General features: G+C 40.8%; 227 protein-coding genes and 1 pseudogene (1 of these 228 only partly in view). 112 read left to right on the forward strand and 116 right to left on the reverse strand.

Features of this window, described 5'->3' with window-relative positions:
- Positions 1-312 precede the first annotated feature (312 nt).
- Positions 313-849: a biofilm surface layer hydrophobin BslA gene (gene bslA / locus ABG082_RS08475; RefSeq protein ID WP_017359045.1), complete on the reverse strand. Its 537-nt coding sequence runs from the start codon at positions 847-849 to the stop codon at positions 313-315.
- 125 nt (positions 850-974) lie between these two features.
- Positions 975-1376 carry a hypothetical protein gene (locus ABG082_RS08480; RefSeq protein WP_035701075.1) on the reverse strand — a complete coding sequence of 134 codons (402 nt, stop codon included), beginning with the start codon at positions 1374-1376 and terminating at the stop codon, positions 975-977.
- Between the two features lie 589 nt (positions 1377-1965).
- On the opposite strand from ABG082_RS08480, the gene ABG082_RS08485 reads away from it, so the two are divergent.
- From ABG082_RS08485 to ABG082_RS08495, 3 genes are all read left to right on the forward strand, one after another.
- Positions 1966-2439: a CarD family transcriptional regulator gene (locus ABG082_RS08485; protein ID WP_007499456.1), complete on the forward strand. Its 474-nt coding sequence runs from the start codon at positions 1966-1968 to the stop codon at positions 2437-2439.
- 314 nt (positions 2440-2753) lie between these two features.
- The gene (locus ABG082_RS08490) at positions 2754-3503 is read left to right on the forward strand and encodes a poly-gamma-glutamate hydrolase family protein (protein WP_008344021.1); all 750 of its coding nucleotides are present in this window, start codon (positions 2754-2756) and stop codon (positions 3501-3503) included.
- A 165-nt stretch (positions 3504-3668) separates the two neighbouring features.
- The gene (locus ABG082_RS08495; protein WP_058213763.1) at positions 3669-4817 is read left to right on the forward strand and encodes a Rap family tetratricopeptide repeat protein; all 1149 of its coding nucleotides are present in this window, start codon (positions 3669-3671) and stop codon (positions 4815-4817) included.
- Between the two features lie 89 nt (positions 4818-4906).
- On the opposite strand, the gene ABG082_RS08500 is transcribed toward ABG082_RS08495, so the two are convergent.
- Positions 4907-6232: a S8 family peptidase gene (locus ABG082_RS08500; protein ID WP_057079515.1), complete on the reverse strand. Its 1326-nt coding sequence runs from the start codon at positions 6230-6232 to the stop codon at positions 4907-4909.
- A 584-nt stretch (positions 6233-6816) separates the two neighbouring features.
- Here ABG082_RS08500 and ABG082_RS08505 point away from each other — a divergent pair.
- Positions 6817-7551 (forward strand): poly-gamma-glutamate hydrolase family protein, encoded by a 735-nt coding sequence (locus ABG082_RS08505; RefSeq protein ID WP_008344018.1) that lies wholly within the window; start codon positions 6817-6819, stop codon positions 7549-7551.
- Positions 7552-7627: 76 nt separating this feature from the next.
- Positions 7628-8077, forward strand: coding sequence for an OsmC family protein (locus ABG082_RS08510; RefSeq protein ID WP_035700836.1), 450 nt, complete (start codon positions 7628-7630; stop codon positions 8075-8077).
- Between the two features lie 46 nt (positions 8078-8123).
- On the opposite strand, the gene ABG082_RS08515 is transcribed toward ABG082_RS08510, so the two are convergent.
- The 4 genes from ABG082_RS08515 to ABG082_RS08530 form a co-directional block, all read right to left on the reverse strand.
- Positions 8124-8492 carry a multidrug efflux SMR transporter gene (locus tag ABG082_RS08515; protein WP_007499443.1) on the reverse strand — a complete coding sequence of 123 codons (369 nt, stop codon included), beginning with the start codon at positions 8490-8492 and terminating at the stop codon, positions 8124-8126.
- A 15-nt stretch (positions 8493-8507) separates the two neighbouring features.
- A complete protein-coding gene (locus ABG082_RS08520; protein WP_017367286.1) occupies positions 8508-8825 on the reverse strand; it encodes a multidrug efflux SMR transporter in 318 nt (105 codons plus the stop codon).
- 2 nt (positions 8826-8827) lie between these two features.
- A complete protein-coding gene (locus tag ABG082_RS08525) occupies positions 8828-9370 on the reverse strand; it encodes a TetR/AcrR family transcriptional regulator (RefSeq protein WP_008344015.1) in 543 nt (180 codons plus the stop codon).
- 112 nt (positions 9371-9482) lie between these two features.
- A complete protein-coding gene (locus ABG082_RS08530; protein ID WP_017359036.1) occupies positions 9483-9746 on the reverse strand; it encodes a hypothetical protein in 264 nt (87 codons plus the stop codon).
- 104 nt (positions 9747-9850) lie between these two features.
- On the opposite strand from ABG082_RS08530, the gene ABG082_RS08535 reads away from it, so the two are divergent.
- From ABG082_RS08535 to ABG082_RS08575, 9 genes are all read left to right on the forward strand, one after another.
- The gene (locus tag ABG082_RS08535) at positions 9851-10252 is read left to right on the forward strand and encodes a YmaF family protein (protein ID WP_007499437.1); all 402 of its coding nucleotides are present in this window, start codon (positions 9851-9853) and stop codon (positions 10250-10252) included.
- Positions 10253-10321: 69 nt separating this feature from the next.
- A complete protein-coding gene (gene miaA / locus ABG082_RS08540) occupies positions 10322-11272 on the forward strand; it encodes a tRNA (adenosine(37)-N6)-dimethylallyltransferase MiaA (protein ID WP_272511536.1) in 951 nt (316 codons plus the stop codon).
- A 25-nt stretch (positions 11273-11297) separates the two neighbouring features.
- Entirely contained in the window at positions 11298-11519 is a 222-nt protein-coding gene (gene hfq / locus ABG082_RS08545; RefSeq protein WP_003211269.1) for an RNA chaperone Hfq, read from the forward strand.
- A 162-nt stretch (positions 11520-11681) separates the two neighbouring features.
- Complete coding sequence (locus tag ABG082_RS08550; RefSeq protein WP_046343575.1) at positions 11682-12014, forward strand: YmzC family protein; 333 nt, start codon at positions 11682-11684, stop codon at positions 12012-12014.
- A gap of 79 nt (positions 12015-12093) precedes the next feature.
- Positions 12094-12306, forward strand: a complete 213-nt coding sequence (locus tag ABG082_RS08555) for a hypothetical protein (RefSeq protein ID WP_003212415.1) — start codon at positions 12094-12096, stop codon at positions 12304-12306.
- Between the two features lie 265 nt (positions 12307-12571).
- Positions 12572-12964, forward strand: a complete 393-nt coding sequence (gene nrdI, locus ABG082_RS08560) for a class Ib ribonucleoside-diphosphate reductase assembly flavoprotein NrdI (protein WP_017359034.1) — start codon at positions 12572-12574, stop codon at positions 12962-12964.
- A complete protein-coding gene (gene nrdE / locus ABG082_RS08565; RefSeq protein ID WP_017359033.1) occupies positions 12924-15026 on the forward strand; it encodes a class 1b ribonucleoside-diphosphate reductase subunit alpha in 2103 nt (700 codons plus the stop codon). Before nrdI ends, nrdE begins: the two co-directional genes overlap by 41 nt.
- A 17-nt stretch (positions 15027-15043) precedes the next feature.
- Complete coding sequence (nrdF, locus tag ABG082_RS08570) at positions 15044-16024, forward strand: class 1b ribonucleoside-diphosphate reductase subunit beta (protein WP_008344010.1); 981 nt, start codon at positions 15044-15046, stop codon at positions 16022-16024.
- Between the two features lie 84 nt (positions 16025-16108).
- Complete coding sequence (locus ABG082_RS08575) at positions 16109-16726, forward strand: hypothetical protein (protein ID WP_348936764.1); 618 nt, start codon at positions 16109-16111, stop codon at positions 16724-16726.
- 55 nt (positions 16727-16781) lie between these two features.
- Here the strand turns inward: ABG082_RS08575 and ABG082_RS08580 are convergent, their stop codons facing one another.
- Positions 16782-17540 (reverse strand): N-acetylmuramoyl-L-alanine amidase, encoded by a 759-nt coding sequence (locus ABG082_RS08580; RefSeq protein WP_348936765.1) that lies wholly within the window; start codon positions 17538-17540, stop codon positions 16782-16784.
- A 319-nt stretch (positions 17541-17859) separates the two neighbouring features.
- Here ABG082_RS08580 and spoVK point away from each other — a divergent pair, with 319 nt between their 5' ends.
- The 9 genes from spoVK (at position 17860) to ABG082_RS08625 (ending at position 25778) form a co-directional block, all read left to right on the forward strand.
- Positions 17860-18819, forward strand: a complete 960-nt coding sequence (gene spoVK / locus ABG082_RS08585) for a stage V sporulation protein K (protein ID WP_008344008.1) — start codon at positions 17860-17862, stop codon at positions 18817-18819.
- Between the two features lie 120 nt (positions 18820-18939).
- Positions 18940-20202: a GTPase HflX gene (hflX, locus tag ABG082_RS08590; protein WP_017367291.1), complete on the forward strand. Its 1263-nt coding sequence runs from the start codon at positions 18940-18942 to the stop codon at positions 20200-20202.
- A gap of 18 nt (positions 20203-20220) precedes the next feature.
- The gene (locus ABG082_RS08595; RefSeq protein ID WP_348936766.1) at positions 20221-21501 is read left to right on the forward strand and encodes an aminotransferase class I/II-fold pyridoxal phosphate-dependent enzyme; all 1281 of its coding nucleotides are present in this window, start codon (positions 20221-20223) and stop codon (positions 21499-21501) included.
- Between the two features lie 91 nt (positions 21502-21592).
- Positions 21593-22003 (forward strand): MerR family transcriptional regulator, encoded by a 411-nt coding sequence (locus tag ABG082_RS08600; protein WP_007499423.1) that lies wholly within the window; start codon positions 21593-21595, stop codon positions 22001-22003.
- 60 nt (positions 22004-22063) lie between these two features.
- On the forward strand, positions 22064-23398 hold the full coding sequence (gene glnA / locus ABG082_RS08605; protein WP_007499421.1) for a type I glutamate--ammonia ligase: 1335 nt from the start codon (positions 22064-22066) through the stop codon (positions 23396-23398).
- 435 nt (positions 23399-23833) lie between these two features.
- Complete coding sequence (locus ABG082_RS08610; RefSeq protein WP_035700856.1) at positions 23834-24223, forward strand: S8 family serine peptidase; 390 nt, start codon at positions 23834-23836, stop codon at positions 24221-24223.
- A 13-nt stretch (positions 24224-24236) separates the two neighbouring features.
- Positions 24237-24392 carry a hypothetical protein gene (locus tag ABG082_RS08615; RefSeq protein ID WP_263490855.1) on the forward strand — a complete coding sequence of 52 codons (156 nt, stop codon included), beginning with the start codon at positions 24237-24239 and terminating at the stop codon, positions 24390-24392.
- A 199-nt stretch (positions 24393-24591) separates the two neighbouring features.
- Positions 24592-25254: a DUF3986 family protein gene (locus ABG082_RS08620; RefSeq protein ID WP_235672446.1), complete on the forward strand. Its 663-nt coding sequence runs from the start codon at positions 24592-24594 to the stop codon at positions 25252-25254.
- Between the two features lie 347 nt (positions 25255-25601).
- Complete coding sequence (locus ABG082_RS08625) at positions 25602-25778, forward strand: T7SS effector LXG polymorphic toxin (protein WP_348936820.1); 177 nt, start codon at positions 25602-25604, stop codon at positions 25776-25778.
- Positions 25779-25818: 40 nt separating this feature from the next.
- Here the strand turns inward: ABG082_RS08625 and ABG082_RS08630 are convergent, their stop codons facing one another.
- Positions 25819-26238 carry a hypothetical protein gene (locus ABG082_RS08630; protein WP_017367294.1) on the reverse strand — a complete coding sequence of 140 codons (420 nt, stop codon included), beginning with the start codon at positions 26236-26238 and terminating at the stop codon, positions 25819-25821.
- Positions 26239-26428: 190 nt separating this feature from the next.
- Here ABG082_RS08630 and ABG082_RS08635 point away from each other — a divergent pair, with 190 nt between their 5' ends.
- From ABG082_RS08635 to ABG082_RS08645, 3 genes are all read left to right on the forward strand, one after another.
- Positions 26429-27274, forward strand: coding sequence for an SMI1/KNR4 family protein (locus tag ABG082_RS08635; protein ID WP_048002225.1), 846 nt, complete (start codon positions 26429-26431; stop codon positions 27272-27274).
- 401 nt (positions 27275-27675) lie between these two features.
- Entirely contained in the window at positions 27676-28785 is a 1110-nt protein-coding gene (locus tag ABG082_RS08640; RefSeq protein ID WP_254505700.1) for a hypothetical protein, read from the forward strand.
- A gap of 943 nt (positions 28786-29728) precedes the next feature.
- The gene (locus tag ABG082_RS08645; protein WP_348936767.1) at positions 29729-30064 is read left to right on the forward strand and encodes a hypothetical protein; all 336 of its coding nucleotides are present in this window, start codon (positions 29729-29731) and stop codon (positions 30062-30064) included.
- Positions 30065-30420: 356 nt separating this feature from the next.
- On the opposite strand, the gene ABG082_RS08650 is transcribed toward ABG082_RS08645, so the two are convergent.
- Positions 30421-31407 carry a YhdH/YhfP family quinone oxidoreductase gene (locus ABG082_RS08650; RefSeq protein ID WP_050827288.1) on the reverse strand — a complete coding sequence of 329 codons (987 nt, stop codon included), beginning with the start codon at positions 31405-31407 and terminating at the stop codon, positions 30421-30423.
- 112 nt (positions 31408-31519) lie between these two features.
- Here ABG082_RS08650 and ABG082_RS08655 point away from each other — a divergent pair, with 112 nt between their 5' ends.
- The 3 genes from ABG082_RS08655 (at position 31520) to ABG082_RS08665 (ending at position 34478) form a co-directional block, all read left to right on the forward strand.
- Positions 31520-31939, forward strand: a complete 420-nt coding sequence (locus tag ABG082_RS08655) for a MarR family transcriptional regulator (protein WP_348936768.1) — start codon at positions 31520-31522, stop codon at positions 31937-31939.
- Between the two features lie 143 nt (positions 31940-32082).
- Positions 32083-34005: a T7SS effector LXG polymorphic toxin gene (locus tag ABG082_RS08660; RefSeq protein WP_348936769.1), complete on the forward strand. Its 1923-nt coding sequence runs from the start codon at positions 32083-32085 to the stop codon at positions 34003-34005.
- Entirely contained in the window at positions 34005-34478 is a 474-nt protein-coding gene (locus ABG082_RS08665; RefSeq protein WP_041092234.1) for an antitoxin YezG family protein, read from the forward strand. Before ABG082_RS08660 ends, ABG082_RS08665 begins: the two co-directional genes overlap by 1 nt.
- A gap of 106 nt (positions 34479-34584) precedes the next feature.
- Here the strand turns inward: ABG082_RS08665 and ABG082_RS08670 are convergent, their stop codons facing one another.
- The gene (locus ABG082_RS08670) at positions 34585-35046 is read right to left on the reverse strand and encodes a macro domain-containing protein (RefSeq protein WP_348936770.1); all 462 of its coding nucleotides are present in this window, start codon (positions 35044-35046) and stop codon (positions 34585-34587) included.
- 186 nt (positions 35047-35232) lie between these two features.
- On the opposite strand from ABG082_RS08670, the gene ABG082_RS08675 reads away from it, so the two are divergent.
- Complete coding sequence (locus tag ABG082_RS08675; protein WP_348936771.1) at positions 35233-35775, forward strand: GNAT family N-acetyltransferase; 543 nt, start codon at positions 35233-35235, stop codon at positions 35773-35775.
- Between the two features lie 33 nt (positions 35776-35808).
- Positions 35809-36072: a hypothetical protein gene (locus tag ABG082_RS08680; protein WP_240692305.1), complete on the forward strand. Its 264-nt coding sequence runs from the start codon at positions 35809-35811 to the stop codon at positions 36070-36072.
- 119 nt (positions 36073-36191) lie between these two features.
- Here the strand turns inward: ABG082_RS08680 and ABG082_RS08685 are convergent, their stop codons facing one another.
- On the reverse strand, positions 36192-36563 hold the full coding sequence (locus tag ABG082_RS08685) for an iron chaperone (protein ID WP_272511548.1): 372 nt from the start codon (positions 36561-36563) through the stop codon (positions 36192-36194).
- A gap of 384 nt (positions 36564-36947) precedes the next feature.
- On the opposite strand from ABG082_RS08685, the gene ABG082_RS08690 reads away from it, so the two are divergent.
- Both ABG082_RS08690 and ABG082_RS08695 read left to right on the forward strand, forming a co-directional pair.
- Positions 36948-37601 (forward strand): CotZ-related putative spore coat protein, encoded by a 654-nt coding sequence (locus ABG082_RS08690; protein WP_348936772.1) that lies wholly within the window; start codon positions 36948-36950, stop codon positions 37599-37601.
- 74 nt (positions 37602-37675) lie between these two features.
- A complete protein-coding gene (locus ABG082_RS08695; protein ID WP_008343952.1) occupies positions 37676-38020 on the forward strand; it encodes an S-Ena type endospore appendage in 345 nt (114 codons plus the stop codon).
- Here the strand turns inward: ABG082_RS08695 and ABG082_RS08700 are convergent.
- On the reverse strand, positions 38004-38954 hold the full coding sequence (locus tag ABG082_RS08700; RefSeq protein WP_348936821.1) for a DUF4573 domain-containing protein: 951 nt from the start codon (positions 38952-38954) through the stop codon (positions 38004-38006). The genes ABG082_RS08695 and ABG082_RS08700 overlap by 17 nt on opposite strands.
- A 34-nt stretch (positions 38955-38988) precedes the next feature.
- Between ABG082_RS08700 and ABG082_RS08705 the strand changes: the two genes are divergently transcribed.
- The 3 genes from ABG082_RS08705 (at position 38989) to ABG082_RS08715 (ending at position 41423) form a co-directional block, all read left to right on the forward strand.
- Positions 38989-39381, forward strand: a complete 393-nt coding sequence (locus ABG082_RS08705) for a hypothetical protein (RefSeq protein ID WP_046343605.1) — start codon at positions 38989-38991, stop codon at positions 39379-39381.
- 245 nt (positions 39382-39626) lie between these two features.
- Positions 39627-40739, forward strand: a complete 1113-nt coding sequence (locus ABG082_RS08710) for a tetratricopeptide repeat protein (RefSeq protein ID WP_272511550.1) — start codon at positions 39627-39629, stop codon at positions 40737-40739.
- Between the two features lie 462 nt (positions 40740-41201).
- Complete coding sequence (locus ABG082_RS08715; protein ID WP_008343948.1) at positions 41202-41423, forward strand: hypothetical protein; 222 nt, start codon at positions 41202-41204, stop codon at positions 41421-41423.
- A gap of 39 nt (positions 41424-41462) precedes the next feature.
- Here the strand turns inward: ABG082_RS08715 and ABG082_RS08720 are convergent, their stop codons facing one another.
- Together ABG082_RS08720 and ABG082_RS08725 are read right to left on the reverse strand one after the other, a co-directional pair.
- Positions 41463-42158: a YoaK family protein gene (locus tag ABG082_RS08720; RefSeq protein WP_035700895.1), complete on the reverse strand. Its 696-nt coding sequence runs from the start codon at positions 42156-42158 to the stop codon at positions 41463-41465.
- Between the two features lie 34 nt (positions 42159-42192).
- Positions 42193-44058, reverse strand: a complete 1866-nt coding sequence (locus tag ABG082_RS08725) for a DNA ligase D (RefSeq protein ID WP_348936773.1) — start codon at positions 44056-44058, stop codon at positions 42193-42195.
- Between the two features lie 115 nt (positions 44059-44173).
- On the opposite strand from ABG082_RS08725, the gene ABG082_RS08730 reads away from it, so the two are divergent.
- Positions 44174-45022: a Ku protein gene (locus ABG082_RS08730; RefSeq protein ID WP_008343945.1), complete on the forward strand. Its 849-nt coding sequence runs from the start codon at positions 44174-44176 to the stop codon at positions 45020-45022.
- 28 nt (positions 45023-45050) lie between these two features.
- Here the strand turns inward: ABG082_RS08730 and ABG082_RS08735 are convergent, their stop codons facing one another.
- Positions 45051-45494, reverse strand: a complete 444-nt coding sequence (locus ABG082_RS08735; RefSeq protein WP_007499382.1) for a DUF2188 domain-containing protein — start codon at positions 45492-45494, stop codon at positions 45051-45053.
- A gap of 159 nt (positions 45495-45653) precedes the next feature.
- Between ABG082_RS08735 and ABG082_RS08740 the strand changes: the two genes are divergently transcribed.
- From ABG082_RS08740 to ABG082_RS08775, 8 genes are all read left to right on the forward strand, one after another.
- On the forward strand, positions 45654-46127 hold the full coding sequence (locus ABG082_RS08740; protein WP_146270312.1) for a VOC family protein: 474 nt from the start codon (positions 45654-45656) through the stop codon (positions 46125-46127).
- Between the two features lie 48 nt (positions 46128-46175).
- Positions 46176-46589, forward strand: a complete 414-nt coding sequence (locus ABG082_RS08745) for an Rrf2 family transcriptional regulator (RefSeq protein WP_017367312.1) — start codon at positions 46176-46178, stop codon at positions 46587-46589.
- 135 nt (positions 46590-46724) lie between these two features.
- Positions 46725-47576 carry an SDR family oxidoreductase gene (locus ABG082_RS08750; protein WP_008343941.1) on the forward strand — a complete coding sequence of 284 codons (852 nt, stop codon included), beginning with the start codon at positions 46725-46727 and terminating at the stop codon, positions 47574-47576.
- 282 nt (positions 47577-47858) lie between these two features.
- Entirely contained in the window at positions 47859-49397 is a 1539-nt protein-coding gene (locus tag ABG082_RS08755) for a M48 family metalloprotease (protein WP_348936774.1), read from the forward strand.
- 244 nt (positions 49398-49641) lie between these two features.
- Complete coding sequence (locus ABG082_RS08760; protein ID WP_272511553.1) at positions 49642-50358, forward strand: (Fe-S)-binding protein; 717 nt, start codon at positions 49642-49644, stop codon at positions 50356-50358.
- 21 nt (positions 50359-50379) lie between these two features.
- Positions 50380-51804 carry a LutB/LldF family L-lactate oxidation iron-sulfur protein gene (locus ABG082_RS08765; RefSeq protein WP_348936775.1) on the forward strand — a complete coding sequence of 475 codons (1425 nt, stop codon included), beginning with the start codon at positions 50380-50382 and terminating at the stop codon, positions 51802-51804.
- Positions 51801-52523, forward strand: coding sequence for a lactate utilization protein C (locus tag ABG082_RS08770; RefSeq protein WP_348936776.1), 723 nt, complete (start codon positions 51801-51803; stop codon positions 52521-52523). Before ABG082_RS08765 ends, ABG082_RS08770 begins: the two co-directional genes overlap by 4 nt.
- A 330-nt stretch (positions 52524-52853) precedes the next feature.
- Entirely contained in the window at positions 52854-53762 is a 909-nt protein-coding gene (locus tag ABG082_RS08775) for a DMT family transporter (protein WP_041092699.1), read from the forward strand.
- A gap of 51 nt (positions 53763-53813) precedes the next feature.
- Here the strand turns inward: ABG082_RS08775 and ABG082_RS08780 are convergent, their stop codons facing one another.
- Positions 53814-53954, reverse strand: coding sequence for a hypothetical protein (locus ABG082_RS08780; protein ID WP_017367318.1), 141 nt, complete (start codon positions 53952-53954; stop codon positions 53814-53816).
- A 111-nt stretch (positions 53955-54065) separates the two neighbouring features.
- On the opposite strand from ABG082_RS08780, the gene ABG082_RS08785 reads away from it, so the two are divergent.
- The 8 genes from ABG082_RS08785 to ABG082_RS08820 all read left to right on the forward strand — a co-directional run bounded on the left by ABG082_RS08785 (position 54066) and on the right by ABG082_RS08820 (position 66069).
- Positions 54066-56282: an RNA ligase gene (locus ABG082_RS08785; RefSeq protein ID WP_348936777.1), complete on the forward strand. Its 2217-nt coding sequence runs from the start codon at positions 54066-54068 to the stop codon at positions 56280-56282.
- A gap of 64 nt (positions 56283-56346) precedes the next feature.
- Positions 56347-57057 (forward strand): DUF421 domain-containing protein, encoded by a 711-nt coding sequence (locus ABG082_RS08790; RefSeq protein WP_342494723.1) that lies wholly within the window; start codon positions 56347-56349, stop codon positions 57055-57057.
- A gap of 228 nt (positions 57058-57285) precedes the next feature.
- Positions 57286-57867 carry a TetR/AcrR family transcriptional regulator gene (locus ABG082_RS08795; protein ID WP_007499369.1) on the forward strand — a complete coding sequence of 194 codons (582 nt, stop codon included), beginning with the start codon at positions 57286-57288 and terminating at the stop codon, positions 57865-57867.
- 21 nt (positions 57868-57888) lie between these two features.
- Positions 57889-61032, forward strand: a complete 3144-nt coding sequence (locus tag ABG082_RS08800) for a bifunctional cytochrome P450/NADPH--P450 reductase (RefSeq protein ID WP_348936778.1) — start codon at positions 57889-57891, stop codon at positions 61030-61032.
- A 387-nt stretch (positions 61033-61419) separates the two neighbouring features.
- Positions 61420-62328: a trypsin-like serine protease gene (locus ABG082_RS08805; RefSeq protein ID WP_008343827.1), complete on the forward strand. Its 909-nt coding sequence runs from the start codon at positions 61420-61422 to the stop codon at positions 62326-62328.
- 146 nt (positions 62329-62474) lie between these two features.
- Entirely contained in the window at positions 62475-64469 is a 1995-nt protein-coding gene (locus tag ABG082_RS08810; protein WP_348936779.1) for a glycosyltransferase family 39 protein, read from the forward strand.
- A 227-nt stretch (positions 64470-64696) separates the two neighbouring features.
- The gene (locus ABG082_RS08815) at positions 64697-65077 is read left to right on the forward strand and encodes a NucA/NucB deoxyribonuclease domain-containing protein (protein ID WP_224559893.1); all 381 of its coding nucleotides are present in this window, start codon (positions 64697-64699) and stop codon (positions 65075-65077) included.
- Between the two features lie 143 nt (positions 65078-65220).
- Positions 65221-66069: an STAS domain-containing protein gene (locus ABG082_RS08820; protein WP_348936780.1), complete on the forward strand. Its 849-nt coding sequence runs from the start codon at positions 65221-65223 to the stop codon at positions 66067-66069.
- A gap of 34 nt (positions 66070-66103) precedes the next feature.
- On the opposite strand, the gene ABG082_RS08825 is transcribed toward ABG082_RS08820, so the two are convergent.
- Positions 66104-66646, reverse strand: coding sequence for an IseA DL-endopeptidase inhibitor family protein (locus ABG082_RS08825; protein ID WP_008343822.1), 543 nt, complete (start codon positions 66644-66646; stop codon positions 66104-66106).
- Between the two features lie 296 nt (positions 66647-66942).
- Here ABG082_RS08825 and ABG082_RS08830 point away from each other — a divergent pair, with 296 nt between their 5' ends.
- Complete coding sequence (locus ABG082_RS08830; protein WP_008343821.1) at positions 66943-67386, forward strand: hypothetical protein; 444 nt, start codon at positions 66943-66945, stop codon at positions 67384-67386.
- Between the two features lie 47 nt (positions 67387-67433).
- Here ABG082_RS08830 and lexA read toward each other — a convergent pair whose 3' ends face one another.
- Positions 67434-68054: a transcriptional repressor LexA gene (gene lexA, locus ABG082_RS08835; RefSeq protein ID WP_035700932.1), complete on the reverse strand. Its 621-nt coding sequence runs from the start codon at positions 68052-68054 to the stop codon at positions 67434-67436.
- Between the two features lie 159 nt (positions 68055-68213).
- On the opposite strand from lexA, the gene yneA reads away from it, so the two are divergent.
- From yneA to ABG082_RS08865, 6 genes are all read left to right on the forward strand, one after another.
- Complete coding sequence (yneA, locus tag ABG082_RS08840) at positions 68214-68525, forward strand: cell division suppressor protein YneA (RefSeq protein ID WP_007499348.1); 312 nt, start codon at positions 68214-68216, stop codon at positions 68523-68525.
- A 17-nt stretch (positions 68526-68542) separates the two neighbouring features.
- Entirely contained in the window at positions 68543-69190 is a 648-nt protein-coding gene (locus ABG082_RS08845; RefSeq protein WP_019744126.1) for a recombinase family protein, read from the forward strand.
- 69 nt (positions 69191-69259) lie between these two features.
- Positions 69260-69490, forward strand: coding sequence for a DUF896 domain-containing protein (locus tag ABG082_RS08850; protein WP_008343816.1), 231 nt, complete (start codon positions 69260-69262; stop codon positions 69488-69490).
- 188 nt (positions 69491-69678) lie between these two features.
- Positions 69679-71682, forward strand: coding sequence for a transketolase (gene tkt / locus ABG082_RS08855; protein ID WP_019744127.1), 2004 nt, complete (start codon positions 69679-69681; stop codon positions 71680-71682).
- Positions 71683-71880: 198 nt separating this feature from the next.
- Positions 71881-72327: a sporulation inhibitor of replication protein SirA gene (sirA, locus tag ABG082_RS08860; protein WP_007499339.1), complete on the forward strand. Its 447-nt coding sequence runs from the start codon at positions 71881-71883 to the stop codon at positions 72325-72327.
- Between the two features lie 84 nt (positions 72328-72411).
- Positions 72412-72630, forward strand: coding sequence for a YneF family protein (locus ABG082_RS08865; protein WP_003212379.1), 219 nt, complete (start codon positions 72412-72414; stop codon positions 72628-72630).
- Positions 72631-72898: 268 nt separating this feature from the next.
- On the opposite strand, the gene ABG082_RS08870 is transcribed toward ABG082_RS08865, so the two are convergent.
- A complete protein-coding gene (locus ABG082_RS08870; protein WP_008343814.1) occupies positions 72899-73066 on the reverse strand; it encodes an aspartyl-phosphate phosphatase Spo0E family protein in 168 nt (55 codons plus the stop codon).
- A gap of 214 nt (positions 73067-73280) precedes the next feature.
- Here ABG082_RS08870 and ABG082_RS08875 point away from each other — a divergent pair, with 214 nt between their 5' ends.
- Positions 73281-73988 carry a cytochrome c biogenesis protein CcdA gene (locus ABG082_RS08875; RefSeq protein ID WP_008343813.1) on the forward strand — a complete coding sequence of 236 codons (708 nt, stop codon included), beginning with the start codon at positions 73281-73283 and terminating at the stop codon, positions 73986-73988.
- Between the two features lie 94 nt (positions 73989-74082).
- Positions 74083-74565, forward strand: a complete 483-nt coding sequence (locus ABG082_RS08880) for a cytochrome c biogenesis protein CcdC (protein ID WP_281215188.1) — start codon at positions 74083-74085, stop codon at positions 74563-74565.
- A 21-nt stretch (positions 74566-74586) separates the two neighbouring features.
- Here ABG082_RS08880 and ABG082_RS08885 read toward each other — a convergent pair whose 3' ends face one another.
- The 4 genes from ABG082_RS08885 to sspO all read right to left on the reverse strand — a co-directional run bounded on the left by ABG082_RS08885 (position 74587) and on the right by sspO (position 76079).
- Entirely contained in the window at positions 74587-75015 is a 429-nt protein-coding gene (locus ABG082_RS08885) for a DUF2621 domain-containing protein (protein ID WP_007499335.1), read from the reverse strand.
- Positions 75016-75274: 259 nt separating this feature from the next.
- Positions 75275-75664 (reverse strand): Hsp20/alpha crystallin family protein, encoded by a 390-nt coding sequence (locus ABG082_RS08890; protein WP_024719083.1) that lies wholly within the window; start codon positions 75662-75664, stop codon positions 75275-75277.
- A gap of 104 nt (positions 75665-75768) precedes the next feature.
- Entirely contained in the window at positions 75769-75915 is a 147-nt protein-coding gene (locus ABG082_RS08895; RefSeq protein WP_348936781.1) for a small acid-soluble spore protein P, read from the reverse strand.
- 17 nt (positions 75916-75932) lie between these two features.
- Positions 75933-76079, reverse strand: coding sequence for a small acid-soluble spore protein O (gene sspO / locus ABG082_RS08900; protein ID WP_008343809.1), 147 nt, complete (start codon positions 76077-76079; stop codon positions 75933-75935).
- 220 nt (positions 76080-76299) lie between these two features.
- On the opposite strand from sspO, the gene acnA reads away from it, so the two are divergent.
- The 7 genes from acnA (at position 76300) to ABG082_RS08935 (ending at position 81092) form a co-directional block, all read left to right on the forward strand.
- Positions 76300-79029, forward strand: a complete 2730-nt coding sequence (gene acnA, locus ABG082_RS08905; RefSeq protein WP_142155180.1) for an aconitate hydratase AcnA — start codon at positions 76300-76302, stop codon at positions 79027-79029.
- 66 nt (positions 79030-79095) lie between these two features.
- A complete protein-coding gene (locus tag ABG082_RS08910) occupies positions 79096-79599 on the forward strand; it encodes a TlpA disulfide reductase family protein (protein ID WP_008343807.1) in 504 nt (167 codons plus the stop codon).
- A 76-nt stretch (positions 79600-79675) separates the two neighbouring features.
- Positions 79676-79801: an FbpB family small basic protein gene (locus ABG082_RS08915; protein ID WP_003211002.1), complete on the forward strand. Its 126-nt coding sequence runs from the start codon at positions 79676-79678 to the stop codon at positions 79799-79801.
- Positions 79802-79852: 51 nt separating this feature from the next.
- Positions 79853-79996 (forward strand): acid-soluble spore protein N, encoded by a 144-nt coding sequence (locus ABG082_RS08920; protein WP_008357830.1) that lies wholly within the window; start codon positions 79853-79855, stop codon positions 79994-79996.
- A 15-nt stretch (positions 79997-80011) separates the two neighbouring features.
- Complete coding sequence (gene tlp, locus ABG082_RS08925; protein WP_017359579.1) at positions 80012-80254, forward strand: small acid-soluble spore protein Tlp; 243 nt, start codon at positions 80012-80014, stop codon at positions 80252-80254.
- Positions 80255-80357: 103 nt separating this feature from the next.
- Positions 80358-80780 (forward strand): thioesterase family protein, encoded by a 423-nt coding sequence (locus tag ABG082_RS08930; protein WP_058213732.1) that lies wholly within the window; start codon positions 80358-80360, stop codon positions 80778-80780.
- A 3-nt stretch (positions 80781-80783) separates the two neighbouring features.
- Positions 80784-81092 carry a hypothetical protein gene (locus ABG082_RS08935; RefSeq protein WP_008343798.1) on the forward strand — a complete coding sequence of 103 codons (309 nt, stop codon included), beginning with the start codon at positions 80784-80786 and terminating at the stop codon, positions 81090-81092.
- A gap of 41 nt (positions 81093-81133) precedes the next feature.
- Here ABG082_RS08935 and ABG082_RS08940 read toward each other — a convergent pair whose 3' ends face one another.
- A complete protein-coding gene (locus ABG082_RS08940) occupies positions 81134-81421 on the reverse strand; it encodes a HesB/YadR/YfhF family protein (protein WP_008343795.1) in 288 nt (95 codons plus the stop codon).
- A gap of 96 nt (positions 81422-81517) precedes the next feature.
- On the reverse strand, positions 81518-82099 hold the full coding sequence (gene plsY / locus ABG082_RS08945; RefSeq protein WP_008343794.1) for a glycerol-3-phosphate 1-O-acyltransferase PlsY: 582 nt from the start codon (positions 82097-82099) through the stop codon (positions 81518-81520).
- A gap of 154 nt (positions 82100-82253) precedes the next feature.
- Here plsY and ABG082_RS08950 point away from each other — a divergent pair, with 154 nt between their 5' ends.
- The 3 genes from ABG082_RS08950 to parC all read left to right on the forward strand — a co-directional run bounded on the left by ABG082_RS08950 (position 82254) and on the right by parC (position 87494).
- A complete protein-coding gene (locus ABG082_RS08950; RefSeq protein ID WP_348936782.1) occupies positions 82254-82667 on the forward strand; it encodes a CoA-binding protein in 414 nt (137 codons plus the stop codon).
- A 415-nt stretch (positions 82668-83082) separates the two neighbouring features.
- Positions 83083-85050, forward strand: coding sequence for a DNA topoisomerase IV subunit B (parE, locus tag ABG082_RS08955; protein WP_007499323.1), 1968 nt, complete (start codon positions 83083-83085; stop codon positions 85048-85050).
- Positions 85051-85052: 2 nt separating this feature from the next.
- Complete coding sequence (gene parC / locus ABG082_RS08960) at positions 85053-87494, forward strand: DNA topoisomerase IV subunit A (protein ID WP_058213730.1); 2442 nt, start codon at positions 85053-85055, stop codon at positions 87492-87494.
- Between the two features lie 53 nt (positions 87495-87547).
- Here the strand turns inward: parC and ABG082_RS08965 are convergent, their stop codons facing one another.
- The 3 genes from ABG082_RS08965 to ABG082_RS08975 form a co-directional block, all read right to left on the reverse strand.
- Positions 87548-87673 carry a hypothetical protein gene (locus ABG082_RS08965; protein WP_008343787.1) on the reverse strand — a complete coding sequence of 42 codons (126 nt, stop codon included), beginning with the start codon at positions 87671-87673 and terminating at the stop codon, positions 87548-87550.
- A gap of 29 nt (positions 87674-87702) precedes the next feature.
- Positions 87703-88050: a hypothetical protein gene (locus ABG082_RS08970; RefSeq protein WP_116306915.1), complete on the reverse strand. Its 348-nt coding sequence runs from the start codon at positions 88048-88050 to the stop codon at positions 87703-87705.
- 195 nt (positions 88051-88245) lie between these two features.
- Positions 88246-89418 carry an MFS transporter gene (locus ABG082_RS08975; RefSeq protein WP_216895944.1) on the reverse strand — a complete coding sequence of 391 codons (1173 nt, stop codon included), beginning with the start codon at positions 89416-89418 and terminating at the stop codon, positions 88246-88248.
- 77 nt (positions 89419-89495) lie between these two features.
- Here ABG082_RS08975 and ABG082_RS08980 point away from each other — a divergent pair, with 77 nt between their 5' ends.
- Positions 89496-90659: an isocitrate/isopropylmalate dehydrogenase family protein gene (locus ABG082_RS08980; protein ID WP_348936783.1), complete on the forward strand. Its 1164-nt coding sequence runs from the start codon at positions 89496-89498 to the stop codon at positions 90657-90659.
- Positions 90660-91080: 421 nt separating this feature from the next.
- Here ABG082_RS08980 and arsC read toward each other — a convergent pair whose 3' ends face one another.
- The 3 genes from arsC to ABG082_RS08995 are packed head-to-tail and all read right to left on the reverse strand — an operon-like array spanning position 91081 to position 93140.
- Positions 91081-91500 (reverse strand): arsenate reductase (thioredoxin), encoded by a 420-nt coding sequence (arsC, locus tag ABG082_RS08985; RefSeq protein ID WP_008343782.1) that lies wholly within the window; start codon positions 91498-91500, stop codon positions 91081-91083.
- A gap of 14 nt (positions 91501-91514) precedes the next feature.
- Positions 91515-92813 carry an arsenical efflux pump membrane protein ArsB gene (locus ABG082_RS08990; RefSeq protein ID WP_019744138.1) on the reverse strand — a complete coding sequence of 433 codons (1299 nt, stop codon included), beginning with the start codon at positions 92811-92813 and terminating at the stop codon, positions 91515-91517.
- A gap of 12 nt (positions 92814-92825) precedes the next feature.
- Positions 92826-93140: a metalloregulator ArsR/SmtB family transcription factor gene (locus ABG082_RS08995; RefSeq protein ID WP_060781636.1), complete on the reverse strand. Its 315-nt coding sequence runs from the start codon at positions 93138-93140 to the stop codon at positions 92826-92828.
- A gap of 234 nt (positions 93141-93374) precedes the next feature.
- Between ABG082_RS08995 and ABG082_RS09000 the strand changes: the two genes are divergently transcribed.
- Positions 93375-93698 (forward strand): metalloregulator ArsR/SmtB family transcription factor, encoded by a 324-nt coding sequence (locus ABG082_RS09000; protein ID WP_024719074.1) that lies wholly within the window; start codon positions 93375-93377, stop codon positions 93696-93698.
- A 59-nt stretch (positions 93699-93757) separates the two neighbouring features.
- A complete protein-coding gene (locus ABG082_RS09005; RefSeq protein ID WP_348936784.1) occupies positions 93758-95056 on the forward strand; it encodes an NAD(P)-binding domain-containing protein in 1299 nt (432 codons plus the stop codon).
- Positions 95057-95085: 29 nt separating this feature from the next.
- Here ABG082_RS09005 and ABG082_RS09010 read toward each other — a convergent pair whose 3' ends face one another.
- The 7 genes from ABG082_RS09010 to ABG082_RS09040 form a co-directional block, all read right to left on the reverse strand.
- Positions 95086-95589 (reverse strand): arsinothricin resistance N-acetyltransferase ArsN1 family A, encoded by a 504-nt coding sequence (locus ABG082_RS09010; protein WP_192895859.1) that lies wholly within the window; start codon positions 95587-95589, stop codon positions 95086-95088.
- An 846-nt stretch (positions 95590-96435) separates the two neighbouring features.
- Positions 96436-96702, reverse strand: coding sequence for a hypothetical protein (locus ABG082_RS09015; protein WP_348936785.1), 267 nt, complete (start codon positions 96700-96702; stop codon positions 96436-96438).
- Positions 96703-96829: 127 nt separating this feature from the next.
- Entirely contained in the window at positions 96830-97933 is a 1104-nt protein-coding gene (locus ABG082_RS09020; protein WP_348936786.1) for a threonine synthase, read from the reverse strand.
- Positions 97934-98005: 72 nt separating this feature from the next.
- Positions 98006-98380: a RidA family protein gene (locus ABG082_RS09025; protein WP_019744141.1), complete on the reverse strand. Its 375-nt coding sequence runs from the start codon at positions 98378-98380 to the stop codon at positions 98006-98008.
- Between the two features lie 11 nt (positions 98381-98391).
- Positions 98392-99042: a PAS domain-containing protein gene (locus tag ABG082_RS09030; RefSeq protein ID WP_017359563.1), complete on the reverse strand. Its 651-nt coding sequence runs from the start codon at positions 99040-99042 to the stop codon at positions 98392-98394.
- Positions 99043-99204: 162 nt separating this feature from the next.
- Positions 99205-99885: a TetR/AcrR family transcriptional regulator gene (locus ABG082_RS09035; RefSeq protein WP_348936787.1), complete on the reverse strand. Its 681-nt coding sequence runs from the start codon at positions 99883-99885 to the stop codon at positions 99205-99207.
- A 42-nt stretch (positions 99886-99927) separates the two neighbouring features.
- The gene (locus ABG082_RS09040) at positions 99928-101097 is read right to left on the reverse strand and encodes an NAD(P)/FAD-dependent oxidoreductase (RefSeq protein ID WP_342494733.1); all 1170 of its coding nucleotides are present in this window, start codon (positions 101095-101097) and stop codon (positions 99928-99930) included.
- Positions 101098-101355: 258 nt separating this feature from the next.
- On the opposite strand from ABG082_RS09040, the gene ABG082_RS09045 reads away from it, so the two are divergent.
- Entirely contained in the window at positions 101356-101544 is a 189-nt protein-coding gene (locus ABG082_RS09045; protein WP_057079479.1) for a hypothetical protein, read from the forward strand.
- 72 nt (positions 101545-101616) lie between these two features.
- Here the strand turns inward: ABG082_RS09045 and ABG082_RS09050 are convergent, their stop codons facing one another.
- The 3 genes from ABG082_RS09050 to ABG082_RS09060 all read right to left on the reverse strand — a co-directional run bounded on the left by ABG082_RS09050 (position 101617) and on the right by ABG082_RS09060 (position 103188).
- Positions 101617-101964 (reverse strand): DoxX family protein, encoded by a 348-nt coding sequence (locus ABG082_RS09050; protein ID WP_076821624.1) that lies wholly within the window; start codon positions 101962-101964, stop codon positions 101617-101619.
- A 156-nt stretch (positions 101965-102120) separates the two neighbouring features.
- Entirely contained in the window at positions 102121-102546 is a 426-nt protein-coding gene (locus ABG082_RS09055) for a MarR family winged helix-turn-helix transcriptional regulator (RefSeq protein ID WP_058337221.1), read from the reverse strand.
- A 72-nt stretch (positions 102547-102618) separates the two neighbouring features.
- Positions 102619-103188, reverse strand: a complete 570-nt coding sequence (locus ABG082_RS09060; RefSeq protein WP_348936788.1) for a TetR/AcrR family transcriptional regulator — start codon at positions 103186-103188, stop codon at positions 102619-102621.
- A 181-nt stretch (positions 103189-103369) separates the two neighbouring features.
- Between ABG082_RS09060 and ABG082_RS09065 the strand changes: the two genes are divergently transcribed.
- Complete coding sequence (locus ABG082_RS09065; protein ID WP_348936789.1) at positions 103370-104293, forward strand: DsbA family protein; 924 nt, start codon at positions 103370-103372, stop codon at positions 104291-104293.
- Positions 104294-104304: 11 nt separating this feature from the next.
- A complete protein-coding gene (locus tag ABG082_RS09070; RefSeq protein WP_348936790.1) occupies positions 104305-104616 on the forward strand; it encodes a monooxygenase in 312 nt (103 codons plus the stop codon).
- Positions 104617-104731: 115 nt separating this feature from the next.
- Here the strand turns inward: ABG082_RS09070 and ABG082_RS09075 are convergent, their stop codons facing one another.
- Complete coding sequence (locus tag ABG082_RS09075; protein WP_272511567.1) at positions 104732-105877, reverse strand: choline esterase; 1146 nt, start codon at positions 105875-105877, stop codon at positions 104732-104734.
- 164 nt (positions 105878-106041) lie between these two features.
- Here ABG082_RS09075 and ABG082_RS09080 point away from each other — a divergent pair, with 164 nt between their 5' ends.
- Positions 106042-106209 (forward strand): hypothetical protein, encoded by a 168-nt coding sequence (locus tag ABG082_RS09080; RefSeq protein WP_281215200.1) that lies wholly within the window; start codon positions 106042-106044, stop codon positions 106207-106209.
- The gene (locus ABG082_RS09085) at positions 106176-106808 is read left to right on the forward strand and encodes a pentapeptide repeat-containing protein (protein WP_348936791.1); all 633 of its coding nucleotides are present in this window, start codon (positions 106176-106178) and stop codon (positions 106806-106808) included. The genes ABG082_RS09080 and ABG082_RS09085 overlap by 34 nt, the downstream gene beginning before the upstream one ends.
- 344 nt (positions 106809-107152) lie before the next feature.
- Here the strand turns inward: ABG082_RS09085 and ABG082_RS09090 are convergent, their stop codons facing one another.
- The 5 genes from ABG082_RS09090 to ABG082_RS09110 all read right to left on the reverse strand — a co-directional run bounded on the left by ABG082_RS09090 (position 107153) and on the right by ABG082_RS09110 (position 113087).
- Positions 107153-108079, reverse strand: coding sequence for an alpha/beta hydrolase (locus ABG082_RS09090; RefSeq protein ID WP_272511569.1), 927 nt, complete (start codon positions 108077-108079; stop codon positions 107153-107155).
- Between the two features lie 26 nt (positions 108080-108105).
- Positions 108106-108507, reverse strand: a complete 402-nt coding sequence (locus tag ABG082_RS09095; protein WP_057079476.1) for a MerR family transcriptional regulator — start codon at positions 108505-108507, stop codon at positions 108106-108108.
- A 236-nt stretch (positions 108508-108743) separates the two neighbouring features.
- The gene (locus ABG082_RS09100; RefSeq protein WP_164072383.1) at positions 108744-110210 is read right to left on the reverse strand and encodes a glycoside hydrolase family 1 protein; all 1467 of its coding nucleotides are present in this window, start codon (positions 110208-110210) and stop codon (positions 108744-108746) included.
- Positions 110211-110233: 23 nt separating this feature from the next.
- Positions 110234-112126, reverse strand: coding sequence for a beta-glucoside-specific PTS transporter subunit IIABC (locus ABG082_RS09105; RefSeq protein ID WP_348936792.1), 1893 nt, complete (start codon positions 112124-112126; stop codon positions 110234-110236).
- A gap of 118 nt (positions 112127-112244) precedes the next feature.
- The gene (locus tag ABG082_RS09110) at positions 112245-113087 is read right to left on the reverse strand and encodes a PRD domain-containing protein (RefSeq protein ID WP_144680422.1); all 843 of its coding nucleotides are present in this window, start codon (positions 113085-113087) and stop codon (positions 112245-112247) included.
- A gap of 374 nt (positions 113088-113461) precedes the next feature.
- Between ABG082_RS09110 and ABG082_RS09115 the strand changes: the two genes are divergently transcribed.
- Entirely contained in the window at positions 113462-113770 is a 309-nt protein-coding gene (locus ABG082_RS09115; RefSeq protein ID WP_007499277.1) for a DUF4870 domain-containing protein, read from the forward strand.
- 54 nt (positions 113771-113824) lie between these two features.
- Here the strand turns inward: ABG082_RS09115 and ABG082_RS09120 are convergent, their stop codons facing one another.
- From ABG082_RS09120 to ABG082_RS09195, 16 genes are all read right to left on the reverse strand, one after another.
- Positions 113825-115228, reverse strand: coding sequence for a HAMP domain-containing sensor histidine kinase (locus ABG082_RS09120; protein WP_348936793.1), 1404 nt, complete (start codon positions 115226-115228; stop codon positions 113825-113827).
- 2 nt (positions 115229-115230) lie between these two features.
- Positions 115231-115938 (reverse strand): response regulator transcription factor, encoded by a 708-nt coding sequence (locus ABG082_RS09125; RefSeq protein WP_048002663.1) that lies wholly within the window; start codon positions 115936-115938, stop codon positions 115231-115233.
- A 131-nt stretch (positions 115939-116069) separates the two neighbouring features.
- Complete coding sequence (locus ABG082_RS09130) at positions 116070-117335, reverse strand: glycoside hydrolase family 30 beta sandwich domain-containing protein (RefSeq protein ID WP_272511572.1); 1266 nt, start codon at positions 117333-117335, stop codon at positions 116070-116072.
- A gap of 41 nt (positions 117336-117376) precedes the next feature.
- A complete protein-coding gene (locus tag ABG082_RS09135) occupies positions 117377-118921 on the reverse strand; it encodes a glycoside hydrolase family 43 protein (RefSeq protein ID WP_019744146.1) in 1545 nt (514 codons plus the stop codon).
- Positions 118922-119144: 223 nt separating this feature from the next.
- Positions 119145-120605, reverse strand: a complete 1461-nt coding sequence (locus tag ABG082_RS09140; RefSeq protein ID WP_165378884.1) for a CoA-acylating methylmalonate-semialdehyde dehydrogenase — start codon at positions 120603-120605, stop codon at positions 119145-119147.
- 376 nt (positions 120606-120981) lie between these two features.
- Positions 120982-122313 carry an alpha-glucosidase/alpha-galactosidase gene (locus tag ABG082_RS09145; protein WP_348936794.1) on the reverse strand — a complete coding sequence of 444 codons (1332 nt, stop codon included), beginning with the start codon at positions 122311-122313 and terminating at the stop codon, positions 120982-120984.
- 31 nt (positions 122314-122344) lie between these two features.
- Positions 122345-123175: a carbohydrate ABC transporter permease gene (locus ABG082_RS09150; RefSeq protein ID WP_216895934.1), complete on the reverse strand. Its 831-nt coding sequence runs from the start codon at positions 123173-123175 to the stop codon at positions 122345-122347.
- Positions 123175-124107, reverse strand: coding sequence for a sugar ABC transporter permease (locus ABG082_RS09155; RefSeq protein ID WP_191219243.1), 933 nt, complete (start codon positions 124105-124107; stop codon positions 123175-123177). Before ABG082_RS09155 ends, ABG082_RS09150 begins: the two co-directional genes overlap by 1 nt.
- A gap of 30 nt (positions 124108-124137) precedes the next feature.
- Positions 124138-125394 carry an ABC transporter substrate-binding protein gene (locus ABG082_RS09160; protein ID WP_125588760.1) on the reverse strand — a complete coding sequence of 419 codons (1257 nt, stop codon included), beginning with the start codon at positions 125392-125394 and terminating at the stop codon, positions 124138-124140.
- 217 nt (positions 125395-125611) lie between these two features.
- On the reverse strand, positions 125612-126652 hold the full coding sequence (locus ABG082_RS09165; protein ID WP_348936795.1) for a LacI family DNA-binding transcriptional regulator: 1041 nt from the start codon (positions 126650-126652) through the stop codon (positions 125612-125614).
- Between the two features lie 183 nt (positions 126653-126835).
- The gene (gene alsE, locus ABG082_RS09170) at positions 126836-127528 is read right to left on the reverse strand and encodes a D-allulose 6-phosphate 3-epimerase (RefSeq protein ID WP_250026454.1); all 693 of its coding nucleotides are present in this window, start codon (positions 127526-127528) and stop codon (positions 126836-126838) included.
- Positions 127529-127545: 17 nt separating this feature from the next.
- The gene (locus ABG082_RS09175; protein ID WP_135227035.1) at positions 127546-128808 is read right to left on the reverse strand and encodes a PTS ascorbate transporter subunit IIC; all 1263 of its coding nucleotides are present in this window, start codon (positions 128806-128808) and stop codon (positions 127546-127548) included.
- A 26-nt stretch (positions 128809-128834) separates the two neighbouring features.
- Entirely contained in the window at positions 128835-129101 is a 267-nt protein-coding gene (locus ABG082_RS09180; protein WP_348936796.1) for a PTS sugar transporter subunit IIB, read from the reverse strand.
- 15 nt (positions 129102-129116) lie between these two features.
- Complete coding sequence (locus tag ABG082_RS09185; protein WP_348936822.1) at positions 129117-131189, reverse strand: BglG family transcription antiterminator; 2073 nt, start codon at positions 131187-131189, stop codon at positions 129117-129119.
- 284 nt (positions 131190-131473) lie between these two features.
- Positions 131474-131914 (reverse strand): rhs-associated protein, encoded by a 441-nt coding sequence (locus ABG082_RS09190; RefSeq protein ID WP_072367183.1) that lies wholly within the window; start codon positions 131912-131914, stop codon positions 131474-131476.
- A gap of 195 nt (positions 131915-132109) precedes the next feature.
- Positions 132110-132553, reverse strand: a complete 444-nt coding sequence (locus ABG082_RS09195) for a GNAT family N-acetyltransferase (protein ID WP_048001463.1) — start codon at positions 132551-132553, stop codon at positions 132110-132112.
- Positions 132554-132661: 108 nt separating this feature from the next.
- Here ABG082_RS09195 and ABG082_RS09200 point away from each other — a divergent pair, with 108 nt between their 5' ends.
- Positions 132662-134038 carry a PLP-dependent aminotransferase family protein gene (locus tag ABG082_RS09200; RefSeq protein ID WP_348936797.1) on the forward strand — a complete coding sequence of 459 codons (1377 nt, stop codon included), beginning with the start codon at positions 132662-132664 and terminating at the stop codon, positions 134036-134038.
- A 284-nt stretch (positions 134039-134322) separates the two neighbouring features.
- Here the strand turns inward: ABG082_RS09200 and ABG082_RS09205 are convergent, their stop codons facing one another.
- Entirely contained in the window at positions 134323-134796 is a 474-nt protein-coding gene (locus ABG082_RS09205) for a GNAT family N-acetyltransferase (protein ID WP_272511576.1), read from the reverse strand.
- Positions 134797-134929: 133 nt separating this feature from the next.
- Positions 134930-135349: a MarR family transcriptional regulator gene (locus ABG082_RS09210; RefSeq protein ID WP_046344981.1), complete on the reverse strand. Its 420-nt coding sequence runs from the start codon at positions 135347-135349 to the stop codon at positions 134930-134932.
- A gap of 169 nt (positions 135350-135518) precedes the next feature.
- On the opposite strand from ABG082_RS09210, the gene ABG082_RS09215 reads away from it, so the two are divergent.
- Positions 135519-137042, forward strand: coding sequence for an MDR family MFS transporter (locus ABG082_RS09215; RefSeq protein WP_017359534.1), 1524 nt, complete (start codon positions 135519-135521; stop codon positions 137040-137042).
- Between the two features lie 41 nt (positions 137043-137083).
- Here ABG082_RS09215 and ABG082_RS09220 read toward each other — a convergent pair whose 3' ends face one another.
- From ABG082_RS09220 to ABG082_RS09240, 5 genes are all read right to left on the reverse strand, one after another.
- On the reverse strand, positions 137084-137953 hold the full coding sequence (locus ABG082_RS09220) for a class II fructose-bisphosphate aldolase (protein WP_035391866.1): 870 nt from the start codon (positions 137951-137953) through the stop codon (positions 137084-137086).
- 2 nt (positions 137954-137955) lie between these two features.
- A complete protein-coding gene (locus ABG082_RS09225; RefSeq protein ID WP_217967095.1) occupies positions 137956-138414 on the reverse strand; it encodes a fructose PTS transporter subunit IIA in 459 nt (152 codons plus the stop codon).
- A gap of 15 nt (positions 138415-138429) precedes the next feature.
- Positions 138430-139845, reverse strand: coding sequence for a PTS fructose transporter subunit IIBC (locus ABG082_RS09230; RefSeq protein WP_284725318.1), 1416 nt, complete (start codon positions 139843-139845; stop codon positions 138430-138432).
- A 12-nt stretch (positions 139846-139857) separates the two neighbouring features.
- Positions 139858-140772 carry a 1-phosphofructokinase gene (gene pfkB, locus ABG082_RS09235; protein WP_136944317.1) on the reverse strand — a complete coding sequence of 305 codons (915 nt, stop codon included), beginning with the start codon at positions 140770-140772 and terminating at the stop codon, positions 139858-139860.
- Positions 140773-140902: 130 nt separating this feature from the next.
- Positions 140903-141679 carry a MurR/RpiR family transcriptional regulator gene (locus ABG082_RS09240; RefSeq protein ID WP_007499235.1) on the reverse strand — a complete coding sequence of 259 codons (777 nt, stop codon included), beginning with the start codon at positions 141677-141679 and terminating at the stop codon, positions 140903-140905.
- A 160-nt stretch (positions 141680-141839) separates the two neighbouring features.
- On the opposite strand from ABG082_RS09240, the gene ABG082_RS09245 reads away from it, so the two are divergent.
- Entirely contained in the window at positions 141840-143246 is a 1407-nt protein-coding gene (locus tag ABG082_RS09245) for a phospholipase D family protein (protein WP_272511578.1), read from the forward strand.
- Positions 143247-143258: 12 nt separating this feature from the next.
- On the opposite strand, the gene ABG082_RS09250 is transcribed toward ABG082_RS09245, so the two are convergent.
- The 3 genes from ABG082_RS09250 to ABG082_RS09260 are packed head-to-tail and all read right to left on the reverse strand — an operon-like array spanning position 143259 to position 144891.
- Complete coding sequence (locus ABG082_RS09250) at positions 143259-143744, reverse strand: DMT family transporter (RefSeq protein WP_348936798.1); 486 nt, start codon at positions 143742-143744, stop codon at positions 143259-143261.
- A 21-nt stretch (positions 143745-143765) separates the two neighbouring features.
- The gene (locus tag ABG082_RS09255; protein ID WP_019744155.1) at positions 143766-144452 is read right to left on the reverse strand and encodes a Crp/Fnr family transcriptional regulator; all 687 of its coding nucleotides are present in this window, start codon (positions 144450-144452) and stop codon (positions 143766-143768) included.
- A 13-nt stretch (positions 144453-144465) separates the two neighbouring features.
- Positions 144466-144891, reverse strand: coding sequence for a DMT family transporter (locus tag ABG082_RS09260; protein ID WP_019744156.1), 426 nt, complete (start codon positions 144889-144891; stop codon positions 144466-144468).
- 212 nt (positions 144892-145103) lie between these two features.
- Between ABG082_RS09260 and ABG082_RS09265 the strand changes: the two genes are divergently transcribed.
- The 3 genes from ABG082_RS09265 (at position 145104) to cysI (ending at position 150307) form a co-directional block, all read left to right on the forward strand.
- The gene (locus tag ABG082_RS09265; protein ID WP_272511579.1) at positions 145104-146531 is read left to right on the forward strand and encodes an aldehyde dehydrogenase family protein; all 1428 of its coding nucleotides are present in this window, start codon (positions 145104-145106) and stop codon (positions 146529-146531) included.
- Positions 146532-146743: 212 nt separating this feature from the next.
- Positions 146744-148555: an assimilatory sulfite reductase (NADPH) flavoprotein subunit gene (locus ABG082_RS09270; RefSeq protein ID WP_272511580.1), complete on the forward strand. Its 1812-nt coding sequence runs from the start codon at positions 146744-146746 to the stop codon at positions 148553-148555.
- A 33-nt stretch (positions 148556-148588) separates the two neighbouring features.
- Complete coding sequence (gene cysI / locus ABG082_RS09275) at positions 148589-150307, forward strand: assimilatory sulfite reductase (NADPH) hemoprotein subunit (RefSeq protein WP_282833692.1); 1719 nt, start codon at positions 148589-148591, stop codon at positions 150305-150307.
- Between the two features lie 27 nt (positions 150308-150334).
- On the opposite strand, the gene ABG082_RS09280 is transcribed toward cysI, so the two are convergent.
- From ABG082_RS09280 to ABG082_RS09325, 10 genes are all read right to left on the reverse strand, one after another.
- Positions 150335-152269: an AMP-binding protein gene (locus ABG082_RS09280; RefSeq protein WP_282833693.1), complete on the reverse strand. Its 1935-nt coding sequence runs from the start codon at positions 152267-152269 to the stop codon at positions 150335-150337.
- Between the two features lie 14 nt (positions 152270-152283).
- Positions 152284-153807 (reverse strand): acyl-CoA carboxylase subunit beta, encoded by a 1524-nt coding sequence (locus ABG082_RS09285; protein WP_282833694.1) that lies wholly within the window; start codon positions 153805-153807, stop codon positions 152284-152286.
- 18 nt (positions 153808-153825) lie between these two features.
- Positions 153826-154608 (reverse strand): enoyl-CoA hydratase, encoded by a 783-nt coding sequence (locus tag ABG082_RS09290; protein ID WP_348936799.1) that lies wholly within the window; start codon positions 154606-154608, stop codon positions 153826-153828.
- A 15-nt stretch (positions 154609-154623) separates the two neighbouring features.
- Positions 154624-155529: a hydroxymethylglutaryl-CoA lyase gene (locus ABG082_RS09295; protein WP_348936800.1), complete on the reverse strand. Its 906-nt coding sequence runs from the start codon at positions 155527-155529 to the stop codon at positions 154624-154626.
- A 12-nt stretch (positions 155530-155541) separates the two neighbouring features.
- Positions 155542-155757 carry an acetyl-CoA carboxylase biotin carboxyl carrier protein subunit gene (locus ABG082_RS09300; RefSeq protein WP_008346646.1) on the reverse strand — a complete coding sequence of 72 codons (216 nt, stop codon included), beginning with the start codon at positions 155755-155757 and terminating at the stop codon, positions 155542-155544.
- The gene (locus ABG082_RS09305) at positions 155754-157103 is read right to left on the reverse strand and encodes an acetyl-CoA carboxylase biotin carboxylase subunit (protein ID WP_348936801.1); all 1350 of its coding nucleotides are present in this window, start codon (positions 157101-157103) and stop codon (positions 155754-155756) included. The genes ABG082_RS09300 and ABG082_RS09305 overlap by 4 nt, the downstream gene beginning before the upstream one ends.
- Positions 157104-157111: 8 nt before the next feature.
- Positions 157112-158749 carry an AMP-binding protein gene (locus tag ABG082_RS09310; protein ID WP_348936802.1) on the reverse strand — a complete coding sequence of 546 codons (1638 nt, stop codon included), beginning with the start codon at positions 158747-158749 and terminating at the stop codon, positions 157112-157114.
- Positions 158750-158791: 42 nt separating this feature from the next.
- Positions 158792-159934: an acyl-CoA dehydrogenase family protein gene (locus ABG082_RS09315; protein WP_046527659.1), complete on the reverse strand. Its 1143-nt coding sequence runs from the start codon at positions 159932-159934 to the stop codon at positions 158792-158794.
- Positions 159935-160093: 159 nt separating this feature from the next.
- Positions 160094-161629, reverse strand: coding sequence for a family 10 glycosylhydrolase (locus ABG082_RS09320; protein WP_348936803.1), 1536 nt, complete (start codon positions 161627-161629; stop codon positions 160094-160096).
- A 24-nt stretch (positions 161630-161653) separates the two neighbouring features.
- Positions 161654-162541 (reverse strand): tyrosine-protein phosphatase, encoded by an 888-nt coding sequence (locus tag ABG082_RS09325; RefSeq protein WP_348936804.1) that lies wholly within the window; start codon positions 162539-162541, stop codon positions 161654-161656.
- A 90-nt stretch (positions 162542-162631) separates the two neighbouring features.
- On the opposite strand from ABG082_RS09325, the gene ABG082_RS09330 reads away from it, so the two are divergent.
- Positions 162632-163384 (forward strand): DeoR/GlpR family DNA-binding transcription regulator, encoded by a 753-nt coding sequence (locus ABG082_RS09330; RefSeq protein WP_138825880.1) that lies wholly within the window; start codon positions 162632-162634, stop codon positions 163382-163384.
- A gap of 121 nt (positions 163385-163505) precedes the next feature.
- The gene (locus ABG082_RS09335) at positions 163506-163895 is read left to right on the forward strand and encodes a tautomerase family protein (protein ID WP_076821573.1); all 390 of its coding nucleotides are present in this window, start codon (positions 163506-163508) and stop codon (positions 163893-163895) included.
- Between the two features lie 33 nt (positions 163896-163928).
- Here ABG082_RS09335 and ABG082_RS09340 read toward each other — a convergent pair whose 3' ends face one another.
- Positions 163929-164483 (reverse strand): branched-chain amino acid aminotransferase, encoded by a 555-nt coding sequence (locus ABG082_RS09340; RefSeq protein ID WP_348936805.1) that lies wholly within the window; start codon positions 164481-164483, stop codon positions 163929-163931.
- 124 nt (positions 164484-164607) lie between these two features.
- Between ABG082_RS09340 and ABG082_RS09345 the strand changes: the two genes are divergently transcribed.
- The 6 genes from ABG082_RS09345 (at position 164608) to ABG082_RS09370 (ending at position 172341) form a co-directional block, all read left to right on the forward strand.
- Entirely contained in the window at positions 164608-165741 is a 1134-nt protein-coding gene (locus tag ABG082_RS09345) for a sugar diacid recognition domain-containing protein (RefSeq protein WP_348936806.1), read from the forward strand.
- 77 nt (positions 165742-165818) lie between these two features.
- Entirely contained in the window at positions 165819-167225 is a 1407-nt protein-coding gene (gene glcD, locus ABG082_RS09350) for a glycolate oxidase subunit GlcD (RefSeq protein WP_348936807.1), read from the forward strand.
- Positions 167225-168565 (forward strand): (Fe-S)-binding protein, encoded by a 1341-nt coding sequence (locus ABG082_RS09355; RefSeq protein ID WP_348936808.1) that lies wholly within the window; start codon positions 167225-167227, stop codon positions 168563-168565. Before glcD ends, ABG082_RS09355 begins: the two co-directional genes overlap by 1 nt.
- 69 nt (positions 168566-168634) lie before the next feature.
- Entirely contained in the window at positions 168635-170131 is a 1497-nt protein-coding gene (locus tag ABG082_RS09360) for a spore germination protein (protein ID WP_342494752.1), read from the forward strand.
- A gap of 12 nt (positions 170132-170143) precedes the next feature.
- The gene (locus ABG082_RS09365; protein WP_007499199.1) at positions 170144-171244 is read left to right on the forward strand and encodes a GerAB/ArcD/ProY family transporter; all 1101 of its coding nucleotides are present in this window, start codon (positions 170144-170146) and stop codon (positions 171242-171244) included.
- The gene (locus ABG082_RS09370; RefSeq protein ID WP_230677016.1) at positions 171241-172341 is read left to right on the forward strand and encodes a Ger(x)C family spore germination protein; all 1101 of its coding nucleotides are present in this window, start codon (positions 171241-171243) and stop codon (positions 172339-172341) included. Before ABG082_RS09365 ends, ABG082_RS09370 begins: the two co-directional genes overlap by 4 nt.
- A gap of 43 nt (positions 172342-172384) precedes the next feature.
- Here ABG082_RS09370 and ABG082_RS09375 read toward each other — a convergent pair whose 3' ends face one another.
- Positions 172385-172615, reverse strand: a complete 231-nt coding sequence (locus ABG082_RS09375; protein WP_008346618.1) for an excisionase family DNA-binding protein — start codon at positions 172613-172615, stop codon at positions 172385-172387.
- 155 nt (positions 172616-172770) lie between these two features.
- Between ABG082_RS09375 and ABG082_RS09380 the strand changes: the two genes are divergently transcribed.
- From ABG082_RS09380 to ABG082_RS09390, 3 genes are read left to right on the forward strand one after another with little or no spacing between them, the layout of a single operon-like run.
- Positions 172771-173190 carry a GtrA family protein gene (locus ABG082_RS09380; RefSeq protein WP_342494753.1) on the forward strand — a complete coding sequence of 140 codons (420 nt, stop codon included), beginning with the start codon at positions 172771-172773 and terminating at the stop codon, positions 173188-173190.
- Between the two features lie 4 nt (positions 173191-173194).
- Positions 173195-174076 (forward strand): UTP--glucose-1-phosphate uridylyltransferase GalU, encoded by an 882-nt coding sequence (gene galU, locus ABG082_RS09385; RefSeq protein ID WP_017359504.1) that lies wholly within the window; start codon positions 173195-173197, stop codon positions 174074-174076.
- A gap of 53 nt (positions 174077-174129) precedes the next feature.
- The gene (locus tag ABG082_RS09390; RefSeq protein ID WP_007499192.1) at positions 174130-174732 is read left to right on the forward strand and encodes a DedA family protein; all 603 of its coding nucleotides are present in this window, start codon (positions 174130-174132) and stop codon (positions 174730-174732) included.
- Positions 174733-174771: 39 nt separating this feature from the next.
- Here the strand turns inward: ABG082_RS09390 and ABG082_RS09395 are convergent, their stop codons facing one another.
- Positions 174772-175593, reverse strand: coding sequence for a uroporphyrinogen-III synthase (locus ABG082_RS09395; protein WP_024719426.1), 822 nt, complete (start codon positions 175591-175593; stop codon positions 174772-174774).
- A 148-nt stretch (positions 175594-175741) separates the two neighbouring features.
- Here ABG082_RS09395 and ABG082_RS09400 point away from each other — a divergent pair, with 148 nt between their 5' ends.
- Positions 175742-176362, forward strand: a complete 621-nt coding sequence (locus ABG082_RS09400) for a GPR1/FUN34/YaaH family transporter (protein WP_142155245.1) — start codon at positions 175742-175744, stop codon at positions 176360-176362.
- Between the two features lie 606 nt (positions 176363-176968).
- Positions 176969-178054 (forward strand): glycoside hydrolase family 26 protein, encoded by a 1086-nt coding sequence (locus tag ABG082_RS09405; RefSeq protein WP_142155246.1) that lies wholly within the window; start codon positions 176969-176971, stop codon positions 178052-178054.
- A 105-nt stretch (positions 178055-178159) separates the two neighbouring features.
- On the opposite strand, the pseudogene ABG082_RS09410 reads toward ABG082_RS09405, so the two are convergent.
- Positions 178160-178240: pseudogene (locus ABG082_RS09410) on the reverse strand (transposase); the annotation flags it as partial.
- A gap of 6 nt (positions 178241-178246) precedes the next feature.
- The gene (locus ABG082_RS09415) at positions 178247-179266 is read right to left on the reverse strand and encodes an LLM class flavin-dependent oxidoreductase (protein ID WP_348936809.1); all 1020 of its coding nucleotides are present in this window, start codon (positions 179264-179266) and stop codon (positions 178247-178249) included.
- 175 nt (positions 179267-179441) lie between these two features.
- On the opposite strand from ABG082_RS09415, the gene ABG082_RS09420 reads away from it, so the two are divergent.
- Positions 179442-184988 (forward strand): hypothetical protein, encoded by a 5547-nt coding sequence (locus ABG082_RS09420; RefSeq protein WP_348936810.1) that lies wholly within the window; start codon positions 179442-179444, stop codon positions 184986-184988.
- A 31-nt stretch (positions 184989-185019) separates the two neighbouring features.
- Here ABG082_RS09420 and ABG082_RS09425 read toward each other — a convergent pair whose 3' ends face one another.
- From ABG082_RS09425 to gltB, 7 genes are all read right to left on the reverse strand, one after another.
- Positions 185020-185580 carry a CatB-related O-acetyltransferase gene (locus tag ABG082_RS09425; protein ID WP_193803646.1) on the reverse strand — a complete coding sequence of 187 codons (561 nt, stop codon included), beginning with the start codon at positions 185578-185580 and terminating at the stop codon, positions 185020-185022.
- A 64-nt stretch (positions 185581-185644) separates the two neighbouring features.
- On the reverse strand, positions 185645-187012 hold the full coding sequence (locus ABG082_RS09430) for an MATE family efflux transporter (protein WP_342494756.1): 1368 nt from the start codon (positions 187010-187012) through the stop codon (positions 185645-185647).
- Between the two features lie 19 nt (positions 187013-187031).
- Complete coding sequence (gene dacB / locus ABG082_RS09435) at positions 187032-188516, reverse strand: D-alanyl-D-alanine carboxypeptidase/D-alanyl-D-alanine-endopeptidase (RefSeq protein WP_348936811.1); 1485 nt, start codon at positions 188514-188516, stop codon at positions 187032-187034.
- 131 nt (positions 188517-188647) lie between these two features.
- The gene (locus ABG082_RS09440; RefSeq protein ID WP_348936812.1) at positions 188648-189628 is read right to left on the reverse strand and encodes a pectinesterase family protein; all 981 of its coding nucleotides are present in this window, start codon (positions 189626-189628) and stop codon (positions 188648-188650) included.
- Positions 189629-189727: 99 nt separating this feature from the next.
- Positions 189728-190420: a DUF421 domain-containing protein gene (locus tag ABG082_RS09445; RefSeq protein WP_272511609.1), complete on the reverse strand. Its 693-nt coding sequence runs from the start codon at positions 190418-190420 to the stop codon at positions 189728-189730.
- Between the two features lie 223 nt (positions 190421-190643).
- The gene (gltD, locus tag ABG082_RS09450; protein ID WP_348936813.1) at positions 190644-192128 is read right to left on the reverse strand and encodes a glutamate synthase small subunit; all 1485 of its coding nucleotides are present in this window, start codon (positions 192126-192128) and stop codon (positions 190644-190646) included.
- Positions 192129-192144: 16 nt separating this feature from the next.
- Positions 192145-196716: a glutamate synthase large subunit gene (gene gltB / locus ABG082_RS09455; protein ID WP_272511610.1), complete on the reverse strand. Its 4572-nt coding sequence runs from the start codon at positions 196714-196716 to the stop codon at positions 192145-192147.
- A gap of 153 nt (positions 196717-196869) precedes the next feature.
- On the opposite strand from gltB, the gene ABG082_RS09460 reads away from it, so the two are divergent.
- The 3 genes from ABG082_RS09460 (at position 196870) to ABG082_RS09470 (ending at position 201426) form a co-directional block, all read left to right on the forward strand.
- Positions 196870-197772, forward strand: coding sequence for a LysR family transcriptional regulator (locus tag ABG082_RS09460; RefSeq protein WP_024718330.1), 903 nt, complete (start codon positions 196870-196872; stop codon positions 197770-197772).
- A gap of 94 nt (positions 197773-197866) precedes the next feature.
- Positions 197867-199600: an ABC transporter ATP-binding protein gene (locus ABG082_RS09465; RefSeq protein WP_348936034.1), complete on the forward strand. Its 1734-nt coding sequence runs from the start codon at positions 197867-197869 to the stop codon at positions 199598-199600.
- Positions 199597-201426, forward strand: a complete 1830-nt coding sequence (locus tag ABG082_RS09470; protein WP_125590408.1) for an ABC transporter ATP-binding protein — start codon at positions 199597-199599, stop codon at positions 201424-201426. Before ABG082_RS09465 ends, ABG082_RS09470 begins: the two co-directional genes overlap by 4 nt.
- A gap of 59 nt (positions 201427-201485) precedes the next feature.
- Here ABG082_RS09470 and ABG082_RS09475 read toward each other — a convergent pair whose 3' ends face one another.
- Entirely contained in the window at positions 201486-202307 is an 822-nt protein-coding gene (locus tag ABG082_RS09475; protein ID WP_224558374.1) for a MerR family transcriptional regulator, read from the reverse strand.
- Between the two features lie 88 nt (positions 202308-202395).
- Here ABG082_RS09475 and ABG082_RS09480 point away from each other — a divergent pair, with 88 nt between their 5' ends.
- On the forward strand, positions 202396-202965 hold the full coding sequence (locus tag ABG082_RS09480; RefSeq protein ID WP_224558375.1) for a GNAT family N-acetyltransferase: 570 nt from the start codon (positions 202396-202398) through the stop codon (positions 202963-202965).
- A gap of 197 nt (positions 202966-203162) precedes the next feature.
- On the opposite strand, the gene ABG082_RS09485 is transcribed toward ABG082_RS09480, so the two are convergent.
- Genes ABG082_RS09485 through proC form a run of 3 tightly spaced genes read right to left on the reverse strand, consistent with a single transcriptional unit; the run spans position 203163 to position 206441 of the window.
- A complete protein-coding gene (locus ABG082_RS09485) occupies positions 203163-204431 on the reverse strand; it encodes a glutamate-5-semialdehyde dehydrogenase (RefSeq protein WP_019743321.1) in 1269 nt (422 codons plus the stop codon).
- Positions 204432-204449: 18 nt separating this feature from the next.
- The gene (gene proB, locus ABG082_RS09490) at positions 204450-205568 is read right to left on the reverse strand and encodes a glutamate 5-kinase (protein ID WP_019743320.1); all 1119 of its coding nucleotides are present in this window, start codon (positions 205566-205568) and stop codon (positions 204450-204452) included.
- 27 nt (positions 205569-205595) lie between these two features.
- The gene (proC, locus tag ABG082_RS09495; RefSeq protein ID WP_135227083.1) at positions 205596-206441 is read right to left on the reverse strand and encodes a pyrroline-5-carboxylate reductase; all 846 of its coding nucleotides are present in this window, start codon (positions 206439-206441) and stop codon (positions 205596-205598) included.
- Between the two features lie 423 nt (positions 206442-206864).
- Between proC and ABG082_RS09500 the strand changes: the two genes are divergently transcribed.
- Both ABG082_RS09500 and ABG082_RS09505 read left to right on the forward strand, forming a co-directional pair.
- Entirely contained in the window at positions 206865-208061 is a 1197-nt protein-coding gene (locus ABG082_RS09500) for a cytochrome P450 (RefSeq protein ID WP_317327483.1), read from the forward strand.
- Positions 208062-208179: 118 nt separating this feature from the next.
- Positions 208180-210219 (forward strand): molybdopterin oxidoreductase family protein, encoded by a 2040-nt coding sequence (locus ABG082_RS09505; RefSeq protein WP_348936035.1) that lies wholly within the window; start codon positions 208180-208182, stop codon positions 210217-210219.
- Between the two features lie 46 nt (positions 210220-210265).
- Here ABG082_RS09505 and ABG082_RS09510 read toward each other — a convergent pair whose 3' ends face one another.
- The 3 genes from ABG082_RS09510 to xylA form a co-directional block, all read right to left on the reverse strand.
- On the reverse strand, positions 210266-210952 hold the full coding sequence (locus ABG082_RS09510; RefSeq protein WP_046526855.1) for a glycoside hydrolase family 11 protein: 687 nt from the start codon (positions 210950-210952) through the stop codon (positions 210266-210268).
- Positions 210953-211046: 94 nt separating this feature from the next.
- Entirely contained in the window at positions 211047-212540 is a 1494-nt protein-coding gene (gene xylB, locus ABG082_RS09515; RefSeq protein WP_348936036.1) for a xylulokinase, read from the reverse strand.
- Between the two features lie 33 nt (positions 212541-212573).
- The gene (xylA, locus tag ABG082_RS09520; protein ID WP_348936037.1) at positions 212574-213911 is read right to left on the reverse strand and encodes a xylose isomerase; all 1338 of its coding nucleotides are present in this window, start codon (positions 213909-213911) and stop codon (positions 212574-212576) included.
- A 213-nt stretch (positions 213912-214124) separates the two neighbouring features.
- On the opposite strand from xylA, the gene ABG082_RS09525 reads away from it, so the two are divergent.
- Positions 214125-215285: an ROK family transcriptional regulator gene (locus ABG082_RS09525; protein WP_348936038.1), complete on the forward strand. Its 1161-nt coding sequence runs from the start codon at positions 214125-214127 to the stop codon at positions 215283-215285.
- 46 nt (positions 215286-215331) lie between these two features.
- On the opposite strand, the gene ABG082_RS09530 is transcribed toward ABG082_RS09525, so the two are convergent.
- From ABG082_RS09530 to csaA, 3 genes are all read right to left on the reverse strand, one after another.
- The gene (locus ABG082_RS09530; RefSeq protein WP_348936039.1) at positions 215332-216939 is read right to left on the reverse strand and encodes a glycoside hydrolase family 43 protein; all 1608 of its coding nucleotides are present in this window, start codon (positions 216937-216939) and stop codon (positions 215332-215334) included.
- 25 nt (positions 216940-216964) lie between these two features.
- Positions 216965-218356, reverse strand: a complete 1392-nt coding sequence (locus tag ABG082_RS09535) for an MFS transporter (protein ID WP_144626224.1) — start codon at positions 218354-218356, stop codon at positions 216965-216967.
- A 518-nt stretch (positions 218357-218874) separates the two neighbouring features.
- Positions 218875-219207, reverse strand: coding sequence for a chaperone CsaA (gene csaA / locus ABG082_RS09540; protein ID WP_008346544.1), 333 nt, complete (start codon positions 219205-219207; stop codon positions 218875-218877).
- Positions 219208-219474: 267 nt separating this feature from the next.
- Between csaA and ABG082_RS09545 the strand changes: the two genes are divergently transcribed.
- On the forward strand, positions 219475-219954 hold the full coding sequence (locus ABG082_RS09545; RefSeq protein WP_007500681.1) for a hypothetical protein: 480 nt from the start codon (positions 219475-219477) through the stop codon (positions 219952-219954).
- Here the strand turns inward: ABG082_RS09545 and ABG082_RS09550 are convergent.
- The 7 genes from ABG082_RS09550 to ABG082_RS09580 form a co-directional block, all read right to left on the reverse strand.
- Positions 219951-221576 (reverse strand): YndJ family protein, encoded by a 1626-nt coding sequence (locus ABG082_RS09550; protein WP_348936040.1) that lies wholly within the window; start codon positions 221574-221576, stop codon positions 219951-219953. The two genes, ABG082_RS09545 and ABG082_RS09550, sit on opposite strands and share 4 nt — an antisense overlap.
- Positions 221569-222174 carry a DUF4166 domain-containing protein gene (locus ABG082_RS09555; RefSeq protein WP_348936041.1) on the reverse strand — a complete coding sequence of 202 codons (606 nt, stop codon included), beginning with the start codon at positions 222172-222174 and terminating at the stop codon, positions 221569-221571. The genes ABG082_RS09550 and ABG082_RS09555 overlap by 8 nt, the downstream gene beginning before the upstream one ends.
- A complete protein-coding gene (locus ABG082_RS09560) occupies positions 222137-223018 on the reverse strand; it encodes a hypothetical protein (RefSeq protein ID WP_348936042.1) in 882 nt (293 codons plus the stop codon). Before ABG082_RS09560 ends, ABG082_RS09555 begins: the two co-directional genes overlap by 38 nt.
- 151 nt (positions 223019-223169) lie before the next feature.
- Positions 223170-223742: a TetR/AcrR family transcriptional regulator gene (locus ABG082_RS09565; RefSeq protein WP_008346533.1), complete on the reverse strand. Its 573-nt coding sequence runs from the start codon at positions 223740-223742 to the stop codon at positions 223170-223172.
- Between the two features lie 3 nt (positions 223743-223745).
- Positions 223746-224465, reverse strand: a complete 720-nt coding sequence (locus ABG082_RS09570; protein WP_113747265.1) for an MBL fold metallo-hydrolase — start codon at positions 224463-224465, stop codon at positions 223746-223748.
- 38 nt (positions 224466-224503) lie between these two features.
- Positions 224504-224980, reverse strand: a complete 477-nt coding sequence (locus ABG082_RS09575) for a GyrI-like domain-containing protein (protein WP_348936043.1) — start codon at positions 224978-224980, stop codon at positions 224504-224506.
- 53 nt (positions 224981-225033) lie between these two features.
- Positions 225034-225957: a YafY family protein gene (locus ABG082_RS09580; RefSeq protein ID WP_019743307.1), complete on the reverse strand. Its 924-nt coding sequence runs from the start codon at positions 225955-225957 to the stop codon at positions 225034-225036.
- A 118-nt stretch (positions 225958-226075) separates the two neighbouring features.
- Here ABG082_RS09580 and ABG082_RS09585 point away from each other — a divergent pair, with 118 nt between their 5' ends.
- The gene (locus ABG082_RS09585) at positions 226076-226600 is read left to right on the forward strand and encodes a mother cell-specific membrane sporulation protein (protein WP_160757591.1); all 525 of its coding nucleotides are present in this window, start codon (positions 226076-226078) and stop codon (positions 226598-226600) included.
- Between the two features lie 35 nt (positions 226601-226635).
- Here ABG082_RS09585 and czrA read toward each other — a convergent pair whose 3' ends face one another.
- Positions 226636-226965 (reverse strand): Zn(II)-responsive metalloregulatory transcriptional repressor CzrA, encoded by a 330-nt coding sequence (czrA, locus tag ABG082_RS09590; RefSeq protein ID WP_007500691.1) that lies wholly within the window; start codon positions 226963-226965, stop codon positions 226636-226638.
- Positions 226966-227152: 187 nt separating this feature from the next.
- On the opposite strand from czrA, the gene ABG082_RS09595 reads away from it, so the two are divergent.
- Positions 227153-228478 (forward strand): APC family permease, encoded by a 1326-nt coding sequence (locus ABG082_RS09595; RefSeq protein WP_348936044.1) that lies wholly within the window; start codon positions 227153-227155, stop codon positions 228476-228478.
- Between the two features lie 97 nt (positions 228479-228575).
- Positions 228576-229238 carry a lysozyme family protein gene (locus ABG082_RS09600; protein ID WP_008346523.1) on the forward strand — a complete coding sequence of 221 codons (663 nt, stop codon included), beginning with the start codon at positions 228576-228578 and terminating at the stop codon, positions 229236-229238.
- Between the two features lie 34 nt (positions 229239-229272).
- Here the strand turns inward: ABG082_RS09600 and prpB are convergent, their stop codons facing one another.
- Positions 229273-230190: a methylisocitrate lyase gene (gene prpB, locus ABG082_RS09605; protein ID WP_317327494.1), complete on the reverse strand. Its 918-nt coding sequence runs from the start codon at positions 230188-230190 to the stop codon at positions 229273-229275.
- A 12-nt stretch (positions 230191-230202) separates the two neighbouring features.
- Positions 230203-230686, reverse strand: partial view of a bifunctional 2-methylcitrate dehydratase/aconitate hydratase gene (locus ABG082_RS09610; protein ID WP_348936045.1) — the end only. Its footprint extends 953 nt past the window's final position; the window shows 484 of its 1437 coding nt (coding positions 954-1437); its start codon lies beyond the right edge, outside the window; it ends in the stop codon at positions 230203-230205.

The raw sequence follows: 230686 nt of genomic DNA on the forward strand, positions 1-230686 counted from the left end.
TTGTTTTGCTTTTATCTTTTTTTGTCGTATATTTTTTGCTTCCAGTCGACCAACTATTTACCGCAATGATGATTCTAACCTTACTATTTGGCGTATATCAATTTGTGATTTTTAAAAAACTAAAAGAGCAAAAACAACAATAAAAAACACCATTTGACTGAGGTTTTTTTAACGATAGATTTTATGTGGGTTTGCCAACTAAATGATGACAGACCATAATGAGATATGGTGTAACAATTATATAAAATGCAGTAAGCACAGTGGCAAGGGATGTGATGAATGAGAAAAAGCGCTCTAAGAGCGCTTTTTTGTTTAGCATCCGCAAGGATTTGGCGGTGTGACGACAACTGGCCGTTTATTAATATCAATCGTATCCTCTGCATAAAATGTGGAACCAATGCTGATCGCACGATTTTCTGCGCGGAACGTATATGTACCTGCAGCAGGAAGTACTTTATGAGAAAGTTGTAATGTATATTGGGAACTTCCGAATAAATCGAAACGAGCTGGAATGCGGACAGTTTTTCCGTTGTTCAAAATGTAACTGTCTTTTAATGCTTTTCCGTTGATAATATCCTTTGTTGTGGCTTGAAAACCTGCTGGTAAAGTAAATTCAACTGCACCAATACTAAGAACAGAATTTGGACGGTAAGTCAGGTCAATGTCAGAAAAAGACCATTCCTGTTTACTTGCTCCTGTGATTTTTGCATAAAGTGCAGCTGGTCGTGCATTTGTTGAAGCTTTGCCTTCCTCTGTTTTAGCCCCTTCAGCTGATGCGGCTAGCGGTACTGAGAGTGCCATGACCAATGTAAGCATCCCCATCATAATGATTGTCCATGTTTTCTTCATTTCTTCCTTCCCCCTTGGTTGATTATAGGTAAATAATAGATGATTAAATCCATTATTTACCTATAAGATTACCATATTCATATATGTCATTAAATGGTATTTTATACCCTTATTTTGCTTGTTTTTTAGTAATAACGGGGTAGGAATGCATTTGGTTGGTTCATTCCGTAAGCATTTCCTGTCATATGATGATTTGCCGGCATCATCATCTGCATATCATGATAGCCATATGGCTGGTAGGGAGCCATACCATAATTGCCGTAGTGACCGAAGTGATGGTGATCGTTCATCTGTACATTTGAATAGGGTTCATACTGCTTCATAAAAGGGGAATAGGCTGAATGATGATGCGGATGGTGTCCGCTATAAGCATCTTTTTTACCGGTATGATAATGATTTGGCATATTCATAGCGTCATGCATGTTTGGTGCGATCATATGCTCATGATTGGCTGTATACACATTTTCAAACGTGTGATAGGGATTTCCTTGATGGTAATGGTTGGTTTGGTTATTCATATTGTTCATTTTGTATCTCATCCTTTTTTTCAGGTTGCCATATCTTATGAACTGCACCTGTTTCATGAGCCTATCCATATGAAAGAAAAGAACAACATGCAACAAAAAAACCGGCTTTTCAGCCGGGAAAACAAAAGCAGGTGAAGCGTCAAGCACTAAAATGAGAAGCTATGTCTTTTTCTGCGACGCTTCTTACATCTGCTACAGACACTTTTAGGAAAATAATGGGGATCGTAGCTTCTTGACGTATCCCAAAAATCGCTCTCAAACCAATCATCTTTTTTATGATAAGACTTCTTTTTTTCACACGGCTCAATATGGTGATGATCGTCATGCTTTTTATAGCATTTTGAGTGGGAATGTTTGCTCTTGCATTTGCACATTGTCATCCCTCCTAAATGTGACTCAATGCTAGTATATGCAAGAAAGGTGTACGAGGACTGGATGGTGGCGCTCCTTTTGTAAAAAAAGGCTAATTCTTTAAAAACTCAAATAAAAAGAATTGACTAGTGCTAAATTAACATGATAAAATATAAATTTTTATCCTCTGCTGAAATGTGTTATAATGATATTGTGAATACTTTCGGAGGTGGCGGATTTGTTTCAAATAGGTGATAAAATTGTTTATCCAATGCATGGAGCCGGTGTGATTGAAGGAATGGAAGAAAAAGAGATTTTAGGTAAGACGCAGGAATATTTTCTGATTCAAATGCCGAATATGCAGATGATGGTCCCAAAAGGCAGAATCAATCAACTAGGTATACGTCCGGTAGCTGATCAAGCTACGCTGAAAGTTGTGATGAACAATTTTGCAGAAGAAACAAACGACGACACGCTTACTTGGAAGCAAAGATATGATGAAAATCTGAAAAAGCTAAAAACAGGTTCGATTGAAGATGGCGCAGACGTTGTCAAAGATCTGATGAGACGTAATCAGAAAAAAGCCTTAAATTCTAGTGAAAAGAAGATGCTTGAAGATGCACGGGGCATGTTAGTGAGCGAAATTTCACTTGCACAAGGCATGTCGCAAGATGAAGTGCTGACAGCATTAGAGAATGAATTAAGAGTTTAATGCTGGATATACAGAGACTGGCTGTAAACAGAAGGAGATATTCCTTTTGTTTACAGCTTTTTTATTTGAAAAAAGATGAAAATTCCCAATTTTGTAGGTGTTTTTGACTAAAACTAAAATGAGGTCATAGGATTTAGTTTTTACTTACACATGAACCGTTTTAAAGAAGCCGAAAATACCTAGGGCAACATAAAAAAACAGGTAACTTCTCCTGATTCATGAAAAGGAGCCGGACATTCTTTGAATTCTTTTAGCGATTGATAGTAAAATAATGCGATAAGATAACATCGAAGAGAATGAAAAGGAGCGGTGAAATGAAAAGACTACTCATAAGTGGATTCATCTTTCTCATCCTGTGTGCTCTTTTAATGGTGAAATGCAGCCATTCTATCCAAGAAAATAAAGAGCAAAAACAACATCATGAAGAAGTAGAAAAGTATAAGAAAGAGCGAAAAAAAGGGGATCAATATGAAAGTTTTAAACAGCTTATACGGCATGAAAGAGACGGCTATGAGATAGAGTTTCATGAAAAAGGGGGAAGTGACTTACTTGTCTTTTCTCCTCACGGCGGCGAAATTGAACCAGGAACAAGTGAAATTGTAGAAGCATTTGAAAAGAAGTACTCTACGTATTTATTTGAAGGGACAAAACAAGATAACAATCGTGACTTGCATATCACTAGTACAAAATTCGATGAACCGATTTTGGTTCAAATGATTAAAACATATCCCTTTTCTATATCAATCCACGGCTATAAAAGTGATAGAAGACATACACTTGTGGGCGGGACAAACGAAAAAATGCAAGAAGCGGTTGTGCGAGAACTAAAAGACCGGGGCTTCTCCGCAGAGCTCGTGCAAAAAGGCGAGCGCCTCTCTGGAACGGATCCAAACAACATTAATAATCAAAATGCCAGTGGCGAAAGTGTCCAGTTAGAAATTAGTACGGCGCAGAGAAAAGCCTTTTTTGACAACTTTGATACGAGAAAAGGAAAGAAAAAAGCATTTAGTCGCTATGTCAGTGGTTTAAAAGAAGTGCTTAGAGAATTCGACCCTTCTTCGTAGAAAAAAGGTTTTGATGGGCAAAAGTACTCTCTTTAAACTTGGTAAAAAAGATAGAAATGTGCAAAATCAACATAAAATATGAAATAAATGACAATTTGCCTTAAAATCATAAATTATGTAAAATAATAGTTATCAGTTTGATATGATAGAATGGGGCTGAAGTGGATGGCACACAAAATACCATCTTCCGAAGTAGGTGTAAAAATCAATCAATGGTACACACATATTTGCAAATTTGAAGTCGATCAGGCAAACGATATGAAGCGCCTTGTTGAAGAAGACATTCATGAGATGGAAGAAGATCAAGATTTATTACTCTATTATTCTCTCATGGATTTTCGCCATCAAATGATGCTTCAGCACTTAACGCCAGTCCATGCAGGGAATGAATCGCTTCAAGCGGTTTCTTTTCCAAAAGAAATTGAAGAGGCAGAAGATGAGATGACGGGTTTATTGGGTTATTACTTTCATTTTTTTCATGGAATGTATGCATTTACCCAGCACCGGTATATCGAAGCCATTTCCTATTATAAGCATGCGGAACATCAGCTGATCTTAGTGACAGATGAGATCGAAAAAGCGGAATTTTATTATAAAATTGCTGAAGTATACTATCATATGAAACAAACCTATTTTTCTATGCATTATGCGAAAAAAGCGAGAGACATCTATAAGAAACATCAGCTTTATGGAAAAAGAAGCATTCAATGCGATTTTGTGATGGCAGGTAATTGGATTGATGTAAGTCAGCATCAAAAAGCGCTCCCTTATTTAGAAAAAGCTTTAAAAGTGTGTGAAGCAATGGAAAGAAAAGAATGCACATCTTATTTTAAGGCGATGGCCCTCAATAACTTAGGAACTTGTCATTATAGTATGGGAACCTACCATACAGCGACTGTCTTCTTTGAACAAGCCATTTCACTTTATCAAAAAGATCAAGCTGCAATGATGATCAAATCATTGTTTTCACTGGCTCTTACTTGTTTTAAACTCGAAGATATGGAGCGAGCGAGTGAGGCTATAAAGGAAGGCATGAATCAGGCCTCTATATTGGGAGATGAAATTTATCAATTGAAATTCCAATTTTTACAGGCACTCTATATAGAAACAGACAGCTGGGAACAATTGAGGTCAGCCCTTTTGGGACTACGAAACAAAAAAATGTTTGCTGATTTAGAGGAATTGGCACTTGATGCGGCTAATTATTATAAGGAACGCGACATGTACAAGGAATCTTCCACTTTTTTTGAAATTGTGATCGAAGCGCGTACGCACATTCAAAAAGGAGATGAGATGTATGAGAACGAAGCATAACATGTCAGCTGCTCAAGTAGAAGAAAGACTTCACACATAAAAACAGATAAAACAACACCCTTTACGAAAAACGTAAAGGGCTTTTTTATTTATTCTTGGATTGCTTTTTCTGCGTCGATGGCACCTGCTCCGTAAATCATTGGATCCTCTCCAGACCACTTGCTTGTATTTTCTTTTAATAAAGTTTTGACTTCATCAGGAGTTAAATCTGATGAATGCTCTAATAATAGTGCGCAGATACCGGCACAAATGGGTGTCGCCATCGAAGTGCCAGATAATGTCGTATAAACATCATCGACTCTGCTTGATTTATCTAGTTTATCTAGGAATGATCTTGGTGATCTAAGAGAGACGATATTGACTCCTGGTGCGAGGAGGTCGGGCTTTGTTTCACCATAGACCGTTGGACCTCTGCTCGAAAATGGTGCCACGACATCGTCACTTGATTCGGGCGTATTTCGATCATCATAGGCTCCGACTGTAATGACTTTTTGACTCACGGCAGGGCTGGCGATCGTTTGACTGTTAGGGCCGGAGTTCCCAGCAGCAACGCATACGACAATCCCTTGATCCCAAGCCGCATTGACAGCGCGCACCATCGGATCGTCTTGTTCGTCATCATAACGCTGCGCATCGCCGCCAAGTGACATACTGATAATGTGAATTGGGTCGTCAGGATGGTCTTCGTTGAACTGTATGCACCATTCAACACCTTCTATAATAGTAGAAAGTGATCCAGCTCCTTGTTTATTTAACACTTTCACCCCAATGATATTGGCTTTTGGAGCAGGACCTTTGTATAAGCCACCTGAAGCAGCTCCGTCTCCAGCCACATCCCCAGCGCAATGCGTTCCATGACCGTTATCATCATAAGGTTTCGTTTTTTGTTTGACTAAATCTACAAAGTCGCGAATTCTTCCTTCTAAGTCCTGATGTGGGTATACGCCCGTGTCAACGACCGCAACCGTAATGCCTTCGCCAGTTAAGGTCGTGCCATTTCGAACGACTTCATCCGCATGACTTGATTGTGTCGCCACATCCAGCAGTGCATGTACCTGTCTGTCTAAATATATTTTGCGAATATGCTCCCCATTCGCTAAGAGTTCCTCTAAAGCAGCAGGGGTAAGATCAGCTGCGCAGCAGTCAATGTGTGAAAAATGTTTTTTGATGTTTGTTTTTCTGCTTTTTTTCAATAGCTGCTTTGTGCTTTGAATACCTGCTTCGACTGCATCTTCTTTAAATTCAATGATGACCCGAAGCTTCTTGCTCTTCTTTAACCTACCTTCAAAAAAACGATGAAGAAAACAAGGTGTCCACTTAAAAGGCTTATAGAGGTGAAGGACGGTCTCTCTTAAAGGTTGATCCAATTTACTAGCATGTGTTCTGACCATTTGTACCATGGAAAATCCAAACATGTGATGCCCTCCATTCTAGCTATCAATTCTCGTACACTCTTACGTTATGAACATGACAGCATCTTCGTTCGGATTCTTGTCCCTTCTTTTGTTCATATTGGCGTCTGACTCATTTCATCCAAAAAGAAAAAGCGTTTACATTTTGTAAAATAATAGAAAAAGGTGGAAATCATATCAAAACTGCCGATGATAGGTGGGAGAGTTCTTCTTAGAGAACCAGTAAAACAGAGGATTCTGCAGAAAAAAGGGGGTTCTAGACAGGGTCAATGCTCATACAAATGTGATTCATTCCAGATGAAAAAAACCAAATCCGCATAAAAAAAAGACGAATTAAAGAAAACAGACTGGGTAGGACTAGGTCATTTTAAACATAACTTCATTTGTTTGTCATACTATTCTAACTCTGTTTTCAATCAGGAGAGGCGTTTCTGTGTATATAAATGCAATTATCTTATTTTTGAGGAATCTCATGATCTAGAGTGTTATGATCAAATTTGAAGAGAAAATGTGGAAAAAATGAAAAGAAATGATGATTCAATATTAATCATAGAAACGGCTTAGAAATCTGTTAAAGGAGAACGGGAATGAAGAAGTTTTTTGCTTTGCTTCTCCTGCTTGCACTCGGATGGGGCGTCTATTATACCATGCAAGCACAGGAACATGATGAGCCAGTGTCATCAGGTGGAGAAGACGAAAGCGGTTCAAATGATATGTATCGAAATTTTAAAGAACTGGAAGAGAATGAATCAACAGATCATTATCAAATCACATCCAATCCAGTGCCCGGCAGCCGTCTTCTAGTGATGTCGCCTCATGGCGGGAGAATCGAAGGCGGCGTTAGTGAGATTGTCCATTTTTTTGATAACGATTTTTCTACGTACTTATTTGAAGGTTTTAGAGAAAATGCATCAGAACTTCATATTACAAGTACAAACTTCGATGAACCAATCGGAGTCGCACAGGCAAAAGCACATGATTATGTATTAGCTGTTCATGGATATAAAGGGGAGCCGGGAATTGACCACACCCTTGTTGGCGGAACAGACTATGACCGTGCTGAAAAAATTGTGAACTCATTAGAGCGCAACGGTTTTTCTGCTGAACTTGCAGTTGCACACGCAACCCTAAGCGGAACGAGCAATCATAATATTAATAATCTTACAAAAACAGGGCAAAGTGTACAGCTTGAGATTAGTAGAAGTCAACGGGAAGCGTTATTTGACAGTTTCGATTTTCGGCAGCGATCGAGTACAAAAAACGAGACGTTCTACCGGTATGTCAGGGCGATTCGAACGGTGCTGGATGAAGAATATACGTAAGGATGGTGCACATCTTAAGACAGCAAGGTGAATTCTTGTTACACTATAAAAAGTGATAACAAAAGGAGAGACAGATATGGCGCGTCATCATTTTCATCTTCAGGCAAGCTGGCCTGGTCTGCGTAACGATGTGGGGACAATCGAATGTGCACAGTTAAAGACGGAGATTTCCATTCCAAAAGAAATGGATGGACCGGGTATTGGAACAAATCCAGATGAGATGCTCCTAGGTGCAGCGGCCACATGTTATATCATTACACTTGCAGCCATGATGGAGCGGAGTCAATTAGAGAAAGAGGATCTATCGATGAGCTCTGAGGCAGTTGTCGATGTGACAAACGGTGTGTTTACATATGAGAAAATCATTCACCGTCCTGTCATCATTCTCAAAGAGTCTGCTACTGCACAGGACATAGAACGAGCTCGTAAGCTTGCACATAAAGCTGAAAGCTCATGTATGATCTCTAGAGCTGTGCAAGGGAATGTCCATATTTCTTTAGAAGAAACCATCAAAGCGGGTCATTAAGACAAAAAAGTCATTTTCTCTTGATTAATGGAGAAAATGACTTTTTTTATGACGTCCATTCGGTTTGATCGAATGGTTCTTTCTTTTCTTCCTTTTGTTTTTTGGATTGATTTAAGACAATGACGCCGCATATGACAAGTGCAAGACCAATGAATCCTTTCATATGAATGGTTTCGTTAAATAGTACGAGGCCCACAAGAGCAGTAAGTGCTGTACCGACCCCAGACCAAGTGGCATATGCAGATGACAGCTCAATTGTTTTGAGTGCCAAACTGAGAAAGGTAAAGGCGCACCCAAATCCGATCAGGACCCCCATACTCGGCAGCACCTGTGTAAAACCTTGCGAAAGCTTCAGCATCGTACTGCCAAAAACCTCTGTCAAAATGGCTCCTGTTAAATAAAGCATTCCTTTCATATCACTTCACATCCTTTAAGACATATTTAATAGTACGACCCCTGAAACAAGCATTGCCATTCCAATAAGTGCTTGACGGTTCAAGGTTTCTTTGAAAAAGAGCACGCCAAAAAAAGCCGTGAGGACGGTACCTACCCCAGACCATGTGGCGTAAGACATGCTAAGTGGAATGATATTAAGGGTCAATGACAGCATGTAAAAAGCAAGTGTATAGCCAGCGACAACGACAGCGCTAGGTTTAAAGCGTGTGAAACCATTTGATAGTTTCAGCATCGCTGCCCCAATCGCTTCTGAAAAAATGGCGATAGCCAAAAAAAGATATCCGAGGATCATCATCATCCCTCCTCTAAAATGTGTAAAATCCGATGAAGTAAAAGGGTTTTTTCCTCTCGATTCAATGGTTCAAGCTGAAACATTTCTGAAAACCATATGCCATCACAGGCAAGACGGATCAATTGGCTAAGTGCAGGGTCATTGATTTCCTCGGCTGCTTTTTCTTTAAATTCCGCATAAAAATGACGCCAAGGATTTAATAACGCTTCATCAAATGACATGGTTGCCAGCATACTTGTACATAGCTGTGTGGTGTTTTGCCTATCAAGATCATTTAATGTGGCCAATATATAGGCACGTACATAAGGCGCCTTTTCGTTTTTGTATGTTTCCTGATACGTGTCAAGCTGCTGACGAAAAGAGGCAACCGCATGCTCATTCATTTGCTGGATCAGGTCTTCCTTGCTCGAAAAATGATACAGTAGCCCGGCTTTGGTCATATTTGCATGTTCTGCCACCTGCTGAAGGGTGAGCTGACTCAATCCTTCTTTTAGAATGGTGTGAGCTGCTGCCTCAAAAATTTGTTCTTTTTTCGTTTTAGACATAAAAAAAACACCTACTTTACTGAACGGTCGGTAAAGTAAATGTTAACCTATGAAAAACAAATGTGTCAATCGATTCATTTTATAAGAGGATGTTTTCACTAAATCGTCATAATTAATAATAAGGGTATGGTCCATATGGCGGGTATGGCGGTGGATAAGGATAACCATAGCCATATCCTGGAGCAAGAAGCGACCCAGCTAGAAGCCCTCCAGCAAAACCACCTAAAAATGGCGGTCCAAAAAATCCAGGTCTCCCATAGCCAAAACCAGGGCGCCCAAAACCAAACCCAGGTCTTCCAAAACCAAATCCAGGGCGTCCAAATCCAAAAGGTCTTCTCATCTCATCTTGAACAAACGGTGCGTCAAAATAATTCATAAAAAAAGACTCCTTTCACATAAAATCACTGTAACTGACATCAGTGTATTCGAGTGGCCCACTTGTGTTTGGGTGAATGCCTAAAATAAGGAGGAATGTAAAAAATGGGCCTGTATCCGTCTGATTGGGCTAAATGTCCACCTCATGCTCATGCTTATAAAGCGCGAACGGATGTAACAGAAGAACATTATCATTTAATAGAAGGTATTTCTCAGCCTGTGAATGGAAGCAGTACCGACAGACATACTCATTATTACCGGGGGATCACGTCATTTGAAAGAGGGCATTTTCATAGATATTATGGCGTCACTGGACCTGCTATCCCAAGAGTGGACGGGACGCACTATCATGAAATTGAGGAAGTCACGTTTTCTGCCTATACCGATTCTGTCCCGATTCCATACGGGGGAGTCGTTTACAGTCCAGATGAAGAAAGGCCAACGCATAAGCACCGTTTAAAAGGAAAGACATATGAAGTGGTCGGGAATGAACCACTTGGCTGGTGACGAGGAGTATATAGGAGAGAAAGAGAAGTTATGCTATACTGTAGGCAGTTTGTAAAAGAGAGTGATGTTATGAAAAAACAACCAGTGATTGTATTAGTAGGTCCGACGGCTGTCGGAAAAACAAAGCTGAGCATTGATATAGCGAAAGCATTTAATGGAGAAATTATCAGCGGGGATTCCATGCAGATCTATAAAGGGATGGATATTGGCACAGCGAAAATCACCCCTGAAGAAATGAATGGCGTTCCGCACCATTTAATCGATATTAAACAACCGGATGAATCGTTTTCTACAGCTGAATTTCAGCAGCTTGTCCGCTTAAAAATCAAAGAGATTGCTGCGAGAGGAAAAACGCCCATGATTGTTGGTGGAACTGGGCTATATATTCAGTCTGTTTTATATGATTACACGTTTACTGATGAGAAAAGTGATCCTGCTTTTAGAGAAGAGATGACGCTGTTTGAACAGCAGCATGGACCGATCAAGCTGTATGAAAAGCTAAAAGAAGCCGATCCTGAGGCTGCAAAAGCGATTCATCCGAATAACGTCCGCCGCGTGATCAGGGCGCTTGAAATCATCCATACAACAGGTCAGAAAATGTCTGATATGCAAAACGGGCATCAAGAAATTCCTCTGTATGACACTGCCTTCATTGGGCTGAAAATGGACCGAGAGCTTTTGTACGAGCGCATTCATCAAAGAATTGATATGATGTTAGATGAAGGCTTAATTGAAGAAGTGAGCGCACTTTATCAATCTGGTTTGAAAGATTGTCAGTCTGTTCAAGCGATTGGTTATAAAGAGTTGTATGCCTATTTTCAAGGCAACTGCTCACTTGATGAAGCCATCCAGCAATTAAAACAAAATTCCCGAAGATATGCGAAGCGTCAGTTTACGTGGTTCCGTAATAAAATGGATGTCACCTGGTTTGATATGACACCACCTTGCCACTTTTCGGACAAAAAAGAGGAAATTTTCGCATATATAGCAGGAAAGCTTGGACTTAAAGCGAAACTGTAGTTATCAGAATCAAGGAGGACGAAACATGAAACCGATTAATATTCAGGACCAATTTTTGAATCAGATCCGCAAAGACAATACATTTGTCACAGTATTTTTACTGAATGGCTTTCAGCTTCGCGGTCAAGTAAAGGGATTTGACAATTTCACGGTGCTGCTTGAGACAGAAGGGAAGCAGCAGCTTATTTATAAACATGCGATTTCAACATTTGCACCTCAAAAAAATGTAAATCTTGAATTAGAATAAACACCCGTTTTCACCAATAGCCCCATGCAGCTGCGAATAAACCGGCCGAAACCCGCTACGTTTTTTGTCAGTGCAGAGGGGCTATTTTGCATGCCATGAAACTTTTCTGTCCAAGTTGCGTATAAATCCTTATTGGACATTTAAAAGGGTGAGGGGATTTATATGGAAAATGCAGAGCTTGAATTAAGAAGGATTAGAGTGATCCTTCTTTTGATTGGAATCGTTGTCTTATTTGGATCATGCGCCATCTCGAACATCGAAACGAGACAAGAAAGTTGGCATAACCATTCTTGTGAGCATGATGGGAGCCGTGTTGATGGTCTTTTGCCATCATCTGTTGCGCTAAAAAATAATCACATTGCTGTTGTGAAAGATGATGAAGTACATGTATACCGGTTTGATGAAAAAGAAGGAGAGCTGACGCTCATTACGACAAAGTACATAGATGAATGGGATGAAGATGATGGTGATAGTGAAGACTTTGATGAAGAGTAAGCACGTAAATTTACAAATGAATGTGAAGTCGCTACACTATAAACATGCATCAGACATCTAGACAGAAAAGGATGAGTTCATGACACACAAAATTAAAATTAATCATTGGGAACAAACTTGTGAAGATGACTCCTGTTTCGAATATGGAACAAGCGTTTCTGTAAACGGGAAAGAGTTAGTAAGAGAAGCCTCGATCGTCTCTGCGCTTGAAGCGGTGCTGAAAGAATTAGGTGTTGAAGTGGAAATAACAGAAGTGTCAGAAGATTTACAGTGCGATGCCTACAAAAAATAAAACAAAAAGTCTAGTCTACTAAGCGATTTTTTTTCGTGTTATGATAGATTTCGGTTTCAGTTGAATAGGGAGTAGGGCAGTCTATTTTTAGAACCTGCTCTGCTCTATTTATTTGAACGTACGAGTTCGGCTATGAATGTTCGGCCGGGTTGGTTGATTTTTTTCGTTTCGAGCATCTATATATTGTGTTTTGAAAAAACATAGTATACTATATATAGTGAATAACGAAATGATCAACAATACTAAAAACTAGGTCGTGATGGAATTGATTCAAATCGTATTTGATTCAAAAACAGGAAATGTTCAACGCTTTTTGGACAAGACCCCTTTTACAGACAAACGAAAATTGACTGGAGAAGAGTTTTTGGATACGCCGTTTATTCTCGTCACCTTTACGACAGGATTTGGACAAGTCCCTGGTACCACTCAGTCATTTTTAGAGAAAAATGCGCACCTTCTACTAGGTGTAGCGGTGAGTGGGAACAAAGTGTGGGGAGATAACTTTGCCAAAAGCGCCGATACGATTTCTAAACAATATCAAGTTCCTATTTTGCACACCTTTGAACTAAGCGGAACAAAAAGGGATGTTGAATTGTTTACACAGGAGGTAGAAAGAATTGTCACAAAATCAGGTTCCAAAGTGGATACAATTAAATAACGAGATTATGATTCAAAAAGAAGGAAAGTTTCAGTTCGACAAGGACAAAGAAGCTGTACATAGTTATTTCGTAGATTATATTAATCAAAACACGGTCTTCTTTCATAATCTAGAAGAGAAGATTGATTACTTAATAGAAAACGACTACTATGAGGAAGAATTTTTAAGACAATACAGCATGTCAGATATTAAAGAAGTATTTGAAGCTGCATATGCCAAGAAATTTAGATTCCCATCATTTATGAGTGCGTTTAAGTTTTACAATGACTATGCACTGAAAACAAATGACAAAAAGAAAATCCTTGAACGCTATGAAGACCGCATTTCAGTTGTGGCTCTTTTCTTTGCGGGTGGAGACAAAAAGAAAGCACTTGAGTTTGTGGAACTGATGATCAACCAAGAGTATCAGCCAAGTACACCAACATTCTTAAACGCAGGCCGTAAAAGACGTGGTGAGCTGGTGAGCTGCTTCTTGCTTGAAGTGAATGACTCATTAAACGATATTTCAAGAGCCATTGATATTTCCATGCAGCTGTCTAAATTAGGCGGCGGCGTCAGCTTGAACCTTTCAAAGCTTCGTGCGAAAGGTGAAGCGATCAAAGATGTAGAAAATGCGACCAAAGGTGTCGTAGGCGTCATGAAACTTCTTGATAATGCATTCCGATATGCAGATCAAATGGGACAAAGACAAGGTTCAGGCAGTGCGTACTTGAATATTTTCCACAGAGATATTAATGATTTCTTAGATACGAAAAAAATCTCTGCGGATGAAGATGTTCGTGTGAAAACACTATCGATCGGTGTCGTCATCCCAGATAAATTTATCGAGCTTGCTAGAGAAGATAAAACAGCTTACACATTCTATCCTCATACAGTTTATAAAGCTTATGGACAGCATCTTGATGAGATGGATATGGAAGAAATGTATGACGAGCTTGTAGAAAACCCGAAAGTCAAAAAAGAAAAAGTCAATCCGAGAAAACTTCTTGAAAAATTAGCTGTTCTGCGCTCAGAATCAGGCTATCCATATATCATGTTCCAAGATAATGTGAATAGAGAGCACGCACTGAACCATATTTCACGTGTGAAATTCTCAAACCTTTGTTCAGAAGTACTTCAAGCTTCAGAAGTCTCTTCTTACACGGACTATGATCAAGATGATGAGATCGGACTTGATATTTCTTGTAACCTTGGTTCTTTAAATATCATGAACGTGATGAAAAACAAATCCATTGAAAAAACAGTCAAGCTTGCAACGGACTCACTCACACTTGTGTCTGAAACAACAGATATCCGCAATGCACCAGCTGTTAGAAAAGCGAACAAAGCGATGAAGTCAATTGGACTTGGTGCGATGAACCTTCATGGGTATTTAGCTCAAAACCAAATCGCTTATGAAAGTGAAGAAGCAAGAGATTTTGCTAATACGTTCTTTATGATGGTGAACTATTACTCCATTAAGCGTTCAAGTGAGCTTGCAAAAGAAAAAGGGGAAACATTCCACCGTTATGAGGGCTCTGGTTATGCAACAGGTGAGTACTTCAATAAATACGTAGAAAATGATTTCACTCCAAAAACAGAAAAAGCAGCTGCGCTATTTGAAGGCATGCACATTCCAACAAAAGAAGATTGGGCAGCACTTAAAGATTTTGTAGCGGAAAATGGCATGTATCATAGCTATCGATTATGTATTGCGCCTACAGGTTCTATTTCGTATGTTCAATCGGCAACAGCGTCTGTGATGCCAATTATGGAACGTATCGAAGAAAGAACATACGGAAACAGCAAAACGTATTATCCAATGCCAGGACTTTCAGCACAAAACTGGTTCTTCTATAAAGAAGCATACGATATGGACATGTTTAAAGTGGTCGATATGATCGCAACCATTCAGCAGCACGTCGATCAAGGAATCAGCTTTACATTATTCCTAAAAGATACGATGACAACGCGTGACTTAAACCGCATCGATCTTTATGCACACCATAAAGGCATTAAGACACTTTATTATGCAAGAACGAAGGATACAGGGCAGGAAGGTTGTCTTTCTTGTGTTGTTTGATTAAAGGAGAGTTTAACGTGACAAAAATTTATGATGCAGCCAACTGGTCAAAACACGAAGACGATTTTACACAAATGTTTTACAACCAAAACGTCAAGCAATTCTGGCTTCCAGAAGAGATTTCCTTAAACGGGGATCTCTTAACATGGAAATATTTAGGTGAAGAAGAGCGAGATACGTACATGAAGGTACTGGCTGGACTGACGTTGCTTGATACAGAACAAGGAAATACAGGAATGCCGATAGTGGCTGAACATGTGGACGGTCATCAACGTAAAGCCGTGTTAAACTTTATGGCCATGATGGAAAATGCCGTGCATGCAAAATCATACTCAAATATCTTCATGACGCTTGCACCGACTGAAACGATTAGTGAAGTATTTGAATGGGTCAAGAAAAATAAATTCTTGCAAAAGAAAGCAGATATGATTGTAGGTCTGTACCGTTCCATTCAAAAGGATGACCCGATTTCCTTATTTAAAGCAATGGTTGCTTCAGTGTATTTAGAAAGCTTCCTATTCTATAGCGGCTTTTACTACCCGCTATATTTCTACGGTCAAGGAAAACTCATGCAAAGTGGTGAAATCATTAACTTGATTTTGCGCGATGAAGCGATTCACGGTGTGTATGTTGGATTGTTAGCACAAGAAATTTACAACAAACAAACACCTGACGTGCAAAAAGAGCTTTATGATTTCTCTATCGATCTGCTTAATGAGCTTTATGAAAATGAACTTCATTACACTGAGGATATTTATGACCAAGTCAATTTATCGCATGATGTGAAAAAGTTCATTCGTTACAATGCCAATAAAGCGTTAATGAACCTTGGATTTGCCCCTTACTTTGAAGAAGAAGAGATCAACCCAATTGTATTGAACGGACTCAATACAAAAACAAAGTCACATGACTTCTTCTCAATGAAAGGGAACGGCTACAAAAAGGCAACAGTTGAGCCGTTAAAAGATGACGATTTCTTCTTTGGAGATGAATCATAAGGAAAGCGTAAAAGTCAAAACGCATCACTCGTTTTGGCTTTTTGCCATTTCTAACAATGTGTTACATACTGGAGGTTACCGAACATGGGAAAAATGGACGAAATTATTTTAGTTGCACCGCGCGCACGCGTGTTCCAAAACGAAACACTTGCGTTTAATGGTGTGAATAGTGAAGAGAAAACAATCAGCACCATTATGAAAGAAATCGAAGAGCACTTCGAGCAAATGCGAAGAGGCGATGCAGAAGAAAATCCTGACTTTAAGCAGCCGATTCCATATGTTGTCATTAAGCGTGAGGGCGAAGTGTATGTATATGAAAGACTTCAAGGTGGGGGAGAGACTCGCTTACATCATAAGTTATCTCTTGGCTTTGGGGGTCATATGAATTTCATTGAAGGAAAAAAATTTGCTGATATTCTAAAAGAAAATACCGATCGTGAACTGGACGAGGAACTTTCGATTCAAGAAGAAGACAAACTTGAGATGAAAACCCTTGGACTCATTAATGATGATGACAATAGTGTCGGCCGTGTGCACATCGGACTGTTATCAGCCCTTGAATTATCGCCGGGTGCTCATGTAGAAGTAAAAGAAACAGATCAAATCTCAGGCAAATGGATGAAAGTAACAGATTTGAAAAAGCCTGAGTACTTCGATCGTCTTGAAACATGGTCTCAATTTGTCGTGAACATTTTAGCATAATTGGATAGACAACAAACCGGCTCTAAAGATGACTTGAGCCGGTTTGTTTTTTAGATTATTGAAAAACGAATGCGTCGTGACCGGCCTGCTTTAATCGAGCGACGAGGTCATCTGCATTTTGCTTTGAACGGAAAGCGCCAGCTTGGACTCGGTACATGCCGCTATCTAGTACAACCAGCGCTTCAAATCCTTTGGATCTGAGAGTAGCTGCTAGTTCATCCGCATTGTTTTTAACCTTGAAAGCCCCGGCCTGTACTTTATATAGATTACTTGCTTTTTTTTTCAATTGAAGGGCTTTTTCTAATCCAGTGGCATGAGCACGAGCGATCCCTTGAAGGAAAGTAGCGTTACGGAGCTTATTTGCATCAGCTATCGTATCGATGAAACCGTTTTCAGTTAAAATGGCAGACATAGAAGTTTCCCGAAGAACGTGGAAGTTCGCTGTTTTCTTGCCACGGTCGGCAAAATCAACGGAGCGGACAATCTCATCATGAAGAGCATTGCGATACGTGGTGGTTGGTGCTGAAACGCCAGGATACACATAACTTTCAAAACCTGTGCCTCCGCCAGCATTAATATGAATAGACACGAAATAGTCAGCTCCCCAACTATTTGCCGCATTCGTACGCTGGGATAACGTGACGGATTGGTCAATTGAACGACTTAAGCGGACGGAAACCCCATCATATTCACTAATCAACATATCTCTCAGAAAAAGCGCAATTTGCAGTGTGATATTTTTCTCCAAAAGTCCATTAGCAGCAGCTCCAGAATCTGTTCCTCCGTGGCCAGGATCAATAAAAATTTTCACCATCTATTCATCACCTCATCTTTATTTTATGAGGAAATAGAAAAATTGCCTGTACAAAATGCGGAAATCATTGAGACTCTTTTCTGCACAATTTGGGATGAAAAGGCGCCATTTTTCTAAGAAAAAACAAATTGTTGGTTTGTCCGCCCGAAATGGATGAATACAATGGAAATAGCACATCATTTCCTGGGAAACCGCACAATCCCCTACAATAACCGGTATCTCGGGTCATTTTGACAGTAAACCGATCTAATGCGGGCGATTGTCACGATTACAGCTCCACCCGAATAGAGTAAAGAGAGAAGAGCGAGAGGTGAATACGTTGGAGCGAGCTGTCACATATAAAAATAACGGCCAAATCAACATTATACTTAATGGACAGAAGCAAGTATTGGTTGATGCAGATTCAGAGGCAGAATACTTAGAGGCCTTGCAAAAAAATGAGGCCAAACACAGCATCTTACGAGAAATAGAACGAGAAATGAACAGCCTTGTCGGGATGGATGAAATGAAACGAAACATAAAAGAAATTTATGCTTGGATTTTTGTCAATCAAAAAAGACAAGAACAAGGATTAAAGGTAGGAAAACAAGCGCTTCATATGATGTTTAAAGGAAATCCTGGCACAGGGAAAACAACGGTTGCACGGCTTGTCGGGAAGCTTTTCTTTGAAATGAATGTTCTTTCAAAGGGGCACTTAATTGAAGCAGAACGAGGAGATCTTGTTGGAGAGTACATTGGACATACAGCTCAAAAAACCAGAGATTTGATTAAAAAATCACTAGGCGGCATTTTGTTCATCGATGAAGCCTATTCTCTTGCCCGTGGAGGAGAGAAGGATTTCGGGAAAGAAGCAATTGATACCCTTGTAAAACATATGGAGGATAAGCAGCATGAATTCATCCTCATCTTAGCTGGATACTCCAAGGAAATGGATCATTTTCTTTCTCTAAATCCTGGTCTGCAATCGAGATTTCCAATCAATATCAACTTCCCAGATTATACGGTCGATCAGCTGATGGATATTGCAAAACGAATGATGGCCGATCGGGAATATGTCTTTACCCAAGAGGCAGAATGGAAACTGCGAGACTATTTAATGCACATCAAGAGCACAACGAGTCCTGCCAAATTCAGCAACGGCCGTTTTGTGCGAAACACCATTGAAAAAGCGATCCGAACTCAGGCGATGAGGCTGCTTCTTGTGGATCATTATGATAAAAAAGATTTACTTACGATTAAAAGCCATGATCTGCAAATGAAAGAGGATACGCCTTCTTGAAATGGCGTATCCTTTTTGTAAAGAGACAAGAAATTAAACCTTCCGAATGGTGGTATACGTGTGATGTGTTTGGTATGATGGTACTACTGAAACTTAAGTACAGAAAGGAAACAACTGACGTTGAATGAACATGAAATGATCGAAAAAGCGATCCTTGTCGGCTGTCAACTGCCGCATATAACGGATGAACGCTTTCAATATTCTATGGAAGAATTAGCTTCCTTAACCAAAACAGCTGGCGGTGAAGCTGTCAGCATCATGACGCAAAAAAGAAATAGACAAGACAGCGCGACTTACATCGGGAAAGGGAAAGTGGAAGAGCTTGAAGTGCTTTGCGAGGAGTTAGACTGTGACGTTATTATTTTTAACGACGAGCTTTCGCCTAGCCAGTTAAAAGCTTTGGCGACTGCCTTAGATGTGAAAATCATTGACCGTACGCAATTGATTCTAGACATCTTTGCCAAAAGAGCCCGTACAAGAGAGGGGAAGCTGCAAATAGAGCTTGCCCAGCTTCAGTATGCCTTGCCGAGACTGAGTGGACAAGGGATCAGCCTTTCAAGACAAGGCGGCGGAATTGGCGCAAGAGGTCCAGGTGAAACAAAACTTGAAACAGACAGACGTCATATTCGAAACCGCATACACGAAATTCACGGACAACTGTCTGCAGTCAAAGAACACCGCACGAGATACCGGGAACGACGGAAGAAAAATGGCGTATTCCAAATCGCTATTGTCGGGTACACAAATGCCGGGAAATCTACATTGTTTAACCAGTTAACAGAAGCGGATAGCCATGAAGAAGATTTGCTTTTTGCTACACTTGACCCAATGACTCGTAAAATGACACTTGAATCTGGCTACAGTGTACTGATTTCCGATACAGTTGGTTTTATTCAAGACCTTCCAACCACACTGATTGCAGCATTTCGTTCCACTCTTGAAGAAGTAAAAGAAGCAGACTATTTGCTTCATGTGATTGATTCTTCGAATGAGGATTATGAAGGGCACGAACGAACGGTTCATAAGCTTTTAGAAGAATTAGAAGCTGACCGTATTCCGATGCTGACTGTCTATAACAAAAAAGACCAAATCCGGCCGGATTTTATCCCTTCCTCAAAGCAGCGCCACATTTTAATCAGTGCTAGGCGCGAGGAAGATGTGAAGCGGTTAAAAGCGGATATCATGGCTGAACTGAAAAAAGATTTTTTAAAGCCATATCATGTAAGGATTCCGGCATATGAAGGGAAACTCATATCTGCCTTAAAGTCAGAAACCTTGGTGGAATCACTCGAATTCCAAAAGGAAGCAGAGCTTTATGACATCACTGGATTTAGTGGTGAGGAGCAAACCATATTAGGACAAATCAAGAAGTATATGTTGTAGGAAAGGAATTAAATCACGATGTTTCACACTTTAAAACATGGCACCATTTTAGAAAAAATAGCAGCAGAAGCAGAACACGACATTTCACAAATACATCAGCAAATTGATCGAAAGAGCGAACAAAATGAGTGGCGGGTTCTTGAAAGCTACCGGAAACATAAAGTCAGTGACTCTCATTTTAACCCGACAACTGGTTATGGCTACGATGATATGGGAAGAGACACGTTAGAAAAGATCTATGCGGATGTATTTGGAGGGGAAAGCGGTCTTGTACGCCCGCAGATCATTTCTGGAACACATGCCATTTCCATCGCCTTATTCGGTGTGCTAAGACCTGGTGATGAATTGATCTACATGACGGGGAAACCTTACGATACCCTAGAAGAGATTGTCGGGATTCGCGGCAAAGAAGGGACAGGCTCATTAAAAGATTTTCAGATCGATTACAAAGCCATTGATTTGCGTCAAGATGGATCTGTCGATTTCCACAAAGTCAAAGAATCTATTTCCCAAAAAACAAAAGTCATCGGGATTCAGCGTTCTAAAGGCTATGCGTCAAGACCATCCTTTACAATAGAAGAAATTGAACAAATGATTTCATTTGTGAAAGACATCAATGAGGACATCATTGTGTTTGTTGACAACTGTTATGGTGAATTTACTGAGTTGCAAGAGCCGTGTCATGTGGGCGCAGACCTTATGGCAGGTTCTCTCATTAAAAACCCAGGTGGCGGCCTTGCCAAAACGGGCGGCTACATCGTCGGAAAAGAAAAATGGGTAGAAGCTTGCTCTTATCGAATGACATCTCCAGGCATCGGCAGTGAAGCGGGTGCATCGCTGTATGCGCTCCAGGAAATGTATCAAGGATTTTTCTTAGCACCGCATGTTGTTGCACAAAGTTTAAAAGGCGCCGTGTTTACAGCGCGTTTTCTTGAAAAACTCGGGTTCCAAACAAACCCATCGTGGAATGCGAAAAGAACCGACTTGATTCAATCTGTAGAATTTGGAGACCCTAAAAAAATGATTGCATTTTGTCAGGCCATTCAATATGCATCACCGATTAACAGTCATGTCACACCGCATGCGAGCTATATGCCGGGTTACGAGGACGATGTTATTATGGCAGCGGGCACATTTGTCCAAGGAGCCAGCATTGAATTATCAGCCGATGGTCCGATCAGACCGCCGTACACAGCCTATGTTCAGGGCGGTCTCACGTATGCCCATGTGAAAAATGCCATTTGCAGTGCTGTAGATGCCTTATTAGAGCGAGGTTTTATTGAAGTGCCTGCTCGATAAAAAAATCCATGTTAATATTCCTAACATTTAGTTGACACATAATATAACATGACATATAATAAATTTAAGCAAAGAGGAGGAGACAGTTGAGATGAGTGATAACATTCGCCGCTCAATGCCTTTATTCCCAATTGGGATTGTCATGCAGCTAACAGAATTATCTGCAAGACAAATTCGCTATTATGAGGAAAATGGTTTAGTATTTCCAGCTAGAAGTGATGGGAATCGCCGATTATTTTCTTTCCATGATGTTGATAAATTACTAGAAATCAAAAACCTCATCGAACAAGGTGTAAACATGGCAGGAATCAAAAAACTTTTTGCCAAAGCTGAGGCAGAAAATCCATCGTCTGAAACAAAGACAGAGGAGAAAACCACAGCGAAGCACAACTTGACAGATGATGAACTCAGGAAGCTACTGAAGAAGGAACTCATTCAGGCTGGACGTTTCCAACAAGGAACGACCTTTAGGCAGGGGGATATGTCAAGGTTCTTCCGTTAACCAATTAGCAAAAGCATTGCTATACACATTTTACCTTTTGTAGGGGAGGAGTTTTACGAAATGGCAAAGTACACAAGAGAAGATATCGTAAAATTAGTAAATGAGGAAAACGTAAAGTACATCCGTCTGCAATTTACAGACATTCTCGGAACAATTAAAAATGTTGAGATTCCTGTGAGCCAGTTAGAAAAAGCTCTCGATAACAAATGTATGTTTGATGGTTCATCTATTGAAGGGTTTGTACGTATCGAAGAATCAGATATGTACCTATATCCAGATCTAAACACGTTTGTTATTTTCCCTTGGACAGCAGAAAAAGGTAAAGTTGCACGCTTTATTTGTGACATTTATAAGCCAGACGGAACACCATTTGATGGAGACCCTCGTAACAACTTAAAGCGTATCTTAAAGGAAATGGAAGAACTAGGATTTAGTGATTTCAACCTTGGACCTGAGCCAGAATTCTTCTTATTTAAATTAGACGAAAAAGGCGAGCCAACGCTCGAACTAAACGATAAAGGTGGATACTTTGACCTTGCACCAACAGATCTAGGCGAAAACTGCCGCCGTGATATCGTGCTTGAGCTTGAAGAAATGGGCTTTGAAATTGAAGCGTCTCACCACGAAGTAGCACCTGGACAGCATGAAATTGACTTCAAATATGCAGGCGCTATCCGCTCTTGTGATGACATTCAAACGTTCAAACTCGTTGTTAAAACAATTGCGAGAAAGCACGGTCTTCATGCGACATTCATGCCAAAACCATTGTTCGGTGTAAACGGGTCTGGTATGCACTGTAACCTATCATTATTCAAAAATGGCAAAAACGCATTCTTTGATGAAAAAGCAGATTTACAATTAAGCGAGACAGCTAGACACTTTATCGCAGGTATCGTTAAGCACGCAACAAGCTTCACAGCGGTCACAAACCCGACGGTGAACTCTTACAAACGTCTTGTTCCTGGCTATGAAGCACCTTGCTACGTAGCATGGAGTGCACAAAATCGCAGCCCATTGATCCGTATCCCAGCATCACGCGGCATCAGCACACGTGTAGAAGTGCGTAGCGTAGACCCATCTGCAAACCCATACCTTGCACTAAGCGTATTACTTGCAGCAGGTCTTGACGGCATCAAAAACAAACTAGACGCACCAGCGCCAATCGACAGAAACATCTATGTCATGGACAAAGAAGAGCGCCTTGAAAATGGCATCGCTGACCTGCCTGCAACACTTGCAGAAGCACTTGAGCTGCTCAAGTCAAACGAAGTCATGATCAACGCACTAGGCGATCACTTATTCGAGCACTTCATCGAATCAAAAGAAATCGAATGGGATATGTTCCGCACCCAAGTTCACCCATGGGAACGCGATCAGTATATGTCTCAATATTAATAAAGAAAACCCCTTGGAGCCATTGGCTGCAGGGGTTTTTTTGTTTTTGTGGGTGTTTCTTATATTTTAAAATGAAGCAGGCACCACCCACCATTCACCCACAAAAAAGTGATAAAAAACCACTCCATTATCTTGGAGATATACTCTTCATAATTATTCATTGAATCTGTGTCTATTTTTTCTAGTATGAGGTCCAAGCCAACGAAGCTGTACCTATGCAGAAAGATGAGAAGCAGCTACTAATGATTAGATTGCCCTCAAAGTGTGCAAGACGATTCTGACGAGAATGATTAAAAAGAAGAGGAAGACGGGGCTGCCTAAGATGGCACGCAAACGATCAAAACGGTGGTTCCTACTTTATCGCTTAGAGGATGGACATCGTGTTCATCTCTATGAACTGCTTAGTCGGATCAGGAAAAGGTGGAGGATTATCAGATGAAAAACAAATTCTTAGAAGGAGACTGGATTAAAGCATCTAAGAAAGGAAAAAGAGAACAACTTAATAAAGCAGGTTATGTACTTAAAGTAGCCGAGGATGATATTTTAGTAAGGTTCCTTAGTGGTAATACTTTGGTTGTTCCAAAGTCTTGGGCTGAAAATTTGGATGAGGCACTTATTGTTGTAATATCATCGGTTGGGAATTATGGGTTACAAGAAAAGAGTGATATACTCTACCCTGCTAAATTTGAAGGTGTTATCGCTGTAGGAGCATTAAATATGAACGGTGATATATGGAAAGGGACAACTGTAGGTAATGGCCTTAAATGTGTTACTTCCGGGGCATTATATAAAAAGTTATTCAAAAGATGGTTCTTTTTTATATAGTAGTGGTACTTCAATGGCGGCTGCCTACATGGCAGGTCTTGCTGCTCTCTTTTTTGAAGAATATTCTTCTTATAATAAATCCACAATCTCTAAAAAATCATGGGAAAAAATCAAAAATTCAGATAAAATAAATGGGTATTCAGTTATGGATACAGTTAAATTTTTTTGAGAAACTAGGGTTTATATGAAGAATAAGCTTATTTTAGTAGTACTGTCTTTTATTCTATGTTTTCCGCGGTGACTCCAGCATATTCTTAGAGCGTAACTTCACTGAATAGTGAACTTGTGGTTAGTGATCAATTGATTGAACAAGATACGAGGATACCAGTATAGATGTTTCAAACTTTAATAAAGAATTTGACTTTCTTTTGAATGATCCAGTATTTATTGAAATAGAAGAAACTTTAGCGTTACAGAGTCAGAATGCTGAATTGAAAGAAGACAGTGTAACTGGTCAGTGGATACCGGTGGTGGCTGCTGCTTTAAAATTATTAATTTCTCAAGTTGGAAAAAAGGGAATGCAAAAAGGATGGAAAGTAGCTAGACCATATGTGCAGAAAGCATTAAAGGCGCCTCAAAATCGTATTATTGATGGCCCTGGATCGGGAGGGCGCATTATACAGGTACGTAGCAAAAAAACCACTATTCAGACTAGATTATGCACCTATAAAACATGGAAGACCTGCTGTTCTGCATTATCATGTTCCACCAAATCTAAAAGATCATCATGTTATTTTCTAAAGGGGAGATCAACGTTGCTTAACTTAGACGATACAATGCATTTGCATGTAGGCTATTATGAAAATGATTTAGATTATGAAGGAGTGTTTTTAAAAAGTTTAGATTCAGGGAAATGGTTATTGTTTTTTTATCAAGAAAGCTATGGTATAAAACTTGAACAAAAATATGAAAAATATGATGATTTTGTTTTGTTGGTTGGAGAGTATAATATTGATGATGAAGATATTGAGGATAAAGGTGATGCATTGTTCGAACAATTTCTAAAAGAAAATGGTTTAATAAAAGCATAGCGTTTTTGTGTGATACGTTACAATAAATAAAATGATATAAAAGAAGATATCTTTATCTGTTTAAAGACTGTTATGTAGATTTTAAAACTTTTCTAGAAGTATATTGATTCTGAAGGCGATGCGTTTTTGGAATAATAGAACCAAAGTGTCCATGTTTATGGGCACTTTTTTTATTTGCATTGCCGAGAAAAAGCGAACATGAATATTTTGTCCAGAAAGAAGAACCTGTGGACGCTGATCATTGGGCGCTTTAAGTGCCACAATGGGTGTCTGCTTTTATGTTGTGTTTTTTGTATCTTTATTCCTATTTAATGACAAGTTTTGTGTTAGTAAAATTGACCTTGTCAATGAATAGGAGGGAGGGACTTCTTCTGGGGAAGATACTTGATGCAAAAGCGCTAACAAGTGCCATGGATACAAGGGCGAAATCCTATCAGGAACTCCGTGAACAAATGGTTGATTTAAAAAAGGCACTACAAGGCGTAGCAAATCTCGGTGACGATTTCACTGTGAAGCCAAAATGATGACATTTATTGACCTTCCTTCTTTTGAAAATATATGAAATTATTTTATTTCCTCATCCATTACTTTCTTATACTTTTCAAATTCAGAATCTTTCATTTCACCGTTCATTTGTAATAAAAAGTTTCCTTTTGAATAGGTGTGAGAGAAGAACATAGATCCAGCATTGCCTAACTCATCATAATAGGATTTCGCCTGCTGTAAATCAGTTTCATTTCCAAATTTAAAAATCCTTCCACCAGCATTTTCACCTAAGGAAGGAACGAGAATCCTTTTTCCTTCTTCTCTTATATTTCCAAACTCTTTTTGTTTAAGATCAGATGGTTTTTCTGCTTCAAGCCCAGCACTTTTAAAAGCTTCAATAATATTGGCTGTCGTGAGCTGTTTTTCATTTGATGCTGCGCTACTGCAAGCTGTTAGCATCATTAAACAAATAAAAATGAATATAGATAATTTCTTCATATTGGATCCTCCTGATTTTTAGGTGCAAAGGAAATTTTACATGAAGTACCTTCTTTTTACTATCGTTTCGACAAAAATAGACAGCGTGAATGACTAAGTAACAAATATTCTTCTTTTATTTTGACTAAATTGTCAAATATACTCAGCAAGATGGTATACTTATGTGCATATTTTACTAGGAGGCATCACCTTGAAATCATTTTGGGAAATAGACGAGAAAGGTTACTATACGTTAAAAAAGATCAACGCAGAAGAAATAGCTAAGGCTGAAAAGAAACTTGGTATCACTTTGCCAGATACATATAAAAAGCTCATATTAGAACAGAATGGTGGTTATACCATTCATAATGCTTTTCCAACCACTCACTCTAATTCATGGGCCGAGGATCATATTCAATTTAATCATCTTTTGGGAATTGCTGAAGATGAAGGAATTATGGATAGTGCCTATTTGATAAAAGAGTGGGAGCTGCCAGAAGGGCTTGTCTTAATTAACGGGGATGGTCACACTTGGGTAACGATGGATTATCGAAAAACGAAAGAGAATCCTGCAATTCATTATTTTGATGTTGAGATGGAAGAAGACTTTAAGTTAGCAGATTCCTTTGATGAATTCATTGAGGGGCTTTATACAGTTGAGTACAGTGTTGACGAGGAAGTAGCAGAGGGTGAATACGAAGAAGAAGAAGAGGAATATATAACTAAAGCAGAACTTGAAGCGATCTTAGAGAAAGAAGCACCTGATCCAGCCGATATTCATCAAATTACTAAATATCCGTTACAAGATTTAGAAGAAGTAGAGTGGTTCTTTAAAAGAATAAAAAGCTATATTGAATCTGTTAAAGATGAAGACGTTCTTTATGAAGTAGCTGCAAGCATTGACACAATCCTTATATTAAGAGTAGATACAATGCCAAGTAACGATATTATAAAAAAGACATTATTTGAAATTGTAGACATTTTTGAAAAAACTGAAATTCCTCAGATAACTGTAACAGCTGGAAATTTCGCTGTTAATATTGATTTTTTAGATTAAGGCAAAATTAGAGCATGTAGAGTGTACTGTATAGGGTGAATTTTCAAAGAGTGAATGAGAACGGATGTTTAATTATCTGTTTTGAATTCATTATAATATAATTTAGATTGACCCCTTCGTGAACCTGGCTGAAACTCAGTCAGGTCTTTTTTATATCAATTTCAAAACAATATTTTGTGAATTTCTTTCTAAAAAATGAAGGTGTTCAATCTAAAAGAAATAAGTATCAAGTCCTTTCTGGCTACTCTCTCTTTTAACCAACTCTTATAATTGCATACCATTCAATTATTATCATATTTGCGGGATACCGAAAATTTCTATTATGAGCAGATTCACTTTACATATGTTGTAAAATGCGTGTTAGAATTATACTAGGGATTTGTTTAGAAGGGGGTAAAGGAATGTCAGGATTAATTGCCTCTCAGGAGGTAGGAAACATGTTAAACACTTGGAATCTTTCGATACAAAAAGGGGATTTATCGGCAGCTATAGAAATGCAAGATGACATAGACAGGGCAATTGATTTAATGGAAGAAAATCAAGATATTCTTTTGTACTATCAACTGTTGAGCTTTAGACTTAAGCTGAAACTTCAGAATATTAGCAGAAATTTAGATAAGCCATTCTTTCAGCGGAATGCTCCAGACGAAAAAGAAGAAAAAACAAATAAACTCATGTCATATTACTTCTACTTTTATAATGGGATCTATCATGACTACTTACAAGATTATGATAAGGCATTAAGTTACTTCAGAATAGCTGAAAAAAAGTTGGCTTATGTTGATGATGAAATAGAAAAAGCTGAATTTCATTATAAAATCGCAGTTCTATTTTATGATTTGAAAATGACCTTTTTATCAAAATATCATGCACAAATTGCGTGTGATACATTTAATGCGCATGAAACATATATCAAAAGACAGATTAACTGTAGGATGCTACATGCGTTAAACTTAATTGATCAATTTGAATATGATAAAGCAAGAGCTCTTTTTAGTGAAGCTGAGAATATGATCGAAAGTATTAATGACAATCATTTAATCATTCATCTATATTACAATATGGGTTTTCTAGAAAGCAAAAAAGAAAACTTAGAAGAAGCATCAGCACTATTTAGGCGCACGTTGAGTTATAAAGAGATCGAAAATCAAGATTTATTGAAGATGAGATGTTTATATGAACTTTCTAGAATAGAAATCTCCAGTAAAAGTAATGACGCGATTGAATGGATAGATCTAGGCATTTCTTTATCAGAACAAGTCAACCATAACGTTTTTCAAATAAAATTTAAATTGTTAAAAGAACTATTGTATGAAAAAAATCACTCTCAATTGAACAATATAAACAATCTGTGTTTAGAGCTTGAAGAGAAAAGAGTATGGGTTGATTTAGAGGAAATTCTGGTTGATGTGGCGAAATATTTAGAGGGGAGAGGCTTGCTGAAACAATCATTAAATTACTATAAAAGAGCCTTACTCGCAAGCCAGTATGTAGGAAAAGGAGTGAATTAATTGAAGAAGTCGGTTTTTATTACATTTTCACTAGTTGTGGTAGCTCTAGGTACACTTTTCTTTACAAACGGTTTGACTCAACCTCTACATGAAGATGTCCAAACAGTTGCATCAAGAGGTAGCTCTGGAGGTTAATTGGTTAAAAAACGATAAAGTGGATTAAAGCGTCAGACTTCTTATGGTATTCTGGTAAAAGAATATGCCATAAAGGAGTCTTTTTTATATTAATTGCTCCATTTGCTTTGATGGCAGCGTATAGAGATACTAAAAAACAAATGAATTAATTAAGCTTTTTGAAGGAGACTTTCAGTGTCTGTTGGAGGGACTCCGGGTATTACCCAATTTCACTGTATATATTTATGCGAGAGCTGTATAAAGCATGGGATTCTGAAAAACCGAAAAAAATTTATGAAGAATTTCAGGATGTTTTTATGAAGAAAGAGAAGAAAACAATTTGAGGTAAAAACAAATATAGTACATACTTTCAATTTTGTTACTTAAATCCTAAATATGGAACTGACTGTAGAATGTTAAGACTGATTGTTTTATAATTTCACGGTAACATAACTTTCTCTGGATTGTAATTAAAAGTATAAAACGTAAGTGAAAGTATATCGGGGGATTTGGATGATAAAAAAAGAAGTTTTTCAAATAGTTTTGTTTACAGTCCTTTTGGCTATTTTTTTTATCAAGGTGTACAAAGAGATTTTCCTTTTGAATATCTGATTACATTAGTTACGTGCTATGTTGCTGTAATAGTTTATAGAATTATAAAAGTAATGAAATATAAAAAGGAGCAAAGTACAGTTAAGTAGTTTGAGCTATTTTTGGTTGCGGTGTCCACAATCACTTTTGGGATCAGACGTTTGAGGTCATGGCTCTTTGGCATGTTGACATTAAGAATTATATAATGAACTAAATTTAATTTCGGAGGTGCTTTTATGTGTCTATTCAAGTAGATGATGATGGTGTTTTAGAGATGTGTAATATATATGCCCAAGAAACTCATCACAGAGAAGCATTGATTTTAGGAAACAGGAAGGGTCTATTGGAATTAAAAAATGCGATAGATCAGGCTTTAAAAACCGGTAGTGCTGTTGCAAATTTATACCCATCTGATTTTGAAGGGTATGAAACTTGTATTGCTCTAGTGGATGATGAAAAGCAGTTTAAGAAATTAATTACTCCTTATGTAGAGGAATATACACAAGATGATGATGCGATTGATCCAATTGATATTATTAAAGAGTACGATTTCAAAAAAGAAAAACCTTTATAATAGGGTTTTTCTTTTTTTAGTGGAGTATAGTTTCACCTTTTTTAGCTTTGTGTTTACTTGGTACTGATGCTCTATGAGCATGGTGTATATGGATTTTTGGAGCTGCATGAAAATGCCAGTACCAGTTTGACGATCCTGGTTTTAGTGGTATGACTCCGTTATCAACTGCAAATACTCGTGTTTTCTTTTTCCCTTTTTTATGAAACTCTTTTACAAGACACTCAACTTTTCATTTTCTATTTTTTACATACCAATCGATATGATAGTTCTTCCCGCGGTCATTGCGATTGGTACGAAGAATATTGGTAGTTCAATTTTATCTTGTGTAATAAAGTTCAAATAGAGTTTGTGTTATTTTAATATTTAATAATTGTTCTTCCTAAATGTTGGCCATTTTTAATGGCTTCAATTGTTTCAGGTAACGTATCGAGAGTAATCTCATTGACTAGAGTCGTTTGGGCGATATTCCATTCGTTTGCTATCTCGTTCCAAATGACTTTGCGTTTATTGATTGGTACATTTACAGAATCGATCCCTAGAAGGTTGATCCCTCTTAAAATAAAAGGTAACACAGTTGTTGTTAATTTAATTCCACCTGCATTCCCGCACATGCTCATGCTTCCACCATAAGAAATTTGAGGTATTATGACAGAAGCCACATCTCCTCCTACGGTATCTAAGACGAAGTCATATTTTTGCTTATTTAATGGTTTTTTTAGCTCTCCTAACTCGTTTGCAAAAATGACATCAGTTGCTCCTAAAGATTTTGCAATGTCAACTTGATGATCTTTACGCACTAAAGCATGAATATTTTTGTACCCAATTTTAGATAATAATTGTATCGCGATGCTACCAACTCCACCAGTTGAACCTGTAACGAGTATATGAGGTTGATTTTTTGTATTCATCCCATTTTCCTGTAAAGCCATGATCGAAAGAGCGGCTGTAAAGCCTGCTGTTCCAAAAATCATTGCTTCTTTTAAAGTCAAGTTATTTGGCAAAGGAACAATCCAATCCGCAGGTACTCTAGCATATTCTGAAAAACCTCCAGTGTGGCTCATACCCATAGCGAAACCTGTGACAATCACTTGTTGACCTTCTACGAAACGATGATCTGTTGTATGAACGATCGTTCCACTTAAATCAATCCCAGGAATCATTGGATAGTTACGAATAACACCTCCATTTTTTTGAACAGCCAGCATATCTTTATAATTGATTGAAGAATATGCTACTTTAATTAATACTTCTCCTTCAGATAGATCATTCACACTTACATTTTGAAGATCATAACTCACTTGATCATTTTGTTCTGTCACTAGTATCGCTTTAAATGAATCCATTATTTATCTTCCTTTCTAAAAATATATTATCGCAAAACATTTCTGGTGCAAAAGTATTTCAATTAAAAAACTACCATGATATTATAGGTAAAGTCAATGTGGGGGAGATAAAATGGAATTATCAGAGTGCATAAATTTTTTACTAAGTGTTAGTCAAAATAAAGTGTTTAAGTACTTTAGTAAGCTTTTAGAGGAATGTGATTTGACACCCGCTCAATATGGTGTGTTGAACTGTTTGTGGAGAGAGGGCCAGCTATCTCCTAAACAAATTGGAGAACTTGTGTATTTAGAAGCCTCAACAGTTTCTGGAATTTTAGATAAAATGCAAAAAGCTGACTTAATTGAACGCACAATAGATCCAAAAAATCGAAGAAATATTTTAGTAGAGGCGACTCAAAAATCTTTAGACATTAGAGAAAAAGTTGAAGCAGCAACAATTGAGCTGAACAATACAGCGCTCCAAAACTTGTCAAATGATGATAAGGTTGTGCTAAAGAAAGCATTGTATACAATTATCAATAACTTTCAATGATGGATTTTTTTAAAACAAGTTACTTATGTATCAAGAGGTAGCTTTGATAGATAATTGGTTAAAAAACGATAAAGTGGATTAAAGTGTCAAGCTCCTTATGGTATTCTAGTAAAAGAATATGCCATAAAAGGAGTCTTTTTTATATGAAAATATTAGATGCTCCATCTCTACTATCAGCTGTAGAACAGAGGTCGAAAGCCTATCATGAGCTTCAAGAAGAAATGAAACTTGTGAAAAAAGCATTAAAAAGTGTGTCGGGCTTAGGTGATGAATTTACTGGAAAAGGTGCAGACAATATCAAATCTTTTTATGAGGATCTTGCGCTGTACACAGACACATATCTTGATTTTATCGATATGCAGAAAGCTTTTTTAGATGGGGTGAAAGGAAAGCTTGATGATGAATCATTAGGCGGGAGTACTTTTATTGATGAGCACTTTTTAGACACTCAATTGAAACAAGGGATTCAGAACAATAAAGATATGGTCAAAGAACAAAAAGAGGCACTTTCCACTATTTTTGACGATATTAGTGATTTAATTGAATTACATACTTTTTCAAGTAAAGAGGTCAATGAACATTTAGACGATGCGAACAAAAAAAGAAAAGAGACCATTGAAGTTTTACATCAAATAGACAATGATTTGAAAACGGAATACGCAAAGTCAGAAGCGGTTGAGAATCACCTCAACACTTTTTATGCAAAGATGATGGCTGCTACTGGAAAAGGAAAGAATGCGCAGCCAATGTATTATGATGCAAAAGCATTTCATGAGACAGATGTGTACAAGAACCATGATCAAATTGATGCTCAAGTAAAAGCCTATTTAAAGGTGAAAAAAGAAGAAAAAGAAAAAAGAAGAATCAAAGAACTGAAAGAAAAGCTCAATGATCCTTCGTGTCTATCAGAAGCGAAATACTTTGAGATTGTAGATGAGATCGGTTATGAGAATCTCACATATGATCAAAAAATGTATTACAGCCAGCTTCTCCAAATCAAAGCACAGGAAGAAGCATCGGAGGTATTCGTTGATAGTGTAAAAGGTGCTGCAGTGGGTCTATATGATGTGGCAAAAGATACGGTAGTTGGCATCTACGATCTTGTAACAGACCCTGGGGGTGCCATAGAATCAGTCGTAACGGCTGTTTCACATCCAATTGAAACATCGAAAGCGATTGGAAAATCGATTTCAGACTCATTCCAAAAAGAAGTCTTAAATGGTGACGCGTATTCTCGGTCACACTGGTTCGCCTATGCGACTGGTTCTCTTGCAGAAATTGTCTTTGGTTCTAAAGGGGCAGGAGCCATCACAAAAACAGGGACAACAGCGGCCAAAACAACAATGAAGAAAGGCCTTGAACAAGGAGCAAAATCATTAGATAGAGTCTCTATTCCGAATCTATTGCCATACTCACCAAAGTTTCAAATGGCTGGTGGACCGAAGCTCCCGTACAATGTATTTGACGGAGAAAATCTCAAAAATAAACTTCTCTCCATGGCAAAGCGTCTAGACAACAACTCAGGATACGGTATCTCTCAGACAGGCAGAAGATTACCAGCACCTAAATCACCACCGACCGTTGTCAGTTACGGAGAGCACTATGTGCGATGGAAACGCAAAAAGTTATTAAAACCGAATGTCGTTTATTCAACAAAGCAAGGTTACACCTACACAACAGATCACTACGGACGCATTGTCAAAGTCGAAGCAAGTGATTTAAAATATGGAGAGGTCAAAAGAAATAAATATGCTCAATCCAATTCAGGTAAGCCGGACAGATTACCGGATGATGATGGTGGACATTTAATTGCGTCAATTTTCAAAGGGTCAGGCGATATTGATAATCTTGTTCCAATGAATGGAAATTTAAACAAAGGTGAATGGAAAAAACTTGAGAACACTTGGGCTGATGCTCTTCAAAATGGTGATGAAGTTAAAGTGAAAATAACTCCTAACTATAAGGCTGATTCTCTACGTCCTGAAACTTTTGATATTAAGTATAAAATCGGTGATGATGAATGGGAAATCAGACGATTTGATAATGTGTATGGAGGTAAAAAGTAATGAAAGAAGAAGAACTAGAATATGTATATAAGCTGATAGTTGATGTTGTAGTGGAAACCATACCGGTCAAGTGGAAAAAGGTCTATTTATATGGTGAGGTAGTTGAAGGTTCACAGACTGCTTACTTTTATTTTTTACCTGAAGAAAATGATAGTAAGCCGGTATATAGTCATGAGATAACTGAATTGTTTGAAGTGAGTGAACATGAATACAAAGAAAGGTGGCATCAATTAGTCGACTACATCCAAGAACTTGGGAGAGTGTTTGAACAAAGTGGTCAAGCACCTTGGACAAATTTTACAATGATAATTGATGAAACAGGATATTTAAATATAGAGTTTAATTATGATGACCTTTCGAATACAAACCCTCATGAAAGAAAAACTATTTGGAAATATAATCATCTAGGCATTATACCTAAAAGCAATTCGGGTAAAAAACATTTAGAAAAGTACCTTTCTACTTTGGAGTAAAAATCGTTTTGAGAATATTAAAGAAATACAGACTAGAGAACATAATAAGAGCACTCATTCCAAGCAGAAAGGGTGCTCTTATTCACTCTAGAATTTCTCATTTTACTTATTTAAACCGATAAACCGTCACTTCACAATCGCCAAGGATCTCTTCCATCATCTCTCGAACAATCGTCCAATCGCCGCCTGCCAAGCCGCAGCCGATCCCATAAGGAATGGCGATAGAATGAAGGGGGTTCTTTTCATTTGGATTTGTCACTGTCTGTTTTAGATGTTCAAAGCAGCTGCGTAACGCGTCGTCATCCGTTTGTTTTGTTTTTCTTCCGTATCCAACTTGGGCGAATAAGTTGGCAATGGTTTTTCCGTCGCTCGTTGTGATGAGCTGAACGGAGCTTAATAAATCATCTCCTTGTTCTGCACATAACCGTTTATAGTCTTTATACACATTTGGATATTTGCTTTTGATCTGCTTTGCTAACCCTGCTCCCATGACACCCTTACAGTTCACCTGATGACAGATGATGTCTTCTTTTGCCTCTAAGATATTGCCTTCTACCGTTTTGATCATTTCAAGTCATCCCTTTTCAATAAAATGCAAACTTATGTTCGATTATAGCAGTTTTGATGACATTATTTCATTACAAAATGCGCTTGGAGTTTAAAAAATGGATACGTCCATGCGATCAGAGTGTCAAAAACAGTGGATGTCATCTAAAATAGTGAAAGATAAAGAAGAAACAGTAAGGAGACCCTTATGGATAAAATAGAAACAAATCGGTTAATTATTAGACCATTTCGTGATGAAGATGCACCTGGAATGTTTGCATACTTGTCTCAACCAAGAGTGAATTGTTTTCTGGATGATCAAATCTCTACATTAGAAGAAGCGGTCGCTAAGGTGCAAAAAAGAAAAGCAGATCACTCTTATATGGCGGTTTGTTTAAAAGAAAGTCAGTTGATTATCGGTGAATTGTTTCATTTAAAAGATGAACCGGACACGTATTCGATTGGCTGGAATTTTCATGCGTCATATGAAGGGAAGGGATATGCCCGTGAAAGTGCAGAAGCTCTCTTGTCGTATCTATTTGTCAATCAAGGAGCAAGACGCTTATATGCATATGTAGAGGATGACAATGATCGATCTCAAACATTATGTGAGCGTTTAGGCATGAGGAAGGAAGGCCTCTTTCTTGAGTTTGTTTCATTTACTACAAATGAAGATGGCACACCTAAATATGAAAATACCTATCAATATGCTTTGCTGAAAAAAGAATGGGAGCAGTTTCATTCTAAATAGTGCTTTGTTTCTTGGTATCCGGATGACAATGAAGTGACAAAATGTGAAATGATCTCATTGTTTTTTTCGCTCGTTACCGGAGCAGAAGAATGGATGATGATATCTGCTGGGTTGACTTTTATTTTGGCAAAGGTGCTAGGGAAAGTAGCTGGGATCTTTTATTCCAATCAGCAGCCCTTTGCAGAATTGAATCAAGTTAATCTTTTAATCGAAAAGAACGACTGTTTTCCTAGAGATCACGCACCTTTTTTATTTTTTCTATTTGTATGGTCTTTTGGCTTTCCGCAAGGGCGTTAATGTACTTCTGTCGTGCTATGAATGGATGGAGCAGAAATGGGCAGGAGAGAGAACCAAATAAAATGTAAGTCTCACGAAAAAACACCCCAATCTGTTATGAAATCAGATCGGGGTGTTTATTATTTTCGCCAAAATGTGGAACAATCTGCTTTGTCTTCAATGTTAAATTCGATGATTTTTTTTAACAGAGGATAGTCAATCGGTAAGCTTTCCTTCATCCGAAACATCTTTTTTCCATGGTCATAACCAGCTTGTACAATATCTGGTGAAAAGTGTTCAATTCCTTTACCTTCTGGTGCGACAGAAATATGATGTTTTGCGACGCTAAATCCGATAATAAATGTGCCATGATCTGTGAACATGGGCTGATTCCAAGCAATTCTTGGCTCTAATTGAGGGAATGTGTCTGAAATCCATTGTAAGATGTCTTGCGTGCGCTGTTTCAGCTCTGGATTACCGATATTGCTTACATATTCTTCAAAAACCTGCATTGTTTTCATCCTCCATATTCATCAAGCCTCAGACGGGATTCGAACCCGCACTCCTTTCGTAAGCATAGGCTAGGGGGCAACACGCTTCCCTACGGAATTTCACCGACAGGAGTTTCACCTGTCTCAGCTCATTTGCTTTTCGGTGCTTCTGAAACCCTTGCCTTGCGACCCGCTAGCTACAATTGTTTTACGGCGCTCTTCCCTTCTAGAGCTACTGAGGCACGGAAGTTCTTGTTCATATTATATAGAGAAACTTGAAAAATGAAAAGCTATGCTCATCATCTAATCCAATCGCACAAAATAGTCAAAGGCACATATGATAAAAGACCATATAGTTATGTATACAGCATGGAATTGGGCTGATTGAAAGTGACAAACCTGTTGATGAGTAAACTAAAAGAGATAAACAATCAAACAAAATTAGAAGGCTTTACTCACAAACGTTCGATGAGTTCTCCCTTTTTGCTCACCATGGAAGATGGGGAACCTTTTTACTCATGGGTGTTTTTTGAAAGAAGTGTGTTTAAGACTTGCTATTTTTCTTTGAGCTCTATCAATGAAAAGCAGAATTGTGTGCTGTTGGAACTTCTTGTACCGTGCTGCAATAGATCAACATGCTGTCAAAAAGTTTTGTATCGATCCAGTTCGAAAATTCTTGTAGATCTTTCTTTTTTATGTGGAATGATTGAAGTAGAGCTTCCTGTATATGATACGCTTATTTTAAAAAACATAGAATCTCACCACATCTTTCTTTGTTTTTCCACAACGCCCAGTTCGGTGGAAGTATGGCGGAATGGAACAAAATTTCTCAATACGGCAACTGTTGTGTTGCATCATCAAGATCATCAGGATGTACCAGTCGCAATTAGAATTCAAACTGGTACATTTTGTTATGATCTTCTTGTCCAAAAAGGAGAAAGTCGTGCGATTACTGTGAAAGATGTGAAATTTATCTTGAAATCTCCGTCAACTGAAAGTGTGCAAGCACGATTAGACATGCAAATCAACATGATACAAAGAAGAAAAATAAAGCTTTGAAGCTGTGATAATCGCACAATCTTCAAAGGTCAATGGATCATAGTCTATCAAGACTAGGTTGAAGGAGGGTTAAAATGGCTATTTTAGGCGGATGTAGTAATGAACAAGCGGGCTTTGTAAATGATGCAGTATGCTTCACACTTGATTTAGCAGCAGCAGCTGATGCAGTTGTCGTCTGGACAGATGGAACACCTTATGTCATAAACGGAACCATCATGGTGGAAAACAATGGGATTGTGGCTGTAGCACCTACCGTGGCTTTAGAGGTAAACGGTACTGCTGTTCCTGATTTCACGGTACCGCCAGGAGAGAGTCGATCCATTACGCTCAGTGATCTGAACTCGATTGGGATTTTAGCTACTGGTGGAACCTCGACTGGAAGTATTGTCGTTTCGTTTTCTCTCAATTATCAGTATTAGTGTGTATGTCTTGAAGATTCCACAGTTTGAAAGTAGTGTGAGACATGTGCGCCCAACTTAATATGTGTGGAGGAATAACTGGTCCAACGGGAGTAACTGGCCCAACCGGATCCACGGGTTCAACGGGAGTAACCGGCTCAACGGGAGTAACCGGTCCAACTGGAGCCACGGGTCTAACAGGAGTAACCGGCTCAACGGGAGTAACCGGCTCAACGGGAGTAACCGGTCCAACGGGAGTAACCGGCCCAACCGGATCCACGGGTTCAACGGGAGTAACTGGCCCAACCGGATCCACGGGTTCAACGGGAGTAACCGGCTCAACGGGATCCACGGGTCTAACAGGAGTAACCGGCGCAACCGGGGCAACTGGGGCAACGGGTCCAACGGGAGTAACCGGCCCAACCGGATCCACGGGTTCAACGGGAGTAACCGGCTCAACGGGATCCACGGGTCTAACAGGAGTAACCGGCGCAACCGGGGCAACTGGGGCAACGGGTCCAACGGGAGTAACCGGCCCAACTGGAGCCACAGGTCCAACGGGAGTAACCGGCTCAACGGGATCCACGGGTTCAACGGGAGTAACCGGTCCAACCGGCTCAACGGGATCCACGGGTCCAACGGGAGTAACCGGCGCAACCGGATCCACGGGTTCAACGGGAGTAACCGGTCCAACCGGCTCAACGGGATCCACGGGTCCAACGGGAGTAACCGGCGCAACCGGATCCACGGGTTCAACGGGAGTAACTGGCCCAACCGGGGCAACTGGGGCAACGGGTCCAACGGGAGTAACCGGCCCAACTGGAGCCACAGGTCCAACGGGAGTAACCGGCTCAACGGGAGCCACGGGTTCAACAGGAGTAACTGGTCCAACGGGAGCCACGGGTTCAACGGGAGTAACTGGCCCAACCGGATCGACGGGTCCAACGGGAGCCACAGGTCCAACCGGTACTAGTTTTACAACTAACTCGATGTACGCATCCAATACGTCGGGAAGTACGGTGCTGGTTGTTTTAGGCGGAACGGCAGTGACGCTGCCTAATAACCAAAGTTTAGATGGATTTACCGTAAGTGGTGGTAATACGGTGTTTACTGTACCTGTTTCAGGGAGATATTTTATCACGTATCAAGTAAATACAAGCGCTGCACTTCTGGCAGGAACAAGGGTGATTAACAACGGAACACCCATAGCAGGGTCTATTTTAACACCTGCTTTATCTACATCTACCTACAATGTATCTCTCATTACAACACTTGCAGCAGGGAATCAAATTTCTCTTCAAATATTCGGTTTAGTCGCAACCGTAGTATTACTTGGCGGGGGATCTGTTGGAGCGGCATTAACCATTATCAGATTGGAATAAATCCAAAAAGCCCAATAAGGGCTTTTTTTTCAATTCAACCGTGTCCTTTAATAGAAAAAAGACGGAATTTTTAGTGTATGCATCATTGACTAGGAGAAAGAAACGCAATAACGAAGGAATCGGTTATTGAAGATTCAAGTGATTCATATTAAAATGATGTCAAATGGACTAATTAGCAATTGCTAATAGAAGTTCCATATTTAGTGAAATCATGTGGTGTAGCTGAAGGTGATTGGGGGTGTAGAATGAGCAAAGTTCCTGTGGCGGAATTGGCATCACTATTAAATGACTGGAACATGGAAATCAAAAAAGATCATGCAGATGAGGCAGAACGGCTATTTGCTAAAGCGAAACAAGCAGTAGAGGAAATTGATGATGCTGACATCCTCATGTATTATTCTCTTCTAGAGAAAAGGCATCATATTCTGATGTACAATTTAAGAGGGCAAAAAGGCAATGTTTCAACGAAAAGTATAGAAGGCCATTATGGGAATAAAGATGATGATTTGTCTAATCGCCTTGCTTACTATTTTGATTTTTATGAGGGTGTGTATGAACAGCATCAGGGGAATTATGAGGTTGCATTACAGATGTATCAAAGTGCGGAAAAGCTCTTAGATAAAATTCCAAGTGAAATTGAACGCGCTGATTTCGATTTTAAGGTCGCGTGGCTTTACTATCGCCTGAGTCATATCATGCTTTCATTAAGTTATATTCGCAGGGCTCTACACGTCTATAAACGTCACAAGCAATATGAAAGAAGAACTGCACTTTCATATTCTCTTATTGCAGCCAACCTTACAGAGATTGGCAGGTACGAAGAAGCGCTTGAGAATTATCGTTTGGCGGAAGAGGTGTTGACAAGCGAACAGGATGACTTTATGCTGGCTCAGCATCACCATAATGTGGCCATTTTATATTCATTTTGGAATAAACCGAAAGAATCCATACGACATCTTGAAAAAGCATTGTCTCATCAAGAGTATTATGATTCTGATTTCTTTTTCCATTCTACGTATCTGATCAGCCGGGAACTCTGTGTGATTGGTGAAAAGCAGCGCGCAAGCCAGTATATAGAGGCTGCATATGCACGAATAAAAGATGCTTCTCATGAAGTGTTTCAGCTCAAAATAGGCATCGTACATGATCTTTACTTAACGAATGTGCCACAAAGATTTCAGCAAATTAATGAGAAATTAAGAAAGTTAGAAGAAAAGAATGAATATCATGAAGTGAAAGAGCTTTCTCACTTTGCTGCAAAGTATTGTGAAAAGCAAGCACTTTATGAGCAGTCTGTTTTTTACTTGAATAAAAGTTTAGAAGCGGATTTACATATGAAAAGAATGGGGTTGATATAAGATGAAAACAGGATTAAAAGTATTATTCGTTGTGGGTTTAGCGGTCGCTGCGGCTGTTTTAACTGAAAATGTAGCGGGTTCTTTCGAAGTAGCAGAAAAAATCATTGGTGGTTAATCACACAATCATATCTCGCCCTTGTTGATGATCATCAGCAAGGGTTTTTTATATGGGTGAAAATAGGCTCTTCTTATTAAACGCTGCAAGAACGTTTAATAAGAAGAATTCGCAACAAAGGGGGTGTGCAAATTTGTTACCTGCTCCATTATTCTAAAGAAACATGGAGCAGAGCAACAAGTTAAAAAGGTCACCTTTCTTTGCTTAATTTAATTTTTTGCAGGACTTTTCATTCAAATTTTATGAAATTGGTCTATTGTACATAGAAATTGTTACAAAAGAGGGAACACCGCTCCATTTGTCACGCATATGATGAGATGAAGTGTAAGTTGAAGGCAGGTGATTGTATGGATCCACGGGTGTATGGAGGCTTTCATGGCGGCGGTTTTAGCGGCGGAGCAGTGGGACCTCATATTGGCTTTGGCGGGTATTATGTGAGCCCTGGCGTGTTCTCGGGCTTAGGAGGTTACCCTGGATATGGAGGGTTCGGGACGTTTTCTGGATATTCTCCATATGGCTCCACATTCATTATGGGGCGTCCTCCTGGTTTTTATGTAAGAAGTTATTAATGTTTCATCACAGTGGTTGAAATAGCCATCTAAGATTGGCTATTTCAATTGGTGAAAGTGCTTAAATGTAGCTGTGATTACAATAACCCCTAGGATGCAAATAGGCAGCCAAATGATGATAAACGGATCGTACGCATCTGTGTATGCTGCTAAAGCAGCACCTAGGCAGTAAAAGACAATAGATCCAATTCGCAGAAAGCTCACATGCTGAATAGGGGCTTTTCTTTTTTCCCGATTTGATAAGCGCTGCGCCAAATCTTCAAATAAGTTAGCAAGTGTACTCGTTAAAACTGTTGTAGAAATGCCAGCGACATTTAATTTGCGTGCGGCCGCCGTTTGCATGCCCATCGCCATACTTAAAAGGATAATCAGCATAAAATAAGCACCTTGCGTATAAGGGAAAATGGTCATAAGAGCAAATAGAAGCAAGATGATGACTTCTATGATAAAGATGCGTGTAACGGCTTTTGGCCAAAATGTTTTTTCTTGTTTTCCACCTATGACAACAGCTAGTAAAACACCTAGAACAAATCCGCTAAGTGCCGTGATGGAATGAAGAGCGGTTAACTGCAATGAACTGCCTGCTGCAATGCCAAGCAGTACAATATTTCCCGTCATATTTGCTGTAAACACATGCCCCAGGCTTAAATAGCCGATAACATCCACTATTCCTGCGGTAAGACATAAGAACATCAGGGCAATGTTTCGTATTGAGTGTGCGGTCAAAATGGTCATCCCTTTCTTCCTCTCTAATGAATAAGTGTAACGCTTAATGACCGCGTGTGTCCATTTTATGAGCTGGTAATATGTCCTGCAGCTGATATAAAACTTGTCGAAAAGAATCATCATTCACATGGTGCCTCATTTGACGGAATGGATCGCCTTTTTCCTTTAGACGTTTCATAACAGCCGGCATCGTATATAAAGAAGGATGACATTCTTCGCTATTTAATTCTTCCCATTCAATCGGTGTTGCAACAAGTCCAAGCTCGTTTCCTCTCGGGGAATACGGGGCGATGATTGTTTTTCCAGCATCATGTTGAAGGTAGTCTAAATATAAACGGTTGCCACGGTTTTTCTTTAGACGCTCTAGCGTAAACAGCTCGGGTGCTTGTTCGCATAAAAATTGGCAGATGAACGCAGTGAATTGTCTAGTTTGTTCGTATGTGAAGGCATTTTTCTTCAATGGGATATAAACTTGTAGCCCTTTCCCACCACTTGTTTTAATAAATGCGGTGAGAAAGAGTCCATCTAAAATGACCTTGATTCGTTTGGCTGCTTCTATTGCTAGGTGAAACTCTTTAACAGAAGGCGGATCTAAATCAAATACAATTTCTACAGGCCGATCTGTATCTCTCGTTTCAAAAGGAATATGAAATTCCATCGCCAGCTGGTTACCAAGCCAAAGCAACGTGTTAGGATCATTACAGATTGTGTAAGAAATATCGTGCGCTTGATCTGTCTCAACAAAATCAGGCGCATAATCGGGCGTTGCCTTTTGATAAAAAGATTCTCCACCAGTGCCATGAGGAAAGCGTATTAACGTAAGACGTCTTTCACGTAAAAAGGGTAATAAATAGGGAGCGGCTTGCCTCAAATAAAGTAAGTAATCTGCTTTTGTGATATGAAGGGCAGGTACAACCGGTTTCTCTGGGTGGGTGACGTCAATCATAGCTGGGAGCGGATAAAGCTGTTTGAGCATGTGTTGAAAGGTACACGTTGCTGGATCTGCATCGAATAAAAACGAAAAGAACCGGGGCTCACGTAAGGCTGATCCATCAAAAGAAATACAGGCGATCTTTGCGACAATGGATGGTGGGATTTCATAATGTGATGCTTCAGTCATTTGACCTTTGGTTAGAAATAAGGTACGCAGGGTTTGTTCTTCTTCTTTAGAAAAACCATGCTTAAATTGGACAACCTCTATGAGATTCGTTTCTTGATAAAGACATCCTTGAAAATAGCCATTGTCTTTATCAAAACGAGTCACGATGACAGATACAAACCGCCAATTTTTGATTTTGAGCCATTCTTTCGAGCGGGTATGCTCCTGCCATTTACTCATCTTCTTTTTAGCAACTAATCCTTCCGCTAAATAGGTCAGCATGATTTTTTTCATGTCATCAGGGCTGCTATCGGTTTGGATGATTTGAAGAAGAGAGGGGTGATTCAGCTGAACGGAGGGAGGAAGATTTGCTGCTTGGAACACCTCATGCAGCTCAGCTTTTCTTTCAATCAACGGTAAATCAACGAGGGATTTCCCTTTGCATCTCAATAGATCAAATGCAATCAAATGACATGGAAACCGCTTAGCCTGGCGTTGAATGGTTTCTGTGTTTTTCCGTCTGCCTCTTTGCTGAACCTTTGTAAAGTCGCTTTCTTGTTCACTTAGTAAAAAGACCAATTCTCCATCTAGGGTCAGCGGTAAAAAAGGTGCAAGCTGCTTTGTTAGTTGCTGGCACTGATCAATGACTTCAGGAAATTGTTTGTTTAATCGTTTTCCCGCTCTGCTCTCTAAATGGATGGCGTCTTTTTCCCATATAAGAATGGCCCTAAAGCCGTCATATTTTAATTCATACAGCCAGTCTGCTCCAGCAGGAATATCATGTGCAGACGTTAAACGCATCGGTTTCATTGTGTTTTTCACTTCCTTACATCATGTGTTCTTATGGTGGGATGAAATTTTCATAAACATACATAACTCTGATGAAAACATTACATAGTAAGGAGAAAAGAACGGAGGCGTTACGATGCATACAGTATGGAAGGGCGGCATTAGCTTCGGACTGGTGAATATTCCAGTCAAGCTGTTTACCGCTACAGAAAACAAAGATATTAAATTAAGACAGCTTCATAAAGAATGCCATACGCCGATTAACTACAAAAAGGTTTGTGCTAACTGCGGCGAGGAGGTAGCGCCAGAGCAAATTGTAAAAGCGTACGAGTATGCCAAAAATAAATTCATTGAATTGGATGAGGAAGAACTCGAAAGGCTGAGAAAAGAAAATGAAGAAAAAGCCGTCGAAATCATTGATTTTGTGAAGATAGAAGAAATCGACCCCATCTATTATGAAAGAAGTTATTTCCTATCTCCAGATACCGGCGGAGCAAAGGCTTATTCATTATTAAGAAAAGCGTTGCAAGAATCAGGGAAAATCGGTGTAGCCAAGATCATGATTCGCTCAAAGGAGCAATTAGCGATTGTTAGGTGCTACGAACATATTTTATTAATGGAAACCATTCATTTTCCTGACGAAATTAGGCAAGTATCAGACGTCCCGAATATCCCGCAAGAGGAAAACATCGTGAAGAAAGAGTTAGACACAGCGCTCCTTTTAATTGAGCAGCTGACCACCACATTCGATCCAGCCGCATATCGGGATGAATACAGAGAGCAGCTGATGAATGTAATTGGAGACAAAATCTCTGGAGAACATACCGTTCAGCCAGAAACGACAGGTAAAAAAGAGGCTTCATCCAATGTCACCGATTTAATGGCCGCTTTGCAGGCTTCTATCGATCGATCAAAACCGGCAAAAACGAAAAAAGCAGCACCTAAGAAAAGAAAAGCACCCGCTAAAAAAGAAAAGAATGCATAAAGAAAAGACCGCTCGCCAAAGGGCGGTCTTATTTTGGCTTCACTACATCCTGAATCGTCCCGTCTGTTCGGTGGATGACAACTGCTGTTCCTTTTTTAGATGAAATCTCTTTCGCGCGGTCGATGGCTTCCTGTTTCGTTTCTTTTACCTCACTTGCACGCTTCGCTTTTTCAGTTTGAACCGCCCAGCCTTCATCATGTTTCACGACATGCTGCGCATGATCCATGAGCTCAGGTCGTGCAGAGCTGCTTTTCTTAGAAGGAGTCACAGAACCATGAGAGTGAAAGTCCTCCATTTCTTTTTCCGTCGCATTCTTTTTCCACTCTTTCGCTTGATTGATCGCAATTGGAATCGCTCTACCTTCTTCATAGCCTTCCTGCACCATTTTGTTGGCAATCTCAAGTGCTTTTTTTCGAATGACTTTGTCTAGTGATTGGAATGAAGCTGGATAATCTTCCATTGTCCAAGGCATATTGAACGCTCCTTTCTTTTATTTGAACACCTTCCCCCATATGCAATGGATCAAACATTTAACCATCTCAATCCAATGGCTTGGTTGAAATACATCGTTTTGCTGAGGAAGAATGTTTTCAATTCCTGCACAATAGAAGATAGTAAAGGAGTGATTGAAATGATGATGAAAGGCTTGTATGAAGCACATTTACCTGTGAGTGATTTGAAGGCATCCATTTCTTTTTTTGAAAAATTGGAATTAACACTTGCTCATGAAAATGAACGAGTGGCCTTTTTATGGATTGAGAAAGGAAAGAGCTGGCTTGGCCTTTGGAAGGTTGATATATCCACTATTCCATATCATCCAGCGACGCGACATGTCGCCTTCCAAATAGAAACATCCAGCATTGAGCAGATCAAAGAATGGCTGATAGAAAAAGGGATCAGCATTCATCCGATGTTTGGTTTTTCGGAAGAGCAGCAGCCTTTAGTTCTTGATAATCCGCCACAATTTCATGCCGCGATTTACTTTCTTGACCCAGATGGCAATTTGCTTGAATGCATAGCACCGCTTGAAATTGATGCAGGAGAACATCATGAGATGATGACATTTGAAGATTGGGAAAGAAAGAAACATCCGTTTATTGATTGACAAAACCGCTCATTGTAACTATATTGATTACAACGGTGGTGAAGGAATGTGAAACAAATTAGCAGCAGGTATACCATTGCTGTTCATATCTTGTCATTTATTGCGGGTGTTTCAAAAGAGTGCACAGGGGATTTTATTGCAGAAAGTGTCAATTCAAATCCAGTCATTATCAGAAAAATGATGGCTATGCTCAAAAAGGCGGATCTCATTGAGATTCGCCGAGGAGTTGGCGGTGCTTCCTTAAAAAGGCCGGCAGAGGACATCACTCTACTAGATGTGTACCGGGCTGTGGATGTAAGCGCAGATGAAGAGTTATTTAGCTTTCATCAACCAGTCATTGCATGTCCAATTGGTCAAGCCATGGATACGAGACTGCGGCAAGAACTTAAAGAAGCACAGTCCGCACTTGAACATCATCTTAAACAAGTGACAATTAAGCAATTATTAATCGAGGCGGAGTAGAAAAAGCTCATACATAGAGCTTTTTTTACCCCTTTGTTGTAACCATTTTGATTATAACGAATGATCTGATGCAAGAAACCAGCTGCTTCATACATGAAACATCACCGTTGAACGAAAAATGAGGAGGTCAAATTAATGACATTATTAGTGACAGGTGCAACCGGACAACTTGGATCGCTCGTCGTCAAACATTTGCTCGCAAAAGTACCAGCTGAACAATTGGCGGTCAGTGTTCGAGATCCGCAAAAAGCAGTCCATCTAAAGGAAGCTGGGGTGGATGTGCGCAAGGGAGACTTCACACAGCCGGATACACTTCAATCAGCGTTTCAAGGGATTGATCGCCTTTTGATCATTTCGTCTGGGGATGGAGACCGCGTGAAGCAGCATATCAATGCCATCCAAGCAGCGAAAGCAGCGAATGTGTCATTTATTGCTTATACAAGTGTTGTCAATGCAAGAGAAAGTCAGCTTAACCTAGCACATGACCATGCAAAAACAGAAGAAGCAATTTTGGCCTCTGGCATACCTCATGTTTTTCTAAGAAACAATTGGTATGTGGAAAATGAAAAAGATACGATTCTGGCATCAGTGAACGGAGCGCCGTTTATCAGCCCAATTGGTGAAGGTAAAGTCGGCTGGGCAACAAGAAATGACTATGCAGAAGCAGCAGCAAATGCGTTAACACTGCCGGCACATGATCAAGAAATCTATGAATTGTCAGGACCGCTTCGCACACACACTGAACTTGCACAAATGGTCAGCAAAGTGAGCGGGAAAGAAATCAAAGTAGAGCACATGGATGTAGATACATTTGGAGAATTTTTAGCGTCAAATGGTGTACCGAAAGAAGCTGTTCCATTTGTCAAAGCGATGCAAAGCGGAATTCGCGATGGGGCATTAGCAGTCGAAAGCCATGATTTCGAAAAACTATTAGGCCGCTCTTTAACACCTATTGAAGATAGAATACGAGAAATGATGTCAAACTAAACATGTAAAAACGCCCTGTAAAAGGGCGTTTTTTCTATCCTCATTGAGCCATTCTTTTGAAAATATAGATGTAATGGCCATTTTGTCGTACATATTCTGTATGTAGATGTTAGAATTTTATGAGATGATTCCAGCAAATGAATGACGCTTACTTTATTATGAAATACATTATTCAAGATATTCATTTTGTTTTAATCCAATTAAACAGCAGGATGTGATGACATGTTACGCAAAGCCTTCCTCTCTTATCTCACTGCCAGTATAATCACAATCATCGTCATTATGATTGAACTCGGTTTTCGTTCAGCCGTTGTTTCACCATTTGTTTTACTTGATTCGAACAAAGAAAGCAATCCAAAAGTATTCGTCGCTCATTCGCTATATCAGGGTGACGTTTTATTAACCTATCAAGACGGTTCTTTCAATGGCTCTTCAGAAGCATCCTTTCAATTAAGTGGAAAGTACATAAATCTCACACAGATCCCATCTGCGAATGGAATCAGTAAGATTGAAACAGACAAAATAATGAATGATAAGGCATTGGTTTTTCTAAGAAAAGGCTTTGTACCTATCCATGATGATACGATCATGATGGAACAGGTAACGCAAAATCCCTTCTTTTCTACATACAATCTAACGAATCTAACAGAAACAACTAAGATCAACACAAACTTTAAGTATAGCACCACATTTGTTACATTCATGACTTTAATGGGAATTCTTTTGCCCGCTTTGTTATTTTTCCTTTTTAACCTTCATGAATCGATGAAAAACCTATTCACATTATTCATTCCCTTTGTTCTAGCCATTTTTCTTCCCTTGGGATTAAATTATTATTTCTTAATGGGATACGTGCTATCAGTTACAGGATCTTATGTGTTGAGTATGATTCTCTCTATACTATTGCCTAGTTTCCTGTCAGTCTTATTGACAGCTTATTCATTTGAGTATGTGACAAAAGATTCTTCTGATGTATTAGGAGAAAATGAAGACACTTTAGGAAATTCATTCTTCCTGAACGTTAGGGAGCAAGCCGTTTTATTTGGTGCTATCACATTATCCTTGATATATTTCGGCTCTTATTTAGTCATGCCTTTGGCGTTTCAAGCGAAGGTTATGGATCACCTTTTTCTATTTTGTGCTTGGTATTTCGCCCTAGTCATCTTATTTATTATGGGTTACTCATTCATTCAAAAAATGATAAATAAGTATGAAGTCTTACGGACGGACGAATTCATAAATATTTGTAAAGATATTGAGCATAAAACGAACCAAAAGGTAAATATATGGGTAAAAAAAGACTCACAACATGATGTGAATGCCTGGATATATTCATTTCAACTTCCATTTAGAAGAAAAGTCAATCTATATGTGACGGAAGGGTTAATAGATAAGTTTGATACAGAGGAAATTCGTGCGATCTTATTCCATGAAATGGGACATGTAAAATTAAAACATGCGCATTTCACCATTTATCTCACTGTGATTGTCACCTTACTTATGGGAATCAGTATGTATTATGCCAGACAGGTGATGCTTGCCAATGGTTGGTGGCAATATATTCTGTTGTTCCCAGCAGGGATATTGATCATGATATTTATGACGGAGTGGCTGCCAAAGAAAATGAGTCGGTTATTTGAGATTCAGGCGGATCACTTTGCTGTTCGCCACCTTGAGAATCAAACTCTATACCTCAATACTTTGATAAAATTAAGTCATTTGATTGAAGAAGATGGAGAGGACGGAAGAAAATCTGAATGGCGTGAAAGTCATCCTTCTTTTGGAAAACGAATTCATCACATAAAGAAAATCATGAAGTGAAGGCGGTTTGTGTGAACGACATTTCCCTCGGTAGTATGAAGAAATAGAAACATGAATGTTCTCAAACGCCCTGTAAAAAGGGCGTTTTTTTCATGTACCTTCCCAAGCATGATGTCCAAATTTTAGACAAATCCGTTCGTTGAAATTTCAGAAATTTGGGATTAAAATGAAATGAAGGTCCATTATTCAGTCATCAGATGACCGGACATAAATCAAGGTGCAGCAAAAGAAAGGAAGTTCGCCGATGAGAGTCAGTTTATTTGTCACCTGTTTAATTGACACGATGCAGCCACATGTAGGAAAGGCGACTGTTGAGGTGTTAGAGCGGCTTGGTGTTGAAGTGGAATTCCCTGAAGCACAAGTGTGCTGCGGGCAGCCCGCCTTTAACAGCGGCTATACAAAAGAAACAATCAAAGCGGCCAAAAATATGATCAAAGCCTTTGAATCAGCTGAATATGTCGTCACACCATCAGGTTCTTGTAAGGCCATGTTTTTAGAATATCCGCACCTTTTTAAAGAAGACCGAGCGTGGTTCGCCCGTGCTCAGGCACTTGCTGCGAAAACATATGAATTAACGGAATTTATTGTTGATATATTACATGTAACAGATGTAGGTGCGAGTTTGAAAGGAAAAGCCACCTATCATACCTCCTGCCATATGACGAGACTGCTTAGAATTAAGGAAGCGCCTTTCACACTGTTGTCAAATGTCAAAGATTTGGTGATGGAACCATTGCCTCGCGCTGAAAATTGCTGCGGATTTGGAGGAACTTTTTCAATCAAAATGACACCCATTTCTGAGCAGATGGTCGATGAAAAAGTACAAAACATAGAGGAGACAGGCGCTGAATATATCATTGGTGCTGACTGTGGATGTCTGCTGAATATCGGAGGAAGACTGAATCGTCTTCATAAGCCAGTCAAAGTGATGCATATCGCAGAAGTGTTGAATAGCCGCTGAAGCTAAGAGGGGGAACGGCACATGAGTATGAAAATTGGAGAGAAGGCTTTTAAAGAGCGGATCGGCGAAGGATTAGAAGACGCTGTGATGAGAGGAGCTGTTTCTTCGGCACAGGAGCGTCTGTATAAAAGGCGGATGACTGCAAGTGAAGAGCTTGGAAACTGGGAAAAGTGGCGTGAACTTGGAGAGGACATCAGGCAGCATACACTGGCCCATCTTGATGACTATTTATATCAATTAAGTGAGAGCGTGAGTAGACGTGGAGGTCATGTGTTTTTTGCAAAAACAAAGGAAGAGGCATCGGCGTACATTCAAGATGTAGCACAAAAAAAAGCAGCAAAAAAGATCGTGAAATCAAAATCAATGGTCACAGAAGAAATTGAAATGAATCAAGCGCTAGAAGAGATTGGCTGCGAGGTAGTTGAAAGCGATCTTGGAGAATATATTCTTCAAGTTGATGACCATGAACCACCTTCACATATCGTGGCACCAGCCCTTCATATGACGAAAGAACAAATACGGGAAGTTTTTCACGAAAAGCTTGGATATGATATGTCAGAGACTCCTGAAGAAATGACCAAATTTGTAAGAGCTTTGTTACGAGAAAAATTTCTTGAAGCAGATATTGGTGTGACGGGCTGTAACTTTGCTGTGGCTGACACAGGATCGATTTGTCTTGTGACGAATGAAGGGAATGCGGATCTTGTCACGTCTATTCCAAAGACACATATCGCAGTCATGGGGATGGAGCGGCTTGTACCAACGATGGAGGAGCTCGATGTCCTTGTCGGTCTATTGTGCAGAAGCGCAGTAGGTCAAAAGTTAACAAGCTATATCTCTGTCGTGGGGCCAAAAGGAGAAGAAGAAGTTGATGGGCCAGAAGAGTTCCATTTGGTCATTGTGGATAACGGACGGTCAAACATATTAGGTACGGAATTTCAGCCAGTTTTGCAATGTATTCGGTGCGCAGCCTGTATCAATGTGTGCCCCGTTTATCGGCATGTTGGCGGTCATTCGTACGGATCAATTTACCCGGGTCCGATTGGTGCTGTTCTTTCGCCGCTACTTGGAGGATATGACGACTACCAAGAGCTTCCTTTCGCCTCAAGTTTGTGCGCAGCCTGTACAGATGCTTGTCCAGTGAAAATTCCACTTCACGAATTATTAATCAAACATCGACAAGTCATCGTTGAAAAAGAGGGGAGAGCGCCTAAAGCGGAAATGATGGCAATGAAAATGTTCGGAATGGGCGCATCCACTCCTAGAATGTATCGATTTGGAACAAAAGCAGCCCCTGTGCTCTTGAAACGTATGGCTTCAAACGGACAGATTTCAAAAGGTGCGAGTCCTTTAAAGAATTGGACAGAAATTCGTGACCTCCCAGCGCCAAGCAAAGAAAGGTTTCGGGATTGGTTTAAAAAGAAACAAAAGGAGGAGCGGCAATGAAAGGAACCATTTCTCATCGAGATCCATTTTTAGCACATATCCAGCAACAATTAGGCAAAAGCTCCTCCAAGCCTGCATCTATTCGGCGTCCGGTTTGGAAGCATCGAGCCAATTGGGAAACAAATGAAGGTCTGTCGAAAGAAGAATTGGTAGAGCAATTGAAGGTGCAATGTCAGCAAATTCATACGAGAGTGGTAGAAACAACGCCAAAAGAAGCACCCTCAACGTTACGACTATTGATGAAAGAGTATGGAGAAGGTCCTGTGATGACTTCGAGCGATAGACGTTTTGCACAATATGAATGTCATCCTATGTTTCAAGCCTTGCGGAAAGAAGGAATCTCAGTCACTAGCTGGAATGCAGGTACATCAAGAGAAGAAAATATAAGGCAGGCAGAACAAGCGAAATATGCAGTGGTATTCAGTGATTACACACTTGCAGAATCCGGAACGGTTGTTCTTTCCTCCCATCAAGGTCAAGGGAGAGCACTTCATTTTTTACCGATGATGTATATCGTATGTATTGAAAAAAGCACAATTGTCCCGCGGATGATTCATGCTGTTTCAGCTCTTCATCGCCTAGTAGAAGAAGGAGAGCAGACGAAAGGCGCCATTCATTTTATATCAGGTCCAAGTAATTCTGCCGATATTGAAATGAATTTAGTCGTTGGTGTTCATGGCCCGGTGCGGGCTGTGTATGTATTAATAGATGATGAATAAGGGCTTTCGTGAAGAAAGCTTCAGCGTGTAGACAAACCCTCGCATTCGGTGTCAGTCCTGCGCTTCGGTGCTCACGAATGTTAAATTCGCTCCGCGCCGATGCTCGTCCTTCCTAGACTGCAAAGGTTTTCTATCACGCTGAAAAGAAGACAAAGGGCTAAAATAAAGTTCATTTTAGCCCTTTGTCAACAATCTGGGGCTTTCGTGAAGAAAGCTTTTTTTATGTAAACATTCTAAAAATTCATCTTGCCTCTAGGCGAATAGTCATAGTAAGATGACGTCATACAAGATGAGAAACTCATCTACTGCTGATTGTAAAGGAAGCTGCTGATGGAAATGAAGACAAATGCTCCAAAGAAGTCAATTGCGGTGCCGCTTGTTATTTCAATCATTGCTATTTCGTTTTCGGCCATTATTGTAAAATGGTCAAGTGCGCCTGCTGCTATTCTAAGTATGTATCGAATGATATTTGCGGCGGTTTTGATGCTTCCGTTTATTCTGCCACGTCAAAAAGAGTTTGTCTCGTTAAAGTGTAGAGACTGGTTTTTCTTATGTATGTCAGGTTTCTTTTTAGGGCTCCATTTTGTTTTGTGGTTCGGCTCATTGAAGCTCACCACAGTAGCGAGCTCTACAATCATCATTGCACTTCAGCCGATGGTGTCATTATTAGGCGGATTTCTCATTTTTCGTGAACGAACAACGAAGTCAGCCATTTTCACAATGTGTGCGGCGATTGTTGGTGCGCTCATGATTGGATGGGGGGATATTGGACATAGCCAAGACGCCATTATAGGAGACATTTTATCCTTTTTCAGTGTAATCGCTGTTGTTTGTTATTTATTAATCGGTCAACAAGCTGTGAGAAAGATATCTCATTGGATTTATAGTTTTTGTGTATTTGGTTTTGCCGGCCTTTTTTTAATTTTATTTAACCTTATACAGCAAACGCCTTTTATAGGCTATTCGGGTAAAGAATGGGGGATTTTCTTACTGCTAGCCATTATTCCTACCATGTCCCATGTGATTAATAACTGGCTGTTAACCTATGTGAATGCGACAACTATTTCAATGAGTATTCTAGGCGAACCTGTTGGGGCAACGATACTCGCTGTTTTACTGCTTGGAGAGAAAGTCACGCTGCTACAAATGTTCGGTGGTCTTCTTGTTCTTTTAGGTGTCTTTTTCTTTTTGATGCAGCAGCGACATGGGATCGTAATGAAAACACAAAAATCCGGCTAACTCCCGGATTTTTACTCTTTTAAATGATTTTTTTCAATCACTTTGTTTCATCTAGCCTCTACTTTCTTTAATTCCACTTGTTTTCTTCTTATCATTCGAATGGCAATCACAATGATGGTCACGATCAATGCGATGAATAGAAGAGAATACGATATCCCCAATATTGAATGCAGCACTCTCTTCATTAGACATATGTAACCCCTCCTTTTGATATCTATATATTTCCATATTCAATAAAAGATTGAGATTTATCCATAATTTATCTATAATAGGTAAAATATCACTCATTAAAGGAGAACCATTATGAGAACTTTAGTCCTTTTACGAGGTCTCCCAGGTGCAGGTAAATCAACTTGGATCAAAGAACAAGGCTTAGAACCATATACATTATCAGCGGATCAGATCCGTCTGTTAACCCAGCCTCCGCAGTTATCAGTCAATGGGAAACCGGAAATTTCAAGCAAACATGATCATAAAGTCTGGTCTTTATTATTTGAACTCCTCACAGCCCGAATGGAACGAGGAGACTTTACTGTCATTGATGCAACACATGTCACAAGTAAGTCCATTTCGCAGTATAAGTCATTAGCTACTTCATATCGCTACAGAGTGTATGTCGTCGATTTTACGCAAGTGCCTCTTGAAACAGCCCTGCTGCATAATCGCAGTCGAGAGTCGCACAAAGTAGTGAAGGAATCTGTGTTATATCAAATGAATGAACGGTTAAAGACAGAGAAGGTGCCTTCATGGGTAACCGTTTTGACGCCTGAGGAATATCCAGCCATTATGACGTATCAGCCCAGGTCTTTTGATCAGTATGAGGCCATTCACGTCTTCGGTGATATTCACGGCTGTTACACAGCTCTAAATAATTATTTGCAAGGAGACTTGAAGGAAAACGAGCTTTATATCTTTGCAGGTGATTTGCTTGATAGAGGAATAGAAAACAAGGAAGTTTTAGAATGGATGCTGGCACATAGAGAATGCCGTAATGTGATCGTCATTGAAGGAAATCATGATCAGCATCTTTACAAATATGCACATGAAGATAAAGTGAGAAATAATATGTTTAACCGTCATACTGCGCCTGAAATTGCGGAAGCAGGTTTTGACCTAAAAGAATTAAGGAAGTTTGTCAGAACATTTCATCAGCTCACCTATTTTACGTATCATGGTCAGACATTTCTTGTCACTCATGGTGGGCTTGCCCATTTGCCAGAAGAGCTTCTGCATGTCTCAGCGCAGCAGCTTATTCATGGAGTAGGTGAATATTCAGATGACATTGACCACTTATTTGTGCAAAATACTTCTGGATTAGATATCATTCAAATTCACGGTCATCGCAATTTATATAGACTGCCTATCCAAGCGGCGGAAAGATCTTATAATCTCGAAGGTCAGGTTGAATTTGGCGGACAGCTGCGTGTGTTAAAAATCACAACAGGCGGGATTGAGACACATGAAATTGACAATCCTGTCTACAGAGCTTCTGAAAACAAGCAACCGGTCTTTGTTCAGCCCAATTTGACGCTGGATGATTTTTTAGCCCATTTAGATCAGCATGAATATGTACAGGAATTAAAGCTGCCACACGATATTTCATCTTTTAATTTCACCAAAAAAGCATTTAGTGAAAGACAATGGGATGAAATAAATGTCAAAGCAAGAGGGTTGTTTATCAATATGACTTCAAAGCAGATTGTGTCTAGAAGTTATAATAAGTTCTTTAATATTGATGAACGTCCTGAAACAAGAATGCACCATTTAGTGAATCATCTTCAATTTCCTGTGACGGTCTATGATAAAGCAAATGGATACTTAGGCACGGTTGGGTTTAACGACATAAAAGATGAACTGGTGTTTACGTCCAAATCGTATACGTCACATGTGAAGCAAAATCAGCATGCTGCTTGGGTCGAAGAGCTATTTTATGCGACCTTTGACGATGTGCAGGTCGATTACATCAAATCATACGTACGCGACAACCAGGTATCCCTTGTATTTGAAGTCATTTTGCCAGAGAAAGACCCGCATATTATCACATATGATCATGATCAACTCATTTTACTTGATATCGTGAAACGTCAGCTGAGCTATGAAAAAGAACCATTTGCTGAAGTGAAAAGGCTCAGTGAACAGCTTGGCATGCGGTGCAAACAGCAAGTGGCAGTGTTTCATGATTGGACCTCTTTCTATAAATGGTATCAATCTGTATCACATGATGACACAATCAAAGAAGAAGGTTATGTCATTGAGGATAACAGCGGCTTTATGACCAAGTTAAAGCTTCCTTATTATCAATTTTGGAAGCAAATGCGATCCATTAAACAGCGTGTTGCAGATAAGCGCTCCACCCAAAAATATATGCAGGCTTTGCAAACAGCAGAGCAAGCAAGATTTTATACATGGCTGCTCGAGCAAGATCCAGTAAACGTGAGAAACTGCTCAATCATTGAGCTGCGTTCACAATTTGAGCAAACGGAAGCGGGCCATTTGAATAATGACGGAATAAATGCATAGTCTAACAAAGAGTCTTTTCTAAAGAAAAGGCTTTTTTTCATGAAATCGAAAGGTGGAAGCTGAAATGCCAGATCACATTGAAGTCATTCTTCGAACCATATTTGCTTTTGCTATTTTATTCGGCGGTGCTCGTCTTCTTGGAAAGCAAACCATTGCGCAAATGAATATTTTTGATTTCATTGCAGCGATCAGTCTAGGTTCAATTGCAGCGAACCTGGCGTTTAATACTACGCTTCCGCTTCATCACACAACCATTTCTTTTGTGACTCTTGTGATCATTATTTTTGTCATTTCTTTGCTTGCTTTAAGAAGCCGGAAGATGAGAGGATTTATGGCCGGTAAACCAACGCTTGTCATTCAAAATGGCAAAATCCTTGAAGAGAATATGAAAGGAATGAGGTATACACTTGATTATTTAAATCAACAGCTCAGAGAAAAGAATGTGTTTGACATTAGTGAAGTTGAATTTGCAATGATTGAAACAGATGGGCATATGTCGGTGAAAAAATACCCTTCATTTGATTATGTCACGCGAAAAGATCTTAACCTGTGGATGCAGGCAGAGCGTTACATGCCCATTGAAGTCATTATGGACGGAAAGCTCATTTTGAAAAACCTTCATGAAAACCAATTAACGGAGCAGTGGATCTATGAAGAACTTCAAAAAAGGCAACTGTCTTTAAAAGACATTGTCTATGCGGTTCGTTCAAGTAATGGCAGTTTATATATTGATACATATGACGATCACATCGATTCTCCAATTGACCAAGAATGAACATATAGTACAGACGACACCCGCGCGTCACAAAAATGCCAATGTTTATAAGTCGTTTGGATGTCATCTATCTAGGTATCATTTCTCAATTATTATTATTTTCAGAAAATGTGATGACGGATAAAAATAAGTATGTTTAAGTATAAATAGAAGAATTTAAAATATTAATATAATATACATCAAGCGGAATGAACATTCATTCCTAATGAAACGAAAGGAGAGGATGAAATGCCCGCAGCAACTACTGATAAACAGGAGCAGATTATGAAGGCTTCTCTGGACTTATTTATTGAACGGGGCTTTGACGGTACAACGATGCCGATGATTTCGAAAAGAGCCAACGTTGGAGCAGGAACTATTTATCGTTATTTTGATAGTAAAGAAGCTCTTGTGAACATTTTATACCAGCGAAGCCTGACTGCATTTATCGACAAGGTGAATACAAACAGTCCAGACCCTAAAGCAAGCATCAGGGCTTATTTCAAACATGTCTTTTATTGCTTAGTGCTCTTTACAAAAGAGAATCCAAGTGGTTTGTACTTCTTAGAAATTGACAAACGCTCACACTATTTAGATGAGACAAGTAAAGAGAAGATGCAGCAGCTATTAAATGAGCTATTTCATATTTTTGAAGAAGGCAAAAAGGATGGAATTCATCCAAATCTTTCAGGGAGAACAATTTTATCCATTGTATTTGGAGCGTTCGTTCAGCTTCATAAACAGATTCTAGCAGAGGAAATTGAGCCAACGATTGAATTTTTAGAAGATATTGAGCAATGCTTATGGCGTGCCATTAGCGTTGCATCATAAAGAAATAAAGGGAGTGGGCACATGCAACAAACATCAATCATTCCAAAACCGAAAACATATGGACCTTTTAAAAATATCCCTCATATCAAAAAGGGAGAGCTTTCTCAAAGCTTTTGGCGGCTGGCAGATGAATTGGGGCCGATCTTTCAGTTTGAATTTTCAAAAGCAACAAGTATTTTTGTTTCCAGCCATGAACTTGCCAAAGAAGTATTTGATGAGAGGCGTTTTGATAAATTCATTGGAAGCAGTCTCAATAAAGTGAGAACTTTTTCAGGGGATGGGTTATTCACAAGTTGGACAGAAGAGCCGAACTGGAGAAAGGCTCATCACATCTTGATGCCGGCGTTTAGCCAGCAGGCCATGAAGGGGTATCATGAGATGATGCTCGATATTGCCACACAGCTTGTACAAAAATGGCAAAGAACGGGCCGTGATGAAGAAATTGAAGTAGCAGAGGATATGACAAAGCTCACTTTAGATACGATCGGGCTATGTGGTTTTGATTTTCGATTTAACAGCTTTTATAAAGAAAATCAGCATCCATTTATTGAAAGCATGCTGAATGGTTTAAATGAAGCGATGGATCAAGCAAGCAGATTGTCGGTCGCAGATAAATTAATGATCAAAAGAAGAAAAGAATTTGAACAAGATGTTGATTTTATGAAGCAATTAGTAGATGACATCATTCAAGAACGGAAAAAACAAGATAAAACGGGCAATGATTTACTGTCTCTCATGCTACATGCAAAGGATCCTGAAACAGGTGAACGCCTGTCAGATGAAAATATTCGTTATCAAATCATTACCTTCTTAATAGCGGGTCATGAAACAACAAGCGGATTGTTGTCATTTGCGATTTATTTTTTACTAAAAAATCCAGACAAATTAAAAAAAGCCGTACAAGAAGCAGACGACGTGCTACAAGGCGGCCTGCCGACATTTAAGCAGGTTCAAAAACTAAGTTATACGCGTATGGTCTTAAATGAAGCACTTCGCCTCTGGCCGACGGCGCCTACGTTCTCTCTTTATGCGAAAGAGGATACAGTCATTGGAGGAAAATATCCGATCAAAAAAAATCAAAGTGTCAATGTGCTGCTTCCTAAATTACATCGGGATCAAGCGGTTTGGGGGGAGGATGCAGAAGAATTCAAGCCTGAACGTTTTATGCATCCTGAAAAGATTCCACAGCATGCCTATAAACCGTTCGGAAATGGCCAGCGTGCATGTATTGGGATGCAATTTGCCCTTCATGAAGCCACGATGGTTCTGGCGATGGTTCTGCACAACCTTGAATTGATTGACCATACGTCGTATGAACTGGATTTAAAAGAATCCCTGACAATTAAACCGAACGATTTTAAAATCAAAGTACGGCCAAGAAAGCAGCAATTCTTTATGGCGCCTCCGAAAGAAGAACCAAAAAAAAGCACGGCATCTGCTGAAGCAAAAATAGCGAGTCATGGAACACCGCTATTGGTCTTGTACGGATCAAATCTGGGCACAGCAAAGCAGATGGCAAACGAATTTGCTGAAGACGGGAAAGCAAAAGGGTTTGACGTGACAACGGCACCGCTTGATGATTATACTCGAAAGTTACCAGAGTCAGGCGCAGTTTTAATTGTAACGGCTTCATACAATGGTCATCCGCCTGACCATGCGAAACAGTTTGTGGATTGGGTGACGCAGGATGAGGAGCAGGATCTATCAAACGTGACATTTGCAGTCTTTGGGTGCGGGGATCGAAATTGGGCGAGCACGTATCAGCGTATTCCTCGTCTGATTGATGAAGCACTTGAAAGAAAAGGGGCAAAGCGTGTAACGGATATTGGTGAAGGCGATGCGGGCGGTGATATGGATGAAGATAAAGAAACATTCCAGAAAACAGTCTTCGATGAGCTTGCAAAAGAATTCAATTTAACCTTGCAGGAGAAACGCCAAGAAAAGCCAAACCTATCCATTGCATATACGAATGAGCTAGTGGAACGTCCTGTAGCTAAAACATACGGTGCCTTTTCAGCTGTTGTATTGAAAAATCAAGAATTACAATCTGAAAAAAGTACCCGCCAAACAAGGCATATCGAACTTCAATTACCCGAAGGCAAGCATTATAAAGAAGGAGATCATATCGGAATCGTGCCAAAAAATAGTGCAACACTCGTTCAGCGAGTGACCGATCGTTTTAAGCTGGATCCAGAGCAGCACATGATACTCTCTTCGGAAAAAGAATCAAGTCATTTACCATTAAATCAGCCAATTCAAGTCGAAGAATTGCTGGCGTCACATGTAGAGCTGCAAGAGCCTGTGACACGTACTCAGCTAAGAGATCTTGCAAAATATACGGTATGCCCACCTCATCGTATTGAACTTGAACAAATGGCGGGAGAAACTTATCAAGAAGCTGTATTAAAGAAGCGTGTGACCATGCTGGATTTACTAGAGCAATACGAAGCGTGTGAACTGCCATTTGATCATTTCTTAGCCCTTTTACCAGGATTGAAGCCTCGTTATTACTCGATCTCCAGTTCGCCAAAGGTAGATGAAAAGAGGCTTAGTATCACAGTAGCTGTTGTGAAAGGAAAATCATGGAGCGGACGCGGTGAATACGCAGGCGTCGCATCAAACTATTTATGCGGACTGCAAGAAGGAGATGAAGTGGCCTGCTTCCTTCATGAAGCTCAAGCAGGATTCGAATTGCCGCCTTCTCCTGAAATACCAATGATCATGATTGGACCAGGAACAGGTATCGCCCCGTTTAGAGGGTTCATTCAGGCAAGGGAAGCATGGCAAAATGAAGCGAAGCCGTTAGGTGAAGCCCATCTTTATTTTGGCTGCCGCCACCCGCATGAAGATGATCTGTATTATGACGAAATGCAGCTTGCAGAACAAAAAGGAGTCGTCACCATCCACCGTGCTTACTCTCGCTACGAGGAGCAAAAAGTGTATGTCCAGCACTTCATTAAAAATGATGGAGCCAAGCTCATTGAATTGCTCGACAAAGGCGCCTACCTTTATATTTGCGGGGATGGAAAGGTCATGGCACCAGATGTCGAGGCAACACTTATTGAACTGTATCAGACTGAGAAACAGTGTGCGAAAGAAACAGCTGAACAATGGTTGACATCTCTAGCCAATGACAACAGATATGTAAAAGATGTATGGAGCTGATCATGTTGCAACCGCCACTTTGGCGGTTTTCAGCATGTAGACAAACCCTCGCATTCTTTGTCAGTCCTGCGTGCTGGTGCTCACGAATGTGAAATTCGCTCCGCTCCAGTACTCGTCCTTCCTAGGGCTGCAAAGGTTTTCTATCACACTGAAAAGAAGACAAAGGGCTAAAATAAATCACATTTTAGCCCTTTGTCAACAATCTTGAAACCGCAAATTGGCGGTTTTTTCTGTTTTCAAAGAGAGATCGCTAGAATAAATATTTGGAAGATACAAAACACCCAATTCACAAATGAAATATTTTGTAAAAAATAAGAATATTCTCTCATTTACTCCAATATGAAACAATCGTATCATTTTTGATATAGGACATAAAGGAGGAATATGATGAAAAAGGTGAAAAAATTAATCCCTTCTCTACTCGTTTTTGGTGCTTTAAGTGTGCCTAGTTTTGCCCATGCAGCATCTGATTCAGTACTTACGTCTGACTATGACATGGTGACTTCTGACGGAAAGGTGATTTCTTCAGCTGACTTCCACAACGATATGAAAACCCCCTCATCCTTTGACAAAGTGGATGATCTCTCTTCTACTATTGGCGAAAAAGTAAAACCACTCACAAAATATTTAAAAGACTTTCAAACAAAAGTAGTCATTGGAGACGATGGTAGAACAAAAGTGACGAATACAAGAGTAGCCCCCTATAATTCTATTGCTTATATTACATTTGGCGGATCTAGCTGCACCGGAACACTCATTGCTCCAAACAAAATATTGACAAACGGACACTGCGTCTACAATACAGCCACAAGAAGCTATAGTGCAAAAGGGTCTGTCTACCCAGGCATGAATGACAGCACGGCCGTGAACGGCTCAGCAAACATGACCGAATTCTATGTACCAAGCGGATATATCAACACGGGGGCGAGTCAATATGATTTTGCCGTCATTAAAACAGATACGAACATTGGAAATACGGTCGGCTACCGCTCTATTCGTCAAGTGACAAATCTAACAGGTACAACGATTAAAATTTCTGGATATCCAGGTGATAAAATGAGATCGACTGGCAAAGTGTCACAATGGGAAATGTCAGGTCCAGTCACGAGAGAAGATACGAATCTCGCATACTATACGATCGATACATTTAGCGGAAACTCTGGCTCTGCGATGCTAGATCAGAACCAACAAATCGTCGGGGTCCATAATGCGGGTTATTCAAACGGAACGATCAACGGTGGACCAAAAGCGACTGCTGCTTTTGTTGAATTTATCAACTATGCGAAGGCGCAATAAAAAATAGGGCATTCAGCTTGTTTCCTTTACAGGGGACAGGCTTTTTTTATCGTCAAATGCAGAAAAGTTTCTTTTTTTGTTCATCACTATTTCATATTTAAAAGCTATGCTGAATGAAATAAATGAAAAAGAAAGAAGAGATATGAGTGAAAAATAAAAAAATAGATATGATATTGTTGTTGATTTTACTGATCGCAGCTTTTCTCTACACCTATCAAATTTGGCAGAATGACAGTGCCAATCAATATTATTTAGCTGCAGTCAAAAGTATGTCCAAAAGCTTCCATCACTTTTTTTATGCCTCGTTTGATGCAACTGGATTCGTATCAATTGATAAACCACCCGTCGTTTTATGGATTCAAACCATCAGTGCACTTATTTTTGGCTTTCATACATGGAGTGTGATATTGCCGCAGGCACTTGCTGGAGTGGGGTCTGTTCTTCTTCTTTATCTCATGATAAAACCGGCTTTCGGTCAAGGTGCTGCAAGGGTGTCAGCGGCCGTTATGGCTCTCACACCAATTGCCGCAGCTGTGAGCAGAACGAACAATATCGACAGTATGCTCGTCTTCACATTACTTGCGGGTACGTATTTCTTGATGCGTGCTGTAAAAAGAGGGAAGTTGCGCTGGCTTCTTATTGCATTCGCTTTGGTAGCGGTAGGATTTAATATGAAGATGCTGCAAGCGTTTATGGTCGTTCCAGCATTTATTTTCTACTATTTCATTGCTGCTCGCGTACCGTTAAAAAAGAAAATTTTCTCTCTCTTATGCTCGATCGTCGTATTAGTCTGCTTATCTCTATCGTGGGCAGTTGCTGTAGATATGACAGCTGAAAGTGAGCGCCCTTATGTGGGAAGCAGCCAAACAAATTCAGTGTTAGAACTTGCCTTTGGTTATAACGGCACGGAACGGCTGCTTGGTCAGACGACAGGGAAATCCTTTGGAGACATGAACCAGCAAGCAGGTATGGTGATGCCAGACAATTCTGGATTAGGGAATTCGTCAGAGAATCAGTCAAACAGAAATCAGCCGCCTCCATCCCAAAATCAAATGATGCCACCTCAACATGGTCCAGGTGGTGGTTCACCGCCTGGAAGTGCTGTAGGTCAACAAAGTATGAATATGTATGGCACGGGGAATCCCGGTATATTTCGTTTATTTCAATCTGCATTGTCAGGTCAAATCAGCTGGATGCTGCCGTTTGCTTTGTTTGGGCTTTTAGGGATGATCATCAGTTGGTGGAAGGAGAGAAAAGCTCAATTAAATGAATGGAAACAAACGATGTTTTGGACAGCATGGCTGATTCCTGCTGCCGGATTCTTTAGTATTGCGGGTTTCTTTCACCATTACTATCTCATTATGCTTGCCCCGCCTATTGCAGCACTATGCGGCATAGGAGCTAAGAAGATGGGAGAGTTATTTAAGGCAAACAAAGGAGTATCTGCGTATTTGCTTCCAGCAGCAATCGCTGTTACAGCCATCTTCCAAGGGTATATTTTGAGTAACTATACGACTCAAATCAGTAGTATTTGGATGTATGCCATTGCGATTGCGGGAACAAGTATCGCTATCCTATTGCTGATGTACAGAGAAAAACAATTGATCATGAAACGACTGCTCATCACTGCTTTGACAACGCTGTTACTGTTTCCGGGTTTTTGGTCCGCCACCCCAATCATATATGGTGGAAATGCTGTTCTTCCAGAAGCAGGTGTACAGCTGGCTAGTTCACGAGGAGGGAACATGTTTACATCTAGTGTCGATCAAGGCTTACTCACTTATTTAAAGGCTCATCAAACAGGTGAAACGTATTTATTTGCAACGCTTACGACTGTTACCGCAGCGCCATATATCATTGATGAAGATGAGAATGTCATGGCTTTAGGCGGTTTTAATGGGACAGATCCTATTTTGACTGTCAACAAATTAAAAGCACTTATTCAACAAGGAAAGGTGAAATACTTTTTATTACCAGACAATCAGTCATCAGCTAACAGCAAATTGGTTAGCTGGATTAAATCACATGGTACAGTCATCTCATCTGAAGAATATAAACGATCCTCATCAGCTGAAGAGGGGATGCCGTCCGAGATGTCTTCACAAAACGAAACATTATATAGAGTAGATGAAATATCTTAAGTAGAACAAGGCGAATGATGAAGAGATCATTCGTTTTTTCTTATGGATCAGTATCTAGGGAGATTCAGCTCATGTTTTTCACATGTCATCACGCAGCCACTCATACATTAAAAATGACTCATTCCCTTCAAGTCAACATCATTTCATCAAAAGTATGAGGAGGTCACGAGCTTTTGAAGATGAGAAAGGGCTGGATCGCTGCTGTCGTTCTTTGTTTTGTCATTTGGATGGGTGCGTTATTAGGTGGTTTTGGAGAGGATCGTTCCGCAAAAGGGGCAGATCGTTATGATCATGTGATTCAATTTCCTAAGGAACGGTATCCTGAAACAGGCAGTCATATTCAAGAAGCTATTCGAAAAGGGCACTCAGACGTGTGTACCATTGACCGAAATGGGGCAGATGCCCGCAGGCAAGAATCATTAAAAGGAATTCCCACAAAACCTGGTTTTGACCGGGATGAATGGCCGATGGCGGTGTGTCTTGAAGGAGGAAAGGGGGCGAGCGTTCAATATGTCAGTCCATCAGATAATAGAGGCGCTGGTTCATGGGTCGGGCATCAAATCAGTGGGTATCCTGACGGGAAACGAATTTTATTTATTGTCAAATAAACATAGACAAGAGGCTCCTTGAGAGGGGCTCTTTTTGTTCAACAGGAGCGTATTCGAGCTAGCAGGTACAAAAGATTCAGTGGTACAATCAATCCATCAGGTACAAAGACTGACAAGTAGAAAATGTGAAGGGACATATGCTTATGGAAAAGAACCGTGCATTATACGATTTTTTCATGCAACATGCAGAGAAACTGACTGAAACATGGTATGAATCAATTGAGGATGATGATCCAGAATCCATTTATCGTTCAACAGATTCCAGCATCATAGCAGAGCTAAAACGGCAAAATCAAGATTATTATCAGCATTTTATACGCGCACTTATTGAAGACAAGACGTATTTACATACGAAATTTAAAAAATGGTCTGAAGACTTAGCAAGTGATCCGAAGCACTTAAACACGCCATTAGATTACGTCGTGAGAGAATATATGTCCAATCAAAGAGTAGTTCTTCATTACTTAAAAGAGTTTATAAAACAGCATCAAGGTGATATTGACATTGACCGAATATTTTATTGGTATGATTTGATATCTGAGGCATTTAACATTTCAATTCATGTCTTTATTCAGCAATATGTGAAAAATACCACCAAAAAACTCGTTGCACAAAGAGACATGATTTATGAGTTGAGTTCCCCAGTCATTGTGTTAAAAAGTCATGTTGCCTTATTGCCTTTAGTTGGAGATATTGACACTGCGCGAGCAAAGATTATCTTAGAAAATACATTAAAACAGTGTTCGCAAAAAAGTGTTCAACATTTATGTATTGATTTATCGGGTGTCGTCATCATTGATACGATGGTAGCACATCAAATCTTTGATCTTGTCACGTCACTTCGGTTAATCGGGGTTGATACGACCATTTCAGGTATTAGACCAGAAATTGCTCAAACGGCTGTACAGCTTGGACTTCCTTTTAATGAATTTCAAACGGCTTCATCACTTGCTCACGCTTTAGATCGTATGACTGAATTTTCACCAATATAAAAAACCAGGCCTAGTAAACGGCCTGGTTTTTTATTTAGATCACAGCGTCAATTTTTGTTACTTTCCAATCCTTTTGTACTTTCTCGAAAGTGACAGTACGTTTTACCTTGCGTCCATCAAGTGTTGGGACTGTGAATTCGTATGTGCGGATTGTATTTTTCTTAGAGACGAGTTTAGGTGTTGCCTTATCCCAATTAAGCATATTGTCTCCGTCACCAACTGGCACAGCCATTTTTCCTTTATGAACGATGAACTGATAGTCTTTTAAACCGTGAGTAATGGCATCTTTTGTGAACACTTGAGATAGATAGCTGTTTAGTTTTTTCTTTGTATCAAATGTGTTAGACAGGTAGTTGTAAGTCATGTCTTTATAAGTAAATGATTTTAATTTGTAATCTGAATGCTCTTTAATGTTGTAGCCTGACATAGCACTCCAAAAGTGTTCTCTTGCATCAAGGGCAATATGTAACGCTTCTTTATTTGTCAAAGCGGCTGATTTTTTGGAAGCGGCCAGTGTTGTTGTTTGTAATGAGATCATAAGCATAATAGCGGTTAATAAAACAAATAATTTTTTCAAGGCGATTGCCTCCTTTTCTCAATGAAAACTTCTTATGTTACAAATGTTACAATAGTTACAGAGATATTACAAGTGTTAAATCTAAATGTTTTTTATTTCTTTTCTTTCTATCTATATAACGTTTGAGGGAGACAAAAAGTTTTCATTTTTTTATTTTTTTCTTCCTCATTAGTATTTAACCGTTCTAAAGAAGAATAAAACGTCTTTTGGAAAGATTTCTATTTGTCTCCTCAACACTCTTTTTTTATGTATGACATATACTGTCGTGATGAATGTCTAAGAAAGTGGTGTTTAGTATGTATAATCCATATGAAGGTACGTGGAATGGGTACTTGTACGATCGGCAGGTACAAAGCATGCCGGCGTTTCCTATTTCTCAAGTTGGAGGATTTCCCGGCTTGCCATTCGGAGGGACTGGGCAAGGGCAAGGTGCAGGAGGACAATCGGTCCCGCCAGCCCCGCCGCAGCATATCATCTCGCAATATCAACAAGCAGTCTCTCAGCCTCAAAGCATGCAGCCGCTCATTGCAGGGCAGAGTGTAGGCGGAAGCCAGCAAACGGTTCAATTTGCAGCTGGATGTAATAGAAGGTGGACCATTGTGTTCCTTAGAAACGGTCAAGTATTTCTCATGTATGTTCTTTCGTCGCAGCCTTTTGGCCGTACAACAGGTTTCATATGGCCGAACTTTACATTCGGCTCGTTCCCAAGCTCCAGTATTCTTGCATATTCTTGTTCATAAAAGAAAAAGCCGGCTCTCATCAGCAGTTGATGAAATACCGGCTTTTTTTAATGAATATTTCTAAATACGCCAATCACTTTACCTAGTATACTCACATTCTGTAAAATAATCGGTTCCATTGATGGATTCTCGGGCTGTAATCTAAAGTGTGTATCTTCCTTATAAAAACGTTTCACTGTTGCTTCATCTTCTTCTGTCATAGCCACCACGATATCTCCATTGTTGGCAGTGCTTTGCTGACGCACAATAACGTAGTCTTTGTCCAAAATACCTGCATCGATCATACTTTCTCCCATAATTTCAAGCATAAATACTTGTTCATCTGGCGCTGCAAAAGTTTCTGGAAGTGGGAAATATTCTTCTACATTCTCAACAGCCGTGATAGGCAAGCCTGCTGTGACTTTTCCGATGACTGGAACATTCATTACAGTGCTCTTTGGAATATTCATTTCCTCTTCATCTAGTACTTCGATCGCTCTAGGTTTTGTTGGGTCTCTTCTAATTAAACCTTTCGTTTCTAGTCTAGCTAAATGTCCATGGACAGTTGAACTTGATGCTAGACCGACAGCTTCGCCAATTTCACGAACGGATGGGGGATAACCCTTGCTTTTTACTTCTTCTTTTATGAATTTCAGGATATCGAGTTGTCTTTTTGATAGCTTCGTCATCTTTTGCACCTCAAAACGTCAATTTTAAAGAAATTATAGCATGTTTTTCCTAACAGTACAAACATAGGTTCGAAAAAAACGTTTGACAGAAACGTTTGTTCGTATTTATAATGGGTGACAGAAAGAACGAACACACATTCTATTAGGAGAGATGACATTATGAGGTTAAAGGAATCTATTATTTTTATTGGGCTATTCTCATTCATCGTTGGCATATTTCTCTCACTTATTGCAGTCACTAGCCATAATGATCCAAATCAATATGTTAAAATAGAGGTTCAATCAGGTGATACTCTTTGGGGATTAGCTGACCAAGTAAACGACAGTAAATCAATCGATAAAAATGCTTTTATTGACTGGGTAACTGAACACAATGATCTCGCTTCAACTGACATTCAGCCTGGAGATATCCTTGTCATTCCAGTTAAAAAAGAGCATCCAGTCGTATATCAACTTGCAACAGTACAGTAGAAAGGTCGATTGAAGACATGAATGCAATCATTTATGCGAGAGTAAGTACTGCCAAAGAAGAGCAAGAAACCTCGCTTACAAGACAAGAAGAAGAACTGCTTGCTTTAGCCGCAGCGCACAAGATGAATGTAGTCAAAGTGATTAAAGAAAAAGCGAGTGGATACGATCTTGATCGTGACGGTGTTTTTGACATGCTGGCTGCGCTGAAAGAGGAAGAAATCGATGCTGTTCTCATTCAAGATGAGACACGCCTTGGAAGAGGGCAGGCGAAAATCGCTCTTCTTCATTGTCTGTTTAAAGAAAAAGTCAAGGTGTACAGCGTATTTCATAGAGGAGAGCTTGAGCTTTCAGAAGCAGACGAGATGGTCATTGAAATTGTAGGCGTTGTAGAAGAGTATCAGCGGAAAATTCATAATTTGAAAATTAAGCGTGGGATGAAAAAAGCTGTTGAGCGAGGGTATCAACCCGAACTGAATTTAAAACACCAAGAACAGGCGCCTGGCCGCGAACGTATTGAAGTACCGATTTCTGAAATTGTTCGATTAAGAAAAAACAACATGACATTCGCTGAAATTGCGGTGACATTGCAGGCACTTGGTTTTGATATTTCAAAAGCAACCGTCCATAGAAGGTACCAAGAATATGAAAAAGGGCTTGCGACTTAAAGCGTGATTTGTTGTAAAAATGACTGATATTTAGTAGTATGTAGAGAAAATGTTTTAAAGGAGTTTGTCATGATTTCTAAAGAACAGCTTGCAAGAATCAATGAGCTTTCAAAAAAGTCGAAAGAGGCCGGTTTGTCGGACGCTGAGAAAACAGAACAGAAGCAATTAAGAGAGGAATATTTAAAGGCTTTTCGTTCTTCTATGAAAAATACACTCAAAACCGTGAAAATCGTCGATCCAGAAGGAAACGATGTCACACCAGAAAAATTAAAAAGAGAAAGAGACCAGAATCTTCATTAAAGGTCGTCATTTCTTTATTTTTGAAAAGATGGGAGGAATATTCTCATCTTTTTTCATATTTGCATAAGTTTTTAGGTGATCGATAAACTAAATGTGACAAAATCCTTCTTTTTCGGCGTGAAATAGTTGTGAAAAAAGGACAGTAGATTTATGATAATGGTGTACACAAGATACGGAAGGGGATTTATATGGAAACGATTGAATTGAAATCTATTGCAACAATACGTACTCTCTCCATAGACGCAATTGAAAAAGCGAATTCCGGTCACCCTGGAATGCCGATGGGCGCTGCACCAATGGCATACGCTTTATGGACGAATCACTTAAACGTAAGTCCGCAAAATCCAAATTGGTTTAACAGAGACCGTTTTGTGTTATCTGCGGGACATGGCTCTATGCTTTTATATAGCATGCTTCATTTAAGCGGATACAATCTGAGCATCGAAGATTTAAAACAATTCCGCCAATGGGGAAGCAAAACACCTGGACATCCTGAGTTTGGACATACAGAGGGCGTAGATGCGACAACAGGTCCTTTAGGACAAGGGATTGCGATGGCTGTTGGAATGGCACTTGCAGAAAGACATCTTGCAGAAACGTATAACAAAGACAATTTTAATGTTGTGGATCACTATACATACAGCATTTGCGGAGATGGAGACTTAATGGAGGGCATTTCCTCTGAAGCTGCTTCACTTGCTGGTCATTTAGGCTTAGGCCGTTTAATTGTTCTTTATGATTCAAACGACATTTCTTTAGATGGCGACCTTGATCGTTCTTTCTCTGAAAATGTGAAGAATCGTTTTGAAGCGATGAATTGGGAAGTTCTTTATGTAAAAGACGGCAATAACATTGAAGAAGTGACGGCTGCCATTGAAAAAGCCAAACAAAGTACAGACAAACCTACACTTATTGAAGTGAAGACGACAATCGGTTTCGGTTCTCCAAACCGTGCGGGAACGTCTGGGGTGCACGGTGCACCGCTTGGCAGTGAGGAAGCGAAGCTAACGAAGGAAGCTTATTCTTGGACGTTTGAAGAAGATTTCCATGTACCTTCTGAAGTGTACGATCATTTCAAAACAGCTGTTAAAGACGCTGGACAGAAAAAAGAATCAGCGTGGAATGAACTGTTTGAGCAATATGAAAAAGAATATCCAGAACTGGCAGCTCAGCTGAAGCTTGCGATTGAAGGAAAACTTCCTGAGAATTGGGATCAAGAAGTTCCTGTTTATGAAGCAGGTTCAAGCCTTGCCTCTCGTGCTTCTTCTGGAGAAGTATTAAATGGCATTGCAAAGCAAGTACCATTCTTTATTGGTGGGTCTGCTGACCTTGCTGGATCAAATAAAACAACAATCAAAGATACAAGTGACTTTGGTAGAGAGAATTATGCTGGCAGAAACATTTGGTTTGGTGTGAGAGAATTCGCAATGGGTGCAGCATTAAACGGTATGGCACTTCACGGCGGACTTCGTGTATTCGGCGGAACATTCTTTGTTTTCTCAGACTACTTAAGACCTGCCATTCGTCTTGCTGCATTAATGGGACTTCCTGTCACTTATGTATTTACGCATGACAGCATTGCGGTTGGGGAAGATGGACCAACGCATGAGCCAGTTGAACAGCTCGCTTCATTACGTGCGATGCCTAACCTTTCTGTTATTCGTCCAGCTGATGGAAACGAAACAGCTGCAGCATGGAAAATTGCTGTATCTTCAACGAATAAACCGACAGCGCTTGTTCTTACTCGTCAAAACCTTCCAACGATTGATCAATCACCAGAGAAGGCGTATGAAGGCGTAGAAAAAGGTGGATATGTCGTCGTTGAAGCAGCTGATGCACAGCCAGAAGCTCTTCTACTTGCTTCAGGATCTGAAGTAGGTTTAGCCATTGAAGCGCAAAAAGCACTTGAAAAAGAAGGCATTCGCGTTTCTGTCGTGAGCTTACCTGCATGGGATCGCTTTGATGAGCAGTCAGACGAATACAAAGAGTCCGTTCTTCCTAAAGCAGTGAGAGCACGTGTTGCAATCGAAATGGGTGCTTCACTTGGCTGGGAACGATACACTGGCCTTGATGGCGATGTGATTGCGATTGATAAATTTGGCGCTTCTGCACCAGGCGAAACCATTATTGAAAAATACGGTTTCACTGTCAGCAACGTGGTGAGCCGCGTAAAAGCAAAGCTGAATAAATAATCAGTCTCCAAGCATCATGCTTTTTTGCAGTCGGTTTGCAGAGCTTTTCACTATGCTCTGCAAACTTTTTTCTTTTTTCTTGTTTTTTTGACAAAACTAGTTTCTTCTTGCTTCATATATAGACAATTCTTTCTTTCACATTTTTGTATAATACAAGCAATAAGCGAGATTGACGAAATGTGAAAGGAAGGGATAGACATGGAACGCCATTATTATATTTATTGGATTGAGGATGAGTTTGCTCATCATTATTTTGGTAGAGAATCTATTTTGTTTCATTTGTTTGAATCGTTACACTGGACGAACCGCAGTGATGACGAATTAGTCATGCTTGTTAAGCAAGTGGATTATGTAACGAAACGAATCCCTGCTTTTCATATGCACCAGCGTTTAATGAACAATTTAACCAACATTCACTATACACAAATAGGCTCAATATACAGTGCATCGCTGCCAGATGGAAAAGGCACAGCCGCATTCATTATAAAAGACCGTTACATTCAAATGTCTGCCACAGGCAGTTATGAGGCAGAAGCGGTGTTTTTTGAAGTACTAAGAAAAATTAGTCCTTGTTTCCTGGCTATGGACTTTGGATCAAAGAAGCACGGGTGGCTCAATCCGGTAAAAGTGAGGAATTTTGTTTAAAAAAATAAAATTGAACGTGAAATGTTGTATAATAGCCTTTTGTTTAGTACACTTTATACGAGACAACATGAAGGAGGAAGAATTATGGATTTATGGGTTGTCATCCTTGTAGGCGTTGTTGCATTGCTTGCAGGAGTTGCACTCGGATTCTTTATTGCTCGTAAGTATATGATGAGCTACTTGAAAAAGAATCCACCAATTAATGAACAAATGCTTCGAATGATGATGATGCAAATGGGCATGAAACCGTCCCAAAAGAAAATCAATCAAATGATGAAAGCCATGAACAACCAAGCGAAATAATACGTACGTTATTATGATCATAGATGGAACATGGTCCCTAAAGATTGGACAAGCGATGTCCTTTCTTTATTGAAGTCACCTTCATCAGACGCATAAAACCACTGTACTTGCATGAATAAAGCAGGGAAAGTGGTTTTTATTTTGCCGTGAACCGTCCGTTAAAGACAAAACAAAAAACCCCTGTGAGCAGAGGTTTTCGTTTCTTTTATTGTCACACATATCAACTTTTCTAAAATCGTGCGGCATTTGTTTCTATCTTGAGATATCATTAGTTGGCTGAGTTTGAGTGTAAGTGTCGTTGATATTGTAAGAGGAGATGATCTAGCTGCTGGCTATGTTCGATGGTCACTGTTGATGTCATCCCATTATGCAAGACAACTTTCATCAGCTCTTCTCTTTTTTCTTCAATTTGAGTTAATAATGATGTTTTTACCAAAGTCATGTTCCTTTCATGCAAATCTTGATAAAAAGAATCGATTCTATTATATCCATTTTAAGGTTTATTTTCAAATTTAAAGGGTTTGGTATCTTGATGTCAAATTAAATTATATAAGGTTTTAAGAGATTAGACCATCTTTATTGAGGCGATGTAAAAAAAATGAAATGAATTTGTCATCTCTTATTGTATATTGTAAGAAGGGGGTGTTCTTTTGTCAGATTTGAATTACTTTTTAGCGTTTGGAGCAGGGTTTCTATCTTTTATCTCACCGTGCTGTCTGCCACTTTATCCAGCCTTTTTATCCTATATTACGGGCGTTAGTATAGATGAAGTGAAATCTGAGAAGGTGATGCTGAGAAGAAGAAGTCTTCTTCATACATTATTCTTTTTAATTGGGTTCTCTCTCATTTTTATTGCCATTGGATTTGGGACATCGTTTGTTGGGAAGTTTTTCATTGAATATCAAGATGCGATTCGTCAAATTGGTGCCATTCTCATTATTTTCTTTGGCTTTATGATTCTTGGTGTATTTCAGCCTTCTTTTTTAATGGGAGAAAAGAGGTTGCAGTTTAAAAATCGTCCAGCCGGTTTTTTTGGATCGATTCTCATCGGAATGGGTTTTGCTGCTGGTTGGACACCATGTACCGGCCCGATTTTATCAGCTGTCATCACACTTGCCAGCAACAAGCCAGAGTCCGCTGTGACCTACATGATTGCGTATGTATTAGGTTTTGCTATCCCATTTTTTGTTCTTTCCTTTTTCATCACAAAAATGGCTTGGATCAGAAAGCGTCAGCAGCTCATCATGAAAACTGGCGGGATTATTATGATCGTAGTAGGGATCTTGCTGTTCTTTGATCTTCTGACATGGATCATTATTATGTTCTCATCATTATTTGGAGGATTTACGGGTTTTTGAAATCGTTTTCTACAGTCGCGGCGAATGGTTTTTTTTCGTCAATTGGAGTATATTATACATAGACTGACCTTAAAGAATAAAGGAATGATTTGATATGATGATCATAATTTCTTCTATAGTGGCGGTATGTATGGCGGTAGCCGTCATGTTTATTCGCATTAAATCATCAGCAAAACCTGCAACCGCGAAAAAAATTATATTACCTCCTATCTTTATGAGCACTGGTGCACTGATGTTTTTTGTGCCAATGTTTCAAGTAACTGGAGCTGAATTTTTAGAGGCGATTACTGTAGGGATGTTTTTCTCTATCTTTTTAATTAAAACATCGAAATTTGAAATTAGAGGCAATGAAATCTATTTGAAACGTTCAAAAGCATTTGTGTTTATTCTCATTGGACTTCTTGTCCTTCGTATCGGAATGAAGACGGTTTTAAGCTCTTCCATTGATTATGGTGCGCTCAGCGGGATGTTTTGGATTCTAGCCTTTGGCATGATTGTCCCTTGGCGGGTTGCGATGTATTTGTCGTTTAGAAAGATGTCTAAACAATTAGATCTGCAGCAGGCCCAAATAAATTAAACCTCCTTTTTAAAAAGGAGGTTATTTTAATAAAGATTCATATGGTGAATGGTCGATCTTTTTTTCTTGAAGGCGCTTTAGTAGAAATTTATGATCCCGCTTCGGTGTAGCGATAATATAGCCGCGAATGATTAAGTCTAAATTAATGCTGGCCGCTTGTTCTTTTAATGCCAGTTCGCCAATTTTACCGGCGATTTTTTCTTTGGCGACATCTCTAAACAGCTCTGGAACCGGTAATACTAGCTCATTTAATAGCTGTTTGTCTTCATCGCGCCATAGGTGCAGGCTCTTTTGAATATATTCATCCTGCCAATCAAGCTCTGATTTCCCGTCTTCTTTCGGCAATCGTTTTAAAAACTTGCGAAACATAAAAAAGCCACCGATTGCTAGTAATCCAATCATCACTGTACCCCAAAATAAAATGAACCACAAAAACCAGCCGCTTAACATGTTCTCACTCCCTATATCCCTTCTCTCTATTCTATTTTACATGAAGAGAAGGTAGAAGAAAATAACAAAAATGTATGTGTTTTTTCTCTATTAATGCCTTTTTTGATAAAGAGACGCCCATTTACTAGAATGACCCAAACCATTTAGTAGAAAAGGAATACATTATTGTATAGCGACTCTACTATTTGGCCATGGTGGTTCGCACAAGGTATTGACTTGAAACGAACGGAAGAGAGCCCACCTGTATACAGGTGGGCTCTTAATGTTTGAAGTGCGGCATTTGAAAGGAAAATGCTCCGTCTTGACGATGAGCATCTTTTTTGATTTTTATTGATATGATTCTGTTTTCGTAATCTGTATCAATGTCTTTGTCATTCAAATAAAAAGGGAGCATGACACTTTTTTCAATCGGCTGTTCTCTTTCATCAATCAAATAAGCGAGGATGAGCTCACATCCGGAAAAGGTCAGTTTTAAATCAGTGATCGATAGGGTGGAGAGGTCGATCTCAATAATATAATCACGGCTCGTTTCGTAAAGATCTATTGGGAGTTGTTCGTCATACCATGCAAAAGGATCGTCCATTAATACACTCAGCCAATCATCTATTTCAAGAAAATCAGAGGAATTCACTTGCTTTTCATTCTCCATAAACACTCCTCCATCACATCTCATAATAAATCATATGATGAAAGTTGTGAAATGTGTGAAAGACCTAAAACATCCCGTTTGGTCACGGGCTTAAGAGAAAATGTTTACATATCATGATGTGAATTGTGCTTTTGTCTTGTATGGTTGCGGTTTTTCACTTTTTTACTGCCTGATAGTGGCTCAGGCTGCCCGCCTTGATGCTCTTTAGGAGAGTTTTGACGTATGTCTTTCCCGGTGTTGTTGTTCGTCATCATTACTCACTCCTTTCTTATTGGTTTTTTTTACGCTTTTTATTGTTTTGCTTTTGTTCTTCTGTTAAAACGAGCTGATCATTTTCTATATAGCCTGCACCATTTCCTTGGCTTTTGGCTGCGTTCATGCCTTCAATGACATGATTTGCTTTTCTTTTTGTCATGTTCTATCACCTCAGCATTAGTATGAACCCGTGCTGCTCAGTTTATGAAGAGTAATCATTTCCTCATGATAAGCTAAACTTATTGAATTTAATAAAAGCATTGTTATTTACTTATGTATGAATTTGTTTTAAGATGAAATTGTGAGAAAATTGTGGTGAAATACGACGATTTTTCTGAGAATTGAAATTGATCTTGATCATCAAAAGGGGGATTTTGGACATGTCGAAACAGCAGCAAGTCGCTAAACAAGACGCTTTTCAATCTAGAAAAACGTTTTCGACAAATGGGAAAACGTATCACTATTATTCGTTAGAAGCACTCGAGAAACAAGGAATCGGAAATGTTTCTAAATTGCCTTATTCCATTAAGGTACTGTTAGAATCAGTGCTTCGCCAAGTAGACGGTAGAGTGATCAAAAAGGAACACGTTGAGAACTTGGCAAAATGGGGAACTGCCGAGGTAAAAGAAATTGATGTTCCATTTAAACCTTCTCGTGTTATTTTACAAGACTTCACGGGTGTGCCAGCTGTCGTTGACCTTGCTTCTTTAAGAAAAGCAATGGCAGATGTGGGCGGAGACCCAGATAAAATCAACCCTGAAATTCCAGTTGACCTGGTCATTGACCACTCTGTACAAGTCGATAAAGCTGGAACTGAAGATGCATTAAACATTAACATGGATTTAGAATTCGAACGTAACGCAGAGCGTTATAACTTCCTTAGCTGGGCAAAGAAAGCGTTTAACAATTATCAAGCTGTTCCGCCTGCAACAGGGATCGTTCACCAAGTGAACCTAGAGTATCTTGCAAGTGTTGTTCATGCAATTGAAGAAGATGGCGAGATCATCACTTACCCAGATACATTAGTTGGTACTGACTCACATACAACAATGATTAACGGTATCGGTGTACTTGGATGGGGCGTTGGCGGTATCGAAGCAGAAGCTGGTATGCTTGGTCAGCCTTCTTACTTCCCAGTGCCAGAAGTCATTGGAGCTAAATTAGTAGGAGAGCTTCCAAACGGAACGACTGCAACTGACCTTGCCTTAAAAGTGACACAAGTACTTCGTGAAAAAGGCGTTGTTAACAAATTCGTTGAGTTCTTCGGACCAGGAGTTGCACAGCTGCCATTAGCTGATCGTGCAACGATTGCGAACATGGCGCCTGAATACGGTGCTACTTGCGGATTCTTCCCAGTAGATGCGGAAGCTCTTGCATATCTTCGCCTAACTGGCCGTGACGAAGAGCAAATCAACATCGTTGAAGAATATTCTCGTGCAAATGGTTTATTCTATACACCTGATGCTGAGGAACCAATTTTTACAGATGTTGTGGAAATTGATCTTTCTAAAATTGAATCAAACTTATCTGGTCCGAAACGTCCACAAGATTTGATTCCGCTTTCTGAAATGAAAGAAACATTCCATAAACATATTGAAAGTCCAGCTGGAAACCAAGGATTTGGTTTAGAAAAATCAGAGCTAGACAAACAAATCGAATTTGATCTTGAAAACGGTGAAAAAGCTGTTATGAAGACAGGTGCGATTGCGATTGCAGCAATTACGAGCTGTACGAATACATCTAACCCATACGTTTTAATTGGGGCAGGTCTTGTCGCGAAGAAAGCAAGTGAGCTTGGTATGAAGGTGCCAAACTACGTGAAAACGTCACTAGCACCAGGATCTAAAGTAGTAACTGGATACCTTGTGAACTCAGGACTTCTTCCATACTTAAGAGACCTTGGATTTAACATCGTTGGGTATGGCTGTACAACATGTATCGGAAACTCAGGACCGCTCGCGAAAGAAATCGAGGAAGCTGTCTCTGAAAATGATCTTCTGATCACTTCTGTTTTATCAGGTAACCGTAACTTTGAAGGGCGTATCCACCCGCTTGTAAAAGGAAACTACCTTGCATCTCCACCATTAGTAGTGGCCTATGCACTTGCTGGTACGGTGAATATTGATTTAACAAAAGATCCGATTGGTGTCGATAAAAATGGCGAGAACGTTTATTTCAATGACATTTGGCCATCAATGGATGAAATCAACAGCGTCGTCAAAAGCACGGTCACACCTGAGCTATTCCGTTCAGAGTATGAAACTGTTTTTGACAACAATGACCGCTGGAATGAAATTAAAACAACGGATGATGCATTGTATAAATGGGATGAAAATTCCACATACATTGATAACCCGCCATTTTTTGAAAACTTATCAGTTGAACCTGGTAAAGTTGAACCACTTAAAGGATTGCGCGTAGTGGCGAAGTTCGGTGATTCTGTCACAACAGACCATATTTCTCCTGCTGGAGCAATTGGTAAAGACACGCCTGCAGGTAAATACTTGCAAGAAAGAGGCGTTTCGCCAAGAGACTTTAACTCATATGGATCACGTCGTGGTAACCACCATGTAATGATGAGAGGTACTTTTGCAAACATCCGCATTAAGAACCAAATCGCACCAGGAACAGAAGGCGGGTATACAACGTACTGGCCAACTGGTGAAGTGACATCCATTTATGATGCATGCATGCGTTATAAAGAAGATGGAACTGGTCTTGCGATCTTAGCAGGCAAAGACTACGGAATGGGTTCTTCACGTGACTGGGCTGCAAAAGGAACAAATCTTCTTGGAATTAAATTCGTTCTTGCGGAAAGCTTTGAGCGTATCCACAGAAGTAACCTTGTCTTCATGGGCGTACTTCCTTTACAGTTTAAAGACGGTGAAAGTGCAGAAACTTATGGACTAACAGGAACAGAAACATTCGAAGTAGATGTTGATGAAACAGTTCGTCCGCGTGATCTTGTCACTGTAAAAGCAATTGATACAGATGGCAACGAGAAAACATTTGAAGTAATTGTTCGCTTTGACAGTGAAGTCGAAATTGACTACTACCGTCATGGTGGTATCCTTCAAATGGTACTGCGTGAGAAATTGGCAAGCAACTAATAAAGCAAAGAAGAGAAGGCGATTAGACAGCTTTCTCTTCTTTTTTAACATAGTGGAGGATCAATCATGTGGAAAAAAGGAATGGCAAGCGCTGTTTTACTTGTGTTGATTGGTTTACTTGCATGGAATGTATTCGGACCAAAAGAACCCGCCATCGGTCTTGAAACAGGGGACAAAGCCCCTGATTTTGAGCTCAAAACCCTTGATGGCAAAACAGCATCGTTATCTGATTATCGAGGGAAAAAAGTACTCCTCAATTTTTGGGCGACATGGTGTAAGCCTTGCCGAACAGAAATGCCAGATCTAGACGCAATTAGAAGTGAAAATGACCAAGTTGAGGTACTAGCGGTGAATTTGACGAACACTGAAAAGAGTGTGGATCACGTCGCCTCATTTATTGATGAACTTAAGGTCAGTTTTCCTGTTTTATTAGATCAAAAAGGTATTCAAGCGAGATATCAGGTACTTTCCTATCCGACGACATACATACTAGATGAAAAAGGGCGTATCCTGTCTGTAAAGCATCAAATGCTCACAAAAAAAGAAATTGAAAAAGAGCTGGATCTATAATGATTCAGCTCTTTTTTGCTTATTTTCTAAATGTTTTGGCGAAAATGGTATGAACAGAGTGGAGGTGGTGATAGACATGAGAAGAAGAAAGCGCCGTACATTTGAAGAACTTGTGCTTGAAAATAAAAAAGAATTATTAAGCAATGAGGAATTTTTAAACCAGCTTGAAGAAAAGTTGGAAGAGCGATTTAGACAGAAATAAGTTATGATTTGACCTTTTTCGTTCATCCTAAAGAAGAGGGAGGGATGAATGATGGGTAGAGAGCATGATAAACAAGCGCAGTTTACACCAGACCATTTAGGGACAAAACCTGTAGCATACAAACGAAATAAAGGCAAAAAGATGCATAATAAATCGAATGAACAGCCTGATGTGATACAGACGAAGGGCGAATAATAGGAGGGAAGCATGATGAATGACAAGTCATATCAATCCAATCCAGATGATCGTTCTGATAATGTTGAGAAGCTGCAGGATATGATCGAAAACACACTTGAAAATATTGATGAATCTGAAGCAGCAATGGGTCTTTCAACAGAGGAAGAAAAGCAGATGATCAAGCAAAAAAATGAAAACCGTAGAACAAGTATTGACGCAATGCGTTCTGAAATAAAGGACGAGGAAGCAGCAAGAAAGAGCGGTTACACTGAATAAACCAGGGATTCCTGGTTTATTTTATTGCCTCTTTTTAGAAGAACCATTTGGAATGTGGTAAAATGTCAGAGACGTTAGGTTTTGATAGGAGAGCGATGAAAACGTGTATGTATCTAAAAAAGAAATAGAAGTCCGTTATGCAGAAACAGATCAAATGGGTATTGTGTATCATGCCAACTATTTAATCTGGATGGAAGTCGGCAGAACAGCTTTAATTAAAGAATTAGGCTTTTCCTATGCCCAGTTAGAGGCAGACGGTGTCCTTGCACCTGTTGTCGATCTTCAGGTTCAATATAAGAAACCACTACTGTACGGTGAAACGGCTACAGTTCACACATGGATTGAAGAATATAACGGCGTGAAAACAGTGTATGGCTATGAAATACAAAAACCTGATGGACAAACGGCTATTACAGGGATCACCTCACATATTTGTGTGGACAAAGAAACCTTTAGACCGATTCAATTTAGAAAAGCTTTCCCTGCATGGCACAGCGTATACGAACAGTCCAAGAAGCAGGTTTGATTCATGGCATTTGGAATTAAAAGAAAGGATCTACATGCTTGGAAATCAGCTGTTCGGCAAGGGAATGTGGCCTTTTTGACACACTATTGGCTTGATGACCGTTTTCCGCATGCGAATACTGTCACAAAGGCAGCCTGTCAGGATATGGAGCAATTAATCGCTTGGGGACAAAAGCATGGATTAAAGAAAGAATGGATTCATGTTCGCGAAGGTTTTCCTCATTTTGATCTCATCGGTGATTCGCAAAAACGGATTTTACAAAAAGAGCGGTCGTTAGGAAACATTCAGGAGTATGGACTTTATATTGAGTGATAAACAAAAAAGATACCCGAGGGATGAGGTATCTTTTTTGTTTATTCATAATGAAATTCTGGTTCTTTCACGGACTCGTTATAATCAATATGCAGATCATGGTTGTCAAAATACCAAATATCACTTTCTTCCACGAAGAAAGTAATGCCTTCTACTTCAGCGGTTGCGCCGGCATTTTGAGGTTCATCTTTTGCGACGCCGAGAGAAAAGCCTTTTTGTACATTACTGCACCCGCCATATCTGACAAAAAAGCGAACATGATCACCTTTTTCTAAATCCAGTTCATTCTTGTACCAATTGAGTGCATCATCTTTTATCGTTAATTTCAATGTGATCGCCCCTTTTTGAAGTCATGCTGTTTTTAAATGCAGGATGCAAAAACAGCTTTTCTTTACTTTTACCACATATTTAAATTGATGAAACGGCTAAAGCCATTTGATTTTCGGTTCAGTTTTGTTGAGAATTCGTTTGAGGTTGGCGATGTGTCTGAAGATCACAAAGCCAGCAAGAACGGCAACAACAATAATTAAAAATAGATCTTGGGTGAATATGCTGTAAATGAATGTGTAGATCCCAGTCAGCATAGATGATAATGAAACATATTTACTAATGTATAAAAATAAGAAAAAAGCAGCGATCATCGTGATAAATAAGAACGGGGCATAAAATAACAGCACGCCGCCTGATGTAGCGACCGCTTTTCCCCCTTTAAATTTTGCAAAGACAGGAAAGCTGTGACCGATAACAGCAGCCACTCCTGCTAATAAGGGATGAATGTCCAGTTGCATGAAAAACGGTAAAGCCGAAGCAAGAGTCCCCTTTAAAATATCAGCAGTGATAACGATGGACCCTGCTTTAACACCTAGTGTACGGAATGCATTCGTCGCACCTAGGTTCCCGCTGCCATGTTCACGGATATCGATTCCCTTTGCAGCTTTCCCGACAATGAGACCTGATGGAATACTGCCGAGAAGATAAGCCAAAATAAACATCAAAGCAATTAACATCTGCATAACTCCTTTATATTCTCCCTCTTGTCTTACATTTTAACATGATCTTATGAAAAACATGGCGATCTTTTTTTGAAAAAAACGATGGCCGATGAATTGAGCTTTGTTTTTAACAAGAAATTCGCTAAAATAGAAGAAAAGGAGTGTCTGGATGAATCATCCTTCAAAACAAGAAATTGGTCGTATATTAAAAAGCAGTAAGCGAATTGCGGTTGTTGGTTTGTCAGATCAGCCGCACCGAACGTCTTATATGGTTTCAAAAGCCATGCAGGATGCCGGTTATGACATCATTCCTGTCAATCCAACGATTGATGAAGCACTTGGGGTAAAAGCGGTCGACTCTTTAAAAGACATAGAAGGGCCTGTTGATATCGTCAATGTCTTTAGACGTTCCGAGTTTTTGCCTGAGGTGGCGAAAGAATTTCTTGAAATAAATGCACCTGTTTTTTGGGCACAGCAAGGCGTATATCATGAAGAGGCGAAAAGGCTGATTGAGGAAAATGGCAAGGTCGCCATCATGGATTTATGTATCAAAGTGGCTCATGCGATGACAAAAACTCATTAAATCGTCAAAAATCCTTGAAAAACCAAGGATTTTTGCTTTTTTGTTGCAGAAATATATTTGCGATTCTAGAAGAAAGCGATAAAATAAGGCGACAGGGACATATCGGTGACCTTGCATATCGAGAAAAAGAGCGATAAGATAAATATAGAACATTTGTTCTGTTTTGCTAAAACCATCATATGATTGCATTTGGCTTATGAAACAGTCTTGTTTATAATGGACTTCTAGTTCTGATTGCAGAATGTAGAACATTCTCATAACCGTGCAAAAGAGCATGTATCGCTGAATCACACATGCATGGTGATGATGCAGCTTATTAAAGTGGACAGTAATGAGCAGCATGATCATCATTAAAATCTAGAGAGATCATTGATGATTAGCCGGTTATGTTTGTTAGTGAAAGGGGATTAAGCATTTGGTTAAAAAGCAGCAAGTAGATTATAACGATGATTCTATTCAGGTGCTAGAGGGGCTTGAAGCGGTCCGTAAACGTCCAGGGATGTATATTGGATCGACGGATTCACGCGGTCTTCATCACCTTGTCTATGAGATTGTAGACAACTCTGTCGATGAAGTGCTCGCTGGCCATGGAGATCATATCATTGTCAAAATACATAAAGATAACAGCATTTCCGTCCAAGATAAAGGGCGCGGAATGCCTACTGGTATGCATAAGCTTGGAAAACCGACACCAGAGATCATTTTAACGGTCCTGCACGCAGGCGGAAAATTTGGTCAAGGCGGTTATAAAACAAGTGGTGGACTTCACGGGGTTGGGGCGTCCGTTGTGAACGCACTTTCAGAGTGGCTCACCGTGACGATAGAACGCGATGGATTTATTTATCACCAGCGCTTTGAACATGGCGGAAAGCCAGTCACATCACTTGAAAAAATCGGGAAAACGAAAAAGACCGGTACACTGATTCATTTTAAGCCAGATCCAACGATGTTCAGTGTCACCACCTATAATTTTGATACATTATCAGAGCGTCTAAGAGAATCAGCCTTTTTATTAAAAGGGCTAAAAATAGAGCTGATTGATGAGCGCCATGATGTGCAGGAAACCTTTTATTATGAGACAGGTATTGAAGCGTTCGTTGCTTATTTAAACGAGGAAAAGGATGTACTTAGTGAAGTCGTTTCGTTTGAAGGGGAACATCAGTCCATTGAAGTCGATTTTGCCTTTCAATTTAACGACGGCTATTCAGAAAATATTCTGTCGTTCGTCAATAACGTAAGAACCAAAGATGGCGGTACGCATGAGTCTGGTGCAAAAACGGCCATGACGAGAGCCTTTAATGAATATGCACGCAAAGTGACCCTTTTAAAAGAAAAAGATAAAAATTTAGAAGGTACGGATATTCGTGAAGGCCTGTCAGCTGTTATTTCTGTCAGAATTCCTGAAGAACTTCTTCAATTTGAAGGACAAACAAAAGGAAAGCTTGGAACGAGTGAGGCAAGGTCAGCTGTTGATGCCGTAATTTCTGAAAAATTGGCTTATTTCCTTGAAGAAAACCGCGAAACGGCAACACTGCTTGTGAAAAAAGCGATTAAAGCGCAGCAGGCAAGAGAAGCGGCTAGAAAAGCAAGAGAAGAAGCAAGGAGCGGCAAGAAACGGAAAAAATCTGAAGCGACACTAAGCGGAAAATTAACACCTGCTCAATCTAGAAACCCGGCAAGAAATGAACTGTATCTAGTAGAGGGCGACTCAGCGGGTGGATCAGCCAAGCAAGGACGTGATCGAAAATTCCAAGCGGTGCTGCCGCTTCGAGGGAAGGTCATTAATACAGAGAAAGCAAAGCTTGCGGATATTTTCAAAAACGAAGAAATCAATACCATTATCCATGCCATTGGCGGCGGGGTTGGTGTCGATTTTAATGTAGAAGACATCAATTATGACAAAATTGTCATCATGACAGATGCTGATACAGATGGGGCGCATATTCAGGTTCTATTGCTTACATTCTTCTACCGCTATATGAAGCCGCTGATTGAGCATGGCAAAGTATTCATTGCCCTTCCGCCTTTATATAAAGTCAGCAAAGGCTCAGGGAAGAAAGAAGTCATTGAATATGCTTGGTCTGATGAAGAAATGGATGACGTACTAAAGAAAGTTGGAAAAGGATATACGATTCAGCGCTATAAAGGTTTAGGTGAAATGAATGCCGACCAGCTATGGGAAACGACAATGAATCCAGAGTCGAGAACGCTTGTCAGGGTGAAGATCGATGATGCTGCACGGGTGGAACGCCGCGTCACGACACTGATGGGTGACAAAGTAGAACCACGCCGTAAATGGATTGAAAAAAATGTCGCCTTTGGACTTGATGAGGAAAGCAACATTCTTGAAAATGAAAACTTGTCGCTAGCTGAGGAGGTTTAAACATGGCACAACAAGAACGATTTCATGATTTACCGTTAGAAGAAGTGATTGGGGACCGTTTTGGTCGCTATAGTAAATATATTATCCAAGATCGTGCACTTCCAGATGCACGTGATGGATTAAAGCCTGTACAACGAAGAATTTTATATGCGATGTATGCAGAAGGAAATACACAAGATAAAAACTTCCGTAAAGCTGCCAAAACAGTCGGTAACGTCATTGGTAACTATCATCCTCATGGTGATTCTTCTGTTTATGAAGCAATGGTGAGAATGAGCCAGGAATGGAAAGTGCGAAATGTGCTGATTGAGATGCATGGAAATAACGGGAGTATCGACGGAGATCCTCCTGCTGCCATGCGTTATACGGAAGCAAGGCTTTCTGCAATTGCTTCAGAGCTTTTAAAGGACCTCGACAAGGAGACAGTCGAATTTGTCGCGAACTTTGATGATACAAGCAAAGAGCCTGTTGTCTTACCAGCGATGTTTCCAAATCTTCTTGTGAACGGGTCAACAGGGATTTCAGCCGGTTATGCGACTGATATTCCGCCGCACCACCTAGGAGAAGTGATTGATGGCGTGATTAAGCGAATTGAACAGCCGCATTGTACGGTTGAAGATTTAATGACAGTCATCAAAGGGCCAGATTTCCCAACAGGCGGGATCATTCAAGGTGTGGATGGTATTAAGAAGGCATATGAAACAGGAAAAGGAAAGATTATGATTCGCGGAAAAGCGGAGATTGAAACCATCCGTGGTGGACGCCAGCAAATCGTGATCACAGAAATTCCTTATGAAGTGAATAAGGCCAATCTTGTCAAAAAGATGGACGAGTTCCGCATTGAAAGAAAAGTAGAAGGAATTTCTGAAGTTCGGGATGAGACGGATCGTACCGGCCTTCGGATTGTTGTAGAGCTGAAAAAAGAAGCGGATGCGAATGGTGTCTTGAATTTCTTATATAAAAATTCTGATCTGCAAATCCCATATAACTTTAATATGGTCGCGATACATAACAGAAGACCGACTTTAATGACGCTTACAACTGTACTAGACGCTTACATTACTCATCAAAAAGAAGTGGTGACGAACCGCTCAGCATACGAGCTTCGAAAAGCAAAAGAACGTCATCATATTGTAGATGGGTTAATTAAAGCTCTTTCCATTTTAGATGAAGTCATTGCGACGATCCGTTCGTCTAATGATAAGCGTGATGCGAAAAACAATTTGATGGAGAAATATGATTTTACAGAAGCACAATCAGAAGCGATTGTTTCTCTCCAGTTATATCGTTTAACAAATACAGATATCACTCAACTAAGAGACGAAGCAAGAGAGCTTGACGTGCGAATTGCAGAACTTGAAGACATTTTAGCGAATGAGAAAAAGCTGTTTAAAGTCATTACGAACAACTTGAAGAAGTTGAAAAAGACGTATGCTGATGAAAGACGATCTGTCATTGAGGAAAAAATTGAAGAAATTAAGATTAACCTTGAAGTGATGATCGCATCAGAGGACGTGTACGTCACAGTCACAAAAGATGGATACATCAAACGGACAAGCCAGCGTTCCTATGCTGCATCAAACGGTAAGGACTTCGGTATGAAGGATACAGACCGACTGATTCACCAGTTTGAAATGAATACAACAGATGTTCTTCTGCTCTTTACGAATAAAGGGAGCTATATTTACTGTCCAGTTCATCAGCTGCCAGATATACGCTGGAAAGACATGGGGCAGCATATTACGAATATTATTTCGATTGATCGCGATGAATCCATTCAAAAAGCGATCCCAATTAAAGAATTCGATGAATCATCGTATCTCCTGTTCTTCACAAAAGGCGGTATGGTGAAGAAAACAGAGCTTCTCCAATATAAAGCGCAGCGTTATTCAAAACCGCTTGTCGCCTTGAATTTAAAAGGTGATGATGAACTTGTAGATGTTCATGTCACAACAGGTCAGCAAGAATTGTTTATTGCAACGAAAAATGGCTATGGATTATGGTTTGATGAAGAAGAAGTGAGTGTGGTCGGTCCGAGAGCGGCTGGTGTGAAAGGCATCAATTTGAAGGACGGAGACGAGGTGGTCTCTGGACAAATGATTGATCCGAAGAACAATGTGCTTGTTCTCACGACACAAAGAGGTGCTGTGAAGCGGATGAACCTCTCTGAATTTGATAAGACATCAAGAGCAAAACGTGGAGTGATCATGCTAAGAGAATTAAAGAAAAACCCTCACAGAATTGTTGCTGTGATTGCTGCTTCACTGCACGATACACTTGAGATTGATACGGAAAAGGGTGCCACGATCCCGCTCGATATTTCCACACTAAGAGCAAATGATCGTTATAGCAATGGATCGTTTATTTTAGATGAGGAAGAGCAGGGAGAAGTAACTCAAGTTCTTTTATCACCTGCTGCATCTGACCAAGATGACAATAAATAAGCAAAATGAAAACCCCCTGCGTAAGGCAGGGGGTTTTTTATGATGAGGTCAATTTAACTCTCGTGATTGCCAAACATGCTTGTGATGGCATGCACTACTTCAATTCCTTGGTAAACGAAAAGAGAAAGTGAAGTGACAGAGAACAGACCTAGAATGAATACTCTTAAGAAAAATAACATCGTGTAAAACCTCCCAATTTTTGTTTGATTTAAATGGTTGGGTTAACACGATCTACTCGGAAATTCGAAGACTGGTAGAACACTGCAAGTAAATGCTTCTTTTTCCGGTCAAATCGATCAGTATAAGTGATGCGTGCAAATCCAGCTGCCATACTGCCAATGACTAGCAGTGCTGTAAATGCCGCAAATACTGCGTTCACATGTTTTTGTTTCTTTTCATCGCCTGCTGTCTGAACGATTTTCATTTCATGTGATTCTTGATCAGCAACCACCTTTGCATGATGGTATACCTGAACGGAATGAGGCATTGAGAACAAATGAAAACTTGCAAGTGCTATGAATAAGACTGCTAATTTTAACAGCATATTTTTTTTCATTTTTCTCACCCCTTCCTGTTTATTTTCATGATCTTACCACGTTTTCAGTTATTTGAAAAGTCTTATTTTTTTACTTTCCCTCTTTAAAAAAGCGCTAAACATCAAGACATCTATAGGACTGTTTCACTTCATGAAAGGTTTCAATTTTATTTATTAAATTAAAAAAAAGTACCGAGATCAAAGATCTGGCACTTTTCAAAAAGAATGTATTGATGTCGGTTTTGCAACAGCTTTTGTGAAGATTCCCGCAATACAAATGGCAAACAGAACAAAAATAAACGCATGAAGCAGTCCGACTTGATTGGCGAGCAGTCCTAAAACAGGGGGCCCTGATAGAGAGGCTGTATACCCAGATAAAGTGACGATACTGACACGTTTGACAGCATAGCGGCTATCATCACCAGCTGCTGAAATGGTCAGCGGGAAGCCTAAGGACGCGCCAAGTCCCCATAAAAAGATAGATATCATACACACGACGAGTGAAATCTTTAAAATCACCAAGAATAGTCCGGCGGCAGCAGATAAGATCGCGATTCTTAGCAATAGCACCCTACCAAAGCGATCAATGAAACGTCCGCTTACCAGTCTGCCACTAATCATCCCGCACAAAAATAATGCATAGATGACCGTACTCATTGAATGAGAAACCTGATAGCCATCAACCATTGCTAGTGGAATCCAATCATTTGCAGAACCTTCTACAAATGCGAGACATAAGGCAATCATCGCTAATGAGATCGTTCGTTTGTTCAGCCATGATGTTTGAGAAGCCTCAATTGATTCTGTCTGCGTCTCATCCTGATCTTTTCCTGTCCCGTGCGGAATAAACCGTGTACAAATCAGGATACTGAGAAAGAAAAGGAGTGCAATGGTGAGAAGGTGAATGAGGACAGACACACCTAAATAAATAAAGAGAATTCCGGCACCTGCACCAATTAACGTTCCAATACTGAAAGAAGCATGCAAAATCGGCAGGATCGTTCTCTTGATCTGATACTCAATCTCCGTTCCTTCTAAGTTCATGGCTACATTGCACATGCCTGAGCCTGAACCAAAAAGAAAAAGACCAGCAGTGACAATCAGCGTAGAAGAGAGGGCGGCGCCGATTGCAAGGGTTGAGAATCCAATAAACATCAAAAAAGCGCTGACCACAATCGCCACTCGGCCGCCTTTTTTGCGAACGAATACATTGGACAGAATCAGCCCGACAATGGAACCTACAGATAGGCCGAGTAAAATGAGTCCCATTGTGCCTGTATCTGCTTGCAACAAATCTCTCACTTCTGGTGTTCTTGAAAACCAAGTGGAGATGGAGATCCCAGACATCGTAAAAATAACAATGATCGCTTTATACCACTTTAATTTCATCTAATCCCTCATATCTATGTAGTCTTACAGAACAAATCTACTCGATTATAAAGGAGACTTCTTGATTCGTAAATAACATGAGGGAGGATCATCATGAAGAAAATATTCCAACTTCATCATTCTTTGATAGAATAAAGACAAAAGGGGCGATACATATGTCATATCGAATAGGTGTTTTAAAGGGAGACGGGATTGGACCGGAAATTGTTAATTCTAGTATGCGTATTTTAAAGATAGCGCTGTCACAGTTCAATGAACCATTTGTGGAATTTGTAGAGTGTCCTATCGGTGCTGAAGCCATTCATTCTCATCAAGATCCAGTGCCAGCTTCTACAATAGCCGCCTTGAAAAAATGCCATGGCTGGATATTAGGACCTCATGATTCAGCATCATATCCTGATCAATTGAAAGAAAGAAGAAATCCAAGTGGAGAACTGCGTCATACATTTGATTTATTTGCAAATATTCGTCCATCGCAATCGCTGCCAGGTGTGAAAAGCGTTGCCAGTGGCGTCGACCTGGTCATTTTTCGAGAAAATACAGAAGGCTTTTATCCAGACCGGAATATGTATCAGGGGACAGGAGAGTGGATGATTACACCAGATGTCGCCATATCTACAGGTGTGTTTACAAAAAAAGCAATTACCCGTATTGCCCACGCGGCCTTTCAACGTGCAGTGGAGAGGAGGGGGAAAGTCACCATTGTTCATAAAGCGAACGTGATCAAATTAGGATCTGGCTTGTTTTTACGAACATGTCAAGAGGTAGCGAAAGCATATCCGCAAGTGGAGGTTGAGGATATTCATATTGATGCGATGGCTGCCCATTTAGTGAGACGTGCAGGTGATTTTGATGTGATTGTGACAGAAAATATGTTTGGCGATATTTTATCTGATCTTGCAGGGGAACTAGTCGGCAGTTTAGGAATGGCACCCTCATTAAATTGCAACGAAAATCAAGCGATGGCACAGGCGGCACATGGTTCAGCACCTGATATAGCTGGTCAAAATATCGCCAATCCAATGGGCATGATTCTTTCTACAGTGATGCTTTGTAACTGGCTACATGTGAAATATCAAGATGAAAGATTAAAACAGACAGCCAGTCTGATCGAACATACTCTTTATGAGACCTTAAAAAAGAACTTGAAAACGAAGGATTTAGGAGGAAATGAGACGACGACACAATTCACCGAGGCATTCATTCAAACGATGAATGAAGTTTCAATAAAAGGGAGATGAACATGAAAACAGAAAACATTTAGAGGAATGAAAATCTAACAAATCAACCGGTGGATTTTCATTTTTCGTTTTATCTCAATAAGATAAGTATACTTAATAATGAGACAAGAGAATTTTAATTGTTCTTTAACTTCCTAGAATATATATTATGTAAACTAAATGAGTTCAATTTTAAGTTTTGATATTATATTATAAATACCACCTCTCTTCCAACTCGTGTTTAGTAGCTCTTCTCCAAGTCGGCACAAAGAGAACGTTCTTTGTAATGATTCGATTCGGCATTACAGAGAACGTTTTCTAAGCACTAGCATAAATCTTATGAATGGTTATGTCTTATCTATTAATTAATGCAAAAAAAGAGAACCTTTGACTTGATCCTCTTTATTATTAGATTTTTTATTCAATCGACTCAAACGCAGCACTATTTTCCAGTCTCAGCAAACTGTTTCAATCGATCTCCAATTTCATCTCTTACCCTTTGGAAAAATGACCACTTCTCTTCTTCTGTTCCTTCTGCTTTTGCTGGATCATCAAAGCCCCAATGGACACGTTCGACATGAGGAGGAGTCATCGGGCATTTATCAGCTGCGTCACCGCATAATGTTACGACTAAGTCAGCGTGATGTAATATCTTCTGATCAATCAGGTCAGACGTTTGATGAGAAATATCAATCCCTATTTCTTTCATTGCTTTTACAGCATTCGGATTTAATCCATGAGCTTCAATACCAGCGCTATAAACCTTCCACTCATCTCCAAGATGCTTTTTAGCCCAACCTTCAGCCATTTGACTGCGGCAAGAATTACCGGTACATAAAAAGTAAATTGTTTTCTTTGACATGTTGATCGTCTCCTTTAATGTATAATCAATAGCCAGAAATACAAAGCTAAAAGTGTAATGAATAGTGTTGGTACAGTTAAAATGACCCCTATTTTGAAATATGTCCCCCAGGAAATCTTCACACCTTTTTGAGAAAGGACATGAAGCCATAGAAGTGTTGCTAAGGAGCCAATGGGCGTAATTTTTGGTCCTAAATCAGAACCAATGACATTTGCGTATATTAACGCTTCTCTCATCATTCCTTGTGTATCGGTGCCGGATATGGCTAATGCATCGATCATGACCGTCGGCATATTATTCATGACAGATGAAAGAATCGCTGCGATAAATCCCATACCAAGAGTCCCTGCCAATAAACCTTGATCTGCTACAGCTTGAATTACGCTTGAAAGAGCATCAGTAAGTCCTGCATTTCGCATGCCATAGACAACAACGTACATACCTATGGAAAAGAAAACGATCGCCCAGGGAGCTTCTTTTAGAACGCTTTTTGTTTGAACAGAAGGGCTTTTTTGTGCAATGACCAAGAATAAAATGGCAATCACACCAGCTATGACCGATACAGGTATAGATAAAAATTCGCTTGCAAAATAACCAATCAATAAAAAAGCTAATATATACCAAGATAATCTAAACATCTTTGGATCTTTTATTGCTTCACTTGGGTGTTTTAACTCATTCATATCATAGCGTTTAGGTATACTCTTTCTAAAGAAAAGGTACAGTACAGTGATACTCGCAAGCAACGAAAAAAGGTTTGGAACCACCATTCTGGATGCATATTCAATAAACGTAATGTTAAAATAGTCGGCTGTTACAATGTTCACCAAATTACTTACGACAAGAGGGAGCGACGTTGTATCTGCAATAAACCCACTCGCGATAATAAAAGGGAATACAATTTTTTCATTGAAGTGTAATGCTCTGACCATGGCTAAAACAATGGGTGTCAAAATAAGTGCTGCACCGTCGTTTGCAAATAAAGCAGCGACGATTGCACCAAGGATGGTCACATACACAAACATACGCAACCCACTGCCTTTTGCAGCTTTTGCCATATGCAATGCTGCCCATTCAAAAAAGCCGATTCGATCAAGGATGAGTGAAATGACGATAATGGCGACAAAAGCTAAAGTCGCATTCCAAACGATGCCTGTCACGGTGATCACATCGTCAACATTCACAACACCTACGATTAATGCTAAAATGGCCCCTCCACATGCGGACCACCCTATGGATAGATTTCTTGGCTGCCAAATAACCAATACCAAAGTGAACAAAAATATGAGTAATGATAAAACGGCAAAACTCAAACCCATCCCTCCTTACGAACAAGAAATGTTTGTTGCTTTATGTTGTATACTTTTTAAAAGGTCATCTTCTTTATCAATTTGATTTAAGATGGTACGAATCGTCTCAAATTCTGGAGACAGTTTATTGATTGAATAATAACGCCACTGCCCTTTTCTGTTCTCATGAACAAATCCAGCTTTTTTTAATTTTCGTAAATGCTGACTAATAGCTGGTTGACTCATTTCGAACATATCTACCAGTTCACACACACAATATTCTTTCTCCAAAAACAATTTCATCATGATCAGTCTTGTTTGATCACTGAGTGTTTTTAAACAATTCGACATATGTGTCACACCAATTGAAACATCTGCAGTCACAATGATTCCCCCTCTTTTCAAAAGTGACGGTCCTTGTTTTCAACTCCTTCAACATTATATAACCGAAAACTTATATAATCAATTGATTATATGAATTTAAACAAAAATTTATTCTCGTAAAAGTTATCGATTGATTTTCTTTTTAATTTATTTTATGATTTATTCATCAAAAAAAATTGATTAATGAAAAAGGAGAATTCTATGTCCCTTTCCTTTCCCTTAGAAAATAAACAGCTAGTGGATACATTTGAGCATTACGAACTGAAGTTCAAAGCATTATCTGATAAAAAAAGGCTACATGTATTAAACGTTCTTTGCGAAAACGGCCCTACTTGTGTTTGTGATCTAATTGAGCAATTTCAGATGACACAATCTAAATTGTCATATCATTTAAAAATCTTATTAGATGCAGATTTAATCACAAAAGAAACAAGAGGTACATGGAGCTATTATTCCTTAAATGAAAAAGAAGTGAATCATTTACTTTCACCAGAGCTATGTTGCTTATTTCGCCCTTCTTGCTAGGAAGGGATTATTTTTAACTAATTAATCAAAAAAAATTGATTTATAAGGAGTTACATAAAATGAAAAAAAACTTACCAGTAGTTATTATTGGCGGCGGCCCAGTTGGTATTGCCGCAGCTTCACATCTTATTAAAAGAAATAAATCATTCCTCTTATTTGAATCAGGCAAACAAATTGGGAATCATTTTTTAGATTATGGACATGTACGCCTGTTTTCACCATGGGAGTTTAATATTGATCAAGCTGCAAGGGAATTGCTAGAAAAACACCAGATCCCCCTTCCTTGTAAAGATGAACTCCCATTAGGAAAAGAAATTGTTACCCAATATCTAAAACCATTAACTGAACTACCAGAAATGAAACCACATATTTATTTAAATAGCCCAGTTCTCCATATTGGCAAAAAAGGTGTTGATAAAGTCAAAACAAAAGATAGAGATCTAGTACCTTTTATCATTCGAGTGAAATTAAATAATCAAGAAGAAAAAACTTACGAGGCAAAGGCGGTTATTGATGCCACTGGTACGTGGCAAAACCCTAATCCAATAAATGCTGAAGGGATTATGACTGAAAATGAAAAAAGAGTTGCTGATCGGATTTATTATGGCATTCCTGATGTTTTAAATCGTGATCTGATTCGGTATCAGAATAAAACAGTTGCAGTGGTTGGTAGTGGTCATTCTGCTGTAAACACTTTGCTTGAGCTGGCAGAGCTAAAAATGACATCAAAAAACACAGAAATTATATGGATTTTAAGAAAGCATGATATTAGTGAGGTATTCGGAGGAGAAAGCAATGATCAATTGCCTGCAAGAGGTCAATTAGGCATTAGATTGAGACAAATTTTAGATAAAGGGTTAGTAAGAGTCTTCCCTTCAATGTTGATTCAAAATATTGAACAAACTTTTAATAGCAAGTTAAAAATCATTGGCCTCCAGAAAAAAGAAGAAATAACAATTGATAATATAGACGAAGTGATTGCGAATACTGGGGCAAGACCTGACTTTAAGTTCCTAAGAGAAATTCGCCATACATTTGATTCAGCATTAGAGTGCGTGCCGGATCTAGCTGACCTTATTGATCCTAACATACACAGTTGTGGCACTGTACGACCACATGGTGAAAAAGAACTGAGACAACCAGAAACAAACTTTTATATCATTGGTTCCAAAAGTTATGGAAGAGCACCTACTTTTTTATTAGCCACCGGTTATGAGCAGGCTCGATCTGTTGTTGCTTATATGACTGGTGATAAAGAGTCTGCTGAACGTATAGAACTTAAGTTACCTGAAACGGGAGTTTGTAAAGTTGCTTTAAAACCTAAAGTTGAGAAAACGTCTTGTTGTATTGATGAATAAATAAAAAGCAGGCCTCTTTTGGGGTCTGCTTAATTAGTTAGTATTTTTTCCATAGCCATTACATCAACATAATCATTATCGATTTTCCCGTGTTCTTTGAATATGCCTACTTCCCTATACCCCATTGATTTATATAAACCTTGTCCTAATTCATTAAAAGGGAAGGTGAATAAGACAATTTTATGTATTTGAGATTTAACTGCTTCTTTTTCTATATTAGATAAGAGTGCTTTACCAATACCTTTCCCTCTTTGATTACGACGGATATATATAGATAAATCAGCAACACCTTGATAAGCACGTCGATGAGAGTATGGGTTAAGTGCCACCCACCCTACTACCTGTGAATTTAATTCAGCAACAAGAATTTTATATTTTTCAGATCGATCAGTGAACCATTTTGTCATGTAAATGATATCTTTTTTTTCAACTTCTAAAGTGGCTATTTTATCAATAATCCCTTGGTTATAAATATCTAATATTTCAATCAGATCTGAATCGTTGGCTGCTCTAATTTTAAGCATACTTCCCATCTCCATCTTTGTAGTGTGAATTTAAAAATCTCGTATTCTTTTAATGATTGAAGTCTCAATAATAAATAAAGTAACCAACTAAATAGATTAAAGTCAATTTATTTTTACAAAGCTTTACTTAGAATGTATGAAAAAGACCAAAAGAGTTTAATCTTTTGGTCTTTTTCAACGCGTCTCCCAACAAAAGCGAGAATTGCAGTTATAACAGCGAATCCTGAGCCGATAGGAGATACAATGGATAAAGTCCCCTTTTCAAAGGCTCGATATAATACCTATAAAATTGATGACACTTATACCTGCTATTCCAAACCATGCCATAATGGAGCTATTATCAATGTGTGGTGATTGTGTAAGTATAAATATTTCTAGCAAAAGTGAGGCAATAAACGGAATCCCTAACAAAGCAGGAATTCTGGCACGAAACAGTCGAGATATCATGACTGCTAGTTATGCTCCCCTTTCATTTCACCTTAAGGAAATTCTATTTTTGGATCATAATTGCTATCATTTTTGTGCCAGCATGCTGTTGGATTTATGTTATCATGAGTCATAAGGGGGGTTTTAATTACCAGTACCAACATTTTTTTGCAAACCAATTTTCTGCTTATGCTTTGGTTATTGTGTAATGTCGAGCTGTTTTAATATGTTATAATATCGCTTTCGTACTTTATTGCAAGCAAAAAACCATGTCAATTAAGACATGGTTTTACGAACTTTATCCTTGACCTCTATTTTATTGAGGGAAAGAATCAATTGATCCGTAAAAATTCCCTTTAAATTATATAAATACTAATGGCTCATTTTGTTGATGTGCCAGTTCCATTCCCTCTGCCAGATGGAGAGCGTTCATTTATCCATATCATCATCTGGCCAATTGCGGATCAATTGACGCAATCTTACTGCAACGGTCTGACAAACCTCTGGCATTAAGTAACTGTCAGAATCTGGTTGTTCTAACAACGGGATGATGTCATCTGAATAATCTTCAAATGGTATGTCTCCGCCAAATCCTTGCATATTATCTAAATTCATCCCAATACACGCTGCTAACCTGCATCTAAAATCATGGAAGTCGGTGTAAGACCAATGTGCTTCGCAATGAGTAAAATCCATTCCCGCGAATCATTCCTCCGTTTTCAAATTGTAATGGTCGTTTCAACACTCGCTAATATCACTCCTGATTGATCATATAATAGGTCAACGAGCACGCAACTCTCTATTCTACCTGGGTTTCTAAGGTTTATGTTGATTTAATCCCTGCACCACAAAGAGGAATGATGATGGTTTCTGCTGATTCCTTTTGATATTTCATGTAGCCAGCAAAATTGATGGCAGATGTCACCTCTACATAAAATCCTTTCTCACTTAGTTTAGAGCGTGCATGGAGAATTTCTTCTTCTTCAATATCAATAAACGTACCATTCGTCTTGTATACAGCTTCTAAAATTTGTTTAGAACGCGCCGGGGCAGCAATAGCTATTCCTTCTGCTACAGTCCCTTTATTTGTCATAGGCGTTGCTGATTCCTCCGCATGTTGAAAAGCTTTCACAAGTGGTGCGCAGTTCTTTGCTTGTACGGCAATAATTTTCGGTATTTTATGAATGAGACCATTTTCGAATAACTCTTTAAAGCCATAATACGCACCGAGCAGCAGAGTGCCGTTTCCAACCGGAATGATTAAAGCATCCGGTGCTCCTTTTAGTTGCTCATAGATTTCATAGGCGTATGTTTTTGTACCTTCGAAAAAATAAGGGTTATAGACATGGCTTGCATAAAAAACGTTTTCCTCGTCTACTGCCTTTTGGGCCGCAGCTGCAATGTCTTCTCGTGTACCATGAATTTCTTTAATCGTTGCTCCGTGGGCTTTTATTTGAGCGACTTTTTTAGGTGATGTTTGATCACTTAGATAGATGTCACAGGCAATACCACAACGCGCAGCATACGCAGCAATTGCCGTTCCTGCATTCCCGCTGCTATCAGCAATGACTTTTGTTACCCCTAATTCCTTAGCTTTTGTCATTAACACAGCTGCTCCACGGTCTTTAAATGATAGTGTAGGCATCATATAATCAACTTTTACATAAGTGTTTGGCTCATTAGGATCTAGAACGATTAAAGGAGATTGGCCCTCGCCCATTGTCACAGTTTCCCACGTCTTAGAACCTTTTGGAAATGGCATGGTTTCAACATAACGCCATAATGAACTTGGATAGTGATCCCAAGCTGTGACGTCTATTTTCGGGGTATCTTTCACTAGATTGAATACTCCACCACAATCACATTTCCATAGAGTTGGTGTCATCTCATATTTTTCCCCGCAATGGTTACAAATTAATTGATTCATTCTTCATCTGCCCCTTTGAATATTTTTTTATACAAAATATATTTTTTTATATAGGGTGGTCAAAAAAATATTCTAAATATATGCAATGGCATCCATTTCAATTTTGAATCCAAAATGTAATGCATTCGTTGGCACAACCGTACGAGCTGGTTTATGTTCACCGAAAAATTCGGTATAAACCGTATCTACTTTGTCCCATAATTCAATATCTGAAATGTATAATGTCATGCGCAAAATCTTTTCTTTTTTACTTCCTGCAGCTTCTACAATCATCTCCACATTCTTAAGCGCTTGTAATGTTTCTTCTTCAATGGGGCCGAACTCTTTTTCTGTCGTTTCGGGATTGATAGCAAATTGTCCCGAAACATAGACCGTGTTTTGATGAATGGTTGCGAATGCATAGTGTCCGTTTGATTTTAGATTTCCTACCTCGAGTACGCTTTCCATTTTGACACTCCTTACCTCGATTTATTTTTGATTTCATCCAAATAGCTATAGACGGTTACTTTGGAAATGCCTAACATAGATGCGACCTTCTCAACAGATCCTTTCATTAAAAAAATGCCCTTTTCATCCATGAATTTGATTAGTTCAATTTTTTCATGACGTTTCATGACTGGATGAACACTGTTTTGAATGATTTGTTGAATCAATTGATCGACGATTTCTTCCACATTTTCAAGATCATCATTTGATGTTGTTTCTTTTTCTTGAGCTTCCACTTGTGTAGAAAGAAATGTGTCCATAAATTGCTGCATTTGATTTAGTGCTTCAACATCAAAATTGATACAAAAAGCTCCGATCACTTTTTGCTTTGAATCACGTATTAATGAAGTCGAAGAACGAATCGTACGCTTATCTTCTGTTACAAATGTATAACCAGCCAGATAATCTTCTTTAAAATCTTCTGATTGTAATACAGTCTTTACTAGATGATCAAATGATTGGCCGATTTCTCTTCCTGTCACATGGTTATTTACTGTAAACATGACAGATGCTTGAGGGTTCGTTAAATCATGAATCACCACTTCACAATTTGGTCCAAACATTTTTGCAGTAGATTTTGCTAAAGGAATATAACTCTCTAATAACTTTTTAATATGTTCCATGCCTAAGCACCTCATTTTTTTATTCCACTAGATTATATAATTTTTTATATATAAAAACAATATATAGATTTATTTATATGTTGTAATGCTCACAAGATCACAAATATGAAAATCACCACAAGCAAAAAGCAGCCATTGACTGCTTTTTGCTTGTGCTCCTTTCTAATTGTCTTCCTGCTGGATTCCATACAAAATGACGTCAATTCCCCATCGGAACCGTTCCATTGATACGGTATCACCTGCAAACATTTCTTCTTTTACACGATGAATGAAAGGAAACTGCGTTTTGTCTGCTTGAAGAAATGCTTTTTTTGTGTCTGAAATCTGTGAAGAGCCTTGTTTCTTCCAAGAGACCTTTTCGTAAGCTACGGAAGATACGTATAACAGCAATAGGTCTACTCCCCATGCTGCGGATGTAGATTTGATCCCGCCTTCATGCAATGCAGCGAGAAGATGTTCGGTCAAGTGAAGAAAGTTCGTTCCTTGTGGAATGGTGGAAAGAGAAATTTCAGCGAGACCAGGTTTTTCGAACAGCAGGAGGAAATAAGTATGCAATATGTCGAATAACTGTTCTTTCCATGTGCTATCCTTTGAATCTGGATAAACCATTTGTCCGAGACCATAATCCAATACGTAAGCACTGAGTTCTTGAACATTGTTCACGTAGACATACAAGGATGCAGGTCCCGTATCCAATGCTTTAGCCACCTTACGCATACTCATGCCCTCTATTCCTTGCTCCTTAAGAAGCTCATAGGCCGTTTTCACAATAAGCTCACGGCTTAAGGGTTCTTTAGCCGGCCGAGACCGGCGACTTATAATACGACGATTTGAATTGTTCATACTCTCTTTATAACATGTCAAAGTAAAATAGTAAATTGAGCATCAATCATCATCCTTTTGAAAAGAATTCATCATATCTGCAAGCTTGACCGCAGCGTCTTTTGAAAAACACAGTTTTAAACTATTCTCCGATTCATGAGCTTTTTCCGATGAATATTCGTACATCATGTCTTCGTATTCTTCAATCGCCTTTTCAATATGATGAGGATGTCGGACAATAGCAAGTGCTAGCTCCCTTGCATCAAACATCGCCATGTTCACACCCTCGCCTGCGAATGGCGACATGACGTGAGCTGCATCACCGATAAGCGTAACTCCTTTATGACGATTCCATTTAAAACCGACAGGAAGCGTATAAATCCGTCTTGGAATGATGGCATCTTCTGCATAACGAATATAGTTTTTCAGCTGATCATCCCAATCACTAAATAACGCTAATAATTGTTCTTTTGCTTCTTTCGCTTGATGAAACGGTATACCACAAGTCTCGATCCAGTTGCGTTCTACCATAAGGCTTGCATACACTTTGATTCGGCCATCTCCGTTTAACTGCCCAATCAGTCCTTTATGGTCTTCTAAAGCAAACATCTTACCACGTTTATTAAATTCAGCTAAATCAGGGTGGTTCACCTCTACGCTGAGGACATTTAATTCCAGCATCGTAAGCCCAGAATATTCAATCTCAATATCTGTTAACAGAGGACGCACACGAGAAAAAGCACCATCAGCCCCAATCAAAAGGTCAACTGTTTCGACAATTCCATTTTCAAAATGAAGCTCTGTCATACCTCTTTCTAATGAAACGCATCTTTCTAGTTTATACCCATATTTGATGGTTTCAGCATCAATTTGTTCTAACAGTAGTTCACATAACACACCACGATCAATTTCCGGGCGAGTACCTTTTTGATCTGATTCCGTTTCTTCATCTAAATAAATTCTTCCTGATTTATCAAGTAATCGGAAATCTTCCCCTTCATAGCGGGCCTTCTTTTGAAATTTCTCATAAACTCCTGCTTCTTTTAAAGCTTTTTGACCTGTTTCTTCGTGAATATCCAGTGAGCCGCCTCGTTCAAGGCTCTTGTCATGCATCTCTCGTTCATAAATGGTTGTTTGTATACCGTAATTTTGCAAAATTAAGGCAAGTGTTAGTCCCCCAGGTCCTCCTCCAATGATAGCGATTTGCTTTTGATCCTTAGATAATGATGTCATCTTCTGCATCTCCTCATCCCTTTGTGGAAATCGTTTTAAATTACATCTCATTTATATCATAACGAACATCGTTCGTAAAGAACGATGTTCGTTTAAAAATCGTTTGTTTTACGATTGTGTTTTCATGAAAAGAAACCCATCGCCCACCATCATAGGATACACTCCATTTAGGACGGTTAAAGGTTGTCGAATCATAACAACGATACTTAGGATCAGTAGATCTCCATTGTTCTCATTCTAAGTGTAAGAGGTGTTCTTATGAATAAATTATTGGCCATGTTGATATTAGGATTGAGCTTTAGTGGTGCCGCGCTCATTCTTTCAGTCCCTTTGTTATTCAAACCGAAAACAGAACAATTTGAGCTGGTGTTTGCTGCTGGATCATTGGGCGCTTTCGCAGTATTTGCTGTCTCATGCCTAGTGCTTCGAAAGCAATTCAATCGCTAAAAAACCTAAACAAAATCCACCGTCATGAACAGTGGAGATTTGTTTAGGTTTTTGTGATTTTTTAATATGAATTTAAAGAATGTGGTATAAGCTGACACCGATACTGAGAGCGAATAAAACAAGTGCAGGGATTGCTTTTTTAAAGGGATCTTTGGCCAATACGATCAGAGTAAATGCAGCTGCCAGCATCGTACCTCCTAACAATAAGCCTGATAATAATGCTAATGTTGGGATCCATATGCCGGCTAGCATTCCAGCAGCGCCTATTAACTCAAGAGCCCCCGTTAAAATATTGAAAAATGCGGGTAAACCAAATCGTTTAAACTCTTCTGCCATTTTTCCTGATATGATTTTCGTTCCTGTGAGGAAAAAGAAAACGGCTAATACAATTTGTAGAATAAGAATGAAAATAGTGATCACATCTTTCTAAGTTATTTGACCAGAAAGGGTCGCTTAATGGACACCGGTTTCTGGGGCCATCTTAATAAAATCTCACTTCCACATTGAATGGATGAAATTTATATGTCATAGCATATATCGTGCAAAAATAGAGGTTGTTTCTACCTTACAGATTTATCAAGATGGATAGTCTGAATAGAATAATTTGTTTAAAAGTAATTTTAATTGTTCAATCTCTTCATCGCTTAATTGATTTGTCACAGTTCGATGTGCATCCATGACGACAGGAAGAATCGCCTTTTTGATCTCGTCCCCTTTTTCTGTTAAAAACAGGTGATGCGAGCGCCGGTCTTGTTCATTATAGATTTTTTTGACAAGCCCTTTTCGTTCCATTGACTGGATCATTCTTACGACAGTGGTTTGATTTTTATCAATGCCTTCTGCCAATTCTTTTTGAGTCGAGCCTTTTTCACGGCTAAGAATACTAATAATACTCCACTGCTCTGGTGTAACACCGTATGGCTTTAACCTATTCGTAAAATAATTCGTCATTTTCACATCAGTGCGATGAACGAGATAACCTATTAAATCATGTAACTTCATGTAAACACCCTCTAATCATTTTATATGCTATAGCATTTATATTAGTGGAGTGGTTAAACGTTGTCAAATTGTCTACATGTTATGCTTAAAATCAATTCCTGACATGATATATGGCAATGCTGATTTGATAAATTCTTCTGAAGATATGTGCGAACTATTTTTTCTCCACTCAACAGAAGCTCCGTGAATTCCCCAGCTTAAAAAAACAGCCGTGACCTTCAAGACTTGCTTTTCGACATCTGTATATTGATTCACTAACAACTGATAAAAAATAATTTCAAGCTGTTCTCGAACAATTGGAGCAAGTTCAGTTTCATATTCTACTTGGCAGCGGTTATGAAGAGATTGTTGGAAACTGGCTAGCGCTTTAAAAATATTCATCATTGTATCTTCATCTAGTTTACTATTGTTAAAATTGATACTTTCTAAATTAATCGACAATATTTCTGAGAGTGTTTTATCTAATAAATCGTATTTATCCTCAAAATGATAATAAAACGTGGCTCGGTTAATCATGGCTTCTGCTGTCACATCTTTCACCGTAATATCCTTAAATTCCTTTTTCGATGAAAGCTTCATGAAAGACTCCATGATTAATTTGCGCGTTCTTAATACACGCGGATCTGTCTTTGGCTGGGTCATCTTCTTCCCCCTTTCTTTTTAAACACTTGCTTGAATCTGTCGGATATACAACAAATTGAAGAAATTATTGGTGTTGATCTCACTCATTCTGTCTTAAGATTCAATTGTAAAGCAAATGATGACTTGATTCAAACAACTGATCAGGACACATTTTTTCCTGAAAAATTGAGGAGGAAATAACTTGAAAAATAATGACATGTTTTGTGATTTAGAAACTGGTGTATGCGGTGTAGGTGAAGAAGATATCCAGGTCATTGACTTTCACCAACCTAAAAAAAACATTACGCTCTACTATGTAACAGATCCAATTTGTTCTCATTGCTGGGCAATTGAACCTGTCCTGCGCCGATTTAAAGAGCAATACGGACATTATTTTCATTTCCAGACTGTGTTAGGTGGACTGCTAGAGAAATGGCATGACGGTCCAATTGATCCTGCGAACGGAATTTATAAGCCTGCTGATGTTGCGGGTCACTGGAGAGAAGTCGGAGAACATTCTCGCATGCCAATTGATGGGTCCTTAATGATTGACAATCCTGTTCAATCCTCCTACCCGTCCTCTCGTGTGTTCAAAGTGATTCAAAAACATCACGGTGATGAACAAGCTTATACGTTTTTACGCCGTGCAAGAGAAGCACTATTTGCATTCAATCAAAATATATCTGATATTACGGTTTTAATTGATATCGTCAACAACCTTGGACTGAACGGAGATGTTATTTTACATGAAGCGGAACTCCCTAGCGGACAAGACTTATTAAATCAAGATTTTGCTCTTGTTCGAGACCTCGGTGCAAGAGGTTTTCCGACCATCATCTTCGTCAATGAAGAAAATAAAGGAGTTAAAATCACGGGTGGTCGACCATTAGACGTCTATGTGGATGGATTAAAGCAAGCTTTAAACACAGAAGAGCTTCAACCGAAAAAGCTACCAGCGGTTTCTGCCTTACTCGAAAAAGAAAAATGTCTATTCTCTAAAGAGATTGAAGTGATGTACGATATTGATCAATCGGGTGTGCAGACTTTTATGGAGAAAGAACTTTCACAAGTACCGTTTCATATGAAAGAAGCTCTAGGAGAACAGTATTTCACAACTTCAACATAAGGAGAATGGCGATGGCTTACGTATTACAAGTGGATTTTAAGATGAATGGCCCTTTCGGAGATGAATTGGCAAAAGAGTTTTCTGATTTAGCGAGAAGTATTAATGAAGAGGATGGGTTCATATGGAAGATATGGACGGAGAATCCTGAAAAAAATGAGGCTGGCGGAATTTATTTATTTGAAACAAAAGAAGAAGCTCAAACATATCTCGATATGCATGCTAAAAGAATCACTAGCTTTGGCATAACAGACATCAATGCGAAAATCTTTGACATATATTCTGAGCTGACTCATATCACAAAAGGTCCATTAAAAACGCATTAAGATTAACACACGAAAAAAGAGCGGTTGTTGACTGCTCTTTTTTCTTATGAATGAAGTAAGATATTCAACTTTAAACCGATTCATTAAAAGGTTATGATCAGCAGTTTCCCCTAGCTCACTTGTTGCTTGTTTTTTTTATTAAGTCTACACCATCATATGATAGGGTTTCTACATGTGTAGCCTTTTGCAGGATGTAATGATCAAAAAACGTCTTCGTATAGTCCGTCACAAGATGATGCATCTCTAATGCATCTCTTGTGCCTCTAAGTTCCTCATCTACACCGGTAAACACGATGTCACAGTAATCTAAATGTGCAGCACCATCAACAGTGAAATAATAGGTTTCCATGCTATTGTTGTCACCAATGATCGCATTCATATTATAATTCGGTTCAGAAAACAGGAGCAAAAAGGGTTTATTGAGGTCGCTGTCGAGAAGGCCAAATGCACCACTATCTAAGCCAGCCCCGCAGACAAACCGGTCGTCATCCCGGCAAACCATAACCGCTGTAGGTCCGCCATAAGAATGTCCAGAGATACCCATGCCAGTGTCGAGTAGCAGTCTGTCATGAAAAATGGACTTCCATTCTCCAGAGTTTAGTTTGTGAAGATGATCGGCTACGTACCTTACATCTTCTGCCTGTCGTTCACTATATCTTGTTAACTCGTTAATGATTGGCAAGGAAAGGATGTTACGGCAGATCTCAATAGCCGTTTCATCGTCAGGGCGCATATTCATCTTACCTGCCAGTGTTATCATCTCCGGATCTTCAGAAAACGCCTTAATGACTTCCGAAAAACCCTTTGATACATTCAACAGCTTCCCATCTTTCCGTTTGTACATGGTGCTATCCTGATGGCCGATACTGACGACAACATACCCTTGGCTTGCCATATCTGTACAGATGGCTGTCCCCCATTCAGGTGAACCACCCCCGCCGCAAACATAGAATACCACTGGATAGCGCTCTTCCTTCCGAGAAAGAGCCAGATCGTCATAACAATGCGTTTTGATATCGATAGAGAAGAACTTTATTTCCTTCAAATACTCAGTGACAAGCGGCTGGTCATGAAGCATTTCGTAGACTTCAGGAAACATGTATGTGGATGGAGTCTTTCCTTCACTGCTATCAGATGGATAGTACATAAATGCGGTCAGTTCTCTTTTGGATTGATCTGATGCCGTATACTCAAAATCCATCTGGATTCGGCCGACTATGTAGCTACCGATTGGTTCTGGAAATGTGTCATACCTTTTCATTCTTTTATGCCCCTTTCATCATGAAAATGAATATCGGTTCTTTGCTGGCTGAGTATCGTATTGTGATATAATCTTGAGTCAAAGACAAGCGCTAAGAGAAAATGAACTTGCTGAATGGACATCATGATGGTGAAAAATTCTGAAGAAATGATAGGGTGATAGCGATGAGAAGACTTGAGTCTGGTATATCAGTAGACAACGAAACATTTTCTGATGTTGCCAGGTATGAAAACGAAACAATTAGCAGAACGACAATCATCAACTCAAATATTCGTTCTCCTATTTTTGGAGCTGTCACTTGGATCATCTTGTATTTGATACGTGTGATCTGACGAATGCGAGATTTTTTGCCGGTAGTACGATTGATCATTGTACTTTTAGTCATTCAGACTTGCGCTCTGTGGGCATTGGCAAAAACGAAGCTGTCTTCACCAATTGCGAATTTTCTTCCTGCGATATGAGGGGAATGACATTGGAGAATGCTACGTTTATCGATTGTACTTTCTCTAATTGTAGATTCAATGACCGTGTTTTACAGGCAGCGATCATCGTCAATTGTACCTTTGCTGGTAAGCTAATAGATATAACGTTTGAGGGAAATGGCAAACAAAAGCTGATCGCCAATTTTGAAAACTGCACCCTTGATGGTGTTCGTTTTATAGGCTGTGACCTAGCGGCATGTATTCCGCCAGCATCCAAAAACCATTTATATGTTGAACATGTATCTGCACGAGTGAAAAAGGCCTTAGAGAAGATAGATGATGATCCTACTCTGTCTGACCATGATCGGAAAATAATAGTGCGGAGTCTGCGGAAGCTTGAACAAATGGAACAGTGTATTTTTAACACGAAATATATGGAGAAAATACATGGGGCCGCTTTTGTTGAACGCTTTTTCAGTCATCTTGGATGTAGCAAGGATCACATGTAGCGTTTGCTACATCTCTTTTCCTATTAATTCGATATCTTCTTGTGATAGATCAAACGTTTTCATTTCGTTCCCCTTTCACCTCACTGCTCGTATGTATTATACCAAACATAAGATGATGAACTAAATGGGGAAAAAACAGCCTATGATTATACATATCATCATCTTCTTATCCTTTTTTATAGCTTCACTCTCCTTTACTAACCAGCCAAAAGACCGTTTAATCTGTAGTGAATTGCCATTCAGAACGTATTTCATATTCAATTGAAAAAGGCTGCTTTCAAGTAAGCAGCCTTTTCGCCTATTTACATCAGAACATGTACCCTTTCTAGGTGTGAACTAAATCCCTAACGATTGATCACTTGAATGATTTTCTTCAGAGCATCTGCCGCTTCTGGAATTGGCATGACAACAAACACATGCAGCATTTCAGGATAAACAAAGGTTTTGATGTCCATTCCTTGTTCTGATAGTTTTTCATCGAGCTTTATGGCATCTGGATATAACATATCATGTGTTCCGATAAAATGAGTGATCTTCCCGAGCCCTTTAAAGTCACCGTAAATCGGACTAATCAATGGGTCTGTGAGACTTTGATCAGCTGCCCACATTTTTGTGATGACTTCCATTCCTTCATGACCTAGAATCGGGTCCTTTTTTGCATATTCAAAAATGAGAGGGTTGCTCATACTCATATCAACACACGCAGATAGTAACACGATATCCTTTGGCTGCGGCAGATCTTCCTTCTTTAAAAGGTGCGCAAGACCAAGTGAGATGTTTCCGCCAGCTGAATCTCCCATGATCGTCAATTGATTGGCGCTTTCAGCAGTTTTCAGAAGGTCTTTATATAGGTTAAGAATTTTCGGATACGTATCCTGGTTGCTATAATGAGGCACTTTTGGGTAAATAGGGGCGACTACTTTCGCACCTAGTGATTGCGCCATTTTATCCATGAACCACCAATGGACATTCAAAGGCTGATTTGTCCACGCACCACCATGTAGATAGAGAATGACTTTTTGATTTTGTGATGCTTGTTCATTCAATGTGAAAACTTGCATGCCTTCGAATGTCTGCTCTTGTACCTCACTGATTAACTTCACATCCTCTCCAATGGCATAAGGCTGCGTATTTTCAATTCCTTTTTGCTCAAGAAATTTTTTTGTCTGTTCGATACTAGAAAAACTCTCTTTATTACTTTGCGAAGCGAATAATGTTTCAAATTGAATACTTTCTTTAGAACGTTCACCATGATACAATTCTACGCTCATTTTTTTCTCTCCTTCACTCAATAGGTTTATTGATCATCCTGCTTTGGAACACGAAATGATTCCAGGTAGACTTGTACTTTTTTTTCAGGGGTTTTTAATAAGTTAGATAGAAGGTCTTGAATGAGACGAAGGCTTTTAATTTTCTTTTCAATTTCTTCATGTTTAAGATGGACAATTTGTCTTAGGGTATCAAGGTCTATGTCTTGACTTAGCATGTGCATAATTTCAGCTATTTCTTTTAATGAATAACCGAGCGTTTTCGCATCTTTGATCAATTGAATTTTCACAACATAGTCGTCTGTATAGAATCTGTAACCGTTTGAACGTCGTCTTGGAGCAGGTAATATGTTGTGCTCTTCATAGTAACGAATTGCGGCAGGACTTACTCCTGTTTTTTTGGCAAGTTCTCCTCTAGTCATCAACTCCATCGTTACTCCTTTTTTATTATTTTGTTTTACTATATGTACATTATAAAGGTTGAACTATACTTCAAGGTCAAGGTGAAACATTTTTCGGCCAACTTTTGTTATCAAATGATTGTAGCAAAGAGATCTCTAGTGCTTGCTATGACATAATTGAGGTTACTTTTTGGGTAAACAAAAAAACACCATCGCACCCGGCCAAATAAGGCGGATGCAATGGTGTCATCATCATTCCATCTGGATTATGATAAATCTTCCCCATTTGTTTCAATCACTTTTTTGTACCAGTAGAAGGAATCTTTTTTGTAACGATTTAATGTCCCATTCCCTCTGTCGTCTTGATCTACATAGATCAAACCATAGCGTTTACTCATTTGAGATGTTCCGCAGCTAATTAAGTCAATACAACCCCATGGTGTATACCCCATTAAGTCGACACCTTCTTTGACTGCTTCTTTCATCTGTTCAATATGTTGTTTTAAATAATCAATTCGATAATCGTCGTGAATTTCTCTGTCTGGTGTCAATGTATCTCTTGCGCCAAGTCCGTTTTCACAAACAAATAAAGGTTTTTGGTATCTGTCATACAGTTTAATTAATGAAATGCGCAGCCCCATTGGATCAATTGGCCAATCCCATTGTGATAACTCCAAATGCTCATTTTTAATTGGACTATCAAATGTACCCGCTAGCTCTGCTGCATCTTCTCGCGCTTCTGCTACGTGGGACATATAGTAGCTGATCGCCACAAAATCAACGATGCCCTCTTTCAAAATTTGCTCATCCTGCTCTTCGATATCAAGTTTGATGTCGTTGTCAGCAAAATATTTCACCATGTATGTTGGATATTCACCTCTAGCTTGAACATCCGGATAGAACATATTCAATTGGTTTGATTTTACCGCTTGCAGCTGGTCCTCTGGTTTCGTTGTTTTTGCATAGGCTTCAATTTGGTTAATCATACAGCCAATTTGTGCATGTGGAATGATTTCTTTTGCAGCCTTCACTGTGAGAGCGCTGGCGATAAATTGGTGATGTGATGCTTGATACGCAGCCTGTAATTTATGGTCTACTAGGTCCTCTAAAATTCCAGCACCGGTGTAAAGGCTATTGAGGTTCATATTCATTTCATTGAATGTAATCCAATACTTCACTTTATTTTTATATCTTTCTAAAATGGCGCGGGCATATTTTTCAAACAACGGGACAAGCTCTCTACTCATCCAGCCATTATATTTCTCTGTTAAAGTAATCGGCATTTCATAGTGAGACATCGTGACTAGCGGTTCAATTCCATATTTCGCACACTCATCAAATACGTTATCGTAAAAAGCCAATCCTTCTTCGTTCGGCTTGTCTTCTAAACCAGTTGGAAAGATTCTTGCCCATGAAATAGACAAGCGAAACACTTTAAAGCCCATCTCTGCAAATAGTGCAATATCCTCTTCATATCGATGGTAAAAATCGATTCCGCGTCTTTTCGGGAAATCAAATTCATCGGGTTGTTCCTTGTATCTTGTTAATTCAGCTGAACTCACATCGAAAGTAAAGTTGTTCACTTTTCCTTTTTCATAAGGATCTTTATATGCAGCAAAGTCTGACGTCGACAGGCCCTTGCCACCTTCTAAGTATGCGCCTTCTATTTGATTGGCAGCAGTTGCGCCACCCCATAAAAAATCATCTGAAAATCCTTTTTTTACATTCTTCATTTCAATCATCCCTTCTCTTTATATTAGTGAATAAGCATTAAGAGCTTATTTTGACCTGCGGTGACATGAGCGTCACCTGTATGAATCACATCAAGGTATTGCGTTGAATTTGTGACGATAATAGGTGTCACTACATCTAAATGGTTTGATTGAATTCCTTCTATATCAAACGATAATAAATGATCCCCCGTCTTCATCTCATCGCCCTCTTTTACCAGTACATCAAAGAATTGGCCATTTAGGCTGACGGTATCAATCCCCACGTGGATCAATAATTCAATCCCATCATCTGAAACGAGTCCGATGGCATGTTTAGTAGGTGTAACAGTCACTACTTTTCCTGAGAACGGTGCTTGTACCACCCCCTTATCAGGCAAAATTGCGACTCCCTTCCCCATCATTTCACTTGAGAACACGGAATCATTCACTTCAGATAAAGGAATGACCTTTCCACTCATAGGTGCTTGAACTTCATAAGGGTTTGTTTGCTTAGACATTTGTTGATTCTCTGTACTCTCAGTGTGATTTGGCTTTTCTGCTGCTTGCTCGTTAGCGGCCGTGACAGACTCCTGAAATCCAAGGAGAATGGTGATGAGAAGTGACACGATGAAGCTAAGGGCGATACCAATCAGAGCCAGCTGAAAATTATTTGTCCCTTTCATAATGTAAGTTGGCAGTGAAGTAATGCCTGGGATCGAAAAGGCTGTCGTTTTAACTGAAAATAAACCGTAAAAACATCCACCGACTGCGCCGCCAATTAATGAAGCATAAAAAGGTTTTTTTAGTCTAAGTGTGACTCCATAAATGGCTGGTTCTGTGATCCCGAAGAAACTAGGAAGCAATGTTGAAAGCGCCAAAGACCTTGTTTCTACCCGCTTGGTGCGGATGATGACACCTAACACAGCGCCTGCTTGTGCCATATTCGCAATGAAATTCATTGGAAGCAGCATGATATCGTAACCCACTTTTTCAAAGCTGGCTAACGTGCTTGGGAAGAATGCGTAATGCATTCCAGTTAACACAATGAGTGGCATAAGGCCTCCCATTAATAAACCGGCAATCGGACCAGCGAAATTGAACAAAGAAGTGAAAAAGATTTCTAAATATTGCCCAGAAACGTTCCCAATAGGAGCGATAAAAGCCAGTGTAAGAGGAGCCGTGATCATCAGGCTCAGTACCGGTGTAAATACGATACTTAAGGATTTTGGGATCGCTTTTGTTATCCACTTATCGACAAAACTTAGTAATAGCACACCTAAAATAATTGGTAATACAGAAGATGTGTAATTATTTAGTGGAATACTTAACCCTAAAAAACTTAACGGGTCTGCTCCTTTTGCTGCACCTTCGATCATCGTTGGATATAGTAAAATCCCTGCTAATGCGAGCGCAAGAGATTCTCGCGTTTTAAATTTCTTCGCTGCCGAATAAGCAATGAGGAAAGGTAAAAAGTAAAAGACAGCATTTGAAAAAATTTGAAGTACTTGATAGGTAGAGCTTGTCTCCGTCAGCCAGCCTAAGCTAACGAACAGTGCCATGATCCCTTTGATCAATCCACTACCAACAATCGCTGGCAAAATAGGTGTGAAAATCCCGCTGATCACATCGAATACGACTTCAATTGGGTTCATCTTTGACGTGTTTTTAACAGGAGCAGAATTATTGCTACTATGACCGGCTAGATGATCGATTTCCTCATAAACCTCTGCTACCTTTGCTCCAATAATGACTTGGAACTGTCCACTTTGGAATTGAGCACCTAAAACACCATCTAATGTTTTCAGCTCATCTACTTTTACCTGACTTTCATCGTTGAGATTAAATCTTAGCCGTGTGATACAATGCCAACTTTGAGATATATTTTCGGTTCCACCAATTAATTTCACAATTTTTCCAGCCAATTCTTTGTTTTCCATGCTTTCACCCCTTCATTTTCACAAAAAAAACCTAAACAAAATCCACCATAGAAAAGATCATTCTTTCTCATGGAGATTTGTTTAGGTTAATGCTTTTTCATAACACGCCTAAAAGAAATCATTTATTTTTTTGGTGTTCCTTTGTGATTCTCTCAATATGGATGACTAAAAAAACAAGTTCGTCTTCTGTCACATTCCAATTGAATTCTCGTTTTAACATTTCTTTGATGATCAATCCGCAGGCATAACTCTTCATATAACGATCCTGTATTAATTCTTTTAACGAGTCATCCATCTGCTGCGGTGGTTGATTGGTTTCCTGCCTGACAATAAAATATCTCAAGTGGGTAATAAACCTCGAATAATTAATGGATGATTTATCCAATATCATCTCGAAAATATTTTGAATGATTTTGACGATTTCTTTCGTGAGGTGAGTCATCTTAATGGTGTCTCCCATAGACTGACCATCTATTTGAGCGTTTACAAAATGCAGGGCAATGAGTGAAGCTTCAGTATCTTCAAAAGAAATGCCCATCATCTTTTGAATAATTGTCAGTGCTTTTTTCCCGACTTGATATTCTTGAAAATAGAGATGTGGAATTTCCCACACAATGGGGTTTTCATACGCCATTTTTTCTTCGTGCCTTTGAATAGCGAAGGTGAGATGATCGGATAGCGAAAAGAGCACGCTGGAACCTAACTTCTTATTCAACATCTCTTCGCCTACGCGAATGATTTTTTCAGTTAATAAAAGGATATCAGTTGGGATAGCGGCAAGTTGAGATTCTAATGGAGACGTCTGATCAGAATAAAATGTCTTACTGACAGCGCTCTCATCAAGTGTATCACCTTTCTTCTTTTTAAAACCTATTCCTGTTCCAAACACAACGACTTCATTTTGAGCCTCTGTTAGAGCTAATACGATATTATTATTTAAAACTTTAACGACGGTGAACATCCTCATCCCACCTTACCTAAAATGCTAAAAAAAGCATAAAAAAACACCAAAATCTCAGCAAACAACGTACAAATGTACAATCTGTTTACCTGACTTGGTGGTGCCTGATCATATCAGTAACACTCCTGCATCGGTTACGACTTTATTTTAAATAGAGGAATGACCAAAGTCAACTATTTTTTTCTGAAAAAATAGATTGAAATACCCAGAATCATTTTATCTTTCCTTGTCTTTTTACAGTTTAACATATTTAAGGTTGCTGTAAGGTTCGGATTAATACGAGTTAAGGTTGAGGTTGTACAATGGGTTTGTAAGGAATTGAGGGATGAGTCAAATGGTCCCCTCTTCTAAATCAATCATAGAGGTGAAAAGCTTTGAGAGAAAATAAAATTTTGTCTTCATTATGTTACTTCAGTATCTTTTTTGCACCGTTTCTATTTCCGATTATCGTTTATTTCTTAGGAAAAGACGAAGTGAAATACCATGCGAAAAAATCACTATGGACACATATTATTCCTTATTTGATTTTCGGTCTTGGTATTGCCGGTTCAGGTTTACTTGGCATGAACGATATCAGTCATGCTGGTCCGTTCTTAATTGCAACATATGCTGTGACATTCCTTGTGGCGATCTACTTCTTCATTTGGAACATTGTGAAAGGCATAAAAGTGTTTTCAGAATAAGAGTTAGAAAAAACGGTTCTGTGATTGAGCAGAACCGTTTTTTTGTATGTCCGTTTAAGCGGGTAATTGGATATCAATCGTTGTTCCTTCTCCTATCATACTTTGTATTGTAATATCTCCCCCATGTTTTTGGATGATATCTTTTGCAATCGCCATTCCAAGGCCTGAGCCTGCATGTGTCCCTCCAGTATTCGTCCCTCTATAGTAGCGATCAAACACTTTTTCTAGCTCTGCCTCTTCAATTCCTTTGCCGTTGTCTTGAATGGTGATGTGGGTATGTTCTTTTTGTTCAAGCTGTACAATGATTTTCACATCAGCATCATTGTGAACAAGGGCATTTAAAATGAGATTGGTGACCGCTCTTCGTATGAGGATCGTATCAATATTCAGCATGAGCTTGTCTACATTCGTTTGTAGCTCAATGGTCTGATCTGCATATCTCGAATCGTTGAGGATATCAATTAACGTTTCACGCAGCAATGGCACAATGTTCACAAGCTCTTTATGCAACATCACGTCGTTATTTTTCAGCCTTGTTGTTAAATTGAGATCCTCCATCACATCTTTGATGTACAATGATTTATTCTCAATGATGTCAGCGTAATGTCTGATATCTTGTTCTGAAAGAGGATAATTTGGATCTTTCATGATTTCTGCATAGCCTTGAATAGAGGATAATGGTGTTTTAATATCATGAGAAATATGACTGATCCACTCTTCTCGCATTTGCTCTAATTTGTCTTTTTCTTTTTGGCTTGAAGCGAGCTGTTCTGATAAGTGATTGACATTATAGAACACATCTTTATATATCCCCTTCGTTGGCAGCTTCGTCGTATAATCTCCGTTTGCGAGCCTCTGGATGCCATAAATGGCACGGCCGAGCGGTTTGATGAGTTGCCGGCTGAATAAGTATCCAATGAATAAGGCAATGATGGCATCAATCGATAATAAAATCATCGTCCCGATATTGAATTGCGATATTAATTCTTTCGTATCAAAAGAAAATAAATATTTTCCGATGGAAGGGTCCTTAAATCCGATGAAATAGCTGTATTCCTTACCCTCTCCATTTTTTCCTCCAGCATAGATCGTCGACATCAATTGCTTATCTTTATATTTATGTAAGTTAACGACTTCTATAGGTGTGTATTTGCTCTTTAAGCCTTTAGGTGCTAGTGCATGATAGACGTCTTGTCCATTTTCGTCTAATATTTGAATCCACGCATTTTGTTGTTTTAAGGCTTGCTGTCCTTCTTTACTCACAGTGATATTTTGATTAGACAAGGTGATGTATTGTTCAAATGTTCTTGTGAAGGTTTCCGGCGTATTTTCTTCGTTTTGCTGACTGCTTGCTTGTAGTACAAGCCATATCATGAATCCAAATAAGTTAATAAAGACCGTGATAATGGTCACGATAATGACAGAGACCATGTATCTGCCTGTTAATCGCCATTTCATCTTTATGCATCCTTTACAACAAATTTATAGCCAAGCCCTTTGACCGTCACGAGAAATTCTGGTGTAGATGGGGAATGTTCTATTTTTTCCCGAAGTCTTCGTATATGAACCATTACCGTATTATCAGAACCGAAGAAATCCTCTCCCCAAACCGTTTGATAAAGCGTTTCTTTACTGATCACGCGATTCGGATGCTGCAAGAAATAAGTCATTAACATAAGTTCTTTCGGAGTGAGCTCAATCGCCGCCCCGTTTTTCGTCAGTTCGGCTTGCTGCTCGTTTAACTCAAATGGGCCTTTTTTGATCACGGGCTCCGCTTGAGAAGGCTGTACATATGATGACCGTCTTAGCTGGGCTTTTACCCGGTAGGCGACTTCTTTTGGACTGAACGGTTTTGTAATGTAATCATCGCCGCCAATGGCAAGTCCTACAATTTTGTCTGATTCCTCTCCCTTTGCTGATAAAAAGATAATCGGAACATGCGAGACATCTCTGATTTGTTTGCAAATATCGTAGCCTTCTCCGTCTGGCAGCATAATATCCAGTATGACGAGATCTGGTTGTTCTTGATGAAATTGCGTGAGCCCATCACGGGCAGTTGAAGCTGTTAACACCTGGTCAATGCCTTCTCTTGTTAATACGGTATGGATTAATTCTAAAATTTCTTTTTCGTCATCTATAATCAATACTTTGCTTTGAACCTTTGGCATGTTGATCACTCTCCTGAAGTCATTGTTATTATTATACCCAAAGTGTTGACGTCGTGAAAAATCAACTTTCTATTTACACAGAAAAAAGCCAATTTTCTTTTTTGATGAGAAAATTGGCTTTTTGTGTTTCTCTAGCGTTTGACCACAAATGTTGTCACACTTTGAGCCGGAAGATGAGCCCAAAATTGATTGCCCGAAATCGTGATATCTGTACCAGGCTGAAGGTTGCTGCTGCCGCTCGTCACCCATCTAGACGCCTGAGAAACAGAGCCATTTTGCACGACGAAGTGTTGATTGACCCCTGCATTGTTTTTATTAATCGCCACAATGACGACCTGATTGTTTCCTTTATAGGCTGAGACGAAAACATTCGATTCAGGGCTTTTCGTTGCATCAATTCTGACGTACCCTGGACGCACAAATTTGGAGAAATGCGCCATGTTGTATCCACGTTTGCTAATCATTCCATCTTCCTTCATAGGACCGTATGATCTCCTAATGTACCACCACACATACGCCTGAAAGTCCCCTTCCACCATTGAATGGTGAATATGCTCTGATACCCCTAATGCCTCAGGCCAGCGGTCCGCTGAATTGTTATCACTATTCGGGTAGTAGACCTCTGTCATCCATAGCTCTTTTCCCCCTCCTTTTTGTTTGAAAAGAGGATACGGAAGCTGACTGATTTGGGTCCCGTATAGATGAGCGCCGAGAATGTCCATATTTCCAAGCGCCTGAGGATCGTTTAAGATAGGATCTGAGATATTCTTAAGGTATTGAAAGGATTCTGGTGCAATCACACGTGCATTAATGGAGCCGGCATTTTCTCTCATGAAACGCAGGATTTCCTGAGGCGTCCACCATGTCCATTCGTGTGCATAATCGGGCTCGTTTTGAACAGAAATCGCATAAAGATTGACTCCGTTGTTCTTCATGTAAGTGACAAAATCATTCAGATGCTGAGCATATGCTGCGTATTGATTGTATTTAAGCCGCTTGGCAGGTGATCCATTCCGGTTAAATGTTTCAACCATACTGCTTGGAGGATTCCAAGGGGAAGCAATGACTAAAGCACCATGCTCGATCGCTCGTTTGGCCGTCGCGACTTCTCTGCTCCAATTGTTTCTGTTTTCGTCTACATATATTCTAAGAATGGAAAACCCTAACTGATTTTGTCCATTGCCAAAGGCGGTTTCCCTTTGTGGCGCTGTCAAGTCACCAATCCAAGCTGGGTGGTTCATTCCGCCAAAACCACGAATCACTTGTCTTTCTGCGTTGAGGTTAATGTTTGCGTCAGCTGCTGATACTTCAGCTACTCCGGGGCCTATGAACATGACAGATAGCATGGTGAAACACACCAATAAAGCAAGCATTGGTTTTTTTATACATGACATCAAATTTCCCACTCCTCTATCAAACATTTAAGCACCTTTATTCGCTACCTTTGAGTAAACTGCCAAGAATCAAATTGGAATAGATTTCCCCCGCCTGTTCCGGTAAAGACAAAAAATACGTTGTGCACTCCGGATGCGCCGTTAATCGATGTTTCTATTTCCCGCCAGTTTTGTGTTCCACCGGTGGAAGGAACATCAAGTGTACCGACCAGTCTGCCGTTTGCGCTGCCAAGGCGTACTTCTATTTTCCCGCCTACTGTCGATGCGACATTGGCTTTAAATGTTCTAGCGCCATTTGAACCAAAGTCTACATTCCCTAAAGCCACCCAATCGCCGTTTTGAATGTTGGTGACATGCTGGTTATTCACTGGTCCTCCTGGTGCTGACGAGGCTTCGGTCAAAATGCGTCCATTCCAAGCGAATGTTTCAGCTTCAACACGTTGATATGGATTCAGATTAGATAGCTGTTTCACTCCTTCATAATTGGCTGCTACTTCTCGAAGAGAGCCATCTGCATTATGCACAAGCTTATTAATATGTGGAGAGCGGTAACCCTTGCCGGCCCCGTATAAAGCAGAGCTAACGGTTTGCGTATGATACACCACATACCACTCATTTTTAAAATTGAACACCGCATGATGGTTGTTACCGCCGCCACCAAAAAAAGCACCCGGATTTTTTAGAAAGTGTCCTTTATATGTGAAGGGTCCCATCGGACTTGAGCTCGTCATATAGCCGATTTCACCAGGTGGTTTATCAGCAGGATGAGAGCCGCCAAAATTGATGCAATAGGAATAGTAATAGGTTCCGTTATACTTATGCATCCCCGAATCTTCAAACATAAAAGGAGCATCAATGGTGGATGCGCTACTGGCCACACTTGTCATATCAGCACCTAGCTTGAGAACTCTTGCTGTTTTAGGATTTGCCCATTGTCCCTGCGTTGGATTGGAACCGCCTGGAACGCCTCCGCCGGCATATAGATAGCCAGTACCGTCATCATCTACAAATACGGCCGGATCAAAAAGCCATACAACTCCGGACATGCCAGGTGTACTTGGCGTAACGAGCGCTTTTCCAATTGGATCAGTCCATGGGCCAATCGGGCTGTCTGCTGTAAGGACACCTATCCCTCCGCCGCTGTTAGCGAAATAAAGGAAAAATTTATCCTTTCCATTGATCTTCTTTACAGCAGCGGCTGGAGCCCAAGAAGCGCCTGCCCATTTGGCAATGCCTCTGCCGCCATTTGCCCCATTTGCCCCTGCTACTGGAATCGCTCCGTGATCGGTCCAGTTGACCATATCCGCCGAAGAGATGACGAAAACTCTATTCAGATTCGCAAATGAATTGTCCTTAATCGTTCCGTTGCTTTGATATTCATAGTCATCACTCGACATATAAAGGTACACTCTTCCGTTATAGGTAAGCGCAAACGGGTCTGCTCCTAAGTGATGGTCAATGAGCGGGTTTGCATTTCCTACTTGCTTGGCAATAGGAGTGCTTGCCGCATTCGCTTCATATACCGGCAAACAACTCAGTACCAAAGTGAAAATCAATAAACAAACGCTGCACTTCATCCTCGTCCTCATCGTGTCATTTCCTCCTGTTTTCATCTTCCTGATATTGGGGTTTAGGCCCAATTTCAAATTATGTTGATGTTTCGTGATGAAGAATGAATACAAAGAATGATTTCTCCCTGTGAATCCCTGTAAAGAGTGCGATGAAAACCCTTACTTTTTAACTAGAAGACAACAAAAAAATGCAGTCTCCATGACGGAGCTGCATTCTTCCTCAATGTTCAATAAATGTAGGCTACATATAACGAGCGGTCACCATTTTCTTTCTCGTGTAAAACTCTACTCCATCTGTCCCATTGGCGTGCAAGTCTCCGTAGAAGGAGTCTTTCCAGCCGGAAAATGGGAAGAAAGCCATTGGAGCAGGGACACCAATGTTAATGCCTAACATGCCGGCTTCGATGTTTTCACGAAATTCTCTTATGCTTGAAGCGCTGTCTGTGTATAGGCAGGCACCGTTTGCGAATTTTGATTGATTGGACAGGTCGATTGCTTCTGCGAGTGATGAGACACGGACAATGGATAAGACTGGGGCAAAAATCTCGTCCTGCCAAATTTTCATTTGATTTGTGACATGATCAAAGATCGTTGGTCCGACAAAATACCCTTCTCCATTTGTTTCGTTATCTTGTCTGCCATCACGAATCAGGCTTGCGCCTTCTTCAATTCCTGATTGGATATATTGAAGAGTTCGTTCTTTATGCTCCTTCCGAATGACTGGTCCGAGAAAGACATCTTTATTTATTCCGTTTCCTATGACAAGCTGGTTGGATTCATCGACCAATTGTTGAATCAAGTCGTCCGCCACGTCTTCTTCCACTGCGACAACGGCTGCTGCCATGCAGCGTTCACCTGCTGATCCAAAAGCAGCGCCAATGATTTGTTTTGTGGCCGATTCTAAATCAGCATCTTTCAAGACGATGGAATGATTTTTTGCACCGGCAAGTGCTTGTACACGTTTACCATGTGCTGTCCCTTTTTTATAGACGTATTCTGCGACTGGCTGAGAGCCGACAAACGAAATGGCTTTTACCTTTTCATGTTCAAGCAGACCGTTTACTACATCGTGAGCGCCATTGACAATGTTGAGCACACCTTTTGGAAGTCCCGCTTCTTCAAATAGTTCTGCTAACCGTGCAGCAAGGATTGGCGTCCGTTCTGAAGGTTTTAAAACAAATGTATTTCCACAAGCGATGGCAAGCGGGAACATCCAGCATGGGACCATCATCGGAAAGTTAAAAGGGGTAATGCCGCCGATGACGCCAATTGGGTAGCGGTACATGCCAGACTCTAGACCAGTCGCAATATCAGGCAGTTGTTTCCCCATCATTAAGGTTGGTGCACCAGCGGCAAATTCCACACATTCAATTCCTCGCTGCACCTCTCCTTTTGCTTCTGTTACACTTTTTCCGTTTTCCAGCGTGACGAGTTCAGCTAACTCATCCCATTTCTCAACGAGTAACTGTTGGTATTTAAATAATATACGTGCGCGCCGGGGAACAGCTGTTTTAGACCAAGTGGTGAACGCTTCTTGTGCTGCTTGGACTGCATGTTCTACATCCGTTTTTGTAGAAAGCGGTACTTCTGCGATGACTTCGCCAGTAGCTGGATTATAAACAGCTTCCGTTTGGTTCGTTTCGGCGTCCACCCATTGTCCATCAATATAATTTTTCAACGTTTGTACATCTGTTTTGGTCATGTTCCCTCTCTCCTCTTTGTTTGGATTGTGATGCAATCGTGTGTTGATTTATCGTCATTGTCTCATCTAAGGGGTCTTCATCTGTATACACTCTTTGTCAAATGAAACCACAGTTTTGCTTTACGTTCTGATAAAACATGTGAAGTCTATACCTTTCAGCTTTTTTGGTTCCGCAGATCTGTCCCCCCTTTTAGGTCGTTTTGTCTGTGTGTGTCATGTGGCATGATCATGTTAATTAATTGATGATATGTTTTTGGTTAACTGTTGGTTAACTTTAGAAAAATCATAATATTAAAAACGCTTTCAGTCAATGATCAGTTTGTTGATCTAAAAAAACCTGATGCCAGGTGCATCAGGCTAAGACCGTTTATTTTAGTTATTTAGAAGAAATTGCGTATTGACTCGGCTCTGTATAAGCCGGGAGCATCTCCCCGTGTGCTTCGATTAATTCATTACATAGTTTGATGGTGTCATCAATTGATAATTCAGCACTTGTATGCGGGTCTAATAATGCCGCTTGGTAAATGTGTTCTTTTTTGCCGCTGATTGCAGCTTCAATCGTCATGAGCTGTGAGCTGATATTGGTCCGGTTGAGTCCTGCCAATTGTTCAGGTATCTCTCCGATATAACATGGCATGATACCGCTCCGATCGGCGACACATGGTACTTCTACACAGGCTTTTTCAGGAAGATTGTGAATGAGTCCACCTGTGTTCAGTACATTTCCACCAAATTTAAAGGGAACGTTCGTTTCAATCGCTTCAATGATACGTGAACCATATTCTTTAGAGCGCGTATGCGTGATCTGTGTGTTTCCCACAAGGTCATGTTTCATCGTATTCCAATTGTTGATTTGTTCCTCGCAGCGTCTTGGATATTCATCGAGCGGAATGTTAAACTGTCCAATCAGTTCTGGATAACGAGATTTGATAAAATACGGATGATATTCTGCATTGTGCTCTGAGGATTCGGTGACATAGTAACCGAATTTATCCATTAGTTCAAAACGAACCATATCTGGATGCCGCGTTTTTTGTTTTTCTTTTGCTCTTACTTTGATTTCTGGATACAAGTCTTGACCGTCCCGTTTCACTTCTAATAACCATGCCATGTGGTTAATGCCGGCAATTTTTTCTTCGATGCCTTCATGGTCCATTTCAAGTGATTGAAATAAATCTTTCGTACACACCTGTACGCTATGGCAAAGACCAACCGTTTGAACCCGAGTATAACGCAGCATAGCGCCAGTCAGTGTGGCCATTGGATTCGTGTAATTTAATAATAAGGCGTGTGGACATACCTCTTCCATATCCTTTGCGAAGTCCAGCATCACGGGAATGGTTCGAAGTGAACGGAAAATGCCGCCGATGCCAACCGTATCCGCAATCGTTTGTCTTAATCCATATTTTTTTGGAATCTCAAAATCAATGACAGTGCTTGGCTGATAGCCTCCCACCTGGATGGCATTGATGACATATTTCGCATTCTTTAAGGCTTCTTTCCGGTTGTGATAGGACTGAATGGTCACATGTGCACCGTAGTTCTCTTTTAAGTGACGCAGCATTGTTTCTGATTCTTTCAGCCGGTTATGGTCGATATCATATAACGCAAATTCAAAGCCGGCAAGTGCGGGAACGAACAGACAATCTCCTAATATATTTTTAGCAAACACGGTACTTCCTGCACCGATAAATGTAATTTTAGACATAGACGACACTCCTTTTTACATCAAGGTTGGATTACCCTTTAACAGAGCCTTGAGACAGCCCTGCGATAAAGTATTTTTGCAAAAGTAAAAACATCGTGACCATTGGCAGCATCGCAATGAGAGCAGCGGCGCCAACGAGCTGGAGCTGGTGTTGATTTTGACCAAAGAAATTGGATAAGGCGACTGTAAGTGTATGCATCTCTTTATCTTGCAAGAAGAAGATGGCAAATTGATAGTCGTTCCAAATATACACACAGGCAATGATTAAAACAGAAGCGGTAATCGGCTTCAGCAACGGAAAAACGACGGTGAAAAAGACTCTGAGTGTTCCCGCGCCATCAATACGAGCGGCTTCTTCAAGCTCCTTTGGAATCGTCGACCGGATAAAACCGGCATATAGAAAAATCGTCAGTGGCAAAAAAGCAGCGACATTGTTTAAAATAGCGATTTGATAAGTATTCATCATGCCAATTTGTACAACCATTTTGTATAGCGGGACAAGGGCGGTGAGCGGCGGTATCACCATAATGGCAATGAATAAGAGATACACCGCTTGATTCAGTTTTGTTCCTCTTCTTGCGAGCGGATAGGCGGCAAGTGATCCAAAGATGATGAGTAGGGCAGCGGAGCTGAACGTAATGATCACTGTATTCAAAAAGGACTGGCCAAGCTGAGCATCTGTCCATGCCATCCGAAAGTTTTCAAAATGGAGCGTTGATGGGAACAGCCATTTTGAGCTGAAATCTCCTATCCCCTTTAGAGATGTCGTGACTAAAATATAAAATGGAATCAGGTGAAGCAATGTAATCGAAAGGGCGAGTATGGAGTACCATCTTTTCTTTCGTTTATAGGCGTTATCCATCACACCTCGGTCTCCTTTCGTTTGAAATAAATGAGCGCTGCGACACTAACGACAAGGATGATGACAGCCATGAAGACACCTTGCGTCGCTGCATAGCCTGCATCCTGCCGTTTGAAATACAGATCGTACATAAAAGTCGACATCGATTGCGAGGAATCTCCGGGTCCTCCGCCAGTGAGCGCGACAATGACATCAAATAATTTAAGTCCACCGATCACATTGAGCACAACATTGATGGTGATAGATGGCATTAAAAGCGGTAATGTGATGCGCCAAAATTGCTGAAGACCTGAAGCGCCATCGAGTTGTGCTGCTTCATAATAATCTTTAGGAATGCTTTGGAGTCCTGCTAAATAAATGATCATGGCAATCCCGACAAATTGATACGTATTCACAAACACGATGATCCAAGTGTTTAGCTGCGGATTACCAAGTGCGTTCATTGGATCAAATCCAAAAAGGGTGACAACGTCGTTTAATGCGCCGCCTTGGTACGCAAAGACAAAATACCAGATATAGCCCATAGCAATCGGGCTGATCATGACGGGTAAATAGATCACCGTTCTTGTGATGGCTCTCATCTTTAAACTTTGATTTAATAAGAGTGCATATCCAAGTCCAATCATATTTTGTAAGATGGTGCTCCCGATGCCGTAAAGAAGGGTATTTTTCACAACAAGCCATGTGGTTGGATCTTGCAGTAGTCGTTTGTATTGATCCAGCCCAATCCACTCATACTGTTGTGAAAAACCGTTCCAATTTGTAAAAGAGAGCTGAATCCCGTTAAAAAAGGGATAAATGATAAAGGCACTGACAACGAGAACAGCAGGCAAGTACATCCACCAAAGTGAAGAATTTTGGCTATTTTTCATCTTCTGTTTTGGAAAAGAGGTAAATGTCGCCGCCTGTTTTTCTTTTGTGATGTCACTCATTGGCTTCACTCCTGTTTCAGCATGAGCCTGCTATTGTTTTTTCAGACGCTTATATTCCTCTTCCATTTTCTTCGATAGTTGTTCCGGTGTGATGGAGCCTGCTAATAATTCTTGACCGGTCGTTGCCATGACAGCCCACATGCCGCTCGGTAAGTATTTCCGATCAAAATATGGTTCAATCTTAATATCTTCATATTGCTCGTAAAATGTAGAATAATAGTTTTTGGCTTTGACTTCTTTTAATGCCGTTTCAGAGGAAGTGCCCTCTGCGATTTTTTTTGCGTTTTCAGGCTTTGCTAAAAAGTCAATGAATTGTTTTGCTTCTTTTAAATGCTTTGAGTCTTTCCATGCCGCAACAGTAAAGCGTTCTCCACCAATCCAGCTTTGCTCATCTCCTTCATGAATAGCTGGTACGGGCATGGTGCCTACTTTGATCGATTGATTGAGTTCAGTCGCCTCAGGTCCTAAAGATCCTCCCACAAAGGTGAAAGCGATTTTGTTTTGTGCCATCAGCTCAGGTGCTTGGGATAGTTTCGCCGTGAGCACATCTTTGTTTAAAAGCTCTTCATCTTTCAGCTCCTTCATAAACTGTGCAAGCGGTGTATAGTGAGACCAATCAAATGATCCATTTTCAAGGTCTTTTCCGTATTGATGTTTTTGATCGGTAATGAGTAAAGGCGTTGCCAGCTCATCAAAGACTTGGGCAATATTTGAATTGTCGCCTCCTGGAATCCAGAGTGGCACCACTTCCCCGTTACTTTTTTCTTTGACAGTCTGTAAAGCACTTTTCAGTTCATCCAGTGTTTTAGGAACTTTCAGGCCATATTTTTTTAATAGATTGGCATTAAAACTAAGTCCGTCTTTTGCTTGGTTCAGCGGATAGGCATAGACTTTGCCATCTTTGTCTTTTAAAATTTGATCGAGTGAAGGATCGAGTTGTTTTACCCAGTCCATCTCCTTTAGATCAGCCACGTATTCGCTATATCGCAGCTTGGCCCAGCCGTGTGTATCAAATAGGTCTGGCATATCGTTTGCGCCCATTTTGACGCGTATCATATCTTCATAGCTGTTGCCAGGGAAGTTGGCATCAATTCGGATGTTTTGATGTTCTTTTTCAAAATCACGGATCACTTCTTCAAATGCCTTTCTCTCCCCGCTGTTACTCATTGTGGAGAATAGGGTCAAGGTCACTTTCCCGTTTGCTTCAGACGCACCGTTATTGCCGCAAGCAGACAAGATCATCGACAAAACTAGAGCTACACACAGCATCAGAATTTTTTTACTCATCGTTTCCTCCTTTTGATCACTGAAAATTCAGACGATTATCGGTAGAATTCATGCAGTTGCGGAAACAAAAGAAGTCCATTATACTGGAATTCTATTCTTTTCAAAGAGATAAGAGAGCAATTGGGTAAACTGCGTTGTTTTCAGCATGATCTGGCCATCATGCTCAGCAGCTTCCTTCCTGCTTTTTTGTCTCTTTTTTGTTTACTGAAATGCTTATTCACCCCCTTTCATGGATTGGGCATGTGCTGCCTCTTTGCATGAGCTTTGTTGGCACGACGACTTTTAGGGGAAGCTTTCTTCCTTCTATCCGCTCAAGCAAAAGCTTTAGACCCACTTCCCCCATTTCTTCTGTATATACTTTGACCGTTGTGAGCGGCGGGCTTGAAAAGGAAGCGGCTTCGATATCATTAAACCCCACGATTGAGACATCATGAGGTACACGACGACCGGCTTCATGTAGCGCACGCATAGCGCCTATTGCCATAGAGTCACTTCCGATAAAAAAGGCTTCTGGAAGATTTCCTTTCTGAATGGCTTTTTGCATAAGCGAGTAGCCTTCTTGCATCGAATATTCGCCTATGTGGATGTCATTCATATGAAGAGTTCCCGCTTCTTGCATTCTTTTGATAAAAGTTGTTTGTCTTTCGTCCTCAATCACAGCATTTCCTTCGAAATAATGCTCCCTCTCTTTCCCGCCAATATAGCCTAGATGTGTATAGCCGAGAGATTGTAGATGACGAATGGCACGATCTGCCGCCCTGACAAAATCCACATGTACACAATCATACAAATCTTCATCCGCATAATGATTGATAAAAACGATATGTTCCATTCGGTTTGTCATCTTTTCAACCGTATTAGGGCTGATTCGTCCGATGACGATCAAACCGTCAATATCTTTTAGTATCGCCCCTTTATCCATGTTTCTTAGGCGAAAGGTATGGAGAGTGGACAGACCTTGTTTGGCATATTCTTTTTCAATTCCTTTTCGAATCGATGAAAAAAAAGGATCATTTAATTCTTCGTCAATGGATTGGGCGACAACGACACCGATGACTGGGGATGCGGGTGGGCTTTTTACTTCTACTTGATCGGCTTTTCTTGCTCTGACTGGGGTATAGTTTAATTTCTTGGCTATGTCGAGGATGTTTTGTCTTGTTGCGTGTGAAACGGCAAGCGTTTGGTCGCCATTTAACACACGGGATACAGTAGAGACGGATACTTTTGCATCATGAGCAATATCTTTGAGTGTAGTCATAGGCAAACTCCTCATCATTTTTGACTAAATGTTTACTAAAGATATTTGAAGAATAACACATAAATAAAGCGCTTTCAATTATAAATTTGTGCTTTTGTGAAGTTTTTGAGTATGTTTTGATAAGGGGATAGCTCATTTAGTAAAATTGCGTAAAAAAGAGGATGGGTTTCATCCTCTTTTTTACTAAAGTGATTTCATTGTGGCTGTTTCTTTTGCGAACAATTGCTTCATTATTTCCCATGCTTTATCTAATTCTTCGTGAAGTCCAAATAAACCTGAGGTGCCAATGATGTAAATTTCAATTCCTGCCTCAGCAAGCATCCGGAACGTGCTTTCATTACAAGAGCCGTCTACCTCAATTGAAAACGAGTAACCTCCCTTCTCTTTGATTTCTTTCACCTCTTTCATTTTCGGAAGCATTTCTTTGATAAAAGGCTGACCAGCAAACCCTGGATCAATTGTCATGATCGTCACCCGGTCTATTAAATGAATAAAAGCATCTAATGCTGCAACTGGTGTGGCGGGATTGAGAACAAAGCCGACCTCACACTTTCTTTCGTGGATATGCCGAATGATTCGAAAAACGTCTTTTTGCACCACTTCTGGATGTAAACAAATCATCGTTGCGCCTGCATCAATACATGCATCAATTAAAAATTCCTGAGGCTGTTCGGCCATAAGGTGAACATCAATCGGAACGTCTGTCAGTTTCCGCAGCTGTTCAATGAAAAAGGGTGATAAAGTCATATTTTTTACGTAATGACCATCCATGACGTCGACATGATAACGGTCTGCTCTCGTGTTCAGAAGATGAATTTGTTCACGGAAGTGCGTTAAATCCATACACATTAATGAAGGTGAGAAAATGGCTGTCATCCCCTAATGCCTCCTTTTTAAAGATGAAATAAAAATTTGATCAATCCAATCAAGATTCCGATGATACCGAAGTCTGTATCTCCAAATGTTGTCCCTTCAAAGCCAAGAGTGCCTAACACAGGAAGTAAACAAGCTGGTAAAAATGAAAGGAGTATTCCATTCACAAAGGAACCGGCGACTGCACCTCTCACTCCTCCCGTTGCATTGCCATATACGCCCGCTGTCGCACCGCAGAAAAAGTGCGGCACAAGTCCAGGAACAATGACAGTTAAACCAAACAAAGGAAGAAGGAAAATAGACACGATGCCTCCTGCAAAACTGCATAAAAAACCGATGATCACCGCATTTGGAGCAAATGGAAAAACAGTTGGCGCATCAAGAGCCGGCTTTGCCCCTTTGACGAAACGATCGGCAATCCCTTTGAAAGCAGGCACAATTTCCCCGATTGCCATCCGTACACCTGCTAAAATAATGTACACCCCAGCAGCAAAGGTAATGGCCTGAATGAGAATGAAGATAGCAAAGTTCGTACCACCACTAATGTTTTCTATGAATGAAATTCCCGCAAACGGTGCAATCGCAAAGAAAAGCAAAGCCATCGTAATGGAGATGGCCACCGATGTATCTCTTAGAAAGCCGAGTGACTTAGGCACTTGAATGGTTTCCGTTGATTTCTCTGGGCGCCCGACCCATTTGCCGATCATTCCCGCTGTAAAATAGCCGAACGTACTGAAATGACCGAGCGCCAAATCATCACTTCCAGTGACTTTCCTTGTAAACGGCTGAAGGATTGCGGGAGCAATGACCATCGCTGCACCTAATACGATTGAACCAGTGGTGATCAGCAGCGTCCCTTGCATGCCGGCTGTTGAAAGAACGACTGCAAGCATAGCCGCCATATATAGCGTATGATGACCAGTTAAAAAGACGTATTTAAAGGGTGTGAATTTTGCCAAAAGCAAATTGACCAACATACCAAAAATCATAATGAGCGCTGTCTGTGTACCGAATTCCTTTTGGGCAATGGCCGCCATGGCATCTGTATTTGGGACAACCCCTTGAATGTGAAAGGCTGCTTCAAACATCTTCCTGAAAACCCCAAGTGAATCAGATACGACTGTGGCGCCCGCTCCTAATATTAAAAAACCCATTGTTGTTTTTAAGGTGCCTGATACAGTATCGGCAGCTGACTTTTTCTGCAAAAGCAAACCAGCGAGTGCAAACAAACCGATGAGAATTGCGGGTGTGCCCAATATATCGTTCATGATCAGTTCTATCATGATGTGAATCCCCCTTTTTCCGTCGATTATATGTGTTTACGAAGGACGTCTTTAATGGCTTCCTGGTCTAACAAGTTATTTAATCCAGCGACCTTTCTTGTGCCGTCATCCAGCTGATCGATAATATCTGTTGAGCCAATATAGAGGTCTGCTTGTTCATTTTTGCTTGTACTGAGATCGGTGTGATCTACTTCTGCTAAAAGTCCTAATTCTTCTAATGCCTTTTTGACATTCATTTCAACAATAAAGCTGCTTCCTAAACCGTTTCCGCATACAACTAGAATTTTTTTCATCTTCTTTTTCCTCCTTTATACTTGTGAAAATTGATTGATTAGTTGTTGAATGGCTGCTAATTCCTCTGCTTCAATCAATTGTCTCACCCGTTTTTCTTCACTTAACAGCATCGTCAGCTGTTTGAGTGCTTTCAGGTGGGTCATACTGTCAATGGCAGCTAATACAATGATGAGACGAACTTGCTTTTTTCCATCCTTTGAAAAGGAAACGGGCTGATGACATGACATAAGTGACATGCTTAATTTGTTCACGCCATCCTCTGGTCTGGCATGCGGAATCGCCACTTGTGGCGCAATCACAATATAAGGGCCATTTTGATGAACAGACTGGATCATCGCTTTCACATAACTTTCCTGAATCGCTTGTTGATCAAGCAAAGGCTGCGCTGCTTTTGTAATGGCCTCCTGCCATGTGTCTGCTGTTTGCTGGAGCTGAATGGTTTCTTCTGTTAATAAATCGTTTAACACTGGTTTCCACCCTTTCTGGTGTGATACATATGTGGGATGAAGCAGCTCCTTCAGGTCATGAAGCAATGCTTTTTCATTTTGAACGATGGTATGCTGCTGAATGATATTGAATAAAGCATTCACATGGTGCTCATCAAGCTTAGGTTCTGAGCCTTCTCCATATTGAAGCAATGTTTTTTTCTCATAAGCAGTGAGAATAGGGTGAACGAGATGAACAGGTTTTCCTTTAAACGAAATAGGTGTCGTTGACACAACAAAGTCGGCATCAATGGATGTTAATTCTTCATATGAACGTTTTGATAACAGTCCGCGTATGTCGATGTAGCCGATTAATTCAAGAAGCTGCGTTTTCAGCATGTGACTTGTGCCAATTCCTTCTCCGCAGACAATGTAAACAGAACGTTTCGCAATCGATGAAATCCCTTCTCTTCTCATCCAGCCGCCAAAATGCATCGCCACATAGGCAATTTCATGATCGCTCATCTTTGAACAGGCCGCCTTCTCTAAATGGCAAGCAACCTTTTGCGTGATGTCAAACACCTCTGGCTGTGCATGTTTAATGGAATCTGTTAATTCATTGATGATCTCAATGTGATAGATGAGCCTATAATAGGCCGGAATTAAATGCATGGTTAAGTTTTGTTCCAAGACTTCTACTTCCTGGAAGGAAATACACGCATAACGCTGAAAGTCAATGATCATTTGTCTCGCAATGGTTCGAATGAGATGTTCTTCTGGTTTTTGACTTGTTGGAAGTTTTTGTTTTTTGGCACTGAGCCATAGCGTACTAAGAAAATAGATTTCATCATCATGAACCAAAAGACTGGTTTCTTTTTGAATTTGCGCCATGAAACGAATAGCAGCCAAGCATTCATCTGTTTCCTGCAATGTTCGCTTTTCTTCGTTTGAAATGTGTACAGCATGCCCTAGCTTCATCCGCTTGAAGTAAAAAAAGAGATCCAAAGAGAGCTGATCCAGCATCTCATCTGCAAATTCAAGCTTAAGTTCTTGTTCTGACTGCTGGAGGAGATGGTGTACCCGTTTGGATGAAATAGGTCCCTTTAACCAAAACGACGGAAACGTTTTTTCGTTTTTTATCATTGTGCGAATGAAATATATATAAGGCTTGAGTGCCAATCGAATGGCCCTTTCGTCTCCTGACATCACATAGCCGCTTGCTGATTGATAGCGGAGCGTGATCTCCTGCTTTGAGAGCGCTTCTTTTAGCTGTTTCATATCCTCGAGCAATGTATTTCGGCTCACCTTTGTTATCTTCATAAAATCATCAATTCTTAGGCAATGCTCGCTACATGCAATGGATAAAAGCAAGATGGCCCTTCGTTCCTTTACACATGGTTCATAATCTTGACCAATAAGCATGGTGTCAGCTTTTTGAATAATGACTTCTTTTTCATGAGGATTTAAATAATAGCCAAGTTGGCCTTTTCGCTGCACACCACTAAGCTGATGAGTTTCCAGCCAGCTGTTCATTCGTTTGATTTCAGCATAAACGGTTCGAGTCGAGACATTCATTCGATTCTGTAAATCTTCTATTGATAAATAAGATGTCGTATGAAGCAGCATAGATAGCAAAGTAGTACCCCTTTTGGTTAAGTACAGTTGGAATTCCTCCTTTCTTTCCCTTTGGTTATAAGTCTAATCAACTCACCTGCATCAAAGAAGCCCAAATGTCTTCAGCACGTGCTTTGCAGCGATTGTGTGCTCTTTTCATAAGAAAAACACACTGATTGAGTGTGCTTTCAGACTTGTATACAAAGAGTTCTTTGTCTTCTTTTACGTGTTTGAGGACGAATAAACGCAAAAAACCTAGAATGGTATAAAGCCAGTCAAGGTTTTTTCACTTCTTATTCATCTTTTATTTTTCCTATATGTGACGCTTAAAATTATTTGTTGTTTAAACTAAATCCGAAATCCAAATCGTTTTCAAATGAAATACAAATACTCCAATCACCTTCTAATGATATAAAGTAGTGGTGCTGTGGGATATCTAAAAAATAGACTAGTAACTCTTCTAGATGTTTTAATTCAAACTGGTACCCAAACTCTGTAAGGTTATCCCCTATGTAAATTACTTGTAAGTTATTATCTAAATATTTTTCTTTTAATTCAGTTATAAAGAGAAGAGCATCAGAAAGTAACGATTCATGATTTGAGCTCTTACTATAATGTTTATTGGTTTGTAACCAATCTATTTTTGAACCAGCAAAATCAAATTTTTGTTCTATTAAGTCTAAATAAATTTTTGGATTTTTATGTACTTTGACATATTTAAGAAGGTCTTTTAATTCCAAATCCTTTATTAGATCTTCATCATAAGAATTCAATAAAATTACCCCCCCTTTGTGTTTTTTAAAGTCTTTCTTGTCAAAATCCATAGGAATCGCTGTTTCGTCATTTTGTTGCAATCAATTCAGTGTACAATGCCATTGTAGCTTGCTGATCCGTCTCTGACAAATTCATCTTTTTTTGACCGAGTTATATTAAATTTTCTGCCATACCAAAACTTCATTCTTCTGTGTTCAATCCCAATAATAAATATAGTGCTGAGTTGAAGAATCGCTTGTCATCCCCATTTTTTCATACAATTGTTGTGCTTTTATATTAGAAGTCGCTGTTTCTAAACAGATAAATCGGGCTCCTTTATCGTTTGCAAATGAAAATGCTTTTTTCATCAATTCCTTACCTACTCCCTTTTGACGAAAATCGTTTATAACAAACAAATCATTTAAAATGAACGCATCTTTCATCGCAACAGATGAAAATGTGGGATACAGTTGTACAAATCCTACATATTGTTCACCTTGCTTTGCAACAAACAAAATAGACTCTTGTTTACGGTATCGTTCCACTAGAAAATGATAAGCACCTTCTACATTAGAAGTCTGTTTATAAAATTGGCGATATTGATCAAATAGAACCGAAACTTGTTTTAAATCATTTTCATTAGCTCTTACTATATCCACTCTTCTATCCCCTTTTCATATCAATTAGTAGTATAATAATCGATATTCTGACATGTAAAAATGTACAGATTTATACTTTATTAAATGTCAGAAGGGAGGAATGAAGAAATGAAACATTATATTTTCCCTTTCAGTGCCAATCAACCAAAATATAAACAAATTTATGAGCAATTTAAAAAATTAATCGAGGAGGGAAAGTTAAAAACAGGAGAAAATCTTCCTTCCATTCGTTCACTAGCCAATGACCTAGGTGTTAGTCGCCACACTACACTACAAGCATATGATCAATTATTAGCTGAAGGATATATTCAAGCCAATGAGCGTAAAAGCTATAGTGTCAATAAATTTGAACCGATATTTCTTCAAACCTCTATTTCAGAAGTACCTAGAAATGAACCAATACAATTGATCGATTTCATTGATTTCAAAGCAAGTACTGTTGATGAGGAACAATTCCCTTTAAAAGTTTGGCGGCAAATTTCCAACAAAGTGCTGCAGCAATCCATTAGCTTTCAATATGGAGATCCTTTTGGAGAACCGGGGTTTAAACAAGAACTGGCTGATTATTTATTTCAAGCGAGAGGTATGATCATTAACCCCAAAAATATTATCGTTGGAAGTAATACACAGCAACTACTGTTGTATTTGGGATTTCTATTAAAAGAAAGTTTTTCTAGTATGATTGTTGAAAACCCTGGTTATAGCGGTGTACGGGAGGTCTTTCATTTACATGGATTTGAAATGGAGAGTATTCCTGCATTAAAACAGGGTGTATTATTGAACCCACTTGTACATAAAAAGGGGAAATTATTGTATATCACACCTTCACATCAATATCCTACTGGTACTGCACTATCGATTCAACAAAGAATTGAATTGATTCAATGGGTACGATCAAATAACGGTTTCTTATTAGAGGACGATTACGATGGAGAATTTCGATATGGACAAAAACCATTTCCTGCTTTAGCATCTTTAGATGCTGCACATGTCATTTATTTTGGTACGTTTTCAAAAGCATTTCTACCAGCTATACGATTAGCATATATGGTTTTACCTGATTCATTAATCAATATCTATATGAGTAAATTTGAACATTTCGAACATAATGCTTCTTTATTGCACCAACTGACCATGACTGAATTTATGAAAAGTGGGGAATGGACAAAGCATATTAAGCGTATGCGCAATACTTATAAAAGGAAAATGAATTTATTGGTACAACAAGTTCAACATTTATTTGGAAAACAAATTGAGATCATTGGTGACAATGCAGGGTTATATATCATGTTACGTATACATACTCCCTATACCGAAAAAGAATTAATTGAAAAAGCCCTTCAACAGCATGTTAAAGTTTATCCAACAAGTCATTTATTTATCGAAAATCCACCTGTACAACCGCACATACTGCTCGGTTTCGCAAACCTTACTCTTGAACAAATCGAAAGAGGTATTTGTTTATTAAAAGAAGCATGGAAATAAAATTGATGGTTCATTGGAGGTTTTTTTGTAACTTAGATGGATAAACTCATCTAACGCTTCCTCTGGCGAATCAATATCCTGATGAAATGTCCCACCTAAAAAATCTGCTAACTTCTTTAAATAACTGGAGCTATCATTCATTGAATCACCTCTGCAATGTATTATATCTTTTCTACTATTGAAAAAAGTTAAATAAATGAAAGGGTATAACATATTTTATATGACGAATATGCTATACCCTTTCTTCTTAAACTAACGCACCTGTTAGCATAACAAAAAAATGATTATTTTATTTTTTTTAGCATTTTAAAATTAGCCAACTTAACCCCCTTTTTTTCCACAGTTTGTGAACAAACAATTTTGTAACCTAGATGTTCAAAAAATGGCTTAGCTGTAATACTTGCTTCGGTATCAATTTCTAAAAGATTTAGTTTCTTTGCCTCAGATTCGAGCATATCAACTAAAGCTGTGGCTATACCTTGTCCTTGATAATCTTTATGAACGAATAGTCTATCTAAGTACCCGTTATGCGTTAAATCGCTAAAACCAACAACTTTATCATTCACTTTAGCAACAAATGTTATATTTTGACTCAATGATTCCTTCCAAGAATTCATTTTAGATTCTTTTTCATCTCTTGGTGCCCAAGCATCCAATTGTACTTGGGAATAATCTTTTGAATTTACGGAATGAACTGTTTCATAAAACAATGAAATAATCTCTTTTGTATCAGTTTCCTTAAACTTTATAATCTCCACTTTCTGTATACCTCCCCATGTTTGGATAAGCATCCTATATTGTTATTCTCAATGAGAACTTCTTGCACCCTCATAACACATTCTCTCATAAAAGATATTACCGCTTCGTCTAAAGACCTCACAGTGTCCTTTCTTACGATTTAGACTTAAGCAATTGCAGCTCTTGATCCATGATTTCAGCTGCTTCTGAAATAAATTGAATGATTAAATCCAATTCTTCTGGCTTGTATTCATTTGTGAGTTTTTTGGTGGATGCCGATAAAGATAGAAAGAGTTGTTTCACCTGTGATTTCCCCGCTGTTAATGGAACAATGATGACCCTTCGCTTGTCTTTTGGGTCCTTCTCCCTTTTGACGTAGCCTGCTTTTTCTAACCGGTCAATGAGAGCGGTGACCGCACCTGAGCTAAGACCGGTTTTTTCACTTAATTCACCTGCTGTGAGTGGTCCAAGTTCGTTTAACAAATCTGCTGATTTGAGATCTGTTGGGAAAAGGCCGAGCGATTGAGCGGCTGCTTGGTGGAATAGGACTGTTCGTGTAGCAAGGCGTCTCATCGTATGAATGATCAGGTCCGCTTGATCTTCTGCCTCGTTCTTTATTGACAACTTGTTCTCCTCCCTTTAAAATCAATTTATCTTGATCATCAAGATAAATGTTCTCTTACTTTATAATTAACTTGATCATAGCAAAAAAGTGAAGAGAACGTAAGCAGGAGGTAATGAAATGAATAACGTGGATCATAAAGGCAAGGCATCCACTCGCTTTGTTGTCATCGGGTTGCTGTTAGGGATTTTTATGGCAGCGATGGACAACACCATTGTCGCAACAGCAATGGGAAGCATCGTCGCCGATTTGGGCAGTTTTGATAAATTTGCTTGGGTGACTGCTTCTTACATGGTGGCAGTGATGGCCGGTATGCCGATTTATGGAAAGCTTTCAGATATGTATGGTCGAAAGCGTTTTTTTCTGTTTGGACTTATTTTCTTTTTAATTGGATCTGCGCTGTGCGGCATCGCACAAACAATGGATCAGCTCATTATTTACCGTGCGATTCAAGGACTTGGAGGCGGTGCTCTTCTTCCGATCGCTTTCACAATTATCTTTGATATCTTCCCGCCAGAAAAGCGCGGGAAAATGTCCGGTATGTTTGGTGCAGTTTTTGGTCTATCCAGTGTATTAGGCCCGCTGTTAGGAGCGATTATTACGGATTCGATCGGCTGGCATTGGGTGTTTTATATTAACGTACCAATCGGTATTGTCAGTGTGTTCTTGATCGCCAAATTTTATCAAGAATCGCTCGAGCATCGTAAGCAGAAAATTGACTGGTCAGGTGCCATTACACTTGTCGTTGCGGTTGTCAGTTTAATGTTCGCCCTTGAGCTTGGCGGTAAATCGTATGCATGGGATTCTGTTCAAATCTTGACACTATTTGCTGTGTTTGTTGTCTTCGGCACCATCTTCTTCATTGTTGAACGAAAGGCCGAAGAACCGATTATTTCTTTTTGGATGTTTAAAAATCGTTTGTTTGCGACATCTCAAATTTTGGCGTTTTTATATGGCGGAACGTTTATTATTCTAGCTGTCTTTATTCCTATCTTCGTCCAGGCTGTGTACGGTGAATCTGCAACAAGTGCCGGGTTCATTTTAACACCGATGATGATTGGGTCCGTGATTGGCAGTATGATTGGCGGAACGATGCAGACGAAAGTGCCTTTTAGACGATTAATGACCATCTCTGTGATTTCATTTTTTGCTGGGATGCTGCTGCTTGCCAATATGTCGCCTGATACAGCAAGATTGTGGCTTACGCTCTTTATGATGATTTCAGGTTTTGGCGTTGGATTTAGCTTCTCCCTTCTGCCATCTGCTTCAATGAATGATCTCTCTCCGCGCTACCGCGGCAGTGCTAATTCTACCAATTCGTTCATGAGATCACTTGGGATGACTTTAGGTGTGACGATTTTTGGAACGATACAAACCAATGTCCTGACAAATCGTTTAGCAGATGCTTTTAGCGGAATGAAAGGAGCTTCTTCTCAAGTTGGTGATCCGCAAGCCATTTTTCAAGAGGGGGCACGCTCACAAATTCCGCCTGATATTTTAAATAAAGTGATTGATGCGATGTCACAAAGTATTACGTATGTATTTATGATTGCTTTATTCCCGATTGCACTTGCGGCGATTACGGTCGTATTTATGGGAAATGCACGAGTACGTACATCAAATGAAATGAAAGAAAGCGAATAATGTGAAAAAAGCAGAGCGATGTGGCTCTGCTTTTTTTCATCTTATTGATATAAAAGTTGGGCTTTTCCTTCACTGCCAACGATCTTTATTTTAGATGTGACCATGTCTTTGGCTGCTTGTTTTGCTTTTTGTAAATACATACGCGGATCTAAGCTTTCAGGTTCGTTTGAGAAATGATCACGAATCGCTTCAGAGTATGCATTTTTTAGTTCAGTGGACACATTGACCTTTGCCATACCGAGTGCGACACATCTTTTGACATCCTCATCTGGTACAGCTGAACCACCATGAAGGACAAGCGGCACATCGACAAGCGCTGCAATTTGTTCAATGCGGTCAAAGTCGATATCCGGCACCCCTTTATAGATGCCGTGGGCCGTGCCGATCGCAGGTGCTAAAGTAGGTACACCAGTTTCTTCTACAAATTGACGGCATTCTGATGGAATGGCTTTTTCAGCATCTTTTTCATCCACGACAATATCATCTTCTACCCCGCCTACCTTGCCTAACTCGGCTTCTACATTCACACCTACTTTTAAGGCAAGGTCAACCACTTCTTTTGTGCGGCGTACATTTTCTTCATATGAATGCATGGAAGCATCGATCATCACGGATGTATATCCTGCTCGTATACAAGTAAGAATCACATCAAAATCAGTGCAATGATCGAGATGAAGTCCGATTGGGATTTGGTATTGATCCGCTGCCGCCTTTACTGTATCTGCAATGGCTTTTGCGCCAAGCGATTGGACCGTGCCAACCGTTGTTTGCAAAATGACAGGTGATTTTAATTCAGCTGCCGTTTCGAGTACCCAGTAAATACTATCAAAGGAATGTACATTGAATGCGACAATTCCGTATTTTTCTTTTTTTGCTGCTTCAAGCATAGGTGTTGTGGAAAGTAAAGGCATGGTCAAACATCCTCTCTCGTCAAAATATCTGTTTTTAATACAGCGAGCATTTCTTCATTTGTTCTTGTTTCGAGCAGTTTTTGCCGTTTCGTTTCATCCATTAAGCCGCGTGAAAGAGCAGAAAGTGCTTGTAAATGAGTGGTTCCTGCTTCACTTTTTGGGATGAGTAAGGATAAGAAGAAAAAGCAAGGCTTCCCATCAAAAGCGTCCCATTCGATTCCGGTTTCTGTACGGACGATGACGAGTGCCGGTTTTGTGATGGCGTCTGACTGTGTATGCGGAATGGCAAATCCATCTTGAAAGCCGGTTGTACTCAGAGCTTCTCTTTCAGCTAGTCCTTTTTTGACTGCCTCAGGAGATGTACAAATACCTGCTTCAGCGGCAATGTCAGCTATGGCTGCGAAAACGCCAGCCTGTGAAGAAGCCGTTTCATGTAGATTCATATAAATATGTTCCATCATTTCTCTTCCTCCCTATTAAACTGCGGGTTTGTCTATTTTCTTGCGGTAAAGTCCGTATAGAATCGCACCTACAAGTGATCCGATGAGTATGGAAAGCACCCACTGAAATGCCCCTGTGACGACTGGTAAGACAAGGAATCCACCATGCGGAGCAGGAACCTGTACGCCAAACAGATAGGTCAAAATGGCAGAGATGGCCGAGCCAAACATGATAATTGGCAGGACAACGACTGGGTTTTTTGCTGCAAATGGAATGGCTCCTTCGGTAATATGAGTCGCTCCGAGAATATAGTTGATCATCCCAGCATTTCGTTCTTGTGGTGTAAAATGTTTTCGGAAAATCGTTGTGGCAATCGCAATGATAAGCGGTGGTGTGATACATGCTGCTGACACCCCTGCCATGAAGTAAAGGTTACCTTCTGCGAGTAAAGCCGTTCCTGTGACATAGGCTGCTTTGTTAAAAGGTCCTCCCATATCAAATCCACACATGGCTCCAACAATTAAACCTAAAAGCAATGGATTTGTGGATTGAACTGATGAGAGAAAATCCATTAATGAATTATTTAGCCCTGTGATTGGAACTAATAGCGGGGTCATGACAGCCCCAATTAAGAAAATACCGATAACAGGATAGATGAAAATTGATTTTAATCCGTCAAGTGATGCTGGTAATTTTTGAAGCAGGAATTGAAGAAGTACGATGATATACCCTGCTGCAAAACCTGCGATAATACCACCTAAGAATCCAGCGCCTCCATCGTTTGCAAGCAAGCCACCGATAAATCCGACAACCATCCCTGGGCGTTTCGCGATTGAATCAGCGATAAATGCTGCTAAAATAGGCACCATTAAGCTAAAGCCGAGTCCGCCAATGTTTTTCAAGTAGGCAGCAAACGGATGATACGTTTCATGCTGAGGATCAGCTGAGTAAATACCGAATAGAAAAGATAAAGCAATTAAGACCCCGCCCCCAACAACAAATGGAAGCATGTGTGATACACCGTTCATTAAATGCTTATAGATGGTGTGTATCCACTTATTCGCTGACTTTTGTTGAGCTAATGAAGGCGCAGATGGTTTTTCTGTTCCAGAAGCTCTTCCTTTCACTTGATGAACGGGGGCTTCTCCATTGATAATGCCTTGAATCAGTTCATTTGGTGTGCGGATACCCTTTGCTACAGGCACTTCAATGAGTGGTTTGCCGTGAAAACGATCTGTATTCACATCTTTGTCCGCTGCAACAATAACGCCATCTGCTTCCAAAATGTCTTGATCAGTTAAAGCGTTTTCAATTCCTACTTGACCATGCGTTTCAACTTTGATGTCGACCCCTAATTGCTCAGCTGCGATTTTTAATGCCTCAGCTGCCATAAATGTATGCGCAATGCCTGTTGGACAGCCAGTGGCAGCGACAATTTTCTTGCGGCTCATGTGAACTCCCCCTTATATGTTCTGAATGTGTATTTGCTCAATTAATGAATCAATGTCATGTAAATCACTTAACCCTTTTGAAAAGGCGGTAGATGCCCCTGTTGCAATTCCGTAGCGTAAGCATTCTTCATGAGGTTGTCCTTCCAGCTGTTTACTTAGGAATGCAGCGAGCATGGCATCACCAGAACAAGCCGTGTTTACGACCGTTCCTATTGGTGCATTTCCTTTTAATACGGCTTCGTTTGTAAGGAATAGAGCTCCTTCCCCTCCTCGGGAAATGAGTACTTGCTCTGCACCCATCTCGATCAGCTTTCGCCCTGATTCAACGAGTTCTGTTTCTGATAAACGATGGGTTTTTCCAAAAAATGCGGCAATCTCTTCTTCATTTGGTTTTAGTAAATATGGTTTGTATTGAAGTGTTTCTAAAGCTGCTTTAGAGCTTGTGTCTAAAATAAATTTCACGTTGTTTTGATGACAAATAGCGGCTATCTCTGAGAAAATGCTGGCAGGGACGCCTTTAGGCAGACTACCTGACATAATGAAGATGCTGCCTTTTGGAATGGTCGAGATTTTTTGGCGAAAGGCATCAAGCGCTTTTGCCTCTATAGCGGGTCCTTGATTCACAAGCTTGTATTCTTCCGTTGTGTTAATAAATACATTAATGCGTGTAATCCCATCAACTGGGATAAAATCGGTTTGAATGGAGAGATCTTTTAACGATTGTTCAATATATGAACCTGAAAACCCAGCAATAAATCCTAATGCAGTGCTGGTGAAGCCATATTTCTTTAGCATAATGGACACATTAACACCTTTTCCATTCGGCTGATAATCCTCATCTTCCGTGCGGTTGACTGTATCTGCACGCATTTCTTTTAATGCAATATATAGGTCAATAGCAGGATTTAAGGTGCAGGTATAAATCAATTGGTTTCACCTTCTTTCTTTTCTCTAAAGAAAGTATCTCATACGATTCAGTGAAAATGTTTTCAGATTGTGTAAAGGTTTTCACGGTAAAAAGCCTCCCATCATGAAGTGTGGAAGGCTTTTTAAGTGTTTATTTCATCCGAATCACATAGGCGTCTAGTAAAATGCGGGCAATGACATGAAGAGACAGGCGGGACCTGACTTCGTAATCTGGGAAGAATGATTGTTCCCCTTTATATCCGACGAGTGTCATATCTGATATTTTACTTAATGTAGAATCAATTCTAGTTGTGACAGTAATGGTCGTGACTTGCTTCATACTGAGGTTTTGGCAGGCTTCTACTAGTTCCGACGTTTCTCCATTTAATGAGACAAAGATGGCAAGTTCGTTTTTATCAATGTCACGCGATTTGAGCCGAATGATATTCGGGTCGTCATGAACTTCACATGTTTTTCCGATGAGCTGCAATTTGATGGTCATCTCTTTAGCGATCATCTCTGAGAAGCCTCTGCCAAAAATATAAATTTTGTCCGCATCGTGGATTTTTTGAACTGCATCCTCAATTTGCCCAATACTTTGCAGTTGAATCGTCTTTAAGACCTCTTCTTCATTTTTTCGAATGGCTAGTTTGATGTCTTCGTCAATATTTTTTAGTTGATCACTATCATCTGTCATTTTCTTTTCTTGTTTCAATCGATATTTAAAGGATGTATAGCCATTGTATCCGATTTTCTTCATCAGTCTGACAATGGTCGCTGTTGACACGTTGGCTCTTTCACTTAATGTGACGATGGATAAGGTGGAGATATCCTCTAAATGCTGGTGAATATAATGCAGTAAATAACGTTCTGTTTCACTTAACGTTTGATACACATCACTTGGTATATTAAATAATGGTTCATTCAATGCGATTCCCCCTTACTCATTTCATACTATAATTAAATGCCCTATGAAAACAAGGTGATTCTTTTATCCTGTATTTTTCATTAGAAAGCTGAATGAGTGAAATTTTGTTTTTAACATAAGCTAAGAAAAAGAACGGTTTGTGTGAAAGGAGTTGATCACTGTGCTTCAATTCTTGTTTTTTCTGATCCTTTTATATGTGGTGTATGTATTTTTGACCGCATTTGTCTTGTTTTATTTACCGTTTCAAAAAACATGTAAAGAACATTGCATCTATAAAGCCTCTTCCATCTCAGGAGACGACCAAGGCATAAATCAAGTCATGCTGCTTGATGACGGGTTTGAATCAGGTCAAGTGAGAGTTCAAATGATTCGCGAGGCTAAAAAGAACATTCGTTTGAGTTATTATTCCATTCAAAAAGGAAAAACCGCCGAATGGGTGCTTGGTGCTTTAATTGAAGCGGCTGATCGAGGAGTAAAAGTTCAGCTGTTGTTAGATGGCATTTGCCATAGCCTGCGTGGACCGCTGAAGCATTTGCGTTATGCTGTGGCGAATCATCCGAATATGGCCATTCGTTTTTATGAGCCTTTTCGTTTGATCAAGCCATGGACGTGGCATAACCGCCTTCACGATAAGCTTCTTTTGGCAGATGGCAGGGTCGCTGTCATGGGCGGCAGAAATATTGGTGATAAATACTTTGCAGATCAGCCCCCGAAAGACTTTGCGTATGACCGAGATGTGCTGCTGTACAACGCCAAAAAAGGAAAAGTATTAGATGAAATGGAGCAGTATTTCGTTTATTTGTGGAATCATGATTTTACGAAAAGAACGAAAGATGTATTTTCCAAGGCAAAAGCGAAAAAAGGAAAAAAGCTAAGAAAACAGCTGCTAAGATCTTATCAGGAAGCCATTCGTACAAAAGAACCCTTTGTCACGTCCACATATGATTGGGCAAAAGACGCCATTCGTGCAAAACAGATTGCATTTTTCACAAATCCAGTGGAACGCTTAAATAAACGTCCGCTCGTCTTGAAAAAGTTAAACGATCTCGCACAGCGGTCAAAGCGTTCGGTTCTGATCCAGACGCCTTATGTCATACCGACACGGCCAATGAAAGACGGACTCACGCCATTACCAAGTGATATTCAAACGACGATCGTGACGAATTCTCTTACAGCGACACCAAACCCTTTAGCATTTGCAGGATATTTAAGCACGAAAAAGGAATTGATGAAAACGGGTGTTCATTTGTATGAATATCAAGGGCCGTATTCAATTCACGCCAAATCAATGGTCATTGATGATAACTTAAGTATTATTGGAACATATAATCTAGATGCAAGATCCAGCTTTTTAAATACTGAATCGATTTTGGTGATTGATAGTGCACCATTTGCGTTATCTCTTACGGAAGCAATCGAACGAAAAATCGCTTATAGTGTTCTCGTAGCGAAAGATCGAACAGAATATCAAGCAAGCGACTATGGACAGAAAAAAAAGCCTTTCATGAAAAGGCTCCTTTTAACTGGTTTATCTACCATAACGGTTTTATGGCGGCGGTTGATTTAAATAAAAGGGCAGCTACTTTTGTGGCAGCCCTTTTTCTCTTGACTGCTCCTCTTCTACAGGTTCAAGCTTGGTTAACTTAAATACGAGGATTCCTGCCACAATGACAAGTACACCTAATAATTTTGTAAAAGAAAATGTTACTTTTTCTAACCCAAGCCAGCCAAGCGAATCAAATAGAAGCGCACAACCTAGCTGGGAGGTGAGAACAATCGAGATTCCATAAGTGGGACCGAGATGTTTGATGCTCTGAACAAGACAGATGACAACGCCTACCCCGATGGCTCCGCTTAACCAGTACCAGGCTTCCATATGCCTTAATTGAAACATGCCGGTTCCTTCTAACAAAAGACCCATCAAAAGTGAAGCGATAAAGCCCATTCCTAGAACAAGTGTCGTTGTTGACCAAGAGCCTGTCTGCTCATTGACTTTACTATTAAAAATGGTTTGTAAGCTGACAAGTGCCCCAGCAGTGACAGCTAATATTATTCCTGTGATCATATATAAGTCCCTTCGTTTCTTCTATTCATAAATGTTGTGTTCTGCTATTTCTAAAAGCCCTTTTTGATCACAAATCGTAATCTTTCCTCTTCGCCTTTCAATCAGCCCTTTTTTTTGGAACTGCTGAATGACCCGATTAATATGGCGGTAGCTTGTTCCAATTAAGCTCGCTGCATCCGTGAGGCGAAGCGTGCGTGTGTGCGCATCATCATCCCCTGTTAAAACAGACAATAAATAGCTTGCAAGCCTGACCTCTACGGGATATAAAAGGTGAAAGCTTAAATCATTTGATTTAGTATAAAATTTGTTTGTGATGCCCTTAAGCAAAAAGGCTAAAACTCGAGGATCGTCCTTTGCATGCCGCATAAGGGCTTGATGAGAAATCCTGAGCATATGTACTTCTGTAACGGCTTCAACTGTATTGACCATATCTGTCTGCTGAACGTATTCAATATCTCCAATCGCTTCAAGAGGGTTTTTAAAGCAAAGGATAAATGTTTTACCTTCTTTTGTGGTGGTGAAAATCTTTAATTTTCCTTTCACCAGCAAGTACATATACTCCCTTTTATCTCCTTTTGAACAAATCAGCTCACCTTGCTGATAGCGCCACAAGCTCACATGTGAGATGAGTTTTTGATGAAAAACATTCTGTAATTGATGCGTCTTGATATAAGAGGAAAAAAGAGATTCATCATGCAGCTCCTCCATCTGATGCCCTCCTTTATAGTTTTAAGATGATGACGCCTGCAATCATTAAAAGGATGCCTGCATAATGAGGCCATTTCATTTTTTTCTTCTGAACACCAAACCATCCTTTTGCATCAATGGCAAAGGTAAACGCAAGCTGTGCGATAAGTAAAGCAGCGATGGTGAGTGTCACACCAATGATTTGAATGGCAGTGACCTCATTAAAGATAATAATGGCTGCAAATGCACCTCCAATTAAGTAAAGAGGCTGCACTTTTTTGTATTCCTTAAAGTGGCCATCCCGTACGATGAGTAAAATGACGAGAGAGATGATAAACCCTGTCAGCTGCGTGATCGTTGCCGCCTGCCACGTACCGATATCTTGACTAATTCTGGCGTTGGCTACGCCTTGCAGTGTAATACAAGCGCCTCCTAATAATGCGAAAATAACACCTTTCATTCGTTCAAAAGCTCCTTCTTTTTTCAGTCTAGTTCCATTAAATGATAGATGCCCTCATGTTGAAAAGGACATATGTCCCACTTTGCGTATTATATCAGAAACTTTTTCTCATGCAGTTTCTCTGTTTTAGATTTTTCACAGTGGGTACAGTTTTATATCAGCTGAAAACAGAATATTGGATTGAATCACACATAAAAAGGAGACATGTCAGAATGAGAAATCAAGAGAAACACTTTATTAATGGAGAATGGGTCGCATCAACAGGAAACGAAACGACGGAGGTCATTAACCCTGCGACAGAGGAAGTCATTGGCACCATTAGTTTAGGAACGAAAGAAGATTTAGATAAGGCAGTCAAAGCAGCTCGAGCCGCCTTCCCTTCTTTCTCAAAAACATCTCGAAATGAACGAGTTGAAATGCTGGAAAACATTGTGCGCGGGTACGAAAAACGTAAGGATGAGCTTGTAGAAGTGATGACAAAAGAACTTGGTGCACCACTGAAAGTGTCCGAAGAAGTTCATTACAAAATGGGTTATGAACATTTTTCTAAAGCAGCGGAAGCACTGAAATCTTATACATTTACCGAAGACCGCGGTGGACATACGATTATAAAAGAGGCGATTGGTGTCAGCGGATTGATTACACCGTGGAACTTCCCGACGAATCAGACATCTCTTAAAATTGCGGGTGCCATTGCGGCAGGCTCACCAGTTGTCTTAAAGCCAGCGGAAATCACCCCTTTTGCTGCGATGATTCTTGCAGAAATTATTGATGAAGCAGGTGTACCGAAAGGAGTCTTCAACTTAGTAAACGGAACGGGTGACGTGATTGGTGACGGCATTAGCTCACATCCTGATATTGACTTCGTTTCATTTACAGGATCAGGTGCCGTCGGCTCTAAAATTATGGAAAACGCAGCGGACAACGTGAAGAAAGTAGCACTTGAGCTTGGCGGAAAATCCCCTCTTATCGTCTTAGACGATGCAGATGTGGACGAAGCAGCAGAAACAGCCATTCATCATATTGCGATGAATACAGGTCAAGTGTGTTCTGCAGCTACACGTGTGCTGATTCCAGAATCAATGAAAGACAAGTTTGAAAAAGCGCTGCTGAACGCCATGCCGAAGTTTACAGTTGGTGATCCGAGAGAAGATCACGCTACTGGTCCGCTTGTTTCTAAAAAGCAGTGGGATACGGTGCAATCTTATATTGAAAAAGGAATCGAAGAAGGTGCTACCCTTCTTGCTGGGGGAACTGGAAAGCCAGACGGAATCGATAAAGGATATTTCGCCAAGCATACCATTTTCACCAATGTGAAAAATGACATGACCATTGCGCAAGAAGAAATCTTTGGGCCAGTCATGAGTGTGATCACGTATCAAGACCTCGATCATGCCCTTGAGATCGCCAACGATACAGTGTATGGTCTTGCCGGGTATGTTGTTGGTCAAGATGAAAAAACATTAAAATATGTCGCTGAACATATTCGTGCCGGTCAAATCACCATTAACAATGCTGAAACAGATTACTTTGCCCCATTTGGCGGTTTTAAGCAGTCTGGTATCGGAAGAGAATGGGGAGACTTCGGTATCGAAGAATATTTAGAAGTGAAAGCTGTGATGGGACTTCCAACGGCGTAAGTCAGGCGAAAAAAAGGAAAACGGTGATCCGTTTTCTTTTTTTGTGCCCTCTCCCCTATTCATCCGTGTTTTGTCATTAGAAATCTTAATCATGACAATCAATATTATATATTTTACTTAATGGCAAACTTTCGGTAAAGTTCAAATTGAACCTATATATATAATTCCTATCGAATTAATCTATGTTTATATTCCTTGTGAGGTGGATATTGTTGCAACTTCATGTATTGAACAGTCCGTTTAGCCAGGAGCAGGCAGAGTTACTCAATCAGCTGCTTCCGACTTTAACAGATCAGCAAAAAATTTGGCTTACTGGTTATTTATCAGCACAGGCAGCGCTTGCCGGCTCAGAAGCTGTCACTCCGGCGCCTTCTGCCGCAGCATCTGTACAGCCTGTGAGCAAAGATGTGACCGTGCTTTATGGGTCGCAAACAGGCAATTCCGAAGGGTTAGCAAAAAAGACAGCCCAGCATCTTGAAGAGAAAGGCTTTCAAGTGACGCTCTCTTCTATGTCCGATTTTAAACCGAATAATCTGAAAAAAATAAACAATTTACTAGTCATTGTCAGCACACATGGCGAAGGAGATCCGCCGGATAATGCCCTTTCGTTCCATGAATATGTTCACGGCAGACGTGCGCCAAAGCTCGATCATTTAAGCTTTTCTGTCCTTTCATTAGGTGACAGCTCATACGAATTCTTCTGTCAGACAGGAAAAGAATTTGACGAACGCTTCAAAGAGCTTGGCGGCACACGTCTTTTTGACCGAGTGGACTGCGACCTTGATTATGATGAGCCGTTTTCAGAATGGCTACAAGGTGTTGCCTCCTCTTTGAGTGAAGGTGAAGCTGTATCAATTCCGCAAGAATCAGCGGGAGTCAACAATCAAGCCGTTTCTGAATATTCAAGAACGAATCCTTTTTATGCTGAAGTTCTTGAAAATATCAACCTAAATGGGCGTGGATCTAATAAAGAAACACGTCACTTAGAGCTTTCTCTTGAAGGATCAGGCCTCGTGTATGAGCCAGGTGACAGCCTTGGCATTTACCCGACAAATGATCCTGCGCTTGTCGATGAACTGATTCAAACATGCGGATGGAATGCAGAAGAATCCGTCACCGTTCATAAAAACGGAGACACTCTCCCTTTAAAAGAAGCACTCACCTCGCATTTTGAGATTACGGTTTTAACAAAACCACTTCTTCAAAAGATCGCTGCACTGACAAAAAGCGAATCCTTGCATGCTCTTTTAGAAGAAGGAAACGAAGAAAAACTGAAAGAATATATCGCAGGCCGGGACCTAGTAGATGCGGCTCGTGATTTCGGTCCTTTTGAAGGAACCGCCGCAGATTTCACGTCCATTTTAAGAAAAATCCCTGCACGCCTTTATTCCATTGCAAGCAGTCTCAAAGCAAATGACGAAGAGGTTCATTTGACGATAGGTGCTGTCAGATATGATGCGCACGGCAGAGAACGCCAAGGTGTCTGTTCGATTTTATGTGCAGAGCGCCTGCAGCCAGGTGATACATTACCTGTTTATATTCAGCACAACCAAAACTTTAAGCTTCCTCAAGATCCAGATGCACCGATCATTATGGTAGGACCAGGCACAGGCATCGCCCCTTTCCGTTCATTTATGCAGGAGCGTGAGGAAATGGGTGCAAACGGAAAGTCATGGTTATTCTTCGGTGATCAGCATTTTGTGACGGATTTCTTATACCAAACGGAATGGCAAAAGTGGTTAAAAGATGGCGTCTTAACAAAAATGGACGTGGCTTTTTCAAGAGATACTGAGGAAAAAGTATATGTCCAGCACCAAATGAAGAAACAAAGCAAAGAATTATTTGAATGGCTTGAGCAAGGTGCTTACGTGTATATTTGCGGAGATGAAAAGCATATGGCGCATGATGTTCACAATACCCTTCTGTCCATTATTCAAGAAGAAGGTGCGATGAGCAAAGAAAAAGCAGAAAGCTATCTTGCCAACTTACAGCAGCAAAAACGCTATCAGCGTGACGTTTATTGATTTGATGCTTGAAAGAAAGGAGCTTTTACTTACATGGTGAAGACAGCATTAACAGCGCCGGATGGACCTCCGAGCGACGTAGAGGAAATCAAAGAAAAAAGTGATTATTTACGGGGTACGTTAAAAGAAGTGATGCTTGATCCGATCTCAGCGGGAATTCCGGATGATGACAACCGTCTGATGAAGCATCACGGCAGCTACTTACAAGATGATCGTGATCTGAGAAATGAACGACAAAAACAAAAGCTTGAGCCTGCCTATCAATTTATGCTGCGTGTCCGTCTGCCTGGCGGGATCGCCACCTCCAAGCAGTGGCTTGTGATGGATGAGCTTGCTCATCAATATGGCAACGGTACTTTAAAGCTGACAACTCGTGAAACCTTCCAGCTTCACGGTATTTTAAAATGGAATATGAAAAAGACCATTCAAGACATTCATTCTACTATGCTTGATACGATCGCAGCTTGCGGTGATGTAAACCGGAATGTCATGTGTACATCGAATCCTTATCAATCTGAAGTGCACCATGACGTGTACGAGCTGGCAAAAAAATTAAGTGATGACTTACTTCCACAAACAAGAGCCTATCATGAGATTTGGCTTGATGAGGAAAAGGTAGCAGCAACACCTGACACTGAGGTTGAACCGATGTATGGTCCGCTTTATTTACCAAGAAAATTTAAGATTGGCGTGGCCGTCCCTCCTGCTAATGACATTGATGTCTTTTCGCAGGATCTAGGCTTCATTGCCATTATAGAAAACGATCAACTGGTCGGTTTTAATGTCGCAATTGGCGGCGGAATGGGTATGACGCATGGTGATACAGCGACTTATCCGCAGCTTGCAAAGGTCATCGGCTTTTGTACACCTGAACAGGTCGTAGAAATTGCCAAACAAGTCATCACCATTCAACGTGACTACGGAAACCGTTCCGTCCGAAAAAATGCCCGCTTTAAATATACGGTGGACCGCCTTGGTCTTGAGAATGTAAAAGAAGAGCTTGAGCGCCGTCTTGGGTTTACTCTTTTAGAGGCAAAGGATTATCACTTTGATCATAACGGTGACCGTTACGGCTGGGTAAAAGGCATTAACGGCAGATGGCATTATACGATGTTTGTAGAAGGCGGACGCATCACAGATTATGATGATTATCCACTGATGACAGGCATCCGTGAAATTGCCAAGGTGCATACGGGTGACTTCCGTCTAACCGCCAATCAGAATTTAATCATTGGGAATGTGACAACTCATAAAAAGAAACAAATCGAACAGCTGATTCAAAAGTTTGGTTTATCAGACGGCCAGCAGCACTCCGCCCTGCGCCGCAGCTCAATGGCTTGTGTATCTTTGCCAACTTGCGGTTTAGCGATGGCTGAAGCAGAGCGCTACCTTCCACGATTGATTGATAAAATCGAAGACATCGTTGAAGAAAACGGATTAAGTGATAAAGAAATCACCATTCGAATGACTGGTTGTCCAAATGGTTGTGCTCGTCATGCGCTTGGAGAGATTGGATTTATCGGAAAATCACCTGGTAAGTATAATATGTATCTTGGTGCCGCATTTGATGGTAGCAGATTAAGTAAATTATACCGTGAAAATGTGGGTGAGGAAGACATTTTAAAAGAACTTGGCTCTATTCTCCCCCGCTATGCAAAAGAACGAGAAGAAAATGAACATTTCGGCGATTTTGTCATTCGGGCAGGGATTGTGAAAGAGACAACAGATGGAACGAATTTTCATGTGCAATAAAAATAGACAGGAACCATCCTGTCTTTTTTATTTTTTCTGTTTCTTATTCAAGTATTCGGTCAGACTCTTATATACATCTGGATTGTCTAATGAAGATAGATCGGGTGAAGGCTGCTCTTCATACGCCCCTTTAAGTAAACGTCGTACGATTTTTCCATTCCTTGTTTTCGGCAAAGCTGAAATGAGATGAACTTCTTTTGGTGTGAGCGCTTTTCCGGCATGTGAACCAACATGGGCTGAAAGTTCTTGGATAAGGGCTGCTTCTTCAAAAGCATGCGGACTGGTCACGATGAAACAGACGAGCGCCTCCCCTTTCACCTCATCCTTTACCCCAATCACAGCGGCTTCATGCACGGCAGGATGCCAGGTAAGGATGGATTCAATTTCAGCTGGCCCGATGCGTTTCCCTGCTGTATTAATGACATCATCCGATCTGCCGGTGATGTGGAATTCTCCGTCCTCTGTTTGCATGACCCAATCTCCGTGTGTCCATACACCATCAAATCGTTTGAAATACGTATCTTCATAACGCTCCGGTTCGTTCCAAAAACCACATGTCATGCCGACCCATGGCTTTTTCACCACAAGCTCCCCTACTTCATTCATCACGCTTTGCCCAGCTTCATTGTATACATCTGCCGCCATTCCTAAGATCGCCGCATTAAAGAGAATCGGTTTGATGGGGCGAAGCAGCGTACTCCCTACAATGCCACCAGAAACTTCGGTTCCTCCTGAATAATTTAAGATTGGAATGTTCTTTTGACCAATGGTGTGAAATAACCATTGCCACGGAGCTTCATTCCATGGTTCCCCTGTAGAAATAATGGCTTTGACATGAGATAACTCGACCCCATCAATCGTTTGCTGCATCGCAGAACGAACAAATGTAGGGGAAAGCCCAAAATGAGTGACTTTCTTCTCGTGGATGAATGACCAGAGCTGCTGCTCATCTGGATAATCGGGAGCGCCGTCATATAAAACGATGGCAGCTCCATTGATCAAGCCGCCAAAGACGAGGAATGGCCCCATCATCCAGCCCATATCAGTCAGCCAAAACAGCCGGTCTCCTTTTGCCACATCCATACATAGCCCGGCATCAAAAGCTGCCTTTATCGGAAAGCCTGCGTGTGTATGAACGGCTCCCTTTGGTGTCCCGGTTGTGCCTGACGTATACAAGATCATCAGCGGGTCTTCATTTGTGACATAGGTCGCGCCGGTGAACGGCTGTTCTTTTAACAAATCATTCAGCAGGACATCGTCCTGATATCCGGTATGAGAGGAAGTGTGCACAATCACTTTTTGCACAGTTGTGGTTTTGTTGATGGCATCCGCCACACATTCCCGCATGTTGATCGTTTTCCCTCGCCGCATCATTTCATTCGCTGTGACGACAATGGATGCGCCTGACGCACGAATGCGTACAGCGAGTGGCTCGCTTCCATAGCCTGAGAAGACTGGGCTGAAAATAACACCAATCTTTGCAAAGGCAAGCATGACGGCGACCGTTTCTGGAAGCATTGGCATATAGATGATGGCTACATCCCCTTTTTGAAGTCCTTCTTTCAAAAAGCCAGCTGCAAGACGGCTCACTTTCTCTTGAAGTTCGAGAAATGACCATTTCTTTTCTTCACCGGCTTCATTGCTCCAAATGATGGCGGGCTGATGCTTCGTCTCTTCTTTTTCTGCCCATTTGTCCACAGCCGTTTCGGTGATGTTAAGTGTGCCGCCCTGATACCATTTCGGCCACATCAATGAGTGGTGACCTAATGCCGCTTCATATGGTTTTTTCCACTGAATGCCGACCGCCTTTTCCGCTTCTCTCCAAAACCAGTCTGTGCGTGCAATACTGGCTTGATAGAATGAGTCATACGTAGAAAAACCAAGAGATTTCATCCACTGATGCAAACGTGTTTTTTGGCTCTGCTTTTCTTCCGGTATCCATTCTGGTTTCAGGTTGATCATGAGGTCTGCCCCCTTTAAACCGGATAGACCGGATGTTTTCGTTTCGTAAATGTCATGTCTTTCGATGAATAGGCTAGTAATCTATGACAAAGTTCCGTTCTGAGACGGTCAAATGGGATGACGCCATCGACAATCATTTCAGAGGCAAGCTCATAGATATTCATATCTTCCTGGTATTCCTTCCGTTTCTCTTGTATAAATGAAGCCCTCTCTTCGGGCGGGAGTTCTGCAATTTTATTTGCATAGACGGCATTTACAGCGGCTTCTGGACCCATCACAGCGATTTGCGCCGATGGAAGAGCGAGACAGCAGTCTGGCTCAAAAGCAGGGCCTGCCATTGCATATAGTCCTGCTCCGTATGCTTTACGGACGATGACGGATATTTTCGGAACGGTCGCCTCTGACATAGCGGAGATCATTTTTGCCCCATGACGAATAATGCCGGCTTGTTCCACTTTTGTTCCAATCATAAATCCTGGTATGTCCGCAAGAAAGAGCAGCGGGATATGAAAGGCATCACAGAGCTGAATAAACTTGGCGGCTTTATCAGCTGAGTCATGGAATAATACGCCGCCTTTGACCCTTGGCTGATTGGCAATGAGACCGACAGGCTGACCGTTCATTCTGCCAAAGCCGGTGATTAACTCTGCGGCAAACAGTTTTTTGATTTCAAAAAATGACCCTTCATCAATCAGTAAATCGATGAGTTGATACATATCAAATGGGGTATTCTGGCCTTTAGGAATTAAGTCTTGGATGGTGATGTTAGATGGTTTAGGTGCTTTTGCTGCTGTCATTTTTGGTTTTTCCATATAGTTGGCAGGCATATAGGTTAAATAATCACGTGCAATTTGAATGGCCTCTTCCTCTGTTTTGGCTAATATATCTCCGCATCCAGAAATGCTACAATGCATTTTCGCACCGCCCATTTCCTCAAGTGATACTTTTTCACCAATCACCATTTCAGCCATTCGCGGCGACCCTAAATACATGGATGCATTTCCTTCTACCATGACGACAATGTCACAAAAAGCAGGGATATACGCACCACCGGCAGCAGAAGGACCGAATAGTAAACAAATTTGAGGAATGCGTCCAGACAGCTTGACTTGGTTATAAAAAATGCGCCCTGCTCCTCTTCTGCCTGGAAACATTGCGATTTGATCGGTGATTCTTGCACCCGCAGAATCGACTAAATACAGCATTGGACAATTGAGCTTCTCGGCCGTTTCTTGAATTCGAATGATTTTTTCTACTGTTTTGACGCCCCACGATCCTGCTTTAACCGTAGAGTCGTTTGCCATGACGCAAACAGTCTGCCCATTCATACGCCCGGTTCCTGTGACAACACCATCTGCTGGTAAATGTTCATCTTTGCACTCTGCAAACATGGCATCTTCAATGAAAGAATCCTCATCTAATAGCAAATGAAGCCGATCACGGACAAATAATTTTCCTTTTTCTTTGTTTTTTTGATGGTAGCGTTCTGCCCCGCCCTTTTCAATTCGTTGTTTTTTTAATTCATATTCTTCAATCATAAACATTCCCCTTTCTTGCTATTTGCCAATGTAATGAGGCGTTCGTTTTTCTTGAAAAGCCTTGAGACCTTCTAGTCGATCTTCTGTATGAATTAGCCGAAGATAGGCTTCGTATTCTTTCGTCAGCCCTGTTTGCAAATCGTGATCAAGGCTGGATTGAATGGCTTGTTTTGCTTCTTTTAAAGCAATCGGTCCATTCTTGGTGATTTGTTTTGCGAGTGTGATGGCATCATTCATCAGTGAATCGGCTGTAGAGATACGTTCAATCAGTCCGATTTGAACGGCTTCTTCTGCTCGTAAAGAAGTGCCTGTGAAGATCATTTCTTTCGCTTTCCCGGGTCCGATCAGGCGCGGAAGTCTTTGTGTGCCCCCTGCTCCCGGCAGGATAGCTAGTCCTGTTTCCGGCAGGCCGAGCGCTGCACCCGCTCTTGCGATGCGGAGATCACAGGCGAGCGCGAGCTCAAGACCTCCGCCAAGTGCGTGTCCGTTTATCACGGCAATGACAGGAACAGGCAAAGATTCAATGTCTGTAAAGGTTTGCTGAATGGTCAGAACGGCTTCTTTGGCTTCTTGTTCTGTCATTAATCGCCGTTCTTTTAAGTCTGCTCCTGCGCAAAAAGCTTTAGCGCCAGCTCCTGTCATGAGCAAACAGCGGATGTTTGCATCATGTTTGATTTCTTGAATCGTTTGATTGATTTCCTCTAGCATAGCAGCTGATAGAGCATTGGCTTGTGCTGGTCTGTTTAAGGTCATGATGCCAATGTGATCATCTTGTATTGAAAAATTGACCAATGAAGTCATGTGATTCACCCTTTATCAAGTAGTGTGAGACTGAAAAGCGCGTAAACAGTGACTTGGCAGGGTTCGATCCACTTTTGCTTCAATCCATTCAGCCGCTTTAATCAAGCGAGGGAGGTCGACATTTGTTTCGATCCCGAGTTTGTGAAGCATGTGCACCACGTCTTCTGTCGCCACGTTTCCGCTGGAGCCAGGTGCATAAGGACAGCCGCCAAGCCCCCCGCTAGAGGCATCAAATATAGTGATGCCGGCTTTTAATGCTGTATAAATATTGGCAAGCCCCATTCCTTTCGTATCATGAAAATGAAGCGCGATTTTATCAGCAGGAAAGCGTTCAAGTAAAAGGTCTAACCGTCTTTCTACTTGCAGCGGATGGGCTTCCCCAATGGTATCCCCGAGTGATATTTCATCAATGCCGAAGGAGAGCAGCTGTTCCATTAATCGCAGCACTTGGTCCATCGGCACTTGTTTTTCATAAGGACATCCAAACACGGTTGAAATATAGGCCCGCGTTTGCCGTCCTTCTGCTTTTAAATCGGCTGTCATTTGTTTGATCACAGGCAGTGTTTCCTGTATAGATCGATTCATATTCTTTTTGTTATGTGTCTCACTCGCTGAGATAAACATAGCCCCTACCTCAAGGTTTGCTTCAAAAAAATGAGCTAATCCTTTTTCATTTGGGATAAGTGCGGCATAGGTGATATTATCTTTTTTGTTTAATGATTGGGCTAATTCTTTGGCGTCTTTTAAGGCTGGAACCCATTTCGGATGAACAAATGAGGTGACTTCAATATAAGGAAGATGGGCTTCTTCGAGTAAATGGATCCATGTTCGCTTCTCCATTGTGTCCAGCCAAACGGATTCATTTTGCAGGCCATCGCGCGGGCCGACCTCTCTAATGAGCACGTTTTTTGGTAATGCCATGCGGCTTTCCCCCTATTCTGTCAGCTCCAAAAGTACCTCTCCCTCGTCAACAAAGTCCCCCTCCGCCTTATACACTTTACTGATCACACCTGCTTCTTCTGCAACAATGGGAATCTCCATTTTCATGGATTCTAAGATGGCGACTTCCTGTCCTTTTTGCACGTCATCACCCTGTTTCACAAGAAGCTTCCATAAGTTTCCGGCCATTTGTATCGTGACAGTTTTCATGAACGGTTTTCCTCCCTTTTTTTCATCAGAAAATCGGTTGTGATGCTGCCATGTAAAAAGGCAATTGATTCCGCCATTTCCTTTAAAAGCGGTACATTGGTTTTGATCCCTTCTATTTCATATGCTTGTAATGCTGCTTTTAATCGTTCTATGGCGAGTTTTCGAGTATCACCGTACACAATCATTTTCGCAATCATTGGATCGTAAAATGGGGTAATGACACTTCCGCTCGTTACGCTTGACTCATGACGGATATATGGGGCATCAGGTGTAGAAAGCCGAGTGATCGTGCCTGGCGAAGGGTAAAATGTCACAGGGTCTTCAGCGTATATTCTGACTTCAATCGCGTGCCCAATTTGATGAATATCCTCTTGGCTGAAAGACAGGGGCTCTAATGCTGCAATTTTTAGCTGCTCCTCGACAAGGTCAATTCCCGTAATTTCTTCAGTGACAGGGTGTTCTACTTGCAATCTCGTATTCATTTCTAAGAAATAAAATTGCTGGTTTTGATCGACTAAACATTCAATCGTGCCCGCATTTTCATACCCAATCGCTTTGGCAGCTTTGACGGCCATCTGTCCCATTTGCTGTCTCACAGTTTCTTCAAGACAGACGGCTGGTGCCTCTTCAACAATTTTCTGATGTCTTCTTTGGAGTGAACAATCTCTTTCAAATAAGTGAACGCCGTGACCGAACGAATCAAAAAGAACTTGAATTTCGATGTGCCGTGCGTGTTCAATCACCTTTTCCATGTATAAAGTACCGTCTTGAAAGAAGCTTTGTGCTCTTTTTTGATTTCCTTCAAACGCTCTATGCAGTTCTTCGTCGTTGCGGACGAGCTGCATACCAATCCCGCCGCCACCACTCGATGCTTTTAGCATAATGGGATAGCCGAGTGTCTGTGCTTTATGAACCCCTTCGTCTGCATCATGGAGTGGGGCTGAAACACCAGGAACGATTGGGATGCCCGCTTGTTCCATCGTTTTTCTCGCTTCAATTTTATTTCCCATCTGCTGAATGACTTGTGCAGATGGTCCAATAAAGGCAATGCCCTCGCTCCGGCAGCGCTCAGCAAATGCCGCATTTTCTGATAAAAGACCATACCCTGGGTGGATAGCATCAGCATTTGTTTGTTTGGCAACCTTAATGATCGCTTCCATGTTTAAATAGCTTTCAGAAACTTTAGCGCCGCCGATATAATAGGCGCTGTCTGCTTCTTGCACATGAAGTGCATGCTGATCAGCCTCTGAATAAACGGCAACGGTTTTGATTCCGAGCCGTTTACATGTCCGAATCACTCTACGGGCAATTTCGCCTCGATTGGCGATCAATACTTGTTCAAACATCGCTGCCTTCACTCCTTTATTAGATCAAGCGCCTGCTTTTTCAAGCGGAATTTCTGAATTTTGCCTGAGGCGGTCATTGGGTACTCATCTGTAATGAAAAAGTATTTCGGGATTTTGTAGCGTGCCATTTGCGACTGACAATAGCTCGTTAATGTCTCAATTGAGACCGACTTCCCTTGTTTCAGCCGAATGAATGCGGCTGCTTCCTCGCCGTATGTCTCGTCGGGAATACCAACGACCTGTGCGTCAAGAATGGCAGGGTGAGTGTATAAGACATCCTCAATCTCTTTTGGGTATACATTCTCTCCGCCTCTGATGATCATATCTTTGAGCCGGCCTGTGATTTTCACATAACCGTCATGATCCATCTCAGCTAAATCCCCTGTATGAAGCCATCCGTCCTCATCAATGACTTCATTTGTTGCTTCTTCGTTTTTATAATAGCCCTTCATGACATGATAGCCTCTTGTACAAAGCTCCCCTTGCTGTCCTCTTGGAACTTCTTCTGACGTTCCTGGTAAAGTAATTTTGACTTCAATTTGAGGAAGCGCACGTCCGACCGTTTGAACGCGTCTTTCAAACGAATCATCGGTTCTTGTTTGGGTAATGACAGGTGAACTTTCGGTTTGACCATAGGCAATCGTGAGCTCTTTCAGTCCCATTTTTTCAATGACTGCTTTCATGACGTGGGATGGGCAGAGTGAACCAGCCATAATCCCCGTTCGTAATGTGGACAGGTCATAAGAGTGGAAATTTGGATGATCGAGCTCTGCGATGAACATGGTTGGTACACCGTGAAGAACGGTGCATTTTTCTTTTTCTACTGTTTGAAGGACTCGTTCTGGATGGAATGATTCAAGTGGAATGATCGTTCCCCCTTTTGTGAGACAAGCAAGTACACCAAGAACAGAGCCGAAGCAATGAAAAAACGGCACTGGGATACACATACGGTCCTGCTCTGTTAATTTCATACAATCTGCGATCTGACTCGCATTACAGACGATGTTTGTGTGGCTGAGCATAACGCCCTTTGGATAGCCGGTTGTGCCTGAAGTGTACTGCATATTAATAACGTCATCAGGCGTGAGCTCATTCATTCGCTTCTCCCATTCAAGCTCTTCGGTTCTTTTGGCTGCCACTTGAAGACGATCCCAGCTGAGCATGCCGTTTGGTACATGCTGACCGATATAAATACATCTTTTTAAATAAGGAAATTGTGTGGAAGTGATCTCCTCTTGATAAGCGGTTTGAAGTTCTGGAATCAGCTCTTCAAGCATGTTGACATAGGACGTTTCTTTAAAGCCGTCTACAATAAACAACATTTTGCTGTCAGAATGCTTGAGTAAATAGGCGAGTTCCTGTGATTGAAAATTGGTATTCACAGTGACAAGAACAGCACCAATGGAGGCGCAGGCAAATTGAAGAATGAGCCATTCAGGTATATTTGGTGCCATAATGGCGATGTGATCTCCCTTTTGAACCCCTAATGCCATGAGACCTTTACCTGTTTCCTTGACCTCTTGATAAAACGCTTCGTACGAATAACGTAAAGAACGTTCTGGGTAAACAATGGCTTCATGTGCTGGATGCTGTTCTTTTTTTTCTCTTAATAGGGAGCCAATCGTTTGCGGGTGAATCGACATCATTGCTTTCCTCCCTCATATATAGTAAGCGTTTTCATTAAGGTATTACGCTAATAACTGTCTTGCGATCACGAGCCGCTGAATTTCAGAGGTCCCTTCTCCGATTTCCATCAGCTTGGCATCTCTCACAAGCCGTTCAACACCGCATTCTTTCATATAGCCTGTTCCTCCATGAATTTGGACCGCATCAAGACTTGCTTTTGTGGCCATTTCTGAAGCAAACAGTTTGGCATAGGCCGCTTCTTTTGTAAATGGTTTGCCTTGATCTTTCAGCCAAGCGGCTTTCCAGACCATTTGTCTTGCAAGCTCTATTTGCATCGCCATATCTGCCAGCTTAAACTGAATGGCCTGGAAGGATGAGAGCGTCTGCCCAAATTGCTTTCTTTCTTTTGCATAGGAAAGTGAAGCATCAAGTGCAGCTTGCGCAATTCCGACAGATAAGGCTGCAATGGAAATTCGTCCGCCGTCTAAAGTATATAAAAATTGCTTGAATCCTTTCGATTTGTCTCCTAATATATGATGCGCTGGTACACGCACTTCGTCTAAAATGATTTCAGCCGTATCTGAACCACGAACCCCCATTTTGTCATATGGGTTTGTAATCGACAGTCCCTTTTGTCCTTTCTCCACAATAAAGGCGGAGATGATTGGACGTCCGTTTTCATCATGATCTGTTACAGCGGTGACAATAATCGTTCTGGCATAATTGGCATTTGTGATCCAGCACTTTTCCCCACTGATGACATATTCTTGTCCGTCTTGAATGGCTTTTGTTTTTGTTCCTTTTGCATCTGATCCGGCGTTTGGTTCTGTTAATCCGAAGGAGCCAAGCGCTGTTCCAGAGGCTAATGGAACAAGATGGTCCATCTTTTGCTCCTCCGTCCCGAAGTAATAAAGTGGACTTGCGCCTAAGGAAACTGCTGCGGCATAACTTAAACCTGTACTTGCACACTGTTTTCCAATTTCTTCTACTGCCAGTGCATATGAGATCGTATCTCCTCCAGAACCTCCATATTTCTCTGGAAAGGGTATACCCATAAAACCGAGCTCCCCCATTTTTTGAAATGTTTTTACGGGAAATGCTGCCTGTTCATCAACTGTTTGAGCGTGTGGTGCAATTTCTGTTTTTGCAAATTCTTTGACCATCTGACGGATCATTTGCTGCTCTTTCGTTAATTCAAAATCCATTTTGCTTCCCCCTTTGGCGCTTTTCTATCATATTTATTAATCAAATAGCTGCTTCATGCCAAGCTTAATTGAATTCAGAAAATTAAAATAAAAATAGTAGAAAAATAGAGAAAGCAAAAAAGCATAAATGGAGGAAAACCCTCATTTATGCTGTCTTTGTTATTTTACTGTTTTTGTAGAAGGCTTGCTTTCATGATGAAGGCGATTGAGTGCCGTCACTTTGTAGGTATAGCTCTTCTTTTGATTTGCTAAAATGTCTTTCGTATGTGTGAAGGAGCCTGTTTCTTTTCTGACTGTTTGCACAAATTCGTATGTCCCTTTATTCGACAATCGATAGACTGCATAATAGGATGCACTAGAGTGCGGATCATTTTGTATCTGTAAAACTGCACCATCCTCTGTCTTTTTCACAGATTGAATGATTGGTTTTTTTGGCGCTTTTTGATGAAGCCATGGCATCTCTGGTATGAGAGCTGGTTTGCTATAGGTTTCTTCTATTAATCGTGTCTTTACATTCAAGGGATTCCGATTGATATCTTTCAGACTAAAATGCATGCTGCCCTGCACGAACTGTGACTGCCTGTTCAGCTCGATCTGGCGAAAATACTCCTCGGGATCAGACCAAGCAGGATCACTGTTTTGATTGATTTTATACGTCGCTTGACCAATGTACAAATGAACAGGTTGCCCCTTCACTTCATTTGACCACCATTTCGTCAGCACATCATAGGCAGCGGGCTGAAAGCCAATACTCCAATAAATTTGCGGGGTGATATAATCAATATGGTGCTGCTGTATCCACTCTCTTGTATCAGCATACAAATCATCATAATTGGTCATCCCTGCTGTTGTGTTTGAACCGGTTGGGTCATCTTTTATGTTGCGCCATACACCAAATGGGCTAATGCCGAATTTCACATACGGCTTTTCTTTCTTAATGGTGTCATTGATTTGCTGCACCAAGTGATTCACATTATCTCTTCGCCAATCTTCTATATGAGTGAACTTCTGCCCGTAAGTTTCATACGTTTCTTGATCTGGAAATGGCACACCAGCGATTTTATTCGGGTAAAAATAATCATCCATATGCACCGCATCAATATCGTAATTTTTCACTACTTCCTCTATCCCGTCAACAATGAAATCCTGAGCATCAGGAATGCCTGGATTAAAGTAAAGCTGATTTCCGTAGGCGATGGTCCAATCAGGGTGTGCTCTTGCAGGATGATCGGCTGATAACCGGTTGAGATCGGTATGATTCATGGTGATTCGATAAGGGTTAAACCAAGCATGAAATTCAAGGCCGCGTTTATGTGCTTCTTCTATCATAAATTCAAGCGGGTCATATCCAGGGTCTTTCCCTTGTGTACCAGTCAAATATTCAGACCATGGCCCGAATTTCGACGGATAAAAGGCATCTGCTGTTGGTTTAATTTGCATGATGACGGCGTTCATATTCATCGCTTTGATGTCGTCTAACAGTTGAATGAACTCTTGTTTCTGCTCATCTGCGGGCAGTCCTTTCTTTGAAGGCCAATCTAAGTTATAAACCGATGCGACCCACACTGCACGCATCTCTCTTGTGCTCTCAAGCTTCCCTTTTGGCATCGAACGAGCTAGACTGCTAGACGGAATCAATAAGAAGACACCCATGAGAACTAGTGTCAGAACCGTCATACTGATCTTTTTCAGCATGGTTTGCATCACCTCATATTAAGTTTATTCTGCGTTTTGTGATGGAATGCCAGCAGATGGTGTAAGCAAGATGTTTTTCATTTTAAGCAGCTGAGCTTTCGGGACGTCGCAGGCTTCTACTAAATACCGCTCTGCATTTCCGTATGTATCCATCATCTCATTCAGTACATCTTCGAGATAATCTTGCTGCACACCAAGCAGGGGTTGAATTTGTTCTTTTGACACCCGATATAAACTCATCATACGAACAAATCGTTCTTGTCTTTTCACTAGCATTTTCACGCCTTCATTGGAACGCATGTATTCACTTAAAACGGTATGCACCGGCACACCCGTTGCTAATTGAATAAGAGCAGATAAAAAGCCTGTACGGTCCTTTCCGCTTGTACAGTGAAGCATAAGTGGATAATTTTTTTCATCGGACAGTAATGTAAACAATTGCTGAATCTCTTTTTTTCGCTCATAGAGCATGCTTTGATATACATCTTTCATGATCGGTGTAAAGGATAGAGATTTTCCTTCTGCTATCAGCATACGAAACATGGTCCATTTGCTAGGCATCATGCTGTCAGGCTGCATAGGGATATGAACAATTTTGTCATGTTCCATGATTTTTGGTGGGTGTGATTTTCGTTCTGAGCTTGTACGCAGGTCACAAATCGTTTGAATTCCAAGTGTTGAGAACGTCAATATGTCTTGCTTCGTGAGACGTGATAAATCGGCAGATCGATAAATCATTCCTTGTTTGATGACCATCTGATCCGTTGTTTGGAGTCCCCCTACCTCTCTAAAATTTGCTAACTTTGAAAATTGTATGTTGTGTTGATTCATAGAAGTGAAAATCCTTTCTATCCTCTTTTCTCTATCATACGCTTTTATGAAAAATGAGAAAAGATAAGAGAAAAAGATCATTCGATTCTCCCATGTTGATCAGTGACATCTTTTACGTGGAATTATTGTTATAATAGAATCAGCATATTCGTATTGATTGGAGATTGTAGCATGATAAAAACAAAACGTATTCAGCAAATAAAAGAGTATGTATTTGACCGGGAATCTGCCTCTCTTGATGAGCTTGTGACGCATTTTGGCGTCTCAAAAAACACCATACGCCGAGATGTACAAGCATTGGTAGAATCCGGCGTGCTAAAGAAAGTGTACGGCGGCGTCGCTGTGAACCACTCAACGTTGGTGGTGTATCAAGAGCGAAAGACTCGTCAGCTGAGTAAAAAACAAATGATCGGACAGGCTGCCGCCGCTTTTGTTGAACATGGTGATATGATTTTTGTTGATTCTGGTACAACGACACTGGAGATGCTTCCCTATTTGAAGGAGAAACAGATTACCGTTGTGACAAATAACGTGGATTTCATTACACAGGCTATGCCTTATGAACACCTCACCATCTTTTCAACCGGGGGTATGCTAGAGCGAAAGACAAATTCTTTCGTTGGTTATCAAAGTGTTGAGCGTCTAAAAGCATACAATGTCAATAAAGCATTTATTGCATCAACTGGCTTATCCATTAATCATGGCGTCACGAATTCCTCCCCGCTTGAGACAGATATTAAAAAAACGCTCGTTGAAAAAAACGCCAAAACCTTTTTATTAGTCGATGATAGTAAGTTCGACCATTATGCCTTGACCACGTTTTGTGACTTAAAAGACATAGACATCGTCGTGACGAATGAACAACCAAATGAAGATTACCTTCAATATGGAAAAGAGCATGATGTGAAATTTGTCACGCCTTAGTCCAGAGCGAAAAAGCCAAGCGCCAATGTGTTGGCTTTTTTCTTATGCGCAAAAGAGTGAAACGGCGAAGTGTTGGTTACATTATGATTGTATATTAAACACATATTTGGAGGTTGACCTGATGCCGTTGTTACGATTTGACGTGATAGAAGGCCGTTCAAAAGAGGAATTAAAGAAACTGCTGGACACTTGCCATGAAGCAATGGTTGATGCCTTTGGGGTACCTGAACGAGATCGCTATCAAATTGTTCATCAGCATCGCCCTGAAGAGATGATGATTGAAGACACTGGGCTTGGTTATCCGAGAACAAAAGATCTTGTTGTCATTAGTGTTGTCAGTAAACAGCGGACGAAAGAGCAAAAGGAACAGCTTTATGCACAAATCGCAGAACGTGTAGAAAAAGAATGCGGGGTTGCCAAGACGGATGTGATGATCTCCATCGTGGAAAATGGAGACGCCGATTGGAGCTTCGGGATGGGTGAGGCTCAATTCATAAGAGGATGGCTCTAAAAAACGGCTCAGGAATGTGAGCCGTTTTTTGATTCATTCATTTTCAAGCTGCATGAGCAAGTTGAATAAATAGCGGTACACTGAAGAGATCACACCAATCAAAGGTGTATCTTCTTTGATGTCCTCTAGTTCAAGAAGCGGAATGTTGACATCAAATAACCCGTCTTGTCCATTAAATTGAAGCTGAGCACCATTTAATGTTGAGAGCATCTCTTTTAGTAATCCAGTATCTTTTTTAGGACGCTTCAATCCGAATAACACGGTATACGTCTGAAATACTTCATCCCATTCTATGGCAAGTCCGTCGGCTCTCACCACATCAAACCACTTCGACTCGATGTAAATGAATTCTTTTTGTTGTTTTTTTACGTATGTAAGAGGTGTATTTAAAAAGGAAGCATTTTCTGTTTGAATCATTTCCTCCGATTCCTTGTCTACACGTTCTATATAAACATCAGCAAAGCGTGCTTCTTCTTTCATTTTTGCCCCTTCTAGCGGCCAATTTTGACTTGCGGCTTTGTTATATTCAAAGTCGGTGAGCGCCTGCCCTTCTTTCAGTAAATCTTGTAAGCGATTTTGCAGTGACATGGCTGTGTCTCCTTTCATCTACTTCATATGCGTTTTTATTTTAGCATAACACATGAAAAGAAAGATATGCCTGAGCATATGATGGTATGATAGTGTAAAAAGAAACATCTCGGAGGGGACCGTTTTGCTCACAATGACACTGGCAGAAAAAATCGTAGATGAGGTCAAAAAGGTACTGACGGAAGAAATCATCATCACACAAACAAACGGTACCATTATTGCTGCAACAGATCCAGCACGCATTGGTCAATTTCATGAAGGAGCATATGTCACATCCTTAGAAGGGAAGAAACGAATTCTCACAAAGGATGATGTGCTGCAGATGAAAGGCGTCAAAGCCGGTATCAATCTGCCTATTTATTTTAAACAAGAAGTGATTGGGGTCATTGGAATGACAGGCGATCCAAGGCATGTGTCCCCTTTTGGCGACATTTTACGTAAAATGACAGAGCTGCTCATTCAAGAACATGAATTTTTTCAAGAAACGGAAACAGATGAACGGCAGCTTGAAGCCTTTGTGTTCGACTGGCTTCATCTGCCAGAGACAGCGGTTGATATGACCGATAAAGCGCAGCGGCTTGGCCTTGATGTCAACAAGCAGCGTGTCGCTATTCTCATTGATTGTCAAGATGAATCGTTTATGAAGCAGGATCAATACAAACTGATGAAGGACAAATTGCACCTGACCAATCAGGAGATCATTGTGCGCTGGGGGCATGCACGTTTTTTGCTCATGCTGCAAGCCACACCAGATGGTCGTGATACATGGCACAAGCGCCTGTTCCATATCCATGCTGCGCTCGCAGCGCTGTCACCATCGAGGATTTTAATGGGGGCAGGAAAGCCTGCAGCTTCTCATTTCATGAAGCAGTCCTTTCACCAAGCCTTTCGCGCTTTAAAATTGGCGCATGCTGAAACACCCATTGTGTTTGATGAAGATTTGACACTTGAACTTTTTATGGAGGAAATCAGTCAGGAAACAAAAGATGCGTTTCTTGATCGAACGATTGCGTCCCTTTTCCCCTATCCTGAACTAGTGAAAACTTTGCGGGTACTCATCGCTTCGGATTACTCATTGAAACATACAGCGGAAGCCATGCATGTCCATATTAATACACTTCATTATCGATTAAAACGAATCCAGAATTTAACCACACTTGATCCAAAGCGCATGCAAGATGCAATGCTTTTTTATTTGGCATTGCTGCTTTTAGATCATGATACAAAAAATACGATAAAACAGCCTGATATTTTGTAGAATCGTCCATAGGCATATGACGGTTCTTTTTTTATACTGATAGAAACGAGACGTTAAATGAACGGGAGTGATTGTATATGCTGGATTCAGAATTTTCAAATCAATTAAAAGAGATTGTCGGTGCGTCCTATGTCCAAGACAGCAAGGCGGATTGTCTTGCCTACTCTTATGATGCGACACCAAATTTTCAACATATGCCAGATGCGATCGTGCGACCTCATACGGCTGAAGAAGTGCAGCAAATTGTGAAACTGTGCGCCTCTTACAAGGTGCCGATCGTCCCAAGAGGCTCAGGGACGAATCTTTGCGCAGGAACATGTCCTACTCAGGGCGGATTGGTGATTCTCTTTACTAGAATGAATCAATTATTAGAAATAGACGAAGAAAATTTGACCGCAACGGTGCAGCCTGGCTTAATTACGCAGGAGTTGATTCATCAAGTAGAGGAAAAAGGTCTCTTCTACCCGCCTGATCCAAGCTCTATGAAAATTTCCACATTAGGCGGCAATATTAACGAAAATTCAGGGGGGCTGCGGGGGTTAAAGTATGGAGTGACAAGGGATTATGTCCTTGGGCTTGAAGTGGTTTTGCCAAATGGTGACATCATCAAAACAGGCGGAAAGCTTGCAAAAGATGTCGCTGGATATGATATGACTCGATTGTTCGTTGGTTCAGAAGGAACACTCGGGATTGTCACAGAAGCAGTGCTAAAGCTCCTGCCGCTTCCAGAAACGAAACAAACAATGCTTTGTTTATACGAAAGCCTTGAAGAAGCTGCGACTTCTGTATCGGCCATCATTGCTGAGCGTATCATTCCTGCTACATTAGAATTTATGGATCAGCCGACCCTTGAAGTCGTTGAAGATTTTGCAAACATCGGCCTGCCTACCGACGTTCAAGCTGTGTTATTAATTGAACAGGACGGCAACCCTGAAGCTGTTTCTCGTGATATCCAAAAAATCGCAGAAGTCTGTGAGCAGCACGGGGCTACAAGCGTCAAGATCGCACATTCAGAAGAAGAGGCAAGTGCGCTCTTAACAGCGAGACGCTCTGCTTTATCTGCCCTCGCTCGATTAAGTCCTACAACGATTTTAGAAGATGCTACCGTTCCCCGGTCTGAAATTGCCAATATGGTTCGTGCAATCGAAGACATTGCACGAAAGTACGAGGTGAACATTTGTACGTTTGGTCATGCAGGTGATGGCAACTTACACCCCACTTGTGCGACAGATGCAAGAAATGAAGAAGAAATGAAACGTGTAGAAGCTGCCTTTCAGGCCATTTTTGAAAAAGCCGTTGCACTTGGCGGCACCATTACAGGCGAACATGGCGTTGGTCTCATGAAAGCCCCCTATTTGGAGCTAAAGGTCAAAAAAGAAGGAATCGCTGCAATGAAGGCGATTAAACAGGCACTTGACCCGGCACATATCATGAACCCAGATAAAGTGTTTGGAAAAGCCTCAAGAAAGCGGGTGGTGGTCTGATGAGTTCTTCTTCTAAGCAAAAAGAGATCCAGCAGCAGTTTCAGGAGCAAATGGATGAAAAGGAGCTGCTTAATTGCATGCGCTGCGGATTCTGCCTCCCTTCCTGCCCTACCTATATTGAATCTGGACAACAAGAAACGCACTCCCCTCGGGGCCGAATTGCGTTAATGAAAGCTGTAAGAGATGGCGTCATTGAGCCAGATGAAGATGTTGAACATTCCCTTAATCTTTGTCTTGGTTGCCGTGCATGTGAACCAGTCTGCCCTTCTGGCGTCAAGTATGGACAGCTGCTAGAAGATGCAAGAGACATTATTCAACAACATAAAAAACAATCATTTCCTGTCAAATTGATGAGACGTGTTGTGTTTAAAGGTCTCTTTCCTTCACAAAGTCGTATGCGACAAGCTGCTAGTTTTCTTCGATTTTATCAAACATCTGGTCTGCAAACAGCCGCGAGGAAGACTCGCATACTGAAGGTGCTTCCCTCCCATTTACAGTTGATGGAACAGGCACTTCCAAAGGTGCCGCCTCAAAAGAAAAAACGTTTGAATGAATATAAAGCCATTGGTCAGGTAAAAAAAAGGGTGGCGTTTTTTACTGGCTGTTTAATGGATACAGTTTTCTCAAACACAAACAAAGCGACCATTCATCTCTTGCAGCTGGCAGGCGGTGATGTGATCGTTCCTCCTATACAAACGTGCTGCGGCGCGCTACATGGTCATAGCGGAGAAAAAGACCAAGCAAAACAGTTAGCTAAGCGGAATATTGAAGCATTCGAGGAAACAGATGCCGATGCGATTGTCATGAACGCGGGCGGCTGCGGCGCCTTTTTAAGTGATTACGGTCATTTGCTTCAGGATGATCCAAATTTTCAAAAACGAAGTAAAGCCTTCTCACAGAAAATAACCGATATATCAAGCATCCTTGTGGAGCTGGAGTTTCACCGCCACGTGCCACTGGCTTTGCCAGCGCAAGTGATCACCTATCAAGACTCCTGTCATTTACGAAATGGGATGAATGTACAACAGGCGCCGAGGGTGCTCATGAAAGCCATTCAAGGGGTAACGTTTAAAGAAATGAAAGATGCCGGCCGCTGCTGCGGATCTGCAGGAATCTACAATATCTTGCAGCCAGACATGTCGATGCAAATTTTAGATCATAAAATGACAGAAGCGAGCAACACAGCTGCAGCTGCCATTGTGACGTCGAATCCAGGCTGTCAATTACAAATGGCAGCAGGCGTCAAAAAGGCAGGACATATGCCTAGCATGAGAGCGATTCATCTGGCTGACTTTTTATTAGAAGCCGTTCAATATGGAAAAAAAGCGTCCAGCTCATGAAGCTGAACGCTTTTTTTATGCATATCTTCAGACGATTGGTTGGATAATAGAGGCAAATCGCGGAAGGAGATGGTTCAAGTGCTGAAGAAAAACAAATCAAAACAGAAAGACCCGAATTCAGTATTTGAGGCACTATCGCGTTCCTCTGATTTTATCAATGAATTATCAAGTTCCGGAGGTTTCCTTTATAGAATCTCTTTTTTTCGTTCTTTAATTAATGGCAATCTCCTTCATGAACAAATCTTGCCTTTTATTCAACAATTGCATCTGACACCCACCCTTGAAGAGCTAAAAGAACACATCCCAATTGAACAAGCTGTGATTACGAATGACCTTCAAAAAGTGGAAGAAGCTCTTCATCGAGGCAGTATTGCTGTTCGAATTGAGACAGACTGGGGCAAAGCGCTCCTTTTGCCGATTGAAGAAAAGAAAGGCAGACAAGTGAGCCAACCTGAGATTGAATTCGGAATCATTAGTGCGCAGGAAGCATTTGTGGAAGGGCTGGACACAAACTTAAACTTGATTAGGCGCAGACTGCCCACTCCTGACCTTAAAGTAGTTGAACACACAGTTGGTACCCTTTCTCAAACGAAAGTAGCCGTTGTATACATAGAGAATATCGCCAACCCGCAGAACATTGAAACCGTTCTTCAGCGGGTTCAAGATGTTGACTACGACCAAATTCTAGATTCTAATTATCTTGCGCAAATGCTTTATGATGTGTCCAATACAATCTTTCCATTGTTTTTAAATACAGAACGGCCAGACAGGGTTTCCTCAGGTTTAACGGAAGGAAAAATAGCCATTATGGTTGACGGTTCGCCTCATACCCTGCTTGCACCTACAATTTTACTCGAGTATTTTTCTACAATGGAAGACTATAACATGTCTTGGATCGCAGCATCCTCCTTTCGGCTGTTACGCATTTTTGCAGTGATATTTTCTATTTTTGCAACCCCTTTGTATGTAGCAGTTTTAACGTTTCACTATGAACTGATTCCTAAGGACTTATTAGAAACGATTGTCGCATCACGCTATCTCGTACCCTTTCCGCCTATTATTGAAGCATTATTTTTAGAGATATCGATTGAGCTACTTAGGGAAGCCGGGTCTCGCCTTCCTGCAAAAGTCGGACAGACGCTTGGTATTGTTGGAGGTATTGTGATCGGACAGGCTGCGGTTGCAGCGGGATTAACAAGTAATATCCTGCTCATTATCGTCGCATTATCAGCTCTTGCCTCTTTTGTCACCCCTATATATAAAATGGGGACGACCATTCGTCTCTTACGTTTCCCATTTCTTTTTGCTGCACAAGTGTGGGGAGCGCTAGGGATTTCGCTAATGGGGGCTTTTCTTCTTACACATTTAATGAAATTAACGTCTATAGGCCAGCCTTACTTAGAGCCAATCTTTCCACTTCGATTGGCCGATTTAAAAGGTAGTTTGATTCGGCCCCAACTCCGCTTTTTGAAAAAACGTCCAGAAAATTTACGTCCGCAAAATGAAACGATACACCGCCAAAAGCCAAAGCAAGGCCGTAAGGGGAAAAATGATTTTTATGAATAAGGAAGTGAAGGCATGAGCTCTTCTTCTGTGAAAGAAAAATTTCAAGTATCCCCTTTTTTTGTGTTTTTTCTGATCAATGCCAATCAAGTAGGTGTTGGTATTTTAAATTTCCAGACGAATCTTGTGCGGACGATTAATAATGATGGGTGGATCGCCATTTTAATTGCTGGTGCAAGCGTCAATTTGATGATCTTCCTCATTTACTTTTTGTTTAAAAAAGCACCTACTGACGAATTTAGTGACATTACGCAATCTGTGTTTGGTAAATGGCTCGGACAATTCATCAACATTCTCTACATTTTGTATTTTTCTTCATTGTCTTTGATTGTGCTTGTTCATTATATGGATGTAATCCATGTTTGGCTGTTTAAAGAAATTCCCGGTCTTCTATTTGCATCAGTGCTACTCATTCTTGTCTATTACATTCACACAGGCGGATTTAGAACAATCGCTGGCTGGGCATTCTTTAGCATTGTCCTAACGTACTGGATGACCTTTATCTGCTTTTATGTCATGAAATATAGTCACATCCGGTTTATGTTCCCCATGTTTGATCATTCATTTTCACAACTCATGATGGGGGTCAAAGATGCCTCTTTATCCATGTTTGGTTTTGGAACATTGCTTGTCTATTATCCCTTTATTAAAAAAGCACAAACGTCGCAAAAATTTGCACATATGGGAGTGTTGCTGACTACATGCCTGAATTTGCTTGTATTTCTCGTCTCTATAGCGTACTACTCAAGTGCTCAGCTCGAACTAACGAAATGGCCAACATTGACATTAACCAGCATTGTCAAACTTCCGTTTATCCAGCGCTTTGAATTTATTGAAGTGTCACTATGGCTTTTGCTTATCGTTCCAAATATCGCCATTCCATTATGGGCAGCCAGCAGAATGGCAAAACAAGTGTTTCACACGAGCCAACGCATGACGTTAATTGTTCTCAGCCTTCTCATTCTCGTCATGTTTTCATTTTTGATCGAGGCCACCTCTTTTGAGACGTTTAATAAATGGGTGGAATATAGCGGATATATCCTCATATATGGATTGACTGGATGTATGATCATTGGGCTGCTGCTGAAAAAAAGGTGGGTGAAAAAACGCGCATGAAACATTATATTCTCGTGTGTCTCATGTTATTGAGCCTTTTCTTAACGAGCTGTGCACAGCCTCGTCTCTTAGATGAATTAAGTATCTCGCAGGCAGCGGGATTTGACTTATTGGATGATGGAGAAATGAAGGGCTTCTTTGTTTTCCCTGTTTTTAAAAGCGAAGAACAAGGAAGCTATCAAATTGTAAGTGCTAAGTCAAATACCATTAGTAATATTCAGTTTCTTGTGTCGGAAAAATCGCCTTTCCCCGTTGTCATGGGACAAGTACTCGTGATTTTAATAAGTGAAAAGCTGGCGAAAGAAGTGGGTATGATTGATTTGATGAATTACATTTATCGTGATCCGATCATTGGGTCCCGTCAAGTATTTGCCATAGTAGGCGGAGAAGTTGAAGATTTGTTGTATACAAAGATGAATCAAACCAACTTAAATATCGGTGTATATCTTTCAGATTTGCTGGCCCAAAACATGCGAAATGGCAATCAACCTGTGACCAATCAGCATATTTTTATGAATCAGATGATGGCAAAAGGCGTGGATGCCTACCTCCCTTACATTAAAAATACAAGCAACTCTATTAAAGTGTCAGGTGTCGCTCTTTTTGATCAAGAAAAAATGGTTGGGCATATTCCAGGGGAAGATACGTTTACGTTTAAAGCGATGATTGAAAATCATAAAAATGGGATTTATGAGTTTCGATTTAATGACACAAAGAAAACCCATGTTGTCATTGAAAATATCAAATCACATGTGTCTTATCACATTAAACCAACTGAAAACCTTTCAAAAAAGCCTCATATCACCATTGATATCAAGCTGAAAGGTGAGTTAAAAGAATTTATGAAATCAAAAAAAATCGATACGCCTTCTATCTTGCAGCATGTTGAAAAAGAAGTGGAGAAGCGTGTGGCCCAGCAAGGAAAAGACCTTGTTCAATCCTTTAAAAAGCAAAAAATTGATCCACTTGGACTTGGTTTGAGATATCGCTCTAAAGATAAAGCCATGACACCGGAGAAATGGCAAAAAATCTACCCTGATGCAGATGTCCAAGTGAATTGTCATATGAACATTGTCCAAACGGGTGTCAGCCAATAAAAAAGCCTGTATGAAAAGGTTCTCCCTTCTCGTACAGGCTTTTTTAATCTTCATCTTTTACATCCGGATCCTCAGGGATTGGTTCATTTAAGATGTCTTGAATGAGCTCTTTATATTGTTCTAGCTGTTTCATATGGGTTTGAAACTGCCCTTGATAAATGAGATACGATTCCCCGTCAAATACGTAACGAATCTTTTTTTGCTGGATTAATTTTTCAACATATGCTTCAGATACTTCTAAGTATTCAGCTGTTTCTCCAATTGTTAAATACATGCATGTGCACCACCGTTCGTTTCATCTTACAAATTATATCACGAGCTGGTGAAAAAACAGATATCGCTTGTTCATGTTTTTTTCATCTTTTCTTCACTGATTCGTCAACTCGCTTTTGTACAGTATTCATACACCCACTCAAACACTAGGAGGTGATGATCCTTCGCATGACAAAGAAAAATATTCGGACCTATGCCACATTTTTAACTGTAGGTGCAAGCAATACGATGATTGACTTTCTGCTCTTCTTTTTTTTAACTGCCTGCTTTGTTCCCTCTTTTCTTGCACAATGCCTGTCCTATACTGCAGGAATGCTGAACAGTTATGTTTGGAATCGAAAATGGACGTTCCAAGTAAAAAAGAAAGCTGACAGGTGGGAATGGATCAAGTGGACCACAGTCAACGGCGCAGCGTGTCTCCTCACCTATGTTGTCTTATATGTCATGCAGCAAGCAGGTTTCTCATTATTCATTAGTAAAGCGATTGGTACCCTTCTTGGCATGATGATCACTTTTACTGGAAGCCGCCTATGGGTGTTTCCATCAGAAAATAAACCATCAGAAATGGAGCGATGATTCAATGAATATCAAAAAAGCCGTTATACCAGCAGCCGGATTAGGCACACGTTTTTTACCCGCAACGAAAGCACAGCCAAAGGAAATGCTGCCGATTATCGACAAACCCGCTATTCAATACATAGTTGAGGAGGCTGTTCAATCAGGCATTGAAGATATACTAATTATCACAGGAAGAAATAAAAAATCAATTGAAGATCACTTTGACCGTTCGATTGAGCTAGAACACACGTTGCTTGAAAAAGGGAAAAATGAACAGTTAGCTGAAATCAAACATATTGCGGATATGGCCAATATTCATTATATTCGTCAAAAGGAGCCCTTAGGTCTTGGACATGCGGTATTATGTGCACGTCATTTTACTGGCAATGATCCTTTTGCGGTCCTTTTAGGTGATGATGTCATGGTGTCAGAAAGACCTGCACTCTCTCAGCTCATGGAAGTCTTTGAAGACAAACAAAGAGAGGTCATTGGCGTCCAGCAAGTGGATCGTCTAGATGTCAGTAAGTATGGTATGATAAGACCAGCTAGAGTAGACGGTCAAGTGTTTGAAGTCACAGACTTAGTGGAAAAGCCAGCTATTCATGAAGCTCCTTCCGATTTAGCCGTGATGGGCAGGTATTTGTTAACACCATCGATTTTTCCTATTCTTCAAGGAATCGAGAGAGGTGCCGGGAACGAAATCCAGCTGACAGATGCCCTGAAAATCATTGCACATGAATCACCCATTTATGCAAAACAATTAGATGGGATGAGATTTGACGTTGGTGATAAGCTGGGCTCATTTAAGGCAGCGGCTGAAATTGGATTGATGCGTCATGATATGCGGACAGCCATGCTAGCCTATATGCAAAGCATACTCATGAGAGAAGCAAAACAAGCATAGGCTCTTATAAGGATGCTTGAAGAAAATTCGTATTTAAAGGCAGAGTGAAATGAATGGGAACCTTGTTTAATGAAATTTTAACCTGGCTGACAAGCCTTGGTTACGCAGGTGTTGCACTTGGACTGATGATTGAAATTATCCCGAGTGAAATTGTACTTGCCTACGGCGGATATATGGTGTCAACAGGAAGCATAGGATTTGTTGGAGCCGTCATCGCTGGGGTTATTGGAGGAACACTTGCCCAGTGCTTTATTTACTGGATCGGCCTTTACGGCGGAAGACCTTTTTTAACAAAGTATGGGAAGTATTTATTCATCCATGAGCATCATATTGCCACGGCAGAACGCTGGTTTGACCGATATGGAACTGGTGTCGTATTTACAGCTCGTTTTATCCCAGTCGTGCGCCACGCGATCTCGATTCCAGCTGGTATTGCAAAGATGCCATTTCTCAAATTTGTTCTTTTGACCGGATTAGCCGCCATCCCTTGGTCCATCCTATTTATTTACCTTGGAATGCAGCTTGGGACAAAATGGGACCACATTCAAAGTGTCGCTCACACGTATACAACACCAATTATGGTCATTGCCATTGTTCTCATCGTACTGTATTTCGTTTTGAAAAAAATTCGCACAAATCGAAAACGGACAATCTAACAAAAACGCCTTTCACTCGTCATGTGAAAGGCGTTTTTTCTATGCGTGCGTCGATTGTTTTTTCATATATTGAGATAATTCCATAATCATTGCACCCATTCTTTCAAGTGATGGGGCTAGAATGCGGCTTATCCCCTCTTCTTTTAAAGCTTCAGCTGTGACTTTTCCAACAGCTACAGCTAATACATGCTGCTCGAATAGATGTTGCAGTTCTTCTTTTTTGCCCCATTCTTCTGCTAGTTTGAAAAAGGCATGAACCTGAACAGCGGTTGTAAAACAAACGGCATGGACCTTCCCTTCTTTCATTTCTTGAAGCAAAGTGTCTGCCGCCTCTGGTTCAGGGGGCGTGTGCTGATATGGCATGAGCTGCAAAACGTCTGCTCCCTTGTGATGTAAAAAATCAATGAGAGCTGGTGCATTTTCGCCGTGAAGCTGCACCATGACCCGTTTACCTTGAAGTTCTTTGTCTTCTAACTTTGAAATGAGGTCACGAACGGTTCCATCTTCATCAGAAACATCAGGCTGAATGCCGTGTTTTTTTAGAGCCGCGAACGTTTTGTATCCTCTTGAAGCGATATGGGCACTTGATAAAATGTTCATAAATGCTTCTCCAAGCTGCAGCTCTTCTGCACTTTCAATTAATGTGTCTGTGCCGATACCCGTTGTTAAAATGACCCAGTCAGCTCCCTTCTTTACAAAGGTTTCTATGCCTGGCTTCAATTCCTCTTTGGCTAAAAATACAGTGCCCTGAAGAGAACGAATAACAGCTTGTCCTCCTTGCTTTTCAACAAGTGTACGCATTTCTTCTGTTTTTCTTGTTCCACATATGGCAATGGTCTTTCCAGCTAAGCCTTTACTCATTCTCATCCCTCTTTTTCTATCACATGTATGATGTATTGTATTAAATATAGATTTATTTGGAAGACGTTGCAAGTGTCTACTAAAAAAGAGCTTGACGTTTCTATCGAATTCGAGTATCTTTTGTAAGTGCAAATTGTAGGAGGTCATTATGGAAAAACAGAATGTTCAAGCAATTCGATTATCAATCGCTGACCCAACACCACTTGGTTTGTTTGGTTTAGCAATGGTGACGCTTGTTGCGTCTTCACAAAAACTAGGAATCACAGATGGCACATCTCTTATTTTACCTTGGGCTATCTTCCTTGGAGGAATCGCGCAGCTGATCGCGTCCATACAAGATTCAAAGCATCATAATATTTTTGGAGCCACTGCCTTCGGCGCATTCGGTCTTTTTTGGATGGGTGTTGGAACCACTTGGCTCATTCAAGCTGGCGTTTTTGGGAAAACGCTTGCGGGAGCTGCGGATCCAAAACAACTAGGTTTTGCTTTTATTGGTTATTTGATTTTCAGCTTATTTATGACGATCGGTGCAATGGAAACACATAAAGTATTGTTTTTGATTTTCGTCTTTATTGATTTCTTATTCATTGGCCTGTCCCTAAGCTCGTTTGGTGTGATGTACGATGTGACTCATACGATGGCTGGTATTGCAGAATTGATTATTTCTCTTCTTTCATTTTATGGTTCTGCAGCTGTTGTGCTGAATACACATTTTGGTCGTACAGTACTGCCAGTTGGACAACCATTTCGCGTTTTTACAAAAGAATAAATAAAAAAGAACTGCTCTGTGTCAGTACTCAGATTGTAGAGAAACTCATGTTTTTCTACAATCTTTTTTATTTTTAAAATATTGATGTTCTTTTATTGTATTGACAGCCTGATTATAATACAACTGATCGTAATGGTTACAGATTCTACATAAAAATTAGATACAAAAAATATGCATACCGCCCCCTTTACTTTAAAGCTGTACAAGATGCATGTTTAGAACGCCACTTCATTTTCCGTATTTTCCATTTATTAAATAATTCTCTTTTAGAATGAAAACGAATATGGAAAATTGTTGAAATAGTCATGTTACCAAAGTATTATTGAGACCTATTGTTAAATGCTATTAGAGGTATTTAAACTTATTTTAAAAAACAGGAAAAATGACTGATGTATAAATGTATTTTTTAGTTTAACCTAATTTTTACCCTGAAATTGGTTTCACAAGGGTTAATGTATATATTTTGAAGAGAAAACCAATTTAAAACAAGGGGGATGATACACTTCTTACACTACAAGGAGATGGAGATTAAAAGTAATGGCTTCTGCGCTTTATAGCATTATTTAACAGTATTAAGAATAATAAAAAAGAATTGGGAGAATAAGTATGATTAAAAAAATGGGTGTTTTTATATTACTTTCTTTATTAATCGTTCCAGCTTTTTCTCAGGCAGCATCTGCTCATACAGTGACCCCCGTGAATCCTAATGCTCAGGCGACAACAAAAGAGTTGCTGAATTGGCTAGCTCACCTGCCAAACCGATCTGAGGATCGCATACTGTCAGGTGCATTCGGCGGATATACAAATGCAACGTTTTCAATGTCAGAAGCTGATCGAATCAAAAATGCTACTGGCCAGTCACCTGCAGTATATGCTTGTGATTATTCGAGAGGATGGTTGGAGTCAGCCAGTATTACTGACGCAATTGATTACAGCTGCAACAGTAATTTAATTTCTTATTGGAAGAACGGAGGTATACCTCAGATTAGTTTGCATCTTCCTAACCCTGCGTTTCAATCTGGGCATTATAAAACTCCAATTTCAAACAGTCAATACCAAAAAATCTTAGACTCATCAACTACTGAGGGCAAGCGATTTGACGCTGTTTTGAGTAAAATTGCAGATGGTCTTCAGCAGTTTGAAAATGAACGTGTTCCTGTTCTATTCAGACCTCTTCATGAAATGAATGGAGAATGGTTTTGGTGGGGTCTAACTGAATATAACAAAAAAGACAACCAACGCATTTCACTTTACAAACAGCTTTATCAAAAAGTCTATCATTATATGACTGATACAAGAGGTTTGGATAACTTAATTTGGGTATATTCCCCAGACGCAAACCGAGACTTTAAGGTAGATTTTTATCCTGGATCATCTTATGTTGACATTGTGGGATTAGATGCGTATTTCTCAGATGCTTATTCGATTAAAGGATATGACGAGTTAACTGCCCTGAATAAGCCATTTGCTTTCGCAGAAGTTGGTCCGCAAACAGCAAATGGTAGCCTTGATTATTCACAATTTATCAATGCAGTTAAACAAAAATATCCTAAAACCATTTATTTCTTAGCTTGGGATGATGGTTGGAGTCCTGTGGCTAATCAAGGTGCCTCTAATCTTTATAATGATGGTTGGACACTGAATAAGGGTGAAATGTGGAGCGGGAGTTCACTTACACCAATAGTTGAATAATGAGATACAAAGAGCACTATGAAGAAACTTTACTTCATAGTGCTTTTAAATATAAATTGATACATAAATTCAGGAGATACAAAGCATGTTATAGTAAATTTCTTATTCAAGTTGTCTTTCAGTACGGTAACCATTTAGGTATCCGATAAACATCATTTTGAACAAAATAAGTGGATCAAGAGAAGGACACCTTTATTTTTCTTGTTCCCCTTGAAATATGTCTGCAATGATTTCATAAGAGCGCATTCTTTCTTGATGATCAAACATATCCGAATTAATCATCACTTCATCTGCTTGAGTCGCTTCAATAAAGGCTTCTAACTCTTTTTTCACCTTTTGTTTATCCCCAATCATCGTCGAACTTAATTGTTCGTCCACCATCGCCTTCTCATATGGACTCCATAGCCCATCCATACTTTCAACAGGGGCTTTGAGTTTTCCTGGTGTATTGCGAATGAGACTCAAAAACCGCTGATAATGAGACGTCGCCAAATACTCAGCCCGCTCTGTTTGATCAGCAGCAAAAACCGTCACACCAACCATCGCATAAGGTTTTTTTAACACATCAGATGGTCGAAATGACTGTCTGTATAATTCTAAAGCAGGAATGGTATTTTTAGGTGAGAAATGTGCCGCAAAAGCAAATGGCAGCCCGAGTTCCCCTGCAAGCCTTGCACTAAAACCACTTGAACCAAGAAGCCAAATTGGTATATCCAACCCTTCTCCTGGAACAGCTCTGACATGTTTTTTGACCTGACCAGTCGGTTTGAAATATTGCCGAAGTTCTTCAAGCTGCTCAGGGAAATCCTCCCCATTATGAAGATTACGTCTAAGTGCCCTTGCCGTTAACTGATCTGTTCCTGGTGCCCTGCCTAGACCTAAATCAATTCTCCCTGGATACAAAGTCTCCAGTGTTCCAAATTGTTCTGCAATGACGAGTGATGAATGGTTTGGAAGCATAATCCCCCCAGAACCAACGCGGATCTTTTCAGTCCCTCCAGCAATATATCCAATCAAGACGGATGTTGCTGAACTCGCAACCCCTTCCATATTATGATGCTCCGCAAGCCAATATCGATGGTAGCCCCACTTCTCAGCTTTTTTTGCTAAATCCATACTATGTTCAAATGATTCTTTAATTGTGCCCCCCTCTGTTACAGAGGATAAATTTAACACGGAATATGCTGTGTGTTGTAATACTGATTGACTCATACATGCTGCCCCATTTCTTTCAAAAATCATACTAGTTTCATTCTTTCAACACCATAACATAAAACGATTTAACTTTTAAATGATTTGATTCGATGAACTTCGAACTAAAAAATATCATTAAGCTCAATTCCGCTTTTTAAATTTCCACATAGAATAAAATATTAACTTTTAGGAGATGGGGAATTTGTATAACCAGTACGATAACAAATGTCCCTTTTGCGGAAAAAATCATGATTGGCAACCTCATTACAGAAAATCTCGTCACGATAGACCTACATTTGATGATTGCCCTCTTCTTAAACGAGAATGTAAAAAGAAAAAAGTTGTTAAACATCACAGCACTTGTGCTAAAGCAAAAGGACGAAAAAAAACAAATAATAAGATTGTAAACAGAGGTTCTACTGGTGTAACTGGTGCTACCGGGCCTACTGGGGTTACTGGTGCCACCGGTGATACCGGACCTACTGGTCCAACTGGGGTAACTGGGGCTACTGGAGTTACTGGGGCTACCGGAGTTACTGGTGATACGGGACCTACTGGTCCAACTGGGGTAACTGGTGCTACTGGAGTTACTGGACCTACTGGTGCAACCGGAGTTACTGGTGCTACCGGGCCTACTGGGGTAACTGGTGCCACCGGGGTTACTGGAGATACCGGAGTTACTGGAGATACCGGGCCTACTGGAGCAACCGGAGTTACTGGAGATACCGGACCTACTGGAGATACTGGGGCTACTGGTCCAACTGGTGTAACTGGTGCTACCGGGGTTACTGGAGATACCGGTCCAACTGGGGCAACTGGTGCTACCGGAGTTACTGGTGATACCGGGCCTACTGGGGCAGGATTAACAGGAATTGAAGCGTTTGATCCGGTAGTCAGTCCTACTTACCCAGTAGGGCAAGTAGTGACCTTTAATGGAAGTACGTATGTAGTAAATACTGCACCACCGACAGGTACACCAGATACTTCCCCAGACTACACATTACTGGCTGCGGCAGGATCAACTGGAGCCACTGGGGTAACTGGTGCAACCGGAGATACCGGACCTACTGGTCCAACTGGGGTAACTGGTGCTACCGGAGTTACTGGTGCTACCGGACCTACTGGAGATACTGGGGCTACTGGTCCAACTGGTGTAACTGGTGCTACCGGAGTTACTGGAGATACCGGACCTACTGGAGATACTGGGGCTACTGGTCCAACTGGTGTAACTGGTGCCACCGGACCTACTGGTCCAACTGGAGATACCGGGCCTACTGGTGCAACCGGTGTTACTGGAGCAACCGGACCTACTGGGGCAACTGGTGTAACTGGTGCTACCGGAGTTACTGGAGATACTGGAGATACCGGGCCTACTGGGGCAACCGGAGTTACTGGGGCTACTGGAGATGCCGGACCTACTGGGGCAACTGGTGTAACTGGTGCTACCGGAGTTACTGGAGATACCGGACCTACTGGGGCAACTGGTGTAACTGGAGCAACCGGAGTTACTGGAGATACCGGACCTACTGGGGCAGGATTAACAGGAATTGAAGCGTTTGATCCGGTAGTCAGTCCTACTTACCCAGTAGGGCAAGTAGTGACCTTTAATGGAAGTACGTATGTAGTAAATACTGCACCACCGACAGGTACACCAGATACTTCCCCAGACTACACATTACTGGCTGCGGCAGGATCAACTGGAGCCACTGGGGTAACTGGTGCTACCGGAGATACCGGGCCTACTGGTCCAACTGGTGCTACCGGAGTTACTGGAGATACCGGGCCTACTGGTCCAACTGGTGCTACCGGAGTTACTGGAGATACCGGGCCTACTGGTGCCACCGGTGTAACTGGAGATACCGGGCCTACTGGAGATACCGGAGTTACTGGAGATACCGGACCTACCGGTGCTACTGGTGTAACTGGTGCTACCGGGCCTACTGGAGATGCCGGACCTACTGGGGCAACTGGTGTAACTGGTGCTACCGGTGCTACCGGAGTTACTGGAGATACCGGACCTACTGGGGCAACTGGGGCAACTGGTGCAACCGGAGTTACTGGAGATACCGGGCCTACTGGAGCTACTGGGGTTACTGGTGCCACCGGTGATACCGGACCTACTGGTCCAACTGGAGTAACTGGTGCCACCGGTGATACCGGACCTACTGGAGCAACCGGAGTTACTGGAGATACCGGGTCTACTGGAGATACTGGGGCTACTGGTCCAACTGGTGTAACTGGTGCTACCGGAGTTACTGGAGATACCGGACCTACTGGAGATACTGGGGCTACTGGTCCAACTGGTGTAACTGGTGCCACCGGACCTACTGGTCCAACTGGAGATACCGGGCCTACTGGGGCAACCGGTGTTACTGGAGCAACCGGACCTACTGGGGCAACTGGTGTAACTGGTGCTACCGGAGTTACTGGAGATACTGGTGCTACCGGGCCTACTGGGGCAACCGGAGTTACTGGGGCTACTGGAGATGCCGGACCTACTGGGGCAACTGGTGTAACTGGTGCTACCGGAGTTACTGGAGATACCGGACCTACTGGGGCAACTGGTGTAACTGGAGCAACCGGAGTTACTGGAGATACCGGACCTACTGGGGCAGGATTAACAGGAATTGAAGCGTTTGATCCGGTAGTCAGTCCTACTTACCCAGTAGGGCAAGTAGTGACCTTTAATGGAAGTACGTATGTAGTAAATACTGCACCACCGACAGGTACACCAGATACTTCCCCAGACTACACATTACTGGCTGCGGCAGGATCAACTGGAGCCACTGGGGTAACTGGTGCTACCGGAGATACCGGGCCTACTGGTCCAACTGGTGCTACCGGAGTTACTGGAGATACCGGGCCTACTGGTCCAACTGGTGCTACCGGAGTTACTGGAGATACCGGGCCTACTGGTGCCACCGGTGTAACTGGAGATACCGGGCCTACTGGAGATACCGGAGTTACTGGAGATACCGGACCTACCGGTGCTACTGGTGTAACTGGTGCTACCGGGCCTACTGGAGATGCCGGACCTACTGGGGCAACTGGTGTAACTGGTGCTACCGGTGCTACCGGAGTTACTGGAGATACCGGACCTACTGGGGCAACTGGGGCAACTGGTGCAACCGGAGTTACTGGAGATACCGGGCCTACTGGAGCTACTGGGGTAACTGGTGCCACCGGTGATACCGGACCTACTGGTCCAACTGGAGTAACTGGTGCCACCGGTGATACCGGACCTACTGGAGCAACCGGAGTTACTGGAGATACCGGGTCTACTGGAGATACTGGGGCTACTGGTCCAACTGGTGTAACTGGTGCTACCGGTGATACCGGACCTACTGGAGCAACCGGAGTTACTGGAGATACCGGACCTACCGGTGCTACTGGAGTAACTGGTGCCACCGGTGATACCGGACCTACTGGAGCAACCGGAGTTACTGGAGATACCGGACCTACTGGAGATACTGGTGCAACCGGAGTTACTGGTGCAACCGGTGCTACCGGTGATACCGGACCTACTGGTCCAACTGGAGTAACTGGTGCCACAGGTGATACCGGACCTACTGGAGCAACCGGAGTTACTGGTGCTACCGGACCTACTGGAGATACTGGGGCTACTGGTCCAACTGGTGTAACTGGTGCTACCGGAGTTACTGGAGATACCGGACCTACTGGAGATACTGGGGCTACTGGTCCAACTGGTGCCACCGGACCTACTGGTCCAACTGGAGATACCGGGCCTACTGGGGCAACCGGTGTTACTGGAGCAACCGGACCTACTGGGGCAACTGGTGTAACTGGTGCTACCGGAGTTACTGGAGATACTGGTGCTACCGGGCCTACTGGGGCAACCGGAGTTACTGGTGCTACTGGAGATGCCGGACCTACTGGGGCAACTGGTGCTACCGGAGTTACTGGAGATACCGGACCTACTGGGGCAACTGGTGTAACTGGAGCAACCGGAGTTACTGGAGATACCGGACCTACTGGGGCAGGATTAACAGGAATTGAAGCGTTTGATCCGGTAGTCAGTCCTACTTACCCAGTAGGGCAAGTAGTGACCTTTAATGGAAGTACGTATGTAGTAAATACTGCACCACCGACAGGTACACCAGATACTTCCCCAGACTACACATTACTGGCTGCGGCAGGATCAACTGGAGCCACTGGGGTAACTGGTGCTACCGGAGATACCGGGCCTACTGGTCCAACTGGTGCTACCGGAGTTACTGGAGATACCGGGCCTACTGGTCCAACTGGTGCTACCGGAGTTACTGGAGATACCGGACCTACTGGGGCAACTGGGGCAACTGGTGCTACCGGAGTTACTGGAGATACCGGGCCTACTGGAGCTACTGGGGTAACTGGTGCCACCGGTGATACCGGACCTACTGGTCCAACTGGAGTAACTGGTGCCACCGGTGATACCGGACCTACTGGAGCAACCGGAGTTACTGGAGATACCGGGTCTACTGGAGATACTGGGGCTACTGGTCCAACTGGTGTAACTGGTGCTACCGGTGATACCGGACCTACTGGAGCAACCGGAGTTACTGGAGATACCGGACCTACCGGTGCTACTGGAGTAACTGGTGCCACCGGTGATACCGGACCTACTGGAGCAACCGGAGTTACTGGAGATACCGGACCTACTGGAGCTACTGGTGCAACCGGAGTTACTGGTGCAACCGGTGCTACCGGTGATACCGGGGCTACTGGGGTTACTGGTGCAACTGGAGTTACTGGTGCAACCGGAGATACCGGGGCTACTGGGGTTACTGGTGCAACTGGAGTTACTGGAGCTACTGGAATTACTGGTGCTACTGGAGATACCGGGCCTACTGGAGCTACTGGGGCAACTGGGGCAACTGGAGCAACCGGAGTTACTGGTGCCACCGGTGCTACCGGTGATACCGGGGCTACTGGGGTTACTGGTGCAACCGGAGATACCGGGCCTACTGGTGTAACTGGTGCCACCGGGGTTACTGGAGCTACTGGAATTACTGGTGCTACTGGAGATACCGGGCCTACTGGAGTTACTGGTGCCACCGGAGATACCGGGCCTACTGGAGCTACTGGTGTAACTGGTGCCACTGGGGCTACTGGAGCAACCGGAGTTACTGGAGATACCGGGCCTACTGGAGCTACTGGGGTTACTGGAGCTACTGGAATTACTGGTGCTACTGGAGGCACTGGGGCTACTGGTGCTACTGGAATCACTGGTGCAACTGGAGTTACTGGTGCCACCGGAGATACCGGGCCTACTGGTGTAACTGGTGCCACCGGGGCTACTGGTGTAACTGGTGCAACTGGAGCTAGCGGTCCAACTGATACGGCACTTTATGCTGGAAATACAACAGGTCCTACAATCATTACTATTGCTGGTGGTACGAACATTGCTTTACCAAGTAATCAAAATATTAATGGATTTACGCCGAATGGTTCAAATGATACATTCACAGTCCAGCAAACAGGTAAATACTATATCACATATCAAGTAAATACCACTGCTGCACTTTTAGTGAGCACAAGGCTATGGTTGAATGGATCAACTGCTATTCCAGGTTCAATTCAGTCGTCTGCCGTATCCACAACTTTTATGAGCAATACAGTTATTGTCAATTTAACAGCAGGAAATACAATTTCATTACAATTTTTCGGAGCGGTTGTAACAGCCATTCTAATAGGTGGTGGTGCAACCGGTGCATCACTTACCATCATCAGACTCAGCTAAGTGAAACGAAGATAAAAAAAGAAAGGCTCTGTCAGCCTTTCTTTTTTCTATCTTCAATTACGCTTATACAACGGTCAATATCATGAGATTGCAAGAGGTGAAAAATAGACTGTATGAACGAAAACTCTAAGTTCCACCATTCTAATAACTGAAGTTTTTCAATGATATCCGAAGAAAATCGATATTTCATGAGCCGTTGCGGGTTCCCGGCGACAATCGCATATGGTGGCACATCTTTTGTAATCAGACTATTTGCTCCAATGACTGCCCCGTTTCCTATCTGTACCCCTGACATGATCGTTGCTCCATATCCAATCCAAACATCGTGCCCTATACACACATCTCCTTTTGATCGTGGATGTCCTTCAATGTGGGCAGCATCTGTGAAAATTTGATTGAAGGGATACGTCGTGACCCAATCTGTTCGGTGTTCACCACCAAGAAAAACTTTTACTTCGTTTGCGATGGAACAAAACTTCCCCACATTCAGCGTTGTCCCTTCTCCCCACGTCAAGACTTGAAAATCTGGTCCAGCATAAGTGAAGTCACCGATATCATACGAACTGAGCTCACTTCTTTGGTTTAAAAACATAGAAGATCAGACCCCCTACAAAGTAATCGATCTTCGTATGTATATGCCAGATGATAGGCTCACATTATGATTGGACAAGTGCAACGATCTGCTTTTTCTTCCATACTAGTCGATAATAGCCATATTGGAGCAATAAGTTTACAAAAAAGGCTGCAGGATAGCCTATCCAGATTCCTTTGATCCCCAGCGATGTGTAGTGTGATAGCACATAAGCCACTGGTACTTCAACAAGCCAAATGGAACAAATACTAAAGATGGTCGGCCATAGCACTGTTCCGCTTGCTCTCATTGTGGCTGCAACGATTTGCGCCGTTCCAAAAATGAGATAGCTCCATAGGGTAATCACGACCAAACTATATGCAATGTCAATCGTTGCAGGATCTGTTAAAAAGATAGATAAAATTTGTGGTGCGAAAATATAGACGAAAATAATAATCAATCCGCCTATCGCAAAGTTTAGCCCCAGCCCAATTTTAATGACATCTTTCAAACGATTCATGTTTCCTGCGCCAATGAATTGTGCGGCGAAAATAGATACTGCAATACCAAGGCTCACTGCAGGCATCTGTACATAACTTACGACTTGGTTAACAACGCCATAGGCTGCTGTTGCCTGTGATCCATAATCGTTGACAAAAGAAATGACAGCAATTTCTGATAAAGAAATGAGAATCATATTAATACTAGAAGGGATACTTAACTTTAATAGCGTTTTTAATAAATCCCCTTTCATCAATAAATGCTTTCTAACCGACGCATCAATGCGAAGCGGGTGCTTTGTTTTATAAAGATAGATATGAAGAATGATAAACGTAACGATTGTAGAAATCACAGAAGAATACGCAGCACCATATAAACCAAATGCCGGTAATCCAAGCCAGCCGAATAATAAAATTGGTAACAATAAAATATTTGTTCCTGTACTAATCATTAAGAAATAAAATGGTGTCTTAGAATCTCCTGTTCCTCGTAAAAAAGTTGTATAGACAAAATAAAGAAATAAGATGGGCATGGAGATGAATAGGATTCTGGCATATGCCGCACTTTCCTCCACAATATTTGCAGGTGTCCCCATCAGATGTAAAATATCTGTGGCAAAAAAACCTCCAATGACAGCTAAAGAAAGTCCGATTAAAAAGGTGAACGAAAGCGTTGTACCGATAATTTCCTTTAACCTCTGCTCATTTTTTGCTCCGTACGCTTGTCCAATCAGGATCGAGCTCCCTGATCCAATCCCAATGGAAAAAGAAACAAGTAAAAAGAAAAGTGGAAAGAATGCAGAAATCGCAGCTACTGCATCCTCTCCAATCCATCTACCGACAAGCACAATGGAAACAAGCTGTCCAATTGATTGCAAAATATTGCTTAATAAAAGTGGAATTAGAAAGATCGACATGGTTTTTACTAAAGATTGATTATTATCTAACGTCATGATGGTTCTCCTTCTCTGTCTAAAGATCCTCAGCTAATATGCTGACAATGCGGTCTTCTATCTCTTTTCCTTTTTCGTCATCAACGAGATGATTCAATAAGATGGAAAAAGCAAGCGTTTTTCCACTCTGCGTTTCAATATATCCAGATAGTGTGCTGACCGTTGATAGCGTACCTGTTTTTGCACGCACTTTTTCTAGTGTAGCTGGTTCTTTCAATCTGTTTCTTAATGTACCTCCCACCATACGCTCACTTGCCCCAGCTAATGGAAGTGCATGGACATAGGTGTTAAACCATTTTTCCTTTTGAATGTTTGTCAAAAATAAAGTGAATTGGTTTGCAGAAACAAGGTTAATGGGTGATATGCCTGATCCGTCTCTCAACACAGTCATAGATGCATCTATGCCATAGGCAGGAAGGCGTTCATTCAGCACGTCAAGCCCTTTGTCAAAACTTCCTTTGTTCTTTACCCGCTTCCCAAGTTCTTTTAACAGAATTTCTGCATGTGTATTGTTGCTTAATTTCATCATCGGAACAAGAAGATCGGATAAAGGCATTGATGAATGGGAAGCGATTTTTTTCGCTTTTTTAGGAACTTGTTTTGTTTTGAGTGGTCCTTTCAGCTGAATCCCCTCAGCCTTTAATGCTCGTTTCATTAAGTCTAAAGCATACGTTGTCGGTTCCCATAATGCGACCCATTGTTTAGACGAAGATGCTTTTAGCGGAATCGTCCCAGTCAGTGTAATTTTGTTTGTACCGTGAGAGCGTTTAAAAGATACTTTCTTCTTTCCTCCTTCTGGCACAGTTTTCACTTGATTGACAACTTGAGCGACGTCAGTCTTCGGGATCATCTCATAGCTGGCCTTCTGCCCTGCTTTCTTTCCCGGCTTAACTTCGAGAATGATCGTTCCTGCATCATAATCCTCATTCGGTGAAGCAGTAAGAGCAGATATTTGAGCGCCGTAATATTGATCTTCATCACTCCACGGCAGATCGATGGAATACCTTGTGTCATCAAACCAAGTATCATCAGCCGCAAGCTGTCCACGAATCGTATGTATTCCGGCCTTTTTGACTTGTTTGGCTAATGCGGCAAAATCGCTTTCTAACAATGTAGGGTCTCCAGTGCCTCGGAGATAAAGATTGCCGTGCAATGTTTTCTTTTGGATTGGACCATCCATCCAAACGTCTGTTGGAAAAGTGTGTGTTTCACCCAGTAGATCGAGTGCGATAGCAGATGTGAGTAGTTTCATATTAGAAGCAGGAGTCAGACGGATGTCCGCTTGATGTTCATAAAGAAGGGAAGTGTCAGAAGTATCGCGTACGCTGATGCCAGCAATCGCGCCCTCTAGATCAGGTGATGTTCGAATGAATTCGTCTAAGGAAGTGATCCATTTTGATTGATCATCATGAGCTGTTAGTTGTTCATCTTTCACTGAAAAAGGGAGAAATAACATGGACAAAATACATAGTTGTAAAAACATGACCTGTGAGAAACGTTTCACGCAATCCCTCCTTTTTAGAAAAGCAGCCAAATTTAGCAGATTATGTTCATTATACACAAAAGAACGTTTGTTCTCAAAGGTTTTTTAAACAGAAAAGTCAGCTTTCTTTGACGAAAACTGACAAGCCTCTTTTACCTTTTTTCAGGATTCCAGCCATCGCTTCTGCTAAGCACGGATTGAACGGTGATTTGACTTGCTTCGTTTTTTGTTAATATCGTTGACCACTTCACCCGGTTTGCCACATGACTCCCTGCGCCCGTTGATCCATATTCTTGATATCTAGCCGTTCTCTCGTTGTCTTTGTTATCCCAGTTATGCCATCCCTCAGCTTTAATATGTTCATCCATTTTTGTTTGGAGGAACGTGACAGCCGAATGAGGTCTCCACGGACGGCCTAAGTAAACAGATTGAGACGCAGCCGTTCCTTTATTTAATGTGGAATCAATAAAAACGTAGCCATACTTTTGCGCTTCTGTTGTGGATGCCGCTGTAATATACCCATTTCCAAGACTTTTTATTTCAGCTCTTTTAAATACAGCCGTTGCTGAACCAAATATGAAGTCAACCGTGCCCTCGATATAGCAATTTTCATAATATTGTCTTCCTGTGCCTGTGGCATATAGTGTATCTTGATAACCGAGAACACGTACGTGTTTAAACACAGCCCGGTCTCCAGACACATAAAGGGCAACTGCCTGCCCTGCGTTTCGGCCAGCTGTATTTTGAAACGTGATATTTTCTGCGTAAAAATGATTTGCCCGAATCATTGTACTAGAGCTATTGGTTGTGCTCCCGCTGCTTGCATTTGTATCATCATACGTCAGAATCGTCTGATACTGATTTTCTCCAATAAAGGACACATACGGCTTATTTTGCGGAAGAAGAATCTTTTCTTTATACACACCATTTTTAATATATATCGTCGTTTGCTGTTGATTGTTCACTGGTATCGCATCAATGGCAGATTGAACCGTTCGAAATGTCCCATTTCCTTTTTGATCGACAATAAGCACGCGGTTTGTTTGATGGTTGTGTCCAGCTGCTTGCGCATAAGCTGAGTCAAAAAGCAGTAAGGCCAATACCATCATCAGCAGTCGTTTTCCGTACTTCATCACACATCTCCCCCTTATATTGTGAACGTTTTCATTGACGTATTCTTTTTGATCCTATTCAGTTATAAAACAAAAAAAAACAAAAAAACATCCACTGTGTTAGGTTGTGGATGTTTTTTCATATTTCATCGCATAAATTCCTTCATTTTCAATCCATTCACAAAATAGGACGTCTTTATAGGAGGAAATGTGCTGCTTTTTCAATTGCTCTCTCAGCCACGCTTCATCAAATCCAGCTTCCTTTAAATCTTTTCTTAAAATCTCTCCGTCGATAATAAACGTTCTAGGTAATGTGACTTCTTTTCCTTTCACGTTCACATCTTCTGCTGTAGCTGGTGCATACTTCATTTTCGGAAGTACACTCACAGACCCGTCCGTTTCCAAAATGGCAAATTCAATTTCATTAAGAGCAAAATGCCCTTTCGCTCGAATCAGCGTCTGCAGCTGATTTAAATCGAGCATATTTTTCTTTAATCGATTATAGTGAATCTTTCCTTTATCAATCACAAGAGTCGGTCTTCCTTCTAAAAAGGCGCGAATGGATTTGAATTTTTGTGAAAGCCATTCAACTGTGTAGATTAAAACGCCCCAGACTGCAACTGCAAAAAGGATATGTAGCACGTTGACTTCTGGATCAAAAATGGCGTTACCGACCATCTCCCCTAAAATCAGTGCAGAAATAAAATCAAACGGCGTGATTTGTGCAAATTGTGTTTTCCCTAATAGCTTTGTAATGGAAAATAAAGCAAAAAATCCGATAAAGAGTTCAATCAAAATATTTAAAAATGGCACAAATATACCTTCCTTTCTCACTGCATGTACTTACAGCATGTACAGGAAAGGAAGGTTCTAAACCATTTATGAAGGCAGTAAAATAAAGACGTCGTCTTCCTCAAGCGTTTTGTTAGATCCATCATCTAGAATTTCAAATCCCACCATGTCTGAATCATAAAAAGCCATGACCACTCTTTGGTCATGGCTTTTCTCTATATATGGTAAACACCCTTTGTTTGACCTATTTTGGCAGAACCGAACTCCCCATTAAATAACGGTCTACCTCATGCGCCACTTGTCTGCCTTCGTTAATTGCCCAGACAATCAAGCTTTGACCGCGTCTTGCATCTCCCGCTGCAAATACGCCTTCTACATTCGTTGTATATTCCCCATATTTTGCGTCAATCCGATTGTTTTTGCTGTCCACGCCAAAGTGTTTCACTAGCGGCTGTTCAGTTCCCTCAAAACCAATCGCAATAAAGACTAGCTGAGCTGGCCATACCTTCTCTGTTCCTGGAATCTCATGAAATTCAATCTTCCCTTGCTCGTTTTTCACCTTTTCCATTTGAATGGTATGAAGCTCTTTTAACTTCCCATTTTTATCAGCCACAATCTTTGTGGTTTGAATCGAATATTGCCGCGGGTCTTCTCCAAATTTTGCTTGTGCTTCTTCGTAAGCATAATCTAGAGAGAAGACATAAGGCTGTTCTGGCCACATGTTATCCCCTACACGTGTATCTGGAAGCTTTGGATGCTTTCCGAATTGAACAACACTTTTTGCTTTTTGGCGAAGTGCAGTTGCAACGCAGTCAGCACCTGTATCTCCTCCGCCAATCACAATGACGTCTTTCCCTTTTGCGTCAATAAAGTTTTTATCTTTGAATCCTGAATCAAGCATGCTTTTTGTTGCGAGTGTTAAATAATCCATTGCCAGGTGAATCCCTTTTGCTTCCCTGCCTTCAATTAACAGGTCACGCTGCTTTTGTGCACCTGTACAAAGGATAACCGCATCAAATTGCTCTTTCAGTTCATCAGCCGTGATATCCACACCAATTTCTGTATTGGTCACAAAGTCAATGCCTTCTTGTCTTAGCAGTTTAACTCTGCGCTCAACGACTTCTTTGTCGAGCTTCATATTCGGAATACCATAAGTGAGCAACCCACCTAGACGATCAGATCGTTCAAACACGGTTACAGCATGGCCTGCTTGGTTTAGTTGGTCTGCACTTGCCAGTCCTGCTGGTCCTGATCCAACAATGGCAACCTTTTTCCCTGTACGACTTGAAGGAATTCTTGGTGTAATCCAGCCATTTTCAAAGCCTTTATCAATGATCGTCCGTTCGATATTTTTAATCGATACTGCTGGATCATTGATCGCGACGGTACATGAGCCTTCACAAGGTGCTGGACATACTCTCCCAGTAAATTCAGGGAAATTGTTCGTTTTTTGCAGTCTTTCAAGCGCTTCTTTCCATCTGCCCCGGTAGACAAGGTCATTCCATTCTGGAATTAAATTGTAGATCGGGCAGCCAGAAACGCCGCCCCTGATCTCCATTCCAATTTGACAAAACGGTGTTCCGCAATCCATACATCTAGCACCCTGCTGTTTCAATACCTCATCTGTATAAGGAGCTGAATATTCTTTCCAGTCATTTTGACGAGTGAGAGGGTCACGTTCATTTGGCTTTTCTCTTTTATAATCCATAAAACCTGTTGCTTTGCCCATTGTCCTCTCCCCTTTCTTAATGAGCGAGGGCTGCTTTTTGCCCGTTTGCCGTTTCTTTATTTTTCGGTTTTGTGTTTGCTTCAAATGCGAACATAACAGCTTCCTCGTGGCTGAGGCCTGCTTGTTTTTGTTCCTCAATGCTTTGAAGCATCATTTTGTAATTTCTCGGAATGATCTTAATGAATTGATTCTTTTCTTGTGCCCAGTTCTCTAGAAGCGCTGCTGCTTTTGAGCTGTTTGTATAATCAAGATGTTCCTGAATCATTTGCTTCACTTCTTGTTCTTCTTCGTGATCTGTGAGTTTTTCAAACATGATCATTTCCATGTTGCACATTCTTTTGAACTGTTTTGCATCAGATGTATGCACATAAGCGATACCGCCAGACATCCCTGCACCAAAGTTTTTCCCGACGTCACCTAAAATGACAACACGTCCGCCAGTCATGTATTCACAGCCATGATCACCGATTCCTTCAACGACCACATTGACACCTGAATTACGCACGGCAAATCGTTCACCTGCACGGCCGTTAATATACGCTTTTCCGCTTGTTGCGCCGTAAAATGCAACGTTACCGACAATCACGTTCTCATGTCCATTTTGTACAAAGTGATCAGATGTTTTGACAGCAATTTTGCCTCCAGAGAGTCCTTTGCCGATATAGTCATTTGAGTCACCTGTTAAATATAAGGACATCCCCTTTGGAACAAATGCGCCGAAGCTTTGTCCAGCTGAACCAGTGAACCGAAGTGTAATCGTATCCTCTGGCAGACCTTCTTCTCCGTAGCGCTTAGACACTTCACTGCCCGTAATCGTTCCAGCTACACGGTGAATGTTGCGAATGTTTAGTGACAGATCAACCGGTGTTTGATGATCGAGCGCTTCCTGTACATAAGGGAGAATCTCATTCATATCCAGTGATTCATCAATTTTATGATTTTGTGGCGTTCTGAATGTGCGTGCTCCCTCTGGCTGATAAAGCAGGGTTTCAAGGTTCAGCTGTCCTGCTTTCCAGTGTGCTTTTGCTCTTTCACTTACTGATAAAACATCCGTACGCCCAATCAATTCATCCATTGATGTAAAGCCAAGTTCAGCTAAGATTTCTCTTACTTCCTCTGCAATAAACATCATGAAGTTGACAATGTGATCAGGGTCACCCATGAATTTTTTGCGAAGTTCAGGGTTTTGCGTAGCGACACCGACTGGGCAAGTATCTAAATGACATGCTCTCATCATGACGCATCCTAATACGACAAGTGGAGCTGTCGCAAAGCCGTATTCTTCTGCTCCTAAAATCGCAGCCATGACAACGTCGCGTCCTGTCATTAATTTGCCATCCGTCTCAAGAACGACTCGCTCTCGAAGACCGTTTAAGACAAGGGTTTGATGCGCTTCTGCCAATCCAAGCTCCCAAGGAAGTCCTGTATGTTTAATACTTGTTTTCGGAGAAGCCCCAGTACCGCCATCATATCCACTAATCACGATAACATCCGCTGTCCCTTTTGCGACACCTGCTGCAATCGTTCCAACGCCCGCTTTAGAGACAAGCTTGACACTAATGCGCGCGTCACGGTTTGCATTTTTCAAATCATGGATCAGTTGAGCCAAATCCTCGATTGAATAAATATCATGGTGAGGCGGTGGTGAGATCAGCCCAACACCTGGCGTAGAACCGCGTACGTCTGCGACCCAAGGATACACTTTATTTCCTGGCAGCTGTCCGCCTTCTCCAGGCTTTGCACCTTGCGCCATTTTAATTTGCAGTTCATCTGCATTGACTAAGTAATGACTCTTCACGCCAAAGCGGCCAGAAGCAATCTGTTTAATCGCACTTCTGCGATCATCCCCGTGCTCATCTACTGTAAAGCGTGCAGGATCTTCCCCGCCTTCTCCGCTGTTGCTTTTGCCGCCAATTCGGTTCATCGCAATCGCTAGTGCTTCATGCGCTTCTTTACTTAATGAACCAAATGACATCGCACCTGTCTTAAAGCGGCGCACAATGGATTCTGCAGATTCAACTTCTTCCAGACGAACTGGCTTTTGTTTTGAATGAAAAGCAAATAGATTTCTAAGGAAACCAATTCGTTCTTCATCTGCTGCCTTCGTGTATTGCTTAAATAAATCATAATCTTCGTTGCGGCATGCCCACTGAAGGGTATGAATGGTTTTTGGGTTAAAGGCATGATGCTCTCCATTTTTTCTCCACTGGAACTCACTGCCTGATTCTAGTGTTTGATCAGTTGATGCCTGATACCCTGCTTCATGACGAAGCTTTGCTTCACTTGCAATGGTGTCAAGATCAATACCGCCTAGCTGAGAAGCTGTTCCTGTGAAATACGCCTGGATGACATCTTCACTAATGCCGACTGCTTCAAAAATTTGTGCGCCTCGATAGCTTTGGACAGTGGAAATTCCCACTTTAGACATTACTTTAACGACGCCCTCAGTCACACTTTTCCCAAACTTTGTGACAGCTTCATCAAAGCTAATCGCAATCGCTTCTTCAGCAATAAGCTGTTTGTATGTTTCGTAAACGAGGTACGGATGGATCGCATCTGCACCGTAGCCAATCAGTGCGGCAAAATGATGAACCTCTCTTACTTCTCCAGATTCGACGATTAAGCTCACCTTTGTTCGTAAGCCTTGACGCACAAGATGCTGATGAAGTGCACTCAATGCAAGAAGTGGTGGAATCGGCACTTTTTCTTCCGTCATGTCACGATCGGAAAGAATTAGTAAAGATACCCCTTCACGAATGGCTTTTTCTGCCTCTTCAAACATCGCATCAAGACCGCGTTTTAGGTCATCAGTGAAAAGTGTATGAATCGTTTTGCTTTTAAAGGCGTTATGAACAATTGTTTTCAAGCCGTTGAACTGCCCGCTTGTTAAAACAGGTGTATAAAGTTTAATTCTTCGGCATGAATATTCATTTGGATGTAAAATATCTCCTTCTGCACCTAACCAAGTCATGGTCGATGTAACAAGCTGCTCACGAATGGCATCAATCGGCGGATTCGTAACTTGAGCAAACAGCTGTTTGAAATAAGAAAACAGCGACTGTGCACGATCTGATAACACAGCAAGCGGTGTATCACTTCCCATTGAGCCAATTGGGTCCTTTCCTTCTTCGAGTAAAGGAATTAAATACTTTTGAATGTCTTCGTACGTATAATGGAAAGCACGCTGACGCGTTAACAAATCACTCATTATACTAGAATTTTCTGAATTTTCTTCAGAGCGATTGACGTGAACCATTTCTTCATCGAGCCATTTTTGATAAGGAAGTTCATTCGCAATCGAAGATTTCACTTCTTCATCAGAAATAATGCGTCCTTCTTCTAAATCGATTAACAGCATTTTACCTGGTTCAAGACGGTCTTTATACTTCACATCTTCTTCATTCGTGTCGATGACGCCGACTTCAGATGAGAAAATGATATGATCGTCATTTGTCACATAGTATCTCGCAGGTCTTAATCCGTTACGGTCTAAGATGGCGCCGATTTGTTTACCATCCGTAAACGAAATCGCTGTTGGGCCATCCCATGGCTCCATTAACGAACTATGGTATTCATAAAATGCCCGTTTCTCTTTTGACATGTGCGTATTCTCCGTCCACGGCTCAGGAATCAGCATCATCGCTGTATGAGCAGGAGTACGCCCTGCAAGCACGAAAAATTCAAAGGCATTGTCTAAAATGGATGAATCACTTCCGTCTGCATTCAGCACTGGCAAAATCTTGTCTAGATCTTCTCCGAAGGCTTCAGACACGAATTGTTGTTCTCTTGCTCTCATCCAATTGATGTTTCCTCTTAATGTGTTAATTTCTCCGTTATGAATTAAGTAACGGTTTGGATGCGCTCGTTCCCATGTCGGGAATGTATTTGTACTAAATCTTGAATGAACGAGTGAAAATGCAGAAACAAATGTTTCATCCTGTAGATCAAGATAAAAAGCATCAACTTGATCTGATGTTAAAAGCCCCTTATATACAATGGTTTGACTAGACAGGCTGACAAAGTAAAATTGTTTTTCCTCTGCTGTTCCCCAATTTTCAGCCTGCTTACGGATGACATATAATTTTCGTTCAAATGACAAACGGTCTGTTACGTTGTCGTTTGCTCCGATGAACACCTGCCGGACAACCGGACAGCTCTTCGCTGCAACCGTTCCAATTTTCCCAGCATCAACAGGGACCGTTCTCCAGCCAATTAATGTTTGCCCTTCTTGTTTAATGAAGCCGTTGATCTTTTGTTCGATCGCTTGACGCGTTTTGGCATCATCATCTTTTGAAAAGAACACCATTCCTACCCCGTAACGGCCCTTTTCAGGAAGTGCAAAGTCTTGACAGTTCTTTCTAAAAAAAGCGTCTGGCAGTTGTACCATTAAGCCGGCACCATCACCTGTATACGGATCACTGCCTTGCCCGCCGCGGTGATCAAGCTGGCACAGCATTTGCAATCCCTTTTTGACGATGCTATGTGTCGCCTCCCCTTTTAAATGGGCGTACAGTCCGATTCCACATGCATCATGTTCAAATTCAGGACGGTAGAGACCTTGTGGTTGTGGTAGTTGATTATAAGTCATCGTTTCTCTCCCCCGTTTAAAAGATCCGTTTTTTCACAGTAATAAAATCTCACAAACTCTGTAACTTATTTTAAGTTTTCAAATTGATATAAACAATATATAATTTAGATCAAAACAATCTCTTTTTGAGATAGATGGGTGTGAAGTGCAAAAATGGAGCTTCGTCAATTACGTTATTTTGTAGAAGTTGCTGACCGTGAACACGTGTCAGAAGCGGCTGAAAACTTACACGTTGCCCAATCTGCCATCAGCCGGCAGATTGCCAATTTAGAAGAAGAACTTGGAGTGGCTTTATTCGAACGAGAAGGACGAAATATCAAATTAACGAAAATCGGCAGACAATTTTTGGACCATGTCAGAACCGCCCTAAAAGCGATAGATTACGCCAAAGAACAAATTGATGAATACTTAGACCCACACAAAGGGACAGTGAACATTGGATTTCCTACAAGTCTAGCAAGCCAAGTGCTCCCTTCTGTCATTTCCGCATTTAAGCTGGAATATCCAGAGGTCGATTTTTTACTTCGGCAAGGTTCCTATAAGTTTCTGATTGAAGCTGTTAAAAATCGAGACATTGATCTTGCCTTTTTAGGACCCGTCCCGACAAACGATCCTCAAATAGAAGGAAATATCTTGTTTTCCGAAAGCATTTATGCCCTTTTGCCTATTAGTCACCCCTTTAGCGGGCAAAGAAGTATTCATTTAAGTGATTTGAGAAAAGACCATTTCGTTTTGTTTCCTGAAGGATATGTGCTGAGACAAATTGCGGTTGATGCCTGTAAGCAGGCTGGCTATGAGCCTACTATCTCATCTGAAGGAGAAGATTTGGATGCCATTAAAGGTCTCGTGTCAGCGGGTATGGGCGTTACCTTATTACCCGAAAGTGCCTTTTATGAAACAACACCGCGATTTACAGTGAAAATTCCAATTGATTTCCCTCAAGTGAGGAGAACGGTCGGAATTATTGCTTCTAAATCGAGAGAGATGTCTCCTTCTGCCCATGATTTTTATATGTTTGTAAAGGATTTCTTTTCAAAAATTGAACAATATAAATAATTCATTAAAACAAGACATTTCATTTGTAGAAATAATCCCTCTTTGTATATGATGAGTTACAGAACAACAGACTATATGGAAGAAAGGTAATCGTATGAAATCAATTTTATCGTTTTTAAAGCCCTATCGGCTATCCGTTGTGTCCATTGTAATTCTCACCTTTTTAAGCAGTATGCTCCAGCTGTATTTACCGACGCTTACGGCAGATATCGTTGATGTCGGGATCGTCCAAGGAGATGTCGCTTATATATGGAAGGTTGGGGGCTGGATGGTGGCTTGTTCTTTACTTGCCATCTTGCTCACGATTTGGAAGTCCTACTTGTCATCTAAGACAGCTCTAGGCTTCGGGCGTGATATGAGAAGACAGCTGTTTGTGCATGTCGAACAATTCTCATTAGAAGAATTTCAAAAAATCGGGACATCTTCCTTTATTACAAGATCAACAAATGATGTGAAACAAGTTCAAGATGTCACGATCATGATCTTACAAATGATGACACGGGCGCCACTTATGCTCGTTGGTGGAATTATTTTGGCTGTATCTAGAGATGCTGTGTTATCTCTCATCTTTTTAGCAGCTCTTCCCCTTCTTGGCGGGTTCATTTATTTGGTGTCAAGAAAAGCGATCCCCCTCTTTGGACAGCTTCAGAAAAAAACGGACCGGCTGAACTTAATTATGAGAGAGTCGCTTTCAGGCATTCGGGTCATTCGTGCGTTTAACCGAGTAGATGACGAAAAGGAACGTTTTCAAGAAGCCAATACATCGTATAAGGATACTGGCCTTAAGGTCAATCGATTAATGGCGTACTTGTTTCCTTTTATGCTCATCATCATGAACTTCACGAATATCGGCATTGTCTGGATTGGCGCTAATCGGATTGATGCCGGACAGATGGAAGTCGGGAATCTGATCGCCTTCATTCAATATGCGATGATGATTTTAATGGCACTCATTATGCTTTCTATGAGTTTTATTATGGTGCCTAGAGCTCAGGCATCAGCTAAACGGATGAATGAAGTGTTAAATCTAGAACCAAAAATTAAAGACAAAAAAGAAGCTGTCACTAAACTTGATCAGCCGGCCCAGTCCATTCGCTTTGAGAATGTGTCATTTTATTATTCAAATGCTGAAAAACCAGCCGTTCAAGACATGACGTTTGAAGCCAAAAAGGGTGAAACGACGGCGATCATTGGCAGTACAGGTTCCGGGAAAACGACCCTTCTTCAGCTGATGACACGTTTTTATGAAGCAACAGAAGGAAGAATTACATTAGATGGTGTCGATATTAGAGAATTGCCTCAAGAGAAACTGAGAAGTCAGATGGGTTATGTTTCTCAAAAAGCCATTTTATTTAGCGGAACCATTGCTGATAATGTGCGCTTTGGCAAACACGATGCAACAGATGACGAGATTTGGCAGGCACTGCGGACGGCACAGGCCGAAGAATTTGTTTTGCAAAAAGATGGCGGAATTCACGCAGAGATAGACCAAGGGGGTTCGAATCTCTCTGGCGGTCAAAAGCAGCGTCTTTCGATCGCAAGAGCACTCGTAAGAAAACCTGCATTCTACTTGTTTGACGATAGCTTCTCTGCCCTTGATTACAAAACGGATGCAAAACTTCGGTCAGCACTAGAAGCTGAAAAAGAGCATGCTGCTTTGATTATTGTGGCTCAAAGAATCAGCACAGTGAAGCATAGCGATAAAATCATTGTGTTAGATGATGGAAAAATAGCAGGTATCGGTACACATGAACAGTTACTGAAAGATAACCTTGTCTATCAAGAGATAGTCGCATCACAGGAAGGTCAGGAGGTGGAGCAAGGATGAGTAAAAAAATGTCTTCTGGAATGGGACATAAAGGCGGTCACCCAAGGGGCCCAGTACAAAAACCGAAGGAATTTAAAAAAACACTTCTTCGTTTAACGGGCTATTTAAAACCGAGGAAATTTCAGCTGATCGTTGTCCTGATTGCAGCGATCGGTTCAACCGTTTTTAATGTCATCAGTCCAAAATTACTTGGGGATGCCACCTCTTCCCTATTTGAAAGTTTTACACAAGGAACTGGTGTTCAATTTGATGTCATTTCACGCATTTTATTGTTGCTTGTTCTATTATATGTCGTGGCATCTCTCTTCTCATTCGTGCAGCAATATGTAATGGCGGGTGTCTCGCAGCAGACCATTGCTGAACTAAGACAAGAAGCGAGTGACAAACTTACACGTCTCCCTCTTCGTTATTTTGATAAAACAACACACGGAGACACGCTGAGCCGGGTGATGAACGACATTGATAATATTAATACTTCTTTACAGCAGGCACTCACACAAGTGATCACATCTGTTATTACAGTCATTGGAATTGTCGTCATGATGCTTTTCATCAGTCCGCTGCTGACACTGCTTGTTTGTTTGACGCTGCCTCTTAGTTTGTTTGCGATTCGAGGCATTACATCATTTTCGCAAAAGCATTTTAAAGCACAGCAAAAAGAACTAGGGATGATCAATGGACATATTAATGAAATGTTCACAGGACATCAGACGGTTCGTGCGTATGGCTATGAAAAGAAAGCCATTGATACATTTGATCAATTAAACGAACAACTATATGAATCTTCAAGAAAAGCACAATTTATCTCCGGCTTAATGATGCCGATGATGACCTTTATTGGGAATCTTGGCTATGTGGCGGTAAGTGTTGCTGGTGGAATTCTTGTCATTAACGGGAATATTCGTGTTGGGGATGTGCAGGCATTTATCCAATACACACAGCAAATGTCGCAGCCGCTTGTGCAAGCATCCAGTGTTGCAAACTTAGTTCAATCTGCTATCGCTTCTGCTGAACGGGTGTTTGAAATTCTTGATGAGGAAGAAGAACATGCGGAAGAAGATGCAGCGATTGATCTTAAATCCCTTTCTGGAGATGTGGCCTTTGAGCACGTTCACTTCGGTTATGAGAAAGATCAACCCATTATTAAAGATTTGAATTTACAAGTCCGAGAAGGACAAACGGTTGCCATTGTTGGGCCAACAGGCGCTGGAAAAACAACGATTATTAATCTGTTAATGCGCTTTTACGAGCTAGATCAAGGCTCCATTCGCATTGGCGGCGTAAAAACAACCGACCTCAGCCGAGAGCAAGTGCGTGACTTATTTGCGATGGTTCTTCAGGATACATGGCTCTTTGAAGGCACAATTTATGACAACATCGCATATGGTAGACCGCATGTTTCAAAAGAGGATGTATTGAAGGCCGCTAAACATGCCTATGCAGACGATTTCATCCGCACCCTTCCAGATGGATATGACACACTCTTAACAGAAGATGCAGGCAACCTCTCGCAAGGTCAGCGTCAACTGTTAACCATCGCCCGTGCCATCTTATCTGATCCGAAGATATTAATCTTAGATGAAGCAACAAGCAGTGTCGATACACGGACAGAGATGCATATTCAAAAAGCGATGAATGAATTAATGAACGGCAGAACAAGCTTCGTCATTGCACATCGACTTTCAACGATTAAAGATGCCGACCTCATTTTAGTTATGAAAGATGGCACGATCATTGAAAAAGGAACTCATCGTGAGCTTTTGAAAGAAAAAGGTTTTTATGCAGACCTCTATATGAGTCAATTTGCCGAGAACCAAGTCGGTTAAACAGCACCAAAAAGGATAGACAGCATGTAAAAATGCATGTCTATCCTTTTTGTGATACCTTAAGCTTCCCGTTTTCTGACTTTCACACTGAGTTTTGTCATGTAATCCGCTTCATTTTTAGACATCAGAGAATGAAGTAAATACTCCTCAAAGACATCTCCATCCAGTATCATATCCTCTGCTTCGATTTGATCTAATAAACGTGAATAGGCAGTCTCCATCTCTTCATATGTTCCTTGTTGATACATGACTGCATATAGACCCGCTGGCTTTTTGACTGCATCTGGCCCTTCCATTCGGCAAAACAGCCTATCAGACTGATGATAATGACGCTGCAAAAACTGCTCCTTGTTTAAAACAGAACCATTTGCCGCAGCACCTTTAATCCCAATTCCTTTCAGAAATTCTCCTACAATTCGAGAAATTTCTTCTACAGGTGTGTTTGAATCAATCGGGTTTGATGTACTGAGGACGATCGGTTCCTCTGGCAGTTCTTGAAACAAGACCTCCCCTGTTTTCACTGATGATAATTCATTCGTTGTCTCGATCACACGAAAAAGAAAAGATTGAATATCCTGTAGTTTTTGGATCTCCTCTCCGACCTTTTCTGCTTGCTCAATCGCCAGGCTTTGCAATTTATCTTGAGAAGGCTCAGTAAAGTATTGTTTTAATTGCTTGATCGGAAATTGAACAGCACGAAGGGATTGAATGGCCATGAAATGGTCAAATTGTTCAAATGTATAATAACGGTATCCATTTTCCTGAACACCTGCCGGCTTAAACAAATCGATTTTATCATAATAGAGCAGTGTATCTTTTTTCACTTCAAATAATGCCGCAAATTCTCCAGTTAAAAATGTTTTTTGACCATCGCTCATCATTTTTAGGGCTCCTTTCTTGACTATGGAGTTACTCCATCCTTTATGATAACATGCATAAACACCACGTATGTGGAGAAAGGATTTACACATGAACAAAATCGCACAAGATCAAGTCACATTATCACTTGCAAATCAAGAAGACTTCCCTTTGATGAAAAAGGAACTGCAAGATGCTTTCACTGCTGGCATCATTGATGCATTTGGGGATGCAGAAGGTGGACCAATTCCTCCTGATGAGTCGATTGATGAATCTTTTTATTCGACAGAGAACCTTGTCTATCATATTTTACTAAATGGACAAAAGGCAGGAGGGGTTGTTTTAAAAATCAACCATCACACACACCGCAATTCGGTGGACCTGTTATATATCTCTTCATCATCTCACAGCCGAGGCATTGGTCAGGCAGCATGGAAAGCCATTGAGGCGCAATATCCAGAAACGAAGGTGTGGGAAGTTGTCACTCCTTATTTTGAAAAGCGCAACATTCATTTTTATGTGAACAAATGCGGGTTTCAGATTGTTGAGTTTTATCACTTACACCATCCAGATCCGAGCTTCCCTCATGAGAAGGATCAAGAAAATGACCCTTTAGCGCCTGAGGCATTTGAATTTTTCAAATTTGAGAAAGTCATGAAAAAAGATTGTTCAAGTTCATAAAAAAACTCCCTCTTATGGGGAGTTTCAGATTGTTGACAAAGGGCTAAAATGGACTTTATTTTAGCCCTTTGTCTTCTTTTTCAAGAGTTGTCAGTGCTTCAGCATCGTTTCCATGTCGTTCCCTTTTTTCTCTCTTTTTTTATCATACACTAAAGAACACTACCCCAAGGAGAAAGGTAGTGTTCGTTACATTCATTTTAGCTTCTAATCTGACCATCACCAGACAGAAGCAGCTTTGTTGTTGTCAGTGCAGGAAGTCCCATTGGCCCTCTTGCGTGCAGTTTTTGAGTAGAAATGCCAATTTCAGCGCCATATCCTAGTGCACCGCCATCTGTAAAACGTGTAGATGCGTTATGGTAAACAGCGGCCGCATCGACTTCGTTTAGAAAGATTTGTGCGTTTTTTTCATCCTCTGTTACGATGGCTTCTGAATGTTTGGTCCCGTACTGATCAATGTGGTGAATGGCGTCCTCAATTGAGTCAACCACTTTCACCGCAAGATCCAGACTTAAATACTCATCTGTCCAATCTACTTCCTCCGCAGGAACCGCTTCGGAAAAGAAAGGTTGAGCGTCTTGATCTCCATGCACAGTGACTTGGTGCTGAAGCAGTGCTTCATTCAATGCTGCACCATTTTCTTTCAGCCAATCGCGATGAACGATCAGAGTCTCAAGCGCATTACAAACGGCCGGGCGATTTGTTTTCGCATTGATAACAATCTGAATGGCTTTTTCCACATTCGCTGTTTGATCAACAAAAACATGGCAGTTCCCTGTCCCTGTTTCAAGAACTGGAATGGTCGATTCTTCTACAACTGTTTTGATTAAAGAAGCCCCGCCTCTCGGAATTAAAACATCTATCCATTCTTTTAGATGAAACATCGCTTGAACCGATGAACGGTCTGTTTGTTCAATAAACTGTACCGCATCACGAGGAATCTTTGTTTGATCCAATGCCTCATGAATGACGCGGACGATGGCTTTGTTGGAAGAAATAGCGGAGGAACCGCCTTTTAAAATCACTGAGTTGCCTGCCTTAAGGGCAAGCCCTGCTGCATCGACAGTGACATTCGGTCTCGCTTCATAGATCATCCCGATCACGCCGAGCGGTACTCTTCGGCTTTTCACATGTAAGCCGTTTTCAAGAGTCCATTCATCCAATATTTCTCCAACAGGATCTGTTAATCTCGTCACAAGCCGCAAACTTTCCGCAAACTCATGAATTCTCTCTTCATTTAACATTAATCGATCCATTAATGCTTCAGAGAAGCCCTTTTCTTTTCCTGCCTCTAAATCCTTTTGATTTTCCTGTAAAATAAAACCGCTTTGCTGTTCGAGTGTTTCTGCTATTTTCAGCAGCGCCTCATTTTTTTCCTCTGTTTGAAGTAAACCTAGTTTTTTTGATACGTGCTTTGCTTTTTTCGCTTTTTCTTTGACCGATGTGACAACTTCAGCTGTCAGTGTCATGAAATTCCTCCCTTATGATTAGCAAACTGGTATTGATAAATCTAAATGACAAACAAATGCTTCAAGATCTACGACATGCACCACTTCATCCTGTAGCAAGTCACCGTTCAGTGCGAGTTCGTCGGACGCATAATTGACAATGCCAAGCCCTATTTCTCTTTCATCTTGATCTAAAATACGGACAACATCGCCTTTTTTAAACGAACCCTTTACATCGACTATGCCGTCAGAATCCAGACTTTTCTCACGATGCATGAGAAGCTCCTGTGTTTTTTCTTGAACAACGATTTCGCCTTTTGGGCCAGAATGAAAAGCAATCCACTGTTTTTTATAATTCAGCGGCGCTAAATTTTCGTCAGCTGTAAAATAAGTGCCGTCCTCTGTCCCATTGATGGCTTTGTCTAAAATGTGAGGCGTATCGGCTTTTCCCAAAAAGCCATTGATGCCTGCGGCCATTGAAATTTTAAAAGCATCGAGTTTTGATTTCATTCCGCCTGTGCCAACGCTGCTTCCCGCATCTCCAGCGGCTGCTTCGATGTCTTCTGTGATTTCTGTGACTTCGAGAATTCTCTTCGCATTCGGATTTGTATGAGGGTTATCTTCATACAAGCCGTCAATATCAGATAAAATAGCGAGGAAATCCGCATCAATCAGTCCAGCTACTTTTGCAGACAATGTATCATTATCTCCAAACTTCAAACGATTGATCGTCACTGTATCATTTTCATTAATAATCGGGATGATCCCTCGATCTAATAACACATTCATTGTATTTCGCACATTTTGATAGCGCGTTTCATCTGAAAAATCGCTTCTTGTAATTAATAGCTGTGAAGCAATATAACCGTGCGATAAAAATAAAGTAGAATATGACTCCATTAAAAGCCCTTGCCCTATTGAGGCTGACGCCTGTTTTTCTGGCAGTGTTTTCGGTCTATCAATAAATCCTAATTTTCGGTAACCAGCTGCAACCGCACCAGATGAGACCAAAATGACTTCGTGTCCTTCATCTTTGAGTTTTACAATTTGATTGACGAGGTTTTCTAGTTTTTTTAAACTAATCTCACCTTGAAAGCTAGTAAGAGAGCTGCTTCCGATTTTCACAACAATTCGTTTTCTCTCTTTATCTGCGTACACCTTATCACTCCTGTATTGAGGCTCTATTTATATCGTTACTTTTTGTTTTTGCTGTTCACTTATTTCTTTTGATCGATTGGCGGCATGTTTGACGGCCTGCTTGATGGCTTCTCCTCCGCCAAAATCATCTAATGCATCTAGTCCTGCAGCAGTTGTTCCATTAGGTGACGTAATTTTTTCTCTGAGGACAGAAGGGTTTTCAGCTGTTTCTTGCAGCATCTTCGCTGCACCGAGAAGTGTCTGTGTACCGATTTGACGGGACATTTCTTTTGATAAGCCAGCTTCTTCTCCAGCTTCTTCGATTCTTTCCATTAAGAAATAAAAATAAGCTGGACCGCTTCCGGCAATTCCTGTGAAAATATCCATTTGCTCTTCCTGAATGGTATACACTTCTCCCATTTCAGATAAAAGAGCCCGACTCGTGCTTACATGTTCATTTTTCACATAACGTCCAGCAGATAAAGCGGTCGCCGACGCCCCAATCGTACTTGACGTATTTGGCATTACTCGCATAACAGGCTGCCCTTCATGCAGCATGTCTTCAATATACGATGATTTCACACCTGCAAGTACAGACAGGATGAGCTGATCTTTCTGAATATGAGGTTTTAATGATTCAAGTGCTGTTTCAGCATCCTTTGGCTTCATCGCCAGGATCAACATATCCATTTCTTCAAAAGGAAATGAATCCATTGTGGCTGTTTGGATTCCGTAGCGTTTCGTTAGTTCGTTTAATCGCTGCTTATTTTGCTTGTTTGTTGCGTAAATTTGGCTGAGCGGCATCTGACCTGATCGCACAATACCTGCAATCATTCCTTCCGCCATAGAACCTGCTCCAATGAAAGCAACTTTCTTTTGATCAATGATATTGATCCTCTCCCTTGTTCGCTTTTTGTTCGTGTTTTTCGCACGTTAGTTATCGTAACATGATGAGAAATCGTGTCAAGAAAGAGCCAGCGCTTTTCAAAAGTCCCGAATACACGCTGAACAGCTTGCGGTATGTATGTTAGCCGTGTTTTTTTAAATCATCAATTTAGATCAAAAGAACTATATAGATTTGAATCATAGTACCCTTTCGTTCGACTGAATTCACCATTTTATTTTTGGTTTCGGTGACTTCAATTCTAGTTTTTAGAAAGCGCTATCATTTTTGATGACTTTCTATTTTCCTATAGGATGAATGTGTTTGAATCTTTCGATTAGACTATTGACATATTTTAGAAAACATGTCCGTTGAAATGCGTTTTTCGTGGTGATACCGTGAAAGGGAAATCAAGTGAAAAAGGAGCGTTCATAATGAAAGTAAAAGAAAATTACGTCAATGTCATCCCAATGAAAGAAATCCGATCTACTGATGACCTTCTTTTCCCATTCCCTATCTACAATGAATTACGATCGCAGGGTGATATTCGATACGATGAAACGAGAAAGTGCTGGGATCTCTTTCGATATGCTGATATTCAGTCCGTTCTGAAGCAGCCAAAAGTGTTTTCATCACAGCGAGGAAGAAGTACATCTAAAACGAGTATTTTAACAATGGACCCTCCAAAACATACCAAAATGAGAGCACTCGTCAATAAAGCCTTCACGCCAAAAGCGATCAAACAAATAGAAGAAAAGATCAAAGACTTGACCCATGATCTATTACATCAAGTAAAGGATCAACGGACCTTCGATATTGTGCAAGATCTGGCTGCTCCCCTACCTGTCATGATCATCGCCGAGCTTCTCGGTGCAGAAGTGAAAGACAGAGAGCTGATCAAAAAACATTCAGATGCTCTAGTTGCAGGAGCCAAAGATGATTCAAAAGAAGCTATTCAAGCCGTTGTCGACATGCAAAAACAAGCAGAAAAAGAGCTGTCAGCGTACTTTGCTCATTTGATCCAAAAACGAAAAGAAACACCAGCCGATGATTTAATCTCCCTTCTCATCCAAGCGGAAATTGACGGTGAGCGTTTATCAGAAAATGAACTGCTTGGCTTTTGTATACTCTTACTCGTTGCTGGTAATGAAACAACGACTAATTTAATCACAAATGCCGTACGACTTTTAACAGAACAGCCGCATATCGCCGAATCAGTGCGGCAAGACCTGTCTCTCATTCCTCAATTGACGGAGGAAACGCTGCGCTATTATCCGCCTGTTCAAGCGATTGGGCGAGTTGCAGCAGAGGATGTTCAGATTGCCGGTTCTCACATTGAAAAAGGAGACTATCTCATCAGCTGGGTGGCATCTGCGAATCGTGATGAACGGAAGTTTGACGATCCAGATACGTTTCGTCTTGACAGAAAATCAAATCCGCATTTGAGCTTTGGCTTCGGCATCCATTTTTGTCTTGGTGCTCCTCTCGCCCGGCTTGAGGCTCATCTAGCACTTGAGATTTTACTCCGTACGTTTCGAGAAATCACCCGTGCGGCAGATCAGCTGAAACCAATTCAAAGCACGTTTGTTTTTGGGGTCAAAGAATTCCCTGTGCAGGTCACCCGTTTTTAAAAGCCCCTTTCATCAGGGGCTTTTTTTCATATGCTTATCCTTACCTTCCTGGTCTGAACATGCTAAAATAAAATCCATATGTACAGTGATCACGGAATTCGGAAAGGAAGCTAAACGTATGACCGATTACACAGCAATGAAAGACGGAATATTCAAATCAGTTTGTTCGTTAGATTGCCCTGATCAGTGCGGTCTTTTAATACATAAAGAGAACGGAAAGATCGTTAAAGTTCAAGGAGATCCAGATCATCCAGTCACTCAAGGAAACATTTGCAATAAAGTGCGGAATGTCACAGCTCGTTTATATGATGAAAAACGTCTGACAACACCATTAAAACGTGTAGGTCAAAAAGGTGACCGGCAGTTTGCACCAATTACGTGGGAAGAAGCGATTGAAACCATTCGTCAAAAATGGACAAAGCTGATCGAAGAAAAAGGACCAGAAAGCATTTTGCCTTACAGCTTCTATGGGAATATGGGGAATCTTAATGCAGAAGGAATGGACCGCCGCTTTTTCTATCGACTTGGCTCAAGTCAGCTAGACCGAACCATTTGTCAGTCAGCCGGAACAACTGGCTATAAATATACAATGGGCGCAAGCATTGGGACAGACCCAGAAGAAACCATTCATACAAAACTATTTATCTTTTGGGGCATCAATGCGGTTTCAACCAATATGCATCAAATCACGTTGGCACAAAAAGCTCGAAAGCAAGGAGCCAAAATTGTCGTCATTGATGTGCACAAAAACCAAACGGGCCGGATGGCAGATTGGTTCATTCCGCTTCGCCCTGGCACTGACAGTGCGCTAGCTCTTGGGATCATGCATGTCCTTTTTAAAGAAGACCGCACAGATGCGTCATTTTTAGAGACTTACACGGTCGGTCACAATGAACTTCGCGAGCATGTGAAGCAGTATGATCCAGAAACGGTTGAACAAATCACGGGTGTCCCTAAAGAAGACATTGTCTCACTTGCGAGAATGTACGCAGAGACAACGCCGTCTCTCATTCGTATTGGCAATGGGCTTCAGCATCACGATAATGGCGGCATGAGTATTCGAACCATCTCCTGCCTCCCTGCCCTCACCGGTCAATGGCTGCACAAAGGCGGCGGTGCGATGAAATCGAACTCTTCTTTTCTTAGTTATAATGAAACCGCTCTTCAGCGACCGGAATTATTAAAGGAGCGCGAACCTAGAACATTTAATATGAATCAGCTGGGCAGCGTGCTAACGAACGCAGAACCTTCAATTGATTCTCTTTTTGTCTACTCTTGCAACCCGGCTGTTGTGACACCTGAAGCAAATAAAGTAAGAGACGGTTTGATGCGGGAAGACTTATTTACGGTTGTCCATGACTTGTTCATGACAGAGACAGCTACTTATGCGGATATTGTTCTGCCAGCGACCTCTGCCTTTGAAAACGAGGATTTTTATACTTCTTACTGGCATCATTACATTCAAATTCAAGAACCTGTTATTGAACGTTATGGAGAAAGCAAATCAAACACAGAAGTGTTTCGTCTTTTGGCTCATGCGATGGGCTTTGAAGATGAAGCCTTTAAAGACACAGATGCGGAACTAATGGAACAAGCTCTTCATCATCCTGAAAACCCGCACTATGAAAACATTTCATATCAAGCGTTAAAAGAGAAAAAGTGGATCAAAGCAAAACGAGGGCCTTTCGAAGATTTAAAGCTCCCTACCCCAAGCGGGAAAATTGAACTTTACTCTGAACAAATGAAAAAAGATGGATATCCAGCCCTTCCAACCTATGTACCTTTATTCAAGGAAAGTGATTATCCACTAACGTTTATACCGGGACCAAACCATAATTTTCTTAATTCCACCTTCTCTCTTCATGAGAAGCATCAAAAGCTTGAGAAATGTCCGAAGCTTCATATGAATGAACAAGATGCAAAAGAAAGACAGATTGAAGATGGGGACATGGTTCGTGTGCTGAATGATCGAGGAGAATGCGAGCTGATCGTGTCAGTCGGACAAAATGTGTTATCTGGTGTTGTTGTCAGTCAGGGATTATGGGCAGACCAAAAAGGCAAAAAACATTTGGTGAATGGCCTCACGCCTGATCGTTTGGCAGATATGGGCGGTGGTGCGACGTTCTTTTCCGGCAGAGTCGAAGTTGAAAAATTATGATAGAAAAAGCCAGGAGTTTTGCTCCCGGCTCTTTTCTTTGACTTTTTTAGTTGCCAATAAACAGCTGATTGGTCATCACATTTGCACTTCCGCTGCTTTGGTAGCCTTCTACAGTAAATGCCGTTTCATACATTTTCCCCATTGGCATCCCTAAGCTTTCCCATTTTCTAAAATGCGCACTGACGGAGACCGTTCCGCTTGTACGTTTCGTTTGACGTACACTCCAATATTGCTTGAAGGTTGCGATCCCGATAATGGAAGGCTGATTGACACGGGTTGTTTCATAAATGTCATATGTGCCTCCATCAGCATAAAATGATCCTTTATACGCTCCTGTTGGACGATACGTGCCCCATGAATCAACAATGTAATATTCTGCTAATGGAGATTGTGTCCAGCCATAGACACATAGATAGGAATTCCCGCCTGGGTTAAAACTTGCGTTGTAATTGATGGAGATGTTGCCAAGCTGATGGTGAGTTCTAGTAGAATCAAACTTTTTCCCTTTTCTAAATAAAGCATTTCCGATATTGTTCCAGCCTGCACTAAATGCCCCGCCGTTATTGAGTGTCATCGAAGTGTTTCCGTAGTCCTTCCATAGTTCATAATCGTACCCGCTGTGGTTGCCCATTTCATTATTCGTAATGGTTCTCGCATGGGCTGGTACAGCCGTCAGTATAAGCGTCAGTCCAATACACATCACAAACAACAGTCTTAATTTTTTCAAATTCATCGTCTATTCCTCTCCTTTTTCATCCTTTTGATTCTGTCATCTCTAAGATGAAACGAATTCATCACCTCCTTTCATGCCCCCACTCACGACTAGATTATCGATAGTGTGCTAGACCCGCATGAATGTCTCTTGTGTGTGTATAAATGCTTTGATACAAACGAAAGAGATGATCATATACATCGACATGCTGTTTATTTGGTGTAAATACGACCGCTTGATGGATAAACTGATCCGCGCACGCCTCAAGTGACTCGTACCAGCCGCATCCAACTGCTGCAAGCATCGCTGCACCTAACGCGGGCCCTTGCTCATTTTCAAGCTGAATCACCTCAGCTTGAAAAATGTCTGCCTGCATTTGAAGCCATGTATGACTTCTCGCACCTCCACCAATGGACACAATAGCATCTATTCTTTTTCCGGCCTGCCTGAATAAAGCGATCGATTCATTTAATGAAAAAGTGATTCCTTCAAGCACAGCTCTAACCATATGCGCTTTTTCATGCCGGCTGTCTAATCCAATGAAGCTTCCACGAATGACTGAATCTGCATGAGGCGTTCTTTCCCCAACTAAATATGGCGTAAATAGCAATCCATTTGCGCCAGGCGCTATATCCTTTGCTCCGGCTAAAAGGGCTTTAAACGACTCATTCGGAGCAAGTAAAGATTTAATCCAATCGAGGCTATAACCTGCTGATAAAGTGACTCCCATTGTATAAAAAGCGTCTTTTTTTGCATGATGGAACAAATGCAAGTTTCCATTCAGCTCTCTGTTATGATTTTCTTCATAGGAAAGAATGACACCTGATGTGCCAATGCTGCATAATGTGTGACCTGATGATAAAATGCCGGCGCCAATGGCACCGCAAGCATTATCCGCTCCACCCGCAAAAACCTTCACCTCTTCTGTCATCCCGGTTTCCTTTGCGATCTGCGGCAAGAGTGTTCCAACCTCCGCCTCCGATGAAACGAGTGGCGGGCAAATACGAATCGGAATATCAAAGGTTTGACAAATCTCCTCACTCCATGTTTGTTCTCCAATATCCAACAGTAACGTACCAGCCGCATCAGAATAGTCCATATGAATAGCGCCGGTTAATCGATATCTGACATAATCTTTTGGAAGTAAAAACAAATGGATTCGTTGATCAATTTCTGGTTCATGTTCCTTTACCCATAACAACTTTGGCAGTGTAAACCCTTCTAACGCCTGATTTTTTGTGATCGCTTGCAGCCTGCCACCTAGCTTTTCTGTCATGCGCCCACATTGCGCTGTTGTTCTTGTGTCATTCCACAAGATGGCAGGCCTAAGCACCTGAAGGGATTCATCCAATAAAACAAGTCCGTGCATTTGTCCAGAAAAACTGATGCCTTCTACCTGCATTGACTGAACAGGCTTTCTCTCCATAAGTTCTGTCATTGCGACAATCGTCTGCTCTACCCAGTCTTCAGGATTTTGCTCACAATAACCTGGTTTGCTTTGAATGAGGCGGTAAGATTTAGTCGTCTCGCAGCATACCTTCCCGCTCTCATCTACTAATATCGCTTTAACTCCGCTCGTTCCAAGATCAATTCCCATCACATACTTCATGTGTTCACTCCTTCAAAACATCCGCCCGCTCAATTAATCTTCTAACAAATATTGATTTAATCTGGCTTTCAGCTGTTCCTCTCTGCCAGATTCGTTTCTGATGAGCGGATATTTCAGTGCATATTCTTCTAATGTATGAAAGTTTGCCTTTCCTTCTGAAATCTCCCGTCCAATTCCTTCAGAAAAACTGCGGTACCGGTGCTTGATCACATCTTCAAACACACGGTCTTCTATGAGTCTATGAGCCACCCGCAGCCCTTTTGCGAATGCATCCATCCCCGCAATATGGGCATACAGAAGATCTTCCAGTTCAAAGGAGGCTCTTCTGACTTTTGCATCAAAATTGAGACCGCCTGTTCCAAGTCCGCCATTTTGCAAAATTTCATACATGGCGAGTGTTGTGGCATATAAATCCGTTGGGAATTCATCAGTGTCCCAGCCTAGAAGGGAGTTTCCTTGGTTGGCATCAACGGAACCGAGCAGTCCATGAATTCTTGCTACACGCAGCTCATGCTCAAACGTATGACCCGCTAATGTCGCATGATTGGCCTCGATATTTAATTTAAAGTGTGTATCCAATCCATATTGTTTTAAAAAGGCGATTGATGTCGCTGCATCCGTATCATATTGATGAGTTGTCGGTTCCTTCGGCTTTGGCTCAATTAAAAATTGACCTGTAAATCCAATTTCTTTTGCATAATCGACCGCCATATGCAAAAAGGCCGCCAAATGGTCAAGCTCTCTTTTCATATCTGTATTCAGTAGTGTGTCGTAACCTTCTCGTCCTCCCCAGAAAACATAATTTTCTGCGCCGAGTTCCTTTGCTGTTTCGATGCCCTTTTTCACTTGTGCAGCTGCATAGGCAAATACATCTGCATGACAGGATGTCGCTGCACCGTGAACAAATCTTGGATGCTTAAACATATTTGCCGTGTTCCATAGAAGCCGAACCCCGCTTTGCTGCATGTAATCTTTCATTCTTTCTACGATGATGTCTAACTGCTGATTGGTCTCTTGAAGCGTGTCGCCCTCTGGTGCAATATCACGGTCATGGAATGAAAAATACGGAACATCCAATAGATCAAAGAGCTGAAAAGCCACTTCCAATCTAGCTTTCGCCAAATCCATTCCACTATAAGAATCCCAGGCCCTTTTCATCGTGCCAGTTCCAAACATGTCTGTTCCATCAGCAGTCAGTGTATGCCAATAAGCGACGGAAAATCGCAGGTGGTCTTTCATTGTCTTTCCGCCAATCATTTCGCTCGGATTATAATATTTAAATGCGAATGGGTTCTTTGAATGTTTTCCTTCATATTGAATGTTGCCAATCCCCTGTAAACTACTTAACGAAGTCATATTTGATTTGACCATAAGTGATTCCCCCTATATATTCACTTAGTAAGTTGATTCAACAAACGAATAAACGAGTTTACCAACTAATCTCTTTGAATTTTCCATATTTTTTAGTTTTTTAGAAATATTTTCGTTATAATAAAATGAAAAGCATGTTTTATAGAGAATGAACACGATAAAAAGTGGCTTTTCTTCACTTAATCTAAAGACGAAACAAATGGAGTGGATACAATGGATATTGCGGATCAGAACTTTGTGAAAAAAATAAATCAAAAGCTATTGCTAAACGAAATTCTGCACCATGCACCAATTTCCAGAGCAAAATTATCTGAACGAACTGGGTTAAATAAATCGACCGTTTCTTCTCAAGTGAGTACTTTAATGAAAGAACATCTTGTTTATGAAATCGGTCAAGGCGAATCTAGCGGCGGAAGAAGACCCGTGCTCCTCATGTTTAATAAACGTGCAGGTTACTCTATCGGCATTGATGTCGGTGTTGATTATGTCAACGGCATTTTAACAGACCTTGAAGGGTCAATTATCCATAATGAGCAGCTCAAGCTCCCATCCAGCACACCTGATGTGACCGTCCGAATATTAATTGAATTGATTCAGCAGTTACGTTCACACATTCCTTCTTCTCCATACGGGCTGATTGGTATAGGCATTTGTATACCAGGTCTGGTCGATGCAGATGAGCAAATTGTGTTTACGCCTCATTCAAAATGGAAAAATGTCGATCTAAAAACAAGTCTCCAAGACACATTCCAAGTACCGGTTTTTATCGAGAATGAAGCAAATGCCGGTGCTTACGGTGAAAAAATCTTCGGTGCTGCTAAACATTATGACCATCTGATCTATGCAAGTATCGGCACTGGTATTGGAATAGGCATCATTATCAATCATCATTTATATAGAGGCACAAACGGTTTTTCTGGTGAAATGGGACATATGACGATCGACTTTAATGGACCGACATGTAGCTGCGGAAATCGTGGTTGCTGGGAACTGTATGCATCTGAGAAAGCACTGTTCCAATCGCTCCAAACAGATGGTCAGTCATTCACCTATCAAGATATTGAGCGGCTGGCGAAGTTAAATGATATGAAGACACTCAATGCCTTGCGTAACTTTGGCTTTTACATTGGGGTAGGTCTCACAAACGTTCTGCATACCTTCAACCCACAAGCCGTTATTTTACGAAACAAGGTCATTGAAACTGAGCAGGCCGTTCTAAGTGTCATTCAAGATGAAGTATCCTCTAGAATGGATGCACAATTCAGCTCACGGGTGGAGCTGCTTCCTTCGTCATTAGGACAAAACGCACCAGCCTTAGGGATGACATCTCTTGTCACTGAAGCTTTTTTGCGTAATGTCACGCCTTCACCATAATGGAATACATGTTAAAGAGAGACAGCCTTTAGAGTGTTGTCTTTTTTTATTCAGTTGTTTCTTCGTATCGAAAATACTTAAAATCGGCAGGCAGACGTTCGCCGCTTGTGTCTTGGCACTGCATTCCAACAAAAGCCCCCGTAAAGAATCCCCCTCCTCGAATAAAATCATCTGATAAATGGGTCGATTCAAGCGTTATATCTATTTTTTCCCACTCTTGTTGATCAAAAGAATAAGAATACGTGTACGTCTCTCTCTGAACGGTCACTTTTAAATACACATACGGAATCTCGTCTGGGATGATAATTTTTTTGATTAGCGGCTGAGAAAAGGCCAGATTTTCACACACAGATAATTCAAGGATACGGCCAAGCGCCTCGTCATAAGTCACCTGAAGTGCAGTCCAATTTTCCGTATTATAATAATTCACAAGACCTGCCGCTTGCTGAAAGTTTTCCGGAAAGAAGGAAACCGCTGTCTCTGCTTCAAAATAAAAGCTTTGCCAGCGCCTCGCAACAAACGCTTGTGTAAATTTAGACGTTAAAGATTCCTGCCCATACAGCCTTAAATGATGTGGGTTTTCTGTCACTGAACCAATCTGATCCGTAAATGGGATTCTTAATGTTTGGAAATGTCTATTTAACGATGAATCTTTAAATTCATCGACTATGTGATAGGTTGGAGAGAACTCTTTTACGCTCATCGCAGGCGCTTCAACCTCTAGGAGCCCCTCTTTTCCGCCTACCACATACGGCCAGCCATCTTTCCATTCAAGCTTTTGTATGGCTGTCTCTCTTCCTAAAGGGCACCAGCCTCTTTGCTGAAAAATGGATTCCTTACTTGAATGAATTGGGCGGCCAGTCAGATGAGCCATATACCATTCATTTGTATGCGTTTGTACAATGGATGCATGCCCGCATTTTTGTAGTGGATGGCTAGGCGCATGAAAAGCCGTTAAAATTGGGTTGTCAGGATGAACCTCGTATGGCCCATCAATATGCGAGGAACGGGCAATCGTTGCTGCATGTTCGTAACGTGTGCCCCCTTCAGCTGTTAATAAATAATAGACATCATTGATGTAATAAAGATGCGGAGCTTCTGTCAGTTTGATTGGCGTGCCTTTAAAAATGACCTTCCGCTCACCGACCAGTTTTTTTTCAGATACACTATATTCCTGCAAGGCTATACCTGCAAAGGAGTGATGTTTTTCTCGATGGTCCCACAGCATATTCAACACGTATTTCTTTCCGCTTGGATCATGGAACAAGGAAGGATCAAACCCAGAACTATTGAGCCGAACCGGATCGCTCCACTCGCCATCTACTTCATCAGCTGTGACCAAATAATTATGACCATCCTTAAACGGACCATCTACTACTTTAATATCTGAATAGATGAGCCAAAACTGACCATCCGCATAACTTAAACACGGCGCCCATACCCCGCCGGAATCAGGATTTCCTTTCATATCGAGTTGAGAAGTTTTTTGCAAGGGACGCGCGGCGAGCCGCCAGTGGACGAGATCCTTTGAGTGATAAATTTGCACCCCCGGGAACCATTCAAATGTAGAAACCGCCATGTAATAATCCTCTCCCGCACGGCAAATACTTGGGTCAGGGTTAAACCCTCTTAGCACTGGATTGGTAATGTTCATTGAATTTCCTCCTCTTTTGCTGACACTACATTTTAAAATCGTCGATGTGATCGACATATACTTTATCCCTGTTCTCAAGCTCTCTCACAACTTGTTTATGTTTTTCTTCATCAAGGTTATAAAAGTGAATATCAATCATCGCTAACACAAGTAAGCAGGCAGGGATAACGGTTGTGGTGATTAAAATGCCCAGCAATGCTTCTGGTGTTTGCACTTGGTTTGCTATATAACCAAATCGATCAAGGACAAGTCCTGGAACGATGCCACCTAATGCCATACCAAATTTAAAGAAGAAACCAATCACTGCGTAGATCAATCCGCCCATTCTTTTTCCTGTTTTATATTCACCGTATTCTACAGTTTCAGGAATAAGCGCCCACATGTAAGCGCCAGCCGTAATACTCCCAGCTGCAGCGACTAGCCTGAAAAGAAGAATGAGCACAATTTGGCTCGGCGGTATCACAAGTAAAGCAAGAAGACCAGCGATATTCAGCAAAAGTGAATAATTCAGCAGCCTTTTCTTTCCTAACAGTTTGTGCAACTTAGGTATAAACGGCAGCACCATTAAGGCTGGCAGACTGCCAATCAGGCCGTACCACTTCACTAAATCTTCTCTGCCGAGGTTATACGTCACATAATAGATCCCAACAGAGTTGCTGATCGAGTTCACACCAAAGATAATGATAAAGAAAATGCTTAACACAACAAGCGGACGATTCACTCGTAACTGGACAAAGAGATCACTGAACTTGATCTTTTCCTCTGGCTTTTGAAGTGTGACGCGCTCATTCGTACTTTTAAAACAGAAAATCAGTAATCCGCCCCCAAGTACGCCGAGAAAAGCCATCGTGATCTGCCAGCCAAGTGCTGTATTTCCTGTTGTATCACTCAAAAACGTCGCAAGAAACGGAACAAAAAAAGCAACAACTAAACCACCGAGATTTGCAAAAAGCATACGAACAGACGTAATACTGACGACCTCTTGGTTATTTCTTGTCATTGCGGAAGTTAAAGCACCATAAGGAACATTGATGAACGTGTATGTAAGCGATAAACCAACATACGTGATGTACGCATAAATGAGTTTTCCCATTTCGGAAAAATCCGGTGTCGTAAAACAAAGAATGGCAAGAACGGCAAAAGGTAACGCACCAAATAACAAATAAGGTCTAAACCGGCCAAAACGGCTGTTCGTTCGGTCAACCATCGCCCCAATAAACGGATCTGCAAGCGCATCAATGGCCCGAACCACCAAAAACATCGTCCCTGCTGCTGCTGCTGATAATCCATACACATCCGTATAAAAAAATAATAGATACGTAGAGACAGTTGCATAAATTAAATTACATGCGAAATCTCCTGAAGCATACCCCACTTTTTCAGACATACGAATCTTCTTTAAATTCTCACTCACCATGAGTTTTCTCCCTTCTTCACTTAGCCTCTTCTAACGGACAGATGGTGCAGGGCAGCAGCAATCAATAGGTCGAAAAATAAAGCGCTTTCAATTCGTTGTAAAAATGAAGCTGAACATCTCTTTCTTTCAGCTTAGCCCACATAGCAGCAAATCATGTGCTTTAAACAATAGATCAATAGATGATCGACATCTTAGTTTATCGATTAAACAAACTAAGATGAATTCATTTTATAAAATATGATCTGACTTTTCAATATTTTTTGAAAAAATAATCCAAATAATTGATTTCTTGTCATTTTTTCTATGATATGAGGAGATGAACCTTCTTTTTATCTTCCAAAAACAAAGAGAACTCAAATAATGGTTGCATTCATACCAATCCCATGCTATATTAATCAAGCGATGAGCTGAATTGTGTAAGTCGGGTAACACGTCTCTTTGAGACACACACGAATGTGGCGTGTGGTTATTCCGCCTCAATACGCAAAAGACATCTTCTGATGAAGATGTCTTTTTTCTTACCCTATTTTGGTGCCATTTTCAACCGGCTCATCTGTGGCAAGCAGGACAACGTCTTCTTTTGACGGCATGCCTCCTAAGACAAGCACCTCTGATTTAAACCCGGCAATTCTTCTTGGCGGGAAATTAACCACTGCAACAATTTGTCTCCCGGTGAGATTCTCAGCATGATAACGTTTTGTCAGCTGTGCACTAGATTGTTTTATGCCAATCTCATCCCCAAAGTCAATCTTCAGCTTGAAAGCAGGCACTCTCGCTTCTGCAAAGAACTCTGCTTCTACTATCGTCCCAACACGAATGTCTAACGCTAAAAACTGTTCAATATCTGCCATTAGAATCTCTCTCCCTTTCAATCTTTCATAAAAAAGGTCACATTTTTCTTCTGCTAGATGACCACTTGTCTTCCACTAATTTCTTAATTGTAGCACACCCTACTCTTCTAAAAGAAAGGGTTAAAAAGCCTATTGATTGAAAATCTCTGTTAGTTTACATAATGATTTTATAGTAGTCTATTAAATGTTTGCATCATAAAAATGAATTCAGTAAAATGGCAAATAATCCTACTGCTTCCTCTCGAATATTTCAGGGAGGGTTAACACTTGTTTACATTATCGGATATGTGGACGTTTTGCTGGTCGTTTTTCGTCATTCTTCCTATCGTTGCCATCTTGCATCAGCTGGGCCATATTGTGGTCGCATGGCTGTTTGGAGCAAAGGTTTCGTTTGCGCTTGGCCGAGGCAAAAAAGTATTGAAAATAGGCGTCGTTGAAATTAGAAGAATCTATTTTCTAGATGCTTTTTGCCATTATGAAGAAATGAGGAGAAATAACCGTTTCTCACACATTCTTGTCTACTTAGGCGGATCATTATGCAACCTGCTCAGTGTTCTCATATTGAATACAATGATCGCCAACGATTTCCTGCCAGAACATCAATTTTTCTATCAATTTGCTTACTTCTCAGTCTACTATGTATTTTTTGCTTTACTGCCAGTACAGTATGCAGATCATCATCCGAGTGATGGGCAAGCGATTGTGAACATCATTCGTCACGGTGAACCATGCGACATCATTGACTAAGATGAGTGGCTTTCACTGTCGATTTGATACTGAATCGTTAAAAAAGGAATACCGAATAGCTTCATTTGATGAATCGCTGTGAGACTTTTTTCCGTCTTCGCTTTCATATGAAAGCTTTCTTCCATTGGCAGTTTCATGGTGATGAAAGACGTATGCAAATACAATCCTTCATCACCCGTACTGCCTTTTGGACTTTTACTTTTTAATAGAAAATCTTCCTTTTCATTCAAAGGTTTTAAAATAGCCGTAAGCTGTGAAAAAGGAAGCGGCAAAGCAATATTCATATAGACTGTCTCTTCATCATGGTGCTGGGCATAGAGCGCATAAAAGACTTGCTCGCTTTTCTCATTGCGCCTGATCCACACACGTACATTCTCCCTTTCTTCAAGAGGATGTTGAAATCTTGAAAGACTACCCGGCATTTCATATGGCATTCGTGATGACCCTAAATAGAGCTGTCCTATTTGTCTAAAAACAGGTTGAAGCAAAAAGACAAACGGCCTTACCCACCAATGAAAACAGACGGCTGCTTTTAACGTAAATGACATCGGGTCCTCATAAAATCTGCGAATAACAGGTGACACACTCTCTGCTGAAAATGCCTTTCCATTTAATTGGTCAAGAGAATCGACTAAACCAATCTTCTCATCATGCTGCATATGCTCATGTTGAAAAGACATGACCTGAAAACGACCGTGAACTCTCGATACCGGAAAATCCTTCTGTTTCAATCGATCAGCTGGTTTTTCAATCAACCATCCAATGAGGCCTGGTAAAATAACCAAACTTGCATTGATACTGCCATGAAACCAAATCATTTGATCCATGCTGATGTAGCTAACATGTAAAAGCATTCCGGCAGAATAAAGGAATGATAGGACAATGGTTCCCATTAACATGATGCTAGAAAACACAACGAACCCTTTTGCGACAGTTGAACGAAAAGAAGTTGTCATACATAAAATTCCATACAAATAAAGTGCGATCACATAAAGAACGACGCTGAACGTATCAAACAGGCGAGAATAGCTGATTCCCACAGCAATCATCACTGGCGACAGTAAAATAACCCAGCCACCCACTTTGTATAGCGTCGTCTCTTTTTTGCGCTGCCTTCCTAATAAGCCATAAAAGATTGGGATAAAAAAAGCCGAATAATGAAAATGAATAGCGGTCAAAAGAACAATCATCGGTGAAAATGTCATCACTTGTATATCTGCTATGTACAGCCAGAACCAAAGCCCACCTAGAGCGATATACATACATGCGCCATCGATCATCAGCTCATGAAGCGGATGGGCCCCTCTTTTCAGCAAACGGGTGAAACCAAATAAAGCCAGAATCATTGTAAAGAAAAGCCATCCCAATGCAAGCCAAAGAGAATGATAGATGAATGCGCCTGTTGCACATAGAGCTGCTACTGGAAAGGCTTTCATTATGAAGCCGATCAGCCTCTTCTGCTGCCGTTTCTTCTCTTCCTGATAAAAAAAGTGTAAGAAAGCGGGAAGAAAAAATAAAATCGCAATCAAAACAAAAAATTCTGGTATGGGAGCTGTCGTCAAACGTGTAACGAGAAAGCAAGACATCAACACGATGCTACACATCAAATGCCATTTATTCATGAGATGACACCCTTTCCGTAAACCGGCCCTTATACGTAAAAAGAGTGCCAAAAAGGCGATTTTTCACTTGAACATCAATCGTATACTCACCTGCACGCTCATCGTACCCTTCTGTTACATCAGATTCACCATAAAGCCAAGAAGGCAGTGCCCACTCTCGCCCAAACAGCAAAAACTTTTGCTTACCTGATTGAATGTGCAAGAACCCTTTTTCCGTGATTGTAAAATGAAGCTCTGACATAAGAAGCCTAGGCTTTCCAAAGTAGTCAAGTACTTGATGGCTCTTCTGATCAATGATCATATCTGCATCAAAATGTCTTTCCTTGTCAGGAAAATAGAACGTTCGAAACCAGTGCATCCCTTCTTCTCCCTTACTTGTCGTAAAAGGCTTGTTCACAATTTGGAAGGGAATATTTCGCCCTCTTTCAGGAAAAAAACAGCGAAACAATGGACCGACTTTGAATAAAAATCGGATGAGCTTTGTGCCGCCTCCTATTTCCTCCATGACGCCTTCGGCCGTAAACGCGCGGTTATAACGTTCTTTTAATGCTGGATGCAGCTTATCGTAGTCCTTTATTTGATGATGATGAACGACCATGTCTACCTCCCCTTTTTCGTTTGATCGAAAACACATCTACACAATCTTTTAAATTGATCATTCCTGCAACGGATAAAATGAAAAATGCACTCAGCACCAGCGGCTCGTGCAGAGTCGTTTCTGGTGATAAAATTCCTATACCAAGCATCAGTAGCAGAAAGATGCTTTGAAGGATGAATATATATTTCTTTGGCAGTTTAGGCATGAGCCATGATACACCTAATAGCGCATAAAACAATCGAAATCCGGTGCTATGATCAAAAGCAGAAGGTGAAAAAGGAATGATCGCTTGACATAACCAGACGATAGCAAACAACAAACAAATGCCATAATGGGCAAGTGTTCTCTCTAGCAGCAAACGGGGATGCGTTCCCTTTTCAAGCCACGTCTTTAATGCGCCAAAGCTAAAGGCAGTCATAAACCCCATCATTGGCCGAAAAAAGAACCGGTCTGCCCATTTCCACCCTTTTCCTTCCTTTGTTTCATAATCAAATTGCGTTTGAAACACAATGTGATCATTCGTTTTCATGTATTTCCAATACCCTCCGCCTTCTTTTATGAAAGACAAAGGGTGTGATGATTTAAATTGAAGTGAGGATGCTCTTTCTTGACGCTCATCCTTCACGCTCGTTCGATATGCTCCTGTCCCAGTCACACTAATGCCGAATCCAAGGTGTTTCTCATACAAAAAGGATTGGGGTTGTTCATCTCTAGGTCCATTTAATGAAATGGTTGAAAATCGCAAATCCCATTGTTCATGAAGCTTTGGATTTTGCGTATACTCCCATACTTTTTCAATAGGTGCTTGAATGGTTGTTTCCACATAAACAGGCTTTCTTTTCATCTGCCTCTACTCCTCTATGTGAATTATTTCACATAATAAGCATACCATGTTTCACAAAACTGTCAAATCTTTATTGGTTTTTTGCCCAAAAAATGTTTTGATTTGTTTACATCTCCTTCATCATATCGGTTCGATACATAAAAAAGACCTGTCAATGAGACAGATCTTCTTGCTCTTTGATGCCTGCAATATAAAGACGGACCGCATAGCTCACACTATCTTCAAGCTGTTCTTTCCGTTGAAATCCTTTTTTGTTTGAAATATCTCCAAAGCCGTGCAGTAAGCTTCTGAGACCTCTGACGACATGTGTCATGTCCTCTTCTTTTACACCAAAACGAGACATGATGGATTGGACAAAATCAGCAAGATTCTCTGCAGCCACACTGACTTCTTTTTCATTCATATGTGAAAAAGCAGCCTCATAAAGACCGGGATGCTGACGAACAAATTGAACATATTGTCTTGCAAATGCTAAAACAGCGTCTTCTTTTTCCAGCCCCGCTGTTACTTGTTTGCCGGCCTCACAAAGCATTGTCAGCCCCTTAACAGCAAGAGCTGCCTGTATTTCATGAAGACCGGATATATGGTTGTAAAGAGATGGTGGTCTGATGTTAAGCCGTTTGGACAATGTAGCAATGGTCAAAGCGGAAAAGCCCTCTTCATCGACAAATTCGATGGCAGATTCAACAATTTTTTCTTGTGTGATACCCATTCTTGGAGACATGGCTTACTGTCCTCCCTTTTGTAGCTGATGCTTCCTTTTTTCGATAGCGGCTCTGAGCTTTGCCTCAGGCTCTATGATGAGATCACCGTGTCCTGCTGCGAGACAAGACAAGGGAAATGCCAGTAATTTTTCAGCGCTTTTTAGTGCTGTTTCTGCATCCCAAGTGGCAAAAGCCGGGAATGGGAAAGTGAAGCGAAACTCACCCGTTACAAATAAACCGCCTTTTGTCACAACTGCATCACCCGCAATGACAATCCCTGACTTTTCATCGTATAAAGAGATGCTTCCTGGTGTATGTCCTGGTGTGGCAATGACTTTAAGTGACCCAATCTCGTCCCCTTCTTCAACAAGTACGTCTGGTTTTGTGTGAATGTCTTTTGAAAAACTGCCTTTGACTTTTTTCTTCGGCTCACCAGGAAGTAAAGAGAAATCGCCAGCAAACAGGCGAGCATCTCGTTTCGATAAATAAACAACTGCATCTGGAAAAGCCTTTTTCACTTCATCTAGTGCGCCAATATGATCCATATGACTATGAGTCAGAATAATTTTGTTAATGGGTTTGTTTAATTGATGTGCAAATTCAATTATCGAGCTTGCTGCCATTTTCAAAGCTGCATCAATTAAGATGAGTTCATTCTCTTCCTCAAATACATAACAATTTACCGGAAAAATACGCGGCATGAGTGTAAGCTGGTGCAAACGGTCAAATGTTGTCACTCTCATCTTGTTTTCCCCCTAAAACTAATGTCGTTAGTTTTATATTAACTAATAGTATTAGTTTTAGCAACTATTTTTTCATCGACTGCAATATAAATATCAATTTGCGCTTCTTTTGGATCAATCGATCGTTCGTCGTACCATTCAAAATCGCCAGTATATGTTCGCAAATAACGCTGATCCCAACTCCAAATCTGCTGCCATGTTTCAAACACAACCTCTTCAATCGGGCCCTTTCTCGTTTGAAACCTTGCGTAGGTGGAGCTTGGAATCTCTTTTGCATCTTGTGCTAGCTGCTGGTCAACCAATTGCCCCGCTGTGAACAAATAAGCGCCATTTTCATCCCTTTCATAATCTGAATACAGCCCTATGACTGGCGCATGTCCTCCGCGAAGCTGCTGCGTGAAAAATTGCTGCCAAAGCGGTGCAATCTTCCGCTCGTTTGTTTGCTCCATTTCATTTGTTGTTCGAACAGATAATCCCTTGATCCATTGTTTCTGTAAAATCACGATATCGTACATACATTCTCATCTCCTTTTTTCCATCATATAAAAAGAAACCTGACAACATTGTGTCAAGTTCCTTTTGGTTTTTGAAATTGTTTCAACTTGAGATCAAACGCTTCCCGAACGGATGGCGGAGAGACAATGTCAACATCTGGCCCTAAATAAAAAAGAAAGCTATATAACCAATCATCCTGAGGCAACGTGATTGTGGCAAGATAGGTACCATCTGCACATACGATGAATTCATTTTCATCTATCCATTCCTTCACTTTACCAACAGAATCTTCAGTCAACCTGAGCGTTAGTGTACTGACGGAAGGTTCTTCGTGCCAAGAATCATTCCAAGGCTTTTCTTCATTTTTTATTCGTTTAGGAAGAAAAGATACTGAATGCGTGATGAGGTCTGACATTCTTTTGAGTTTAAACAGACGAAAAGCTTTTTTCACGCAGCAATACGCATACAAATACCAGTGTCTTCCTTTTAAGACAAGTGTATAAGGCTCTACTTTTCTAGGAAGTGTTTCGCCTTTTGCATTGCGGTAGGTGAACTGGATATATTGATGCGCTGAGGTAGCGGTATGAATGAGCTGGAGCTTCTTTTCTAAGTAGCTGTCTTTCCCCCAAGAGCTTAAATCAATAAATACATGGTGCTGTTTTTCGTTTTGAGGCGGAATCAGGGATTTCATTTTCTTTAGTACATGTTCACTTTCTTTAAAGGTGTATGCACTCGTGATGCTTTCAAGAGCTGTTAAAATCAGTTCAATATCATCATCGGTGAATAATTTTTTCTCTAGACGATAGTCGTCAACGAGTGAAATTCCACCCCCTGCGCCTTGTTTTGTGACAACTGGAATCCCCGCTTGATTAATCGTATCAATGTCACGGTATATGGTTCTCACGCTCACTTCATGTAGTTCAGCGAGGTCTTTCGCCTGTACTTGCCGTTTGCTAATCAGTATCATCACAATGGACAAAATGCGATCGATTTTCATGACTTTTCCTCTTTTTCATAAATATAGGTTTTGATTTGATAAAAAAAGAAAGAATGGTAATGATAAGTAACAGCCAGCATTCGTTTACATCCCTGCCTGTGCAGGAGGAGGTTGCATCATGACACATCACGTATGGCAGTTGTTCATGATCGGGATCGTCATGCTCGTCTGGATCATCATTCGAATGAATCGAATGAGACGCTATCAGCTTGTGCGCCCGATAAATCTTTTCATGAGAATGTATGTATTTAGTCTCACTGCCCTTATTCTCTTATCAGAAGGATGGCAAAATCACAGTATTTTTATCTATGCCGTCATTGGCATGATCTTCGGGAGCAGTCTCGCCGTTCACGCCTATCAGACGATTCAGATGAAATTAGAAAATGGCCGGCTGTATATGAAAACAAGTAAATGGATTGAAAGCTTTATTTTATGTTTGTTTTTATCTAGGCTTGCATTTAAATCGGTCAATCTGACAACACATGCGATCACCAAAATGGATATCGTTGAATTGTATCAGCATATTGTCAGCGATGATGCGCTGACAATACTCAGCTTTTTCCTTCTAGCGGCTTACTATATTGTGTTTTCTTATCAAATGATGAAAGCAAATAAACGATCAACCCAAGTACATCATGCATAAAAAACCTTCCTATATAAAAGTAGGAAGGTTTTTTCTCAATCATGCTGTGCATGGTGTATCATTTGTTCAAGCACTTCCATCACATGCTGATCTTCAGGACTGTAAAAAATCGAGGTCCCTGCTCGTCTAGATTTCACGAGACGAAGATTTTTTAAAAAGCGCAGCTGATGAGATACGGTTGATTGCATAAGGTTTAGTGTTTCTGCTATATCATTTACTGAATGTTCACCTTGAGACAGTAAATGCAGAATACGAATACGCGTCGGATCAGATAAGGCTTTAAATGTTTGGGAGACAAGAAATAGACTTTCTTCGTCCAGCTCCATCCGTTCCTGTTCTTGATTTGTATTCAGTTCTTCCTTCATTTCGCTTCACCTTTCTTGTCAGTCAACTCACGACTTATTCTATGTATCATCATATACCAAAACGTGTAGCATGCAAAGCTTCCACACCTTTTGAAAAAAGATTTATTCAAATAGCATTGACACGTGGTAGCATTCTTTTTAAAATGAGCATTATTTATTCATTTTTTTAGAGGAGCTGATAGGCAAATTGACTGAAGAGCCAAGACTAAAACGCAGCCTGACTGTTTTTCCACTTGTTGTGATCGGGCTTGCTTATATGGACCCACTTGTCGTATTTGATTCATACGGCATTGTTGCTCAGCTGACGAAAGGACACGTTGCTGCAGCTTATATCTTTACTTTACTGGCATTACTATTGACAGCGCTTAGCTATGGGAATATGGTGAAGGCTTTTCCAAAAGCAGGATCTGCATATACATACGCGCAAAAAAGTATTCATCCTCACGTTGGCTTTCTTGTAGGCTGGACACTATTGCTAGACTATTTATTTTTGCCTATGGTGAATTTTGCAATCGGAAGTGCATATTTAACCGCAGCCTTTCCTGATGTACCTCATTACATTTGGATCATCATACTTGCTATCGCCATAACGACTGTCAATGTAATCGGTATACGTCTTACAGCCAACATTACAGCGCTACTTGTGACCTTTCAGGTGATTGTCGCTGTTACATTTGTTGGGTTTATTATTTATGGGCTCACGCAGCATGCAGGCACGGGAGAGTTACTGTCAACCCGTCCGTTTTATTCAGCAAGCTTAGATCCCGCCCTTATTTTTTCCGGCGCGACGATTTTATGTTTTTCTTTTCTAGGATTTGATGCGATTTCGACTATGTCTGAGGAAACAATTAAGCCAAAAAGAACGATTCCTCTCGCCATATTTTTAACGGTCGCCATTGGAGGTGTGCTGTTTACCGTCACCTCTTATTTTTTACAGCAGGTGTTTCCAAATTTTCAACAGTTCAAGCATCCAGATGCGGCATCACTTGAAATTGCGAAATTTGTAGGCGGCGCGTTTCTCCACTCATTCTTTTTAGCCGGCACCATGGTCGCTGTCATCTCTTCCTCCCTATCATCACATGCGAGTGCCGCAAGACTCTTGTATGCGATGGGAAGAGATCAATCATTACCAAAGCGTTTCTTCGGTTATATTCACCCAACATTGAAAACGCCTGTATTTAATATTTTATTAATTGGTGTTTTCTCGTTAACCGCAGTTGTTGGTGAGCTTGAGGTCATTTACTCGTTTATCAGCTTCGGGGCATTAATTGGATTTACGTTTGTTAACTTGTCTGTTTTCGCTTACTATTTCATCAAACAAAAACAAAGAGGTGTATTAAACACACTGAGGTATGCCATCATCCCTCTTTGCGGAACGGCTTTTTGTATTTGGCTCTTAACAAGCATCAGTACAAATGCATTAATCATTGGCATGGTGTGGCTCATGATCGGTTTTGTTTATTTCTGCTATAGACTGAAAACAAGAACAGAATTTACGTTTGGCTATGATTGAATATAAGGTTTTCACTTGGTATCCTGTGCAGGATATGGCATAATATAAAGGCTGTACTTCCCTTTTAAAAGCGGGGCAAAACAGGGGTGAACTGACCTTGAAAAAGAAAAAAACAGGATGTTTTGCCATTTCAGGCTGTTTCACGATTTTTCTGTTTGTTTGCGTATTAGCGGCCATTGTCATTTCCTTTAATCAAAAGGAGTTAAAAAAGCTGCCGATTGATACGGAATCAATTGTTTTGTCGAGATTGGATGATTACAAACCGCTTGTAGAAACAGAGTTAAGAGATCAAGATTTAGATCAATATACCGCGTTAATTCTCGGTATGATGTATCAAGAATCAAAAGGCAGAGGCGGAGATCCAATGCAGTCCTCTGAATCTCTTGGTTTGAAACGAAATGAAATCAATGACCCTCAGAAAAGCATTAAACAAGGAGTCCATCATTTTTCAACCATGTACAAGCATGGGAAGAAAAAAGGCGTTGATTTGGAAACCATTATTCAAAGCTATAACATGGGAATCGGCTATATTGATTTTGTTGCAAAAAACGGGGGAAAACATTCCGAAGAATTGGCAAAGCAATACTCCAAAAAGCAAGTGAAGCGAAACCCTGAAGTTTATACATGCGGGGGCGACAAAGATAACTTCCGCTATCCGTATTGCTACGGTGATTTCACTTATGCTGAAAAAGTAAAAGAAAAAACGAAAACAGTTGAAGAAAAGATGAAATTGGCTTCATCATCCACACCATCATCGTAAAAAAAGCACTTCCATGAAGGAAGTGCTTTTCATTTTATGAATGTTCTTTCCCGATTTCCGGCAGGATCGTTTTGGCTAAACGCTGGTCCATTTCTTCATATTCATCATAATGAATCGTTTCATATAGCTCTTTTCTCGTTTGCATGTCCTCCAGCATTCCCTGTTGCGTCCCCTTTTCCTTAATCTCTGTAAATAAACGTTCATACGCTTTTGCAGCAACTCTCAGGGATGATACAGGATAAATCACCATTTGAAAGCCAAACATAGAAAATTCGTCTGTATGATAATAAGGTGTTTTTCCAAACTCCGTCATGTTTGCAAGGAGCGGCCCTTTTATATTGTTTGAAGCATACGTGAAATCTTCTGCTGTAATCAGCGCCTCAGGAAAAATGGCATCTGCTCCTGCTTCTAGATAGAGATTAGCCCGGTGAATGACATCCTCCATCCCGTTTACTGACTTCGCATCCGTTCTTGCGATGACGAGAAGTGTAGGTGCCGCTTGTTTGATCGCTTTGATTTTCGCCATCATTTCTTCTACAGAAACAAGTAATTTTCCGTTTAAATGTCCGCATTTCTTCGGCATTTGCTGATCTTCAATTTGAACAGCCGCTACCTTGCTCTCAACCATCTCTTTTGCTGCTCTGGCTGCATTTAATACACCGCCATAGCCAGTATCCATATCAACTAAAAGAGGCAGCTGAGAAGCTCGAATGATTTCCTTTGCCTTTTCCGCCATTTCAGTGGAATGAATCATACCAAGGTCAGGAAGCCCTTTGCTTGCGCAAAAAGCGGCACCCGATAAATAAAGCCCTTGAAATCCCATTTTCCTCGCATAGAGCGCAGACATTCCATCGTGAACGCCTGGAATTTGAAATAAAGCGGATTTGTGCATTTGCTCTTTAAAAGCTGCGGCTAAGTCAGCTTGATTTACTTCATCATTCACGATCCACACACTAGCCCCCCCTTATATGACAAATAAATCCATAAATGCTGGTACTGTCGTTGTTTTTAATTGATTTGGATTTTGACAAAGTGAAACAATTTGATCGACTTGTTTTTGTGGAAATCTCGTTTTCAAATGATATTCCCATTTCTTTTCAAGCAGCGGGATCCCTTCCTGCCTTCTTCTGCGATGACCCAGCGGATATTCAATTTCGATTCGATCTGTCATCGTTCCGTCTTTAAAGAAGATTTGAACACAGTTTGCAATTGATCTCTTTTTTGGATCTAAATAGTCTTCTGTATACCGTTTATCTTCTTTCACGATCATTTGATCACGCAAACGTTCAATGAGCGGATTCTGCGCCGTTTCTTCTTCATAATGATCAGCGGTCAGCTCACCATAGATCAACCCAATGGCCGTAATATACTGCAAGCAATGGTCACGGTCTGCCGGGTTGTAAAGTGGTCCTTTTTTATCAATAATTCGAATGGCTGATTCATGTGTC

It is taken from the genome of Bacillus sp. BS1807G30 (assembly GCF_040047675.1).
Lineage (GTDB): Bacteria > Bacillota > Bacilli > Bacillales > Bacillaceae > Bacillus > Bacillus altitudinis.

Bases quoted from the DNA above. Each gene is read 5' to 3' on its own strand.
- ABG082_RS09360 (WP_342494752.1), top strand. From the start codon at position 168,635: ATGGTTCAAGTGCTGAAGAAAAACAAATCAAAACAGAAAGACCCGAAT.
- ABG082_RS08495 (WP_058213763.1), top strand. From the start codon at position 3,669: ATGGCACACAAAATACCATCTTCCGAAGTAGGTGTAAAAATCAATCAA.
- ABG082_RS08895 (WP_348936781.1), bottom strand. From the start codon at position 75,915: ATGACGAACAACAACACCGGGAAAGACATACGTCAAAACTCTCCTAAA.
- ABG082_RS09210 (WP_046344981.1), bottom strand. From the start codon at position 135,349: ATGAGACGCCTTGCTACACGAACAGTCCTATTCCACCAAGCAGCCGCT.
- ABG082_RS08530 (WP_017359036.1), bottom strand. From the start codon at position 9,746: ATGAATTATTTTGACGCACCGTTTGTTCAAGATGAGATGAGAAGACCT.
- ABG082_RS08705 (WP_046343605.1), top strand. From the start codon at position 38,989: ATGTACGCATCCAATACGTCGGGAAGTACGGTGCTGGTTGTTTTAGGC.
- tkt (WP_019744127.1), top strand. From the start codon at position 69,679: ATGGAAACGATTGAATTGAAATCTATTGCAACAATACGTACTCTCTCC.
- ABG082_RS08980 (WP_348936783.1), top strand. From the start codon at position 89,496: ATGAGGGAGGATCATCATGAAGAAAATATTCCAACTTCATCATTCTTT.
- ABG082_RS09200 (WP_348936797.1), top strand. From the start codon at position 132,662: ATGAAACATTATATTTTCCCTTTCAGTGCCAATCAACCAAAATATAAA.
- ABG082_RS09565 (WP_008346533.1), bottom strand. From the start codon at position 223,742: ATGTCTCCAAGAATGGGTATCACACAAGAAAAAATTGTTGAATCTGCC.
- ABG082_RS09225 (WP_217967095.1), bottom strand. From the start codon at position 138,414: ATGATGGAACATATTTATATGAATCTACATGAAACGGCTTCTTCACAG.
- cysI (WP_282833692.1), top strand. From the start codon at position 148,589: ATGGTGAAGACAGCATTAACAGCGCCGGATGGACCTCCGAGCGACGTA.
- ABG082_RS09145 (WP_348936794.1), bottom strand. From the start codon at position 122,313: ATGTCTAAAATTACATTTATCGGTGCAGGAAGTACCGTGTTTGCTAAA.
- ABG082_RS08820 (WP_348936780.1), top strand. From the start codon at position 65,221: ATGGAAAAGAACCGTGCATTATACGATTTTTTCATGCAACATGCAGAG.
- ABG082_RS09120 (WP_348936793.1), bottom strand. From the start codon at position 115,228: ATGAAATGGCGATTAACAGGCAGATACATGGTCTCTGTCATTATCGTG.
- csaA (WP_008346544.1), bottom strand. From the start codon at position 219,207: ATGGCAGATATTGAACAGTTTTTAGCGTTAGACATTCGTGTTGGGACG.
- ABG082_RS09060 (WP_348936788.1), bottom strand. From the start codon at position 103,188: ATGACCCAGCCAAAGACAGATCCGCGTGTATTAAGAACGCGCAAATTA.
- ABG082_RS08510 (WP_035700836.1), top strand. From the start codon at position 7,628: ATGGCGCGTCATCATTTTCATCTTCAGGCAAGCTGGCCTGGTCTGCGT.
- ABG082_RS09585 (WP_160757591.1), top strand. From the start codon at position 226,076: ATGACACATCACGTATGGCAGTTGTTCATGATCGGGATCGTCATGCTC.
- ABG082_RS09580 (WP_019743307.1), bottom strand. From the start codon at position 225,957: ATGAAAATCGATCGCATTTTGTCCATTGTGATGATACTGATTAGCAAA.
- ABG082_RS09160 (WP_125588760.1), bottom strand. From the start codon at position 125,394: ATGAGTAAAAAAATTCTGATGCTGTGTGTAGCTCTAGTTTTGTCGATG.
- ABG082_RS09095 (WP_057079476.1), bottom strand. From the start codon at position 108,507: ATGGAGTTGATGACTAGAGGAGAACTTGCCAAAAAAACAGGAGTAAGT.
- ABG082_RS09475 (WP_224558374.1), bottom strand. From the start codon at position 202,307: ATGATGAGCGATGGTCAAAAAACATTTTTAACTGGAGAATTTGCGGCA.
- ABG082_RS08685 (WP_272511548.1), bottom strand. From the start codon at position 36,563: ATGCAGGTTTTTGAAGAATATGTAAGCAATATCGGTAATCCAGAGCTG.
- ABG082_RS08640 (WP_254505700.1), top strand. From the start codon at position 27,676: ATGTCAGGATTAATTGCCTCTCAGGAGGTAGGAAACATGTTAAACACT.
- ABG082_RS09460 (WP_024718330.1), top strand. From the start codon at position 196,870: ATGGAGCTTCGTCAATTACGTTATTTTGTAGAAGTTGCTGACCGTGAA.
- ABG082_RS09365 (WP_007499199.1), top strand. From the start codon at position 170,144: ATGAGCTCTTCTTCTGTGAAAGAAAAATTTCAAGTATCCCCTTTTTTT.
- yneA (WP_007499348.1), top strand. From the start codon at position 68,214: ATGAGGTTAAAGGAATCTATTATTTTTATTGGGCTATTCTCATTCATC.
- ABG082_RS09070 (WP_348936790.1), top strand. From the start codon at position 104,305: ATGGCTTACGTATTACAAGTGGATTTTAAGATGAATGGCCCTTTCGGA.
- ABG082_RS08920 (WP_008357830.1), top strand. From the start codon at position 79,853: ATGGGTAGAGAGCATGATAAACAAGCGCAGTTTACACCAGACCATTTA.
- gltB (WP_272511610.1), bottom strand. From the start codon at position 196,716: ATGACTTATAATCAACTACCACAACCACAAGGTCTCTACCGTCCTGAA.
- ABG082_RS08720 (WP_035700895.1), bottom strand. From the start codon at position 42,158: ATGACCATTTTGACCGCACACTCAATACGAAACATTGCCCTGATGTTC.
- ABG082_RS08580 (WP_348936765.1), bottom strand. From the start codon at position 17,540: ATGGTGAAAATTTTTATTGATCCTGGCCACGGAGGAACAGATTCTGGA.
- ABG082_RS08830 (WP_008343821.1), top strand. From the start codon at position 66,943: ATGTATAATCCATATGAAGGTACGTGGAATGGGTACTTGTACGATCGG.
- ABG082_RS09370 (WP_230677016.1), top strand. From the start codon at position 171,241: ATGAAACATTATATTCTCGTGTGTCTCATGTTATTGAGCCTTTTCTTA.
- ABG082_RS09380 (WP_342494753.1), top strand. From the start codon at position 172,771: ATGATCCTTCGCATGACAAAGAAAAATATTCGGACCTATGCCACATTT.
- ABG082_RS08880 (WP_281215188.1), top strand. From the start codon at position 74,083: ATGATGATCATAATTTCTTCTATAGTGGCGGTATGTATGGCGGTAGCC.
- ABG082_RS08505 (WP_008344018.1), top strand. From the start codon at position 6,817: ATGAAGAAGTTTTTTGCTTTGCTTCTCCTGCTTGCACTCGGATGGGGC.
- czrA (WP_007500691.1), bottom strand. From the start codon at position 226,965: ATGAAGGAAGAACTGAATACAAATCAAGAACAGGAACGGATGGAGCTG.
- ABG082_RS09300 (WP_008346646.1), bottom strand. From the start codon at position 155,757: ATGAAAACTGTCACGATACAAATGGCCGGAAACTTATGGAAGCTTCTT.
- lexA (WP_035700932.1), bottom strand. From the start codon at position 68,054: ATGACGAAGCTATCAAAAAGACAACTCGATATCCTGAAATTCATAAAA.
- ABG082_RS09140 (WP_165378884.1), bottom strand. From the start codon at position 120,605: ATGACCAAAACAGATGTACAAACGTTGAAAAATTATATTGATGGACAA.
- ABG082_RS08520 (WP_017367286.1), bottom strand. From the start codon at position 8,825: ATGATCCTCGGATATCTTTTTTTGGCTATCGCCATTTTTTCAGAAGCG.
- ABG082_RS08625 (WP_348936820.1), top strand. From the start codon at position 25,602: ATGAATAGGAGGGAGGGACTTCTTCTGGGGAAGATACTTGATGCAAAA.
- ABG082_RS09025 (WP_019744141.1), bottom strand. From the start codon at position 98,380: ATGGAAAGCGTACTCGAGGTAGGAAATCTAAAATCAAACGGACACTAT.
- ABG082_RS09390 (WP_007499192.1), top strand. From the start codon at position 174,130: ATGGGAACCTTGTTTAATGAAATTTTAACCTGGCTGACAAGCCTTGGT.
- ABG082_RS09500 (WP_317327483.1), top strand. From the start codon at position 206,865: ATGAAAGTAAAAGAAAATTACGTCAATGTCATCCCAATGAAAGAAATC.
- ABG082_RS08795 (WP_007499369.1), top strand. From the start codon at position 57,286: ATGCCCGCAGCAACTACTGATAAACAGGAGCAGATTATGAAGGCTTCT.
- ABG082_RS09480 (WP_224558375.1), top strand. From the start codon at position 202,396: ATGAACAAAATCGCACAAGATCAAGTCACATTATCACTTGCAAATCAA.
- ABG082_RS08730 (WP_008343945.1), top strand. From the start codon at position 44,174: ATGCATACAGTATGGAAGGGCGGCATTAGCTTCGGACTGGTGAATATT.
- ABG082_RS09325 (WP_348936804.1), bottom strand. From the start codon at position 162,541: ATGATCTTTTTCTCTTATCTTTTCTCATTTTTCATAAAAGCGTATGAT.
- miaA (WP_272511536.1), top strand. From the start codon at position 10,322: ATGAAAAAACAACCAGTGATTGTATTAGTAGGTCCGACGGCTGTCGGA.
- ABG082_RS08740 (WP_146270312.1), top strand. From the start codon at position 45,654: ATGATGATGAAAGGCTTGTATGAAGCACATTTACCTGTGAGTGATTTG.
- ABG082_RS08755 (WP_348936774.1), top strand. From the start codon at position 47,859: ATGATTGAACTCGGTTTTCGTTCAGCCGTTGTTTCACCATTTGTTTTA.
- ABG082_RS08775 (WP_041092699.1), top strand. From the start codon at position 52,854: ATGGAAATGAAGACAAATGCTCCAAAGAAGTCAATTGCGGTGCCGCTT.
- xylB (WP_348936036.1), bottom strand. From the start codon at position 212,540: ATGAAGTATGTGATGGGAATTGATCTTGGAACGAGCGGAGTTAAAGCG.
- ABG082_RS08765 (WP_348936775.1), top strand. From the start codon at position 50,380: ATGAGTATGAAAATTGGAGAGAAGGCTTTTAAAGAGCGGATCGGCGAA.
- ABG082_RS09015 (WP_348936785.1), bottom strand. From the start codon at position 96,702: ATGGATTTTACTCATTGCGAAGCACATTGGTCTTACACCGACTTCCAT.
- ABG082_RS09555 (WP_348936041.1), bottom strand. From the start codon at position 222,174: ATGGTCGTTCATCATCATCAAATAAAGGACTACGATAAGCTGCATCCA.
- gltD (WP_348936813.1), bottom strand. From the start codon at position 192,128: ATGGGCAAAGCAACAGGTTTTATGGATTATAAAAGAGAAAAGCCAAAT.
- ABG082_RS09535 (WP_144626224.1), bottom strand. From the start codon at position 218,356: ATGGTGAGTGAGAATTTAAAGAAGATTCGTATGTCTGAAAAAGTGGGG.
- ABG082_RS09310 (WP_348936802.1), bottom strand. From the start codon at position 158,749: ATGATGTCGATTCACCCGCAAACGATTGGCTCCCTATTAAGAGAAAAA.
- ABG082_RS09315 (WP_046527659.1), bottom strand. From the start codon at position 159,934: ATGGATTTTGAATTAACGAAAGAGCAGCAAATGATCCGTCAGATGGTC.
- ABG082_RS09035 (WP_348936787.1), bottom strand. From the start codon at position 99,885: ATGAACAATTCAAATCGTCGTATTATAAGTCGCCGGTCTCGGCCGGCT.
- hfq (WP_003211269.1), top strand. From the start codon at position 11,298: ATGAAACCGATTAATATTCAGGACCAATTTTTGAATCAGATCCGCAAA.
- ABG082_RS09005 (WP_348936784.1), top strand. From the start codon at position 93,758: ATGAAAAAAAACTTACCAGTAGTTATTATTGGCGGCGGCCCAGTTGGT.
- ABG082_RS08770 (WP_348936776.1), top strand. From the start codon at position 51,801: ATGAAAGGAACCATTTCTCATCGAGATCCATTTTTAGCACATATCCAG.
- ABG082_RS09135 (WP_019744146.1), bottom strand. From the start codon at position 118,921: ATGAGGACGAGGATGAAGTGCAGCGTTTGTTTATTGATTTTCACTTTG.
- ABG082_RS09105 (WP_348936792.1), bottom strand. From the start codon at position 112,126: ATGGAAAACAAAGAATTGGCTGGAAAAATTGTGAAATTAATTGGTGGA.
- ABG082_RS08910 (WP_008343807.1), top strand. From the start codon at position 79,096: ATGTGGAAAAAAGGAATGGCAAGCGCTGTTTTACTTGTGTTGATTGGT.
- ABG082_RS09260 (WP_019744156.1), bottom strand. From the start codon at position 144,891: ATGAAAGGTGTTATTTTCGCATTATTAGGAGGCGCTTGTATTACACTG.
- ABG082_RS09395 (WP_024719426.1), bottom strand. From the start codon at position 175,593: ATGAGTAAAGGCTTAGCTGGAAAGACCATTGCCATATGTGGAACAAGA.
- ABG082_RS09175 (WP_135227035.1), bottom strand. From the start codon at position 128,808: ATGATAGAACTGATCATGAACGATATATTGGGCACACCCGCAATTCTC.
- plsY (WP_008343794.1), bottom strand. From the start codon at position 82,099: ATGTTAATTGCTTTGATGTTTATTTTGGCTTATCTTCTCGGCAGTATT.
- ABG082_RS09525 (WP_348936038.1), top strand. From the start codon at position 214,125: ATGGATATTGCGGATCAGAACTTTGTGAAAAAAATAAATCAAAAGCTA.
- ABG082_RS08975 (WP_216895944.1), bottom strand. From the start codon at position 89,418: ATGAAATTAAAGTGGTATAAAGCGATCATTGTTATTTTTACGATGTCT.
- ABG082_RS08785 (WP_348936777.1), top strand. From the start codon at position 54,066: ATGAGAACTTTAGTCCTTTTACGAGGTCTCCCAGGTGCAGGTAAATCA.
- ABG082_RS09405 (WP_142155246.1), top strand. From the start codon at position 176,969: ATGATTAAAAAAATGGGTGTTTTTATATTACTTTCTTTATTAATCGTT.
- ABG082_RS09400 (WP_142155245.1), top strand. From the start codon at position 175,742: ATGGAAAAACAGAATGTTCAAGCAATTCGATTATCAATCGCTGACCCA.
- ABG082_RS08735 (WP_007499382.1), bottom strand. From the start codon at position 45,494: ATGCCTTGGACAATGGAAGATTATCCAGCTTCATTCCAATCACTAGAC.
- ABG082_RS09485 (WP_019743321.1), bottom strand. From the start codon at position 204,431: ATGACACTGACAGCTGAAGTTGTCACATCGGTCAAAGAAAAAGCGAAA.
- ABG082_RS08780 (WP_017367318.1), bottom strand. From the start codon at position 53,954: ATGTCTAATGAAGAGAGTGCTGCATTCAATATTGGGGATATCGTATTC.
- ABG082_RS09420 (WP_348936810.1), top strand. From the start codon at position 179,442: ATGGGGAATTTGTATAACCAGTACGATAACAAATGTCCCTTTTGCGGA.
- ABG082_RS08675 (WP_348936771.1), top strand. From the start codon at position 35,233: ATGGATAAAATAGAAACAAATCGGTTAATTATTAGACCATTTCGTGAT.
- ABG082_RS09505 (WP_348936035.1), top strand. From the start codon at position 208,180: ATGACCGATTACACAGCAATGAAAGACGGAATATTCAAATCAGTTTGT.
- glnA (WP_007499421.1), top strand. From the start codon at position 22,064: ATGGCAAAGTACACAAGAGAAGATATCGTAAAATTAGTAAATGAGGAA.
- tlp (WP_017359579.1), top strand. From the start codon at position 80,012: ATGAATGACAAGTCATATCAATCCAATCCAGATGATCGTTCTGATAAT.
- ABG082_RS09255 (WP_019744155.1), bottom strand. From the start codon at position 144,452: ATGGAGGAGCTGCATGATGAATCTCTTTTTTCCTCTTATATCAAGACG.
- ABG082_RS09285 (WP_282833694.1), bottom strand. From the start codon at position 153,807: ATGATTGAAGAATATGAATTAAAAAAACAACGAATTGAAAAGGGCGGG.
- ABG082_RS09355 (WP_348936808.1), top strand. From the start codon at position 167,225: ATGAGTTCTTCTTCTAAGCAAAAAGAGATCCAGCAGCAGTTTCAGGAG.
- ABG082_RS09075 (WP_272511567.1), bottom strand. From the start codon at position 105,877: ATGAAAAGGTATGACACATTTCCAGAACCAATCGGTAGCTACATAGTC.
- ABG082_RS09330 (WP_138825880.1), top strand. From the start codon at position 162,632: ATGATAAAAACAAAACGTATTCAGCAAATAAAAGAGTATGTATTTGAC.
- ABG082_RS09320 (WP_348936803.1), bottom strand. From the start codon at position 161,629: ATGCTGAAAAAGATCAGTATGACGGTTCTGACACTAGTTCTCATGGGT.
- ABG082_RS08670 (WP_348936770.1), bottom strand. From the start codon at position 35,046: ATGATCAAAACGGTAGAAGGCAATATCTTAGAGGCAAAAGAAGACATC.
- ABG082_RS08480 (WP_035701075.1), bottom strand. From the start codon at position 1,376: ATGAACAATATGAATAACCAAACCAACCATTACCATCAAGGAAATCCC.
- ABG082_RS09215 (WP_017359534.1), top strand. From the start codon at position 135,519: ATGAATAACGTGGATCATAAAGGCAAGGCATCCACTCGCTTTGTTGTC.
- ABG082_RS08610 (WP_035700856.1), top strand. From the start codon at position 23,834: ATGAAAAACAAATTCTTAGAAGGAGACTGGATTAAAGCATCTAAGAAA.
- ABG082_RS09550 (WP_348936040.1), bottom strand. From the start codon at position 221,576: ATGAATAAATGGCATTTGATGTGTAGCATCGTGTTGATGTCTTGCTTT.
- ABG082_RS08915 (WP_003211002.1), top strand. From the start codon at position 79,676: ATGAGAAGAAGAAAGCGCCGTACATTTGAAGAACTTGTGCTTGAAAAT.
- ABG082_RS09415 (WP_348936809.1), bottom strand. From the start codon at position 179,266: ATGAGTCAATCAGTATTACAACACACAGCATATTCCGTGTTAAATTTA.
- acnA (WP_142155180.1), top strand. From the start codon at position 76,300: ATGTCGAAACAGCAGCAAGTCGCTAAACAAGACGCTTTTCAATCTAGA.
- ABG082_RS08725 (WP_348936773.1), bottom strand. From the start codon at position 44,058: ATGAAACCGATGCGTTTAACGTCTGCACATGATATTCCTGCTGGAGCA.
- alsE (WP_250026454.1), bottom strand. From the start codon at position 127,528: ATGACAGCCATTTTCTCACCTTCATTAATGTGTATGGATTTAACGCAC.
- ABG082_RS08695 (WP_008343952.1), top strand. From the start codon at position 37,676: ATGGCTATTTTAGGCGGATGTAGTAATGAACAAGCGGGCTTTGTAAAT.
- ABG082_RS09055 (WP_058337221.1), bottom strand. From the start codon at position 102,546: ATGAAGTTACATGATTTAATAGGTTATCTCGTTCATCGCACTGATGTG.
- ABG082_RS08525 (WP_008344015.1), bottom strand. From the start codon at position 9,370: ATGTCTAAAACGAAAAAAGAACAAATTTTTGAGGCAGCAGCTCACACC.
- ABG082_RS09510 (WP_046526855.1), bottom strand. From the start codon at position 210,952: ATGAATTTGAAAAAATTAAGACTGTTGTTTGTGATGTGTATTGGACTG.
- ABG082_RS08655 (WP_348936768.1), top strand. From the start codon at position 31,520: ATGGAATTATCAGAGTGCATAAATTTTTTACTAAGTGTTAGTCAAAAT.
- ABG082_RS08865 (WP_003212379.1), top strand. From the start codon at position 72,412: ATGGATTTATGGGTTGTCATCCTTGTAGGCGTTGTTGCATTGCTTGCA.
- ABG082_RS08715 (WP_008343948.1), top strand. From the start codon at position 41,202: ATGGATCCACGGGTGTATGGAGGCTTTCATGGCGGCGGTTTTAGCGGC.
- ABG082_RS09575 (WP_348936043.1), bottom strand. From the start codon at position 224,980: ATGTACGATATCGTGATTTTACAGAAACAATGGATCAAGGGATTATCT.
- ABG082_RS09305 (WP_348936801.1), bottom strand. From the start codon at position 157,103: ATGTTTGAACAAGTATTGATCGCCAATCGAGGCGAAATTGCCCGTAGA.
- ABG082_RS09180 (WP_348936796.1), bottom strand. From the start codon at position 129,101: ATGAAAAAAATTCTAGTTGTATGCGGAAACGGTTTAGGAAGCAGCTTT.
- ABG082_RS08885 (WP_007499335.1), bottom strand. From the start codon at position 75,015: ATGTTAAGCGGCTGGTTTTTGTGGTTCATTTTATTTTGGGGTACAGTG.
- ABG082_RS09335 (WP_076821573.1), top strand. From the start codon at position 163,506: ATGCCGTTGTTACGATTTGACGTGATAGAAGGCCGTTCAAAAGAGGAA.
- ABG082_RS08760 (WP_272511553.1), top strand. From the start codon at position 49,642: ATGAGAGTCAGTTTATTTGTCACCTGTTTAATTGACACGATGCAGCCA.
- ABG082_RS09295 (WP_348936800.1), bottom strand. From the start codon at position 155,529: ATGGCATTACCAAAAAACGTGCTCATTAGAGAGGTCGGCCCGCGCGAT.
- ABG082_RS09020 (WP_348936786.1), bottom strand. From the start codon at position 97,933: ATGAATCAATTAATTTGTAACCATTGCGGGGAAAAATATGAGATGACA.
- galU (WP_017359504.1), top strand. From the start codon at position 173,195: ATGAATATCAAAAAAGCCGTTATACCAGCAGCCGGATTAGGCACACGT.
- ABG082_RS08845 (WP_019744126.1), top strand. From the start codon at position 68,543: ATGAATGCAATCATTTATGCGAGAGTAAGTACTGCCAAAGAAGAGCAA.
- ABG082_RS08805 (WP_008343827.1), top strand. From the start codon at position 61,420: ATGAAAAAGGTGAAAAAATTAATCCCTTCTCTACTCGTTTTTGGTGCT.
- ABG082_RS09570 (WP_113747265.1), bottom strand. From the start codon at position 224,465: ATGAGAGTGACAACATTTGACCGTTTGCACCAGCTTACACTCATGCCG.
- ABG082_RS09470 (WP_125590408.1), top strand. From the start codon at position 199,597: ATGAGTAAAAAAATGTCTTCTGGAATGGGACATAAAGGCGGTCACCCA.
- ABG082_RS09165 (WP_348936795.1), bottom strand. From the start codon at position 126,652: ATGACTACACTCAAAGATATTGCTCATGATGCAAAAGTATCCGTCTCT.
- ABG082_RS09250 (WP_348936798.1), bottom strand. From the start codon at position 143,744: ATGATCACAGGAATAATATTAGCTGTCACTGCTGGGGCACTTGTCAGC.
- arsC (WP_008343782.1), bottom strand. From the start codon at position 91,500: ATGTCAAAGAAAACAATTTACTTTTTATGTACCGGTAATTCTTGCCGC.
- ABG082_RS08800 (WP_348936778.1), top strand. From the start codon at position 57,889: ATGCAACAAACATCAATCATTCCAAAACCGAAAACATATGGACCTTTT.
- ABG082_RS09040 (WP_342494733.1), bottom strand. From the start codon at position 101,097: ATGACATCATTATCTAAGGATCAAAAGCAAATCGCTATCATTGGAGGA.
- ABG082_RS08965 (WP_008343787.1), bottom strand. From the start codon at position 87,673: ATGTTATTTTTCTTAAGAGTATTCATTCTAGGTCTGTTCTCTGTCACT.
- ABG082_RS09010 (WP_192895859.1), bottom strand. From the start codon at position 95,589: ATGGGAAGTATGCTTAAAATTAGAGCAGCCAACGATTCAGATCTGATT.
- ABG082_RS09030 (WP_017359563.1), bottom strand. From the start codon at position 99,042: ATGGAACATATTAAAAAGTTATTAGAGAGTTATATTCCTTTAGCAAAA.
- ABG082_RS08950 (WP_348936782.1), top strand. From the start codon at position 82,254: ATGAATCATCCTTCAAAACAAGAAATTGGTCGTATATTAAAAAGCAGT.
- ABG082_RS09090 (WP_272511569.1), bottom strand. From the start codon at position 108,079: ATGAGCGTAGAATTGTATCATGGTGAACGTTCTAAAGAAAGTATTCAA.
- ABG082_RS09430 (WP_342494756.1), bottom strand. From the start codon at position 187,012: ATGACGTTAGATAATAATCAATCTTTAGTAAAAACCATGTCGATCTTT.
- ABG082_RS09100 (WP_164072383.1), bottom strand. From the start codon at position 110,210: ATGAAGAATGTAAAAAAAGGATTTTCAGATGATTTTTTATGGGGTGGC.
- ABG082_RS09000 (WP_024719074.1), top strand. From the start codon at position 93,375: ATGTCCCTTTCCTTTCCCTTAGAAAATAAACAGCTAGTGGATACATTT.
- ABG082_RS08690 (WP_348936772.1), top strand. From the start codon at position 36,948: ATGAGTAAACTAAAAGAGATAAACAATCAAACAAAATTAGAAGGCTTT.
- ABG082_RS09045 (WP_057079479.1), top strand. From the start codon at position 101,356: ATGAATAAATTATTGGCCATGTTGATATTAGGATTGAGCTTTAGTGGT.
- ABG082_RS08490 (WP_008344021.1), top strand. From the start codon at position 2,754: ATGAAAAGACTACTCATAAGTGGATTCATCTTTCTCATCCTGTGTGCT.
- ABG082_RS08970 (WP_116306915.1), bottom strand. From the start codon at position 88,050: ATGAAAAAAAATATGCTGTTAAAATTAGCAGTCTTATTCATAGCACTT.
- ABG082_RS08790 (WP_342494723.1), top strand. From the start codon at position 56,347: ATGCCAGATCACATTGAAGTCATTCTTCGAACCATATTTGCTTTTGCT.
- ABG082_RS09155 (WP_191219243.1), bottom strand. From the start codon at position 124,107: ATGAGTGACATCACAAAAGAAAAACAGGCGGCGACATTTACCTCTTTT.
- ABG082_RS08660 (WP_348936769.1), top strand. From the start codon at position 32,083: ATGAAAATATTAGATGCTCCATCTCTACTATCAGCTGTAGAACAGAGG.
- ABG082_RS08630 (WP_017367294.1), bottom strand. From the start codon at position 26,238: ATGAAGAAATTATCTATATTCATTTTTATTTGTTTAATGATGCTAACA.
- ABG082_RS08500 (WP_057079515.1), bottom strand. From the start codon at position 6,232: ATGTTTGGATTTTCCATGGTACAAATGGTCAGAACACATGCTAGTAAA.
- ABG082_RS08815 (WP_224559893.1), top strand. From the start codon at position 64,697: ATGGGTGCGTTATTAGGTGGTTTTGGAGAGGATCGTTCCGCAAAAGGG.
- ABG082_RS08710 (WP_272511550.1), top strand. From the start codon at position 39,627: ATGAGCAAAGTTCCTGTGGCGGAATTGGCATCACTATTAAATGACTGG.
- ABG082_RS08665 (WP_041092234.1), top strand. From the start codon at position 34,005: ATGAAAGAAGAAGAACTAGAATATGTATATAAGCTGATAGTTGATGTT.
- ABG082_RS08535 (WP_007499437.1), top strand. From the start codon at position 9,851: ATGGGCCTGTATCCGTCTGATTGGGCTAAATGTCCACCTCATGCTCAT.
- ABG082_RS09265 (WP_272511579.1), top strand. From the start codon at position 145,104: ATGAGAAATCAAGAGAAACACTTTATTAATGGAGAATGGGTCGCATCA.
- ABG082_RS08850 (WP_008343816.1), top strand. From the start codon at position 69,260: ATGATTTCTAAAGAACAGCTTGCAAGAATCAATGAGCTTTCAAAAAAG.
- glcD (WP_348936807.1), top strand. From the start codon at position 165,819: ATGCTGGATTCAGAATTTTCAAATCAATTAAAAGAGATTGTCGGTGCG.
- ABG082_RS09290 (WP_348936799.1), bottom strand. From the start codon at position 154,608: ATGACTTCATTGGTCAATTTTTCAATACAAGATGATCACATTGGCATC.
- ABG082_RS09150 (WP_216895934.1), bottom strand. From the start codon at position 123,175: ATGGATAACGCCTATAAACGAAAGAAAAGATGGTACTCCATACTCGCC.
- ABG082_RS08555 (WP_003212415.1), top strand. From the start codon at position 12,094: ATGACACACAAAATTAAAATTAATCATTGGGAACAAACTTGTGAAGAT.
- ABG082_RS08935 (WP_008343798.1), top strand. From the start codon at position 80,784: ATGGCATTTGGAATTAAAAGAAAGGATCTACATGCTTGGAAATCAGCT.
- ABG082_RS08615 (WP_263490855.1), top strand. From the start codon at position 24,237: ATGGCGGCTGCCTACATGGCAGGTCTTGCTGCTCTCTTTTTTGAAGAA.
- xylA (WP_348936037.1), bottom strand. From the start codon at position 213,911: ATGGTCAAATCAAATATGACTTCGTTAAGTAGTTTACAGGGGATTGGC.
- ABG082_RS09080 (WP_281215200.1), top strand. From the start codon at position 106,042: ATGAGAAGACTTGAGTCTGGTATATCAGTAGACAACGAAACATTTTCT.
- ABG082_RS09110 (WP_144680422.1), bottom strand. From the start codon at position 113,087: ATGTTCACCGTCGTTAAAGTTTTAAATAATAATATCGTATTAGCTCTA.
- ABG082_RS08890 (WP_024719083.1), bottom strand. From the start codon at position 75,664: ATGGAGAATGAAAAGCAAGTGAATTCCTCTGATTTTCTTGAAATAGAT.
- ABG082_RS09425 (WP_193803646.1), bottom strand. From the start codon at position 185,580: ATGTTTTTAAACCAAAGAAGTGAGCTCAGTTCGTATGATATCGGTGAC.
- ABG082_RS08575 (WP_348936764.1), top strand. From the start codon at position 16,109: ATGGGAAAAATGGACGAAATTATTTTAGTTGCACCGCGCGCACGCGTG.
- ABG082_RS09560 (WP_348936042.1), bottom strand. From the start codon at position 223,018: ATGAAAAGAAAGCCTGTTTATGTGGAAACAACCATTCAAGCACCTATT.
- ABG082_RS09230 (WP_284725318.1), bottom strand. From the start codon at position 139,845: ATGAGCCGCAAGAAAATTGTCGCTGCCACTGGCTGTCCAACAGGCATT.
- ABG082_RS09375 (WP_008346618.1), bottom strand. From the start codon at position 172,615: ATGTATTTAACAATTGGAGAAACAGCTGAATACTTAGAAGTATCTGAA.
- parC (WP_058213730.1), top strand. From the start codon at position 85,053: ATGGCACAACAAGAACGATTTCATGATTTACCGTTAGAAGAAGTGATT.
- bslA (WP_017359045.1), bottom strand. From the start codon at position 849: ATGAAGAAAACATGGACAATCATTATGATGGGGATGCTTACATTGGTC.
- sirA (WP_007499339.1), top strand. From the start codon at position 71,881: ATGGAACGCCATTATTATATTTATTGGATTGAGGATGAGTTTGCTCAT.
- ABG082_RS08650 (WP_050827288.1), bottom strand. From the start codon at position 31,407: ATGGATTCATTTAAAGCGATACTAGTGACAGAACAAAATGATCAAGTG.
- ABG082_RS09125 (WP_048002663.1), bottom strand. From the start codon at position 115,938: ATGCCAAAGGTTCAAAGCAAAGTATTGATTATAGATGACGAAAAAGAA.
- ABG082_RS09465 (WP_348936034.1), top strand. From the start codon at position 197,867: ATGAAATCAATTTTATCGTTTTTAAAGCCCTATCGGCTATCCGTTGTG.
- ABG082_RS09440 (WP_348936812.1), bottom strand. From the start codon at position 189,628: ATGAAGTACGGAAAACGACTGCTGATGATGGTATTGGCCTTACTGCTT.
- ABG082_RS09340 (WP_348936805.1), bottom strand. From the start codon at position 164,483: ATGTCACTGCAAAATCGCTTACAAGATTTACTGAAAGAAGGGCAGGCG.
- ABG082_RS08595 (WP_348936766.1), top strand. From the start codon at position 20,221: ATGTTTCACACTTTAAAACATGGCACCATTTTAGAAAAAATAGCAGCA.
- ABG082_RS08515 (WP_007499443.1), bottom strand. From the start codon at position 8,492: ATGAAAGGAATGCTTTATTTAACAGGAGCCATTTTGACAGAGGTTTTT.
- sspO (WP_008343809.1), bottom strand. From the start codon at position 76,079: ATGACAAAAAGAAAAGCAAATCATGTCATTGAAGGCATGAACGCAGCC.
- ABG082_RS08550 (WP_046343575.1), top strand. From the start codon at position 11,682: ATGGAAAATGCAGAGCTTGAATTAAGAAGGATTAGAGTGATCCTTCTT.
- ABG082_RS08750 (WP_008343941.1), top strand. From the start codon at position 46,725: ATGACATTATTAGTGACAGGTGCAACCGGACAACTTGGATCGCTCGTC.
- ABG082_RS08995 (WP_060781636.1), bottom strand. From the start codon at position 93,140: ATGTCGAATTGTTTAAAAACACTCAGTGATCAAACAAGACTGATCATG.
- ABG082_RS08600 (WP_007499423.1), top strand. From the start codon at position 21,593: ATGAGTGATAACATTCGCCGCTCAATGCCTTTATTCCCAATTGGGATT.
- ABG082_RS09220 (WP_035391866.1), bottom strand. From the start codon at position 137,953: ATGCCTTTACTTTCCACAACACCTATGCTTGAAGCAGCAAAAAAAGAA.
- ABG082_RS09530 (WP_348936039.1), bottom strand. From the start codon at position 216,939: ATGAACATTACCAATCCAGTGCTAAGAGGGTTTAACCCTGACCCAAGT.
- ABG082_RS09280 (WP_282833693.1), bottom strand. From the start codon at position 152,269: ATGATCAACCTGAAACCAGAATGGATACCGGAAGAAAAGCAGAGCCAA.